Annotated in this window: 205 protein-coding genes, 6 tRNA genes and 2 riboswitches (1 of these 213 only partly in view); of the genes, 102 read left to right on the top strand and 109 right to left on the bottom strand. The window is 65.2% G+C overall.

Annotation, left to right across the window (positions count from 1 at the left end):
• Together L7H23_RS04210 and L7H23_RS04205 are read right to left on the bottom strand one after the other, a co-directional pair.
• Positions 1-78 carry the start of an ABC transporter permease gene (locus L7H23_RS04210; protein ID WP_237838111.1) on the bottom strand. The gene continues 768 nt to the left of window position 1, outside the view, so only the first 78 of its 846 coding nucleotides appear in the window; it begins with the start codon at positions 76-78; its stop codon lies off the left edge, out of view.
• Entirely contained in the window at positions 75-1,058 is a 984-nt protein-coding gene (locus tag L7H23_RS04205; protein ID WP_237838110.1) for an aliphatic sulfonate ABC transporter substrate-binding protein, read from the bottom strand. The genes L7H23_RS04210 and L7H23_RS04205 overlap by 4 nt, the downstream gene beginning before the upstream one ends.
• A 517-nt stretch (positions 1,059-1,575) precedes the next feature.
• Here L7H23_RS04205 and L7H23_RS04200 point away from each other — a divergent pair.
• Positions 1,576-1,749: a DUF1328 domain-containing protein gene (locus L7H23_RS04200; protein ID WP_237838109.1), complete on the top strand. Its 174-nt coding sequence runs from the start codon at positions 1,576-1,578 to the stop codon at positions 1,747-1,749.
• A gap of 302 nt (positions 1,750-2,051) precedes the next feature.
• Here L7H23_RS04200 and L7H23_RS04195 read toward each other — a convergent pair whose 3' ends face one another.
• The 3 genes from L7H23_RS04195 to L7H23_RS04185 all read right to left on the bottom strand — a co-directional run bounded on the left by L7H23_RS04195 (position 2,052) and on the right by L7H23_RS04185 (position 6,200).
• Positions 2,052-4,163: a prolyl oligopeptidase family serine peptidase gene (locus tag L7H23_RS04195; RefSeq protein ID WP_237838108.1), complete on the bottom strand. Its 2,112-nt coding sequence runs from the start codon at positions 4,161-4,163 to the stop codon at positions 2,052-2,054.
• A 78-nt stretch (positions 4,164-4,241) separates the two neighbouring features.
• Positions 4,242-4,664 carry a DUF4112 domain-containing protein gene (locus tag L7H23_RS04190; protein WP_237838107.1) on the bottom strand — a complete coding sequence of 141 codons (423 nt, stop codon included), beginning with the start codon at positions 4,662-4,664 and terminating at the stop codon, positions 4,242-4,244.
• 42 nt (positions 4,665-4,706) lie between these two features.
• Positions 4,707-6,200, bottom strand: a complete 1,494-nt coding sequence (locus L7H23_RS04185) for an ABC transporter substrate-binding protein (RefSeq protein WP_237838106.1) — start codon at positions 6,198-6,200, stop codon at positions 4,707-4,709.
• 123 nt (positions 6,201-6,323) lie between these two features.
• Between L7H23_RS04185 and L7H23_RS04180 the strand changes: the two genes are divergently transcribed.
• Entirely contained in the window at positions 6,324-7,163 is an 840-nt protein-coding gene (locus L7H23_RS04180; protein ID WP_237838105.1) for an enoyl-CoA hydratase-related protein, read from the top strand.
• A 98-nt stretch (positions 7,164-7,261) separates the two neighbouring features.
• Complete coding sequence (locus L7H23_RS04175) at positions 7,262-7,672, top strand: GFA family protein (RefSeq protein ID WP_237838104.1); 411 nt, start codon at positions 7,262-7,264, stop codon at positions 7,670-7,672.
• A 5-nt stretch (positions 7,673-7,677) separates the two neighbouring features.
• Here the strand turns inward: L7H23_RS04175 and L7H23_RS04170 are convergent.
• Positions 7,678-7,763: transfer RNA gene (locus L7H23_RS04170), tRNA-Leu, on the bottom strand.
• 90 nt (positions 7,764-7,853) lie between these two features.
• Here L7H23_RS04170 and L7H23_RS04165 point away from each other — a divergent pair.
• Both L7H23_RS04165 and L7H23_RS04160 read left to right on the top strand, forming a co-directional pair.
• Positions 7,854-8,798, top strand: a complete 945-nt coding sequence (locus tag L7H23_RS04165; RefSeq protein ID WP_237838103.1) for an ABC transporter ATP-binding protein — start codon at positions 7,854-7,856, stop codon at positions 8,796-8,798.
• Positions 8,795-9,562 (top strand): ABC transporter permease, encoded by a 768-nt coding sequence (locus L7H23_RS04160; RefSeq protein WP_237838102.1) that lies wholly within the window; start codon positions 8,795-8,797, stop codon positions 9,560-9,562. Before L7H23_RS04165 ends, L7H23_RS04160 begins: the two co-directional genes overlap by 4 nt.
• Positions 9,563-9,595: 33 nt before the next feature.
• Here the strand turns inward: L7H23_RS04160 and L7H23_RS04155 are convergent, their stop codons facing one another.
• Together L7H23_RS04155 and rpsA are read right to left on the bottom strand one after the other, a co-directional pair.
• On the bottom strand, positions 9,596-9,874 hold the full coding sequence (locus L7H23_RS04155; protein WP_237838101.1) for an integration host factor subunit beta: 279 nt from the start codon (positions 9,872-9,874) through the stop codon (positions 9,596-9,598).
• Between the two features lie 207 nt (positions 9,875-10,081).
• On the bottom strand, positions 10,082-11,800 hold the full coding sequence (gene rpsA / locus L7H23_RS04150; RefSeq protein ID WP_237838100.1) for a 30S ribosomal protein S1: 1,719 nt from the start codon (positions 11,798-11,800) through the stop codon (positions 10,082-10,084).
• Positions 11,801-12,147: 347 nt separating this feature from the next.
• On the opposite strand from rpsA, the gene L7H23_RS04145 reads away from it, so the two are divergent.
• Positions 12,148-13,434, top strand: coding sequence for an adenylate/guanylate cyclase domain-containing protein (locus tag L7H23_RS04145; RefSeq protein ID WP_237838099.1), 1,287 nt, complete (start codon positions 12,148-12,150; stop codon positions 13,432-13,434).
• On the opposite strand, the gene L7H23_RS04140 is transcribed toward L7H23_RS04145, so the two are convergent.
• Together L7H23_RS04140 and aroA are read right to left on the bottom strand one after the other, a co-directional pair.
• The gene (locus L7H23_RS04140; RefSeq protein ID WP_237838098.1) at positions 13,418-14,047 is read right to left on the bottom strand and encodes a (d)CMP kinase; all 630 of its coding nucleotides are present in this window, start codon (positions 14,045-14,047) and stop codon (positions 13,418-13,420) included. The genes L7H23_RS04145 and L7H23_RS04140 overlap by 17 nt on opposite strands.
• The gene (aroA, locus tag L7H23_RS04135; RefSeq protein WP_237838097.1) at positions 14,044-15,372 is read right to left on the bottom strand and encodes a 3-phosphoshikimate 1-carboxyvinyltransferase; all 1,329 of its coding nucleotides are present in this window, start codon (positions 15,370-15,372) and stop codon (positions 14,044-14,046) included. The genes L7H23_RS04140 and aroA overlap by 4 nt, the downstream gene beginning before the upstream one ends.
• A gap of 126 nt (positions 15,373-15,498) precedes the next feature.
• Between aroA and L7H23_RS04130 the strand changes: the two genes are divergently transcribed.
• On the top strand, positions 15,499-15,822 hold the full coding sequence (locus L7H23_RS04130) for a TIGR02300 family protein (RefSeq protein ID WP_237838096.1): 324 nt from the start codon (positions 15,499-15,501) through the stop codon (positions 15,820-15,822).
• A gap of 120 nt (positions 15,823-15,942) precedes the next feature.
• A tRNA-Ala gene (locus tag L7H23_RS04125) sits at positions 15,943-16,018 on the top strand.
• Between the two features lie 44 nt (positions 16,019-16,062).
• Here L7H23_RS04125 and L7H23_RS04120 read toward each other — a convergent pair.
• Positions 16,063-17,265 carry a cation:proton antiporter gene (locus tag L7H23_RS04120; RefSeq protein WP_237838095.1) on the bottom strand — a complete coding sequence of 401 codons (1,203 nt, stop codon included), beginning with the start codon at positions 17,263-17,265 and terminating at the stop codon, positions 16,063-16,065.
• Positions 17,266-17,337: 72 nt separating this feature from the next.
• Entirely contained in the window at positions 17,338-17,784 is a 447-nt protein-coding gene (locus L7H23_RS04115) for an Rrf2 family transcriptional regulator (RefSeq protein ID WP_237838094.1), read from the bottom strand.
• Between the two features lie 152 nt (positions 17,785-17,936).
• Between L7H23_RS04115 and L7H23_RS04110 the strand changes: the two genes are divergently transcribed.
• From L7H23_RS04110 to L7H23_RS04100, 3 genes are read left to right on the top strand one after another with little or no spacing between them, the layout of a single operon-like run.
• Complete coding sequence (locus L7H23_RS04110) at positions 17,937-18,497, top strand: hypothetical protein (RefSeq protein WP_237838093.1); 561 nt, start codon at positions 17,937-17,939, stop codon at positions 18,495-18,497.
• Complete coding sequence (locus tag L7H23_RS04105; RefSeq protein ID WP_237838092.1) at positions 18,481-19,197, top strand: hypothetical protein; 717 nt, start codon at positions 18,481-18,483, stop codon at positions 19,195-19,197. Before L7H23_RS04110 ends, L7H23_RS04105 begins: the two co-directional genes overlap by 17 nt.
• 32 nt (positions 19,198-19,229) lie before the next feature.
• The gene (locus tag L7H23_RS04100; protein ID WP_237838091.1) at positions 19,230-19,832 is read left to right on the top strand and encodes an HD domain-containing protein; all 603 of its coding nucleotides are present in this window, start codon (positions 19,230-19,232) and stop codon (positions 19,830-19,832) included.
• A 78-nt stretch (positions 19,833-19,910) separates the two neighbouring features.
• On the opposite strand, the gene L7H23_RS04095 is transcribed toward L7H23_RS04100, so the two are convergent.
• Both L7H23_RS04095 and L7H23_RS04090 read right to left on the bottom strand, forming a co-directional pair.
• A complete protein-coding gene (locus L7H23_RS04095) occupies positions 19,911-20,717 on the bottom strand; it encodes an enoyl-CoA hydratase-related protein (protein ID WP_237838090.1) in 807 nt (268 codons plus the stop codon).
• A gap of 120 nt (positions 20,718-20,837) precedes the next feature.
• Positions 20,838-21,467, bottom strand: coding sequence for a hypothetical protein (locus L7H23_RS04090; protein ID WP_237838089.1), 630 nt, complete (start codon positions 21,465-21,467; stop codon positions 20,838-20,840).
• Between the two features lie 77 nt (positions 21,468-21,544).
• Between L7H23_RS04090 and L7H23_RS04085 the strand changes: the two genes are divergently transcribed.
• Positions 21,545-23,137, top strand: a complete 1,593-nt coding sequence (locus tag L7H23_RS04085) for a peptide chain release factor 3 (protein WP_237838088.1) — start codon at positions 21,545-21,547, stop codon at positions 23,135-23,137.
• Between the two features lie 70 nt (positions 23,138-23,207).
• The gene (locus L7H23_RS04080) at positions 23,208-23,666 is read left to right on the top strand and encodes a hypothetical protein (RefSeq protein ID WP_237838087.1); all 459 of its coding nucleotides are present in this window, start codon (positions 23,208-23,210) and stop codon (positions 23,664-23,666) included.
• Here L7H23_RS04080 and dinB read toward each other — a convergent pair.
• On the bottom strand, positions 23,659-24,741 hold the full coding sequence (gene dinB / locus L7H23_RS04075; protein WP_275671222.1) for a DNA polymerase IV: 1,083 nt from the start codon (positions 24,739-24,741) through the stop codon (positions 23,659-23,661). The genes L7H23_RS04080 and dinB overlap by 8 nt on opposite strands.
• 206 nt (positions 24,742-24,947) lie before the next feature.
• Between dinB and L7H23_RS04070 the strand changes: the two genes are divergently transcribed.
• Complete coding sequence (locus tag L7H23_RS04070; protein WP_237838086.1) at positions 24,948-25,106, top strand: hypothetical protein; 159 nt, start codon at positions 24,948-24,950, stop codon at positions 25,104-25,106.
• A 7-nt stretch (positions 25,107-25,113) separates the two neighbouring features.
• On the opposite strand, the gene L7H23_RS04065 is transcribed toward L7H23_RS04070, so the two are convergent.
• Both L7H23_RS04065 and L7H23_RS04060 read right to left on the bottom strand, forming a co-directional pair.
• Positions 25,114-25,187: transfer RNA gene (locus L7H23_RS04065), tRNA-Gly, on the bottom strand.
• A gap of 48 nt (positions 25,188-25,235) precedes the next feature.
• Complete coding sequence (locus L7H23_RS04060; RefSeq protein ID WP_237838085.1) at positions 25,236-26,483, bottom strand: bifunctional alpha/beta hydrolase/OsmC family protein; 1,248 nt, start codon at positions 26,481-26,483, stop codon at positions 25,236-25,238.
• A 223-nt stretch (positions 26,484-26,706) separates the two neighbouring features.
• On the opposite strand from L7H23_RS04060, the gene L7H23_RS04055 reads away from it, so the two are divergent.
• Entirely contained in the window at positions 26,707-26,880 is a 174-nt protein-coding gene (locus L7H23_RS04055) for a DUF1328 domain-containing protein (RefSeq protein WP_237838084.1), read from the top strand.
• 167 nt (positions 26,881-27,047) lie between these two features.
• On the opposite strand, the gene L7H23_RS04050 is transcribed toward L7H23_RS04055, so the two are convergent.
• Complete coding sequence (locus tag L7H23_RS04050; protein ID WP_237838083.1) at positions 27,048-28,865, bottom strand: DUF885 family protein; 1,818 nt, start codon at positions 28,863-28,865, stop codon at positions 27,048-27,050.
• A 200-nt stretch (positions 28,866-29,065) separates the two neighbouring features.
• Here L7H23_RS04050 and L7H23_RS04045 point away from each other — a divergent pair, with 200 nt between their 5' ends.
• The 3 genes from L7H23_RS04045 (at position 29,066) to L7H23_RS04035 (ending at position 31,895) form a co-directional block, all read left to right on the top strand.
• A complete protein-coding gene (locus tag L7H23_RS04045) occupies positions 29,066-29,680 on the top strand; it encodes a hypothetical protein (protein ID WP_237838082.1) in 615 nt (204 codons plus the stop codon).
• Positions 29,681-29,823: 143 nt separating this feature from the next.
• Positions 29,824-30,552 (top strand): response regulator, encoded by a 729-nt coding sequence (locus tag L7H23_RS04040; protein ID WP_237839101.1) that lies wholly within the window; start codon positions 29,824-29,826, stop codon positions 30,550-30,552.
• Complete coding sequence (locus L7H23_RS04035) at positions 30,549-31,895, top strand: ATP-binding protein (RefSeq protein ID WP_237838081.1); 1,347 nt, start codon at positions 30,549-30,551, stop codon at positions 31,893-31,895. Before L7H23_RS04040 ends, L7H23_RS04035 begins: the two co-directional genes overlap by 4 nt.
• On the opposite strand, the gene L7H23_RS04030 is transcribed toward L7H23_RS04035, so the two are convergent.
• The 9 genes from L7H23_RS04030 to L7H23_RS03990 all read right to left on the bottom strand — a co-directional run bounded on the left by L7H23_RS04030 (position 31,886) and on the right by L7H23_RS03990 (position 39,209).
• Positions 31,886-32,686 (bottom strand): thioesterase family protein, encoded by an 801-nt coding sequence (locus L7H23_RS04030; protein ID WP_237838080.1) that lies wholly within the window; start codon positions 32,684-32,686, stop codon positions 31,886-31,888. The genes L7H23_RS04035 and L7H23_RS04030 overlap by 10 nt on opposite strands.
• A 7-nt stretch (positions 32,687-32,693) precedes the next feature.
• Positions 32,694-33,860 (bottom strand): saccharopine dehydrogenase NADP-binding domain-containing protein, encoded by a 1,167-nt coding sequence (locus L7H23_RS04025; RefSeq protein ID WP_237838079.1) that lies wholly within the window; start codon positions 33,858-33,860, stop codon positions 32,694-32,696.
• A gap of 72 nt (positions 33,861-33,932) precedes the next feature.
• Positions 33,933-34,421, bottom strand: a complete 489-nt coding sequence (locus L7H23_RS04020; protein ID WP_237838078.1) for a DoxX family protein — start codon at positions 34,419-34,421, stop codon at positions 33,933-33,935.
• Positions 34,422-34,526: 105 nt separating this feature from the next.
• Positions 34,527-35,051, bottom strand: coding sequence for a hypothetical protein (locus L7H23_RS04015; protein ID WP_237838077.1), 525 nt, complete (start codon positions 35,049-35,051; stop codon positions 34,527-34,529).
• A 53-nt stretch (positions 35,052-35,104) separates the two neighbouring features.
• Positions 35,105-36,826 carry a cellulase family glycosylhydrolase gene (locus L7H23_RS04010; protein WP_237838076.1) on the bottom strand — a complete coding sequence of 574 codons (1,722 nt, stop codon included), beginning with the start codon at positions 36,824-36,826 and terminating at the stop codon, positions 35,105-35,107.
• Positions 36,827-36,907: 81 nt separating this feature from the next.
• Positions 36,908-37,462 (bottom strand): dCTP deaminase, encoded by a 555-nt coding sequence (dcd, locus tag L7H23_RS04005; RefSeq protein ID WP_237838075.1) that lies wholly within the window; start codon positions 37,460-37,462, stop codon positions 36,908-36,910.
• A 39-nt stretch (positions 37,463-37,501) separates the two neighbouring features.
• On the bottom strand, positions 37,502-37,963 hold the full coding sequence (locus L7H23_RS04000) for a cytidine deaminase (RefSeq protein ID WP_237838074.1): 462 nt from the start codon (positions 37,961-37,963) through the stop codon (positions 37,502-37,504).
• Positions 37,960-38,631 (bottom strand): GH25 family lysozyme, encoded by a 672-nt coding sequence (locus L7H23_RS03995; RefSeq protein WP_237838073.1) that lies wholly within the window; start codon positions 38,629-38,631, stop codon positions 37,960-37,962. The genes L7H23_RS04000 and L7H23_RS03995 overlap by 4 nt, the downstream gene beginning before the upstream one ends.
• Before the next feature lie 80 nt (positions 38,632-38,711).
• On the bottom strand, positions 38,712-39,209 hold the full coding sequence (locus tag L7H23_RS03990) for a UPF0262 family protein (RefSeq protein WP_237838072.1): 498 nt from the start codon (positions 39,207-39,209) through the stop codon (positions 38,712-38,714).
• 131 nt (positions 39,210-39,340) lie between these two features.
• On the opposite strand from L7H23_RS03990, the gene L7H23_RS03985 reads away from it, so the two are divergent.
• Positions 39,341-40,852, top strand: coding sequence for a replicative DNA helicase (locus tag L7H23_RS03985; RefSeq protein WP_237839099.1), 1,512 nt, complete (start codon positions 39,341-39,343; stop codon positions 40,850-40,852).
• Between the two features lie 6 nt (positions 40,853-40,858).
• Here L7H23_RS03985 and L7H23_RS03980 read toward each other — a convergent pair whose 3' ends face one another.
• The 6 genes from L7H23_RS03980 to astD all read right to left on the bottom strand — a co-directional run bounded on the left by L7H23_RS03980 (position 40,859) and on the right by astD (position 46,306).
• On the bottom strand, positions 40,859-41,662 hold the full coding sequence (locus L7H23_RS03980) for a phosphoadenylyl-sulfate reductase (RefSeq protein ID WP_237838071.1): 804 nt from the start codon (positions 41,660-41,662) through the stop codon (positions 40,859-40,861).
• Positions 41,655-42,068: a DUF934 domain-containing protein gene (locus L7H23_RS03975; RefSeq protein WP_237838070.1), complete on the bottom strand. Its 414-nt coding sequence runs from the start codon at positions 42,066-42,068 to the stop codon at positions 41,655-41,657. Before L7H23_RS03975 ends, L7H23_RS03980 begins: the two co-directional genes overlap by 8 nt.
• On the bottom strand, positions 42,061-43,692 hold the full coding sequence (locus L7H23_RS03970; protein ID WP_237838069.1) for a nitrite/sulfite reductase: 1,632 nt from the start codon (positions 43,690-43,692) through the stop codon (positions 42,061-42,063). Before L7H23_RS03970 ends, L7H23_RS03975 begins: the two co-directional genes overlap by 8 nt.
• Position 43,693: 1 nt before the next feature.
• A complete protein-coding gene (locus L7H23_RS03965; protein ID WP_237838068.1) occupies positions 43,694-43,990 on the bottom strand; it encodes a DUF2849 domain-containing protein in 297 nt (98 codons plus the stop codon).
• A complete protein-coding gene (gene cobA / locus L7H23_RS03960) occupies positions 43,987-44,784 on the bottom strand; it encodes a uroporphyrinogen-III C-methyltransferase (protein WP_237838067.1) in 798 nt (265 codons plus the stop codon). The genes L7H23_RS03965 and cobA overlap by 4 nt, the downstream gene beginning before the upstream one ends.
• Positions 44,785-44,860: 76 nt before the next feature.
• Positions 44,861-46,306 (bottom strand): succinylglutamate-semialdehyde dehydrogenase, encoded by a 1,446-nt coding sequence (astD, locus tag L7H23_RS03955; protein WP_237838066.1) that lies wholly within the window; start codon positions 46,304-46,306, stop codon positions 44,861-44,863.
• 128 nt (positions 46,307-46,434) lie between these two features.
• On the opposite strand from astD, the gene L7H23_RS03950 reads away from it, so the two are divergent.
• The 4 genes from L7H23_RS03950 to L7H23_RS03935 all read left to right on the top strand — a co-directional run bounded on the left by L7H23_RS03950 (position 46,435) and on the right by L7H23_RS03935 (position 50,399).
• Positions 46,435-47,331, top strand: coding sequence for an alpha/beta hydrolase (locus L7H23_RS03950; RefSeq protein WP_237839097.1), 897 nt, complete (start codon positions 46,435-46,437; stop codon positions 47,329-47,331).
• A 17-nt stretch (positions 47,332-47,348) separates the two neighbouring features.
• Positions 47,349-48,473: a glycosyltransferase gene (locus tag L7H23_RS03945; RefSeq protein WP_237838065.1), complete on the top strand. Its 1,125-nt coding sequence runs from the start codon at positions 47,349-47,351 to the stop codon at positions 48,471-48,473.
• 100 nt (positions 48,474-48,573) lie between these two features.
• Positions 48,574-49,977: a nitronate monooxygenase gene (locus L7H23_RS03940; protein WP_237838064.1), complete on the top strand. Its 1,404-nt coding sequence runs from the start codon at positions 48,574-48,576 to the stop codon at positions 49,975-49,977.
• 17 nt (positions 49,978-49,994) lie between these two features.
• The gene (locus tag L7H23_RS03935; protein ID WP_237838063.1) at positions 49,995-50,399 is read left to right on the top strand and encodes a hypothetical protein; all 405 of its coding nucleotides are present in this window, start codon (positions 49,995-49,997) and stop codon (positions 50,397-50,399) included.
• 17 nt (positions 50,400-50,416) lie between these two features.
• Here the strand turns inward: L7H23_RS03935 and L7H23_RS03930 are convergent, their stop codons facing one another.
• On the bottom strand, positions 50,417-51,415 hold the full coding sequence (locus L7H23_RS03930; RefSeq protein WP_237838062.1) for a D-glycerate dehydrogenase: 999 nt from the start codon (positions 51,413-51,415) through the stop codon (positions 50,417-50,419).
• A gap of 126 nt (positions 51,416-51,541) precedes the next feature.
• Here L7H23_RS03930 and L7H23_RS03925 point away from each other — a divergent pair, with 126 nt between their 5' ends.
• Entirely contained in the window at positions 51,542-52,000 is a 459-nt protein-coding gene (locus L7H23_RS03925; RefSeq protein WP_237838061.1) for an SH3 domain-containing protein, read from the top strand.
• Between the two features lie 27 nt (positions 52,001-52,027).
• Here L7H23_RS03925 and L7H23_RS03920 read toward each other — a convergent pair whose 3' ends face one another.
• From L7H23_RS03920 to L7H23_RS03905, 4 genes are all read right to left on the bottom strand, one after another.
• Entirely contained in the window at positions 52,028-52,420 is a 393-nt protein-coding gene (locus L7H23_RS03920; protein WP_237838060.1) for a hypothetical protein, read from the bottom strand.
• 109 nt (positions 52,421-52,529) lie between these two features.
• Positions 52,530-52,994 (bottom strand): hypothetical protein, encoded by a 465-nt coding sequence (locus L7H23_RS03915; RefSeq protein WP_237838059.1) that lies wholly within the window; start codon positions 52,992-52,994, stop codon positions 52,530-52,532.
• Between the two features lie 200 nt (positions 52,995-53,194).
• Positions 53,195-53,743, bottom strand: a complete 549-nt coding sequence (locus L7H23_RS03910) for a hypothetical protein (protein ID WP_237838058.1) — start codon at positions 53,741-53,743, stop codon at positions 53,195-53,197.
• A gap of 266 nt (positions 53,744-54,009) precedes the next feature.
• Complete coding sequence (locus L7H23_RS03905; RefSeq protein WP_237838057.1) at positions 54,010-55,197, bottom strand: acetyl-CoA C-acyltransferase; 1,188 nt, start codon at positions 55,195-55,197, stop codon at positions 54,010-54,012.
• Between the two features lie 159 nt (positions 55,198-55,356).
• Between L7H23_RS03905 and L7H23_RS03900 the strand changes: the two genes are divergently transcribed.
• Positions 55,357-56,811 (top strand): coniferyl aldehyde dehydrogenase, encoded by a 1,455-nt coding sequence (locus L7H23_RS03900; protein WP_237838056.1) that lies wholly within the window; start codon positions 55,357-55,359, stop codon positions 56,809-56,811.
• Between the two features lie 46 nt (positions 56,812-56,857).
• Positions 56,858-56,942: transfer RNA gene (locus L7H23_RS03895), tRNA-Leu, on the top strand.
• A 36-nt stretch (positions 56,943-56,978) separates the two neighbouring features.
• Here the strand turns inward: L7H23_RS03895 and L7H23_RS03890 are convergent.
• Genes L7H23_RS03890 through wecB form a run of 3 tightly spaced genes read right to left on the bottom strand, consistent with a single transcriptional unit; the run spans position 56,979 to position 60,270 of the window.
• The gene (locus L7H23_RS03890; protein ID WP_237838055.1) at positions 56,979-57,785 is read right to left on the bottom strand and encodes a class I mannose-6-phosphate isomerase; all 807 of its coding nucleotides are present in this window, start codon (positions 57,783-57,785) and stop codon (positions 56,979-56,981) included.
• A gap of 45 nt (positions 57,786-57,830) precedes the next feature.
• Positions 57,831-59,126 (bottom strand): UDP-N-acetyl-D-mannosamine dehydrogenase, encoded by a 1,296-nt coding sequence (wecC, locus tag L7H23_RS03885; RefSeq protein WP_237838054.1) that lies wholly within the window; start codon positions 59,124-59,126, stop codon positions 57,831-57,833.
• Positions 59,116-60,270: a UDP-N-acetylglucosamine 2-epimerase (non-hydrolyzing) gene (wecB, locus tag L7H23_RS03880; RefSeq protein WP_237838053.1), complete on the bottom strand. Its 1,155-nt coding sequence runs from the start codon at positions 60,268-60,270 to the stop codon at positions 59,116-59,118. The genes wecC and wecB overlap by 11 nt, the downstream gene beginning before the upstream one ends.
• A gap of 211 nt (positions 60,271-60,481) precedes the next feature.
• Here wecB and L7H23_RS03875 point away from each other — a divergent pair, with 211 nt between their 5' ends.
• The 9 genes from L7H23_RS03875 (at position 60,482) to L7H23_RS03835 (ending at position 71,912) form a co-directional block, all read left to right on the top strand.
• The gene (locus L7H23_RS03875) at positions 60,482-61,273 is read left to right on the top strand and encodes a metallophosphoesterase family protein (protein ID WP_237838052.1); all 792 of its coding nucleotides are present in this window, start codon (positions 60,482-60,484) and stop codon (positions 61,271-61,273) included.
• 89 nt (positions 61,274-61,362) lie between these two features.
• Positions 61,363-62,841, top strand: a complete 1,479-nt coding sequence (locus tag L7H23_RS03870) for an O-antigen ligase family protein (protein WP_237838051.1) — start codon at positions 61,363-61,365, stop codon at positions 62,839-62,841.
• 146 nt (positions 62,842-62,987) lie between these two features.
• Positions 62,988-63,662, top strand: a complete 675-nt coding sequence (locus L7H23_RS03865; RefSeq protein WP_237838050.1) for a polysaccharide biosynthesis/export family protein — start codon at positions 62,988-62,990, stop codon at positions 63,660-63,662.
• A gap of 63 nt (positions 63,663-63,725) precedes the next feature.
• Positions 63,726-65,915 carry a polysaccharide biosynthesis tyrosine autokinase gene (locus L7H23_RS03860; protein WP_237838049.1) on the top strand — a complete coding sequence of 730 codons (2,190 nt, stop codon included), beginning with the start codon at positions 63,726-63,728 and terminating at the stop codon, positions 65,913-65,915.
• Positions 65,916-65,933: 18 nt separating this feature from the next.
• A complete protein-coding gene (locus L7H23_RS03855) occupies positions 65,934-67,196 on the top strand; it encodes a hypothetical protein (protein WP_237838048.1) in 1,263 nt (420 codons plus the stop codon).
• Between the two features lie 23 nt (positions 67,197-67,219).
• Positions 67,220-68,236 carry an NAD-dependent epimerase/dehydratase family protein gene (locus tag L7H23_RS03850; RefSeq protein ID WP_237838047.1) on the top strand — a complete coding sequence of 339 codons (1,017 nt, stop codon included), beginning with the start codon at positions 67,220-67,222 and terminating at the stop codon, positions 68,234-68,236.
• Positions 68,233-69,525 carry a Vi polysaccharide biosynthesis UDP-N-acetylglucosamine C-6 dehydrogenase TviB gene (tviB, locus tag L7H23_RS03845; protein WP_237838046.1) on the top strand — a complete coding sequence of 431 codons (1,293 nt, stop codon included), beginning with the start codon at positions 68,233-68,235 and terminating at the stop codon, positions 69,523-69,525. Before L7H23_RS03850 ends, tviB begins: the two co-directional genes overlap by 4 nt.
• A 49-nt stretch (positions 69,526-69,574) precedes the next feature.
• Positions 69,575-71,038 carry a lipopolysaccharide biosynthesis protein gene (locus L7H23_RS03840; protein ID WP_237838045.1) on the top strand — a complete coding sequence of 488 codons (1,464 nt, stop codon included), beginning with the start codon at positions 69,575-69,577 and terminating at the stop codon, positions 71,036-71,038.
• A 52-nt stretch (positions 71,039-71,090) separates the two neighbouring features.
• On the top strand, positions 71,091-71,912 hold the full coding sequence (locus L7H23_RS03835) for a class I SAM-dependent methyltransferase (RefSeq protein ID WP_237838044.1): 822 nt from the start codon (positions 71,091-71,093) through the stop codon (positions 71,910-71,912).
• Here L7H23_RS03835 and L7H23_RS03830 read toward each other — a convergent pair.
• Complete coding sequence (locus tag L7H23_RS03830; RefSeq protein WP_237838043.1) at positions 71,883-73,133, bottom strand: glycosyltransferase family 4 protein; 1,251 nt, start codon at positions 73,131-73,133, stop codon at positions 71,883-71,885. The two genes, L7H23_RS03835 and L7H23_RS03830, sit on opposite strands and share 30 nt — an antisense overlap.
• A gap of 60 nt (positions 73,134-73,193) precedes the next feature.
• Between L7H23_RS03830 and L7H23_RS03825 the strand changes: the two genes are divergently transcribed.
• The 4 genes from L7H23_RS03825 to L7H23_RS03810 are packed head-to-tail and all read left to right on the top strand — an operon-like array spanning position 73,194 to position 78,120.
• Positions 73,194-74,456 (top strand): hypothetical protein, encoded by a 1,263-nt coding sequence (locus L7H23_RS03825; RefSeq protein WP_237838042.1) that lies wholly within the window; start codon positions 73,194-73,196, stop codon positions 74,454-74,456.
• Between the two features lie 4 nt (positions 74,457-74,460).
• Positions 74,461-75,612: a glycosyltransferase gene (locus L7H23_RS03820; RefSeq protein WP_237838041.1), complete on the top strand. Its 1,152-nt coding sequence runs from the start codon at positions 74,461-74,463 to the stop codon at positions 75,610-75,612.
• Positions 75,612-77,552: an asparagine synthase (glutamine-hydrolyzing) gene (gene asnB / locus L7H23_RS03815; RefSeq protein ID WP_237838040.1), complete on the top strand. Its 1,941-nt coding sequence runs from the start codon at positions 75,612-75,614 to the stop codon at positions 77,550-77,552. Before L7H23_RS03820 ends, asnB begins: the two co-directional genes overlap by 1 nt.
• A gap of 10 nt (positions 77,553-77,562) precedes the next feature.
• Positions 77,563-78,120 carry a sugar transferase gene (locus L7H23_RS03810; RefSeq protein WP_237838039.1) on the top strand — a complete coding sequence of 186 codons (558 nt, stop codon included), beginning with the start codon at positions 77,563-77,565 and terminating at the stop codon, positions 78,118-78,120.
• Here the strand turns inward: L7H23_RS03810 and L7H23_RS03805 are convergent.
• On the bottom strand, positions 78,117-78,974 hold the full coding sequence (locus tag L7H23_RS03805) for an NAD-dependent epimerase/dehydratase family protein (RefSeq protein WP_237838038.1): 858 nt from the start codon (positions 78,972-78,974) through the stop codon (positions 78,117-78,119). The genes L7H23_RS03810 and L7H23_RS03805 overlap by 4 nt on opposite strands.
• Before the next feature lie 109 nt (positions 78,975-79,083).
• Here L7H23_RS03805 and L7H23_RS03800 point away from each other — a divergent pair, with 109 nt between their 5' ends.
• A complete protein-coding gene (locus tag L7H23_RS03800) occupies positions 79,084-80,193 on the top strand; it encodes a glycosyltransferase family 4 protein (RefSeq protein ID WP_237838037.1) in 1,110 nt (369 codons plus the stop codon).
• Here the strand turns inward: L7H23_RS03800 and L7H23_RS03795 are convergent.
• From L7H23_RS03795 to L7H23_RS03765, 7 genes are all read right to left on the bottom strand, one after another.
• Positions 80,190-82,121, bottom strand: a complete 1,932-nt coding sequence (locus tag L7H23_RS03795; RefSeq protein WP_237838036.1) for a nucleoside-diphosphate sugar epimerase/dehydratase — start codon at positions 82,119-82,121, stop codon at positions 80,190-80,192. The genes L7H23_RS03800 and L7H23_RS03795 overlap by 4 nt on opposite strands.
• 207 nt (positions 82,122-82,328) lie before the next feature.
• Positions 82,329-83,345: a UDP-glucose 4-epimerase GalE gene (gene galE, locus L7H23_RS03790; protein ID WP_237838035.1), complete on the bottom strand. Its 1,017-nt coding sequence runs from the start codon at positions 83,343-83,345 to the stop codon at positions 82,329-82,331.
• A gap of 51 nt (positions 83,346-83,396) precedes the next feature.
• On the bottom strand, positions 83,397-84,170 hold the full coding sequence (locus L7H23_RS03785; RefSeq protein WP_237838034.1) for an ABC transporter ATP-binding protein: 774 nt from the start codon (positions 84,168-84,170) through the stop codon (positions 83,397-83,399).
• Positions 84,163-85,149: an iron ABC transporter permease gene (locus tag L7H23_RS03780; protein WP_237838033.1), complete on the bottom strand. Its 987-nt coding sequence runs from the start codon at positions 85,147-85,149 to the stop codon at positions 84,163-84,165. The genes L7H23_RS03785 and L7H23_RS03780 overlap by 8 nt, the downstream gene beginning before the upstream one ends.
• Positions 85,146-85,967 (bottom strand): ABC transporter substrate-binding protein, encoded by an 822-nt coding sequence (locus tag L7H23_RS03775; protein WP_237838032.1) that lies wholly within the window; start codon positions 85,965-85,967, stop codon positions 85,146-85,148. The genes L7H23_RS03780 and L7H23_RS03775 overlap by 4 nt, the downstream gene beginning before the upstream one ends.
• Complete coding sequence (locus L7H23_RS03770) at positions 85,967-87,931, bottom strand: TonB-dependent receptor (RefSeq protein ID WP_237838031.1); 1,965 nt, start codon at positions 87,929-87,931, stop codon at positions 85,967-85,969. The genes L7H23_RS03775 and L7H23_RS03770 overlap by 1 nt, the downstream gene beginning before the upstream one ends.
• Positions 87,932-88,008: 77 nt before the next feature.
• Positions 88,009-88,201, bottom strand: a riboswitch (cobalamin riboswitch).
• Between the two features lie 46 nt (positions 88,202-88,247).
• Entirely contained in the window at positions 88,248-88,961 is a 714-nt protein-coding gene (locus tag L7H23_RS03765; protein ID WP_237838030.1) for a helix-turn-helix domain-containing protein, read from the bottom strand.
• Between the two features lie 150 nt (positions 88,962-89,111).
• Between L7H23_RS03765 and L7H23_RS03760 the strand changes: the two genes are divergently transcribed.
• From L7H23_RS03760 to L7H23_RS03730, 7 genes are all read left to right on the top strand, one after another.
• A complete protein-coding gene (locus tag L7H23_RS03760; protein ID WP_237838029.1) occupies positions 89,112-90,248 on the top strand; it encodes an acyl-CoA dehydrogenase family protein in 1,137 nt (378 codons plus the stop codon).
• A 72-nt stretch (positions 90,249-90,320) separates the two neighbouring features.
• Positions 90,321-91,781 (top strand): protein adenylyltransferase SelO, encoded by a 1,461-nt coding sequence (locus L7H23_RS03755; RefSeq protein WP_237838028.1) that lies wholly within the window; start codon positions 90,321-90,323, stop codon positions 91,779-91,781.
• A gap of 63 nt (positions 91,782-91,844) precedes the next feature.
• A complete protein-coding gene (locus tag L7H23_RS03750) occupies positions 91,845-93,023 on the top strand; it encodes a nucleotide sugar dehydrogenase (RefSeq protein ID WP_237838027.1) in 1,179 nt (392 codons plus the stop codon).
• A 295-nt stretch (positions 93,024-93,318) separates the two neighbouring features.
• A complete protein-coding gene (locus tag L7H23_RS03745; protein ID WP_237838026.1) occupies positions 93,319-95,613 on the top strand; it encodes a BamA/TamA family outer membrane protein in 2,295 nt (764 codons plus the stop codon).
• The gene (locus L7H23_RS03740; RefSeq protein ID WP_237838025.1) at positions 95,613-99,851 is read left to right on the top strand and encodes a translocation/assembly module TamB domain-containing protein; all 4,239 of its coding nucleotides are present in this window, start codon (positions 95,613-95,615) and stop codon (positions 99,849-99,851) included. The genes L7H23_RS03745 and L7H23_RS03740 overlap by 1 nt, the downstream gene beginning before the upstream one ends.
• Positions 99,851-100,132, top strand: coding sequence for a hypothetical protein (locus L7H23_RS03735; RefSeq protein ID WP_237838024.1), 282 nt, complete (start codon positions 99,851-99,853; stop codon positions 100,130-100,132). Before L7H23_RS03740 ends, L7H23_RS03735 begins: the two co-directional genes overlap by 1 nt.
• Positions 100,111-100,295: riboswitch (yybP-ykoY riboswitch) on the top strand. Its footprint overlaps the gene before it by 22 nt.
• A 17-nt stretch (positions 100,296-100,312) precedes the next feature.
• Positions 100,313-100,885, top strand: coding sequence for a TMEM165/GDT1 family protein (locus L7H23_RS03730; RefSeq protein ID WP_237838023.1), 573 nt, complete (start codon positions 100,313-100,315; stop codon positions 100,883-100,885).
• Between the two features lie 6 nt (positions 100,886-100,891).
• On the opposite strand, the gene L7H23_RS03725 is transcribed toward L7H23_RS03730, so the two are convergent.
• Positions 100,892-102,352 carry an ATP-binding protein gene (locus L7H23_RS03725; protein WP_237838022.1) on the bottom strand — a complete coding sequence of 487 codons (1,461 nt, stop codon included), beginning with the start codon at positions 102,350-102,352 and terminating at the stop codon, positions 100,892-100,894.
• 116 nt (positions 102,353-102,468) lie between these two features.
• Here L7H23_RS03725 and L7H23_RS03720 point away from each other — a divergent pair, with 116 nt between their 5' ends.
• Positions 102,469-103,935 (top strand): mannitol dehydrogenase family protein, encoded by a 1,467-nt coding sequence (locus tag L7H23_RS03720; protein WP_237838021.1) that lies wholly within the window; start codon positions 102,469-102,471, stop codon positions 103,933-103,935.
• Here L7H23_RS03720 and L7H23_RS03715 read toward each other — a convergent pair.
• A complete protein-coding gene (locus tag L7H23_RS03715; protein WP_237838020.1) occupies positions 103,932-104,462 on the bottom strand; it encodes a molybdenum cofactor guanylyltransferase in 531 nt (176 codons plus the stop codon). The genes L7H23_RS03720 and L7H23_RS03715 overlap by 4 nt on opposite strands.
• On the bottom strand, positions 104,455-105,777 hold the full coding sequence (locus L7H23_RS03710; RefSeq protein ID WP_237838019.1) for an MFS transporter: 1,323 nt from the start codon (positions 105,775-105,777) through the stop codon (positions 104,455-104,457). The genes L7H23_RS03715 and L7H23_RS03710 overlap by 8 nt, the downstream gene beginning before the upstream one ends.
• A gap of 180 nt (positions 105,778-105,957) precedes the next feature.
• Here L7H23_RS03710 and cyoA point away from each other — a divergent pair, with 180 nt between their 5' ends.
• The 9 genes from cyoA to L7H23_RS03665 all read left to right on the top strand — a co-directional run bounded on the left by cyoA (position 105,958) and on the right by L7H23_RS03665 (position 114,927).
• Positions 105,958-107,115: a ubiquinol oxidase subunit II gene (gene cyoA / locus L7H23_RS03705; RefSeq protein ID WP_237838018.1), complete on the top strand. Its 1,158-nt coding sequence runs from the start codon at positions 105,958-105,960 to the stop codon at positions 107,113-107,115.
• A gap of 16 nt (positions 107,116-107,131) precedes the next feature.
• Positions 107,132-109,141, top strand: coding sequence for a cytochrome o ubiquinol oxidase subunit I (gene cyoB / locus L7H23_RS03700; RefSeq protein ID WP_237838017.1), 2,010 nt, complete (start codon positions 107,132-107,134; stop codon positions 109,139-109,141).
• Positions 109,142-109,145: 4 nt separating this feature from the next.
• Complete coding sequence (gene cyoC / locus L7H23_RS03695) at positions 109,146-109,772, top strand: cytochrome o ubiquinol oxidase subunit III (RefSeq protein WP_237838016.1); 627 nt, start codon at positions 109,146-109,148, stop codon at positions 109,770-109,772.
• Entirely contained in the window at positions 109,769-110,146 is a 378-nt protein-coding gene (cyoD, locus tag L7H23_RS03690) for a cytochrome o ubiquinol oxidase subunit IV (protein ID WP_237838015.1), read from the top strand. Before cyoC ends, cyoD begins: the two co-directional genes overlap by 4 nt.
• A complete protein-coding gene (locus tag L7H23_RS03685; RefSeq protein ID WP_237838014.1) occupies positions 110,143-110,847 on the top strand; it encodes an SURF1 family protein in 705 nt (234 codons plus the stop codon). The genes cyoD and L7H23_RS03685 overlap by 4 nt, the downstream gene beginning before the upstream one ends.
• Positions 110,844-112,145 carry an ATP-binding protein gene (locus tag L7H23_RS03680; protein ID WP_237838013.1) on the top strand — a complete coding sequence of 434 codons (1,302 nt, stop codon included), beginning with the start codon at positions 110,844-110,846 and terminating at the stop codon, positions 112,143-112,145. Before L7H23_RS03685 ends, L7H23_RS03680 begins: the two co-directional genes overlap by 4 nt.
• Positions 112,142-112,675 carry a response regulator transcription factor gene (locus L7H23_RS03675; RefSeq protein ID WP_237838012.1) on the top strand — a complete coding sequence of 178 codons (534 nt, stop codon included), beginning with the start codon at positions 112,142-112,144 and terminating at the stop codon, positions 112,673-112,675. Before L7H23_RS03680 ends, L7H23_RS03675 begins: the two co-directional genes overlap by 4 nt.
• On the top strand, positions 112,672-113,586 hold the full coding sequence (locus tag L7H23_RS03670) for a LysR family transcriptional regulator (RefSeq protein ID WP_237838011.1): 915 nt from the start codon (positions 112,672-112,674) through the stop codon (positions 113,584-113,586). Before L7H23_RS03675 ends, L7H23_RS03670 begins: the two co-directional genes overlap by 4 nt.
• 96 nt (positions 113,587-113,682) lie before the next feature.
• Positions 113,683-114,927, top strand: a complete 1,245-nt coding sequence (locus L7H23_RS03665; RefSeq protein WP_237838010.1) for an acyl-CoA dehydrogenase family protein — start codon at positions 113,683-113,685, stop codon at positions 114,925-114,927.
• 7 nt (positions 114,928-114,934) lie between these two features.
• Here L7H23_RS03665 and L7H23_RS03660 read toward each other — a convergent pair whose 3' ends face one another.
• From L7H23_RS03660 to L7H23_RS03630, 7 genes are all read right to left on the bottom strand, one after another.
• Positions 114,935-116,089, bottom strand: a complete 1,155-nt coding sequence (locus L7H23_RS03660) for an acyl-CoA dehydrogenase family protein (RefSeq protein WP_237838009.1) — start codon at positions 116,087-116,089, stop codon at positions 114,935-114,937.
• 100 nt (positions 116,090-116,189) lie between these two features.
• A complete protein-coding gene (locus L7H23_RS18570) occupies positions 116,190-116,633 on the bottom strand; it encodes a MarR family transcriptional regulator (RefSeq protein ID WP_345790418.1) in 444 nt (147 codons plus the stop codon).
• Complete coding sequence (locus tag L7H23_RS03650) at positions 116,633-117,262, bottom strand: JAB domain-containing protein (protein ID WP_237838008.1); 630 nt, start codon at positions 117,260-117,262, stop codon at positions 116,633-116,635. Before L7H23_RS03650 ends, L7H23_RS18570 begins: the two co-directional genes overlap by 1 nt.
• The gene (locus L7H23_RS03645) at positions 117,157-117,654 is read right to left on the bottom strand and encodes a hypothetical protein (protein WP_237838007.1); all 498 of its coding nucleotides are present in this window, start codon (positions 117,652-117,654) and stop codon (positions 117,157-117,159) included. The genes L7H23_RS03650 and L7H23_RS03645 overlap by 106 nt, the downstream gene beginning before the upstream one ends.
• Positions 117,655-117,692: 38 nt before the next feature.
• Positions 117,693-118,028: a hypothetical protein gene (locus L7H23_RS03640; RefSeq protein WP_237838006.1), complete on the bottom strand. Its 336-nt coding sequence runs from the start codon at positions 118,026-118,028 to the stop codon at positions 117,693-117,695.
• A 56-nt stretch (positions 118,029-118,084) separates the two neighbouring features.
• Positions 118,085-118,630 (bottom strand): helix-turn-helix transcriptional regulator, encoded by a 546-nt coding sequence (locus tag L7H23_RS03635; RefSeq protein WP_237838005.1) that lies wholly within the window; start codon positions 118,628-118,630, stop codon positions 118,085-118,087.
• Between the two features lie 92 nt (positions 118,631-118,722).
• Positions 118,723-120,141 (bottom strand): aldehyde dehydrogenase family protein, encoded by a 1,419-nt coding sequence (locus tag L7H23_RS03630; RefSeq protein ID WP_237838004.1) that lies wholly within the window; start codon positions 120,139-120,141, stop codon positions 118,723-118,725.
• A gap of 96 nt (positions 120,142-120,237) precedes the next feature.
• On the opposite strand from L7H23_RS03630, the gene L7H23_RS03625 reads away from it, so the two are divergent.
• From L7H23_RS03625 to L7H23_RS03615, 3 genes are read left to right on the top strand one after another with little or no spacing between them, the layout of a single operon-like run.
• Positions 120,238-122,580: an enoyl-CoA hydratase-related protein gene (locus L7H23_RS03625; protein WP_237838003.1), complete on the top strand. Its 2,343-nt coding sequence runs from the start codon at positions 120,238-120,240 to the stop codon at positions 122,578-122,580.
• The gene (locus L7H23_RS03620; RefSeq protein ID WP_237838002.1) at positions 122,577-123,752 is read left to right on the top strand and encodes a CoA transferase; all 1,176 of its coding nucleotides are present in this window, start codon (positions 122,577-122,579) and stop codon (positions 123,750-123,752) included. The genes L7H23_RS03625 and L7H23_RS03620 overlap by 4 nt, the downstream gene beginning before the upstream one ends.
• Positions 123,753-123,762: 10 nt before the next feature.
• Positions 123,763-124,383 carry a TetR family transcriptional regulator gene (locus L7H23_RS03615; RefSeq protein WP_237838001.1) on the top strand — a complete coding sequence of 207 codons (621 nt, stop codon included), beginning with the start codon at positions 123,763-123,765 and terminating at the stop codon, positions 124,381-124,383.
• Here L7H23_RS03615 and L7H23_RS03610 read toward each other — a convergent pair.
• Positions 124,380-125,165: an SDR family oxidoreductase gene (locus L7H23_RS03610; RefSeq protein ID WP_237838000.1), complete on the bottom strand. Its 786-nt coding sequence runs from the start codon at positions 125,163-125,165 to the stop codon at positions 124,380-124,382. The genes L7H23_RS03615 and L7H23_RS03610 overlap by 4 nt on opposite strands.
• Before the next feature lie 8 nt (positions 125,166-125,173).
• Positions 125,174-126,916 carry an amidohydrolase family protein gene (locus L7H23_RS03605; protein ID WP_237837999.1) on the bottom strand — a complete coding sequence of 581 codons (1,743 nt, stop codon included), beginning with the start codon at positions 126,914-126,916 and terminating at the stop codon, positions 125,174-125,176.
• Positions 126,917-127,000: 84 nt separating this feature from the next.
• Between L7H23_RS03605 and L7H23_RS03600 the strand changes: the two genes are divergently transcribed.
• Positions 127,001-127,600 carry a TetR/AcrR family transcriptional regulator gene (locus tag L7H23_RS03600; protein ID WP_237837998.1) on the top strand — a complete coding sequence of 200 codons (600 nt, stop codon included), beginning with the start codon at positions 127,001-127,003 and terminating at the stop codon, positions 127,598-127,600.
• Here the strand turns inward: L7H23_RS03600 and L7H23_RS03595 are convergent, their stop codons facing one another.
• Positions 127,601-129,754 carry a molybdopterin-dependent oxidoreductase gene (locus L7H23_RS03595; RefSeq protein ID WP_237837997.1) on the bottom strand — a complete coding sequence of 718 codons (2,154 nt, stop codon included), beginning with the start codon at positions 129,752-129,754 and terminating at the stop codon, positions 127,601-127,603.
• Between the two features lie 187 nt (positions 129,755-129,941).
• On the opposite strand from L7H23_RS03595, the gene L7H23_RS03590 reads away from it, so the two are divergent.
• From L7H23_RS03590 to L7H23_RS03580, 3 genes are read left to right on the top strand one after another with little or no spacing between them, the layout of a single operon-like run.
• Complete coding sequence (locus tag L7H23_RS03590) at positions 129,942-132,263, top strand: TonB-dependent receptor (protein ID WP_237837996.1); 2,322 nt, start codon at positions 129,942-129,944, stop codon at positions 132,261-132,263.
• Positions 132,263-133,516, top strand: coding sequence for a cytochrome P450 (locus L7H23_RS03585; protein ID WP_237837995.1), 1,254 nt, complete (start codon positions 132,263-132,265; stop codon positions 133,514-133,516). The genes L7H23_RS03590 and L7H23_RS03585 overlap by 1 nt, the downstream gene beginning before the upstream one ends.
• A gap of 9 nt (positions 133,517-133,525) precedes the next feature.
• Positions 133,526-133,897, top strand: a complete 372-nt coding sequence (locus L7H23_RS03580) for an EthD domain-containing protein (protein ID WP_237837994.1) — start codon at positions 133,526-133,528, stop codon at positions 133,895-133,897.
• Here L7H23_RS03580 and L7H23_RS03575 read toward each other — a convergent pair.
• Both L7H23_RS03575 and L7H23_RS03570 read right to left on the bottom strand, forming a co-directional pair.
• The gene (locus L7H23_RS03575) at positions 133,894-134,904 is read right to left on the bottom strand and encodes a hypothetical protein (RefSeq protein ID WP_237837993.1); all 1,011 of its coding nucleotides are present in this window, start codon (positions 134,902-134,904) and stop codon (positions 133,894-133,896) included. The genes L7H23_RS03580 and L7H23_RS03575 overlap by 4 nt on opposite strands.
• Positions 134,901-136,022, bottom strand: a complete 1,122-nt coding sequence (locus L7H23_RS03570) for a phosphotransferase family protein (protein WP_237837992.1) — start codon at positions 136,020-136,022, stop codon at positions 134,901-134,903. The genes L7H23_RS03575 and L7H23_RS03570 overlap by 4 nt, the downstream gene beginning before the upstream one ends.
• Positions 136,023-136,193: 171 nt before the next feature.
• Between L7H23_RS03570 and L7H23_RS03565 the strand changes: the two genes are divergently transcribed.
• From L7H23_RS03565 to L7H23_RS03530, 8 genes are read left to right on the top strand one after another with little or no spacing between them, the layout of a single operon-like run.
• Positions 136,194-136,958, top strand: a complete 765-nt coding sequence (locus L7H23_RS03565) for an SDR family oxidoreductase (RefSeq protein ID WP_237837991.1) — start codon at positions 136,194-136,196, stop codon at positions 136,956-136,958.
• Positions 136,959-136,970: 12 nt separating this feature from the next.
• Positions 136,971-137,618, top strand: coding sequence for a glutathione S-transferase family protein (locus tag L7H23_RS03560; RefSeq protein ID WP_237837990.1), 648 nt, complete (start codon positions 136,971-136,973; stop codon positions 137,616-137,618).
• Positions 137,615-138,595, top strand: a complete 981-nt coding sequence (locus L7H23_RS03555) for a thiamine pyrophosphate-dependent dehydrogenase E1 component subunit alpha (protein ID WP_237837989.1) — start codon at positions 137,615-137,617, stop codon at positions 138,593-138,595. Before L7H23_RS03560 ends, L7H23_RS03555 begins: the two co-directional genes overlap by 4 nt.
• Positions 138,592-139,581: an alpha-ketoacid dehydrogenase subunit beta gene (locus L7H23_RS03550; protein ID WP_237837988.1), complete on the top strand. Its 990-nt coding sequence runs from the start codon at positions 138,592-138,594 to the stop codon at positions 139,579-139,581. The genes L7H23_RS03555 and L7H23_RS03550 overlap by 4 nt, the downstream gene beginning before the upstream one ends.
• A gap of 4 nt (positions 139,582-139,585) precedes the next feature.
• Positions 139,586-139,816, top strand: coding sequence for a biotin/lipoyl-containing protein (locus L7H23_RS03545; protein WP_056372846.1), 231 nt, complete (start codon positions 139,586-139,588; stop codon positions 139,814-139,816).
• Positions 139,813-140,205: a nuclear transport factor 2 family protein gene (locus tag L7H23_RS03540; protein WP_237837987.1), complete on the top strand. Its 393-nt coding sequence runs from the start codon at positions 139,813-139,815 to the stop codon at positions 140,203-140,205. Before L7H23_RS03545 ends, L7H23_RS03540 begins: the two co-directional genes overlap by 4 nt.
• A gap of 4 nt (positions 140,206-140,209) precedes the next feature.
• Positions 140,210-141,859, top strand: a complete 1,650-nt coding sequence (locus L7H23_RS03535; protein ID WP_237837986.1) for an FAD-dependent oxidoreductase — start codon at positions 140,210-140,212, stop codon at positions 141,857-141,859.
• Positions 141,856-142,758 (top strand): NmrA family NAD(P)-binding protein, encoded by a 903-nt coding sequence (locus L7H23_RS03530; RefSeq protein ID WP_237837985.1) that lies wholly within the window; start codon positions 141,856-141,858, stop codon positions 142,756-142,758. Before L7H23_RS03535 ends, L7H23_RS03530 begins: the two co-directional genes overlap by 4 nt.
• On the opposite strand, the gene L7H23_RS03525 is transcribed toward L7H23_RS03530, so the two are convergent.
• Genes L7H23_RS03525 through L7H23_RS03515 form a run of 3 tightly spaced genes read right to left on the bottom strand, consistent with a single transcriptional unit; the run spans position 142,755 to position 146,227 of the window.
• Entirely contained in the window at positions 142,755-143,552 is a 798-nt protein-coding gene (locus L7H23_RS03525; protein ID WP_237837984.1) for a sugar phosphate isomerase/epimerase, read from the bottom strand. The genes L7H23_RS03530 and L7H23_RS03525 overlap by 4 nt on opposite strands.
• Positions 143,552-144,979, bottom strand: a complete 1,428-nt coding sequence (locus L7H23_RS03520; RefSeq protein WP_237837983.1) for an aromatic ring-hydroxylating dioxygenase subunit alpha — start codon at positions 144,977-144,979, stop codon at positions 143,552-143,554. Before L7H23_RS03520 ends, L7H23_RS03525 begins: the two co-directional genes overlap by 1 nt.
• 18 nt (positions 144,980-144,997) lie before the next feature.
• A complete protein-coding gene (locus tag L7H23_RS03515) occupies positions 144,998-146,227 on the bottom strand; it encodes an SRPBCC family protein (RefSeq protein WP_237837982.1) in 1,230 nt (409 codons plus the stop codon).
• Between the two features lie 98 nt (positions 146,228-146,325).
• Here L7H23_RS03515 and L7H23_RS03510 point away from each other — a divergent pair, with 98 nt between their 5' ends.
• Positions 146,326-146,862 (top strand): VOC family protein, encoded by a 537-nt coding sequence (locus L7H23_RS03510; RefSeq protein WP_237837981.1) that lies wholly within the window; start codon positions 146,326-146,328, stop codon positions 146,860-146,862.
• 30 nt (positions 146,863-146,892) lie between these two features.
• Here L7H23_RS03510 and L7H23_RS03505 read toward each other — a convergent pair whose 3' ends face one another.
• The 9 genes from L7H23_RS03505 to L7H23_RS03465 form a co-directional block, all read right to left on the bottom strand.
• Positions 146,893-147,711, bottom strand: coding sequence for a helix-turn-helix transcriptional regulator (locus L7H23_RS03505; RefSeq protein WP_237837980.1), 819 nt, complete (start codon positions 147,709-147,711; stop codon positions 146,893-146,895).
• A gap of 44 nt (positions 147,712-147,755) precedes the next feature.
• Positions 147,756-148,964: an acyl-CoA dehydrogenase family protein gene (locus L7H23_RS03500; RefSeq protein WP_237837979.1), complete on the bottom strand. Its 1,209-nt coding sequence runs from the start codon at positions 148,962-148,964 to the stop codon at positions 147,756-147,758.
• Between the two features lie 7 nt (positions 148,965-148,971).
• Positions 148,972-150,120 carry a thiolase family protein gene (locus L7H23_RS03495; RefSeq protein WP_237837978.1) on the bottom strand — a complete coding sequence of 383 codons (1,149 nt, stop codon included), beginning with the start codon at positions 150,118-150,120 and terminating at the stop codon, positions 148,972-148,974.
• Positions 150,117-150,509 carry an OB-fold domain-containing protein gene (locus L7H23_RS03490; RefSeq protein WP_237837977.1) on the bottom strand — a complete coding sequence of 131 codons (393 nt, stop codon included), beginning with the start codon at positions 150,507-150,509 and terminating at the stop codon, positions 150,117-150,119. The genes L7H23_RS03495 and L7H23_RS03490 overlap by 4 nt, the downstream gene beginning before the upstream one ends.
• Positions 150,506-151,567: an acyl-CoA dehydrogenase family protein gene (locus L7H23_RS03485; RefSeq protein ID WP_237837976.1), complete on the bottom strand. Its 1,062-nt coding sequence runs from the start codon at positions 151,565-151,567 to the stop codon at positions 150,506-150,508. Before L7H23_RS03485 ends, L7H23_RS03490 begins: the two co-directional genes overlap by 4 nt.
• Positions 151,564-152,811 carry a cytochrome P450 gene (locus tag L7H23_RS03480; RefSeq protein WP_237837975.1) on the bottom strand — a complete coding sequence of 416 codons (1,248 nt, stop codon included), beginning with the start codon at positions 152,809-152,811 and terminating at the stop codon, positions 151,564-151,566. The genes L7H23_RS03485 and L7H23_RS03480 overlap by 4 nt, the downstream gene beginning before the upstream one ends.
• 75 nt (positions 152,812-152,886) lie before the next feature.
• On the bottom strand, positions 152,887-153,663 hold the full coding sequence (locus tag L7H23_RS03475; protein ID WP_237837974.1) for a ThuA domain-containing protein: 777 nt from the start codon (positions 153,661-153,663) through the stop codon (positions 152,887-152,889).
• Positions 153,660-154,676, bottom strand: coding sequence for an NADP-dependent oxidoreductase (locus L7H23_RS03470; RefSeq protein ID WP_237837973.1), 1,017 nt, complete (start codon positions 154,674-154,676; stop codon positions 153,660-153,662). The genes L7H23_RS03475 and L7H23_RS03470 overlap by 4 nt, the downstream gene beginning before the upstream one ends.
• A 9-nt stretch (positions 154,677-154,685) precedes the next feature.
• Positions 154,686-156,812 carry a molybdopterin-dependent oxidoreductase gene (locus L7H23_RS03465; protein WP_237837972.1) on the bottom strand — a complete coding sequence of 709 codons (2,127 nt, stop codon included), beginning with the start codon at positions 156,810-156,812 and terminating at the stop codon, positions 154,686-154,688.
• Between the two features lie 115 nt (positions 156,813-156,927).
• Between L7H23_RS03465 and L7H23_RS03460 the strand changes: the two genes are divergently transcribed.
• Positions 156,928-157,926: an NADP-dependent oxidoreductase gene (locus L7H23_RS03460; RefSeq protein ID WP_237837971.1), complete on the top strand. Its 999-nt coding sequence runs from the start codon at positions 156,928-156,930 to the stop codon at positions 157,924-157,926.
• 12 nt (positions 157,927-157,938) lie between these two features.
• Positions 157,939-158,751 (top strand): SDR family oxidoreductase, encoded by an 813-nt coding sequence (locus L7H23_RS03455; RefSeq protein WP_237837970.1) that lies wholly within the window; start codon positions 157,939-157,941, stop codon positions 158,749-158,751.
• Here the strand turns inward: L7H23_RS03455 and L7H23_RS03450 are convergent.
• The 5 genes from L7H23_RS03450 to L7H23_RS03430 form a co-directional block, all read right to left on the bottom strand.
• Positions 158,744-160,306, bottom strand: coding sequence for a fatty acid--CoA ligase (locus L7H23_RS03450; RefSeq protein ID WP_237837969.1), 1,563 nt, complete (start codon positions 160,304-160,306; stop codon positions 158,744-158,746). The genes L7H23_RS03455 and L7H23_RS03450 overlap by 8 nt on opposite strands.
• 13 nt (positions 160,307-160,319) lie before the next feature.
• Positions 160,320-161,777 carry a carotenoid oxygenase family protein gene (locus L7H23_RS03445; protein ID WP_237837968.1) on the bottom strand — a complete coding sequence of 486 codons (1,458 nt, stop codon included), beginning with the start codon at positions 161,775-161,777 and terminating at the stop codon, positions 160,320-160,322.
• 119 nt (positions 161,778-161,896) lie between these two features.
• A complete protein-coding gene (locus L7H23_RS03440; protein ID WP_237837967.1) occupies positions 161,897-164,290 on the bottom strand; it encodes a TonB-dependent receptor in 2,394 nt (797 codons plus the stop codon).
• 140 nt (positions 164,291-164,430) lie between these two features.
• Positions 164,431-165,144: an SDR family NAD(P)-dependent oxidoreductase gene (locus L7H23_RS03435; RefSeq protein ID WP_237837966.1), complete on the bottom strand. Its 714-nt coding sequence runs from the start codon at positions 165,142-165,144 to the stop codon at positions 164,431-164,433.
• The gene (locus L7H23_RS03430) at positions 165,144-165,890 is read right to left on the bottom strand and encodes a glucose 1-dehydrogenase (protein ID WP_237837965.1); all 747 of its coding nucleotides are present in this window, start codon (positions 165,888-165,890) and stop codon (positions 165,144-165,146) included. The genes L7H23_RS03435 and L7H23_RS03430 overlap by 1 nt, the downstream gene beginning before the upstream one ends.
• 122 nt (positions 165,891-166,012) lie before the next feature.
• Here L7H23_RS03430 and L7H23_RS03425 point away from each other — a divergent pair, with 122 nt between their 5' ends.
• On the top strand, positions 166,013-167,650 hold the full coding sequence (locus L7H23_RS03425; protein ID WP_237837964.1) for a GMC family oxidoreductase N-terminal domain-containing protein: 1,638 nt from the start codon (positions 166,013-166,015) through the stop codon (positions 167,648-167,650).
• Here the strand turns inward: L7H23_RS03425 and L7H23_RS03420 are convergent.
• A complete protein-coding gene (locus L7H23_RS03420; protein ID WP_237837963.1) occupies positions 167,647-168,408 on the bottom strand; it encodes a ThuA domain-containing protein in 762 nt (253 codons plus the stop codon). The genes L7H23_RS03425 and L7H23_RS03420 overlap by 4 nt on opposite strands.
• Positions 168,409-168,533: 125 nt before the next feature.
• Here L7H23_RS03420 and L7H23_RS03415 point away from each other — a divergent pair, with 125 nt between their 5' ends.
• Both L7H23_RS03415 and L7H23_RS03410 read left to right on the top strand, forming a co-directional pair.
• Positions 168,534-169,316 (top strand): SDR family oxidoreductase, encoded by a 783-nt coding sequence (locus L7H23_RS03415; RefSeq protein WP_237837962.1) that lies wholly within the window; start codon positions 168,534-168,536, stop codon positions 169,314-169,316.
• A 25-nt stretch (positions 169,317-169,341) separates the two neighbouring features.
• Positions 169,342-170,445, top strand: a complete 1,104-nt coding sequence (locus L7H23_RS03410) for an NADH:flavin oxidoreductase/NADH oxidase (protein ID WP_237837961.1) — start codon at positions 169,342-169,344, stop codon at positions 170,443-170,445.
• A gap of 11 nt (positions 170,446-170,456) precedes the next feature.
• On the opposite strand, the gene L7H23_RS03405 is transcribed toward L7H23_RS03410, so the two are convergent.
• Both L7H23_RS03405 and L7H23_RS03400 read right to left on the bottom strand, forming a co-directional pair.
• Positions 170,457-171,989 carry an amino acid permease gene (locus L7H23_RS03405; RefSeq protein WP_237837960.1) on the bottom strand — a complete coding sequence of 511 codons (1,533 nt, stop codon included), beginning with the start codon at positions 171,987-171,989 and terminating at the stop codon, positions 170,457-170,459.
• 116 nt (positions 171,990-172,105) lie between these two features.
• On the bottom strand, positions 172,106-172,864 hold the full coding sequence (locus L7H23_RS03400; protein WP_237837959.1) for a helix-turn-helix transcriptional regulator: 759 nt from the start codon (positions 172,862-172,864) through the stop codon (positions 172,106-172,108).
• A gap of 175 nt (positions 172,865-173,039) precedes the next feature.
• Here L7H23_RS03400 and L7H23_RS03395 point away from each other — a divergent pair, with 175 nt between their 5' ends.
• From L7H23_RS03395 to L7H23_RS03385, 3 genes are read left to right on the top strand one after another with little or no spacing between them, the layout of a single operon-like run.
• The gene (locus L7H23_RS03395; protein ID WP_237837958.1) at positions 173,040-174,002 is read left to right on the top strand and encodes an alpha/beta hydrolase; all 963 of its coding nucleotides are present in this window, start codon (positions 173,040-173,042) and stop codon (positions 174,000-174,002) included.
• Positions 173,986-174,564 carry an FMN-binding negative transcriptional regulator gene (locus L7H23_RS03390; RefSeq protein WP_237837957.1) on the top strand — a complete coding sequence of 193 codons (579 nt, stop codon included), beginning with the start codon at positions 173,986-173,988 and terminating at the stop codon, positions 174,562-174,564. The genes L7H23_RS03395 and L7H23_RS03390 overlap by 17 nt, the downstream gene beginning before the upstream one ends.
• Entirely contained in the window at positions 174,561-175,568 is a 1,008-nt protein-coding gene (locus L7H23_RS03385) for a histone deacetylase family protein (protein ID WP_237837956.1), read from the top strand. Before L7H23_RS03390 ends, L7H23_RS03385 begins: the two co-directional genes overlap by 4 nt.
• Before the next feature lie 41 nt (positions 175,569-175,609).
• On the opposite strand, the gene L7H23_RS03380 is transcribed toward L7H23_RS03385, so the two are convergent.
• On the bottom strand, positions 175,610-177,811 hold the full coding sequence (locus tag L7H23_RS03380; protein ID WP_237837955.1) for a TonB-dependent receptor: 2,202 nt from the start codon (positions 177,809-177,811) through the stop codon (positions 175,610-175,612).
• 295 nt (positions 177,812-178,106) lie between these two features.
• Here L7H23_RS03380 and L7H23_RS03375 point away from each other — a divergent pair, with 295 nt between their 5' ends.
• Both L7H23_RS03375 and L7H23_RS03370 read left to right on the top strand, forming a co-directional pair.
• On the top strand, positions 178,107-180,221 hold the full coding sequence (locus tag L7H23_RS03375; protein WP_237837954.1) for a prolyl oligopeptidase family serine peptidase: 2,115 nt from the start codon (positions 178,107-178,109) through the stop codon (positions 180,219-180,221).
• Between the two features lie 166 nt (positions 180,222-180,387).
• Positions 180,388-182,442 (top strand): alkaline phosphatase D family protein, encoded by a 2,055-nt coding sequence (locus L7H23_RS03370; RefSeq protein WP_237837953.1) that lies wholly within the window; start codon positions 180,388-180,390, stop codon positions 182,440-182,442.
• A 33-nt stretch (positions 182,443-182,475) separates the two neighbouring features.
• On the opposite strand, the gene L7H23_RS03365 is transcribed toward L7H23_RS03370, so the two are convergent.
• The 3 genes from L7H23_RS03365 to L7H23_RS03355 all read right to left on the bottom strand — a co-directional run bounded on the left by L7H23_RS03365 (position 182,476) and on the right by L7H23_RS03355 (position 187,293).
• On the bottom strand, positions 182,476-183,681 hold the full coding sequence (locus tag L7H23_RS03365) for a serine hydrolase domain-containing protein (RefSeq protein ID WP_237837952.1): 1,206 nt from the start codon (positions 183,679-183,681) through the stop codon (positions 182,476-182,478).
• A 278-nt stretch (positions 183,682-183,959) separates the two neighbouring features.
• A complete protein-coding gene (locus tag L7H23_RS03360; protein ID WP_237837951.1) occupies positions 183,960-185,072 on the bottom strand; it encodes a serine hydrolase domain-containing protein in 1,113 nt (370 codons plus the stop codon).
• A 10-nt stretch (positions 185,073-185,082) separates the two neighbouring features.
• A complete protein-coding gene (locus L7H23_RS03355) occupies positions 185,083-187,293 on the bottom strand; it encodes a TonB-dependent receptor (RefSeq protein WP_237837950.1) in 2,211 nt (736 codons plus the stop codon).
• Positions 187,294-187,455: 162 nt separating this feature from the next.
• On the opposite strand from L7H23_RS03355, the gene L7H23_RS03350 reads away from it, so the two are divergent.
• The gene (locus tag L7H23_RS03350) at positions 187,456-188,694 is read left to right on the top strand and encodes a TetR family transcriptional regulator (RefSeq protein WP_237837949.1); all 1,239 of its coding nucleotides are present in this window, start codon (positions 187,456-187,458) and stop codon (positions 188,692-188,694) included.
• A 25-nt stretch (positions 188,695-188,719) separates the two neighbouring features.
• Here the strand turns inward: L7H23_RS03350 and L7H23_RS03345 are convergent, their stop codons facing one another.
• Together L7H23_RS03345 and L7H23_RS03340 are read right to left on the bottom strand one after the other, a co-directional pair.
• Positions 188,720-189,883, bottom strand: coding sequence for an MFS transporter (locus tag L7H23_RS03345; protein ID WP_237837948.1), 1,164 nt, complete (start codon positions 189,881-189,883; stop codon positions 188,720-188,722).
• Positions 189,880-190,539 carry a TetR/AcrR family transcriptional regulator gene (locus L7H23_RS03340; RefSeq protein ID WP_237837947.1) on the bottom strand — a complete coding sequence of 220 codons (660 nt, stop codon included), beginning with the start codon at positions 190,537-190,539 and terminating at the stop codon, positions 189,880-189,882. Before L7H23_RS03340 ends, L7H23_RS03345 begins: the two co-directional genes overlap by 4 nt.
• A 153-nt stretch (positions 190,540-190,692) precedes the next feature.
• Here L7H23_RS03340 and L7H23_RS03335 point away from each other — a divergent pair, with 153 nt between their 5' ends.
• The 4 genes from L7H23_RS03335 to L7H23_RS03320 are packed head-to-tail and all read left to right on the top strand — an operon-like array spanning position 190,693 to position 195,848.
• On the top strand, positions 190,693-192,915 hold the full coding sequence (locus tag L7H23_RS03335; protein WP_237837946.1) for a TonB-dependent receptor: 2,223 nt from the start codon (positions 190,693-190,695) through the stop codon (positions 192,913-192,915).
• Positions 192,916-192,973: 58 nt separating this feature from the next.
• Positions 192,974-194,254 (top strand): aminotransferase class III-fold pyridoxal phosphate-dependent enzyme, encoded by a 1,281-nt coding sequence (locus tag L7H23_RS03330; RefSeq protein WP_237837945.1) that lies wholly within the window; start codon positions 192,974-192,976, stop codon positions 194,252-194,254.
• Positions 194,255-194,256: 2 nt separating this feature from the next.
• Entirely contained in the window at positions 194,257-195,207 is a 951-nt protein-coding gene (locus tag L7H23_RS03325; protein ID WP_237837944.1) for a sugar kinase, read from the top strand.
• Entirely contained in the window at positions 195,204-195,848 is a 645-nt protein-coding gene (locus tag L7H23_RS03320) for a class II aldolase/adducin family protein (RefSeq protein WP_237837943.1), read from the top strand. Before L7H23_RS03325 ends, L7H23_RS03320 begins: the two co-directional genes overlap by 4 nt.
• A gap of 78 nt (positions 195,849-195,926) precedes the next feature.
• Here L7H23_RS03320 and L7H23_RS03315 read toward each other — a convergent pair.
• The 6 genes from L7H23_RS03315 to L7H23_RS03290 all read right to left on the bottom strand — a co-directional run bounded on the left by L7H23_RS03315 (position 195,927) and on the right by L7H23_RS03290 (position 201,623).
• Positions 195,927-196,002: transfer RNA gene (locus L7H23_RS03315), tRNA-Lys, on the bottom strand.
• A gap of 111 nt (positions 196,003-196,113) precedes the next feature.
• Positions 196,114-197,220 carry a rod shape-determining protein RodA gene (gene rodA, locus L7H23_RS03310; RefSeq protein WP_237837942.1) on the bottom strand — a complete coding sequence of 369 codons (1,107 nt, stop codon included), beginning with the start codon at positions 197,218-197,220 and terminating at the stop codon, positions 196,114-196,116.
• A complete protein-coding gene (gene mrdA, locus L7H23_RS03305; protein ID WP_237837941.1) occupies positions 197,217-199,124 on the bottom strand; it encodes a penicillin-binding protein 2 in 1,908 nt (635 codons plus the stop codon). The genes rodA and mrdA overlap by 4 nt, the downstream gene beginning before the upstream one ends.
• Before the next feature lie 11 nt (positions 199,125-199,135).
• Entirely contained in the window at positions 199,136-199,657 is a 522-nt protein-coding gene (gene mreD / locus L7H23_RS03300) for a rod shape-determining protein MreD (protein WP_237837940.1), read from the bottom strand.
• Positions 199,654-200,559, bottom strand: coding sequence for a rod shape-determining protein MreC (gene mreC, locus L7H23_RS03295; protein ID WP_237837939.1), 906 nt, complete (start codon positions 200,557-200,559; stop codon positions 199,654-199,656). The genes mreD and mreC overlap by 4 nt, the downstream gene beginning before the upstream one ends.
• A 17-nt stretch (positions 200,560-200,576) precedes the next feature.
• Positions 200,577-201,623, bottom strand: coding sequence for a rod shape-determining protein (locus L7H23_RS03290; protein WP_237837938.1), 1,047 nt, complete (start codon positions 201,621-201,623; stop codon positions 200,577-200,579).
• Positions 201,624-201,821: 198 nt separating this feature from the next.
• On the opposite strand from L7H23_RS03290, the gene mutL reads away from it, so the two are divergent.
• Together mutL and L7H23_RS03280 are read left to right on the top strand one after the other, a co-directional pair.
• Positions 201,822-203,642, top strand: coding sequence for a DNA mismatch repair endonuclease MutL (mutL, locus tag L7H23_RS03285; protein ID WP_237837937.1), 1,821 nt, complete (start codon positions 201,822-201,824; stop codon positions 203,640-203,642).
• Between the two features lies 1 nt (position 203,643).
• The gene (locus L7H23_RS03280; RefSeq protein ID WP_237837936.1) at positions 203,644-204,180 is read left to right on the top strand and encodes a homogentisate 1,2-dioxygenase; all 537 of its coding nucleotides are present in this window, start codon (positions 203,644-203,646) and stop codon (positions 204,178-204,180) included.
• On the opposite strand, the gene L7H23_RS03275 is transcribed toward L7H23_RS03280, so the two are convergent.
• Positions 204,181-205,374, bottom strand: a complete 1,194-nt coding sequence (locus L7H23_RS03275; protein ID WP_237837935.1) for a nucleotide pyrophosphatase/phosphodiesterase family protein — start codon at positions 205,372-205,374, stop codon at positions 204,181-204,183. It lies immediately after the preceding gene.
• Between the two features lie 45 nt (positions 205,375-205,419).
• Positions 205,420-206,988 (bottom strand): alkaline phosphatase D family protein, encoded by a 1,569-nt coding sequence (locus L7H23_RS03270; RefSeq protein ID WP_237837934.1) that lies wholly within the window; start codon positions 206,986-206,988, stop codon positions 205,420-205,422.
• 177 nt (positions 206,989-207,165) lie between these two features.
• On the opposite strand from L7H23_RS03270, the gene L7H23_RS03265 reads away from it, so the two are divergent.
• Positions 207,166-208,140: a DUF2167 domain-containing protein gene (locus tag L7H23_RS03265; protein WP_237837933.1), complete on the top strand. Its 975-nt coding sequence runs from the start codon at positions 207,166-207,168 to the stop codon at positions 208,138-208,140.
• Positions 208,141-208,217: 77 nt separating this feature from the next.
• On the opposite strand, the gene L7H23_RS03260 is transcribed toward L7H23_RS03265, so the two are convergent.
• Complete coding sequence (locus L7H23_RS03260; protein ID WP_237837932.1) at positions 208,218-208,955, bottom strand: glutaredoxin; 738 nt, start codon at positions 208,953-208,955, stop codon at positions 208,218-208,220.
• Between the two features lie 42 nt (positions 208,956-208,997).
• On the opposite strand from L7H23_RS03260, the gene L7H23_RS03255 reads away from it, so the two are divergent.
• Positions 208,998-209,402, top strand: a complete 405-nt coding sequence (locus L7H23_RS03255) for a MerR family DNA-binding protein (protein ID WP_237837931.1) — start codon at positions 208,998-209,000, stop codon at positions 209,400-209,402.
• Here L7H23_RS03255 and ychF read toward each other — a convergent pair.
• On the bottom strand, positions 209,399-210,496 hold the full coding sequence (ychF, locus tag L7H23_RS03250; RefSeq protein ID WP_237837930.1) for a redox-regulated ATPase YchF: 1,098 nt from the start codon (positions 210,494-210,496) through the stop codon (positions 209,399-209,401). The two genes, L7H23_RS03255 and ychF, sit on opposite strands and share 4 nt — an antisense overlap.
• A 123-nt stretch (positions 210,497-210,619) precedes the next feature.
• Here ychF and L7H23_RS03245 point away from each other — a divergent pair, with 123 nt between their 5' ends.
• Positions 210,620-211,267: a CAP domain-containing protein gene (locus tag L7H23_RS03245; protein WP_237837929.1), complete on the top strand. Its 648-nt coding sequence runs from the start codon at positions 210,620-210,622 to the stop codon at positions 211,265-211,267.
• A 62-nt stretch (positions 211,268-211,329) separates the two neighbouring features.
• A complete protein-coding gene (locus L7H23_RS03240; RefSeq protein ID WP_237837928.1) occupies positions 211,330-212,484 on the top strand; it encodes a serine hydrolase domain-containing protein in 1,155 nt (384 codons plus the stop codon).
• Between the two features lie 40 nt (positions 212,485-212,524).
• On the opposite strand, the gene L7H23_RS03235 is transcribed toward L7H23_RS03240, so the two are convergent.
• The gene (locus L7H23_RS03235) at positions 212,525-214,387 is read right to left on the bottom strand and encodes an alkaline phosphatase PhoX (protein ID WP_237837927.1); all 1,863 of its coding nucleotides are present in this window, start codon (positions 214,385-214,387) and stop codon (positions 212,525-212,527) included.
• 269 nt (positions 214,388-214,656) lie between these two features.
• Here L7H23_RS03235 and L7H23_RS03230 point away from each other — a divergent pair, with 269 nt between their 5' ends.
• Positions 214,657-216,000: a sulfatase-like hydrolase/transferase gene (locus L7H23_RS03230; protein ID WP_237837926.1), complete on the top strand. Its 1,344-nt coding sequence runs from the start codon at positions 214,657-214,659 to the stop codon at positions 215,998-216,000.
• A gap of 12 nt (positions 216,001-216,012) precedes the next feature.
• Here the strand turns inward: L7H23_RS03230 and pth are convergent, their stop codons facing one another.
• From pth to L7H23_RS03200, 6 genes are all read right to left on the bottom strand, one after another.
• A complete protein-coding gene (gene pth, locus L7H23_RS03225) occupies positions 216,013-216,582 on the bottom strand; it encodes an aminoacyl-tRNA hydrolase (RefSeq protein WP_237837925.1) in 570 nt (189 codons plus the stop codon).
• Positions 216,583-216,645: 63 nt separating this feature from the next.
• A complete protein-coding gene (locus tag L7H23_RS03220; RefSeq protein WP_237837924.1) occupies positions 216,646-217,272 on the bottom strand; it encodes a 50S ribosomal protein L25/general stress protein Ctc in 627 nt (208 codons plus the stop codon).
• Between the two features lie 108 nt (positions 217,273-217,380).
• On the bottom strand, positions 217,381-218,217 hold the full coding sequence (locus L7H23_RS03215) for a TraB/GumN family protein (RefSeq protein WP_237837923.1): 837 nt from the start codon (positions 218,215-218,217) through the stop codon (positions 217,381-217,383).
• A gap of 56 nt (positions 218,218-218,273) precedes the next feature.
• Positions 218,274-219,203 (bottom strand): TraB/GumN family protein, encoded by a 930-nt coding sequence (locus L7H23_RS03210; protein WP_237837922.1) that lies wholly within the window; start codon positions 219,201-219,203, stop codon positions 218,274-218,276.
• Between the two features lie 62 nt (positions 219,204-219,265).
• Positions 219,266-219,703: a hypothetical protein gene (locus L7H23_RS03205; RefSeq protein ID WP_237837921.1), complete on the bottom strand. Its 438-nt coding sequence runs from the start codon at positions 219,701-219,703 to the stop codon at positions 219,266-219,268.
• Positions 219,696-219,908, bottom strand: coding sequence for a helix-turn-helix transcriptional regulator (locus L7H23_RS03200; protein ID WP_237837920.1), 213 nt, complete (start codon positions 219,906-219,908; stop codon positions 219,696-219,698). Before L7H23_RS03200 ends, L7H23_RS03205 begins: the two co-directional genes overlap by 8 nt.
• Before the next feature lie 247 nt (positions 219,909-220,155).
• On the opposite strand from L7H23_RS03200, the gene L7H23_RS03195 reads away from it, so the two are divergent.
• The 7 genes from L7H23_RS03195 (at position 220,156) to L7H23_RS03165 (ending at position 227,593) form a co-directional block, all read left to right on the top strand.
• Positions 220,156-221,037, top strand: a complete 882-nt coding sequence (locus L7H23_RS03195) for a glycine--tRNA ligase subunit alpha (protein WP_237839317.1) — start codon at positions 220,156-220,158, stop codon at positions 221,035-221,037.
• Positions 221,034-223,136: a glycine--tRNA ligase subunit beta gene (gene glyS / locus L7H23_RS03190; protein ID WP_237837919.1), complete on the top strand. Its 2,103-nt coding sequence runs from the start codon at positions 221,034-221,036 to the stop codon at positions 223,134-223,136. The genes L7H23_RS03195 and glyS overlap by 4 nt, the downstream gene beginning before the upstream one ends.
• Positions 223,137-223,148: 12 nt before the next feature.
• On the top strand, positions 223,149-223,610 hold the full coding sequence (locus L7H23_RS03185) for a hypothetical protein (protein WP_237837918.1): 462 nt from the start codon (positions 223,149-223,151) through the stop codon (positions 223,608-223,610).
• Between the two features lie 86 nt (positions 223,611-223,696).
• Positions 223,697-226,357 (top strand): pyruvate, phosphate dikinase, encoded by a 2,661-nt coding sequence (ppdK, locus tag L7H23_RS03180; RefSeq protein WP_237837917.1) that lies wholly within the window; start codon positions 223,697-223,699, stop codon positions 226,355-226,357.
• Positions 226,358-226,367: 10 nt separating this feature from the next.
• A complete protein-coding gene (locus L7H23_RS03175) occupies positions 226,368-226,943 on the top strand; it encodes a DUF1214 domain-containing protein (protein ID WP_237837916.1) in 576 nt (191 codons plus the stop codon).
• 1 nt (position 226,944) lies between these two features.
• Positions 226,945-227,472 (top strand): DUF1254 domain-containing protein, encoded by a 528-nt coding sequence (locus L7H23_RS03170; protein WP_237837915.1) that lies wholly within the window; start codon positions 226,945-226,947, stop codon positions 227,470-227,472.
• Between the two features lie 44 nt (positions 227,473-227,516).
• Positions 227,517-227,593, top strand: a tRNA-Arg gene (locus tag L7H23_RS03165).
• A gap of 188 nt (positions 227,594-227,781) precedes the next feature.
• On the opposite strand, the gene L7H23_RS03160 is transcribed toward L7H23_RS03165, so the two are convergent.
• On the bottom strand, positions 227,782-228,114 hold the full coding sequence (locus tag L7H23_RS03160; RefSeq protein WP_237837914.1) for a hypothetical protein: 333 nt from the start codon (positions 228,112-228,114) through the stop codon (positions 227,782-227,784).
• Positions 228,115-228,237 lie beyond the last annotated feature (123 nt).

Raw genomic sequence — 228,237 nt, 5'->3', positions numbered from 1 at the left:
ACCGGCCGCCTGCCGGACCACGGGACGGACGAGCAGGCCGGGGTCGTCGGCGACGGTCACGGACGGCGGCGCGTTCACTTCGCAGCCTCCTGTGCTGCGACAATGCTGTCATAACGCCTGTCGAAAATCCAGCTCACGTCGAGCTTCTTGCGGATCAGCCCCTCCTTGAAGAAGAGATCGGCTTCATCCTGATGAGCGGCGACAACGGCATCGTCGATCGACACATAGGCGGCGGGCGCGCGCCGCAGGATCTTTTCGGCCGTCCGGGTATCGACATTATAGCGCCTGGCGAGCGCGGGCGCCGCCTCTGCGACATGTTCGCGTTGCCAGCGTGTCGCGCGTGCCGCGCGGGCGACCAGATCGCCGATCGCCTTGGCCTTTGCGGGATCTGCTAGCGCGGCGTCCGAGGCAACCAGATAGAAGAGGCCGGGCGTGTTGGGCGGGGTACCGCTGGCGAGGACGCGTATCTTGCCGGCATCGAGGGCCTGCGTCAGGTAAGGTTCGCCGATGGTGATCGCATCGGCCGCCCCCTTGTCGAGCAGACCCGTACCGAAGCCCGTAGCTTGCACAGTGCGGATGTCCTTCAGCGAAAGGCCCTGCCGGTCGAGCAGGCGCGCGACGAAATAGTGCAGCACCGTGCCTTTCATGAACGAAACCGACCTGCCTCTGAGGTCGGCGATGCTGCGGATCGGCGAGTCCGGCTTTACGACCAGTGCATAGGGCGAGCCGCCGCCCTCGATCGTCCGGCTTACGGCGACGACCTTGACCGGGCTGCCGGCCGCCTGTGCGAAGATCAGCGGCGTCTCGGCCATCCAGCCGACGTCGAGCGATCCTCCGGTCTGGGCGGCGATGATCGGCGGGCCGCCGACGAAATTGGCCCATTCGATGCGGTAATCAGCGGGCTTGCCTTCGCCCGAGACATCGAGCGAGGATTGGAGCGCGTGAAGCTGGTCGCCGACCTTCAGGGCCGTCCCGCCGTCGGACGCGCCGCTGCATGCTGCGAGAGAAAGGAGGATGCCGGCGACGAGCGCGCGCAGCGGAACGAGGGAGAGTTTCATCGGATTTCCTTGGTCGGGCGCGCAAGGGTGCGCCGCCGGACGGACTCGCGGGAAAAGAGGGCGGGCAGGCGCGGTCGGCGCCCGCGTCGTCAGGCGGGGTCTGGAGACAAATGCATCGTATCACCTCATCACATGAGGGGAACACGATGCCTGGCGCTGTCGCCTGAGCATCGCGCGCTTTAGCCGTTGGTAACGCGGAGCAAGCTGCTTCCCGGTCAAAAGCCGCGGATCCCGAATGGTGACCGGTCGGGATCAGACCGGTAATTCAACTTGATCAGTTGAGTTCAGATCGTCAAGCGCAGTTTCGCTTTTCGTGTGCAAAGCGCCGCTCGCATCGCCCGCTCCGTCGCGGGAATGACGCGGCCTCGGCGATATTGCCGTGCCACGGCTGCCGGAACTTTCGTTTCGGGCCAGCGTTAACAGCCCATCTACGCAAGACTTTCGACGGCTAGCGCCGCCACTCGGGTGACATATGTCCGCGAGGTCGGGGTCGTGCGTCCAGGAAGGGAGAAAGATTATGTTCAGATGGGCCATTATCTTCGCGGTTATCGCACTCGTTGCGGCGCTGCTCGGCTTCGGCGGCATCGCCGGCCTTTCGGCCGATTTCGCGAAAATCCTTCTGGTAATCGGCGTGGTGCTGTTCGTCGTGGCGTTCCTCTTCGGGCGCGGCGGGCGTACGACCCTGCCGTAGGCACGGAGAGGCCCCGGGGCTTTGTGCCCCGCGGTTCGACAGTGGCGCCGGTGGCTCCGGGAGGAGCTGCCGGCGCCTTTTTGTCCCCTTGATCGCCGACGTGTCGCGTCCCATATTCGCTACATCGTCAACAAGCGAAAGGAGGTGGTCCAATGTCTCATTGTCAGATGCCGCACGCGGTAAGTCAGCTGAGCATGGCCTCCGTCGCGGGGGCCTCGCTCGCCTGAGCAATCCCGCGTCAGCCAAGACAATGGAAGGGCCGCCCGTGAGGGTGGCCCTTTTCCGTTTGGGAAGCTCTCGCTCTACTTCTTCTCGACCAGTTCGCGCAGCAGGAAGGCGTGCAGCATCGCTGCGCGCACGGCATCCTCGGCATGATCCGCGCCGACCGAATGGCCGCCCTCCAGATATTCGTGATAATAGACGCTATTGCCATATTCGGTCAGCCGCGCGGCAAATTTGCGCGCGTGGCCGGGATGGACGCGATCGTCCTTGGTCGAGAGATAGAGGAAGATCGGCGGGTATTTCACGCCCTCGCGGATGTTCTGATAGGGCGAATATTTCGACATGAACGCCCAGTCGTCGGGATTGTCGGGGTCGCCATATTCGGCGACCCATGAGGCGCCGGCGAGCAGCTTGTTATAGCGCTTCATGTCTTTCAGCGGCGAGCCCGAGATGACCGCGCCATAAAGGTCGGGGCGCTGCTCCATCGCGGCGCCGACAAGGACGCCGCCGTTCGAGCGGCCCGAGATCGCGATCTTGCCCTTCGAACTCACGCCGGTCGCGACCAGATCCTCGGCGACCGCGTGGAGATCGTCGAAGCTGTTCTGGCGTTTATCGCGCAATGCTGCCTGATGCCAGGCAGGACCATATTCGCCGCCGCCGCGGATGTTCGCGAGGACATAGGCGTTGCCGTCCTCGACCCAGAACAGGCCGAGCGGTCCGGCGCGGTATGGCTGCCCGGTCAGATAGCCGGGCGTCTGCGCGGCGCGGAAGCCGCCATAGGCATGAACGAGTGCCGGAACCGGACCGGTCGGGCCCTTTTTGCGGACGAGGAAATAAGGCACCTTGGTACCGTCCTTCGACGTTGCGAAGCGTTTCTCGACGCTCATGTCCTTCGCATCGAAGGTTGCGGGCAGACTCTGCACGGTCTGCGGAGAGCCGGTCTCGCCGACCGCATAGAGTGTCGGCGGCATGAGCATCGTCTCGGCGGTGACGAAAGCGAGGTCGCGGTCGTCGACCGTGCCGGCGATCGCCATCGTCGCGTTTGCGGTGACGGGCACCTCCTTCTGGCTCCAGCGCCCGTTCGGCTGATCACGGCGCAGCGCGAAGAGCTTGCCCTCGACATCGTCGAGCGCCTTGACCCACAGGACATTCTTGCTCGCGGCGACATTCTCGATCGCTTGCGATTTCGTCGGCGTCATCACGGGAACGAAGGGCACCTGGCCGCCGCTCGCGAGGATATCGAGCGGCAGCGCGAGGAGCGAGCCCGCGGGGAATTCGGCGAAGGGTTCGTTGAGAAAGATGATGACCTGACCGTCGACGACCGCGCGAATGTCGGCGGTGTCGGGAATGACGCTGCGGTCGAAATCGCCGTCCCCGGGGTTCGGCAGGTAGATGTCGCTGGTGTAGAAGGTCTTGTTGCGGCTGATCATCGTCCGGCGCTTGTCGCCGTCCATGAAAGCGAAGACGTTGATGCCCACGTCCGCCGCTTCACCCTCGGCAACTGTCACGGCGGCCGAGAGCGGCGTACCGCGCTTCCAGCGCTTGACGATGCGCGGATAGCCCGACGCCGTCATGCTGTCCTTGCCATAGTCGGTCGCGACCAGCAGCGTGTCGGCATTCTCCCATGTGACGCTGCTCTTCGCCTGCGGCAGCGTGAAGCCGCCGTCGACGAAGCTTTTCGTGGTGCGGTCCCATTCGCGCACGATGTCGGCGTCGGTGCCGCCGGGGCTGATCGAAACGAGGCAGCGCTTGTAGTCGGGGGCGAGGCAGTCGGCGCCGTGCCAGACCCAGCTCTGCTTCTCGGCCTTGCCGAGCGCATCCACGTCGATCAGCGTCGTCCAGACGGGCTTGCCGCCCAGATACGCGTCGAGCGGGCTCTGGCGCCAGATACCGCGCGGATTGGCCGCGTCGCGCCAGAAACTGGTGATCGTGTCGCCCATCACCTCGCCGGGCTCGGCGATCTGGCGATCGTCGTCGAGGATCGCCTTCGCGCGCTCACGATCCTTTTCGAAGCCGGGGCGGCTGCGGATCAGCCTGTCGGTTTCGGCATTTTCCTTTTTGACCCAGTCGAGCGCTTTCGCGCCCTCGATATCCTCCAGCCAGAGGTACGGATCCTTCGCCTCCTGCGCGGCCGCCGCGACGGCGACGAAGGACGAGGTGAGGGCTAGCGCGGCGAGCGTGGCGCGGATCATGATCGGAAAGTCTCCCCTGGGGTGTGGTGGCGCTGTGCTAGCACCATCAGACACCCGAGGGGAAGGGGGCGGGCGGCCCTATTGGTCGATGATCATCGTTCCCGGGTGATGCTTGTCGAGATGCTTCTTGATGATCCTGAGGTTGCGCGTGTTCGAACGGAACAGGAAGTCGAACGCGTCGCCGACCAGCGGTACGGCACCGAGTGCGGTATCGACGCCGAGATTGCCGACCATGCGCCAGATCTGCCATTTCGACATGCCGAGATTGCGGGCTTCCCAGATGAGGTAGGCGCCCATGGTCGCGGTGATCACGTCGCCGACGACGGGAACAAGGCCGACGATCGCGTCAAGGCCGACCGGACGGTTGATGCCGGGAATGACGAAGCTGCGTTCGAGCAGGATTTCGATCGTCTCGACGCGCTTGCGCAGCGCGGCGGGATCGCGGCGATTCTGGATGAGCGCGTCGAAGATCGCGTCGGGGCTCGGGGTCGAAGGGGCCATCGGGGTCCTTTCAATCAGCGCCCGAAGGTGAGCGCCACTGTATTAGTTAGGTAAGGCAATCAGATGATTCAATGGGTGAACCGCGCGGACGTTCGGGCGGAAGCCAGTGAGCCGCTGCGACGCGACCGACCAGCGCAGGGGCGAGGCGAGCGGGATGAAGGGAGAGTAGCGTGCGAGCAAAGCCTCCGCTTCGCCGACCTGTTGCGCGCGCTGGCCGGCGTCGATGTTGGCCGTGGTCGCCTCGATCAGTTCCTGCGCCTCGCGGTTGCAGAGCGTATCGCGCTGGCATGAAAGGCGACGGAGCGCCCAGAGCGCGTCGTCGTTCGGGGCGACCTCGTCGATCAGGCGCAGGTCGGCTGCCGACCCCATATTGACCCGGCGGCTTTCGATGCCGAGGCGCGCAAAGTCCGCCGCGACATAGGCAAAAAGGATGCGCCCGCCCGGCGTCGACGGCACGGCAATACGCAAGGGTTCGATCTGGCGCCCGCCCGCCCGCCAGGCGTCTACGGCGCGCTTTGCCTGCACGAGGCGCGAGGCATCGTCATAGTCCGCCCATGCCGGGAGCAGGGGTTCGGGGCCGCCATCGCGACGGAAGATCGACGGGCGCAGGGTCGTCTGCGGTTGCCACTCGGCCAGCCCGAACGCGTCGACAAGCCGCTGTCGCCGGATCGCGCGCGATAGCGCGTCGCGATTGGCGTCTGTCGCGAGAAAACCTTCGGCATTGGTGAAGGCGAGTCCGAACAACCCGGGTGCCGGATCGACCACGAGCCGCGAGCGGCCGATGTTCGACGCGACGAAATAGGGCAGGGTGGAAAAGCGGCCGCCGATCACGCCGTCGGCATAGCCGTTCCTGAAACGGGCGAGCGCGCCCTGCGGGGTCGTGCCGGTGAGTTCGATCGATGCGGCGGGATCGGCCGCAGCCGCCTCGGCTGCCGCGGGATCTTCGGCGAGCGGGTCGGGGACGGGCGAGAGCAGGACCGCTCGGCCGATCTTCTTTGCGCGCATCGGGCCCCAACCCATGCCCTTGTACACGATCGCCATCGACGGCTGGGCGAGCAGTTCGAGCATGTTCGGCTGCGGCACCGTCAGGCGTATCTCGATGACGCTGTCGGTCATCGCCTTGATCGTGTCGACCTCCGGAAAACCGGTCTTGAGGACATGCCGGCTCGCGGGGGCGAGGTAGGAGCGAAGCGTTGCGGCGACGTCTTCCGCCGTCACCTTGCGCCCGTTGGTCCATTTGGCTTCGCGAATACGGAAGATATAGCTGCGCCCGTCGGCCGTCACCGTCCAGCGTTCGGCTAGCCCGGTGTCGATCTGCCCCTCGCCGTCGAAGCTGACGAGGCCTTGGGCCGAAAGATCGAGCAGCGCGGCGTTGCCGGCGGAGAGTTCGCCGCCGATCGGGTTGGCGGCGGTGTTGAGGGGGCCGATCGCCGCGACTTTCACGGGCCCGCGCGAGCCGAAGAGGCCGCAACTCGCCAGCGCGAGCGAGGCGGAAGCGACGAGCAGAGGGGCGGCGGCGGAACGGACGAAACGCATCGCAGGCACCCTAGGACGCCGCGCCGCGCAAGACCATGGTCTTGTCGCGCGGTCGGCGATTTCGACAGTGGCGGCCGCGCTGCGCGCACCGCATGATCGCCACCCGGAAGAGGAGATGCCGCCGTGAAACCATCGAATGAAACGCTCGTGCTCGTCGACCGTCCGCGCGATCGGATCGCCCGTCTGACGCTCAATCGTCCCGAAAAGCGCAATGCGATGTCGAACGCGCTGCGGACGCAGCTTTTCGCGGCGCTCGAGGCCGCCGATCGCGATCCCGACATCGCGGTGATCGTGCTGCGCGGCGCTGGAAGCTGCTTCAGCGCCGGATACGACCTGTCGTCGGACGTCCGTGACGGGCAGCCCTGGTATAGCGCCGGGGGAATCGGCAACTGGCCGCGGCACGTCGTCGAGGGCTGTTTTCGCATTTGGGATATGGCCAAACCGGTGATCGGGCAGGTTCATGGCTATTGTCTCGCGGGGGGAACCGAACTCGCGGCGGCATGCGACCTGCTCTATGTCGCTGACGACGCGAAGATCGGCTATCCCGTCGTCCGCTCGATCAGCCCGCCCGACAACCAGTTCTACCCGTGGCTCGTCGGGATGCGGCGCGCGATGGAGATGATGCTGACCGGCGACACGATCAGCGGGATCGAGGCGGCTGCATCGGGCTTCGCCAATCGTGCGGTCCCCGGGGAGGAACTCGAGGCGCTGGTGCTGGACATGGCGTCGCGCGTTGCGATGGTGCCGCCCGACGTACAGCAGATCAACAAGCGCGCGGTCCACCGCCAGATGGAGGCGATGGGCATCCGCGCGGGGATACGCGCCGGGACGGAATTGCAGGCGATGAGCGCGATGACCGAATCGGCGCGTGCCTTCCACGCGTCGGTGCAGCAGGGCGGGCTGACCGCTGCTCTCAGCGAGCGCGATGGCCGGTTCGGCGATTACCGGACGGCCGGCGACTGATGAACGCGGGCGGATTTTCGACGAAGCGTGGCGGGCCGATGTCGATAAGATCGCGTGCGCATGATAGCCTCGTCCATCTTCAGTGAAGAGAAGGACTTATGGCCAAAACCTATCATGGAAGCTGTCATTGCGGACGCGTCGCGTTCGAGGTCGACATGGACTTTGCCGGCAGCAGCAAATGCAATTGCTCCTATTGCCGGAAACAGCGCAACTGGAACGTCCCGGCGCTGAAGCCCGACCAGTTCCGGCTGCTCAGGGGAGAGGAGCATCTCGGCGATTATGCGCGGAGCGGCGAGGGGTTCGAGACGCATCACCGCTTCTGCCGCGAGTGCGGTACGGCGACGCACGGGCACGGGTCGATTGATGCAATGGGCGGCGCTTTCGTCGGCGTCCGCATCGCCGCGCTCGACGATCTGTCGACCGACGAACTGATGGGCGCGCCGGTCACCTATTGCGACGGGCTCAACAACAATTGGTGGAATGCGCCGGAGGATATTCGGGCGCTTTAGCCATGTGGTGCGGACGCCGGGACTTGAACCCGGATACCCAGAGGATGGCAGATTTTAAGTCTGCTGCGTCTACCGATTTCGCCACGTCCGCACGGATGAGCCGGTCAAGCCGATGGGCTGATGGAGGTCAAGCGCTGTTTGGCGCTTCACCATGGCGGACCACTCGGCTAGACGCGGAGCCATGACTGCAGTTCTCGAAATTTCCGGACTCGGAAAGACTTACAAGAGCGGGCACCAGGCGCTTTCCGGTGTCGACCTTATCATCAACAAGGGGGAGATTTTCGCGCTGCTCGGGCCGAACGGCGCGGGCAAGACGACAATGATCAGCATCGTCTGCGGGATCGTGACGGCGAGCAGCGGTACGGTGACGGTCGGCGGGCACGATCATGCGAAAGACTATCGGGCCGCGCGCTCGATGATCGGGCTGGTGCCGCAGGAGCTCCACACCGACGCGTTCGAAAAGGTGATCACCACGGTGACCTTTTCGCGCGGCTTGTTCGGGAAGCCCAAGGATCCGGCATTTATCGAGCAATTGCTGAAGGACCTGTCGCTCTGGGACAAGCGGAACAGCAAGATCATGGAGTTGTCGGGGGGCATGAAGCGCCGCGTCATGATCGCGAAGGCGCTGAGCCACGAACCCGAAATCCTGTTCCTCGACGAGCCCACCGCCGGCGTCGATGTCGAGCTGCGCCGCGATATGTGGAACATGGTGCGCGGGCTGCGCGAACGCGGCGTCACGATCATCCTGACCACCCACTATATCGAGGAGGCCGAGGAGATGGCCGACCGGGTGGGCGTGATCAGCCACGGCAAGCTGATCCTGGTCGAGGAGAAGGATGCGCTGATCAAGAAGCTGGGGCGCAAGACGCTGACGCTCAACCTTGCCGATCCGCTGGCGGCGGTGCCCGACGAGCTGGCGCAGTGGAAGCTGCAGCTCGGTGGCGAGGGGTATGAGCTCGTCTATGAATTCGACAGCCAGGCCGAGGCGACCGGCGTGCCGTCGCTGCTGCGACGGATGAGTGACATCGGGGTCCAGTTCAAGGATCTCCACACCGAACAAAGCTCGCTCGAGGACATCTTCGTCGGGCTGGTGCATGAGAAGAAGAATGGGGAACGCGCCGCATGATCCAGAATATACGCGGTATTCGTTCGATCTACCTGTTCGAGATGGCGCGCTTCGGGCGCACCTTCTGGACCAGCCTGATGCTGCCGGTGATCACGACCACGCTCTATTTCGTCGTCTTCGGATCGGCGATCGGCAGCCGGATGAGCGACGTCAGCACCGTGCCCTATGGCGCGTTCATCGTTCCGGGGCTGATGATGCTGACGATGTTCACCGAAAGCATCAGCAACGCGAGTTTCGGCATCTATATGCCCAAATGGACGGGGACGATCTACGAGATGCTCTCGTCGCCGATGTCGCCGCTGGAGCTGCTGATCGCCTATGTCGGCGCGGCGGCGACCAAGTCGGTGATCATCGGATCGATCATCTTCGCAACCGCGCACCTGTTCGTCGACGTGCAGGTCATGCATCCGCTGCTGATGGTCGCCTTCATGATCCTGATGGCCGTGACCTTCTGCCTGTTCGGCTTCATCATCGGCATCTGGGCGCAGAGCTTCGAGCAGCTGCAGGTGATCCCGCTGCTCGTCGTCTATCCGCTTACCTTTCTGGGCGGGGCCTTCTATTCGCTTGATATGCTGCCCGCGGCGTGGCGGGCGGTGACGCTGTTCAATCCCGTCGTCTATCTGATCAGCGGCTTCCGCTGGACCTTCTTCGGACAGGGCGACGTCGGGATCGGCGTCAGCATGGGCGCGGTGACGCTGTTCCTGGCGCTGTGCCTGGCAGTGATTTTCTGGATGTTCCGGACAGGCTACCGGCTCAAGAACTGAGCCGGGCCCGAGCACTGGCAGGGAGGCGCGAGGTCAGTCGTTCAGACGCTCGCGCATTTCCTTTCCGGGCTTGAAATAAGGGACTTTTTTCGCGTTCACCGCGACCGGCGTGCCGGTACGCGGATTGCGGCCGGTGCGCGACTCGCGTGAGCGTGTCGAGAATGCTCCGAATCCGCGCAATTCGACGCGGCCCCCCGCCGCGAGTTGGTCTACGATCGAATCGAAAAACGCATCGACGATTCGCTCTACTTCTTCAAGGCGCAAGTCGCTGTTTTCACTCGCGATTTTTTGCACCAGTTCCGACCGGATCATGTGCTTCCCCTAAATATACACGCGCACCCCGCGGGATGCAGGCCATCCGGTCTTTGCCGGCTCGGTGTGCGTGAGGACCCCTCCCGACGCGGCCGAGAGACTAACATGAATCACTGTTCGGTCAAAATATATCACTGAAAGAAAAAGGCCCGCAGAGGGACACTCTGCGGGCCTTTTCTTTTGCCTGACGGCAGGAGGACGAAACTATCAGTCCTTCTTGCCGGCCTTCAGCGCTTCGCCGAGGATGTCGCCGAGCGATGCGCCCGAGTCCGATGAACCATATTGTGCGACAGCTTCCTTCTCTTCGGCGATCTGCATCGCCTTGACCGAGAAGCTGGGCTTCTTCGAGCGATCGAAGCCGATGACCATCGCGTCGAACTTCTGCCCGACCTGATAGCGCTCGGCGCGCTGCTCGTCGCGGTCGCGGCCGAGGTCGGCGCGCTTGATGAAGCCGGTGGCACCATCTTCGCCGGCCTGGACTTCGAGGCCGTTGTCGCGGACTTCGAGAACCGAGACGGTGACGATGTCGTTCTTCTTCAGCGAACCTGCACCGGCAGCCGAGCTGCCGCCGCCGACGGCCGGAGCACCCTTTTCAAGCTGCTTGATGCCGAGGCTGATGCGTTCCTTCTCGACGTCGACGTCGAGAACGACGACCTGCACGGCCTCGCCCTTGCGGTGGAGGTGCAGCGCTTCTTCGCCCGAGATGCCCCAAGCGATGTCCGACATGTGGACCATGCCGTCGACGTCGCCCGGAAGGCCGACGAACAGGCCGAATTCGGTCGCGTTCTTGACTTCGCCTTCGACGACCGAGCCGACCGGGTGGGCTTCGGCGAACGCCCCCCACGGATTCGACTGGGCCTGCTTGAGGCCGAGCGAGATACGGCGCTTGTCGCTGTCGACTTCGAGGACGATGACGTCGACTTCCTGGCTGGTCGAGACGATCTTGCCGGGGTGGACGTTCTTCTTGACCCACGACATTTCGCTGACGTGGACCAGGCCTTCGATGCCGGGTTCGAGTTCGACGAACGCACCATAGTCGGTGATATTCGTGACGGTGCCCGAGAGCTTCGCACCGACGGGGTACTTGGCGGCGACGCCTTCCCACGGATCGCTTTCGAGCTGCTTCATGCCGAGGCTGATGCGCTGCGTGTCGCGGTTGATGCGGATGATCTGGACGCGGACGGTGTCACCGATGTTGATGACTTCGCTCGGGTGGTTGACGCGCTTGTAGCTCATGTCGGTGACATGGAGCAGGCCGTCGATGCCGCCGAGGTCGACGAACGCACCGTAATCGGTGATGTTCTTGACCGCGCCTTCGATGATCTGGCCCTCTTCGAGGTTCATGATCAGGCCCGAACGCTGTTCGGCGCGCGTTTCTTCGAGGATGGCGCGGCGCGACACGACGATGTTGCCGCGGCGACGATCCATCTTGAGGATCTGGAAGGGCTGCGGCAGGTCCATGAGCGGGCCGACGTCGCGCACGGGGCGGATGTCGACCTGCGAACCCGGAAGGAACGCCACGGCGCCGCCGAGGTCGACGGTGAAGCCGCCCTTGACGCGGCCGAAGATGACGCCTTCGACGCGGGCTTCCTTGTTGAATTCTTCTTCGAGGCGGTCCCATGCAGCTTCGCGGCGAGCACGGTCGCGCGACAGCATGGTTTCGCCATTGGCGTTTTCGACGCGGTCGACATAGACTTCGACTTCGTCACCGACGTTGAGGTCGGCTTTCTGGCCGGGCATCGCGAATTCGCGAAGCGGCACGCGGCCTTCGCTCTTCAGGCCGATGTCGATCACTGCCAAGTCGTTTTCGATCGCGGTCACGGTGCCCTTGACGACGCGGCCTTCAAAGCCGCCATCAGCACCACCCAGCGATTCGTCGAGCATCGCGGCGAAATCGTCGCGCGACGGAAAAGCCGTAGAGGCCATATTGGGTTTCCTTACTTCATTCTGTTCCGGCCAAGCGGTTGGTTCCGCTGGTCTTTTGGCCGATCCGCCACGCCCGCCGAATGCGATGCGCAGCATCCTGAGAGCTTCCTCGGGCGGGGCAGGGGCAAAGCAAAAAGGGCGCGACAGGGAAGCCCCGTCACGCCCGACGCTCTTCTATCGAGCGGCGGCTTGTTCCTGCCTCGACCGGCTGAAAGCCCGTCGGACGGCGCGCATATATGGCGAAAGACGCCAGAAAGCAAGGCGAAAGCCCCGCCTTCCTTGGGGTAAACCGCATCGTAAGACCTTGCTTATAGATTCTCCCAAGTAATCGAGAGGGGTCTCATCGGATGCAAGGGGCAGTATACGGCAAGTTCGCCGATCCGGCGGTCGAAGCGCGATTCCAGCAATCGGCGCGGGCATTGCGGCTGCCGTTCGTGCGCATCTATGGCGTGCTCTTCATGCTCGTGGCGCTCGCCTACACGATCGCGAACCCGATGCTCGTCAACCCCGTCGACACCGCCAAGCTGGCGGTCCTGTTCGGATCGACGCTGATTCTGGCGGGTGCCTATATCGGATCAACCTTCTGGCGCGGTTATCTGTCGCGGCCGGGGATCGACTTCGCGGCGCTGCTGGGGATCGTGTTCCTCGTCGGGCACATCAACCTGATCCTGTTCGACGAGCTGATCGACATGCAGGAGCAGATGCACGCGGTCGGGGTGATCAACCGGCTGTCGGTCAGCGCCTTTGCCGCGGTCGCGCTGGCGGGACGGCCGCGGCTTTTCCTGTTGTGGCTCGGGCTCGACCTCACCGTTTTCCTGTCGACCGTGCTGCCGGTGCAGAGCCACGGCGCGGGACTGTGGTACGCGCTCCTCAGCTATCTGAGCGGCGCGACGATCATGCTCGCGATCAATTTCGCGATCGACCGGTCGAGCCGCGGCGCCTTCGCGCTGGCCGAGGCGCTCGAGATCGAGCGCAAGAAGAACGAGGATCTGGTCTATAACATGCTGCCGCAGGCGGCGGTCGAGAAGATCCGCGACGGGCGGATGGTCGCCGATGCCTATGCCGACGCGAGCGTGATCTTCATCGACATGGCGGGCTTTACCAGCCTGACCAAGCGCGTATCGCCCGGGCATCTGGTCGAAGTGCTCAACGCCTTCTTCAATCACGCCGACGCCTGTGCGGCGAAGCACGGTGTCGAGAAGGTGAAGACGATCGGTGACGCCTATCTGGCCATCGCGGGCGGCAATGTGACGAGTGGCAACAGCGCCGACTCCGCAATCGCCTTTGCCCGCGATGTGCTGGAGGGGGTGCCACGGCTGCAGGACGTCGCGGGGACCGATGTCGGGCTGCGCGCCGGCATCCACAGCGGGCCGGTGGTCGGCGGGGTGATCGGCGCGACGCGCATGGCCTATGATTATTGGGGCGAGACCGTGAATATGGCGGCGCGCCTCGAGGGCACGGCGCCCGTCAACGGCATCGCGATATCGGAGAGCACCTGGCTCCGCGCCAAGGACCGCGCGGCCTTCGGCCCGCCGCATAACGAAATGCTGAAGGGTGTGGGCGAGACCTGCGTCTATCACGCCGGACCCGCGCCCGAGCGGCCGGCGCTGCCCGAGATCAGCTGGGTCGCCTGACCCGATCCTCGACGAAGGCAATCGCGGCCGCGATCGCTTCCTCTATATCCATCTCGCTGTTGTCGAGCAGCAGCGCGTCGTCGGCCTGCAGCAGCGGTGCGTCGGCGCGGCCGGTGTCGCGCGCGTCGCGCGAATGGATGTCGGCGAGCACGGCGTCATAGGTCACGGCGACACCGCGTGCGAGCATCTCGGCATGGCGGCGGCGCGCGCGCTCTTCTGGGCTCGCGGTGACGAACAGCTTCGCGTCGGCGTGCGGCGCGATGACGGTGCCGATGTCGCGCCCGTCGAGCACCGCGCCGCCGGGCTGGTTCGCGAAATCGACCTGCCTCTGGAAGAGCGCTTTCCGCACGGCAGGGTGGATCGATACGCGCGACGCAAGGCTGCCGGTGCTTTCGTAGCGGAGCGCCGGATCATCGAGCAGGCTGTCCGGAAAGTCGCATGCGGTGAGGGCATCGGCGCTGTCGTCGGGGTCGCCATGGTTGAGCTGTGTCTGATAGCCGACCGCGCGGTAGAGCAATCCCGTGTCGAGCACGGGGAGACCGAAATGGTCGGCCAGCGCGCGGGCGATGGTGCCCTTGCCCGACGCGGTGGGGCCGTCGACGGCGACGATCATCCCTGAAGTCCGGCGAGCAACGCTTCGAAGTTGGGGAAGCTCGTCGCGACGGGCGCGATGTCGTCGATCGTCACCGGCGCCTTGCTGACGAGTCCCGCCACCGCGAAGCTCATGCAGATACGGTGGTCGAGGTGGCCGGCGGTCGTCGCGCCGCCGGGCAGCGGGTCGCCGCCCGTGCCGTCGATGATCAGCCCGTCTTCGCTCTCCTCGACGCGCGCGCCGATCGCTTTCAAACCGGTCGCCATGACCGACAGGCGGTCGCTTTCCTTGACGCGAAGCTCGTCGAGGCCGGTTGTGGTGCTGCGGCCCTCGGCGAGCGCCGCGGCGACGAACAGGATCGGGAATTCGTCGACCATGCTCGGGACGACGGCTGGATCGACCTCGATCCCCTTCAGTGCGCTGTGGCGGACGCGAAGGTCGGCAACGGGCTCGCCGCCGACGGTGCGTGCGTCGAGCAGCTCGATGTCGCCGCCCATCTGTTTGAGAACCTCGATCAGGCCGGCGCGGGTCGGGTTGAGGCCGACGTTGGCGATCGTGATGTCGCTGCCGGGGACGATCAGCGCGGCGACGATGAAGAAGGCGGCCGACGAGGGGTCGCCGGGGACGACGATCGTCTGGGGCTTCAGCTCGGCCTCGCCGCGGATACGGATATGGCGGGTGCCGTCGCCGTCGGTCTCGACCGTCAGCTCGGCGCCGAAGCCCCTGAGCATGCGCTCGCTATGATCGCGTGTCGGGACCGGCTCGATGACTTCGGTGATGCCGGGGGTGTTGAGGCCCGCGAGCAGTACCGCGCTCTTTACCTGCGCCGACGCCATCGGCAGGCGGTAGGAGAGGGGAATGGCCGGCGCGAGACCGCGGACCATCAGCGGCAGGCGGCCACCCGGGGAGGCGTTGATGTCGGCGCCCATCTGCGAAAGCGGGTCGATCACGCGGCCCATCGGGCGGCCCGACAGGCTGGCGTCGCCGATGAAGGTCGTGGCGATGGGGTGGCTTGCGACGAGCCCCATCAGCAGACGCGTGGATGTGCCGCTGTTCCCCATGTCGAGCGCCTCGCGCGGCTGGAGGAGGCCGCCGACCCCTACGCCGTGGATACGCCATTCGCCATCGTCCTTCCGCTCGATCGTCGCACCCATCGCGCGCATCGCGGCGGCCGTGGCGAGAACGTCATGCCCTTCGAGCAAGCCCGTGACGCGACTTTCGCCCACGGCGAGTGCCGAGAGCATCAGCGAACGGTGCGAGATGCTCTTGTCACCCGGAATCGCGATCCTACCTTTGAGCGGTACGGACGCGGAAAAGCTGCGGGGCGTTGGGGTCTGGTCGGTCATGTCGTGCGGCTTTTGACAGCGGCCCGACAATCTGGCAAGGCGCACGCCGATTTGACGGATAGCTATTCTGCCGCCGTCGCTCTTCCGATATTCTTATCCTGTTTCCAAAGGGTTACGAGGCATATTATGATCAAGGCTGAATGGGGCACGAAGCGTAGCTGCCCGAAATGCGCGACCCGATTCTATGATTTGACCAAGGATGACCCGGTCACCTGCATCAACTGCGGTTATGCGTGGCTGCCGGAATCGGTGCTGAAATCGAAGCAGCCGATGCCGTTCGAACAGATCGAGAAGCCCGGCAAGGTCGCCAAGGAAGAAGGCGTCGACGAGGATCTGGATCTGGACGTCGATGTCGACGAGGACAGCGATTCGCCCGACAATGACGTCGACCTTGGCGGCGACGACGATCTTGGCGTCGACACCGGCGACGACGGCGACGACGAAAGCTGATTATTATAGCGGGGGGCCAAAAAAGCATCTTCCGATGCATTTGGCCCCTTGCATAACGGACGCGCGCTGGTAAAGGCGGCGTCCCGGTCGCACCACCCAGGGCGACCCGCAAAATGGCACGGGGCCTTAGCTCAGCTGGGAGAGCGCTACAATGGCATTGTAGAGGTCAGCGGTTCGATCCCGCTAGGCTCCACCATTTTTCAGGAAGGCCCGCATTTGCGGGCCTTTTTCTTTGCGCGATCAAGCGGGGACGCGATGTCCCCGGGCGATCCGCGACGCGTGGCGGAACAGCGGAACGGTCAGTGTCGTCGAAACGAGCGCGAGCGTCACGAGCACCGCAAAGACCGTCGGAGTGATCAGGCCCGCCTGCACGAGGATCGTGGCGGCGACGATTTCCATCAATCCCTTGCATTGCAGGAGCAGACCGAGCCGCGTGCGCTCGCGCGCAGCCATGCCGGGCGACGGCGGGACGAGATGCACGGCGGCAAGCTTCGCCGCGCCTGCGAGCAACAGCAGGGTGAAGGCGGCGCCGATCGCGACCGGGGTCAGCACCGCGCCGTCGATACTGAGTCCGCGATGCGCGAAGAAAAGCGGCGACAGCCCGAAGAGCGCGATCTTTCCCAGCCGTTCGGGCATCAGCCTGTCGGCAAGGCGCGCCGGCACCATCGCTCCGGCGAAATAGGCGCCGAGCAGTTCGTGCAGTCCGAGCGCCGAGGTCGCCCAGCTTCCCGCGGCGAGATAGGCGAGGCCGATCAGAACGGACGGGGCAATATGCCCGGGGAGCAGGCGGTCGATCCGGCCGCGCAGCGTTGGCATCAATGCCAGCGCGCCGCATGCGGCAAGGATCGTCCAGCCGCCGGTTGCAAAGCCGCCGCTGTCGCCATTGTGGATGAAGAGCAGCAGGGCAAGGCCGGCCCAGAGGATCGCATCGTCGAGCGCCGCGATGCGCAGCGACAGGTTGCCAAGCGGACGGTCCCTTGCCGGAAGCTCGCGCACGATCCCGACCAGTACGGGGAGCGCGCTCACTGCGAGGCAAAGCCCGATCGCGCCCGCCGAGAGCAACGGCGAGACCCCCTCTGGCCGCGCAAGTACGAGGTCGAGCGCACCGGAGAGCGCGATCAGGAACCCGACAGCGAAGGGAAGGGCGAGCGCGACCAGCGCGGAGGCGGCGGCTTGCCCGCCAAGGCGCGGCAGGTGCGCCGAAGCTGTGCGCGTCTCGAGCCCCGCGCTGAACGCCAGCGCGAGCACGCCGCACCAGCCGATCGCTTCGCCAAGCGGCGAGGGGCCGAGCATCGCCTTGTCGAAACCGAACCGGTCGGCTGCAATCGCGACGGACAGGCCGGCGAGGATCGGGAGCACCGCCATCGGGACCGCGCCCCGGACGAGCCGCCAGCAAAGCAGCGGCACGACGAGGAAGCAGACGAGATCGACGAGGAACCCCATGGGGTCTGGTTATCCCCGGCAGGTGCCTTCGACAAGCGATTTTGTGAACGTTCTCTCGGAGCGGGCCGGCAGCTATTCGGCGGCTTCGTCCTTGTCGAAGAGCGGTTCCATCTGGATCGGATCGGCGAGGCTTATGCGATCGAGGATCGCCGCGGTATCGTCGCGGACCTTCAGCATCAGGCTGCGCATCCGGCACTCGGCCTCGGGCAGGCAATTCTTGCACTGCTCGTGCGCATTGCGTGCAGCACACGGCACCAGCGCGAGCGAGCCGCGCGTCAGGCGGACGAGGTCGCCATAGCTGATGTCGATCGGGGGCAGCGCAAGCTGATAGCCGCCGTCGCGGCCGCGCTGCGAAATGAGCAGGCCCTCGCGCGCCATTTCGGACAGGATCACGGTCAGGAATTTCGGCGGGATATTCTGCGCATCCGCAATATCCGCGAGCTGGACCTGCCCCTTGCCCCAATGGTCGGCAAGGTGCTGGAAGGCACGGATCGTATAGCGGGTCTTTTGCGACAGCATGACAGGCGGTTTGTTACATATTCAGCCTTAATTCAACCTGTCCGGCTGAGATAATCTTGTGCTGTTGATGAAAATCACAGCGAGTGGCATGAACCTCGGCTACAGGGGTCGTGCGATTGCCCGCAATCCGGGCGTGATGAGGGTGGATTTCGATGACGCACAGAATTTTATGTGCCCCGGCGGTCCTTGCGGCGTGCATGCTGGCGGTATCGCCGGCGCAGGCGCAGTTCGGCAGCATCCTGCGCAAGGTGACGACCCCGGCGCCCAAGCCCAGCGAAGACGACAATGGCGGCTGTCCCAAGGGCAAGAAGGGCAGCAGTTCCGGACGCGCGATTATCGGCGGTGTGCTCGATAGCGCGATCGGCAGCGCGGCGAGCAAGGCCGGCGTCTATAGCTATGTGCCGATCGCCGAGGTGAGCGGGACGCTGACCAACGCCATCGCATGCAAGCTCGACCCCGCGGAGCAGGTGCAGGCGGCGGCCGCGACCGAGGAAATCACCCGCGAGGGCGAGATCGGCTCGACCGCGAACTGGACCAGCGAAACGCGCGAGAATGTCAGTGGCTCGTCGACCGTTGCGTCGAAGAACCAGCTCGCCGACGGCACAAGCTGCATGAATGTCACCGACATCGTCATCGTCGAGGGCGAAGAAACGCGCGTGTCGAAGAAGATGTGCCGCGGACCGGGGCAGTCGCGCTATGCCCTTGCCGCGTAAAGCCGTCCGTCTCGCCCTTGCGGGCGCGGCGCTCGCCTGCCTGACCGGGGCAGCGAAGGTCCAGATGGACCCCGCGAACCCGACCTGTCCGCTGAATCCCGACTGGTCGGCGAACACGACGATGCAGTTCACGCCGGTGAAGAAAGGTAGCGCCAAGGTGCTACTCGCCGAGGGACGTATCGATTCCGGCGCGCCCGACCGGCTCAAGAAAGCGCTCGAGGCCAATCCCGACGTCGCCGAGGTGTGGCTGCGCTCGCCGGGGGGCGACGCGCGCGCGGGCAATGCCGCAGGGCGGATCATCCGGTCGAACTTCGGCCTGACGACGCGCATTCCTGCGGGCTGGGCGTGCTTCAGCGCGTGCAATTTCATTTTCATGGGCGGGCAGCCGCGCGTCATCGATCCGGGCGGCCTGTTCATCGTCCATATGTTCACGCGAACGGGCGACCGCAGCGCGATCGACATGAGCGTCGCGATGGGTACCGACGCGACCAAGGAACTGATCGGCGACATCGAACAGGATGCCGCGCTGCTCGCGAGCGAGGACAATGACTTCCTGATCCGCATGGGCGTGTCGCGCAAGCTGCTGACCGAGGTGATGTACCAGCAGAAGGCGCTGGCGAACGCCGAGGACAAGTCGACGCGGCGTTGTCTGACGCAGGCAGAGGTCAAGACCTATAACGTTGCAAATAACAACGAATAGGATAGGCTGGCAGCCAATAAGGAGAGGCTGCCATGAACGACATGACACACGAGCATGCGACGTTTCGCTCGATGATCGACGGAACGCAGCAAGACTGGGATATCATTGCGCGCGAGCAGAAGGAGTTTGCCCCGAACAACGGCAAGCGCATCCTCGACCATCTGAAGCTGCTCGGCGGCGATTATGGCGGTTTTCCGGTCGACCGGCTCGAGCATTGTCTGCAGACCGCGACGCGCGCGCACCGCGACGGGCGCGACGAGGAATATGTCGTGATGGCGCTGCTCCATGACATCGGCGATACGCTGGGCGCGTTCAACCATCCCGACGTCGCGGCGGCGATCCTGAAACCCTTCCTGTCCGAGGAAAATCTGTGGATCGTCCAGCACCACGGCATTTTCCAGGGCCATTATTTCTTCCACTATATCGGCCTCGACCGCGACATGCGCGACCAGTTCGCCGACAGCCCTTACGCGGCCGCCTGCGCCGAATTCTGCGAGAAATATGACGCGCCGGCGTTCGATCCCGACTACGACACGCTGCCGCTCGAATTTTTCGAGCCGATGGTCGAACGGCTCTGCTCCTATCCGCGCCAGAGCATCTACAAGAAGGTGATGGTCGAGGAAGCGGCGGAATAGAAACCCCGGCGCAAGGCCGGGGCTTTCCACTGTCGCATTTTGAACCCCGGCCTCGCGCCGGGGTTTGCATTTCGGGGCCTATTTGCCCTTGAATTCGGTCTTGCGCTTCTGCTGGAAGGCCATGATGCCTTCGACTGCGTCGGCGGTGCCGCCGGCGATAAACTGGCCCTTGGCTTCGGCGTCGAGCGTGTCCGAGAAGCTCTGCGACAGCCCGTCGCGCAGCACCTTGCGCATCGTGCCGAGCGCGATGGTCGGGCCGTTCGCGAGCCGCGTCGCGAGCCCTTTCGCCTCGGCCATCAGGTCGGCATCGTCGACACTCTTGTAGATCATGCCCCAGTCGGCGGCCTGATCGGCGGAAATCTTCTCGCCCAGCATCATCATCTGCAATGCGCGCGGCACGCCGACCAGGCGCGGCAGCAGCCACGACGAGCCGCCATCGGGGACGAGGCCGATGTTGACGAAGGCCTGGAGGAAATAGGCGCTCTTGCCTGCGATCGTGAAGTCGCCCGACAGCGCGAAGCTGCAGCCGACGCCGGCCGCGGGGCCATTGACCGCGACGACGACGGGGATGTCGAGATTGGCGAGCGCGAGCAGCATCGGGTTGTAATGACCGCGCAGCGCATTGCGGCTCCGCGCGCCGCCACCGACGGCGCCACCCGACGACCGGTCGCCGGCGAGATCGGCGCCCGAACAAAAGCCACGGCCTTCCCCGGTGATCAGAAGCGCGCGGGCACCAAGGCCCGGCAGATAGTCGAGCGCCGCGCGGATATCGTCGGCCATCGCGGGCGGCATCGAGTTGAGGCGGTCCGGACGGTTCAGCGTAATCGTCGCGACATTGTCGGCGATGTCGAGCTTGATCGTGTCGAAGTCGGGGGTGTCGGCCATGGGGAAGAATCCTCTCGCGCAAGTTTACCTTTACGTTCACGTAAAGTTGTGACCGATTTGGGTGACGAGTGCAAGAGCTTAGGGCTGATGCTTTCGATAGCGATTTTGCATCGTCGCCGATCAGTATTTGCGGAAGCGCAGGTCGCCGTCCTTGCGGTGCAGGACCGCGCCGTTATCCGTCTGTTCCAGGCACGCGCCGTCCATGTCGACCACGCCGATATCGTTCGGGATCAGGTTGACGCGCAGCTTGCCGCCGTCGGCCGCGGCGAGGTCATAGCGCGGCGCCGTGATGCCATAGATCGGTTCGCGGATTTCGACCCACCTCGGCACGCGCTTGTCGTCCTCGGGCATCGTCCAGCCGTCGTACTGCGTATAGCCCTCTGCCGGCTCGCCGCTGTCGAAGCCGATCACGAAATCGACCCCGGGAATGGCTTCGCCGTTCGGCCAGGTGACGAGCAGTGTAGGGATGGCACCCTCGACCTCGATGGGCGTACCCTTTTCAAACGCGGGCGGTACGGGTTTGGGCTCGGTGGTCAGGCAGATGGCGTCGTCGCGTGCTTCCCAGCGTCCCTCGGCACGCTCGTCGAGTGCACCGGCCGCGAGCATATACTGAAAGCGACCATCGTTGCGGATGAGAAGGCCGCCGCCGACGTCGGGCCCCTCGACGAGACTATATTCGCCGACGAACGGCGAGTCCTGTGCGGCTGCGGGCGCCGCGATCAATGCAAGGGCAAGGAAAAGATATCGCATCGGCGGATCATGCGTCCGGCGCGCGGCGGGCGCCAGCCCCTTTCCACATCGCGCCTCACCTGCTAGGCGCCCGCGCCATGTCCAAGCATCCCGACCGCCGTACCTTTGCCATCATCTCGCACCCCGACGCGGGCAAGACGACGCTGACCGAAAAGCTACTCGTCGCGGGCGGGGCGATCCATATGGCGGGCGAGGTCAAGGCACGCGGGGCGGCGCGGCGCGCGCGCTCCGACTGGATGAAGATCGAGCAGCAGCGCGGGATCTCGGTGACCTCGTCGGTGATGACCTTCGAGCATGACGGGCTCGTCTTCAACCTGCTCGACACGCCGGGCCACGAGGATTTCAGCGAGGACACCTATCGCACGCTCACCGCGGTCGACAGCGCGGTGATGGTGATCGACGCCGCAAAGGGCATCGAACCGCAGACGTTGAAGTTGTTCGAGGTGTGCCGCCTGCGCTCGGTCCCGATCATCACCTTCGTCAACAAGGTCGACCGCGAAGGGTTGCCGCCGTTCGAGCTGCTCGACGAGGTCGCCGACCGGCTGGCGCTCGACGTCTGCCCGATGAACTGGCCCGCGGGCATGGGCGGCCAGTTCGAGGGGATTTACGATCTGGTCGACCCCGCGATCATGAAGCCCGGCGGCGATGCATCGCGCATGTATGAAGGCGACCGTTTCAGCGTGTCGGGACTCGACGATGGCGCGCTCGCGGCACAGCTCAGCGCCGACGCGCTCGCGCACCTCAAGGAAGAGACCGAGCTGGCGTCGGCCTGCTATGCACCCTTCGATGCCGCCGCCTACCGCAACGGCGACCTGACCCCGGTCTATTTCGGGTCGGCGCTCAAGGAATTCGGCGTCGTCGATCTCCTCTCGGCGCTGGCCAATCATGCGCCGGGACCGCAGCCGCAGCCCGCCGAGCCCGCGCCGGTACAGCCCGACGACGAGGCGGTGACCGGCTTCGTCTTCAAGGTGCAGGCGAACATGAACCCCGCGCACCGCGACCGCATCGCCTTCATGCGCCTCTGCTCGGGCAAGTTCGAGCGCGGGATGCGGCTGATGCAGGGCGGGACCGGAAAGGCGATCGCGATCAGCCGCCCGATGCTGTTCCTCGCGCAGGACCGCGAAATGGCTGAGGAAGCCTGGCCCGGCGATATCATCGGCATTCCGAACCATGGCACCTTGCGCGTCGGCGATACGCTGTCCGAGCGCACCGATATCACGATCACCGGCTTGCCGAACTTCGCCCCCGAAATCCTGCGCCGCGTCGCGCTGGTCGATCCGACCAAGACGAAGCAGCTCCGCAAGGCGCTCGACGATATGGCCGAGGAGGGGATCATCCAGGTCTTCTATCCCGAGATCGGGTCGAACATGATCGTGGGCGTCGTCGGCCAGCTACAGCTCGAAGTGCTGATCAGCCGGCTCGAGGCCGAATATAAGGTAGAGGCGAAGCTCGAAGCTTCGCCCTGGGACACCGCGCGCTGGATCGCGAGCGACGATGCCGCGGCGCTGAAGGCGTTTCAGGCGGATCATCGCGGCGCCAGCGCCACCGACCGCGACGGCGCGCCGGTGTTCATGGCGAAGGACGCGTGGGAAGTCGGCTATGTGACCCAGCGCCACCCCGCGATCCGCTTTACCGCGACGAAAGAGCGCGTCTTCGCCGACGCCTCCTGAGCAGCCGGGGTTGATCGCCGCGGCCAAGTCCGCCACCGTGACGTCATCGTCGACCAGGGTGGGGGTATCGATGCGCGGATGGATTTTGGCGCTCGCGGTGATCGCAGGCAGTGTGCCGGCAGCGGCGCAGACGATCAACATGCCGATCGCCAAGGGCTTCTGGATTGCCGCGACCGGCAAATGCGCGACCGCGACCAATGGCTATGCCTATGATGGTGCGCGCTGGGGCGCGGTCTATTTTTACGGTCCGAATGCCAGCATGGGTCCGGTCGCCGAGATGGAGAAGATAGGGCGCACGAATCCGGTTCCCGGCGGCTTCACCAACATGCAACTCGGCGACTATCAGGGTATGGGCTATTTCCATCTGAAGGCGGTCGCGGCGGGCAAGGCGGTCCTGCGCACCGGCGCACCCGGACCTGAGGGTGTTCAGGTGATGGATGATGCGATCGTCGTTTGCGATCTCAAATCGCTGTCGCCAAGGATGCAGGCGGCCCTGAAGCGCCTCGCGCCGGCGCTCGCCGTCAAATAAGGCTGAGCAGATCGGCGGGCGCCGCGACGACGCCCTCGTTTTCATCGTCTTCGCCCTCGAACTTGCTCAATGTGATGCCGAGCAGGCGGATGCCCTGTCCGGTCGGTAGCAGCGGGGCCAGGATCGCTTCACCCGCAGCGAGCAGGCTGGCCCCGTCGAGGATAGGGAAGGGGACCGACTTCGCGCGGGTGATCGTCTGGAAATCGGCATAGCGCAGCTTCAGCGTCACCGTTCGTCCGCGCGCGCCTTTCTTCGCGGCGCGGTCCCAGACGACCGTGCAGACATGCGCCAGCGCTTCGCGGATTTCGGTGTCGGTGATCAGGTCGTTGAAGAAGGTGCGCTCGCCGCCGAGCGACTTCAGCGGCCGGTTCGACTTGACGCGGCGGTGGTCGATCCCCTGCGCAAGATTGTGGAGCCATTCGGCGCTGTTCCCGAAATGCTCCGCCAGCCATGCCATATCCTTGTCCACAAGATCGGCGCCCGAAAAGACCCCGAGTCCCTCCATCTTGGCCGCCGTCACCGGGCCGATGCCGTGGAAACGCCGGATCGAGAGCGTCTGGACGAAAGCGGCGCCCTCGCCGGGGCGGACGATGGTCAGCCCATCGGGTTTGTTCTGGTCCGACGCGAGCTTGGCGATGAACTTGTTGTACGAGACGCCTGCCGAGGCGGTGAGCCCCGTCTCCTCGCGGATACGACGACGGATCAGCTTCGCGGCTGCGGTCGCGCTCCCGAGGCCCGCCTTGTCGCGGCTGACGTCGAGATAGGCTTCGTCCAGTGACAGCGGTTCGACCTCGTCGGCATAGTCGCGGAAGATTGCACGGATCTGATGCGAGATGTCGCGATAGACCTCGAAGCGCGGCGGTACGAAGATCAGGTCGGGGCACTGGCGCTTCGCGGTAATGCTGGGCATCGCCGAGCGGACGCCGAACTTGCGGGCCTCGTAACTCGCCGCAGCGACGACACCACGCCGCGACGATCCGCCGACCGCGACCGGCTTCCCGCGCAGCGCAGGATCGTCGCGCTGTTCGACCGACGCGTAAAAGGCATCCATGTCGACGTGGATGATCTTGCGCACAGAGGGCGCCGCCGCATCGGTGTCCGGGACAGGATTCTCGCCGTCTTCCACGGGAGGGGCTTAGCATGTTGCCCGAATGTTCTCAATGTCCGGCAGATTGTCGGGCCGGGCGGGCGATAATCGGGCCGGATCGGCGGGCCGCCATCGCCATGCGAAATGGAAGCTGCTATACCGCTCGGCGGCGGGGGTCGTTCCATGGAGTTTCCATGATGGAACCAAGGACCGTCGCGGCCTGCGCGTTGATACTCGCGGTACTCGCCATGATCGTGATCGCAATCGTCCGCATCACCCGCCGTTCGCGCGAGGAACGGAAAAAATACCACCGCCGTTGGCAGCGCGGGCACCACAGCGATCCGGAGATATAGGCGGGGGTGGAGCGGGTAGCGGGAATCGAACCCGCCTAGCTAGCTTGGAAGGCTAGAGCATTACCACTATGCTATACCCGCATATCCAAGGCGGCGGCGATTGCCAGTTTGGCTGCGCGCCGTCAAGCATTAGGCTTCGGTCGCGCGGTCCATCGCCTCCATATGCGCCTCGGGAGGTTCGCACGGGGCGGGCGGGTCGCCCTCCAGCATGGTGAAGCGCGCGCCGCGTTCGAGCGTGCGGTGCACGGGGCAGCGCTCGGCGATCTCCATGATCCGCGCGCGCTGTTCGGCGTCGAGGTCGCCCTCGACCGAAACCCGCACGTTGAACAGGTCGGGTTGCGGGTCGCTTACATCCTTCTCATGCCCGACAGCGGTCCGGATGCGCTTCACCGGCCATTTCTTGTTCTCGGCATAGAGGCGCAGCGTCATCGTCGTACAGGCCGCGAGCGCCGAGGAGAGCAGGTCGAACGGGCTGGGCCCCGACCCCATGCCGCCGACGCTCTCGGGTTCGTCGGCGAGGAAGACGTGGCCGCCGGCGGTGATCGCGACCTGGAATTTGCCATCGCCGGTCTCCTCCGCCTCGGCATCGAACGGCGGCGGCGGCGGATCGGCGGGTCTGGTGAGATAGGGTGCGGCCCAGGCGGCGATCATCGTGCCGACGCGCTCGATATCCTGCGGGCGGCTGAGCAGATGATCAGCATCGTCGAGAGACACGAAGCTCTTGGGATGGCGCGCGGCGACATAGATCTTCGTCGCATTCTCGATCCCGACGGTGTCGTCGAGCGGCGCGTGCATCACGAGCAGCGGGCGATGCAGAGCGGCGAGGCGTGCGCCCTGGTCTTGCTGGCGGAGGTCGTCGATCAGCCCCTTGCCGACGCGGAAGGGGCGCCCGGCAAGCAGCACGTCGGCGGCGCCCTCGGCATCGATCGCGGCGAGCGCGGCGGGATCGAACTGGTGCAGTGTGTGCGCGACATCGAAGGGGGCGTTGACGGTCGCGACCGCGCGGATCGAGGGGAGATCGCTCGCGGCCGCGATTGCCGCCGCTCCGCCGAGGCTGTGTCCGATCAGCAGCGACGGGGCCTTGTCCTCCGCGGCGAGCGCCGCCGCGGCTGCCTGCAGATCCTGCACATCATAGGAGAAGCGGCTGTCGGCAAAATCGCCCTCGCTGTCGCCCAGCCCCGCGAAGTCGAAGCGCAACACGCCGATGCCCTGCCGCGCGAGCAGACGCGCGATGCGGACCGCGGCGCGGTTGTCCTTGCCGCAGGTGAAGCAATGCGCGAAGATCGCCCAGCCGCGGACGCGCCCGCCGGGCAGTTCCATCCGCCCCGAAAGCTGTTTGCCCGTCGATCCCGAAAAATGAAACGGACGCGTGACCATGGCGCTTTCCCCTCGCTGACGCGTCGACTCCGGCGACGGCGCGCCGATGGTCACGCTTCGGGCGCCGATTGTCCAACAGGAACTTTCGCGCGCCGCCGCCGTTGTACCAGCGCATTCATCATGCAGGAAAAAGCGGCGCGACGACGGGTCGTCCGGCTTCCGGAAGGACATGGCATGTCGTCCGGAAGACGGCTTCGCACGTCCGCCCGGAAGGAGACTTCAGATGTTCAAATGGGCTTTGATCTTTGCCGTGATCGCGCTGGTCGCGGCGCTGCTCGGTTTCGGCGGCATCGCCGGGGCTGCGGGCGGCATCGCGAAAATCCTGTTCTTCGTCGGTCTGGCGCTGGTCGCGCTTTTCGTCATCCTCGGCGCCACCGTGGCGAAGAAGGTCACTTGAAGCCAGAAAAACGCGCGCCGGAATTTTTCTGCAACGATGCGGGAACCATCCAGTCACACCGGCGTTTCACATACCTACTCGATCGAAAGAAACGGTAGAATTTGCTTCCTGTCTTCGGACGGAAGCTAGGGAGCCCCGCCGCAGAAATGCGACGGGGCTTACTCGTTTCAGGCGGGGAATGCGGCGAGGACGCGCCGTTCGAGGACCGCCAGCGGGATACGTCCCGCGCCCAGCACCACATCGTGAAAGCGCTTGATGTCATAGCTTTTGCGCTTCGACACGGCGTCGCGCGCGCGGCTGATCGCGATCTGGCCGACCTTGTAGGCGCAGGCCTGCCCCGGATAGACGATGTAGCGGTCGATCTCGGTGCGCGACGCGCTTGCCGAGTTCGAGGAGTTTTCGACCATATAGTCGATCGCCTGCTGCCGGCTCCAGCCCATTGCGTGGAGGCCGGTATCGACGACGAGGCGCGACGCGCGGAAGGCGTAGGACGCGAGATAGCCGATCTTGCCGAGCGGATCGTCGTCGTACATGCCGAGCTCGTCGGCAACCTGTTCGGCGTAGAGACCCCAGCCTTCGCCATAAGCGGTCACCGATGCCGCCTGCCGATAGAGCGGCAGTTCGGCATCCTCGAACTTCAGGGCGCCTTCGAACAAATGTCCCGGCGCGCCCTCATGATAGGCCAGCGTAGAGAGGGTATAGCGCGGCCATTCGGCGGTATCTCGCAGGTTGATGAAGAAGATGCCGGGGCGTGAGCCGTCGGGGGTTCCCGCCTGCGCCGATCCGCCGGGCGCGCCGATCTCGATCTCGGGCGGAACGCGGCGGATCTCGTAGGGTGCCTTCGGCATCCGGCTGAACACTTGCGGCAACCGCGCGCGGATCGCGGTGAGGCGGCCGTTGAGATAGGCCAGCATTTCGGCGCGGCCCGTGTCGTCATTGGCGAACAGCTGGCCCTCGGCCTTGCCGAGCGCTTCGAGGCGTTCGCGGATGCTGCCGTCCTTGTAACCCTGCGCCTTCAGCAGCGCGTCCATGCGGGCGTTGAGATCGGCGACCTGCTCGCGGCCGATACGGTGGATTTCGGCAGCGCCGAGGTTCGTCGTCGTGTGCTGCGCCAGCGTTGCGGCATAATAGGCCTCGCCATCGGGCAGGCGCGACACGCCCGCGGCATCGCCCGAACGCGGCAGCAAGTCTGTGAGGACGTCGATCTGGCGCGTCAGCGCAGCGCGGATCGGACCTTCGAAGGCGGCGGCGGCGCGGGTGTCATATCCCGTCAGGCCGAGTTTCGCGCTACGCCTGGAGATCGAGGCGACGAGCGTCTTCGTCGCGACATCGCCGTCGCGGAGGCGTGCGAGCTGCTGGAGCGCCTGATCGAGGATGAAGCGCGGCGCGACGACGCCGGCCGCGGCGTTCGCCTTCACGATTTCGGTGTCATCGTCGAACAGTGTCGGGATCGCATCGAGCCGCGCCATATAGGCGTCGGCATCAGCCTTGCTCTCGACCGGATGCTGGCTGTCGAGGAAGGTGCTGACGCCCGTATAGAAGCCGCCGAGCTGGGTCACGCCATAGGGGCCGGGGCGGTGGCCGAAGCCGCCGCTGTGATAGGCGAAGCGCGCGAGCCGCTGGCGTGCGACGAGGTCGAATTCGGCGCTGTCATGTGCGACGCGCGCGCTGTCGCCGAGCGTCTTCGGATCAATCGCGCGTACCGCGGCAAGGTCGACATCGATCTGTTTGCTGCGCTTTTCGCGTGCAGCCGCCGACCAGTCCGGAAATTGCGAGCGCAAGGCGGCGCGGGCGCCCGTGTCGATGCCGAGGCCGGTCGCGCGGGTGGGGTCGTCGCGGAGCCCCGCTTCGAACTGGCTCGACAACAGGGCGTCGAGTTTCGCGTCGCCGCTTTCGGCCGCGAAAGCCGGTCGGATCGTTCCTGCCAGTGCCAGACTGCCTGCACCCGCCAGCAACGTCCGACGATCGACCGCGAAACCCGTCATATGATTCTCCTCTCGTTTGAGAGGAGCCTAGGGGGCGCTCCGGGCAGCCGCAACCGGCGCTTGCGCCGCGATGAACGGCGCGGCGTTTCCGCGACAATTTGCGACAAATTTTCGCTCATCCGGCAACGGGCTGGGACAAATCGTGCCTAGAACGGCCTCATCGGGACACACATCATGTCCCTGCGACAGGAGTTCGTGACGTGAAAAAGAAGATCGCATTTTTGACCCTGGGTGCCGCGCTGATCGCCGCGCCCGTTCTGGCTGCGCCGGGTGCCGGTCCGCGCGGCGACGCCGACGGCAACGGCACGCTGACCCGCGCGGAAGCGCAGACGCACGCTGCCGAAAAATTCGCGAAGATGGACGCCAATGGCGACGGCAAGCTCGACGCGAGCGACCGTGCCGCCAAGCGCGCCGAGATGCACGCCAAGGCATTCGAGCGTTTCGACGCGAACAAGGACGGCAGCATCAGCAAGGCCGAATGGGATCAGGCGGCCGCCGATCGCGCGGCGAAGCGCGCCGAACGCGGCGAAAAGCGTGCCGACGCCGGTGAAGGTCATCGCGGCATGCGCGGCCATCACGGCAAGCGCGGCGGCCACCATGGCATGATGATGGGCAAGGCCGACACCGACGGCGACAAGGCGATCAGCAAGGCCGAGTTCCAGACCGCCGCGCTCGCCCGCTTCGATGCGGCTGACGCGAACAAGGATGGTCAGGTAACCGCCGAAGAACGTGCCGCACAGCGCGAAGCCTGGAAGGCGAAAGCCGGCGAATGGCGTGCGAAGCGCGGCGCCGCACCGGCTGCCCCGACGAGCTGACGACCCATCTGGCGGGGGCCGGCGCCTGCGAAGCGCAGCCATCCTCCCCCTCCCGGCATTGCCTTTGCGGCCGGTCCCTGCCAGCTATCGCCCACCGGTCCCCCGGGATCGGTGGGCGAACTATTGTGCCAGACGGATAGATGATGACCGATACGCCGCGCATTTTGCTGATCGACGACGAACCCTCGATCCGCGAGCCGCTCTCCGAATATCTGGAGGCGCAGGGCTTCGCCGTGACCGATGCCGCCAGCGCTGCCGAGGCACGATCGGTGCTGCGTGCGCAGTCGGTCGATCTGGTCGTCAGCGACATCATGATGCCGGGCGAGGACGGGTTGTCGCTGACCCGCCACCTGCGCGAAACGAGCAACATTCCCGTCATCCTGCTGACCGCGCGCGCCGAGGACACCGAACGGATCATCGGGCTTGAGATCGGGGCCGACGACTATGTCGTCAAACCCTTCAACCCGCGCGAACTCGTTGCGCGCATCCGCACCGTCCTTCGCCGGACGCAGACGAACGGCCGGGCGCTCGACAACAACGGAACGAGCTATGCCTTCGGGCCATGGGTGCTGCGCGAAGTCGAGCGCGTGCTCGTTGACGAGGCGGGCGAGGAGGTCGCGCTGTCGTCGGGCGAATATCATCTGCTCCACGCGCTGGTGCGCCACCCGCGGCAGGTGATGAGCCGCGACCGGCTGCTTGACCTAGTCCGCGGGCGCGAGGCCGACATCTTCGACCGCGCGATCGACAATCTGGTCAGCCGCCTCCGCAAGAAGATCGAGGTCGACGCCGCGCACCCGCAGATCGTCAAAACCGTGTGGGGCGGTGGATATACGCTTGCCTGCGAAGTCAGGCGCATGGGGCCGGTGACGTGAAACTCCGTCTTTGGCCTCGCAGTCTCGTCGGTCAGCTCGTTTTCGCGGTCGCGGTGATGCTGTTTCTCGCGCAGGCGATCAATTTCGTGTTGCTGTCGCGCGGGGTGAAGCAACAGACGCTCGCCCATGGCGGCGGCATGGCGGTCGCGCGGGTGATCGACGCGATCGAACGCGACAGGCGGGGCGAGTTCCGCCGTCCGCCGAGCGACGAGGAAGCGCGTGAGCGCGCGCAGAAGTTGGTCATCTCCGAAACGCCGCCGAAGCTTCCGGCGGGCGCCGTACGGCTTCCCGAGCTGTCGAACTATGTCAGCGGACTGCTGAGCGACACGAATATTCATGCCGAGACGATCGACGCGTGGGCGTTGCCGCCGCGTTCCCGCCAGCGGCTGCAGCGTGCGGCGTTTCCCGACCGAGCGGTGATCGTGGTCGCCAAGGTCGACGGGCGCTATTTTGCGGTGCGCTCGCGCATCGCCGCGGGCGGAAACCGCCTGTCGGGCTTCCTGATCTGGCAAACGCTGACGCTCTACCTGTTGTTGCTGATCCCGATCATGGTGATTGCGTACCGGGCGGCACGTCCGCTTCGTGATCTGACCCGCGCCGCGCGGACCAATCCTGCATCGCGCGATGCGATTCCCCTTGAGGAAGAGGGGCCGTCCGACGTTCGCGACCTGATCGCCGCCTTCAACGCCTATCGCGCCCGGATCGCGGCGATGCTGTCGGACAAGGACCGGATGCTGGGAGCGGTCGGTCACGATCTGCGCACGCCGCTCGCGAGCTTGCGTGTCCGCGTCGAAGGCGTTGACGACGACAGGCTGCGCGAAAAGATGGTCGCGTCGATCGACGAGATGACCGCGATGCTTGCCGACATACTGGCGCTGGCGCGGTCGGGTTCGGGAACCGAGGCGCAGGAGCGCGTTCCTCTCCGCGAGCTGATCGGCGAGCTGGCGGCCGATTATGGCGAGCGCGGCAAGGATGTCGCTGTAGAAGGCATCGCCGATGTCCATGTGCTGGTCCGCCCGATGCTGCTCAAACGTGCACTGCGCAACCTGACCGACAATGCGCTTGCCTATGGTGTGCGGGCGCGGCTCTCCGTGACCGCTGCCGCCGGCCGGACCCGGATCGTCGTATCGGACGACGGCCCGGGGCTTACCGACGAGCAGATCAGGGCGCTGGTCGAACCCTTTGCCCGCGGCGAGCAGTCACGCAACCGTGCGACCGGCGGCGCGGGCCTGGGCCTGTCGATTGCGCGCGAAATCGCCGAGGGCGAGGGCGGGGCGTTGACGCTCGCCAATCGCGCCGGCGGCGGGCTCGACGCGGTGATCGAACTGCCCGTTCAGGCGTAGATCGCGATCGCCTGACTGCCGCTCAGCACCGGTTCGCCGGCGCGGTTCCACAGCATCATGTCCTGCACCGACACACCGTGACGCGCGAAACCGGTCTTGGCCGACAGCAGCCACCAGCCGTCATCGGTTTTCGGGTCGCCGGTGAGCATGTTGACCGTCCAGTTCATCGAACTGATCGGACCGAATTCGCTGAACAGTGCCATGGCGGCGGGCGGCAGGGCGTCGCCCATCGCGAGCAGCGCGATGGCGGGATGACACGCGGGTTCCTCGACGAAGCGCACCCAGGTCAGATATTCGCCCACGTCGCTTTTCCAGGCGAACCGCGGACCGGTTGTCGGGCGCATGTCGAAATGGCGGACAAAGGTCGGGCGCGCCTTGTGTTCGGGGACCGGCTCGAGCGTTTCGGGGGCGGGCGCGTCGGGCATCGCCAGCCGGTTGTGATCGAGGTGGCTCTTGCGGTCGCCCGAGAAGGCAAAGACCGCAGCCGTGCCGAAGCCCTGATCGCTCGACACGCCGGCGTCGATGAACAGGCTCGACTTCGACTGGCGCAGCACGCGCGTGTTCACGGTGCAATCGCCGCCGACGGGGCCGACGAAGCTGATCTGCGCATAGCGCAGCGGCGTCTCGGTGGGGTGGAGCGCCATCGTGCCTGCGAGCGCAACCGCAGAGCTGATCCCGCCATAAGCGGTACGGCCCTGCATCCAGCCGTCGTCGATATGTGCGGTCGCGACATCGCCGTCGACGCGCACGGTGGAGAGAAGCGCGTCGAGCGCGCCGGGAGAGGTCGTCATGGGAAGCCTATTCCTCGATCTGGAACGTCAGGCCGGCGTTGGCGGTAAGCCGCTCGACCAGCGCATCGCCGAGCAGCGCGCCCGGCGTCCAAACGCCGCCCGCGCCCTTGTTTTCGAGCAGCGCGATGCCGGTTTCGGCAAGCATCTTCGACGTCGAACCATAACCCGGATCGCGGTCGCCCTGGACGCTCGCGCGCACGGTGGTCCCGTCCGGATATTCGCCGATGAAGAGGACGTCGTAGAAGCCGTTGTCGCGCTCTTCCTTGCTCGGGCCTTCGCCGGGCTTGATGTTGGGGTCGAACGGGTTCGCTTTCGCCATCGCTTCGGCCATTGCCTTTCCGGCGTCACCGATCGTCGTCATCACCATCTCGTCATAGACGAGGTCCTCGCCCCACGGATGGCCGAGCAGGAAGTTGGTGCGATGGACGTTTTTGGTGTTGATCGGCGCCATCACGAACGGCGCGGTCCAGGTCCCGGTCGCGCTGTCATATTCCGGAACGAGGCCGGTCGGCTGCGACGGGCCTTCGAAGCTCGGGGTCAGCGCGAAGGAGGATTTGAGGAGCAGCGCGAGCGACGGCTTTTTGGCGATGGCCTTCAGCGTTTCGGTCAGGCTTGCGATCGTGCCGCCTGAGGCGGCACCCGCCATCTTGCGGACGCGACCCTTGACCCGCGGCGCGGGCTTGCCGTGGCGCTTGATTGCCTCGGCCTGCAGGAAATGGACGCCGAGGTCGAAGGGGATCGAATCGAACCCGCAGCTGAAGGTGATGCGCGCGCCCGAAGCCTTCGCCGCGGCCTCATGTTTGTCGATCATCTCGCGCATCCAGCCGGGCTCGCCGCAGAGATCGGCATAGGCGGTGCCGGCGCGGACGCAGGCGGCGACCAGTTCGTTGCCGTAGAGTTGGTACGGGCCGACCGTGGTCAGCACGACCTTCGTGCCCGCCGCCATCGCGTCGAGGCTGGCGGGATCGCTCGCGTCAGCGACGATCAGCGGGGTTTCCTCGTCGGCGCCGATCAGGTCGCGGACTTCGGCGAGCTTTTCGAGGCTGCGCCCCGCCATCGCCCATTTCGGCGAGTCCTTGCGGTCCTTGTAGTGGTGCGCGAGATATTCGGCGACGAGACGGCCGGTGAAGCCGGTCGCGCCGTAAACGACGATGTCGAGATCGCGGGACGCCATGGCAAACCCTCCCTTTACGTAAACGTTAAGTAGAGGCTAGCGCAGAGTGGCCGCGATGCCAAGCGCGAAGCGTCAGCGGCGCCACCACGGGCGACGGGCGACGACCGGTGCGTCGACGGATTCTGCGCGGCCCTCGGCGCGTGCGGCGCGCAGTTCGGCCTCGTGCGCGGTGATCTCGTCGCGGCGCTTGCGGCGCAGCGCGTCATAGCTCCAGCGCGTGTTGCCATAGCCGAAGAGGCAGAGGAGGCCGCCCGCGATCGCCAGATTCTTCATCGCCATCATCGCCTGCATCGGGTCGGTGAAGTCGCGGTGGAAAAAGAGGATCGTCAGCAGCACGAAACCCGCGAGCAGGATCGAGAAAAGCCGCGCATAGATGCCGAGCGCGATGCAGACGCCGGCGATCAGCTCGAACAGGCCGGTCGGCACGGCGAGCCAGCCGGGCAGACCCGCAGCACCGATCATCGCATGGGTGTCGGTCACGTGGATCAGCTTGTTGATCCCCGAGACGATGAAAATAACCGCGATGAACAGGCGGCCGATGAAGACGGCGATCATGGACATGGGCATCCTCCACTGCGTGCCCCGTCCGCCTATGCGAACAGGACGCGCGGGGAGGGGGAAGGGTTCCAGCCGTGCGGCGCGAAAGGAGCCCGCGCGGCCCGCCCGTCAGAATTTGACCAGCTTGACCAGTTCGCGCGCTTTGTCCCGCGCCCCTTTTGTCTCGGGGCGATCGAAACGGGAGACCAGCATGCCGCCCTCGACGGCGGTTGTGACAGAAGCGGGCGCGCCGCGCTGTTCCATCCGGATGAAAACCGTCTGATGGTCGTTAATGTCCGCTTCAAGCCGTTCGGACCCTGGACTGTAATATACCGGAAAACCAAGCTCTTCGCTCATTCGCATATCTTGGGAAGCCCGGTTTCTAAGCCAGGCTTCATCCCGAAATTCCGCCTTTCGGTCGAGGTCCGAATATTCTTCGACCGTAAGCCGGACGAAGGTTCCGTCGGTGAAGTCCATGAGGCAGGCCGAGCCGCTGACCCAGTCGGCATTTCGGCCCTTGTCGAGTTCCATTCGTGTCGCCTTGGCGCCCATCACCCGCTGGACGGCCTCTTGGCCAATCAAGGCGCAGGCATTCTCGGCGGGTGACGCGCAGCCGGCGAGTGCGAGGGAAAGGGCAATGAGCATCAGCCGCATGCCGGTGATGTAGCGGCAACAGGATAAGGAGAACTTAAGGTCGAGATGCGATTCTACTTCGGCACGAAGGTCAGGCTTTCGACCTCGCAATCGCTGCAATCGAGCGCGCGGAGCGTCGCGGTGCCGGGGCCGGCGGGCAGTTCGATCTCGGCGAGGCGGATGTCCTGCCAGCCGGGAGCCACGGTGACGGTGACGCCGCGTTCGTCGATCCCGATGCGACCGCCCTTTGCCGAACGGACGCGCGCGGTGACGGTCCAGCGGCCGGGCCGCGCGACATCGGCGCTGTAGCGCATGAATTCGCCGGTCACGAAATCGCTAACATGGGGGCTGCCGTCGGCGGCGCGCACAATATCGACGCCGTCGTTGCGATATGTGGTGCCGTTGTTCCACGGCGTCCGCTCGCCGCCGGTCGCGACATGATAATTGGCGTCGACGCTGTCCTGATAGGCGACGCCGGCGGGGCCGAGGTCGTAGTCGACGGCACGGACGGTCAGCGGCGTCTTGTCGAGCGTCCGCTGGACGAAGGGGCGGTAGCTGGCGTCGTGCGGCTGGCGGAACATTGCGTCGATCACATCGGGTTTGGAAATATTGCGGTCGAAGCGGCTGTTGCGCGCGAGGATCATCATCGCGGCATAGGCGGTGTCGGCATCGGGCTTCGGACCCTTGCCGGTCGCCCAGTCGACGATCTTCGCCCAGCCGGGGCCGGGATCGATTTCGAGCGGCTGGTTAAAGCCGATCTTCTTCAGCGGCCAGAAATTCCAGCCGATCCCTTCGCCCTCGACCAGCGCGATCGCGTCGCGGTACCAGACATTGCTGTTCTCGCCCGACTCGCCGAGCCAGATCGGGCGGTCGTAGCTGGTCCGCATCTTCACAATATCAGCGATGCTCGCCGCATCGTTGCGATTCCAGTATTTGTGGAAACTGATCGCCATATTGGCGTCCCACGCGGGCGGCAGGCCCTTGTAATTATTGCCCCAGCAATTGCCCTCGATGATGACGATATGCCTGGTGTCGACCTCGCGAATCGCTTTGGTGATGTGCTGCTGGAGATCCCACACGCCTTTGCTTTCGGTCTCGTCGCAGCCGTTGCCCTTGCCGGGCGTCGCGAAGCTCCAGTTGGGCTCGTTGATCATGTCATAGGCGCCGATCCACGGCTCGTCCTTGTAACGCGCGGCGAGTTTCTTCCAGAGCGCGACGGTCTTGCGCTGGTTCTCTGCGCTCTCCCACAAAGAGGGTTTGGCGGGGTCGCGATCCGAGATCGCGAGGTCGTTGCCCTGACCTCCGGGGGCGGCGTGGAGGTCGAGGATCAGGTAGATATGGTTCGCCTTGCTCCATTCGAGCAATTTGTCGATGCGCCGGAAGCCGTCTTCCAGCCAGGTATCCTGACCCGGTTTCGGTTCCCTGTCGGCGGGCAGGGTGAGCTGGTCGAAGTGGATCGGCAGGCGGACCGAGTTGAAGCCCCATTTCGCCATCTGGTCGATGTCGGCCTTGGTCGTGTGATTGTCGAGCCAGGCGCGGTAGAATTCGGCGGTGCGTTCCTCGCCGACCAGTTCGACGAGCTTCGCACGGATCTTGTGCTGCTGCCCGACCTCGCCGAGCTTCAGCATATAGCCCTCCTGCAGCATCCAGCCGCCGAGCCCCATGCCGCGCAGGATGACGGGCTTGCCGCTGTCGTCGACGATCTGCGTGCCGTCGACCGTCAGCCAGCCTTCGGCATGCGCGGGGGCGGAAGAAAGCAGAGCTGCGGCAGCCAGTGCAAGCGAAGCGAATTTCATGACCTCATCCCCGGTTTCGATTTTTGGGAACGTTATCAATTTTCGCGGCGAGGGCAAGCGCGTTGCCGTATGTCGCGGTATCTAGAGCTTGGGGAGGGTGACGCCCTTCTGGCCCATATATTTGCCCGCACGGTCGGCGTAGCTGGTCTCGCACGGCTCGTTGCCCTGCAGGAACAGGAACTGGCACGCGCCTTCGTTGGCATAGATTTTCGCGGGCAGGGGCGTGGTGTTCGAGAATTCGAGCGTCACATGGCCTTCCCAGCCGGGCTCAAGCGGGGTGACGTTCACGATAATGCCGCAGCGTGCATAGGTCGACTTACCAAGACAGATCACGAGCACGTCGCGCGGGATGCGGAAATATTCGACCGTCCGCGCAAGCGCGAAGCTGTTTGGCGGGATGATGCAGACATCGGTTTCGCGGTCGACGAAATTCTTGGGATCGAACGCCTTGGGGTCGACGATCGTGCTGTCGACGTTGGTGAAGATCTTGAACTCGGGAGCGACGCGCGCGTCATAACCGTAGGAGGACAGGCCGTAGCTGATGCAGCCGTCGCGGCGCTGCGCCTCCACGAACGGCTCGATCATGCCCTGCGTTTGGGCGGCTTCGCGAATCCATTTGTCGGAAAGAATGCTCATGCCGCTGTCTTGTCGGTCCTGCGGGTCTTGCGCAAGCGGTCAGTCGATCAGGCCGAGGTCCTTGGGCCCGAAGGCCGCGGGCAGCAGCTCGCTGAGCCTGTAGCTCTTCACCGCGGTGCCGTCGCCCGAGGCGCAGTGGACGAGGACGTCGGTCTTCGATCGCTCGGCGGCTTCGTTGAGGATCTGGCGGCAGCGGCCGCACGGATTGACCGGGTCGCTGCCGATCAAATCGTCGCCGTCGGGGCGCCCGCCGATGATCGCGACCTCCGCGAGTTCGCCGATCCAGCCTTCGTTGGCGATCTTGGCGACCGCGGTGGTTTCGGCGCAAAGCGTCAGCCCATAGCTGGCATTCTCGACATTGGCGCCGGTGACGACATCGCCGTTCTTGAGCAGGAGCGCGGCACCGACATGAAAACCCGAATAGGGCGCATAGGCGCGGCTCGCCGCATCGCGCGCGGCGGCGATCAGGGCGTCGCGGGTATCCGGGCGGGTGTCGCTCATTGCATGTCTCCTTGCGGGCGCAGCACGTTCCAGCCGACCGTGCCCTTCGCGCCGCTGAGGCGGATATAGTCGTTCGCCTGCCACATTGCCCATGGGTGCGCGCCATAATCGGGTTCGAAGAAGTCGCGGCGCAGCCAGGTCGTGCGCGCGATCCCCTGCGTCACCTTGTAGTCCGCCTCGAACGACGGACCCGGCGCGATCAGGCTGCGCTTGCCCGTATGCGCCTCGATCTGCGCGAGAAAAGTCGCGAGTTCGGAGAGCAGCAGCGCACGCGTCGGGCGGTCGGGGCAGCGGTCGTCATAGTCGAGCCAGACCACGGCGGGCAGCGCGTCGGCGCGGCGCGGGACATGGCGGATGAAGTTGGCGGCCTGATCGGTCGCAAGCTGGCACAGGCTGTAGCGGTGGATCGCGCCGACCTGTACCCCGACCTCGCGCGCGCCGGCGAGATTGCGCGTGAACATCGGGTCGAGCCCGTCGGTGCCGTCGGTCGCGGCGACATAGGCGAAATCGGCGCCCGCGGCCTTGATTGACCCCCAATGGACCTCGCCATTGGCGGCGCCGATCGTGACGCCCTGGATCGGGAACATCTCGCGCTTCGGGGTCCAGCGTGCCGCCCACCACATCGCAAGGCCGGCGAGGAGTATGAAAAGCAGGAGCCAGCCGAGCATCCGGCGCACAAAGCGGGTAGCTGCGCTCCGCCAGTCGCGAACCGCCCTGGTCGCTCGCCCGGTCGCCCCCGTCGCCATCGTCAGCCCTTGATGTGGAGCACGCAGATCAGCGTGAACAGCCGCCGCGCGGTGTCGAAATCGACCGCGATCTTGCCGTCGAGCCGGTCCATCAGCATCTCGGCGGCCTCGTTGTGGAGACCGCGGCGTGCCATGTCGACGGTTTCGATCTGCTGCGCGGTCGAGGTCTTGATCGCCTGATAGTAGGAATCGCAGATCGCGAAATAGTCGCGGATCGGGCGGCGGAAGCGGCCGAGGCCAAGGATGATCGCCTCCAGCGGCGAGCCGTCCTCGCGACTGATTTCGAAGATCAATCGGCCTTCCTCGACACGCAGCATCAGCCGGTAGGGACCGGCATAGCCGTCGGGGTGGCCGCGCTGCGGCACGAACCTGTTTTCCTCGAGCAGGTCGAAGATGGCGACGCGGCGTTCCTGCTCGACGTCGGGGTTGCGCCAGACGATCGAACCTTCGTCGAGGTCGATCGAGATGATGCGCTGTCTGGAAGGGTCGGCGTCGGTCATGCTGGTACGGCTTCTACTTGCCGCGCCGCGAAGGGCAAGGGGGGCGACTTATTCACAGCATTCCACAGTTATGATATGCCGGTCGACATCGCCGGTTGCGCCGCCGCGGCGCCCGACGCATGAAGGTCGTCATGCCCGAACTCGCCCTCTTTCCGGCCCCGGTCGCCACCGGGGAAGAACGTCAATTACCTCGCAATATCGAGGCCGAAGCCGCCTTTCTGGGCGCGATCCTGATCGACAACCGAGTCGTCGAGGATCTGCCGGTGCAGCTCAACGCCGCGCATTTCTTCGAGCCGCTTCACGGACGCATCTTCCAGCAGACCATGGCGCTGATCGAACGCAACAGCATCGCGACACCGGTAACGCTGAAGCCCTTTTTCGAAGCCGACGAGGCGATGAAGGCGGTCGGCGGGGTCGGTTATCTGGCGCAGCTTACCGGCAGCGGCGCGGGTCTGATCGGCGCGCGCGATTTCGCGCGGCAGATTTTCGACCTCGCGCTGCTCCGCGAGCTGGTCGGCGTCGGACGCGGGCTCGTCGATGGCGCGCTCGACACGAGCGAGAGCGTCGACCCGCAGTCGCAGATCGAGGAGGCCGAAACCGCGCTCTACCGCGTCGCGGGCGGAGAGGCCGAAATGGGATCGGTCAAGAGCTTCAACGCCGCGAGCCTCACCGCGCTGCAGGCCGCCGAGCGTGCGCTCAACTCGGGTGGCCACCTGTCGGGGATCACCACCGGCATCGGCAGCATGAACGCCAAAATCGGCGGCATGCACAATTCGGACCTGATGATCCTCGCGGGCCGTCCGGGCATGGGCAAGACCTCGCTGGCGACCAACATCGCCTATAACGCCGCCGAGCGTTTCCGCCGCGACGAGGAAGACGGGATTCCGCCCGAGAAGAATATGGGCGCGAAGGTGGCTTTCTTCAGCCTCGAAATGTCCGCCGACCAGCTCGCAACGCGCGTGCTCGCCGAGCAGTCGGGGGTCTCGGGCGAGGCGCTGCGCATGGGCAAGATCAGCAAGGAACAGTTCCAGCAGCTTTCGCGCGCTGCGCAGGCGCTGCAGACGCTGCCGCTGTTCATCGACGACACGCCGGGCCTGACGATCGCGAGCCTGCGCACGCGCGCCCGCCGTCTGCAGCGGCGCCACGGCATCGGCTTCATCATCGTCGACTATCTGCAGCTGCTGCAGGGCTCGTCGAAAAGCGGCGACAATCGCGTGCAGGAAATCTCCGAAATCTCACGCGGCCTGAAGACCTTGGCGAAGGAACTTAATGTTCCCGTGATGGCGCTCTCGCAGCTCAGCCGTCAGGTCGAAAGCCGCGAGGACAAGCGTCCGCAGCTCTCCGACCTTCGTGAATCGGGCTCGATCGAGCAGGACGCCGACATGGTGCTCTTCGTGTTCCGCGAGGATTATTATGTCGCCGCGCGCGAACCGAAGCGCCCGGTCGAGGGCGACGACGTGAAGATCCATGCCCAGCATGAGGAATGGGCAGCAGAGATGGAACGCGTCTTCGGTCTCGCCGAAGTGATCGTCGCGAAATCCCGCCATGGCTCGACGGGCAAGATCCGCATGCATTTCGAGGCGAAGACAACGAAGTTCAGCGATCTTGCCGACGAGAGCATGGCATACGCCGACTATGAATAGGCGAGGCTAGAACGCCGGATCGTTCGCCGGATTATCGTCGATCGGCGTCACCGCTTCGTGGATGCCGCATTCGGTCTTGTCCCAGCCGCGCCAGCGGCCCGAGCGCGGGTCTTCGCCGGGCCGGACCTTCGACGTGCAGGGCGAGCAGCCGATCGAGGGATAGCCTTCGGCTTCGAGCGGGTGACGCGGGAGGTCGTGCGTCTCGAAATAGGCGTCGAGTTCTTCACGGGTCCAGTTGGCCAGCGGGTTGAACTTCAGACGGCCGGTGTTGCCATCGAGTTCGAAGCGCGGCAGGCCGGTGCGGGTCGAGGACTGGAAGCCCTTGCGGCCGGTGATCGAGGTATCGAAGTCGGCCAGCGCCTTTTCGAGCGGCTTCACCTTGCGGATTTCGCAGCAGCCGTCGGGGTCGTACGACCAGCGCAGTTCGGTCGCATCCTTCTTCGCCAGATCGTCAGGATCGGGGGTCAGGTTGACGATGTTGAGGCCGAGCTTCGCGGCGAGTTCGTCGCGATAGGCGAGCGTCTCGGGAAAATGCTTGCCGGTATCGAGAAACAGCACGGGCATGTCGGGCGCAACCCGGCTCACCAGATGGAGCAGCACCGCGCTCTCGGCGCCGAAGCTGGAGACGATTGCGGTCTCGCCGAGCAGGCCTGCGCCGATCACGCTTGCGACGACTTCGGCCGCGTCCTGGCCGCGGAACAGGTTGTTGAGACGGATGACGTCGGCCTGCGTAAAGCGCGGTGCGACGTCGATCCGGTCGCGGCTGCGGTCGCCGGCGGTCTTGGGAGGAGAGACTTTCACGTCAGCCATGCCTTAATTTCCATATCGGGACCGCGCCGTCGGCGGCGCCCTGATAATGTTCGGGCCAGCGGGTCAGCGCCGCCTCGACATCGGCAGCATTGAGCGGCTTTTCGGGTGCGAAGGTGTCGAAGCCGCAGCGCTTCATGTAAGCGATCTGGTCGACCAGCACATCGCCCTGCGCACGCAGTTCGCCCGTATAACCCGCCTCGCGCAGGATGCGCGCCGAGCTGTAGCCGCGGCCGTCGCGGAACTTCGGAAAGGCGACCTCGATCAGTGCGAGCCGGTCGAGGAAGGGGATCAGCGCGCGCGCGTCCTCGTCGGGCTCGAGCCGCACCGCGGTCGCGTTCGACTGTTCGAGAAAGGCGTCAAGGGTGACCGCGGGTTCTTCGCCGTCCGAATGAATATGCTCAACCATAGATCGCCTCCTTGAAGGGGGCCATGCCGACGCGGCGGAAGGTGTCGACGAAACGTTCGCCTTCGCTCCGTTCGGCGAGATATTTGTCGGTGACGCGCTCGATCGCATCGACGATGCCGTCCTCGTCGAAGCCGGGGCCGGTGATCGTGCCGAGCGACACGTCCTCCGCGCCCGATCCGCCGAGCAGAAGCTGGTAATTCTCGGTGCCCTTGCGGTCGACGCCGAGGATGCCGATGTGGCCGGCATGGTGGTGGCCGCAGGCGTTGATGCAGCCCGAAATCTTGAGCTTCAGTTCGCCCAGTTCCTTCTGGCGGCCAAGGTCCGAGAAGCGCGTTGCGATCTTCTGCGCGACCGGGATCGAGCGCGCATTGGCGAGGCTGCAATAGTCGAGCCCGGGGCATGCGATGATATCGCTGATCAGGTCGAGGTTCGGCGTCGCGAGCCCCGCCGCGTCGAGTTGCTGCCAAATCGCATAGAGGTCGGCTTTGCGGATGTGCGGCAGCACGATGTTCTGAGCATGGGTGACGCGCAGCTCGTCGTGGCTGTATTTCTCGGCGAGGTCGGCCATCAGGTCGATCTGCGCCGAGCTGGCGTCGCCGGGGATGCCGCCGACGGGCTTCAGGCTGATGTTGACGATCGCATGGCCGGGCACCTTGTGCGCGGCGACATTCTGGTCGACCCAGACCGCGAAGTCGGGATCGCTGCGGTCGATTTCGTCGGGTGCGGAGGCGTCGAGCGCGGGCGGTGCGAATTGCGCGGCGATGCGGTCGAACTCGGCCTTCGGCGGGTCGATGCCGAGAGACTTCACATGCGCGAACTCTTCCTCGACCTGGCGGCGATATTCGTCGGCGCCGAGCTCGTGGATCAGGATCTTGATGCGCGCCTTGTAGATATTGTCGCGGCGGCCATAGCGGTTGTAGACGCGCAGGCACGCCTCGGCATAGCTCAGCATGTCCTCGATCGGCACGAAATCCTTGATCAGCGACGCGATCATCGGGGTGCGGCCCATGCCGCCGCCGACATAGAAGGCCGCGCCGTGGACGCCGTCCTTCTCGACGATCTGGATACCGATATCGTGCAGGCGCATCGCGGCGCGATCCTCGTCGGCGGCGATCACCGCGATCTTGAACTTGCGCGGCAGATAGCTGAATTCTGGATGGAAGCTCGACCATTGGCGGAGCAGCTCGGCCCACGGGCGCGGATCGGTGATCTCGTCCGCGGCGGCGCCGGCCCACTGGTCCGAGCTGATGTTGCGGATGCAATTGCCACTGGTCTGGATCGCGTGCATCTCGACCGACGCGAGGTCTTCGAGGATCGCGGGCGCGTCCTCCAGCTTGATCCAGTTATACTGGATATTCTGGCGCGTGGTGAAATGGCCGTAATCGCGGTCATATTTGCGCGCGATATGCGCCAGCATCCGCATCTGGCGGCCGTCGAGCGTGCCATAGGGCACCGCGACGCGCAGCATATAAGCGTGGAGCTGGAGGTAGAGGCCGTTCATCAGGCGCAGCGGCTTGAACTGGTCCTCGGTGATCTCGCCAGCCAGGCGGCGCTTCACCTGATCGCTGAACTCGGCAACGCGGGCGGCGACCATCGCATGGTCATATTCGTCATATTTATACATGTCAGATCACCCAGTCGCCGGCCGCGGGATCGGCGGGTTTCAGTGTCAGGTCGGGGCGCACGGTCGGGCCGAGCGCGCGGATGCGGTCCTTGATATGCGCGGGGCGCGGGCCTTCGGCGGTCGCTTCGCCCGCGATGATATAGGGCGCGTTGACGCGGCGCGCGGCCTCTTCGACCGCGAGGATCGCCTCGCCCTGTTCGCCTACGTCGGCGGCGTCCTCGATATGGAGCGACCAGTCGGCGCCGGTCCACCAAGTGACAAATCCTGTTTTCAGGTCATTGCCCGTGAGCAGTTTCATGTGAAGTCCCCGATATTTTCTATATTCTTTGCGATGCCCGGTGCACCGAGGCAGTCGAGCGCATCGGCGCGCGCCGCGACCTTGCCGACGATGATCAGCGCCGGACTGGCAACCTTCTCGCGTGCGACCAGGTCGCCGAGATCGGTCAGCAGCGTGCGAAGGACCCGCGCATCGGCGGTCGTCCCGCGCTCGACAACCGCGACCGGAAGGTCGGGCGAGACGCCGTCGGCGATCAGCTTGTCGGCGATGGCCGACGCGGTTGCGAGGCCCATGTAGATGACCAGCGTACGGCCATGCCCCGCGAGCCCCGACCAGTCCTGGTCCGTCAGATCCTTGCACTGACCGGCAACGAAGCTGACTGCGCTCGCATCCTCGCGGTGGGTCAGGGGAAGGCCCGCCTGCGCCGCGCAGCCTGCCGCGGCGGTGATGCCCGGAACGACCTCGCACGCGACGCCGGCTTCGCGTGCCGCGTCGAGTTCCTCGCCGCCGCGGCCGAAGATGAAGGGGTCGCCGCCCTTCAGGCGCACGACCTGCCTGCCGGCCTGCGCTTCGCGGACGATCAGCTCGTTGATCAGCTCCTGTTTCATCGTGTGGCGGCTGCGCTGCTTGGCGACGCTGATCCGTTCGACATGCGCTGGGATCAGCGCAAGCACGCCATCGCCGACCAATCCGTCATGCACGACGAGATCGGCGCTTTCGAGCAGTCGTGCGGCACGGAGCGTAAGCAAATCGGGATCGCCCGGACCGGCGCCGACGAGCCACAGCTTGCCCGTGGAAGGGAGAGTCTTTTCCATGCGTGGTAGATGGATCGGCGCCGCCCATATGGCAAAGCAGCCTTTATTGACGGCGATGAAGGTAAAATTGGGGTGGTCAGAGATACTTTTTGGTGATCAGCTGCGACCCTTCAGGATCACGCAGCCCCACGCCGATCGACGCCCGTATCGCGTCGCTTTCCGACGATGCGACCGGATAGGCGCAATAGTCCGCCGCGTAGAAGGCGCTGGGGCGGTGGTTGCCCGACAGGCCGATGCCGCCGAAGGGGGCGGCCGATGAGGCACCGTTGGTGGGGCGGTTCCAGTTGATCACGCCCGCGCGCGCGTTGGCCCAGAACTGGTCGTAAAGCTGCGGCGTGCCGCCGATAAGCGAGGCCGAGAGTCCGAAGCTCGTGTTGTTCGCCTCGGCAATTGCCGCCTCGAAACTGTCGACGCGGATCACCTGCAGCAGGGGACCGAACAGCTCGATATCGGGGCGTTCGGGCATCGATGTCACGTCGATGATGCCGGGGGTCAGGAAAGGGCGGTCCGCGACCGGCCGCGACATGTGGCGGATGACCTGGCCGCCGTTCGACATCAGGATCAGGAAGCTTTCGGTGAGCCCGTCCGCCGCCTCGTTGTCGATGACCGGGCCCATATAGGGCGCGGGGTCGGCATGCGGATGGTCGACGATCAGCCGGTTCGCCAGCGTCTTGACCTCGTCGAGCAGGCGGTCGGCCATGCTTTCCTTGACGATCAGGCGCCGGGCGTTGCTGCACCGCTGTCCGGCGCTGAGGAAGGCCGACTGCACGACCAGGATCGCCGCGGTTGCGATGTCGGCGGTATCCCACACCACGACCGGATTGTTGCCGCCCATCTCCAGCGCGAGAATCTTTCCCGGCCTGTCCGCAAACTGGCGATTGAGCGCGACGCCGGTGCGCGCCGATCCGGTGAAGAGCAAACCGTCGAGGCCGTCATGCGCCGCGAGCGCCTTGCCGGTTTCGGGGCCGCCGATGACCAGGCGGAGCACCTCTTGCGGAACGCCGGCGTCGTGGAACAGCTCGACGAGCTTCGCGCCCACCGCGGGCGTCTTTTCGGACGGCTTGAACACGATCGAATTGCCGGCGAGCAGCGCCGGAACGATATGCCCGTTCGGCAGATGCGCCGGGAAATTATAGGGGCCAAGCACTGCGAGCGTACCGTGCGGCTTGTGGCGTACCGCGTTGCGCAGGCCCATCGCGCCCTCGATGCGGCGGTTCGACGTCCGCTCGGCATAGGCCTTCACAGAAATATCGACCTTGTTCGCGACCGATTCGACCTCGGTTCGCGCTTCCCACAGCGGCTTGCCGGTCTCGCGCGCGATCAGGTCGGCCAGAACTTCGCTCTCGGCCTTGACCCGGTCGGCAAAGCGGCGGAGCGTTTCGGAGCGGAAGGTGACGGCCTTCGCCGCCCATTCGGGCCAGGCGCGGCGTGCGATCCCGACCTCGTGATCGACATTGCTCACCGGCCCGCGCCACAGCTCGTTGCCGGTCGCGGGTTCGAAGGAAAGCAGATTTTCGCTCATGGTCTCCAGCCTCTTATCGGCGAAAGCCGGTGGCGGCAACCGGTCCGCCCCATTTCGGCGAGGGATGGGTTGCGTCGCGGGCTCCGGTTGGCGATAGACGTCGCGGGGCGACGGAAAGGGGACGCGCGATTTCGGCGAAGCAGGACATCAGGCGCGACTGGAGCGACCAGTATTGGTGGTCGCACGACGGCGTTCGCCTGCATGCCCGCGTCTATGCCGGGCCGGCCGGAAGCGAGACCCTGCCGCCGATCCTGTGCATGCCGGGTCTTGCGCGCAACGCCCGCGATTTCGAGGGGCTGGCGCCGTTCATGGCGACGAGGCGGCGCGTGATCGTGGTCGAATTCCGCGGTCGCGGCGAAAGCGCCTATGCCAAGGACCCGATGACTTACGTCCCGCTGACCTATGTGCAGGACGTCGTCGCGCTGCTCGACGAACTGGAGATCAGGCGCTTCGCGACCGTCGGCACGTCGCTCGGCGGGCTGGTCTCGATGCTTCTCGCTGCCACGCAGCCCGGCCGTCTGACGGGCGCGGTGCTCAACGATGTGGGGCCGGAACTCGAGACGGCGGGGCTTGAGCGGATCCGCGACTATATCGGCGCCGGCGGCAGCCAGCCGACGTGGATTCACGCGGCGCGCGCCTATTCCGAACTCAACGGGGCCATCTACCCCCACTATGGTATCCACGACTGGTTGCGCATCACCAAGCGCACGCACCGGCTGACCCCCGAAGGCCGCATCGTCACCGATTACGACAAGCAGATCGCGGCGCCGCTGCGCGTGCCGAACGGCGGCGAGGCGGGGGTCGATCTGTGGCCCGCCTATCGGGCGCTTGGCGATATTCCGGTGCTGGTCCTGCGCGGGGCACTTTCCGATATCCTGTCGGCGAACGCCGGCCGAAAGATGGCGGAGGCGCTGCCGAAAGCCAGGTTGGTCGAGGTGCCCGGGGTCGGGCATGCGCCGACGATGGACGAGGCCGAAGCCCGCGACGCGATCGACGGCTGGATATCGGACCTTCCCGCCGCGTGACCGGCGCTCGCGCTCCCGTGCGTATCCTGCACCTCCATTCCAGTTTCTCGCTGGGCGGAAAGGAGGCGCGCGCCGTCCGGCTGATGAACCTGATGGGCGCGCGCGCCAAACATGTGGTGTTGTCGGCCGTCCCCGAGGCGATGGGCGCTCGCGACGCGATCGACCCCGGCATCGACGTGCGCTTTCCAGCCGATGCGCCGCCGCTCCACGGCAAACCGGGCCTGAAGCGCTACCGCGCGCTGACGCGCTATATGCGGCGGTTCGATCTGGTGCTCAGCTATAATTGGGGTTCGATGGACGGCGTGATGGCGCACCGTCTTTTCTCGCCGTTTCTGAACCTGCCGCCGATGATCCATCACGAGGACGGCTTCAACGAGGACGAGAGCGAAAAACGCAACTGGAAACGCAACGCTTTCCGTCATCTCGCGTTGCCCACGACCGAGGCGCTGGTCGTGCCCTCGACGGTGCTCGAGCGCATTGCGGTCGACGAATGGGGCAAAAGGCGGCGCGTGCAACTGATCCGCAACGGGATCGACGTCGCCGCCTATGCGAAAGGGCCGTCCGCCTCCCTTCCGGGGTTCGAACGACGCGATGGCGAAGTGGTGATCGGCACCGTTGCGGGGTTGCGCAAGGTCAAGGATTTGCCGCGGCTGGTGCGAGCGGTGGCGACGCTGCCTGCGAATGTGCGGCTGGTCGTGGTGGGGGAGGGCCCCGAACGCGATGCGATCACGGCCGAAGCCGCGGTGTGCGGCATGACGGACCGGCTCGTCATGCCGGGTTTCATGGCCGAGCCCGCAAACTGGATCGGCCATTTCGATCTGCTGGCGCTGTCCTCGCGAAGCGAGCAGGCGCCGATCGCGGTGATCGAGGCGATGGCGGCCGGACTGCCGGTCGTCAGCCCCGACGTCGGCGATGTGGCGGCAATGGTGTCGGGCCAGAATTTCCCGTTCATCGCCACCGATGATGCGGCTTTCCGCAAGGCATTGGCAACGCTGACCGAAGATGCCGCGCTGCGCCTTCGCATCGGGCACGCGAACCGTGAGGTCGCGGCGGCGCGCTTCGATGAATCAATCATGGTCGCGGCCTATGAAAATCTCTATGGTCGCGCGCTTAAGGGTCGCCGCCTCTTCTCCGGGGAATAGCGTGTGCGGCCATTGACTTTCATGGCGTGCTTCCGCTTACGGAAGCGGCAAATGGGGGCCTGCTGGCGACGAGCCGCGGCTGGAGAGAAAGAGGTCTAGAGTGTTCAAAGGTTTGAAGCCCATCCTTTATGGCGGCCGTGAAGTGTGGCCGCTGGTCGAGGGCGGCAAGGGCGTGTCGGCGACCAACCATATGTCGAGCGGCGCCTGGGCTGCAGCGGGCGGGATCGGGACCGTGTCGGCGGTCAATGCCGACAGCTATGACGCCGATGGCAAGATCATTCCGCAAATCTATCGCGCGCTGACCCGCAAGGAACGCCATGAGGAATTGATCCAGTACGCCATCGACGGCGCGGTCGAACAGGTGAAGCGCGCCTATGACGTTGCGAGCGGCAAGGGCGCGATCAACATCAACGTCCTGTGGGAAATGGGCGGCGCGCAGCAGGTGCTCGAAGGCGTGCTCGAAAAGACCAAGGGCCTCGTCACTGGCGTCACCTGCGGTGCCGGCATGCCGTACAAGCTCAGCGAGATCGCGGCGCGGCACAATGTCCAGTATCTGCCGATCATCTCGTCGGGCCGCGCCTTCCGCGCGCTCTGGAAGCGCGCCTATCACAAGGTCGCCGAGCTGATGGGGGCGGTGGTCTATGAGGATCCTTGGCTCGCGGGCGGGCACAACGGCCTGTCGAACGCCGAAGACCCGCTGAAGCCCGAAGATCCCTATCCGCGCGTCAAAGCGCTGCGCGATGTGATGCGCGCCGAGGGCATTTCGGACGACGTGCCGATCGTGATGGCCGGCGGGGTCTGGTACCTGCGCGATTGGGAGCACTGGATCGACAATCCCGAGCTCGGCCAGATCGTCTTCCAGTACGGCACGCGTCCGCTGCTGACCGAGGAAAGCCCGATCCCGCAGGAGTGGAAGGACCGCCTGCGCACCCTCGACGAGGGCGACGTGCTGCTCCATCGCTTCTCGCCGACCGGTTTCTATTCGAGTGCGGTGCGCAACCCGTTCCTTCGCGATCTCGAAGCGCGCTCTGAGCGCCAGATCCCCTATTCGAAGCAGGAAGCGGGCGATCATGTCGTCCAGCTCGACGTCGGGGTGAAGGGCAAGAATTTCTGGGTCACCCCGCACGACCGCGACCGCGCGCGCGACTGGGTTGCCGAGGGCTATACCGAAGCGCTCAAGACCCCCGACAACACGGTCGTCTTCGTCACCGACACCGACAAGGGCGTGATCCGCAAGGACCAGGCCGACTGCATGGGCTGCCTGTCGCATTGCGGTTTCTCGGCATGGAAGGACCATGACGATTATTCGACCGGTTACCTCGCCGATCCGCGCAGCTTCTGCATCCAGAAGACGTTGCAGGACATCGCGCATGGCGGCGACGTCGAACAGAATCTGATGTTCGCGGGCCACGCCGCGTTCAACTTCAAGACCGATCCCTTCTATTCGAACAACTTCACCCCGACGGTGAAGCAGCTGGTCGACCGGATTCTGACGGGGGATTGATCGGAAGCGGGGGGCTGATGGGGGACATCGACTGGGCGGGCCGCATGGCTCGCCTGCCGGATGAAGATTTGATCGAAATCGTTTCCACGGAAAACTCGGGTGGCTTCGAACCCCATGTGGTCGAAGCAGCGCGGGTCGAACTGGAACGGCGCGACTTGCCGGAAGCCGTTGCCCAAAGCCTTGGGGAAGCGGCTCAGGGGCGGCAGGAGGAACGGGATGCGCGGGCTGCCGAACCGCTCAGCAATGCGGGTTGGGTCGCATTTGTGCTGTGTGGCCCGATATTGCTCGCAACGATCGCGGTGGTGATCATCTTTGCTTCGATGGGGCAAACCCGAAAGGCAAAAGACGCGCTTGGCGCGATTTTCCTGTCATTCGTCTTCTGGGCGCTCGTTATGGCCGTCCTGGCGTTCCTGCTCGGCTGATCTTGCGCAATGCCGGCTTAAGCCCACCCCTCCAGCACCTGATCGGCCGGGCGATGTCCGTCGCACCAGGCGCGGATGTTGGCGATGACCTTTTCGCCCGACGCCTCGCGGCCCTCGATCGTCGCCGAGCCGAGGTGCGGGAGCAGCACGACATTGTCGAGCGCGAGCAGCGCGGGATCGACCGCGGGTTCGTGGGTGTAGACGTCGAGACCCGCGCCGGCGATGCGGCCGGTCTGCAGCGCGGCAACCAGCGCCCTTTCGTCGACGATCTCGCCGCGTGCGGTGTTGATGAGATAGGCGGTCGGCTTCATTGCGCCGATGCGCGCGGCGTTGACCATTTCGTGCGTCTCGGTCGTATGCGGGCAGTGGATCGTCACGACGTCGCTGATGCGCAGCAGCGTGTCGACGCTGGCGTGATAACTCGCCCCCAGCTCCTCCTCGATCGCTTCGGGCAGGCGCCTGCGGTTGTGATAGTGGATCGACAGGCCGAACGCCTTGGCGCGGCGCGCCACGGCAAGGCCGATGCGTCCCATGCCGATGATGCCGAGCAACTTGCCCCCCACGCGGTGGCCCAGCATCGCGCTGGGCGCCCAGCCCGCCCACTGGCCCGACCGCATCAGCTTTTCGCCTTCGGCAAGGCGGCGGGGAACGCTGAGGATCAGCGCCATCGTCATGTCGGCGGTGTCCTCGGTGAACACGCCCGGCGTGTTCGACACCATGATGCCCCGCGCACGCGCGGCGGAGAGGTCGATATGGTCGACCCCCGCACCGAAGTTGGCGATCAGCTTCAACCGCTCGCCGGCGGCGCCCAGTACATCGGCGTCGATCTCGTCGGTGACGGTCGGGACGAGCACGTCGCAATCGGCGACCGCCGCCTTCAGCTCGTCGCGGGTAAAGGCATGATCGTGCGCCGAGAGCGCGACGTCGAAAAGTTCGGCCATGCGTGCCTCGACATGCGGCATCAGCTGGCGGGTGACGATGACGCGCGGACGCTTGGGTCGTGAGGAATCGGGCATGGCGGCCGATAGAGCCTGCCAGCGGCGAAGGGTCAAGGGGGCGTTCATGGAAAAGGCCGGGGACGAACGCAGCCTTTTGCGCGGCGAACGGTTGTAATGCGGGCATGAGTTTGACAAGGCAGTGTGATGACCAGCCGCCAGATTCTATTGGGGATAGCGCTGATGGCCGCCGTGGGGCCGGCCGCAGCGCAATCCGATGTCGAACTGCCCTATTGGGCTTCGATCAACGTCGATGAGGCGCGGATGCGTAAGGGCCCGTCGCCCGACGTTCCGGTGACTTGGGAGTATCGGCGCAAGGACCTGCCCGTGAAGGTCGTTGCGCGCTTCGAAACGTGGCGCAAGATCGAGGATCCCGACGGTACGACCGGTTGGATGGCCGCGCGGCTGCTCAGCCGGACGCGAACGGCCATCGTCACCGGCGGCATTCAGGCCATGCGCTCCGAGCCGAGCCTGTCGGCGGCAGTCGCATATCGCGCCGAACCCGGCGTCGTCGGGCGGATCACCGACTGCAAGGACGGCTGGTGCCTGTTCGACGTCAAGGGGCGCAAGGGCTGGATCCAGACCGACCATATCTGGGGCGACTGACCGCGCGGCGGTCAGTCGCCGCGGGATTCACTTCTTCGGCGTAACCGTCACCACGGTCCCGTCGTCGGCGGTCGCAGTAAAGCTGCCGTCCGCGCTAGGCTTCGTCGTCGCCCAGCACATGCCCATCTCGTCGCCATCGGGATCGAAGCAATCCTTGCCGTCGTGGGTCGCATACTGACCCTTGACCTGTTTGCCCTTCGCGTCGGTGTCGACATAAGTGCCGTCGGCGTTGATCGTCGTGGTGCCCATCGTGCCGTCGGCCATTTTCACATCATAGGTGCCGGGCGGCGAACCCGAGTCGGCAGCGGCTGCCGGCGCGGCTTCGGCGGCCGGTGCTGCGGGCGTTTCCTTTTTCTCTTCAGTCTTTTGCGAACAGGCGGCGAGCATCGAAAGCGCCGCAAGCAGGACGATTTTCCTCATCTGACCTCTCCCCGTCAAAGGTGGGGGGAGGCTACGCCCATCGGAGCAGCAAGCAAATGCGAAAAGGGCCAGGCGATTTCCCGCCCGGCCCCTCGTCATCCGTCAGCAGTTAGCGGTAACGGAACTCGTTGCGATAGACCTTCACCACCTTGCCCGTGCGGGTATTGACCAGCAGCAGGTCGTTGTAATGGCGGACATAGGTCAGACCGCGGCCGGCGTGCGGAACTCCCCAACGGCTATCCCACGTCGGGCGATAGGCCGGCGCATAATAGTTCGAGCGCAGCGTCGAGCCCACGCGGAACTGCTGATATTTGAACGGCGCGCGGTAATTCTGGTACCGCGCGTCGCGGCGCCAGTCGCGGACGTCCTCGCGATATTCCTTCTTCGCATCGCGCAGGTCGCCCCGGGCATCGCGAACGTCGCCGCGGTCGCCATAGCGCTTCGCGTGGTTCAGGTCGCGCTGTTCCTGACGGATGTCCTGACGGTCGCGGCGAATCTCGCCGGTCTGGGCCTGCGCCATGGCGGGGACCATCATCGCGGCGATCAGGCCGGCGGTGAGAAATTTGCTCTTCATTGTGCCATTCCTTTTGCACGTCAGGGGGAGGGGATCTGCCCGATGACTGGGAACGGTCTAGGCGAGTCGGTTTGAACCGAACCGGAATGCGCCGTTTATTTTCAGGTCATTAGTGTCGCAAATTGTCGCCGGGATAGCGACGAAACGGCGCCGTCTTGCGACGGCGCCGTGCAACTTTCTCGCTGATGGTCCTTGGACGACTATTTGACAGTCCGCACGCGCCCGCGACCGGCGCTGACTTCGGCGACCCAGACGCGGTCGTTCATAGTCGTCATGACATAGATCGGCTTGCTCGCTGCATAGACCGAAACCACATGAATCTCCGTGGGTGTCGGATCGAGCATATGCGAGATGCCGAGAGCTTCGGCCTTTTTATCAAGCGGGACGCTAATGCAGGATTTCGAGAAAGAGCGTTGCGCGAGAATCTTTCCATCCGTCACTTCGAAACGATGATGACCGCCGAGAGGGACGCTGACAAAGTCCGTTTGCGGGGTGAGCAGATATACAAGATCCGGTACGCCGGGCGCGGAGCGCGGCAGTATGACGCGATTGAAGCGCCGGTCGGAACATCGCATCGGCCCTTCTTCGGGAACCGCGTCCGATGCGCTCGCAAGACGGGCTTCTTCGTCGGAAAGCCGGTTGTCCTCGGCGCCATGGACGGTGCGATCGCGAACGCCGGTGCCGCCGGTCCATACTGCCGAATAGACGGCCCGATGTTCGGTGCCGGGGTCACCCGAATAATAGGTCACGCGATAGTCGCTGCCGTCGGGCGTGACGACCCAGCCGCGGATCGATCGCAATGCGGCCTCGGGTGTGTCGACCTTCAGAGCGTCGGTAGTATGCCAAGCGGCTTGATCATAGGCGCGGATCAGCTCGGCGCGCCTGATTGCCAATGCGATGCTTGCCTGGTCTTCGGCAGAAACCGGCGCGGCAGGAACTTCCGGTGACTTCGCTTGCGATGGCGTTGCCGCCATCGCAAGCAGAAGGGCCGCAAATGTCCGGATCGGACCGCGGATCAAACGAGCTCGACCGCCACTGCCGTCGCTTCACCGCCGCCGATGCAGAGGCTCGCGATGCCGCGGGTCTTGCCGTGGCGCTGGAGCGCCGCGATCAGTGTCGTGATGATGCGCGTGCCGCTGGCGCCGATCGGATGGCCGAGCGCGGTCGCGCCACCGTGGACGTTGATCTTTTCGTGCGGAATGCCGAGATCGTGCATCGCGAACATCGCCACGCAGGCGAAGGCTTCATTGACCTCGAACAGGTCGACGTCGCCGATCGACCAGCCGGCCTTGGCCAGCACTTTGTTGATCGCGCCGACGGGAGCGATGGTGAAGTCCTTCGGCTCCTGCGCATGCGCAGCGTGGGCGACGAGCTTCGCGACAGGCTTTGCACCCTTGGCGTCCGCGACCGACTGGCGCGACAGGACGACCGCGGCGGCGCCGTCCGAAATCGACGAGCTGGTCGCGGCGGTGATCGTGCCGTCCTTCGCAAAGGCGGGTTTCAGGGTCGGAATCTTGTCGGGCATGCCCTTGCCGGGGGCTTCGTCGGTGTCGACGATGACGTCACCCTTGCGGCCCGAGATGGTGACTGGTGCGATCTCGCCGGCAAAGGCGCCATCGGCGATCGCGGCCTTCGCGCGGCTCAGCGATTCGATCGAATAATCGTCCTGTGCCTGGCGGCTCAGCTGATAGGCGTCGGCGGTATCCTGCGCGAAGGTGCCCATCGCGCGGCCGGCGTCATAGGCGTCCTCAAGCCCGTCGAGGAACATATGGTCATAGGCGGTGTCGTGGCCGATGCGCGCGCCGCCGCGGTGCTTCTTGAGCAGATAGGGCGCGTTGGTCATCGACTCCATGCCGCCCGCGACGACGACATCGACGCTGCCGGCGGCGAGCGCTTCGGCACCCATGATGACGGTCTGCATGCCCGAACCGCACACCTTGTTCACGGTCGTTGCCTGCACCGACTTGGGCAGGCCGGCCTTGATCGCGGCTTGACGGGCCGGCGCCTGGCCGAGGCCGGCGGGAAGCACACAGCCCATATAGATGCGCTCGATATCGTCGCCGGCAATGCCCGCGCGCTCGACCGCCGCCTTGACCGCGGTTGCGCCGAGGTCGGTCGCGCTCGCGTCCGACAGGCTGCCCTGCATGCTGCCCATCGGGGTGCGGGCATAGGAGAGGAAGACGACGGGATCGGTGGCGGTCATATCGAGAGACTCCGTAGGGGAAAGATACGTCGGCGGGTCGCTTAGCGCTTTTGCTGCAAGTGCGAAAGGGGCAGGGATGGGTGAAGGGCCGGTTTCATCTTGCAACTAGCCCCGGCTCATGATCAAACAGCGCCCGCAAAACCATAGGGGAGACGGGTCATGGCCACCGCAATCAAGCAGGATATTGCCGGCGAAACCGCGCGCATGCACGAGGTGCTGGCGGCGCAGAAGGCAAGCTTTACCGCAGCCATGCCCGAAAGCCTGGCCGTCCGCACCGACCGCATCGACCGCGCGATCGCGCTGCTCGTCGACAATGCGGAGGAATTCGCCAAGGCGGTGAGCGAGGATTTCGGCCATCGCAGCCGCGAACAGACGCTGATGACCGACATCATGCCTTCGGTCAGCGCGCTCAAGCATGCGAAGAAAAATATGGCGGCATGGTCGCGCGGCGAGAAGCGCAAGCCGACCTTCCCGCTCGGCCTGCTCGGCGCGAAGGCCGAGGTCGTCTATCAGCCGAAAGGCGTCGTCGGCGTCGTTGCGCCGTGGAACTTCCCCGTCGGAATGGTCTTCGTGCCGATGGCGGGCATCCTTGCGGCGGGCAACCGCGCGATGATCAAGCCGAGCGAGTTCACCGAGCACGTGTCGGCGCTGATGGCGCGGCTCGTCCCCGACTATTTCGACGAGAGCGAGATGGCGGTGTTCACCGGCGATGCCGAGGTCGGGATCGCTTTCTCGAAGCTGGCCTTCGACCATATGATTTTCACCGGGGCGACCGGGGTGGGCAAGCATATCATGCGCGCGGCCGCCGATAATCTCGTCCCCGTGACGCTCGAACTCGGCGGCAAGTCGCCGACCTTCATCGGGCGCAGCGCGAACAAGGATCTGGTCGGCCAGCGCGTCGCGCTCGGCAAGATGATGAACGCCGGGCAGATCTGCCTCGCCCCCGACTATCTGCTCGTCGCCGAGGATCAGGAAGGCGAGGTGATCGACAGCGTCACCAAGGGCGCGACCGCGCTCTATCCGACCCTGCTGTCGAACGAGGATTATACTTCGGTGGTCAACGGCCGGAATTACGACCGGCTGCAATCCTACCTCGCCGACGCCCGCGAAAAGGGGGCTGAGGTGATCGAGGTCAATCCGGCGGGCGAGGATTTCGCGAGCGCCAACGGCCACAAGATGCCGCTCCACATCGTGCGCAATCCGACCGACGACATGAAGGTGATGCAGGAGGAAATCTTCGGCCCGATCCTGCCGGTCAAGACCTACAAGACGATCGACGAGGCGATCGACTATGTGAACGCCAACGACCGTCCGCTCGGTCTTTACTATTTCGGGCAGGACAAGAGCGAGGAAGACCGCGTGCTGACGCGGACGATCTCGGGCGGCGTCACGGTCAACGACGTGCTGTTCCACAATGCGATGGAGGATCTGCCCTTCGGCGGCGTCGGGCCGTCGGGGATGGGCAATTATCACGGGCTCGACGGCTTCAGGACCTTCAGCCATGCGCGCGCCGTCTATCGCCAGCCCAAGCTCGACGTTGCGGGGCTCGCGGGTTTCAAGCCGCCTTATGGCAAGGCCACTGCGAAGACCCTCGCGAAAGAACTCAAGAAATAGCTTGGCAAAACGGGGGGCGGGGCCTTATCGGGGCCACCGCCCGGATGCCCCTGTGGTGAAATTGGTAGACGCGCTCGACTCAAAATCGAGTTCCGCAAGGAGTGCTGGTTCGAGTCCGGCCAGGGGCACCATTCGCTTTTCGTGGCCCGCCCCGGCGAGCCTCGCCGTCAGGCGGACCAGGTCAGTAGCGCCCGGCCTCCCTCTTCGATCGTGATAGCCGAAGGATCGGTCAGCAAGACCGCTTCGCCCAGTGCGACATCCTCGCCGGCGACGCGGCAGCCCTGCGCAAGCGGAACAAAGGTCAGCTCGCCCGACGCTTCTGCGACAAGAGCGGTGTCGATCGGTGCCGCGAGTTGCGCCAGGTGGAAATGGGGACCGCTTACCAGCTTCCGGTTGGTGTGCGGATCGACGGCCGCGTCGCGCGGATCGTGGACCGGGCGGGGATTCGAGACCTTGAGCCCTTCGTCGAGATGGAGTTCGCGCGGGCGGCCGTAATCGTAGAGGCGATAGGTACAGTCGACATTCTGCTGCACCTCGACGACGGTCAGGCCGGGGCCGATCGCGTGGATCGTTCCCGACGGGTTGTAGACGAAATCGCCGGTACCGGACGGGCGCCAGTCGATCATGTCGACGATACTTCCGTCGAGCGCCGCCTCGTGGAGCGCCTCGCGCGTCGTTTCGATATTCAGGCCGACGCCGAGTTCGGCGCCCGGCTGCGCATCGAGGACGAGCCAGCATTCCTCCTTCCCGCGCGGATAGCCCGCCGCCTGCGCGGCCGCGTCGTCGGGGTGGACCTGGATCGACAGCCGCTCCGATGTGAAGAGGAATTTGACCATGATCGGCGCATCGTCGCCGGCGGGGTTCGAAAACCATATCTCGCCGATGCGGCGGCCGCCGAAATCGCCGAAATCCTTCGGGATATCGGTGCGGCCCCAGGGCTTTTCGACGACGATGGTTTCGAGGCGGGTCAGCATCGGCCCAAAATGCGGGCCGACCCGGGAAGCGTCAAGCGGAGAGCGTCAGGCGGCCCGATGCAAACGATTGCCATTGCCGCCGTTCGGCTGGTCGAGCCACAGCCCGCGCGTGTCATAGACGATCTTGTCGCCGCGTTCCTCGAGCGGGATCGACTTGAAAAGGTCGTGGTCGACGAGGACGATCAGCAGGTCGCAGGAGGCGAGCGCGCTGTCGAGGTCGATCAGCTCGGCGCCGGTGCCTGCGAACTCCATCGGCAGGCCGCGCGCATAGGGTTCGACGATCTGGATCTGCTTGCCGAAGCGGCGTGCAAGCGCGGCGGCGACCTCGACCGCGGGGCTCTCGCGGAAATCGTCGATGTTCGGCTTGAAGGCGAGGCCGAGGCAGGCGACGCGCGCCTGCGGGTGTTGCGAGACGAGCATTTCGGCGGCGCCGATGACGTGCGACGTCTTGGCGAGATTGACCTCGCGTGCGGTGCGGATCAGGCGGCTGTGGTCGGGTGCGCCGTGGACGAGGAACCAGGGGTCGACTGCGATGCAGTGCCCGCCGACGCCGGGACCGGGCTGGAGGATGTTGACGCGGGGGTGGCGGTTCGCGAGGCGGATCACCTCCCAGACGTCGACGCCCATATGCTCGGCCATCATCGACAGCTCGTTGGCGAAGGCGATGTTGACGTCGCGGTAGCTGTTCTCGACCAGCTTCACCATTTCGGCGGCGCGCGCCGAGGTGGTGACGCAGGCGCCGCGGACGAACTGGCGGTAAAAGGTCATCGCGCGGCGGGCGCAGCGCGGGGTGATCCCGCCGATGCAGCGGTCGTTGTCGACCAGCTCGACGAGGATGCGGCCGGGCAGCACGCGCTCGGGACAATAGGCGACGAAGATGTCGGCAGCGCCGGTGCAGGTGCCGGGAACCTTGAGGTCGGGGCGCAGCTCGGCGAGCAACGCGGCGACCTTTTCGGTGGTGCCGACGGGCGAAGTCGATTCGAGGATGACGAGATTGCCGGCTGCAAGCTTCGGCGCGATTGCGCGCGCAGCGGAGAGGACATAGGCGATGTCGGGACGATGCTCGTCGTCGTGCGGGGTCGGCACCGCGATGACGAAGACGTCGGCGGGGGCGACGTCGGTCGAGGCAACAAGTGCGCCGCGCGCCACGACGCCCTGCACGAGACCGTCGAGGTCGACCTCCTCGATATGAACCTTGCCGTTGTTGACCGTGTCGACGACGTGCTGGCTGACGTCGACGCCGGTCACCTTGCTGCCCGAGCGCGCGATCAGCGCGGCGGTCGGCAGGCCGATATAGCCGAGGCCGAGGACGGTGACTTTCTGTTCGGTATCAATGGGCACGCGCTACGATCTCCGCAATTTTTTCCGCCGCCTTGCCGTCGCCGAAGGGATTATGGGCGCGGGCCATGGCATTATAGGCGGCTTCATCGTCCAAAAGGCTGAAAATTTCCGAAACGATACGATTTTTGTCGGTGCCGACGAGCCGCGCGGTCCCCGCCTCGATGCCTTCCGGGCGTTCGGTCGTCTCGCGCATGACGAGCACCGGCTTGCCGAGCGAAGGCGCTTCTTCCTGCACCCCGCCGCTGTCGGTAAGAACCATCGACGAGGCGCCGAGAAGGCGGACGAAGTGCGGATAGTCGAGCGGGTCGATCAGCGCGACGTTGGAAAGGCCGCCGAGGATCGGCTCCATCGCGCTTCGAACGTGAGGGTTGGGATGGACGGGGAAGATGACCGCGACGTCGGGGCGCGCGGCGATGCCGGCGATCGCGTCGGCGATCGCCTTCATCCCGTCCCCGAAATTCTCGCGCCGGTGCGAGGTAACGGCGATGATCCGCTTGCCCGCAAAGCGCGCGATCAGCGGATCGAGCCCCGCGGCGAGCGACGGCTCCCCGTCGATCCGCGCCTTGGTCGCCAGCAAGGCGTCGATCACGGTGTTGCCGGTGATGTATATCCGGTCCGCCGGCACATTTTCGGCGCGGAGCGCCGCAGCGGCGGTTTCGGTGGGGGCGAAGTGCAGGTCGGCGACCGCGCCGGTGATCTTGCGGTTCACCTCTTCGGGCCAGGGGTGATAGATATTGCCGCTACGCAGGCCGGCTTCGACATGGCCGACCGGAATCTTGCGGAAATAGGCGGCGAGCGTCGCGGCCATTGTCGTCAGCGTATCGCCGTGGACGAGGATGCGGTCGGGCTTTTCGGTGTCGAAGGTCTCGCCGAGCCCCGTTACGAGCCGCGCAAGCAGCGCGTCGAGCGACTGGTTCGGGGTCATGACGTCGAGATCGACGTCGGGGGTGATTCGCGCGATTTCAAGAACTTGGTCGAGCATCTCGCGATGCTGGGCGGTCACGCAGACGCGAACGTCGACGCTCGAGGTGTGCTGAAGCGCGTGAATCACCGGAAACATCTTGATCGCCTCGGGCCGCGTGCCGAACACGACCACGACCTTTCGTGCCCCCGAATCCTGTGATGAACGCAATTCCAAACTCATAAATCAGCAGCTTTCCCGACGAATCCTTTGACCGCCTTAGCGTAAAGCTCTTGCCGGTCGCTTAACTTCGCACTATTCGCCGCGCCGTTCACAGGATTCTGGCTCGAAACGATCCAACAGAGCCACCCGGGGACCGTAGCATTTGCCGTCGAGGGGGCGGGCAGGTGATACATTCGTTTGTTATATAAGAGTTTCACTCGAAAAGCCCCATATGTCCTTTCTTGGTTTCCTGAAGCGCCGTCAGGGCGGAGAGCGCGTAGCGGACGTGGCATTGCCGCGTGTCCCGGCGGGCGAGCGCGTCTATGCCATCGGCGATATTCACGGCCGCGACGATCTGTTCGAGCAGCTCCTGGCCAAGGTCGAGACGGACAATGCCGCGCGCGGCAAGGCTTTCACGACGCTGATCCTGCTCGGCGACCTCGTCGACCGCGGTCCCGATTCCGCTTCGGTCATCGAGCGCGCGCTGCGCATCGGTGCGCCATTCGACAGGGTCGCGATGCTCGTCGGCAACCACGAGGAATGTTTTCTCGCGGCGCTGACCGGCGACCTGAAGCGCGTGCGCTATTTCATCCGCATCGGCGGCGACGCCACGATCCGCAGCTATTGGTGCGACGATGCCGCCTATGCGGCGGCGACCTTCGAAGAGGTCGCGGAGCAACTGCCCGGAAAGGTTCCGCAGTCGCACGTCGACTTCCTCAACCGCGGCGAGGACATGATCCAGATCGGTGACTATGTTTTCGTCCATGCGGGCATCCGCCCCGGCGTCCCGCTGGACCGGCAGAAATTGCCCGATCTGCGCTGGATCCGTGAGGAATTTATTCACGACGATCAGGATCATGGCGTGACGATCGTCCATGGTCACACGATTTCCGACGATGTCGATGAGGCGCGGAACCGCATCGGAATAGACACCGGCGCCTATCTGACCGGACGTCTGACCGCGCTGGGCCTCGAAGGCGACCGGCGCTGGTATCTCGATACTGCGGATTTCGAACTCAACTAGTTTTTTGCCCGCTTTGCGACGAAGCGATAGACTCTGCACCGGTTGGATCGCATGACCGGCTGCACAACGAATATTGGGACGGGAATTCGATGAAGCCGACAAGGTCGATGAAGCCGGTATCGGGCAGCTTGCTGCAGAACGACCTGTCCCCGGCGACGCGGCTTGTCGCCCTCGCGCTGTTCGTTTTCGCGGTCGCGCTGACCGGCGGCGGCTCGCGCAGCGATATCGCGTCGCTGCCCCTGTTGCGCGGCTTCGCGGCACTGACCTTCTTTGCGATGCTCGCATTCGTGCCCGCGGCGGCATGGCGGGGTATCCGGTTTCCGCTGATCCTGCTCGGCCTGCTGGCCGCCTGGATGTTCGTCCAGCTGATCCCGCTATCCCCCGCAATCTGGAGCGCCCTGCCGCTTCGGGATCGCGTCTTCGCAATCGACGAGTTGCTGGGGACGGGGGATCGGTGGCGGCCGATCAGCATGACCCCGACGCAGACGGTCAACAGCCTGCTGGCGCTGATCGTGCCTGCGGCAGCCCTGCTCGTCGCCGCTGCGGTACCCGCCGGCCAACGGATACGGCTGTGGTGGGCCATATGGGCCTTCGGCGTGGCGTCGGCGGTTTTCTGTCTGTTCCAGTTTGTCGCCGGCCCGCGAAGCCTGTTTTACCTCTATCGCATCACCAACGAGGGTTCGCTCGTCGGCCTGTTCGCCAACCGCAACCACAACGCGCTGCTGCTGTCGCTTTCGATCCTGTCGGCTGGCTGGCTTGCCGCAAACGAGATTGCGAGCCGTACGAAGCGGCCGCTGATCGTGCCGATGCTGATCGGCAGCATGGTCTTTTTCCTGTTGCTGATCCTGATCATCGGGTCGCGGTTCGGCCTCGTCTTCGGGTCCGCGAGCCTCCTTTTCTCCTACCTGCTCGTCCGGTGGAGCTATCGGTTCGAGCCCAAGCCGATCAATCAGGCGAGGGGGCGCGCGCATCGCCGTGCCTCCGCCGCAGCGCCGGCCGCGAGGCCCGCGCGGCGTATCCTTCTGAACCTGCTTCCCTTCCTGCTTGTCGCGGGGCTGGTTGCGGTCTTTTACTTCTCCGGCCGCGACAACACGGTCGGGCGTCTCGTCGACGGGGACGGCGCCGAGGAAATCCGCATTGCGGCCCTCGGGACCGTCGCGTCGCTGGCGAAGGGGCAATGGCTTCTGGGCTCGGGTTTCGGTTCGTTCGCCAGCGTGTATCAGATCGTCGAACCCGACGCGCTGTTGCGGCAGGACTATTTCAACCAGGCGCATAATGACTGGCTGCAATTGCCGATCGAGGGCGGATTGCCCGCGGTCCTGATCTTTCTGGCCGGCGCGTCGTGGATCGTTTCGGGCCTGGTCGGTGCACTGCGGCAACGCTCGCGGCCGCTCGGGGTCGAATTTGTCGAGCCGATCGTTCTCGCCGGCGCCTTCGCCCTGATCATACTGAATTCGATTGTAGATTATCCCTTGCGAACTCAATCGCTTGCGATGATCGCCGCATTTTTGCTCGTTATTCTCGCCCGGCTGCGTCCCGCGACCGGAGATTCCGCTCCGCGGGGCTAAAGAAGCTTCCGTAACCTCGATTTTCTTCCTATGGCCGGGCGGCCTTTACCAAATAATCTTGCTTGGAACTTTTTCATATGACCGGCCTGCGTTCCCTTGTTGTTTTTGTCTGCCTCGGCCTCGCGGCCTGCGGCGGGAGAGCGCCCGTGGCGAACGTTCCGACCAGCGGCGTTACCCTGCTCGAAGCGCTGCCGCAGCCGACCGGTGTCGATACCCAGCAGGCCTCGCGCCAGACCTTCGTCGGACCGTTCACCGAATTGACCGTCGAGGTATACGGCATTCCCGATCTCAAGCGCGATGTGCTGACCGACGGCAATGGTCGCTTTTCCTACCCCTTCGCCGGGACGATGGACGGAGCGGGGAAGACGACCGCCGAACTCGCGACCGAAATAGAGGGGCGTCTGGCGGGGCGCTACGTCCGCAATCCGCAGGTCACGGTGAACCTCAAGGCATCGACCAACCCCGCTCTGCTGCTGTCGCAGGCCGTGACGATCGACGGCGAGGTCACCAAGCCCGGCCAGTATCCGCTCGTGGGCAAGCAGACGCTGATGCGCGCGATCTCGCTTGCCGGCGGGGTCACCGAATATTCGAAGCTCGACGATGTGCTCGTCTTCCGCAAGGTCGAGGGCAAGCAATATGTCGGCATCTATAATCTGAAGGCGATCCGCCGCGGCAACTATGCCGATCCCGAGATCTTCCCGAACGACGTCGTGGTCGTCGGCGATTCTCCGCAGCGCCGCCTGTTCGAGGATGTGATCAAGGCGACGACGTTGCTGAGCACGCCGCTGGTCGTGATCAGCAACCTCGGAAACAACAACTAAGCACCCGCAATTTCTGAACGGATGATGTCGAAGATGGATAGCGTAAAAGGCCGGCGATCGATTGTGAACGCGGGAATCGCGGACCCCGATGCCGATGATGTTCCGGCCTATCGTGGCGGTCTGCTCGACATGCACATGCTCGAGCGCGCGTTCGTTGCGCTGCTGAACCACAAGGCGTGGGTGGCAGGGGCGGTTCTCGCCTGCCTTTCGCTCGGGCTGATTGCCACCTTCCTGATGACGCCGCTCTATACGAGCACGTCGCGTATCGAGATTTCGCCGCAGGCTCCCGTCGAAACCGACGTCGAGGGTGCGCGCGAGAAGACGCTGACCAACGAAATCGCCTTCTTCAACACCCAGTACAGCCTGCTCGCGTCGCGCTCGCTCGCACAGCGCACCGTGCGCGCCGGGAACCTGCTCAACGACAAGGAATTCCTTGCCGTCTACGACCTGACCGAAGGGCAGGAGGGCGGCGGCGCCCCCAACAGCGCACAGCGCGCCCAGATGGCGGAACGGGCGGAGAAGATTCTGCTCGACGCGGTCAATATCGCGCCCGTCCGTCAGTCGAGCCTGGTCGACGTCGGCTTCTCGACTCCCTCGCCGGCGCTTTCGGCAAAGCTTACGAATCTCTGGGTCCAGCAATTCGTTGCGGCCAACCTCGATCGTCGCTTCGCGGCGACGAGCGATGCGCGGAAATTCCTTGAACAGCGCATCACGGCACTGCGCCGCAACCTCGAGGATTCCGAGCGTGAACTCATCACCTACGCGACCACGAACGGCATCATCACGATCGAAGGCAAGGTCGACCCGATCAGCGGCCGCACCGTGTCCGAGCGGACGCTCGCTTCGGCAGACGTCGAACAGGTGAGCGAAGCGCTCGGCGCAGCGCGCGACGCGCGCGTCGCGGCCGAAAGCCAGCTGAGCAGCTCGACCGCCGCGGCTGACAGCTGGAGCAACAATGCTGTCAGCGCGCTTCGTCAGCGCCGGGCCGAGCTGTCGGCCGATGTCGCGCGCCTCAGCGCGATCTTCGGTGACGATTATCCCGAACTCGCCTCCAAGAAGGAGCAGCTCGCGACGCTCAATCGCAGTATCGAGACCGAGGCGCGCCGTGCCCAGGGGATCAACCGCGAGACCTATGCGGCGGCGGTCAAGCGCGAGCGCGACCTGACGGGCGAACTCGACAAGATCACGGGCAAATATCGCGACCAGCAGCGCCGTTCGATCGAATATGCGATCCTGCAGCGCGAAGTCGACACGAACCGCCAGCTCTATGACGGCCTGCTCCAGCGCTACAAGGAAATCGGCGCGGCCGGCGTCGGCACCAACAATATTGCCGTTGTCGACACGGCGGCGCCGGCGCGCAAGCCGTCGAGTCCCAACCTGTTCCTGAACCTGGCCGTGGCGCTCATCGCCGGCCTGGCGCTTGCTGCGGCCATCGTCTTCCTGCTCGAACAGCTCGACCAGTCGATCCGCGATCCGAGCGAGGTTACGGACCGCTTCGGTCTGCCGCTGCTCGGATCGATTCCGAAGGTCGAGGCCGACGATTTCGAGGAACTGCTCCTCGACAAGAAGTCGATGGTCTACGAGGCTTATCTGGCGGCCCAGACCAACCTGACCTTCCTGACCACCCATGGCGCGCCGCGGAGCTTCCTGCTCACCTCGACGCGCCCTGCGGAGGGGAAGAGCAGTTCGGCGCTCAGCCTTGCGAGCGTGTTCAGCCAGACGAACAAGAAGATCATCCTCATCGACGCGGATATCCGCAGCCCGTCGCTCAACGAGATGCTCGACATCGACAACAAGGTCGGTCTCAGCAACTATCTGACCGGCGTCGACAATGTCTCGGGCCTGATCGCCAAATCGGACGAGTTCGGCTTCGACTACATGCTCGCCGGCCCGATGCCGCCCAATGCGGCAGAGCTGTTCAGCTCGTCGCGCCTCGGCCAGCTGATCGACCTGCTGCTGAACGAATATGACCACGTCATTCTCGACGCGCCGCCGGTGCTTGGCCTTGCCGACGCGCCGCTGCTCGCACGGGCTGTCGAAGGCGTCATGTTCACGATCGACGCGTCGAGCAACAGTTCGCGGGCGATCAAATCGGCGCTCAACCGTCTTCGCCAGACCGGCGCGCAAATCTATGGCGCTCTCGTCACCAAGGTCGGCCGTCGCAACGAAATCTACGGTTACGGGTACGGCTATGGATATGGTTACGGCTATGGCTATGGCGCGGACAAGCAACAGGGCAATGGCGACAGCTGAGGCTTTCGGTAGCGGGTCATGAACAGCACAGGAAAAAAGGCTCTATTGCTCGGCGTCGGCCTCGTGGCCGCCATCGCCGCGGCGGCGCAGAGCTTCGTCATCGCCAACCAGCGCCGTGCGCCGGCCCGTTCGGTGGCCTTGGGCATGCCGCCGGTCGGTGCCGCCAAGGCTTCGCTCAGCCGTCAGCTTCAGGGCGTACGGCTGGCCAGGAAGCCGAAGTCGGTTCCCTCCGCGCTCGAGGTCCGGTTGGCGCGTGAGGCGTTTGCCGGCGACCCGCTGGCGGTTTCGGCCTTGCCGGTGCTGATCCAGTCGCTGCAGGGGCAGGGCAAGGCCGTGCAGTCGCGGCAATTGCTCACGCTTGCAAGCCAGCTGACGCGGCGCGACAATCTGATCAACGCGATGCTGATCGACGACGCGATGGCCAAGGACAATCCCGAACGGGCGGTGAAGCTGCTCGGCCAGGCCATGACGGTCAGCTACGAAGTGCGCGATCTTTATGTCGGGCGGATGGCGGCGGCGACGGTCAGCCCCGGCGCCCTCCAGGCTCTGCCGCCGATTCTGGGGCGCAATCCGAAATGGGCGGAGGATTACTGGCTGGCAGTGCTGGCCAATCCCGCGGCGATCCCGCAGGCGGCCGAAGTGCGGCAGCGTATCGCGGGCGCGCCGTGGAAGCTCGACAAGGCAAGCGAGAGCGATTTCCGGCTTATCGTCGAACTGGCTGCGCGGGGCTATCCTGCGTCGGCGTTCAACCTCGCGCATGCCCTCGGCCTGCCGCAACCGCCGGCGGGCGAGCTGCTGACCAACCCGGGCTTCGATCGCCAGCCGCGCTATGTCCCGATCGACTGGGAGCTGCTGCAGACGGGCGATATCGGCGCCAATATCGAGGCCAAGGAAGGCGCCTTGCTGCTGTCGAGCCTGCCCGACGCCTCGGGGATCGCCGCGCGCCAGATCGTTCATCTCACCCAGCCCGGCGGGTACCGCGTCCAGTGGAACATGTCGGGCCTTGCCGACCGCAAGGACGCAACCGTGAAACTGCGCCTGAGCTGCGCCGAGCGAGGCAAGGGCGGGACCCAGATCGCGCCTGCGACGCTGGCAGAGGGGACGGGCAGTGCGCGGATCGAGGTGCCGGCCTCGAACTGCAGCTGGTACTGGGCGACCATCGAACTCGACACGACGGCCGGCGATGCCGGTGTCGACATCGCGATCCGGCGCCTCAGCCTTCAGCGCGCCGCCGGAGCGGCCCCGAAGGTTGCCGCCCCGGTTTCGCAATCCACCCCCTAGATTTTTCGTAATTGGAGATTCGCGTGCGTCGCAAGATATTCGTGACCGGCACCGCCGGCTTCATCGGATTCCACCTGGCGAAACTGCTGCTCGCCGAAGGGTTCGAGGTCGCCGGTTTCGACGGCATGACCGACTATTATGACGTCAATCTGAAGCGTCGCCGGCACCAGATCCTGCTTCAGAATCAGGCGTTCCAGGCGACCGAGGCGATGCTCGAGGATCGCGAGCGGATCGACGAGGTCATCGATGCCTTCAAGCCCGACGCGATCGTCCATCTCGCGGCGCAGGCCGGTGTGCGCTATTCGCTCGAAAATCCGCACGCCTATCTGCAGGCCAACGTCATCGGCACCTTCAACGTCATGGAGGCAGCGCGCCGGAACAATGTCGGTCACCTGCTGATGGCGTCGACCTCGTCCGTCTATGGCGCCAACGAGGACATGCCGTTTCAGGAAACCGAAAAGGCCGATACCCCGCTCACCATCTATGCCGCGACCAAGAAGGCAACGGAATCGATGGGGCACGCGCATGCGCACCTTTGGAACGTGCCGACGACGATGTTCCGTTTCTTCACCGTCTATGGACCGTGGGGCCGCCCTGACATGGCGCTCTACAAGTTCGTCGACGCAATCCTCGATGGCCGTCCGATCGACCTCTACAATGGCGGCGACATGTACCGCGACTTTACCTATGTCGAGGATCTGGTCCGCGGTATCCGCCTGCTGATCGATGCCGTGCCGCAGCGCCCGGCGTCGGCCGCCGATATCGAGGAAGGCGACAGCCTGTCGCCGGTCGCGCCGTTCCGCATCGTCAACATCGGCAACAACGACAAGGTCCGCCTGCTCGACTTCGTCACCGCGATCGAGGAATCGCTGGGCCGCAAGGCCGAGCGTAATCTGATGCCGATGCAGATGGGCGATGTGCCCGCAACCTGGGCCGATGCCAGCCTGCTCGAAAAGCTGACCGGCTATCGTCCGCAGACCGATTTCCGCGACGGCGTCGCGCAGTTCGTCGCCTGGTACAGGGATTATTTCCAGAAATGACCGCCATCTCCCCCCTGCCTGATTTTGCCTCGGCGCCGATTGCCGTTATCGGCCTCGGCTATGTCGGCCTGCCGCTTGCCGTCGAATTCGGCCGTGTGCGCGACGTCACCGGTTTCGACATCAACCGGGAGCGCATCGCGGCGCTTCGCGAAGGCCGCGACGATACGCTGGAGACGACGGCCGAGGAACTGGCCGCCGCAGCGCGCCTCGGCTTTTCGTGCGACGCCGCCGATCTGTCGGCGGCGCGCGTCTTCATCGTCACCGTTCCCACCCCGATCGACGCGCACAAGCGCCCCGACCTGACCCCGCTCGTCAAGGCGTCGGAAACGGTGGGCAGGGCACTGAAGCGCGGCGACATCGTCATCTATGAGAGCACCGTCTATCCGGGCTGCACCGAAGAGGATTGCGTGCCGATCCTCGAGCGCGTGAGCGGGCTGAAGTTCAACGAGGATTTCTTCTGCGGCTATAGCCCCGAGCGGATCAATCCCGGCGACAAGGAGCATCGCCTGCCGACCATCCGCAAGGTCACCAGCGGTTCGACGGCAGAGGTCGCCGAATGGGTCGACCGCCTCTATGCAGAGATTATTACGGCGGGCACCTTCAAGGCCGAGAGCATTCGCGTCGCCGAAGCCGCGAAGGTGATCGAGAACACCCAGCGCGACCTCAACATCGCGCTGATGAACGAACTGTCGATCATCTTCGGCAAGCTCGGCATCGACACGCACAGCGTGCTCGCGGCCGCCGGGACGAAATGGAACTTCCTGAAGTTCACGCCGGGCCTCGTCGGCGGACACTGCATCGGGGTCGATCCCTATTATCTGACGCACAAGGCGCAGGCGGTCGGCTATCACCCCGAGGTCATTCTGGCCGGACGGCGTGTCAACGACGGGATGGGGGGCTATATCGCCAGCCAGACGGTGCGGCTGATGATCAAGCGCGGGCTGCCGGTGCAGGGTGCACGCATCCTGCTCCTCGGCCTCGCATTCAAGGAAAATTGCCCCGACATCCGCAACACGCGGGTTGTCGACGTGATCAGCGAACTCGCGGAATATGGGGCCGAGGTCGACGTTTACGACCCGTGGGTCGATGCCGATGAAGCGCGGCACGAATATGGCCTCGACGTGCTCGCAAAGCCGGGTGCCGGCTACGACGCGGTCGTCCTCGCCGTGTCGCACCGCGAATTCATCGAAAGCGGCGCCGCGGCGCTCCGCGCCTTCGGCAAGGATGAAGCGATCCTCGTCGACGTGAAGGGCGTGCTCCCTCTCGAAGACGCGGACCTGCGGCTGTAAGAAGCGGCGTGGCGCAATCTTCCCGGCGGCGGGAAGGGAAGGGCATTTCGTGATCCGGGCAAGCGGCATCTACATGGTCGGTCGGGCGCTCGCCGCCCTTCTCACCGTCGCGTCGATTGCCATTTTCTCGCGGCTTCTCGCGCCGGCCGACTATGGCGTCTACACGCTGACGATCACGACCTCGGCGCTGTTCAACGCCCTGTTCTGCACCTGGGTGATCCAGTCGGTGTTCCGCATGTACGCCGAAGTTCCCGACCGCGTCCGGTTGCAGAGCAGCGGACTGTTCGCGCTGTTGCTGTCGGCGGTGCTGTCCGCGCTGGCCGCGCTTGCCGTCATCCTGCTCTCGGGACGGCCGATTACAGCCGAGATGACGATCGGCATGCTGATGCTGCTGACCGGCTATTCGGTGTACGAATACAGCAATGTGCAGCTGACGTTGCAGCGCCGTCCCGCGTTGTTCGTCCAGCTCCAGCTCGCCAAGCTGCTGCTGACGCTCGCACTGCCGCTGGCGGCCTTTTTCGTGTCGCGGCGCTTCGATCATTTCATGTTCGCGCTCGGACTCGCCTATTGGTTGCCGCTTCTGATTCCGCGCTTTCTGACGTGGGCCGAAGGCGTGCGCGTGCGCCATGTCGACCGCGCGATCCTGGGGCATCTCGCGCGCTATGGCCTGCCATTGTCCTTTTCGATCCTGCTGGTTCAGCTCGGAACCAGTCTCGATCGCTATATTCTGGGCGCCAAGCAGGGCGTCGACGCCGTGGCGGGCTATGCCGCGGGTGCCGATCTTGCGATCTTCTCGATCGGAATGATGGCCTCCTCGCTCAGCCAGGCCTTTTATCCGCGGCTGCTCGAGCTTCATTCGGCGCAAGAGGACGAGGAGGAGCGTCGGCTTTATTCGCAATATATCCTGTTGTTCGTCGGCTTGCTGTTGCCCAGCGCGGTCGGCCTGCATTTCGTCGCCGACGATCTGGCGTGGATGATCACCGGCAAGGCGATCCGCGCCGACGCTGCGGTATCGCTCGGCCTGTTCGCGGCGACCGCGCTGTTCATCAACCTGAAGTCCTTCGTCGTCGACCTCAGATACCAGATCGCCAAGCGCACGGCGCTGCCGATCGTCAACGCCGGGGTGATGATCGGCCTGCTCGTTGCCGGGTGTTTCGTGCTGATCCCCGCCTATGGCGGCGCGGGCGCGGCGTGGGCCAGCCTGATCGCGGCGGCGGCCGGCTGTACCATCGCGGCGCTTGTTTCGACCCGGCTGCCGGGGACGGTCTCGCTGCCGCTTGCCGATCTCGGCAAGATCCTGGTGGCGGTAACCGTCATGGCTGCGATCCTCCACGGCATCGATCGATGGTCATATGGCGCCACCGGCTGGACTGTGGCATTGGTACGGCTCGCAGTACAGATTTTCACAGGGATAGCAGTCTATTGCGCGATCCTCGTCGCAACGAATTTCGGACCCGCGCGTCACGCGCTGAGCCGCGTTTCCGCTTTTCGCGCCCGCGGGCGCCCGCTTTGAACCGATCTGAATCATCTGCCTGCAAATGCGCGGGCGAAGGAGCTTTTTGAGAATGTCTGCAAGTCTGACCGATGTTTCGACGCACTTTGAATTCGGTGCGAACTGGAAGGATTATTCGGAGAAGATCGACGACGAGGCGATCCGGCACGCCGAAGCGGGTGTCCTCAAGCTGATCCCGAAGGAAGATATCGAGGGCCGGACCTTCCTCGACATCGGCAGCGGATCGGGGCTCCACAGCCTTGCGGCGCTGCGCCTTGGCGCAAAGTCGGTGATGGCGGTCGACATCGACGCCAACTCGATCGAAACGACGCGCAAGGTCGTGGCGGCGAACTGGCCGGGAAAGAATGTCGAGGCGCGGCTCGTGTCGATCCTCGATCCGCAGGCGCGCGATCTCGGCACCTTCGACATCGTCTATTCGTGGGGCGTGCTGCACCACACCGGCGCGATGTGGGATGCGATCGACAAGGCGGCGACGCATGTCGCGGCGGGCGGCCAGTTCGTCCTCGCCATCTATCGCAAGACGCCGCTCTGCTGGGCGTGGAAGGTCGAGAAGAAGGTCTTTACCAACGGCGGTTCGTTCGTCCGTTCGCTCATCCGCGTGCCCTATATCGCCGGATACAAGCTGCGCCTGCTGCTGACCGGAAACAGCCCGTCGAAGTTCATCGCCGAATACAAGGACCAGCGCGGGATGAATTTCTACAACGACGTCGACGACTGGCTCGGCGGCTATCCCTATGAATCGGCGACCGAGCAGGAAATCATCGATTTCATGCGCGCGCGCGGTTTCGAGCCCGAGCTTGTTCTGGAGCTCCACCCCAAGCTCGGGCTGTTCGGAACCGGCTGTTCAGAGTTTCGCTTCCGTCGCACCGCCTGAGCGCACGACCTTCGCAAACAGGTCGTCCCACATCGCGAGGACGCGATCCTTCGAATAGTCGGTAGCGGTTTCGAGCGCCGCGCGGCCAAGTTCCGCGCGCCGCGCTTCGTCGGTGAGCAACGTCGAAAGAGCATCCGCGAGCGCGTCGACATGGTCGCGGTCGGGCAGGAGGATCAGGCGCCGGCCGTTGTCGGCGAGCTCGGCGGGGCCGGTCAGCACGTCAAAGGCGATGGAGGGCAGGCCTTGGGCCAGGGCTTCGAGCAGCGCGTTGGGAAAGCCCTCGTACGAGGAGGTCATGACGAACGCGTCGGCGCGCGCATACCATTCGGCAAGGTTGCCCGCAAAGCCGGGCAGGCGGATGCGGTCTTCCAGCCCATGCTGTCTCACCCGCTCGAACGCCGCTGCACGCGCCGGCCCGTCGCCGAGCAATATGACATCCCATCCGGCCGCACCGGCGGCGATACGGGCGAACGCGTCGATCAGGACGTCGGCGCGTTTCGATTCCTCGAAGCGCCCGGCCCACAGGACAAGCTTCCGGTCGGGACCGAACAGGTCGCCGGGGTTCAGCCGGGGCGGATTGGACGGCAGCGGGTTCACCACCGGATTGGGTATCGTCGCGACCGGCGCGCGGCCGGCGCGCGCGCGCAGCCAGACGGCTGCAGTCTCGGTCTGGCCGACCAGCGCCGCGGCAAAGGGATAGGTCAGCCGACGGGCGATGCGATAGAAGGGCGGCAGGGGCGGCTGGAGAAGCGGCGGATAGGTCCGCTCGCAGGCGACGACCGGAATGCCCAGCCCCGCGGCCGCCGCGACCGCGGCGGCGTTGACGTGCGGGAGAAATGAAATGATGACATCGGGTTGGGCAGACCGTATGAACGCACGAAGAGTCCGGAGACGCGCTAGTTTTCCGGCGTTTGGCGAAGCGATATCGGCGAGAAACCGGAGTTCGACGGAATCTGACAGCGGGAAAGCGCAATCGCCTCGTCCGGAAAAGGTCGGCATCAGCGTGACGTCATGGCCCTGATCTGCCCAAGCGCTCGCAAGCAGCGCGGCGACACGTTCTGCTCCCCCGGTTTCCATCGAGGATGTGAGGAAGAGGATTTTCATTTTTCTTCTTTGCATGGTCAGGTCGGGACGCTTCACCATAATGGGTGACGAGAAGGCAAGATAGAGTAAAAAATGTCTGTTCTGAGCATACTTATCTTCTCCTTCATATTTCTCCACGCACTATCGAAAGAAATAATCCGGCAGGTCGCCAAGGTGCGGCTCGATGGCCGATTCATCATGAGCATGAATTTTGCGATCGTGTATGGCCTGTGCCCGCTCGCGGTATTTTTCTTCAAGGACCTGTATGGAGACAATGTAAATATATATGGTCTTAACGAAGACCCGCAGGTGGTACTCGAAATAGCTATTGCAGTACTGATTTCATATTTCACTTGCATCATCTTCTATGGGTCGGGGAAGCGCTCGCGATATTTCTCGCATCCGAAATATCAGGTCGGAACGATCGCGCGGACGCTCAATCTGCGCATCGTCTATGGGGTGATGCTCGTGCTCGGCGCCTTCTCGCTCTACGCCTATACCTATCAATATGGCGGATATTTTCGTACGGTCGAGCTGACGGGCCTGATCCGGCAGGGGTTGCAGGACGATTACCTCGAGACCGAGGGTTCCTTCATCTTCATCCAGAATCTGACCACCATGGCTTTCCTTGCCGCGGTTATCTCCATGGCATTCGTTGCGGCCGAAGGGCGGCGCTATATGCCGCTTCTGATCGCCGCGGCGATATTGTCGATCATGGTGTCGCTGATCTGGGGCAGCCGCGGGCAGGTCCTGATTTTCGCGTTGATGCTGATCTTCACCTGGATGGCGACCCGTTATCCCCGGGGCGTCGGACTGCGCCCTGGCATGGTCCTGTTCTTCGTGTTGCTCGCGCTGATGGCCGATTTCTTCGTCGGGGTCGGCAAGGATATCACGGCATCGCTGTATCAGGACGACCTGACGATCGGCGATGTCGTCAGCAACTACAAATATATCCCGCTGGCACCGGTCGTCGGCTATTATGACGAGTTCATCGCGTCGCTGGTCGGAGCCTTCTCGTACAGCGGTCTCGACTACAGCTATTATTACGACAGCTTCGCCATCCCGTTATACCTTGTTCCCGGCCGCCTGTTCGGGATCGAAAAGCCCGAGACGATCGTCGTTCTCAACACCTATCTCGTCCATGGCGTCTGGGAGCAGATGACGCCGCCGGGGCTGGTAGGATATGGCTATTATTCGCTCGGTTTTCCCGGCGTCGTCATTTCCAGCGGCATCTACGCCTTCGTGCTCGGGCTGCTTGACCGGGCGAAGGAGATCCGGACCTTCGACAAGTCGGTCTTCCCGGTGATCTATGCGCCGTTCGTCCTTTACTGGGGCATCTATTATTTCCAGGGCGATCCGAAGAATCTGACGCTCAGCATGACCCCGACGGTCATCCTGATCCTGGCGTTCTGGTTCCTCTCGCTTTCGAAGCGCCGTCCTGTCCGGCCCGCCAGCGCCTGACCTCATGACGACATCATTGCCACGCGTCCTCCACGTCATCACCGGCCTGGATACGGGCGGAGCCGAACGTTCGCTGTTCAATCTCCTGCAATCGGGGCTGCGGCACCGGTTCGACAACCATGTCGTGTCGCTGTCGGGACCGGGCCATTATGGCCCGTTGCTGCGCGACCTCGGCATTTCCGTCCATGCGCTGGGCATGCGCGAGGGGACGGGGCCTGTCGGCGCGCTGTCGCGGCTTCGTATGCTGGTGCGCGAGATCGCGCCGGGCATTGTGCAAGGATGGATGTATCACGGAAACCTTGCGGCAAGTGCCGCCGCATGGGGTCAGTCGCCGAAGCCTGCGGTAAGCTGGAACATCCGCCAGTCGCTCGATGCGATCGGGCTCGAGAAACGTGGTACGCGGTGGACGATCAACGCCCTGAAGCCGCTGTCGCGCGCGCCGCGCGCGATCATCTATAACAGCTACCGCGCGTGCGAGCAGCATGAAGCGCATGGCTATTCGGGCGCCCGGTCGCTTGTGATTCCGAACGGATTCGATACGCAGAAATGGTGGCCCGACCCTGCACGCCGCGCGGAATGGCGCGAAAAACTGGGGCTGACCGCGGACGAGGTCGCGCTGGGCTATATCGGGCGCTTTCACCCGATGAAGGATATCCCGACGTTTCTCGACGCCTGCGACCGTGCGCTCGGTGTCAATCCCGACCTGCGCGTCGTCATGGTCGGTGAAGCGCTCGACGGGAATAATCCCGAGATCGTCGATGCCATCGCGCCGGAAAAGCGCGCACGCTTCCGGCTGCTCGGCCGCCGCCCAGACGTGGAGACGATCCTGCCGGCGTTCGATCTCTTCTGCCTCGCGTCGAGCCGGAACGAGGGTTTCCCCAATGTGCTTGGCGAGGCGATGGCGTCGGGGTTGCCGTGCGTCGCCACCGATGTTGGCGACAGCGCGCGGTTGATGAACGGCCTGGGGCGGGTCGTTCCGCCGGGTGATGCGGCGCAAATGGCGGAAGCAATTGGTGAAATTGCCGCGATGGATCTTGCGCGCCGTAGTGAAATGGGCGAAGCGGCGCGCGACAGGATTGTTGCCACCTATGGCCTCGATGCCACCGTCGAGGCCTATGCCGGGCTCTATGATTCGATGCTGAAAAGAGACGTTTGATGTGTGGCTTTACGGGGTTCCTCGACCGGGCGGGTTTTGCCGACGGTGAAGCGCTGCTGCGACGGATGGCGGATACGATCGTCCACCGCGGACCCGACAGCGACGGTTATTGGGTCGACAGTGAGGCCGGGATCGCGCTGGCGCATCGCCGGCTCGCGATCATCGATCTGTCGCCCGCGGGACATCAGCCGATGCTCAGCGCCGACGGCCGCTATGTGCTGAGCTATAACGGCGAGATCTACAATCACCTCGACATGCGCCGCGAACTCGAGACCGCGGGCGCCATCGCTTGGCGCGGCCATTCGGATACCGAAACGCTGCTCGCGGGCTTCTCGGTGTGGGGCGTGCTCGGCACGCTGCAACGCGCGAACGGCATGTTCGCCTTTGCGCTGTGGGACCGCGCCGAACGCAAACTCTATCTCGCCCGCGACCGTATGGGCGAAAAGCCGCTCTATTACGGGATGCAGGGGTCGGCGCTGCTCTTCGGATCCGAACTCAAGGCGCTGCGCCAGCATCCGGCGTGGCGGGGCGGGGTAAACCGCGACGCGCTGGCGCTGTTCCTGCGGCACAATTATGTGCCCGGCCCCTATTCGATCTATGACGGTATCCTGAAGCTGCCGCCCGCCTATTATCTGGAGATCGGCCCCGACGACCGGACGCTGCCCGAGCCGGTCGCCTATTGGGACATCGCCGAAAAGGCGCGCGAGGGCCACGCCAATCCCTTCGCGGGGTCGGCCGAAGCATCGGTCGATGCGCTCGACACGCTGCTCGGCGATGCGGTCAAGATCCGCATGGCCGCCGACGTGCCGCTCGGCGCCTTCCTGTCGGGCGGCTATGATTCGAGCACGATCGTCGCGCTGATGCAGGCGCAGTCGCAGCGGCCGGTGAAGACCTTCTCGATCGGTTTCTCCGAAGCCGAATATGACGAGGCGCATCATGCGAAGCGCGTCGCGGCGCACCTCGGCACCGACCATACAGAGCTTTACGTCACGCCGCAGGACGCGCTCGACCAGATCCCGCTGCTGCCGCATCACTGGGATGAGCCCTTCGCCGATTCCTCGCAAATCCCGACGCTGCTCGTCAGCAAGCTGGCGCGGACCGAGGTCACCGTCAGCCTGTCGGGCGACGGCGGCGACGAACTGCTCTGCGGCTATAACCGCTATGCGCAGGGTTATGACATCTGGCGCCGGCTCGGAAAGCTGCCGCGCGGGATGCGCAAGGCGGCGGCCGCGGCGCTGCGACTGACCCCGGGGCGCGCGATCGACACGGTCATGAAGGCTGCCCCGTCGAAGCTGCGGACGCTCGCGGTCGGCGACCGTCTGCTCAAGCTTGCCGACGTCCTCGACGTTGAGCGCTCGGATGATTTCTACCGCTCGCTGATTTCGCACGCGAAGCATCCCGAGCAGCTCGTTCCCGGCGCGCGCGAGCCAGAGACGCTTCTCACCGCCCACGATCCGGACTGGGAGGGTAGCGATTTCCGCGACCGCATGATGTACCTCGATATGCGGACCTATCTGCCCGACGACATCCTGGTGAAAGTCGACCGCGCGAGCATGGCGGTCAGCCTGGAATCGCGTGTTCCGCTGCTCGACCACCGCGTCGTCGAATTCGCGCTCGCGCTGCCGCTGGCGCATAAGCTGAAGAACGGCGAGTCGAAATGGCCGCTGCGCCAGCTTCTCTATCGTCACGTCCCGCGCGAGATCATGGAGCGGCCCAAGATGGGGTTCGGCGTACCGATCGACCATTGGTTGCAGGGGCCGCTGCGCGACTGGGCCGACGATCTGCTCGCCGAAGACCGGCTGAAGCGCGAGGGCTTTTTCAACGTCGACGAGGTGCGTCGTCTTTGGAGCGAAACGCGAAGCGGCCGGCGCCGCTGGCACTATCATGTCTGGGATATCCTGATGTTCCAGGCGTGGCTCGACGCGCAGCGGGCGAATTGAGCGCGGCGCGATGCTGAAACGCGGATTCGACCTGGTGATCTCGGCGCTGCTCTTCGTGCCGGCGGTCCTCGTCTGCCTTGTCGCGGCGCTGTTTTCGGGACTGGAATTCCGCGCCAACCCGCTGTTCGTGCAATCGCGCGTCGGCCGCGATCAGCGGCCGTTTCGCCTCTACAAGATCCGCACGATGGCGCCGACGACCGGCGACCGTCCGTCACACGAAGTCGCGGTCACGCGCATTTCGCGGTCGAGCGCGCTGATCCGCAAGCTGAAGCTCGACGAACTGCCGCAGCTCATTTGCGTGTTGCGCGGCGAGATGAGCCTGGTCGGGCCGCGCCCGTGCCTGCCGATCCAGCATGAGCTGATCGACGCGCGCGAGCGGCACGGTGTGTTTCGCGTCCGGCCCGGGGTGACCGGGCTGGCGCAGGTGCAGGGCGTCGATATGTCGGAGCCCGAACGGCTCGCGGCGATCGACGGCGACTATGTCGCGAACCAGAGCCTGGTGGGCGATATGCGGATCCTGCTCCACACCTTCGGCGGCGGGGGCCGCGGAGACGCCGCGCAGCGTTAAGGCGCGACCGCGCGCTCGATCAGCGAAGCCGCGGGGACGGGCCAATCGAGTGGACAGTCCTTGGCGAAACGCTCTCCCGAAAAGGCGGCGTCGCCGAACAGGCTGTCGCCGCGCTGGCCGAGGAGCCGGCGAAGGAGCCCGCGTCCGGCGCTGCCGATCGGAAAGAGCCGGGGCTCGCGGCCGAGCGCGCGCGATATGCGCGCATAGAATTCATCGGTCGAAAGCGCCGGAGAGTCGGTGACAATATAGGTTCCGGCGAGACGGGCTTCGGCGGCCGCGAGCAGCGCCGCGGCGAAATTGTCGACATGGACGATACTGCGCCGGTTGTTCGTGCCGCCGATCGGTAGCGGCAGGCCGCGCCGCGCCGCCGCGCGCAGCATCGCGAACGGACCGCCGGCATCGGCGCCGATCAGGATCGGCGGACGGAGGATTGCGAGCCGCACCGCGGGATGGCTCGGCGCGAGGTCCGAAAGCCGGTCGTCGCCGCGCCGCTTGCTGATCCCGTAGGACGTCGTCGGACGGCCCTCATAATCGTCGGATACCGTCTCTCCGGCGCGTGTCGCGCTGGTCAGGGCGGCAACGCTGCTGACATGGACGAAGGCCGGAACCCCGGCGGCAGCGGCGGCGAGGAACAGGCGCTCGGGCAGGGCGACATTGGCGTCCTCGGCGGCGGGCCCGATCCCGCTCTTCTCCCCGGCGCAGTTGATCAGGGCATCGCATCCGGCAAGCTGTTGCTCCAGCGCTGCTGCATCCTCGGTGCGCCCGATCGGCACCATGTCGACGCCTTTTGCCGCAAGATGATCGGCGAGATGTCCGCCGAGGAAACCCGTGGCGCCTGCGACCGCAATACGCATTGTCTTTCATACCCTTGCAACGAGCCGCTGGTTCAAGCGCCGGCTCAAGTCCGCTCTTGACGCCTCGCGCACGAAGGCGTCAAGCGGGCGCGCAGGACGAAACGGAAATATGGCCAAAATTCTGATCAACGGGTCGCACGCCCATTATCTCTATAACTTCCGGTCCGCGCTCGCCGAGGAGATGATCCGGCGGGGACATGAGGTGCATGTGGCCTCGCCCGAACTGCAGGGCGAGTTCGCAGACCATTTCCGGAGGATGGGTGCGATCCCGCACGATATCGCGCTCAAGCGGACCAAGGTGTCGTTCACGGGCGACATTCTCTATTACCGCAGCATGGTCCGGCTGATCCGCGAGCAGCGGATCGATTTCGTCCTCAATTACACGATCAAACCCAATATCTGGGGTAGCCTCGCCGCGAAAAAGGCGGGCGCTCGATCAGCGAGCATGGTGACGGGGCTTGGCTTCGCCTTTATCGAGCGGAGCGGGCTGGTCCGCAAATTGACGCAGAAGATCGCGCAGGGACTGTACCGGCTGGCGACCAATGCCAACAGCCATGTCGTTTTCCAGAACCCCGACGACCGCGACGATTTCATCGCGGCGGGCTGCCTGTCCGACGCCTCGAAGGTCGTGATGGTCAATGGGTCGGGAATCAATCTCGACCAGTTCACGCTGGCCGCACTCCCCGAACAGCCGGTGTTCCTGACGATCGCGCGGCTGCTCCACAGCAAGGGGCTCTATGAGCTCGCCGAGGCGAGCCGCGTCGTGCGGGCGACGGTTCCCGGCGCGCGGATACGGATCGCCGGGATGCTCGATACCGGTCCCGACGCGGTGACGCGCGCCGAACTCGACGAATGGATCGCCGACGGGATCGAATATCTGGGCTTGCTCGACGATGTTCGTCCGGCGCTCGCCGAGGCTTCGGTCTTCGTACTACCGTCGTGGCGCGAGGGAACGCCGCGCACCGTGCTGGAGGCGATGGCGATGGGGCGGCCGATCATTACGACCGACGCGCCCGGTTGCCGCGAGACCACGGTCGACGGGCTCAACGGCCGGCTGGTGCCGCTGAAGGATGCCGAAGGTCTGGCACGCGCGATGGTCGAGCTGGGCGCCGACGCTGCACTTCGCGCATGCATGGGCGCTGCGAGCCGCAAGATCGCCGAAGACAAATATGACGTCCACCAGGTGAACGCCTCGCTGCTCGATCAGATCGGGCTTTAGGCGCTGATCTTTCCGGCGTTCTCGGGTGCGTATTCGGGGACGAGTCGCCCGATGATCCGGACCGCCGCATCGGCATCGCCGCTCTGGCGGATCGTTCCGTCGAGCTGGGCGAGGGCCTGCTCAAGGTCGGTCCAGGGCCAAAGGATTTCACGCGCGCGCATGATCCGCGGATGGTTCGTCGACTGCGGATTGTCGCCGATGAGCAGCTCCTCATAGAGCTTTTCGCCTGGCCGCAATCCGGTTTCGACGATCTCGATATCGCCGTCGGGATTGTCGCCGTCGCGGATCGCAAGTCCCGACAGGCGGATCATCGTGCGGGCAAGGTCGATGATCTTCACCGGCTGGCCCATATCGAGCACGAACACTTCGCCGCCCTTCGCCATCGCGCTCGCCTGGATGACGAGCTGCGCGGCTTCGGGGATCGTCATGAAATAGCGGGTGATCTCGCGGTCGGTGACGGTGACGGGTCCGCCGGCGGCGATCTGCGCCTTGAAGCGCGGGACGACCGACCCGCTCGAGCCGAGGACGTTGCCGAAGCGCACCATGCTGAAGATCGTTTTCGTACCCGGCTGTTCGGCGCGCGCCTGAAGGATCAGTTCGCACACGCGCTTCGATGCACCCATGATGTTCGTCGGGCGCACCGCCTTGTCGGTGCTGATCAGGATGAAGTTCGAAACCCCTGCGGCCTCCGCCGCCTCGACGCTGTGCAGCGTGCCCATGATATTGTTGCGCAGACCCGACAGCGGGTTCGCCTCGACCAGCGGCACATGCTTGTAGGCAGCGGCATGGAAGACCGTGTCGGGCCGGTAGTGGCGATAGATGCGCGTCATCGACGAGCGTTCGGACACATTGGCAAGTTCGGGGATCAGCGGGACGTCGACGCCGAGCTCTTTCATCAGCTCGCCGAGTTCCTGCTCGATCGCGTAAAGCCCGTATTCGGACTGTTCGAGCAGGATCAGCCGGGCAGGGCGGCAACGGACGATCTGGCGGCAAAGCTCGCTGCCGATCGAGCCCCCGGCGCCCGAGACCATCACGGTCTTGCCGACGATGGTCTTGCCCATCAGCAGCTCGTTCGCGGCGACGGTCTCGCGCCCGAGCAGTTCCTCGATCTGGATTTCGCGCAGATCGTTTACGGTGATGCTGCCGTCGATAACGTTGGTCAGATTGGGCAGTGAGCGAACATATATGCCCTCGTCCTGCAGCGTTTCGATGATCTCGCGCCGCCGGGTGCGCGACGCGCTGGGGATCGCAAGCAACACTTCATCGACATGCGTATCGTCGAGCAGACGCTCCAGCCGGGCCGAGCCGAAGACGGGCGTACCGTCGAGGCGCTGCCCGTCGAGCCGCTGGTCGTCGTCGATGAAGCCGACGAGGTGGACCTTCGGCTCGTGCCGCAGCGACAGCGCGAGCTGTTGTCCCGCGCGTCCGGCGCCATAGACGAGCACGCGGCGGGCATCGACCTCGACGACCTTGAGCAGGTCGAGCAGCGCAAAGCGGACGAAGATGCGGCTCGAGGCGAGCAGCAGGAGGAAGATGATCGGATGCAGGACGCTCAGCGTCCGGGGTACGTCGTGGATGCGGAAGGTCACGAGGATCGCGACCAGCGGCAGTGTGAGCAGGCCGCAGGCGATCACGAGATCGGCGACGGTGCGAGCGCCCGAATAACGGATGAGCGAGCGATAGACGCCCGCCCGCCAGGCAATCGGATACCATAGCGCCAGCGCGATGGCGCCGAAGGTCAGGATCGGCGTGGACATAAGGTCCCAGATGCCGAGCCGCAGCGAAAAGGCGATCACCGCCGCCGCGATGCAGAGGATACCGTCGACGGCGACGGCCGTGAACTGGCGCTGCCGGCGGGGTCGGTCGACAATGAAGGTCAGGAGCGCGGCGCGGAGATGGCGCCAGTATTTGTCGTCGGAGATCATCATTTATCGGTCAATTTCCAATGGATATCCAACACCCCCGACGCCCGCACTAGCCGCTGGCGGCGTTCCGCTCAAGCGAACAGTTGCGCGGAAGCGGGCGGGAAGGCTCCACTCCGGAGTTGATAAAACTATATCGCGCATGGTCGATCGCCCTCCGCCTCAGGGACGATAACCCTGTCAGGGAGCTTTGGTTCCCGGTTTCGGAAGGTGTCAGTCGCCGTCGAATCCGTGCGGATTTTCGGACTGCCAGCGCCAGCTGCTGGCGCACATCGCGTCGACGTCGAGTGCGGCACGCCAGTCGAGCAGCTCGCGGGCCTTGGCGGTCGCGGCATAGCTGCTCGCGACGTCGCCGGGGCGGCGAGGGGCGATTTCGAAGGCGATGGGGTGGCCGCACGCGCGCTCATAGGCCGCGACAAGTTCCTTCACCGTGATGCCCTGACCGGTGCCGACGTTGATCGCTTCGCAGCCGGTGGTGTGCGCCGCATATTCGATTGCGGCGAGATGCGCGGCGGCGAGGTCGACGACATGGATATAGTCGCGCTCGCCGGTGCCATCGCGGGTGTCGTAATCGTCGCCGAAGATCGACAGCCTGTCGCGTCGCCCCACTGCGACCTGCGCAACGAAGGGCATCAGATTGTTCGGAATGTCCTGCGGATCCTCGCCGATACGGCCCGATTCATGCGCGCCGACGGGGTTGAAATAGCGCAGCAGCACCGCCGACGCGCCGGGAGTCGCGCTCGCCCAGTCGCCGATCACGCCCTCGGCCATCGCCTTGGTGCGGCCGTAGGGATTGGTCGGGCCGATCGGGTGGGCCTCGTCGAAGGGCAGATACTGTGCCTCGCCATAGACCGTCGCCGAGGAGGAGAAGACGATGCGGCGGCATTCGGCGGCGTCCATCGCCGCGAGCAGGTTCATCGTGCCGGTGACATTGGTCTGGTAATAGCGAAGCGGAATGTCGTTCGACTCCCCGACTGCCTTCAGCCCTGCGAAATGCACCACCGCGTCGGGCGCGAAGGCGGTCAGCGTCTTTGTCAGGCCGTCGATATCGCAGATGTCGCCCTCGACCATCTCCATGTCGCGGTTGGTGAGCTGGCGGACGCGCGCGAGTGACACCGGCGAACTGTTCGAATAATTGTCGAACACGCACACCTCATGCCCCGCTGCAAGCAGCGCGACGAGCGTGTGGCTGCCGATATAGCCGGCGCCGCCGGTGACAAAGACCTTCATTTGTTTCCTCCAGCGGGCAGCAGCCATAGCGCGGAGGCGGCAAATAGCCAGTTAACTGTCGGTATCGCGGCGGAAATAGAGCGCGTTCGATCCGTCGGCCGCGAAACCCGGTGCGCGGGCGAAGAGGGCAGGGACATGGCGTTCGAACTCGCCGCGGGTCGCGAGGCCGTGCGCGACGAGCCTGGAATCGTGCAGCCAGAGCACAGAATCCGCAAATTGCGCGACGAGCGACAGGTCGTGCAGGACGACGATGACGGTGCGGCCTTCTTTCGCGCGCGCCGCGAGGCACTCCATCACGCGATACTGGTTCGCGGGGTCGAGCGCCGCGGCAGGTTCGTCGGCGAGCAGTAACGGCGTGTCGGCCGCGAGCACGCGCGCGAGGCAGGCGAGCGCCTGCTCGCCGCCCGAAAGGCTGGTGACGGCGCGGTGGGCAAGATCGGTACAGCCCGTATCGCGCATCGCCCGTGCGATGGCGATTTCATCTTCGGTACGGAGGCGGCCGGGAACCGCACCGAAGGCGAAACGGCCGAGTGCGACCATGTCGGTGACGCTGATGTCCCACGCGAGTTCGTGCGCTTGCGGCAGATAGGCGAGGCGGCGCGCTCGCTCGGTCGGCTTCAACGCCCTGAGGTCGGTGTCCCCGAGATGGACGCTGCCGCTTGAGGGGATGATGTTGGCGATGGCGCGGAGCAGGGTCGATTTGCCGGCGCCGTTCGGGCCGACGACCGCGGTGAGCTGGCCGGGCGCAAGGCTGGCCGAAACACCGTCGAGCAAAAGCTTGCCGTTCGCCCGGACGGAGAGGGTATCGAGGATAAGCTCAGACATGCGACGTCCTCCCGCGGCGCAGGACGATTGCCATGAAGATCGGCGCCCCGGCGAGCGCCGCGACGACACCCAGGCGGAGCTCGTTGTCGGTAGGGAGCAGGCGGACGAGCAGGTCGGCGAGGACGAGCAGCAGCGCGCCAAGCCAGGCCGAAGGCAGCAACGCGCGGCCGGGGTCGTGGCCGGTCCATGGCCGCACGAGATGCGGGGCGACGATGCCGACGAAACCGACGGCGCCGGCGAGCGCAACCGCGGCGCCGGTCGCGATGCCGGTGCCGGCGATGACGAACAACCGCGTCTTGCGTCCGTCGAGGCCGTGCGCGGTCGCGGCGGCTTCGCCGATCGACAGCAGCGACAGGTTCGCGCGCTGGCTGAGCAGCAGCAGCGATCCGAGCAGGACGAGCGGTGCCGAGATCGCGAGATCGGACAGCGAGCGGTTGGCGACCGACCCGAGCGTCCAGTTGACGAGGTCGGAGAGCGAGAAGGGGTTCGGCGCGAAGTTCAGGATCAGCGCCATCAGCGCGCCGGCGAGGCTCGACAGGCCGACGCCGGTCAGGATCAGGCTCGCCATCCCCTGCGTGCGCACGGCAACCGCCGCGAGCAACGCCGTGACGAGCGCCGAGGCGGCGATCGCGCCGAGCGGCAGAATCCACGGCGAAAGCGCGGCGAGGCCGAAATAGAGCGTCGTGGTCGCGCCGAGAGTCGCCGCGGCCGAGACGCCGAGGATGCCCGGCTCCGCAAGCGGGTTGCGGGTGAGAGCCTGCAACGCCGCACCGCACAGGCCGAGCGCCGCGCCGACGACTGCGGCGGCGAGGACGCGCGGCAGGCGGATGTCGGCGATGATGATCGACGCGGCAGGATCGCTGCCGTTCAGCCAGTCGGCGATCAGGCGCGGGGAGATGCCGTCGGGACCGGTCATCAGCGCGAGCAGGGCGGCAAGCAGCAGAAGCAGCGCAAGCAGGGCGTTGAGGCGCAGCGTCATGTCGTTTTTCCCTTTGCCGCCGCGAGTTTGGCGACGGCATGGCCGGTCAGCCAGTTGCCGCACGAAATCCACGCGCCGGGCACCTCGACGTCGATGGCCTTCGCCAATGCTTCGGCGACGACAGGATGGCGCGACGAGGTCCAGTAATCCTGCCGGTAACGTGCGCTGTCGAAGAAGGCGCGGAACACGACGTCGGGCGCCTTGCGAACCATCTGTTCGAGCGGCAGCGTGCCCCAACCGGGCTCGGCGCGATACGGCTTGTATCCCGCGGCGCCTATGACCTCGGCCACCAGGCTGCCGGGGCCCGTCGTAACGTCGCCCGGCGTCACATAGAGCGCCGTTCCGCCGTGCGCGGGCTGACGCCTCGCAGCAGCAAGTTCGGCGTCGAAGGCTGCGATACGCTGCTGTGCCTGCTTTCCGGCGCCGAGTTCCCCGCCGACGCGCAGCACGTCAGTACGGACGTCGTCGAGCGTCATGGGAAAGCCGAGCTGGACCACGCGGATACCGATCGCTTCAAGCTGGCGATCGAGCTTGGCCCCGCCGCCATAGGAGCGCACCACGACCGCAGGCCGCAGCGCGACGATATCCTCGAGCTGCGGGCGGAGGCGCGGAAGGCCCCCCGCAAGCGGCTTCGAGAAGCTCGCGTCGCTGTCGGTTTCAAACGACACCGCGCGGATGCGATCGCGCGGCAGCAGGCCGAGCGTCATCTGGTCGGCGCAGAAATCGACGCTCGCGACCCCGTGCAATGCGGGCAGCGGCGCACGCTGCTGGCACCCCGTAAGGGCCACCAGCAGAGCGAGAGCCGCTGCCCCCCGCATCAGAAGCCCCAGCGGACCCCGACATAGGCCGAGCGGCCCGCGGTGCCGTAGCCGGCGGCGGTCTGATAATCCTCGTCGAACAGATTCTCGACGCGGCCGAACAGCTCGATCCCGGCATAGACCGGATAGCTCGCGCGCAGGTCGACGAGGACATAGTCGTCGAGCTCGACCGAGTTGAAGCGGTCGTCGAAGCTTTTGCCTGCATAGCGTACCGCGACCGACAGGTCGGCACCATCGAGCGCGCCGCCCGGCGTCCACGCGAGTTCGGCGTTGGCGAGGTGCCTCGGACGCCGCGCGAGGCGGTTGCCTTCATAGAAGCCACCCGGGGTGCGATCCTTGACCGACAGCAGCGTATAGTTGGCGTTCAGCTCGAGCTGTTCGCCGATCTTCGCGCCGCCTTCGACCTCGAACCCTTCGCCGCGGGCGCGGAGGATATTGTCATAGGTTCCGAACGGGCGGTTGCCGGTGGCGCAGATCGCGGGCAGCGGGTTCGGGGTCGTCGGGCAGGTGACGAAATCGATGAGATTGCGGCTGTTACGGCGGAAAGCCGCGACGTCGAGGAACCATTGCTGCCCGTCGCCGAAGCGGAGGCCGATCTCGTACGAACGCGCGCGTTCGGGCGCGAGGTCGGGATTGCCATAGGCGCCCGCGCTGTCGGAGAGCTGGAACAGGGTCGGGGCCTTGAAGCCTTCGCGATAGCTGGCGCGGATCGTGACGAGATCTCCGATCTTCTGCCCTGCGTCGAACGCCAGCGTTGTGGCGCCGCCGAAATCGCGGTGATCGTCGTGGCGGATGCCCGCGGTGAGCGACAGCGTCTCGGTCGGCTTGCCGACGAGCATGCCCCAGAAGGACGTCGTCGCGGTCTTGCCATTGTCCGCCGCGAAGCCGTCGTCGGTGAAGGCGTGCGTCCATTCGCGCTCGGCGCCCGCGAGGACGCGAAGCTGCGCGATGGCGGCCCAGTCGATGCTGTAGCTCAGCCGTTCGTTGCGGCCGCGCGCGGTGAAGCTGGGTGCGGTGCCGAAATCGGGATTGTAGTTGTCACGATTGACGTCGGCGAAACCGAACTGGAGCTTGTGCGAGAAGCCGGTCGTGCTGTCGTTGCCGCCGGGACGATGCTCGATCGTTGCCGCGGCATAATGTTCGCGCGTCTTCTGGAACTCGTTGGTGTCGATCAGACCATAGGGCGGCGAAAAGCTGAAGCCGTCGAGGTCGACGCGGCTGTCGGCATAGAGGCCGAAGGCGCGGAAGACGAGCGTGTTGCCGATCTCGGTGCGGTTGGTGAGGTTCAGCGAATATTGGCGATAGCCGTCACGCTCGGTGCCGACGGCCGCGCTGCTGATCCCGTCGGTGCGGGTGTAGCCGCCACCGATGCCGAATTGCGAGGCACCGAGCGAGGTGCGGAGTTGACCGTTCGCGCGCACCGTGTCGCGCGCGCCATATTCGGCGCCGATCTGGCCGCTTGTCGCGCCCGCTTCGGCTGCGCCTGCATTGGTGGTCGTCACTGCGACCACACCGCCGATCGCGTGGCTGCCCCACGGCAGGCTGTTCGCGCCGCGCAGCACCTCGACGCGGTCGATGTTGCCGAGCATCAGATTGGCGAAATCGAAGCCGCCGCCGGGCGACGAGGGGTCGCCGACGCGGACGCCGTCGATCAGGACGAGCGTCTGCTCGGCTTCGGCCCCGCGGATGCGGATGTTGGTCACACCGCCGAGGGTGCCATTCTGGTTGAAGCTGACGCCGGGCAGGCGGACGAGCTGGTCACTGACCGAACCATTCTGGGCGCGGCGGATGTCGGTGCCATCGATCACCGAGACCGAGGCGTTGCTTTCATCGGCAGCCAGCGGCGCACCGATGACGGTGATTGTGCTGTCTTCGCTGCCGGTCACGCTTTCCTGTGCGAAAGCGGGTGTCGCCGCCGCGACGGCGATGAGCGACAGGGTGGATGTCAAAATACGGGTCTTCATGCGGATTCTCCAAACGTAACGGCCTTTGCCGTCACGCGAGAATCCCCGCCTGCTCCCGGTGCACCCCGCCCGCGCGCAGATAACGGCGACGCTCTGGCAGGTCTCCTGGCTGCCGGGTCAGCAGTGAATGCGGGCCTTCCCAAGGCAGTCGCCCAAGTGGCACGGAGTGCATCCACCTCGCCGGTTACAGTTGCGGGGGCAGCGCCGGATTTGCACCGGATCTTCCCTTTTCATGCCCGTCTCCGGGCAACCCGAGGTCACGAGGCGGGCGGCTAGCAGAGCTTTTTGTGCGCCGCAATGGACAAATGCCGCAGCGTCAGAGCGCCTCTTCGACTGTCTTGACCGGCGCGGTCTTGGCGAAAGGGCTGAGACCCAGCCAGGATTCGATGCTGTCGGTGAGGTCATCGTCGCCCGTGAGAATCAGTCGGCGTTCGCCGACCGCATCGGTCACGCGGTCGTAGCCCATCCAGATCGCGGTCATCGTGCGAAGGTCGGTTGCGGCATAGAGATCGACGTCGAAACCGGGGTCGACCGAGCAGAGCTGGGTCTCGTCGCCGGGTTCGACGACGAGCCACCATGAACGGCGGTCGGCGGGGACGTCGGTGTAGCGGAACTGTACGATCGTCTTGCGGTCGGGCATCGGGTCGAGCACGAGGCCGCGGCGCATGTCCCACATCAGCAATTGCACATCGAGTTTTTCGAGCGACAGGTCGCCGTCGATCCAGCGCTTGCCCCAGACTCCGAACGCCTCGACGACGGGGGCGAGCTCCTGTCCGGCGCGGGTCAGGCGATAATCGAAGACGCCCGATTCTCTCGGCACCGGGGCGCGATAGACGATGCCGGCAGCTTCCAGATCCTTCAGCCGCTGCGACAGCAGGGCGGGGGACATGCGGGGGACACCACGCCGCAAGTCATTGAAACGGGTCGATCCTGCAGCGAGCTCGCGGACGAGCACGATCGTCCAGCGCGTGCACAGCACCTCGGCCGCCATCGCGACCGGACAGAATTGGCCATAGCTGGTATTCGCCATGATAAGCTCCTCGGCGGACGCTATACCTTATGAGTCGCCGAAGAGGCGAGTTCAGTTTCTGTATCGGGGGCGATTCAGTTCCTGAACTATCGTGTTGGAGCATCAATCTTCAGAGGCCGTCGTCAGCAAGGGATACCAATGGAGATGAACATGCTTGCCACGACTGAAACGAAGACCCCCCAATATTGGCTCGAACTCGCCGACAAGATCGCTGCGAAGATCGGTGCGTCCGCCGCGGCGCACGACCGCGACGGCAGTTTCGTTGCCGAAAATTACGATCTGCTCCGCGAAGCCGGGCTGATCGGCGCCGCGGTGCCGGTCGAGCTTGGCGGCGACGGACTCGACTATGCGACGCTGTGCGGCGTCGTCCGCCGCCTTGGCGCGGCGTGCGGCTCCACCGCGCTCGCCTTCTCGATGCATTGTCATCAGGTCGCGGTCGCGGCGTGGCGCTGGCAGCATATGCAGGCGCCGACCGACGGGCTGCTGCGCCGGGTGGCGGCCGAGAATCTGGTGCTCGTGTCGAGCGGCGGATCGGACTGGCTGCAAGGCTCGGGCAGCGCGACCAAGGTCGAAGGCGGCTTCCTGATCAACGCGCGGAAGGTCTTCTCGAGCGGCTGTCAGGCGGGCAACATCCTGATGACCAGCGCGGTCTATGAAGATCCCGAGGCGGGACCGAGCGTGCTCCACTTCGGCGTCCCGTTCAGCGCCGAGGGCGTCACGATCCTCGATACGTGGGACACGATGGGGATGCGCGGCACCGGATCGCACGACGTCGAGCTGAAGGATGTGTTCCTGGCCGACGCCGCGGTGTCGGGCCGGCGTCCGCAGGGCAAATGGCATCCGCTGTTCCACATCATCAGCATGATCGCCTTTCCGCTGATCTATTCGGCCTATCTGGGCGTTGCCGAGGGCGCGCGCGATGCGGCGTTCGAAGCGGCGAAGCGCAAGCCGGCAAACCCGGCGCTGATTGCGCTCGCCGGCGAGATGCAGAACAGCTTCTGGACTGCCGAGACAGCGGTCGCATCAATGATCGCGACCGCCGAGGTGGCATCGCCGGACCCCGAGACGACGAGCCGGGTGATGACCGGGCGGACGATTGCGGGCCGCGCCGCGATCCGCACCGCCGAGCTGGCGATCGAACTGGCGGGCGGCAGCGCCTTCTACAAGGGCTCGCCGATCGAACGCGCGTTCCGCGATGTGCAGGGCGCACGCTTCCACCCGCTGCAGGAGCCGGCGCAGAAGGAACTGAGCGGCCGCCTGGCGCTCGGGCTCGATATCGACGGCTGAATGAAGGGGGCCGGGGCGCTGAGGCGGCCCGGCCACTTGCATAAAGGGCGCGAACGCTCGACATAGGGCGCCATGGATTTCGCGTTCGACAACAGCTTTCACGACAGCATGGAGGGCTTCTATGCCCCCGCCGAGGCAGCAAAGCCGTCGGCGCCGAAGCTGCTCATATTCAATCGCGAGCTTGCGCAGCGGCTCGGGATCGACCTCGACGGCGCAACCGACGAACAACTCGCACGGATATTTTCGGGCGAGGAGTTGCCCGGCGGGGCCAACCCGCTCGCGCTCGCCTATGCCGGGCATCAGTTCGGTCATTTCTCGCCCCAGCTCGGCGACGGCCGGGCACTTCTGCTCGGCGAGGTCGTCACGCCGGATGGAGAGCGTTTCGACATCCAGCTCAAGGGTTCGGGCCCGACGCCCTTCTCGCGCAACGGCGACGGCCGGGCGGCGATCGGACCGGTGCTGCGCGAATATCTGATGTCGGAGGCGATGGCTGCGCTCGGCGTCCCGACAACGCGTTCACTCGCCGCCGTCGCGACCGGCGACCGGGTCCAGCGTGAGCAGGCGCATCCGGGGGCGGTGCTGACGCGCATCGCGAGCAGCCATATCCGCGTCGGGACATTCCAGTTCTTCGCGGCGCATTTCGGCGCCGATCATGTCGTCCAGCTCTCCGACTATGTGATCCGCCGTCATTTTCCCGATCTTGCAGATACGGCCAATCCGCATCTGGCCCTGCTCAATCGCGTTATCGGCCTGCAGTGCGATCTTGTCGCGCAGTGGCTGGGCGTGGGCTTCATCCATGGGGTGATGAACACCGACAATGTCGCGGTGAGCGGCGAGACGATCGATTACGGCCCCTGCGCCTTCATGGACCGCTTTTCCGTGAACACCGTCTTCAGCTCGATCGATGCCAACGGCCGCTATGCCTATGGCCGCCAACCGCAGATGCTGCACTGGAACATGGCGCGCTTCGCCGAGGCCCTGTTGCCCGCGATCCACGCCGTCGATCCCGCCGACGTCGAAGCGGCAAAGGATATCGTCAACGAGATTCCCGAACGGTTCCGTACCGTCTGGCACGCGCTGATCCGTTTCAAGCTCGGCCTCGACCAGAGCGCCGACGATGCGACGCTGATCGACAATCTTTTTGACGCGCTTGAGACCAACGGTGTGGACTTCACCTCGTTTTTCCGCGCGCTCGCGATGCTGTTGCGCGGCGACGGGAGCATGCTGGAACGTCTGTTGCCGGCGCCCGACGCAATGGCGCCGTGGATTGCCGAATGGTGGGAGCATATCGAGCGCGAGGCTATCGGTCCGCTCGAGATTGCCGATGCAATGGACGCGGTGAACCCCGTCTACATCCCGCGCAACCATCTGGTCGAGGCGGCGCTTGGCGCCGCGGAAACGGGCGACCTGGCGCCATGGCTGGAACTGCTGGAGGTCGTGCGCAATCCCTATACGCCGCGTCCCGTCTGGGCCTTGTTCGCCGGGCCCGCGCCCACCGGGTTCGGGCCGTATACGACCTATTGCGGCACCTGATCGGTTGAGCCGCCGCGCCCCCCCTGCTAGGGACGGCGCCGAACCCGATAAGAGGATAAGTCTTTGCCCCCAGCCAAAATAGCTGTCGTCGGAACCGGCTATGTCGGAATTTCGAACGCCGTTCTGCTCGCCCAGCGCAACACGGTCGTCGCGCTCGACATCGACGCGCGCAAGGTCGAGTTGATCAATGCGAAGACATCGCCGATCGCCGATCCCGAGATCGAGGATTATCTGGCGAACAAGCCGTTGAACCTCGTTGCGACGACCGATCGCGATCTGGCCTATTCCGATGCCGATTTCGTCATCGTCGCAACGCCGACGGACTATGATCCGGACACCAATTATTTCAACACGACCACGGTCGAGAGGGTGATTGCGGACGCGCTGAAGCTGGCGCCGCAGGCGCTGATCGTGATCAAGTCGACGATCCCGGTCGGCTTCACCGAGCGGATGCGCGCCGAGACGGGGTCGGACAATATCGTCTTTTCGCCCGAGTTCCTGCGCGAAGGGCGCGCGCTCTATGACAATCTCTATCCTTCGCGGATCATCGTCGGCGACACGCATCCGCGTGCCCGTGAATTTGCGCAGCTGCTTCTCGAAGGGTCGCTGAAACCCGACGCGGCGATCCTGCAGACCGGCAATACCGAGGCCGAGGCGATCAAGCTGTTCGCGAATACCTATCTTGCGATGCGCGTCGCCTTCTTCAACGAACTCGACACCTATGCCGCCGCGCATGACGTGGATTCGCGGCAGGTGATCGAGGGGGTGTGTCTCGATCCCCGGATCGGCAGCTTCTACAACAACCCGTCCTTCGGTTACGGCGGTTATTGCCTGCCCAAGGACACCAAGCAGATGCTGGCGAACTACCGGGAAGTGCCGCAGAACCTGATCGCAGCGATCGTCGCATCGAACACGACGCGCAAGGACTTCATCGCGTCGGAGATCATCAAGCGCCGTCCGCGCGTCGTCGGCATCCATCGTCTGGCGATGAAGGCCGGGTCGGACAATTTCCGCGCCAGCAGCATATTGGGCATCATGAAGCGGGTGAAGGCGAAGGGCATCGAGGTCATCGTCTATGAGCCGCTGCTCGAGGAGGATCATCTGTTCAACTCGCGCGTCGTCCGCGATCTGGACGCCTTCAAGGCCGAAGCCGACGTCATTATCGTCAACCGGATGTCCGACGAGCTGAACGATGTCGCCGACAAGGTGTACAGCCGCGACCTGTTCGGCGCCGACAGCTGAGCAGCCCCTGAATTCGGCAACTTGACGCGTTGATACGGAACCGCACTGGCCCCGGCTCGTTGATGGCCTGATCAGCAACGGGAAGGGGTAGTCGGCCATATGGCGTCGTTTCGGGACTTTGGTGCCTCAGAAACGGGTTGCGCCGTGCAAACCTGCAAGCCACAGAAGCTTCAGCGGCTGCCGACTGATGCAACAGATTGATCTCTCCCGTCCCGCGCATCGGCGCCAACGGTCGCTTCGCCGCCTCCTTTCGCTTTCGGCGTCGTGCCTTTGCTTCTGCTGGAGCGCCGGGGCGATGGCCCAGCAGGTCGATCCGCCGAAGGTGGTGCCGACGGTAGAGGCCCCGCCGGTCGCGGACATCGCTGCACCGACCCCGCCGCCGCCTGACGCGCAGTTGCCGGAGGTCGCGCCGATCATTTCCGACGAGGAGTTCCGGGAATCGATCCCGCCGATCAGCGCGGAGGACGATCCCGAACTCGACCGGCCGCTCGAATCGATCGCCGAGTTCGAGCAGCGGCAGGCCGAAGCCGCAAAGGCGGCCGCAACGAAATCGGCGGGGACCACGGGCGCGGCGACAACCGCGACGGCTGATTCGACCGCGACCGGCGATGTCCCGGTGGTTGCGGGCGCTCCGGTGCCCGCCCTTGCCGATGGCGATGCGGTCGAGGCGATCGGCGATGCCCCGATCACCGATACGGAGCTGGCTGCGCCGCTTCCGCCGCTCGAGAATTTCAACGTCACTCCGGTCGAATTCGCCGAGCCGGAAGCGCCGGGCGAAAACCGCTCGATTCCCTATACGGTGCAGGTCACCGGCCTTGCGAGCGCCGACGACAGCACCGATGTCGATCTCGCCGATCTGTTCGGCGACCTGTCGGCGCTCTACGACGGCGACGGAAAGGCCGACAATATAGCGATGGTGCGCGCGCGCCTGTCGGCCGATGCCGAACTGATGCAGCGCATCCTCGCGTCGGAGGGCTATTACGACGGGGTGGTCGAAACCCGGATCGACCGCGGCGATCGTGGCGACCGCGATCCCGCGAACAGCACGCAGGGAACGGGGCAGACGCGCGACCCCGATGGACCGCGCCAGCCGGTGACCGCGGTGATCGATGTGAAACCCGGCGTGCGCTACAAATTTTCCGCAATCAATCTCGAGGCGAAGCCCACCGTTCCGCCGGGGCTGGTCCAGGACAATTTCCCGCTCGCCGTCGGTGAACCGATCGTCGCGCAGCGCGTGCAGGGCGCGGAGGCGGCAATCGCCCTCAAATTGCCCGAGGAGGGCTATCCGTTCGCGACGGTCGGGCAGCGCGATATCCTGCTCGACGGCGCAACCGGGGACGGCGTCTATACACTGCCCATCGACATCGGGCCCCGCGGGCGGTTCGGCGGGATCGAGACGAAGGGCAAGCTTGCCTTCGATGCCAAACATGTCGGGGTGCTCGCACGCTTCAAGCGCGGCGATCTTTACGACAGCCGGATGGCCGACGATCTCCGGCAGGCGCTCGTCGCAACGGGGCTGTTCTCGAGTGTCGCGGTCGAACCCCAGAAAACGGGCGAAAGCGCGGGCGACGATACCGAATATGTGACGATGATGGTGACGCAGGAGGCAGGGCCGCCGCGGACGATTGCCGCGACTGCCGGATACGGCACCGGCGAAGGTCTGCGGCTCGAGGCGAGCTGGACTCACCGTAATCTTTTCCCGCCCGAGGGCGCGCTGATCGGGCGCGCGGTCATCGGGACGCAGGAGCAGAGCGTCGGCGCCACACTGCGCCGTTCGAACGCCGGTCGGCGCGACCGGACCTTCGAGCTGGTGACGGAGGCGACGCGCAGCAACTATAACGCCTTCGATGCGATCACCGGTCGGGTCGCCGCCAAGATCAGCTATGACTCGACGCCGATCTGGCAGAAGAAGCTGACTTACGCGTTCGGCGCCGAACTGCTCGCGTCGAGCGAGGATGATTATGATTTCGCGCTCGGGGCGCGGAGCCGCGATTTCTATACGATCTTCGGCCTGCTCGGGCAGGTCGGCATCGATCGCACCGATAGCCTGCTCGACCCGACGAAGGGCTTTCGCGTTACCGCGCGCGTGCAGCCCGAAGGATCGCTTGCCGGGCGCTTCTCGCCCTATGCACGCAGCCAGGTCGACGTCAGCGGCTATTATCCCGTCGCTGACAATATCGTTCTCGCGGGCCGCGTCCGCGTTGGTTCAATCCTCGGCGCGGCGCGCGAGCGGCTGGCGCCGTCGCGGCGTTTCTACGCCGGGGGCGGCGGGTCGGTGCGCGGCTATGGCTATCAGGAGCTGGGGCCGAAGGATCCGAACAACGACCCGATCGGCGGTCGCAGCCTGAACGAGGCGGCGTTCGAGGCGCGCTATCGTTTCGGCAATTTCGGCATCGTCGGTTTCGTCGACGCGGGACAGGTCTATCGCGGATCGACGCCGCGCTTCGACAACCTGCGCTTCGGGGCGGGGGTCGGTGGGCGCTTCTACACCAATTTCGGCCCGATGCGCCTCGACGTCGCGACGCCGATCGACCGTCAGCCGGGCGAGGCGCGGGTCAGCGTCTATGTATCGATCGGGCAGGCGTTCTGATGGCGGAGGACGGCGCCATCGTGACCGAAAGCGAGCCGAAGGCGGCGAAGCCATCATGGCCGCTGCGGATCGCGAAATGGACCGGTATCGCCTTGCTCGGTCTGATCGCGCTGGTCGCGATCTTCCTGATCGGGCTCAACAGCGATGCCGGACGGCGCTTCGTCGCCAATCAGGTCGAGAAATACCAGTTCGAAAACGGGATGAAGATCGGCATCGGCCGGCTCGACGGGTCGCTGTTCGGCGAGATGGTGATTCGCGATTTTACGCTGTCCGATCCCAAGGGCGTGTTCCTGCGCTCGCCCGAGCTCCGCGTCGACTGGCGGCCGTTCGCCTATCTGTCGAACCATGTCGACGTCCGCTCGGCGACCGCGAAAACGCTCGTGATGGAGAAGATTCCGGCGTTCAAGCCGGTTCCCGATACGGGCGAGCCTTTGCTGCCCGACATCGATATCGACGTCGCGAAGTTGCAGGTCGACCGTTTCGTTTTCGAACCCGCCGTCGCCGGCCAGCGGCGGGTCGCGACGCTGAGCGGCAAGATCGCGATCGCCGATCGCCGCGCGCAGGTCACCGCCGATGCGCGGACGATCGCGGGCGGGGGCGGCGAGGGCGATACGCTGAAGCTGCTGCTCGACGCGGTGCCCGAGCAGAACCGGCTTGCGATGACGCTCGACATGACCGCGCCGAAAGGCGGCGTGCTCGCGGCGCTCGGCGGATTTGAGGAGCCGCTGACCGCGAAGCTCGACGGGCGGGGCGACTGGAAGGTCTGGAACGGCAATCTCACCGCGAACCTCGGCGCCAATCCGCTCGCACGGCTTTCGCTCAGCGCCCGTGACGGAACCTTCGCGGTCAAGGGCAGTACGCAGGCCTCGCGCCTGCTTGCCGAGGGGCCGGTGGCCGGCGTTCTGGGCACCGAAACCTCGGTCGACCTCACCGCGCGGCTGAACGAGCGCAAGGCCGATATCGACGGCCGCTTCACCTCCGACGCAGCGCAGCTGGGCGTCAGCGGCGGGATCGACCTCGGCAACAGCCGCTACGACGGTTTGAAACTTGCGCTCAACGTCCTGCGGCCCGGCGCCATCGCACCGGCCCTGCGTGCCAACGGCCTCCGTGCCACCGCGCAGCTTGACGGCGCCTTCGATCTGCCGACGGTCGACTATACCGCCAACGCCAACAGCCTCGCGGTCAACGACATCATCGTCGAGACGCTGAACCTCGCGGGCAAGGCGCGTGTCGATGCCGACCAGATCGTCATTCCGGTCGCAGGCCGCGCGGTTCGCATTCGCGGGCTCGACACCGTGGCGGGCGGGACGCTGACACAGGTAAGGCTCGACGGCGATCTCGCCTATGCGAACGGCCGCATCCTCAGCGACAATCTTCGTCTTCGCTCGCCGCGCATCGATGCCAAGGTCATCATGATCGCCGATCTGAACAAGGGCTTCTATACCGGCGCGGTCGACGGGCGGATCAACGATTACCGGATCGAGAGCGTCGGCCTGTTCGATATCGACACCGACGCGGACCTCAAGACCGCGCCGCGCGGCGGGTTCGAGATCGTCGGCCGCGTCCGCGCGCGCTCGACGAAGCTGTTCAATTCGGGCGTGCGCGACTTCCTAGGCGGCAATGCCACGGCGTCGAGCGATGTGCGCTACGGCACCGACGGCATCATCCGCTTTGCGAACCTCCGCATGACCGCGCCTAAGCTGCGCGTCACGGGCGGGCAGGGGAGCTATGCGCCGAACGGGCAGATCCAGCTCGCCGCGCGCGCGAACTCGACCGACTATGGCCCTGTAGGCGTCCAGCTCGCCGGCACGATCAGCGATCCGCGCGCGGTGGTGACCGCCGACCGTCCCGGCCTCGGCATCGGGCTCGCCAATCTGGTGGCGAAGATCAACGGCGCGCCGAACGGTTATCGCCTCGCGGCGACGGGCGAGACCGATTATGGCCCGCTATCGGCCGATGTCGTGCTGCTGACCGCTGTCGGCCCGCTGACGATCGATATCGAGCGCGGCGACCTGTCGGGGATCGGCTTCCATGGGCGGCTGGTGAAGAGCAATGCCGGGCCATTCGTGGGCCAGCTCGATGCTTCGGGTCAGGGGCTCGGCGGGATCGTCCGGCTGAGCGCGGCGGGGCAATATCAGGCGGCGGCGATCAACGTCCGCGCGAACAATGTCGTGTTGCCCGGCGCCGCGAAGCTCGCGGTCGGGTCGGCGATCGTCGACGCCGACGTCACGCTCTACGACCAGCCGCATATCGTCGCCGACATCCAGCTCGCTGATACCCAGATCCGAACCTATGATATCGCCGTCGGGCGCGTGAAGATCGACTATCGCAACGGCAGCGGTCAGGCGCAGGCGCTGGTCGAGGGAACGAGCGGGGTGCCGTTCCGCATTGCCGCCAATGCCGACCTGAAGCCCGACCTCTGGCGCGCTTCGGTGCAGGGCCGCGCGACCGGGGTCAATTTCCGCACGACGACGCCGGCGCGGATCATTCCGGGGCGCAACGGCTATGAGCTGCTCCCCACGACGGTCGACCTCGGCCGCGGCAGCAGCGCGCGCGTGGCGGGGCGTTTCGGCGAGGGGATCATGATCCAGAGCCGCCTCGACCGGGCGAATATGGCGCTGGTGAACTCGATCTATCCCGGCCTTGGACTCGGCGGACGCGCGACGGGCAGCATCGATTTCGAGCAGGCGAGCGAGGATGCCTTCCCGCGCGCCGATGCGCGGCTGACAATCGACGGCTTCACGCGCACCACAGCCGCGTCAGTCAGCCAGCCGGTCGACATCAATTTTGCCGGCAAGCTGCTCAGCGATGGCGGCGAGGCGCGCGCGGTGATCCGCAAGCGCGGGACGGTGATTGGCAGGATGCAGGCCTCGCTTCGTCCCCTCGGCCCCGGCGCGGGCGACTGGACGACGCGGCTTCGTGCTGCACCGCTCGGCGGCGGCGTGCGCTACAATGGCCCCGCCGACACGCTTTACAGCTTCTTCGGCCCCGCCGATCAGGGCGTCTCGGGCCCGATCGCGGTTGCGGCCGATTTCAGCTGCCGCGTCAGCGATCCGTGTCTCGAAGGGGTCGTGCGCGGTAATGGCATGGCCTATGAAAATCAGGCCTATGGCACGCGGCTGACCAATATGGTCGTCAATGGCCGCTTTACCGGTAACCGGCTGGAGATTGACGACCTGACCGCGACGGCGGGCGACGGCATGGTCAAGGCGAAGGGCTTCGTCAGCCTTTCCGAAGCCGACGGTTATCCGATGAACATCAGTGCGACGCTCGACAACGCCCGTCTTGCAAAGAGCGAGAATATCGCGGCGCGCGCGACGGGCACGCTGACGCTCGAAAAGGTCGCGGGTCAGACCGCGCTGCTGTCGGGCGATCTCCGCCTGCCCGAAACGCGCTACCGCATTGTGCGCGAAGGCGCAGCCAGCGTGCCGGTACTGACCGGTGTGCGCCGCAAGCCGCCGACCGGCCGGCGGCGGATCAGCGGCGACGGGCTCGAGGCGGTCGGCGGCAGCCTGTTCGACCTGATCCGGCTCAACATCCATCTGCGCGCCGGCGACGAAATCTATGTCAGCGGCATGGGGCTCGAATCCGAATGGCAGGCCGACGTGACGCTGACGGGCACGACGCAGGCGCCGCGCGTCGCAGGCGAGATCGAACTGGTGCGCGGGACACTCGGCTTCGCGGGTCGCTCGTTCGATCTGGAAGAGGGCCGGGTGACCTTCCCGACCGGCGATGCCTTCGACCCATCGCTGCGGCTGCTCGCGAGCGACACGATCGAAACGGTGACGGTGAATATCAATGTCTCCGGCCGTGCTATGAACCCGCAGATCACCTTCTCGTCGGTCCCGGGCCTGCCGCAGGACGAGATCGTCTCGCGCATCCTGTTCGGCGATTCCGTAACCTCTTTGTCGCCGCTGCAGGCAGTGCAGCTTGCCGCGTCGCTCAATTCGCTGCGTGGCGGTGGAGGCGGGCTGAGTCCGCTCGGCGCGCTGCGCTCGGCGACGGGGATCGACCGGCTCCGCATCCTCGGCCCCGACGACACTGTCGGACGCGGGACGGCGCTCGCCGCCGGGCAATATATCTCGAAGGACATCTATCTCGAGGTGATCACCGATGCGCGCGGCTATACCGCGACGCAGCTCGAGATCAGCCTGACCCCGGCGCTGTCGATCCTGAGCCAGACCGGCGCCGCGGGCGGCCAGTCGAACCTTAGCGTCCGCTACCGCAAGGATTATTGATGCGCCGCCTTGCTCTCGTGTTGCCGCTCTTGCTCGCCGCCTGCCACCAGGAGCCGAGCTTCGACGAGCGATACGACAAGGCAGCGAAGGAAATCGACGCGCGGGCGAAGGCGATGGACAAGGATATCGCCGAATCCGAAAAGGCCGCGAAAGCGGCTGGGGGGGCTCCGTCGGGGCCGGCGGTGGCGGTCGAACCGGGCGGCAAGATACCGCGGACCGCGCCCATGCCCTTGCCAGACACGGCAAAGCCGTCTAACGCGCCCAAGTCATCTGGGGAGTAGCCAGCCGTCGTTCGCGACGGGCCATTGCATCAACATACTTGGCCGAGAGGTCATGGTGCAGTGGAAGCGGGATCACCGCTTGGGCGAGACCAATGGCATCGAACCCTCCGTCCGGGCCGGGCGGCGGGGTACGATGTCCGTTGGAATTGCCTGCCGCCCGGCCCCGGAGTACCGAATCCCATGGAAGCTATTTTGACGTCGACCGCCGTCGTCGCGCTCGCCGAGATCGGCGACAAGACGCAGCTGCTCGCTATCCTGCTCGCGACGCGGTTCCACCGGCCGATGCCGATCATCCTCGGCATATTGGTCGCGACGCTCGCCAATCATGCGCTGGCGGCGTTGCTCGGCGCATCGGCCGCCGCTTTCCTTGACAGCCCGATCTTCCGCTATGCGATCGGCCTGTCGTTCGTCGCGATGGCGGCGTGGACGCTGATCCCCGACAAGCTCGAGGATGACGAGGCGCCGAAGCCGCGGTTTGGGGCGTTCGTAACGACGCTGATCGCCTTCTTCCTCGTCGAGATGGGCGACAAGACGCAGGTCGCGACGATCGCGCTCGGCGCGCAATATCATAATGTGCTCGCGGTCACGACGGGGACGACGCTCGGCATGATGATCGCCAACGTGCCGGCGATCTTCCTAGGTAACGAGCTGCTGAAGCGCGTCGATCTGAACAAGGTGCGCATGGTCGCGGCCGCGCTGTTCCTCGTGATCGGCCTGTGGGTGCTCGCGCAGACCGCAGGGCTGATCGGCTAGCGGTCGCTATTCGGCTTCGGTGCTCAGGCCGAGTTCGGGAATTCCGATCGAACGCCTGCCGCCGAAGTCGGAGCGGACGACGACCGCGCCCTGCTTTTCCATATATTCGACGAGGCGGCGGATGCGGCCGGGCGAGCGCGTGCCATAGGCGCGGCCGAGCGCGTCGTCGTCGGGGCAGGGGCTGCCCTCTATCGCGGCGCGCGCGATCGCGACGAAGGGTGCGAGCATGTCGTCGGGCAGCCGGCTCGCGGCGTCGAGCAGTTCGCGCCATTTTGCGTCCGCCGGATCGAAGATGCCGCCCTTGGCGAGCGCGAAGCGCTTGCGGAACTGCGGCAGGTCGAGCGGCACGCGGCCGAGCTTTTGCATCCGGCAGCGCACCGAGAAATCCTGATAGAGGAAGGATTCGGGGTGAAAGGCGCAGTCGGGATCGGCGAGCATCTCCTCGAGCGCCGCGACGATCACGGGCTCGGCATCGGGCAGCTCGGTCTCGGGAAACAAGGTGGTTGGCACCGCGGGCACTTCGTCGTCACCGTCCTGTTCGGCGAACTGACGGATCAGATCCTGCGCCGCGACAGGCTGCGGCGCGGGCGCCGGTGTCGGTAGCGCCTGCGTTTCCAGCTCGGCGAACAGCATCGTGCGCATATCCTGCGGCTCGGCGCTCGGCAGCGGCAGCAGCCCGTGCGTGCCAGCGCGCGTAGCAGTTTCGGTCGATCCGATCTTCACCGCGACCGGGCGCCGCGAGATGGCAGGGCCGAGCCCAAGGAAATGCCCGCGTTCGAGGTCGCGGATCGCCTCAGCCTGCCGCCGTTCCATGCCGAGCAGGTCGGCGGCGCGCGCCATGTCGATGTCGAGGAAGGTGCGTCCCATCAGGAAATTGCTCGCCTCGGCGGCGACATTCTTCGCCAGCTTGGCGAGCCGCTGCGTCGCGATCGCGCCGGCAAGGCCGCGCTTGCGCCCGCGGCACATCAGGTTGGTCATCGCCGACAGACTGGCGCGGCGCACCGTATCGGAAACGTCGCCCGATGCGCTCGGCGCGAACATCTGCGCTTCGTCGACGACGACGAGTGCGGGAAACCAGTGCTCGCGCGGGGCGTCGAACAGCGCGTTCAGGAATATCGCGGCGCAGCTCATCTGCGCCTCGATGTCGAGCGTATCGAGCGCCACGATAACCGATGCACGATGCTCGCGGATGCGCGCGCCCATCGCGGCGATTTCGCGCTCGCTATAGTCGCCTGCGTTGACGACGATGTGATTGTAGCGGTCGGCGAGGGTAACGAAATCGCCTTCGGGGTCGATCACCACCTGCTGGACGAGACCGGCGCTCTCTTCGAGCAGGCGGCGCAGCAGATGCGACTTGCCCGACCCCGAATTGCCCTGGACGAGCAGACGCGTCGCAAGGAGCTCCTGCACATTGACGTGAACGGCGGCCCCCCGCTCGTCGGTCCCGATTTCGATGCTGCTGTTCACTGCCTTTCGCACCTATCGGCGCGCTCGATTCGGGGCAACCGGCGATGCTCGCGCGGCAAAGAAATTCGGCGGATGGGTTGCTGTCGCGCGTGTTCGCCATGCGCTAGGTCGTGGGAATGTCCCCGCCGATCCCGCTCAACCAACGCAATCTCGCCCGGCTTCCGGTCGATGTTGCGCGGCCATCCTATGATCGGGCGCTGCTGCGCGGCGGAATTGTGCATATCGGTATGGGCGGTTTTCACCGCGCGCATATGGCGCGTTACACGCATGATCTGATGGAGCGCCGGTCCGATGCGCTCGAATGGGGAATATGCGGCGTCGGGCTGATGCCGGGCGATGTCCGGCTCGCGGAAGTGCTGGGGCTGCAGGACAATCTCTACACGCTCGTCGAGCGCGATGCCGAGAGCGAGCAGGCGACGGTCATCGGCCCCGTCGCCCGGACGATCTTCGCACCCGCCGAAGCGGAGGCGCTCCGGGCCACGCTCGACGATCCATCGACCCGTATCGTCAGCCTGACGGTGACCGAGGCAGGCTATTGCCTCGATCCCGGAACGAAGCGGCTCAATCCCGATCACCCGCTGATCGCGCACGATCTTGCGCACCCTGACGCGCCGCAAAGCGCGATCGGCATTATCGCGGCAGCGCTCCGTCGCCGCCGGGACGCAGGGCTGGCGGCTTTCACCGCGCTCAGCTGCGACAATATCCAGCACAATGGCGATGTTCTCGGGCGGGCGGTTCTGGACTTCGCCGAGGCGCAGGAGGCCGGCTTGGCGCGCTGGATCGAGGATCGCGCGAGCTTTCCGAATACCATGGTCGACCGCATCACGCCGGTTACGCAGCCGACGGACGTCGTGACCTTTGCGGAGCGGTACGGCATCGAGGATGCGTGGCCGGTTTTCTCCGAGACCTTCCGCCAATGGGTCGTCGAGGACCGCTTCGTTGCGGGGCGTCCCGCGTGGGAAGAGGTTGGCGTACAGTTCGCCGTGGACGTCACGCCCTATGAGAAAATGAAGCTGCGCCTGCTCAACGCGAGCCACCTCGCGATTTCGGCGCCGGGCGAGCTGGCGGGTCACGTGCTGATCGACGAAGCAATGCATGACCTGCGGCTGAGCGCCTATATGGCCGCGCTGATGGACCGCGAGACCGGGCCGACGGTCGAGGCGCCGGCCGGCATTGATCTCGGCTCATACAAGGCGTCGCTGATCCGCCGGTTCGCCAATCCGAACATTCGCGACACGACCGCGCGCGTGAATATGGACGCGCCGCTCAACTATCTGCTCGATCCGCTCCGCGACCGGGTGCGGGCAGGGCAGGACTCGCCTCTGCTGCTCTATGCGCTCGCGGCATGGATCCGGCGCCTGCGGGGATACGACGATCGGGGGCGGACGATCGCGGTGCGGCATGTCATGGCGGATACCCTGATCCCGCTCGCCGCCGACGCGCGCGCAGTGCTGGCGCTCGAGCCCCTGTTCGGTGACCTCGCCGGGCACCCGGCGCTGGTCCCCGGCGTGTCGGACTGGCTGGCGGCGATGGAGGTCCACGGTACGCTCGGCGCACTCGGCCGCTATCTGGATGGCGACTAGGCGCCGATATCCCCGACCCGGTTGATGTTCAGGATCGGTGGCGCTTCGAGCGCAGCATAAGCTTGCGCCTCTGCCCACGCCTGAACCGATCGCGCGCGGCCTTCGGTCAGCCAGTCTTCCAGCGCCCCGCCGTCAGAGGTACGCCACAGGCCGATGACCGGACAGCCTGCGATATAGGCGCCGTCATCTGATCGGCAGAGCCGCTCCAGCAGGTCCGGCCGCACCTCGGGCGTGTCGCACGGGAGCGACAGGAGGTGAGTGAATCCGCCGGCTTTGGCGGCCTGCATTGCGCCGGCGAGGCCGCCTAGCGGTCCCATGCCGGGTTCCGGGCGATCGGATACGCCATGATGATCCGGATGGGCATGGCCCGAAACGAACAGGACTTCGCAATGGGGTTCGAGTGCGGCGATCGACCAGTCGATCAGCCGGCGGCCGCGATAGAGCACCTCCGCCTTGTCGCTGCCGAAACGCGACGAGCGGCCGCCGGCGAGGACGACGCCGGCGATCCGCTTCGTCGGATCAGTCAATCGTCCGCGCCAGTTCGCGGTTGAGCCACAGCGCGACGAGCGTGCAGATCGCGCCCGAGAGCAGATAGCCGCCCGCGGCGAGCAGGCCGAATTCGCTCGACAGCCAGAGCGCGACCATCGGCGCGAAGCCCGCGCCGAACAGCCAGGCAAGGTCGGTCGTCAGCGCTGAGCCGGTGTAGCGGTGACGCGGCGAGAAGTTCGACGACAGCGCCCCCGACGACTGGCCGAAGGAGAGGCCGAGGATCAGGAAGCCGAGGATCATGAACACCGCTTCGCCGGTTTCGCCCGCCGCAAGCAGCTGCGGCGCGAAGCCGCTGAATGCCGCGATCGCCGCGGCGGTCGCTCCCAGCAAAGTGCGGCGGCCGATGCGGTCGGCCAGATAGCCCGAGGCGATGATCGCGATCACCCCGACCATCGCGGCGATCGCCTCGATCATCAGGAAGCGCACCGGCGTTTCTTCGGTGAACAGGAAGACCCACGACAGCGGGAACACGGTCACCATATGGAACATCGCGAAGCTCGCGAGCGGGGCGAAGGCACCCATGATGATGATCCGCCATTCCGAACGCAGCGTCTCGGTCAGTTTCGCAGGCTCAAGATCGCGCTCGTCGAAAAGCCGGGCATATTCGGGGGTCACGACGATGCGCAGGCGCGCGAAGAGCGCGACGACATTGATCGCGAAGGCGACGAAAAAGGGATAGCGCCAGCCCCAGTCGAGGAAATCCTCGGCCGGCAGCGCGGCGATCAGGAACATGAAGAGCAGGCTGGCGACGATCAGACCTAGCGGGGCCCCGAGCTGGGGGATCATCGCGTACCAGCCGCGCTTGCCTTCGGGCGCGTTGATCGCGAGCAGCGAGGCGAGGCCGTCCCATGACCCGCCTAGGGCGACGCCCTGGCCCATGCGGAACAGCGCGAGCAGCAGGGCGGCGCCGATCCCCGCCGACTCGTAGCTTGGCAGGAAGGCGATCGCGGCGGTCGAACCGCCGAGGAGGAAGAGCGCAATCGTCAGCTTCGCACCGCGGCCATAGGCGCGGTCGATCGACGAAAAGATCATCGTGCCGACCGGACGCGCGGCGAAGGCGAGCGCGAAAATCGCGAAAGACCAGAGGGTTCCGGTCAGTGGATCGAGGTGCGGGAAGACGAGCTTCGGAAAAACGAGAACCGACGCGATCGCATAAACGAAAAAGTCGAAAAACTCCGAAGTCCGCCCTATGATCACCCCGATTGCGATTTCGGCAGGAGCAATGGGGTGGCCGTCGTCGTGCAATGCGCGGGCATCGCGTTCGGCCTCGGTCGTGGCGGTTTCGGCAGACATGGTTCAGGTCCTGCAGCTGGCGCCGCTTCTGCGGCGCGAGTCGGTCATAGGGCAAAAGCGCCCTTTATGAAATCGCCCCTGCGCTATCGTGCGGGCCGAGTGGATTGGACAAAATGTCCTATGTGCACTGCAACAAAGGAGGCCTAGGCGCGCATCATGCCAACGAAGCTCTCCCCTTTAATGGCCCGATTCCGGTGGTTGCCGGTGCTGGGCGCGCTGCCGCTCCTCGCGGGTTGCAACATGGTCGTGCTCGATCCGGCGGGCGACGTCGCGCGCCAGCAGGGTGACCTGATCGTCCTGTCGACCGTGCTGATGCTGCTGATCATCGTGCCCGTGATGGCGCTGACGATCTTCTTTGCGTGGCGCTACCGTGCGGCCAACAAGGAAGCTACCTATAAGCCTGACTGGGATCATTCGACGCAGCTCGAGCTGGTGATCTGGGCGGCGCCGCTGCTTATTATCATCTGCCTCGGCGCGGTCACCTGGGTCGCCACGCATCTGCTCGATCCGTATCGTCCGCTGGCGCGCACCGGGCCGGGGCAGGCGATCGCGGCGGACGTCAAGCCGCTCGACGTCCAGGTCGTCGCGCTCGACTGGAAATGGCTGTTCATCTACCCCGAACAGGGCGTCGCGACGGTCAATGAGCTCGCGCTGCCGGTGAACCGCCCGGTCCGCTTTCGCATCTCCTCCTCGTCCGTCATGAACAGCTTTTATGTCCCGGCGCTCGCGGGGCAGATTTATGCGATGCCCGGGATGGAGACCAAGCTCCACGGCGTCTTCGACAAGACCGGCGAGTTCGAGGGCTTTTCGGCCAATTATTCGGGCTGGGGCTTCTCGCAGATGCGTTTCAAGGTGAAGAGCCTGCCCGCGGGCGAGTTCGACGGCTGGGTCGCGAAGACCAAGGCGGCCACGGAGGGTGACCTCGACCGGATGGCCTATCTGAAGCTCGAAAAGCCGAGCCAGAAGGAACCGGTGCGCCGCTTCGCCGCGACCGATCCGCAGCTGTTCGACGCCGTCGTCAACATGTGCGTCGAGCCCGGTAAGATGTGCATGCACGACATGATGTCGATCGACGCCAAGGGCGGCGCGGGCATCGCCGGCATCGGGAACGTCCGCGACGTCACTTATGACAAATATGCCGCGCGCGGCACAACGGGCACCGTCGGCTGGAGCGTGCGCTATATTGCGGCGCTTTGCAGCGCGGCGATGGCGTCGGCCGACCGTCCCGACGCGAAGCCCGTGAATCCCGCCCCCCTCAAGGGCGAAGGGCTGCCGCATCCGAACAAGGCGCCCGAGCGCACCGCGCTCAACGCCGCCACCACCCGTCCGATCTCCTGACCGCAGGCGAACCCGCATGATCACCCCGCATCCCGCTCCCGAGACCGGTCCGTTCCTCGGTAAATTGTCGCTCGAAGCGCTGCCGCTGCACGAGCCGATCCTCGTCGTCACCTTCATCGTCGTCGTGCTCGGCGCGATCGGCGTGCTGGCGGCGATCACCAAATATCGCCTCTGGGGCTATCTGTGGACCGAGTGGTTCACGACGGTCGACCACAAGCGCATCGGGATCATGTACATGATCCTTGGCCTGATCATGTTCCTCCGCGGATTTTCCGACGCGATCATGATGCGCCTGCAGCAGGCGATGGCGTTCGGCGGATCCGAAGGCTATCTGCCGCCGCATCACTATGATCAGGTCTTCACCGCGCACGGCGTGATCATGATCTTCTTCGTCGCGATGCCGTTCATCACCGGTCTGATGAACTATATCGTCCCGCTACAGATCGGCGCCCGCGACGTCAGCTTCCCCTTCCTCAACAACTTCAGCTTCTGGATGACGACCTCCGGCGCCGTGCTGACGATGATCTCGCTGTTCGTCGGCGAATATGCGCAGACCGGCTGGCTCGCCTATCCGCCTTTGTCGGGGATCGCGTACAGCCCCAATGTCGGCGTCGATTATTATATCTGGGGTCTGCAGATAGCCGGGGTCGGGACGACCCTGTCCGGCATAAACCTGATCGTCACGATCCTGAAGCTGCGCGCACCGGGCATGGGCCTGATGAAGATGCCGGTCTTCACCTGGACCAGCCTCTGCTCGAACATCCTGATCGTCGCGAGCTTCCCGATCCTGACCGCAACGCTCGCGTTGCTGACGCTCGACCGCTACGCGGGCACCAATTTCTTCACCAACGATCTCGGCGGCTCGCCGATGATGTATGTGAACCTGATCTGGATCTGGGGGCACCCCGAAGTCTATATCCTCGTCCTGCCGCTGTTCGGGGTCTATTCGGAGGTCACCTCGACCTTCTCGGGCAAGAAGCTCTTCGGCTACAGCTCGATGGTCTATGCGACGGTGTGTATCACCATTCTGTCGTACATCGTCTGGCTGCACCATTTCTTCACCATGGGGTCGGGGGCGAGCGTTAACAGCTTCTTCGGCATCACGACGATGGTGATCTCGATCCCGACGGGGGCGAAGCTCTTCAACTGGCTTTTCACCATGTACCGCGGCCGGATCCGGTTCGAGCTGCCGATGATGTGGACGATCGCCTTCATGCTGACCTTCGTGGTCGGCGGGATGACCGGCGTCCTGCTCGCGGTGCCGCCCGCCGACTTCGTGCTGCACAATTCGCTGTTCCTGATCGCGCACTTTCACAACGTGATCATCGGCGGCGTGCTCTTCGGCCTGTTCGCGGCGATCAACTACTGGTGGCCGAAGGCATTCGGGTTCAAGCTCGACGTCTTCTGGGGCAAGATCAGCTTCTGGTGCTGGGTCGTCGGCTTCTGGCTTGCCTTCATGCCGCTCTATATCCTCGGCCTGATGGGGGTGACCCGCCGGATGCGCGTGTTCGACGATCCGAGCCTGCAGATCTGGTTCGTGATCGCCGCGATCGGCGCGGCCGTGATCGCCGTCGGCATCGCCGCGATGCTGATCCAGTTTGCGGTGAGCATCTGGCGGCGCAAGGAACTGGTCGACGAAAGCGGCGATCCGTGGGGCGGCCGCACGCTCGAATGGGCGACCAGCTCGCCGCCGCCCGATTATAATTTCGCCTTCACGCCGGTGATCCACGATCTCGACGCGTGGTACGACATGAAGAAGCGCGGGCATCAGCGTCCGGTGGGCGGCTTCCGCGACATCCATATGCCGAGCAACACCGGGACGGGGATGATCCTGTCGGGCTTCTGCCTCGTCATGGGTTTCGCGCTGGTCTGGCACATCTGGTGGCTGGTCATCGCGAGCTTCGCGGCGACGATCGTCGGCGCGATCTGGCATACCTTCAATTACAAGCGCGATTTCGACATTCCGGCGGCCACGGTCACCGCGGTCGAGGACGCGCGGACCCGCCAGCTGGCGGCCGGAGCCTGATGCGATGAGCACCAAAACCATCACCGCGGACGAGCCCGTCCAGTTTTACGACCTCGACGAGCATGCGCATCCCGAGGGGCACAGTACGATGCTGGGCTTCTGGATCTATCTGATGAGCGACTGCCTCATCTTTGCGATCCTGTTTGCCTGCTTCGCGGTGCTCGGCGGCAGCTATGCCGCTGGGCCGTCGCCGAAGGATCTGTTCGACCTGCCGCTCGTCGCGCTCAACACCGCGATGCTGCTCTTCTCGTCGATTACCTATGGCTTTGCGGTGCTGCAGATGCAGCAGGGCAAGGTGAAAGGGACGCAGCTGTGGCTCGCGATCACCGGGCTGTTCGGCCTCGCGTTCCTGGGAATCGAGCTTTACGAATTCCACCACCTGATCGAGATCGGTGCGACGCCGCAACGCAGCGCTTTCCTGTCGAGCTTTTTCACACTGGTCGGAACCCACGGGCTGCACGTGACCTTCGGCATCGTCTGGCTGGTCGTGCTGATGGTCCAGCTCGGCAAGCACGGGCTGATCGCGGCGAACAAGCGCCGCGTGATGTGCCTCAGCATGTTCTGGCACTTCCTCGACGTCGTGTGGATCGGCGTCTTCACGATTGTCTATCTGATGGGAGTGCTGCGATGAGCGCCGATCCTCACGGCCACGCGGCCGACGGTCATCACGAGATCGAGATGCCGCATGCCTCGATGCGTGATTATGTGATCGGCTTCGTCCTGTCGGTGATCCTGACCGCGATCCCGTTCTGGCTGGTGATGGAACGGCCCTTTTCGGCGGGCGCAACCGCGGCGATCATCATGGTCTTCGCGGCAGTGCAGATCGTCGTCCACATGGTCTTCTTCCTCCATATGACGCCAAAGGCCGAGGGCGGCTGGTCGCTGACCTCGCTCGTCTTCACCGTAATCGTCGTCGTGATCATGCTCGCGGGCTCGCTGTGGGTGATGCATCACCTCAATACCAACATGATGCCGCCGATGCCCGACACGAGCCAGCTGCCGTGACACGCACCCGCCGCGCGGCTTTTGCCGCCGCGGCGCTGGTCGCGGCGGCGCTTCTCGCGGCGCTCGGAGTCTGGCAAGTCGAGCGCCGTGCGTGGAAGCACGAACTGGTCGCGGCGGTCAATGCGCGCATTCATGCGGCGCCGGTTGCGGCGCCCGGCCCCGATCGTTGGCGGGGCCTCGACGCGAAGGACGACGCCTATCGACGCGTCACGGCGACGGGTCGCTTTGCCCACGACCGCGAGACTCTGGTGCAGGCAGTGACCGAGCGCGGTGCGGGCTATTGGGTGCTGACCCCGCTCGAAACGCCGGATTTCATCTTGCTCGTCAACCGCGGTTTCGTTCCGAAAGAGCGGAGCGATGAGGCGAGGCGTGCCAGGGGCAATGTCACCGGACCGGTGAAGGTGACGGGCCTGCTCCGTATCGCCGAGCCGGGAGGCGCGTTTCTCCGCGCGAATGACCCGTCAGCAAACCGCTGGTACTCGCGCGATGTTGCCGCGATCGCGAAGGCGAGGGGACTGGGCCGGACCGCACCCTATTTCGTCGACGCCGATGCGACGCCGAATCCCGGCGGCTATCCGGTCGGAGGGCTGACCGTGGTCCGCTTTCCCGACAACCATCTGGTCTATGCGCTGACCTGGTTCGCGCTTTGCGCGCTCAGCCTCTTTTTTGCCTGGCGGCTCTGGCATATGCGGGAGGAATGAGCGCTCCGACGATCCTGCCGACCGCCCCCGCCGAAGCCGACGCCGGCCGGCGGAACATGGCGTTGCTGATCCAGCTGCGCTGGCTTGCGGTCGGAGGCCAATTGGCGACGATCGGCATCGTCACCGGGGTGATGGATATTCGACTGCCGATTGCCCCATTGATGGGGGCGGTCGCGGCACTGATCGCGATCAACTTCGCAAGCATTGCCCTGCTTCGCCGCCGACGCGCGGTTACCAATGCCGAACTGACCGCCGAACTGCTTTGCGATGTCGCGGTACTTGGCTGGCAGCTGCACCACAGCGGCGGTCTCACCAATCCCTTTGCTTCGCTTTTCCTGTTGCAGGTGGTGATCGGCGCGATCCTGCTGACGTCGCGATCCTCATGGGGGATCGTGGCGGCGGCGCTCTTCGCGATCGCGATGCTGACGATCAATCCGACGCCGCTTGTCCTGCCGCCGCCTTACGCCACCGATCCCATGGGGCTCTATCTCCAGGGCAGCCTGGTCTGCTTCCTGCTGATCGCCGTGCTGCTCGTCGCTTTTGTCACGCGGATCGCGCGTAATCTGCGCGAGCGCGATGCGGCACTCGCGGCAAGCCGTCAGCGCGCGGCGGAGGAGGATCATATCGTCCGCATGGGTTTGCTTGCTTCGGGCGCTGCGCACGAACTGGGGACGCCGCTGTCGACGCTGTCGGTGCTGATCGGCGACTGGAAGGGCGCGCGAGCGCTCGCGAAGAAGCAGGATTTGCAGGACGATCTCGCCGAGATGGATGCGGCGGTGCGACGCTGCAAGACGATCGTCAGCGGCATCCTGATGTCGGCGGGCGAGGCGCGCGGGATCGCGCCCGAAATGACGACGATGCGTATCTTCCTGAACTCGGTCGTCGCCGACCACGCCGCGCGCTTTGCAGGACGGCTCGATTTCAACGACCGTTTCGGGGCCGATGTCGCCATCGTTTCGGATCCCGCGCTGCGGCAGGTAATCGGCAATGTCATCGACAATGCCGCCGAAGTCTCGCCCGAATGGCTGGGAATTACGGCTTCGCGCGACGGCGACACCGCGGTGATCGAGGTCGTCGATCGCGGACCCGGCTTCAGCGATGACATGATCGAGGGCTTTGGCCAGCCCTACCGCTCGACGAAAGGGCGGCCGGGGGGAGGGCTGGGCCTGTTCCTGCTGGTCAATGTCCTGCGCAAGCTTGGCGGCTGGGCGAGCGCGGAGAACCGTGACGCCGGCGGCGCCGTCGTCCGCATCATGTTGCCGCTCGATGCCGTTGCGGCGGAACAGGAGGCGATATGAGCACGCAGCGGCAGCTTCTGATCGTCGAAGACGATGATGCCTTTGCGCGGACGCTCAAGCGCTCGTTCGAAAGGCGGGACTATGCAGTACGCGTCGCCGCCAGCCCCGAGGAGGCCGAGGCGCTGCTCGCTGACTGGACGCCGGGCTATGCGGTGGTCGACCTGAAGCTCGGCAATGCGTCTGGGCTTGCCTGCGTCCAGACCTTGCGGGCGGCGGATGCGGCGATGCGGATCGTCGTGCTCACGGGGTTCGCGAGTATTGCAACCGCGGTCGAGGCCGTGAAGCTCGGCGCCTCCTATTATCTCGCCAAGCCGTCCAACACCGATGATATCGAGGCGGCTTTCGAACGGTCCGAAGGCAATGTCGACGCGCCGCTCGACGCGCGGCCATCGTCGATCAAGACGGTCGAGTGGGAGCATATCCACCAGACGCTCGTCGAGACGAATTTCAACATTTCGGAGGCAGCGCGGCGGCTGGGTATGCACCGGCGGACGCTCGCGCGGAAGCTCGAGAAGCGGCAGGTGAAATGATGCGCAGGCTCGCGCGCTTCGACCTCAACCTGTTGCAGGTGTTCGACGCGATCCACGCGAAGGGGGGCGTGTCGGCGGCGGCACGGCACCTCAACCTGTCGCAGCCCGCGATCAGCCATGCGCTCGCGAAGCTGCGGGATGCGTTCGATGACCCGCTGTTCGTGCGGCAGGGCAACAAGCTCGTGCCCACCCCCGCAGCGCGCGCGATCGCCGGGCCGGTGCGCGAGGCGCTGCGCGGGCTCGACGCGGCACTCGATGCGGCAGCCTCCTTCGATCCGGCGCAATCGACGCGCGAGTTTCGCATCGGCGTTCGTCTGTCGGGCGAGATGCCACGCTTCTCTTCGCTCGTCGGCCGCGTCCGGCGCGAGGCGCCGCATATCGCGCTCGCCAGCGTGACCTTCCGCCGCCGCGATCTGGTGATGGCGCTCGCCAATGGTGATCTCGACCTCGCGCTCGATGTCGCGCTCCCTGCCGACGATCGCCTCTGCCGCCACTATCTCGGCACCGAGCCGCTCGTGGTGGTCGCACGCAAGGGACATTCGCGCGTCGATGGCGCGATCGACCTCGATACCTATCTGGCGCTCGACCATGTCGTCGCGACCGCGCGGCCGCACGGGCCGGGGATCGAGGATATGGCGCTCGAACGCATGGGGCTCGGCCGCCGTGTCGCGGTGCGTTGCCAGCATGCGATCACCGCGTGGCAGATCATCGCCGAATCCGACATGCTCTATTCGCTGCCGCGCTCGCACGCTGAGGTGCTCGACGCGGTGTGGCCGATGCAGCTTGTCGAACTGCCGCTACCGGTGGAACGGGGCGGAACCTATCTCTACTGGCATCAGGCCGCGCAGGCCGATCCGGCGCTCGAATGGCTGCGCAGGATCATCATCGACGAGATGGCGAAGCCCGACTGATCATTCGCAATATGAATATCGGATATTCCGCTCTATCATTTTCATTGATGATAGAGGGCGGCTAGCTTCGCACCAAATCCAGCGGAGAAGCCGTCCATGACCGAAATCGAACTTCAAGCCGAACTCAACGATCTGCGCATGTCGAAGGAGGCGCAACCGCTCTTCGATGCGGTGAAGCGCCATATCGCGGAGAATGTCGATCCGATCACCGAGGAATTCTTCAAGCTGGGCGAGAACCGCGCCGACCGCTGGAGCTGGGCTCCCGGTCAGCTCGAACTGCTCGAAGGTGCCAAGGCAAAGGCCAAGGCCTCGGGCCTCTGGAATTTCTTCCTCCCGCACGGCGACACCGGTACCCCGCTTTCGAACCTCGACTATGCCTATATCGCTGCCGAACTCGGCAAGTCTCCGCTTGCGTCGGAATCGCTGAACTGCTCGGCGCCCGACACGGGCAATATGGAAGTGCTCGAAATGGTCGGCACGCCAGAGCAGAAGGATCGCTGGCTGAAACCGTTGCTCAACGGTGAAATCCGTTCGGCCTATGTGATGACCGAGCCGGGCGTCGCGTCATCCGACGCCAGCAATCTCGAAACAAGTGCGGTGCTCGACGGCGACGAGTGGGTCATCAACGGCGAGAAATATTTCATCAGCGGCGCGGGCGATCCGCGCTGCAAGATCCTGATCTGCATGCTCAAGACGAACCCCGAAGCGTCGCGGAAGGGTCAGCATTCTCAGATTCTCGTGCCGATGGACACACCCGGGGTGAAGGTGCTCGGGCCGATGCGCGTCTTCGGCGCCGACCATGCGCCGCAGGGGCATATGCACATGCGGTTCGAGAATGTCCGCGTCCCACGCGAGAATATCCTGCTCGGCGAGGGCAGGGGGTTCGAGATTTCGCAGATGCGCCTCGGCCCGGGCCGCATCCATCACTGCATGCGTACCATCGGCAAGGCCGAGGTCGCGCTCGACCTGATGGTGAAGCGCGGCAACTCGCGCACCGCCTTCGGCCGGCCGCTGTCGCAACTCGGCAAGAATCTTGAAGTTATTGCGCGGGCGCGCTGCGACATCGAGGCGATGCGGCTGATCGTGCTCAAGGCCGCCAAGGCGATGGACCTGCTCGGCAACCGCGAGGCGCGCGTCTGGGTCAGCATGGCCAAGGCGATGATCCCCGAGCGGGCGTGCCAGATCATCGACCAGGCGATCCAGATCCACGGTGCGACCGGCATCTCGCACTGGACGCCGCTGGCAGAACTCTACGCCGACGTGCGTCACCTGCGCTTCGCCGACGGTCCCGACGAGGTCCACTATATGGTCGTCGGCCGCGACGAGCTGTCGCGGCACTGAGGGTGCGTCAGAAGCTCTTCGGGAGCTTCAGGACATGTGTCGCGACGTGGCTCAATATCAGGTTCGTGCTGATCGGCGCGACCTGATAGAGCCGCGTTTCGCGGAACTTGCGCTCGATGTCATATTCCTCGGCAAAGCCGAAGCCGCCGTGCGTCTGGATGCACATGTCGGCGGCGTACCAGCTCGCTTCGGACGCGAGCATCTTCGACATGTTCGCCTCGGTCCCGCACGGTTCGCCCGCCTCGAACATCGCCGCCGCCTGATCGACCATCGCGGCGGCTGCGGATAGCTGGACATAGGCGCGCGCGATCGGGAACTGGATCCCCTGATTTTCGCCGATGGGACGTCCGAACACCTCGCGCCCGGCGGCATAGGCCGACGCGCGGTCGATGAAGAAGCGCCCGTCGCCGATGCATTCGCTCGCGATCAGGATGCGCTCGGCGTTCATGCCGTCGAGAATATATTTGAAGCCCTTGCCTTCCTCACCGATCAGGTTGGCGGCGGGCACGCGCAGGTCGTCGAAGAACAATTCGGTCGTTGCATGGTTGAGCATCGTGCGGACAGGGCGAATGGTCAGCCCGTTGCCGACCGCCTCGCGCATGTCGACGAGCAGCACGCTCATCCCGTCCGACGATTTGGCGACCTGATCGCGCGGGGTCGTGCGGACGAGCAGGACCATCAGATCGCTATGCTCGGCGCGGCTGATCCAGATCTTCTGGCCGCTCACAACATAATCGTCGCCGTCGCGGCGCGCGAAGGTCTTGATCCGTGTGGTGTCGGTGCCGCTTGTCGGTTCGGTAACGCCAAAGGCCTGCAGGCGAAGCGCGCCGCTGGCGATCGCGGGAAGGTAACGCGCCTTCTGTTCCGACGAGCCGTGCTTCAGGATGGTGCCCATCGTGTACATCTGGGCGTGGCAGGCGCCGCCGTTGCAGCCCGAACGATGGATTTCCTCGAGGATGGCGGTCGCGGCCGACAGGCCGAGGCCCGCGCCGCCGAACTCTTCGGGCACCAGCACCGACAGGAACCCTGCCTCGGTAAGGGTGCGGACGAACTCGGTCGGATAAATGCGGTCGCGGTCGAGCGCCTGCCAGTAGCTGCCGGGAAAATCGGCGCAGAGCCGGCGAACGGACTCGCGGATTTCGGGATGCGATAGCTCGGGCATGTGGCTCCTCTTCCTGTCGTCGAAAGATATGGTGCCATTGCCCTTAGCGGTGCTGCACGATGCGGCAACCCGCAATTCCGTGCAACCCGGTGCCGGTCTTCTAGGCGCCTCGCGAATGGCCGATAGCGCCTGCAGCCAGCCGGCTGCGCAGATATTGCTCCATTTCGCCGCGGCCGGTTGCGGTCAGCGCGACGTGCACGACGCGATTGTCGCGGTGCGACGGCTCGCGCGCCATCAGCCCGCATTCGACGAGGCGGCCGATCCAGCGGAGCGCGGTCGTTGGCGGCACGGCGGCGGCGATGCAAAGGCTGTGAATGCTGACGGGGCGTTTCAGATGTTCCTGAACATAGAGATCGAGCAGCATATCCCATGCCGGCTCGGCGAAAATCCCCGGGTGGAAGAGTGCATCGCGTCGCCTGCGGCTGGCATATTCCGCCTGTGCGATCGCAGCGAGAAGGCTTTCCTCGCTCTCATATCCGTTGGTGGGCGGCAGAGGCGCGCGCACCGATGCGTTCTGCATCTGCTGGAAGATTTCCTGGCCCATTACAGAAGACCCCTTTGTCTCATGCTGACGATATCGTTCCCGCCCACGACTAGATGGTCGAGCAGCTGGATTCCGACAGATTTGGTGAGTTGGGCGATCCGGCGCGTCAGGGCGATGTCCTCGGCGCTCGGTTCGGCGGAATGCGACGGATGATTGTGCGCCAGAATGATGCCATGCGCCCCCAGGTCAAAGGCACGGCCGAGGAGCCGTCGCAGATTGACCTCGACATGGGCGGTGGCCCCGTCCGCGATCTGCTCGTCGGCAAGATAGCCCCAGCCTCGCGTGACAAAGGTTGCGTGCAGGCATTCGGTTGCCGACCGGCCTATGCTGAAGCGCAGATATTCCCGGAAAGCCGGATCGTTGATCGACACGGGAGCTCGCGAAATGGTTTCGCGCAGTCCGGCACCGAAGAGCGTCCGCGCGGCGACGATAGCGTCGGCAAGCCGCCGGTCGCCTTCAAGCGCGGCGACGAGTTGCTCGGGGCTAGCTGCAAGCGCACGGCCAAGGCCGCCGAAATGGCGGATCAGCCGGTCGGCGGCAATTTCTGCGAGGCCGCCCGCGAAGGGCTCGAGGAGGTTCGCCACGGCGGGTAAGGCCCGTAACGCTTCACGCGCCTCGCGTGCATCCATATCCCTCCCGCCAGGATCAGCAGGATGAAGTAGAAGGGCCCGTACGTCATCAGCCCGTACGCCGACTTCACGAGCTTTGCGTCCACCTCGCGCGCGAAGTGCGAGATGACGGAAACGAGCTGAAAGGCCGAGAGCCATAGCGGATAGACCCGGTTCGCCGACAAGGCGACGCCGATGAAGACGGCGGCGGCAGTGACGTCGATGAAAAGATGACCAAGGTCGACGGAGGCATATATCGTGCCGCGATCAATGACCGCGTGATACAACCGGTCGCCCAGATTCATGAAAACGATCACCGCCACGCAAAGCCGTTCGGGTGCTGCCCCCCAACGCCAGGCCGCCACGATAAGAAGCAGCATCGTCGTCAGGTTGAATTCCCACAGCCAGGTCATGTGACCACGGTGGCTGCGCGCGGCGGTGTCGTCAATTGCTAGGCGGCGTTTTCCTGCCCGAGATTTCCCGTCTCGCCGAAGGGATCCGTATCTTCGTGCCCCGACGATCCGGTGATCCGGACTTTCGCGCGGACAAGGGCGTCGTGCGACCGAAAAACGTCGTTGGCCGAGGCGATGTCGGACTGGATCGCGCGGCCCAGCCGGACGATGGCGTCCTGCCCGATATGCGGGGCAGGGGCTTCCTCGCTCTGCCGCGTCCGGAGTATCGAACTCAGGACTTCCAGTTTCGCGAGCAGGCTCTCGTCAGCCTTCGATTCTGCCCTGCGGATCTGGGTGCGAATTCGCGTCATATACGCTGGAATGGGTGTGGTCATGGCAGTTCCCCCGGACCCCGGGCTCGCACGCGAAGGTCCGTCAACGATCGGGGCCGCTATTTGCCGACCACCGCCGTGAGAGCACCCGCCGCGGCCAGGCCGAGGACGAGGCTTGCAACGATCCCGAACAAGATGATCGCGATCGCGGCGCCACGGGTCAGTGCGGCATTTTCGCCGTCGAGCACCCCGGGAACAACCTTTGGGAGCTTCACCGCAGTCCAGGGGGGATCAATCGATATCTCGAGCGAGTCCCCGAAGCGCAGCGGATCGTCATGGCTGTCCTCGACCGGGTTCTGACCGGGTTCGGGCGCCGGGGCGAGACGAAGACTTTGCCTGTAAGTTTCTACACGTGCGGCCGGCGCGGTTTCCGACGGCAGTTTCGCCATCGCCCAGTCGCGATACCGGCGCGCCAGTTCGAGCCGGGTGATCCCCGAAAACCGCGTGCGCAGCAGCTCGATCCGGCGATTGACGGCAGATTCGGAGAGGTCGAGCGCCGAGGCGATCTCCTTCGAGGTGCGGCCGTTCGCAAGCAGGTCCAGCACCGCCGCCTGCTTGTCGGTCAGCGATGCGAAGTCCCCGCCATTTTTATCCGTCGCGCCCATGCGCGCGAATAACCATGTTTCGGCAGCCCGAAACAAGATGGAAATATCGAATCATTCACGCGGGGTGGCGGGCCGGCCGTGGTAACGGGCGCCTATCCGGCCGCGATGTAGATGCTTTGCGGCGCCATATATTCGAGCATGCCGTCCATGCCGTTCTCCACGCCGAACCCGCTTTGCTTGTGTCCCGCGAACGGCGTATCGGGCCGGAGCATCAGATTCTGGTTGATCCAGACCGTCCCGGTTTCAAGTCGGCGGGCGACGGCGACGGCCTGATCGACATTCTTCGACCACACCGCACCGGCGAGACCATATTCGCTGGCGTTGGCGCGATCGATGACTTCGTCGAGATCGTGAAAGCGCATCATCGGCAGAACGGGGCCGAAGGCCTCCTCCTGCACGACGGCCGAATCCTCGGGCGGGTTGTCGATGATCGTGACGGGGATGAAATAGCCCCCCGTGTCGGGGCCGGCCGGCCCCTCCACAAGCGTCAGCCCGGCGTCCCTTGCGTCTTCGATCAGCGCCGATACCCGCTCGAACTGGCGCCGGTTCTGCAGGGGGCCGAGAACGGTACCCTGTTCGCTTCCGTCACCGAGTTTCACGGACTGCGCGATCGCCGCGAGCCGGTCGCGCAGTCCGTCATAAATGCTGTCATGGACGTAGAGGCGCTTGGTTGCGACGCAGATCTGGGCGCTGTTGAAAAAGGCGCCGAAGAATATTTTCTGCGCCACGTCGTCGAGATCGACGTCGGACATGACGATCGCCGCATCGTTGCCGCCAAGCTCGAGCGTCAGGCGCTTCAGATCCTTCGCCGCGCTTTCCATCACGCGCTTGCCGGTCGCGGTCGATCCGGTGAAAGAGATCTTCGCAAAGCCCGGATGCGCGGTCATCAGCGGGCCGAGCGCGTCGCCGCCCGAAATGATATTGAGAACGCCCGCGGGGAACGCGTCTTTCAGCAATTCGCCGATCTTGAGCATGCAGAGCGGGGTGAAGGGCGAAGGCTTGAGCACGATGGTATTGCCGGCGGCGAGAGCGGGGGCGATCTTCCAGATCGAGAGATTGACCGGGAAATTCCACGGCGAAATCGCACAGACGGCGCCGAGCGGCACATAATTCGTCTCGACCCGCTGGCCATCGCCGTTATCGATGACATGCGCGGGCGGTGTCATCGCCGCATAGGCGCGGAGCCACGCCACCGCGATACCGATTTCCGACAGGGCACCATCGGTCGGACGGCCCTGTTCGCGCGTGAAAAGCCGCGCAAGCTGTTCGGCATTGGCGTCGAGAATGTCCGCGGCTTTCAGCAGACAGGCCTGCCGCTCGCCGATCGGCACCGCACGCCATGCCCTGAACGCCCGCCGCGCGGCCGCCACCGCAATATCGAGTTGTTCCGGCGAGCAATCGGGGGCAGCCGCGAATATCTGCCCGTTCGCGGGATTGATCACCTCTATCTGTGCGTCGCCGGTCACCAGCGCGCCGTCGATGAGCATCGAATATCCGGTCTCGAAATTCATGATGGCCTCTCCTGCGATCCGATTGACTCGGATTAAATGAGCATTTAAACGCTCGATTAAATGAACATTTAAACTGCGTCAAGGAGAGGCGCCGCGATGGCCATCGATCCGCAAACCCCCATATTGGTCGGCGTCGGCCAGATCGTTCGCCATTGGGACGGTCAGGGTATCGACGACGCACCGGGCCCGCTCGGGCTTCAACTCGCAGCGGCCAAACGGGCGCTCGCCGATAGCGGCGCTGCCGAGGCGCTGCGCCGGATGATCGACGGCGTTGTCGTCTTGCGTGCCAATCACGACTCGATCGAGGGCGTGCGCCATCCGTTCGGGCGCTGCACCAACCCGCCCGCCACGCTGGCGGCGGAACTGGGGATCGAGGGCGCGCGCTGCATCTATTCGGTCGTGGGGGGCGATCAGCCACAGGCGCTGGTGAACGAGGCGGCGGAGGCGATCTTTGCGGGCGATGCCGAAGCGGTTCTGCTGGCAGGGGCCGAGGCGACGGCGGCGATGAAGCAGGCGTTGAAGGCGCGGCTGACGCTTGACTGGTCGTACAGTGTCGAGGGCCCATGGGAGGACCGCGGGCTGGGGCCGTCGCTCCTGACAGACTATGAGCGCGTGAACGGCTTGGCCATGCCCACGCAGACCTATCCGGCGTTCGAGCAGGCGCTGCGCGCACGGTTGGGGCTTGACCGGTCCGCCTATGTCGCGCTGATGTCCGAGCTGTGGGAGGGCTTCTCGCAGGTTGCAGCGGAGAACCCTTATTCGCAATTCCCGCAGAGCCGCTCGCGCGATTTCCTCGCGACGCCGGGCGACGCCAATTATCCGGTCGCCGAGCCCTATCTCAAATGGCATGTCGCGCAGGACGCGGTGAATCAGGGGGCGGCGGTCATCCTGACCTCCGTCGGTGCAGCGCGGCGTGCCGGAATCGATCCCGCCAAATGGGTCTATCTGCATGGCTATGCCGCCGTAAAGGATCGGCCGGTCATGGAGCGGCCCGATCTGTCGCGGTCGCGCGCGATCGAGGCGGCGCTACAGGGCGCGCTCGATATGGCGGGGAAGACGGTGCCCGGCATCGACCGGTTCGATCTCTACAGTTGCTTTCCCTGTGCGGTGCTGCTCGCAGCAGAGGCACTGGGGGTGGACTGGCGGCATACCCGCTGCACCGTCACCGGCGGGTTGCCCTTCTTCGGAGGGGCGGGGAACAATTATTCGATGCACGCCATCGCAACGATGGCCGATCGGCTCCGCGCTTCGCCCGGCGAATTCGGTCTCATCCTCGCCAATGGCGGTTTCCTCTCGAAGGAAGCGGCCGGCGTCTATTCGACCGAGCCCGTCGAAAACTGGCGGCCGCGCCGCGACGACGCCGGGCAGCGCGACATCGACGACGCGCCTGCGCCGGCCTTGCTCGCCGAGACCACCGACGCGCTTATCGACAGTTATACGGTGACCTGGAAGAAGGGGCAGCCTTCACGCGGCTATGTCATCGCGTCAAACGAAAAGGGGCGCGTACTGGCCCGGGTCCGTACGGGGCACCGCGCGACGCTGGCGTGCCTTGCCGAACAGGATGCGATCGGCCGGTCGGTTCGCATCGTTCACGAGCAGGGTGTAAATTTCGTCGAACCTGCAAGCCGGCTCTGCGAGCCCGCACCCGCAGCTGGGCTGGCGGCGCGGCGGTTCGGGCATGTGCTGGTCGAGCGTCACGGGCATGTCCTCGAGGTCACGCTAAACCGGCCCGAGGCCATGAACGCGCTTTTCAGCGGGGTGCATTTCGAGCTGCACGAGATCTGGGATGATTTCGAGCGCGACCCCGACCTGTGGGTCGCGATCGTCACGGGGGCGGGCGACCGGGCCTTTTGCAGCGGCAACGACCTGAAAGTCACGGCGAAGGGCGGGGACATGTCGATCCCGCCATCCGGCTTTGCAGGACTCTGCTCGCGCTTCGACCGGACCAAGCCGGTCATCGCCGCGGTGAACGGGGTGGCTATGGGCGGAGGCCTTGAAATCGTCCTTGCCTGCGACCTTGCCGTTGCCGCGGCGAGCGCACGCTTCGCGCTGCCGGAAGTAAAGGTCGGCCTTTATGCGGCGGCGGGCGGCGTCCAGCGGCTGACGCGTCAGATCGGGCGCAAGGCGGCGATGGAACTCATTCTGACGGGACGGCATTTCGACGCTACCGAGGCGCGGGAACTTGGCGTCATCAACGATGTCGTCGATGGCGATGCGCTGGGCGCCGCGCGGGCGCTCGCCGAACGGCTGCTCGAAAATTCGCCGTCGGCGATCCGCGCCTCGAAAGAGGCGCTCAACAAACTCGAAGATCTGGAATCGCTCGAGGAGGCGATGGCGGCCAACGGACGCATCTTCGGACGGCTGATGCGCACGCGCGATTTCCGCGAGGGCGTCAGCGCCTTTGCCGAAAAGCGCAAACCCGAATGGAGCGGATCGTGACGATTGCGATGGACGGCAGGCCGATGCTGGACGGGATCCGGGTGGTCGATCTGACGAGCGTCGTCTTCGGCCCCTATTGCACGCATATCCTCGCCGAACTCGGCGCCGAGGTGATCAAGGTCGAGGCACCGGGCGCGGGCGATGCATTCCGCTGGTCGGGCAAGGCCGCGGCGACGCCTGGGATGAGTCCCGGCTTCATGGCGATCAACCGCGGCAAGCAGTCGGTCGCGCTCGATCTCAAGACCCCCGATGACCTCGCGTGCATGAAGGCGCTGCTCGAAGACGCCGACGTGTTCGTGCTCAACGTGCGCGGCAAGGCGGTCGAGCGGCTGGGGCTCGACTATGCCGCGGTGCGGGCGATCAATCCCGATATCATCTATGCGCATTGCGTGGGCTTCGGGCAGCACGGCCCCTATGCCGACCTGCAGGCCTATGACGATGTGATCCAGGCGGCGACGGGGACGGCAACCTTGTTGCCGCGCGTCGACGGCAATCCGCGTGCGCGCTACCTGCCGTCGCTGATCGCCGACAAGGTCGCGGGCCTTCACGCCGCCTATGCGGTGCTCGCCGCCGTGATCCACAAGCTCAGGACGGGAGAGGGGCAGAAGATAGAGATCGCGATGTTCGAGGCGTTCAGCCATTTCATGCTCCTCGAACATCTCGCCGGACAGAGCTTCGATCCCCCGAACGCGCCCGTCGGCTATTTCCGCCAGATCGATCCCGACCGGCAGCCTTTCCCGACGCGCGACGGCTTCGTCAGTATCGTGCCCTATACCGATGAAGCCTGGCCGAAGATGTTCGAGGTGCTCGGCAATCCGGGGTTTCTGAATGACGAGCGGTTCGCGACCCGCAAGGCGCGGACGGTCAATCTGGCGCTGCTCTACCGCGAAATGGCCCGGCTGACCCCGGCTTTTACCACGGACGAACTGATCGCGAAATGCCATGCGGCGCAGATACCTGCGCAGCCGGTGCGCGATATCGCCGATATCATGGACGACCCGCATCTGGCAGCGACAGGCTTTTTCTCGCGGCAGGAGCATCCGAGCGAAGGGGGCTATTTCGCGATGGAGCATCCGGTGCGCTTTGCAAAGCCGCTCGAATCAGCCAAGCGTCATGCGCCGCGGCTGGGCGAACAGTCCGACCGGATCCGCGCGAGGCTGAAGGGGCAATGACGGGGGCAGCATGGCCGAGGATCTGACCGACCAGCCGGCGACGGCGCAGCGCATCGTCGAGGCGGCGCGCAGCCTGATGATTGAGCGCGGGCTGCTCGAGGTGTCGATCGCCGACATTTCGGAGCGGGCCGGCACCAACGTTGCGCTCGTCAGCTATTATTTCGGCAACCGCGAAGGGCTGATGATCGCGATCATCGAGGGCGATGCACGGCGCGCCTCGGGGCATCTTGAACGCCTGCTAGCCGCGGATATTGCTCCGACGGCGAAGATGGAAATCCATATCAAGGGATTGATCGAGGCTTATTTCGAGCGGCCTTATCTCAATCGCCTGCTCCAGAAGCTGCTGCGCGAAGCGTCGCCCGAAGCCTCGGCAAAGGTCGGCGCGACCTTTGTCCGGCCGGTGATCGAGGCACGGCGAGCGATCATAGCCGACGGCATCGCGTGCGGCGAGTTTCGCGCGGTCGACGCCAACCTGGTCAGCTTTGCGATCGACGGCGCCTGCGCGCATCTTTTCTCGTCGGTGCAGTCGCGGCACACGATCCTTGGCGACGGTTCGCTCGATCACGACCTCGTCGAACGCTATGCCACGACGGTAAGCGAACTGATCGTCGGCGGGCTGCTCGCGCGTTAGTCGGCGAGCGCAGCCTGCGGGTTGAAGCCGAGCGTCGCCGAATAGCCGCCGTCGACTCCGATCGACTGGCCGCAGACGAAGGAAGCGGCGTCGGAGAGCAGCCAGACGATCGCTGCGGCGCTCTCTTCGGGCGTGCCGAACCGGCCGATCGGATGCATTCTTGCCGCGCCGCGCATCGCCTCCTCATTGCCCTGCAGCACGCGGTGAAGCATCGGGGTCTCGGTGCCGGCGGGGGCGATCATGTTGATGCGGATCCCGCGCCCGGCGTTTTCGACCGCCGCTGAACGGGTAAGCGCCCAGACGGCATGTTTGGACGCGGCATAGACCGACTGGCCGACGAGCCCGGTGAACGAGCCGACCGACCCGACATTGACGATCGCGCCCCCCGTGGCGCCCATCGCGGCGATCTCGGCACGCATCGCAAAGAAGATGCCGCGCGCGTTCACATCCATGATGTCCGCATAGTCGACGTCGGTGAGATCATGCATCGGTGCCATGCGGCCCTCGATACCTGCGTTGTTCACCGCGCCGTCGAGACGACCGAAGGTGTCGGCGGCCGTCGAGACGAATGCATCGACCGCTTCCGACGTGCGCACGTCGACCGGCAGCCCCAGCGTCCGGGGCGCCCCGGCGCGTGCAGCTTCGCCGGCGACCTCTTCCGCTTTCGCGCGGTCGCGGGCGCCGACGACGACGGTCGCACCGGCCTGCCCGCAGGCGATGGCGGTGGCGCGTCCGATGCCCGTCGACCCGCCGACGACGAGAATGACCCGGTCCTGGAGCATGGGTGCGATCAGGCGGCGCGGGCGATCTGCGGGCGGGGCACGCCATCGCCCAGATAGACGCCGGGCGTCGCGCCGACCGGGCGGTCGCGCTCGAACGTCTGCTCGCCGTTCACGAAGATCTGGCGATATCCGCCGGCGCGCGCCTTGCGCCGCCAGTCGCCGCCGGGCTGGTCATGGACGACGTCGAACCGATCCTGGTCGAAATACAGCTCGGCCAGATCATAGACGAGAATGTCGGCCGCCATGCCTTCGAGCAGCGCGCCGCGATCCTTGATGCCCATCGCGCGCGCGGGCTGATAGGAAAGACGGTAGTGCATTTCCTCGAGCGAGAGGAAGTCATTGTCGCGTACCAGCCACAGGATCAGGTCGGTGGTCCACTGGCCTCCGCTGAAATTCTTGGTGTGCGCGCCGCCGTCCGAGGCCCCCGCGAGGACGCGCCCGTTCGACAGCAGGTCGGCGACCTTTGCGGGGTCGATCGCGATGCCGGGAGTCTTGAGTTCGATCCGCAGGTCGCTTTCGAGTGCGGTGTCGATGAAGGCGTCAACCTCGGTCTTGCCTTCGGCCGCGGCGATCTCGCCCAATGTCTTGCCGAGATAGCCCTTGGCGTCGTTCGAGCCTTCGCCCATTCCGATCACCGTATAGTCGGCGAGCCCGCCCGCGGTCGCCTCGAACATCACTGGGTCATAGCTCTCGTTGAAACGGCGGCGGAATTCGGGATCGAGCAGCTTGGCGCGCTTGTCGGCCGGATCCTTGCAGAAGGTCAGCTCGCGATAGACGTCGAGCGCGTCGAGCGAGCAGCCGGGCGAGTTGAAGAGTTCGGTCTCGTTCCACGCGCGGCAGATCACCGTCGCGGCGTACATCTCGACGCCGTCCTCTTCGTTCATCGCGTCCAGCCACGCCATGCTCTGGCGGTGGAGGTCGGGGGTGTATTCGCTGACCGAGAACACGTTGTGCAGGATCGGGCGGCCGGTCTCGCGCGCCAGCTTTTCGCTGATGCTCCGGTCGCCGACCGGGCCGATCTGCGAGATGACCTGGATGATCCCTTCCTGCCGGTCCTTCAGCGCGCTCGCCATCGCGACGGCATCGTCGGGATACATGATGTCGGTCGGCATCGGCGATCCGTCGACGTCGACATGGTTGTTCTCGTGCCCCATGAAGCTAAGCGACAGGCCGCACGCGCCGGCGTCCATCGCCTCGTGGATCAGCCCCTTGATCGTATTGATCTCGGCCGCGGTCGGGCGGCGGTGCTTCGCATCCTCGCCCATCACATAGAACATCACCGCGTTGAGCGGCAGGAACATGGTGAGGTTCACCGCCTTGGGCGTCCGCCGCATCGCCTCGACGAGCTCGGGGAAGGTTTCCCACGACCAGGGGAGGGCGGTCTGCATCTGGATCGCGGGAACCTGTTCGGTCGTTTCCATCATGAGCATCGCGCGCTCGCGATCCCTTACATGGACGGGAGCGAAGCCGAAGCCGCAATTGCCGGTCACGACGGTGGTGATACCGTTCTCGCCGGCGTTCGAGCACGTCGGATCCCAGAAAATCTGCGCGTCATAATGGGTGTGGGTGTCGATATGGCCGGGAGCGACGATCAGTCCGTCCGCATCGACCACGCGCGCGCTGCCGGGATCGGCGATGTGCCCGATCCGTGCAATTTTCCCGTCCCTGATCCCGATGTCGGACCTGAAGCGCGGAAAGCGCGTGCCGTCGATGATCGTCCCGTTCTTGATGACGAGGTCGAATCCGTACATGACAAATCTCCCGGTATGTCGTTATGCGGGAAGAATGCGACAAAAATTCATTTTCGTCAAATTTAGGGATTTTCTGCGGGCTATATGATGGACAATGAACTTGAAACCGACGTCGCGCGCCGGACGCAGGCCCGCATATTGGACGCTGCGAATCAGGTGATCGCGAAGGTCGGGTACAAACGGTTGCGGATGGAAGCCGTCGCGAAGGGCTCGGGGATCACGCGCCAGACGATCTATAATTATTTCCCGAACAAGCAGCAGCTCGCGACCGCAGTACTGCTCCGCGAAGGCGCGCTGGTGAATGAGCGCGCGAAGGAAAATATTCCCGATGACCTGGAGGGCGAGGCGCTGCTATCGGCGGCGGTGCTCGCACTCGTCGATGCCGCTCGCGCCATGCCGATCTTCGAGGGCCTCTTCGAGGAAGGCTCAATGGGTTATGTCAACGAACTCGCCGAACATTCGCAGGTCATCGAGCGGATGATGCACGACTATTGGGCGCCGGTGATCGAGCGGATCGCCGCGACGGGACGGGTGCGGGGCGATATTTCGGTCGAGCGGATCGAATGGTGGCTGAGCTTCGTCTATCGCGCGCTGCTCCAGCGTCCCGCCGAGGATCTCGACGATCGTGCCGGAATGGATGCGCTGGTCCGCGACTTTCTGGCGCCGACGGTGATGGCGCGCTGATCAGGCGGCGATCGGGGTGACCGTTACCGGGATGCCGTCGATGAACGTCGTTCCCGAGACGAGCTCGACCGCTTCCGGCCCGAGCCCGAGCAACAGGTTGATGTTCGCGCCGGGCAGGGTGTTGGCATGGCGCCAGCCGCCATTGTGACCCCATCCGTGCGGATAGCAGACCGCACCCTCGACCACATCTTCGGTCACTTCGACCGCGACTTCGACGGCGCCATGTTCGTTCGCTACGCTGGCCTGGCCGCCATCGCTGAGGCCGTATCGCGCTGCGTCGGCGGGGTGGACGAGCAGTGCGGGCTCCTGCGATCGCGCCAGCTTTTCGGGATTGTGCATCCAGCTGTTCATCGACTTGAGTTTGCGCTGGCTGAACAGCTTCAGCCTTCCATCGCTGCCGGTCGGGGACTGCTGCGCCGCGAAGCGTGCGAATTCGTCGGCGACGATCGGGTGCCAGAGGCGGATCTTGCGATCCTCGGTGGCGATATGTCCGGCCCAGCCATCATAGGTGAGCGGCAGGTCGAGCATCGTGCCGTGCGGCATCTCCGCCAGTTTCGCGAAGCTCAGCGCATCGTCGCCGCGCTGTTTGCCGAGCGGCCCGTATCGAAGGGCGATTTCGACGAGGGTCAGCGGCGTGATCGACATGCCCTGCCGCTCCAGCCAGCGCAGGCCCGGGGTCGGCGCGATCGAGCCGAGCCCCATGCGCGCGACGAGATCGTCGAAAATCGCCTTTTCCTCGCGTGCCTCGCCCATCGGCGGCACCGCGGCGCGGGCGTACTGGATATAGGGCCGCACCATGTGCGACAGCCCGATCAGCGGAATATCGTCCTTTTCGAGGAAGGTGGCGGCGGGCAGGATATAGTGCGCGAAGCGGTTCGTCTCGGTCACATAGAGATCGACCGAGAAGAGGAGGGCGAGCGACTCGAGTGCCCTTTCGAGCCGCTCGCCCCCCGGCGCCGACAGGACGGGATTGCCGGCGATGACCATCATGGCGCGGACCCGGCCGTCGCCGGGTTCCAATATGTCGTCGGGCAGCGCAGCGGCCGGCATCAGGCCCGCAACGACCGGCAGGTCGCCGATGCGCGTGCGATGCTCGCCATAGCCCGACAGCGGTTCGGCGCCTTCGGCGAGCGGAAAGGCGCCGAAGGTCGACCCGCCCGGCTTGCCGAACTTGCCGCCGGCAATGTTGATCGCGTCGAGCAGCAGGTTGGCAATCGTCGAGAAGCGGCCACGGCACAGGCCGACGCGGCCGTACATCGCGGCACGCGGCGCGGCGGCGAAGTCGAGTGCAAGTTGTTCGATGGTGCCGCGCGGGACGCCGGTGGCCGCTGTCGCCTCGTCGAGATCGACCTGCATTACGGCATCGCGCAGATCGTCCCAGCCGGTGCAATGCGCGGCGAGGAAGGCTTCGTCGACGACCTCCGCGCCGATCATCACCTTGAGCATTGCCGCGTGAAGCCACGCGTCGGCATCGGGCTGGATCGCGACATGCTCGTAACGCTTCGCGGTTTCGGTCCGGCGCGGGTCGATCACGATCACGCGCCCGCGTTCGGCAATGGCGTCGAGGTCGTGTCGCATCCGCGGCGCGGTGAGCAGGCCACCGTGCGATACCAAAGGGTTGGCGCCCGTTATGATCAGGAAATCGCAATGCGGCAGGTCGGGAATCGCGTTGCGAAAGGCGACGCCATAGAGGATCCAGCTCGCGAGGTGGCGCGAGGTACTGTCCTGCGATCCCGCCGCATAGAATTTGGTGCTCCCGATCCGTTGCAGGAACCACTGGCTCGACATGAAAGTGTCGGTCGAAAAGGCGCCGGGATTGCCGAAATAGGTCGCGACCGCCTCCGGCCCGTCGGTGTCGATGATCGCCTTCAGTCGCGCGGTGATATCGTCGAGGGCTTCGTCCCACGATACCTCGGCGAATTCGCCGGGACCGCCGATGCGTTTCAACGGTCGCAGCACGCGGTCGGGATCGTTCGCGACGTCGACGATCGCCGCACCCTTGACGCAGATATGCCCCTGCGTGTGCGGATTGTCGCGGTCGGGGGAGAGTTTGACCGGTCGGCCATCCTCGATCGCGATCACGGTGCCGCAAAAGGCCTCGCACAGCCGACAAAAGCTTGTCGTCTCGGTTCGAATCGGGGCTTCGCTAGCCAATTTACTCTCCATCCATTCGCCGAAAACCCGTGGAATCACCCGTTTAAATGAGCATTTAAAATCCCGGTTGACAGAATAAAATACGACGAATATCTATTTTTGTCGTGTCGGGATATGCGCTACTGTGGCGCGGACTGGCAAGCAGAAAGATGAAGCGAAAAGCTTCGCGATCTGGAGGGAGACGAAGATGCGTAAGGCTGTTCTGATGGCCAGTGTCGCCATCGCCACTGTGAGCGTTTCGCCGGCTTGGGCGGAGGAGTCTCCGGCGCCGGCCGCGGAAGGCGGTACGACGACCGACAGCGGGGGCTTGGTCGATATCGTCGTGACCGCGCAGCGCCGGTCCGAGAACCTCCAGAAAGTTCCCGTTGTGGTGACCGCCGTCGAGCCCGAAGTGCTCGAGGCGCGCAACGTCTCGACCCTGCAAGACCTGCCGAAGCTGACGCCGTCGCTGACCGTCCAGAATCAGGCGAGCAACGTCACGCCCTTCATCCGCGGCGTCGGCTCGACCGTCACCGGGGCGGGGCAGGCGGCCAGCGTCGCGACCTATGTCGACGGGGTCTATATCTCGACGCTGACGAGCGCGGCCTTCGACCTCGACAATGTCGAACAGGTCCAGGTCCTCGAAGGGCCGCAGGGTGCGCTTTACGGCCGCAACGCGACCGGCGGTGCGATCGTCGTGACGACGAAGACGCCGCGACCGGGCGATCCGATCTCGGGCCGCTTCCGCGCCGGTTACGGCAATTACGACAATCGCGAAGCGTCGGGGATCATTTCGGGCGGGCTTGGCGACATGTTCGCTTTCTCGGTCAACGGGTCGATCCGCAAGCGCGACGGCTATATCCGGAATCTGAATGCGCCGGGCGTCGGGGCCACGAACGACGACTTCTACGACCGCGATTCCAAGTCGATCGGGGCGGTCCTCGTCTTCAAGCCGTCCGAACAGTTCAATCTGGTGCTGCGTGCGCAGCATTTCGAATCCGACGATCGGTCGGGGCAGGGCTATCAGGCGGTCGGGCTGGACATCGACGTCGGCGGCACCGGGCTCAACGGGTCGCAGCTCTATTATGCCGGGCTGCTGCAAAGCTTCGGCGTTTCCGCCGGCGATGCGATGACCGCGGCTGCAAACCTGCGCTTCAGCACCAAGCACGGCGCGACCTATGACAATGAAGCAAATGGTTCGACGCGCGGTGTCCTGCGTCCGGGACCGGCGGGATCGTTCGTGCAGCTCAATACGGAGACCTATTCGGCGAAGGCCACGCTCGACCTCGGTTCGGTCGAGCTGAGTTCGCTGACCGCATATCAGACGGCGCAATCGCTGTCGGCGACCGAAGTGTTGTTCGCTGACCCGACAAGCTATCCGGTCGGTTTCCAGGGCGGATCGGTCGGCTTCACCGGCGATTTCCCGTCGCGGACCTGGCAGCAGGAGTTCCAGATCGCATCGGTGGATTCGCCCGTTCAGTGGATCGCGGGTGTCGTCTATCTCGACGCCGCCGGCGACGTCCTGCTCACCGGCGACCTGCCGCCGCTGTCGGCGCTGACCGCCGACAACCGCTGGCAGAACAAATCGGTCGCCGGCTTCGGCCAGATCACCGTGCCGATCACCGAGCGGCTCAGCGTCACCGCCGGCGGCCGCTACACCGACGAGAAATATACCAGCAACGACTTCATCTCGCTGACCGACCCGCGCAACGTGTTCGGTACCCCGAACCAGGGGCGGCAGGTGCTCAAGGGATCGAAGTTCACCTATACCGGCCGTATCCAGTATGACACCGGCGACCTGCTGCTCTACGCCGGGGTTTCGACCGGGTTCAAGGGCGCGACGCTCTCGAACACCAACCTTCTCAGCCCCGGCGTGACGCCCGAGACGATCACCTCGTTCGAGGGCGGCGCGAAAATCCGCCTGTCGCCCGACGCGCGGCTCAATCTCGGCGCCTTCCACTACGACTATGGCAATATCCATATCGCCTATACGGACTCGGCGAGCGGATCGAACATCCTCGTCAACGGCACCGGTGCCAAGATCACCGGCGCGCAATATGACCTGCTGTGGCAGGTGTCGCCGATGTTCACGCTGCGCTCGAACGGGCTGGTGCTCGACACCAGCTACGACCGCGACGTGCAATCGGCGGGCGGGGCAGGGGTGCTCTTCATCAAGGGCAACCGGCTCGCCGGCGCTCCGAAGTTCGTGCTGTCGATCGGCGCCGACGTCAAATATCCGGTCGGCGACGGCGAACTGAAGCTGTCGGTCGATGCGTCGCACAACGACGGCTATTATTTCGATGCCGAGAATCTGACCGGCACGGGCGGCGCGACCGCGCGGAGCATGCAGCTTGTCGACGCCAGCCTGACCTATACCGCGCCCGACGATCGCTGGCTGGTGTCGCTGTTCGCGGCGAACATCACCGACGAGAAATATTTCGACAGCGGCCTGCCGATCAGCGGCCTTGTCCGCAATGCGCGTGCGGCGCCGCCGGCAACCTATGGCGTGCGCGTCGGGTTCAACTTCTGATGGCCACGATCGCGCCGCCTATCGACGACGACGCGATCGTCGCACCCGCGACCTACGCCGATCCGGACGCCTATGACCGGCTCTTTGCCCGGCTGCGGGAGGAGGATCCGGTCCACTGGACCGAGCCCGCGGATTATCGTCCCTTCTGGAGCGTCACCCGGTTCGCGGACATTCAGGACGTGGAGCGGAACGCCGCGCAATTCCTGAACGCGCCGCGAATGATGCTTCGGCCGGTCTCGGTCGAGGAGCAGGTGCGCAAGCTCACCGGCGGCAGCGCGCTGATGCTGCGCGACATCGTCCATATGGACGGCCGCGATCACATGGCGCACCGCAAGCTGACGCAGGCGTGGTTCATGCCGGGGCGGCTGAAGGCGATCGAAGAGGATCTGCGTGCGCTTGCGCGGCATTTCGTCGGTCAGATGGTCGAGCGCGGCGGCGCCTGCGAATTCGTCGACGACGTCGCGGTCTGGTACCCGCTCCGCGTCATCATGCGCATCCTTGGCGTCCCGGCCGAGGACGAGGCGCGGATGCTCGTGCTGACGCGAGATATTTTCGGCCCCGACGATCCCGATATCCGCAAGGGGCCGAAGCCCGATCTGGCGACGACGATCAAGGGTTTTACCGACTATTTCGCCGAGCTGACCGAGGCGCGGCGCCGCGATCCGTCGGACGATATCGCAACGCTGCTGTCGACTGCAGAGGTCGACGGAGAACCGATCGGCACGCTCGAGCTGATGTCCTATTACATCATCATCGCGACCGCGGGGCATGACACGACCAGTTCGACGATCGCGGGCGGGCTGCTCGCGTTGCTGCAGAACCCGGCCGAGATGGAGCGACTGCGTGCCGATCCCGCGATCCTTGCCGCGGGCGGCGTCGACGAGATGGTGCGCTGGGTCACCCCGGTGAAGCATTTCTTCCGCACCGCGGTCGAGGATTACGACCTGCGCGGAAAGACGATCCGGGCAGGGGACCATCTGATGATGTGCTATCCCTCGGCCAATCGCGACGCCGACGCCTTTACCGACCCGTTCCGTTTCGACCTGTCGCGGCCGCCGAACCGGCACCTCGGTTTCGGCTATGGCCCGCACCTCTGCCTCGGCCAGCATCTGGCCAAGATGGAAATCCGCATCTTTTTCGAGGAGTTGCTCGCGCGGATCGATGCGATCGAACTCGCAGGCGATCCGGCATGGGTCGCCTCGAACTTCGTCAGCGGGCTGAAGCGTTTGCCGATCGCCTACAAGACGCGATAGGGTCGCCCCATGATCCGGATGCTCTTCTGCCTTCACCGGCTGCCGTCGCTCGGTCTTGACGAGTTCCAGACTTATTGGCTGGAAACGCACGCGCCGCTGGTCGCGCGCCATGCGCCGACGATCGGGCTCGCGCTCTACCGTCAGCATCACCGGCTCGACGATCCTGTGCTCGGGGCGCTGCTCAAGGGGCGGCTGGCCGATCAGCCCTTCGATGGTGTCGCCGAACTCGGCTGGAACAGCGAGGCCGACCTGCTCGGCGGCGGCAACGATCCGGCGCGGCGCGATGCCAATCGCGAGCTGTTCGAGGACGAGCAGCGTTTCATCGACCTTGCGCGCTCGCCGATCTTCTTCGCCCGTTCGCACACGATCGTCGGCGACTAGGGTCTTCGCACGTCCTGAAAGGCCTGCGTGCGGTAAAGTCCGTTGGCGGGTGAGGTGCCGAACAGCATCGGCGGCTGGCCGGTTCCTCCGCGCGCGTTGAACATCGTGCTGAGGTGAACTCCGCCGGTGCGGCCGTTCCAGTGCCCGCGTGCCGGCATGCCGACCTCGAGATAGCGCCCACCCATGCCGAGGAGGACATTGCCCAGGCCTTCGAGTTCGACCGTGTGGGCGCCAAGCGCGCCGGCGTCGAAGGTCACGCGCGCATCGCGCATCGTCATGCCGTCGAGCGTCACGCCGAAGCGCGCATCCTGCGTGATCGGCCGGGCGAGCTCGCCGTCGCGGATCACGAAGCCGGTGCGGTTGCGCTTGCCCGAAAAGGTGATCGACTCGCTCATGCTGAAAATGAGCTCGGGACCGAACGAGCCGACGAGCCAGAAGAAGGTCGCGAGCGCCGCCTCGGGATCGTCATGCTTGCGCACCCCCCAGCTATGGTCGCGGTGGCCGAAGCCGTCGACCGCCCATGTCCGGTCGCCGATCCGCATCGTTCCGCGCACGCGCCCCGCAACCTCGGTATGCATCGCCGCGAACTTCTCGCGAAAGCCGCCGGTCAGGCCCGAGAGAGCCCAGGCGTCATAGTGGGGGTGCAGGTTTTCGACGTGCAGGTCGAGCGCGCAGTCGCCGTCCTCGGCGACCCAGCGATTGGTCGCGCTGTCGAAGGTCGCGGTCAGGAAGCCGTCGATTGCGAAGCCGTTCGTGAAGCGGTCGCCCTCGCGCATCGGCACGTCGATCCGCGAGCGGTTGTAGCCGATGCCCGGCGCCACGACGCCGAAGGTGCAATTGCCGGTGCCGAGGTTCGGATGGTGCCCGATCCGGATGAAACCGCCCAATCCCTGTTCGATGTCCTGAAAACAGAGCACGACGCTTTCCTGCCAATGCGCGTCGGTTTCGGGGGCATGCGGCCACTCGTCCCCGACCGGCAGGATGACGATATCCTTGGCGGGGATCATCCGTCGATCCCCGGAACCAGCGCCGCGAGCCGCTTGCGCGAGGCGGTCCAATAGGTGCGCTCGACGTCTTCGAGTTCGGGCGGCAGGCGGCTCATTCCCATCGAGGCGAAGACGGCTAGGCGCCATTCGCCGAGCACTTGTGCGAACTCCCAGTCGTCGAGCTTGCCGCGCGCCTGCGTATAGGCCGCGATCATCTCGTCGGGGGTCGGAATGCCGTCGACGGGGGGCGCGAGCAGCGCGAAATGCGCGATTCCGGCGATCTGATAGGCGAGATCGGCTTCGCCGACGCCATGATGCGTCAGTTCCCAGTCGAGCAGGGCGACGACCTTACCGTCGTGGCCATACATGAAGTTCGATATGTTCGCGTCGCCATGCGCGAGCTCGGGTGCGCGGTGGCGCGGCGCGTGCGCTGTCAGCCAGTCGGCGACCGTCTCCAGCGTTTCGCGAATGTTGCGATAGAAATCCGCCTTTGCGCCCGGCGCGGCGGGCGGGATCGTCCGCCGCAGCTCGATCAGCGTCCAGCCGATCTCGCGATCAAGATAATGACCATCGCCGCCGCGCTGCGCGAAATGCCCGTCGGCGAGACCGTCGGGGGAGGTCGCGTGCATCAGTGCGAGCGTCCGCGCCGCCTCTAGCAGCATCGCGTGCCGGCCCGCGGCGTCCGCGGCCATATAGGGGCCTTCGTTGAACGGCATGGTGCTCGGCGCTATCCCCTCGATCCGTTCCATGAACAATCCGGGCTTGCCGTTCACCGCGCCCTCGGCGTCGAGCCAGAGCGCCTCGGGAACCGGAAGCCCGCGCGCGTGGAGGCCCTGCATGATCGAGAATTGGGGCGGCAGCGAATATTGGCTGAAGAATGCACCGCCAAGATCGTAACGGAAGACGAGCCGCCGGGGTGCTTCGCCGTCGCCAGCGATGTCGGCATCGAAAAGGATCGTACCGCTCGACGCGCCGGCCGAACGCCGGCCCGCGTCGATCCGGATCGCACCGACCTTTCCGTCGAGCGACGCCTGCCGGTTCAGAAAGGCCCTGAGCCGTTCGGCGACATTCCGGTCTTCCCCGCCCTGCGTCGCTCCCGTAATCGCCCGGCTTGCAGCAAGTGCGCTATCGTCGGCCATCCATCTCTCCCGTGCCGCCATGATGCGGTCCCGGAAAGAAATGTGACGAAAAATAGTTTTTGTCAAATTTCTCTCGAAGCCAGGCTTGGTCGCCACGCTCCCATTTTTGCTGATGTCCCGGCATCGCGGGGCAGGATAGTCTCATTCTCAAAATGACATGAGGAGGATGCGATGGATCTGGGTCTTGCCGGCAAGAAGGTGATCATCAACGGCGGCGCACACGGGCTGGGGCTCGCCTCGCTCAAGATTTTCGCGGCGGAAGGCGCCGACGTCGCCTTTTTTTCGCGCGATGCCGAGAAGGTCGCAGCAGCAGTGGCGGCGATCGATGCGGCGGGGCCGGGGAAGGTGTTCGGCGAACAGTTCGACATGACGGGTAACCCCGACGGCTATCGCGCCTGGCTGGAAAAGGCGCGCGACACGCTCGGCGGCTGCGATATTTTCATCCACACCGCGAGCTCGTCGGGGCAGGGCGCGACGGGCGACTGGCAGCGCGGGCTCGACATGGACATCATGGGTGCAGTCCACGGCGTCGAGGTGCTGACCGAGGCGCTGGCGGCATCGGGGTCGGGGTCGATCATCTTCATGTCTTCGACCGCGGCGGTCGAGACCTTCATCGTCCCGCAGGCGTTCAACGCGCTGAAGGCGGCGCTGATCACCTATGGCTCGCAGCTGAGCCAGGCGCTCGCGGCGCAGAATATCCGCGTCAACATCGTATCGCCCGGCGCGATCTATTATGCCGGCGGCAATTGGGAAGTGATCAAATCGGCGGTGCCGCCGCTCTATGAAGGCACGCTCGCGCAGATGCCGATGGGGCGCTTCGGCGAACCCGAAGAGGTCGCGAAGGCGATCGTGTTCATGGCCTCGCCGGCGTGTCCGTACATGACCGGCGCGCATCTGGTCATCGACGGCGGCTTCACCAAGCGCGTCCAGTTCTAAGAGAAGCGCGCGATGAAACTCTATCAGTCGCTCGGCCCTAATCCGCGCGTGGTGCTGATGTACCTCGCCGAGACCGGGGTGCAGGTCGATCGCCGGTTCGTGGACATCATGGCGGCCGAAAACCGCCAGCCCGATTTCTGCGTAAAAAGCCCGCTCGGGCATACGCCGCTGCTCGAACTCGACGACGGTGGTTGCATCGCCGAGAGCGTCGCGATCTGCGAATATTTCGACGAGACGCTGGGCGGTCATGCGCTGCTGGGCGCGACCGCAGAGCAGCGGGCGCAGACGCGGATGCTGGTCCGGATCGTCGACCAGCTCGTTGTCGTGCCTATGACCGCGGGCTTCCGCGGCGCCGAGGGGCTGCCGATGTTCCAGAGCCGGCTGCTTTGCCTGCCCGATGCCGCCGCCGACCTGAAGCGCCTCGCGGCCGACGGGCTGGTGCAGGTCGACCGGATCGTCGGCGCGGGGCCGTGGCTCGCGGGCGATCGCTTCAGTCTGGCTGACATCCTGCTTTATTCCTTCGTCGAATTCGGCGCGATGGTTGGGCAGCCGCTCGATCCCGCACTGACCAACCTGGCCGCTTGGCGCGACCGCGTCGCGGCCCGACCCGGCGCCGCCGCCAGCGCCAACCCCAAACTGGGCATCGGAGAGCCTGCATGACCGACACGACGATCGACCGCGACAAGCTGCGCGATATCTACACCCGCACGATGCGCGTCGCGCGCGCCGACGAGAAATTCCGTTCGCTGCTGATGACCGGCAAGCTGGCGGTGATCTATTACACCGTGCGCGGGCAGGAGCTGGTGTCGGCGGCGGCGATGGCGGCGCTCGAACCGAGCGACTATCTGGTCACCACCTATCGCGGCCAGCACGACCAGATCGCCAAGGGCGTGCCGCTGAATCCGCTGTTTGCCGAGATTGCGGGCAAGGTCGGCGGAACCTGCCGCGGCAAGGGCGGGTCGATGCACATCACCCATCCCGAAACCGGGGTGATGGTGACGACGGGCGTCGTCGGATCGGGGCTGCCGATCGCCAACGGATTGGCGCTCGCGTCACAGAACCGCGGCGACGGCAAGGTTACGATGGTCTGTTTCGGCGACGGCGCGACCAACATCGGCGCCTTTCACGAGGCGATGAACATGGCGCAGCTGTGGAAACTGCCCGTGATCTTCCTCTGCCAGAACAACCGCTACGGCGAGCACACTGCCTTTGCCGATCACACCAAGGTCGATTCGATCGTCACCCGCGCCAAGGCCTATGGGATGGCCGGCGTGCATGTCGACGGCAACGACGCGATCGCGATGTACAACACCACCAAGGCCGCGGTCGACCGCGCCCGCGCGGGCGAGGGGCCGACGCTGATCGAGGCGATGTGCTACCGGATGATGGGCCATTTCTTCGGCTCGGACTTCTCCTACATGCCCAAGGAGCATCTGGCCGAGATGGCGGCGGAGGATCCGTTGCCGCGGCTGCGCCAGCTGATGCTCGACCATCAGTTCACCGAGGCCGAGCTCGACGCGATCGTCGCCGACCTTGACGCCCAGATGGACGCCGCTGCCGAATTCGCTGCGAACAGTCCGCTGCCGGGGCCTGAGGAAATCCGCAAGGACGTCTTCGAAGAGGAGATTGCGGCATGACACAGATCACGATGACGCAGGCGATCAACCGCGCGATCGACGAGGCGATGGCCGAGGATGCGGGGGTGATCCTGCTCGGCGAGGATGTCGCGGCGAAGCAGGGCGGGGGTGTGTTCAAGATCTCGTCGGGGCTGACCGAAAAATATGGCGAGAACCGCATTCGCGCGACGCCGATTTCGGAGCAGGCGATCGTCGGCGCCTGCGTCGGCGCCGCGCTCGCGGGCTTCCGTCCGATCGCCGAGATCATGCTGATGAACTTCGTGACGGTCGCGATGGACCAGATCGTCAACCACGCCGCGAAGCTGCGCTTCATGTCTGGCGGGCAGACCAACGTGCCGCTGGTGATCCGCACCACGACCGGCGTCGGGGTCGGCTTCGGCGGGCAGCATTCGGACATGCTCGAAGCCTGGTTCGCGCATGTCGCGGGGCTGAAGATCGTCACCCCGTCGAACGCCGCCGACGCGCAGGGGCTGATGCGCGCGGCGATCGCGTGCAACGACCCGGTGATCTTCATCGAGAATATCCTATGTTACGGCCTGAAATCCGACGATCCGGGGCCGGGGCATGTCGTACCGCTCGGTAAGGCGGCCGTGGCGCGCGAGGGGAGCGATTGCACCATCGTCACCTATGGCCGCACCGTGCTCGACGCGCTCGAAATCGCCGGCAAGCTCGCCGACGAAGGGATTTCGGTCGAGGTCATCGATCTGCGCACCATCGCGCCTTACGACGAGGCGACCGTTACCGCATCGGTCGAAAAGACCGGCCGCGCCATCGTGCTGCATGAGGCGGTGAAGCAATATGGCACCGGCGCCGAGATCGCGTCGCGCCTGAACGAGAAACTGTTCGGCAAGCTCAAGGCCCCGGTGACGCGCATCGGCGGCGCTTTCTCGGCCGTGCCGATGGCGAATGCGCTCGAACAGGCGTGGATCCCGAACAAGGACGCCATCGCCGACGCGGTGCGCACCGCCGTGAACTGGAAGGGCTGAGGCGATGGCGGAAGAACTGCGCATCCCGAAGATCGGCATGTCGGCGACTGAAATGACGCTGAACGAATGGATGTTCGGCGACGGTGAGCGCGTCGAGGTCGGCGACATCATCTACACGGTCGAGACCGACAAGACGACGGTCGAGATCGAGGCGCAGGTCGCGGGCACGATCCGCCCGACCGGCGTCGAGGGCGAAGTCTATCCGGTCGGCGCGCTCGTCGGCACGATCGAATGACGCCGCTGGAAGCCAGCAAGGCGATGTACGCCGCTGTTGCGCGCGGCGACTGGGACGAGGTCGCGACCTTCATGGCCGACGATCTCGTCATCCATGAACCGACCTCGCTTCCCTATGGCGGCGAGTGGCGCGGGCGCGACGCGCTGCAGAAGCTCTACGCGCATGTCATGGGCTATTGGGAAGAGCCGGTGGTCCGCTGGATGGAGCTGGTCGGCGGCGAGAAATATGCCGTTGCTTTGCTCCATTTCACTGTGACCGCGAAATCGAGCGGCAAGCGCTTCGAGACGCATATCGCCGAGGTCACCGAGTTCGACGACGCGGGCAAGATGGCGTCGATGCGCATCCATTATTTCGACACGGCCCACATGGTCGAGCAATTGAAGGCCTGAGATCATGAGCGAAGCGCCGCACGTCCTCGTCCTCGGTACAGGCGGTGCGGGCTTCACCGCGGCGCTGTCGGCGCACGAAGCCGGGGCGCGCGTGTCGCTGTTCGAAAAGGGCGATCAGGTCGGCGGGACGACCGCCTGGTCGGGCGGGATGATCTGGATTCCCAACAATCATCATGAGGGGACGCTGGGCGTCGAGGACAGCCGCGCCAAGGCGCTGACTTACCTCATGTCGATGTCGCACGGGCTGATGCAGCAGCATCTGGTCGAGGCCTTCCTCGATCATGGGCCGGAGATGGTCGCGTTCCTCGAAGCGAACACGCCGGTGCAGTTTCGGCCGATCCCCGAGTTTCCCGACTATCATGCCGAATTTCCGGGCGGGATGCTCAATGGTGGGCGTTCGCTCGACTGCCCGCTCTTTTCGTTTCACGAGCTTGGTGAATGGGCCGACAAGGTCACGAAGTCGCCCTATTATCCCTCGCCGCATTTTTCGATCTACGACACGCCGCTGGGGCAGGCGAAGCCGCAGCCGCTGGCGCCCGAGGAGTTGCAGCGGCGGATCGACGGCGATTTGCGCGGGAGCGGGCAGGCGCTGATCGGGCGGCTGCTCCGCGCATGCCTCGACCGCGGGATCGAACCAAAGACGGGACATCGCGCGGTGCGGCTGCTCATGGACGGCGATCGCGTGGCGGGTGCTGTTTTCGAAACGGCGGACGGCGAAATCGAGGTCGCGGCCGATGCGGTGGTGCTCGCCACCGGTGGGTTCGAATGGGATGCTGATCTGCTCCGCGCCTTCATCCGCGGGCCGCTGACGCATCCGCTGAGTCCGAAGACCAACACCGGCGACGGGCTGAAGATGGCGATGCGCGTCGGCGCGATGCTCGGCAATATGCGAGAGGCGTGGTGGATGCCGGTCGCCGAGGTGCCGGAAAGCGATTGCTCCATGGGAAAAACTCTCGTCGCGGGGCAGCGCAGCCTGCCGCATTCGATCATGGTCAACCGTGCCGGCAAGCGCTTCACCAACGAGGCGGCGAACTACAATGCGATCGGCGCGGCGTTCCACGATCAGGACGTCAGCGCGTTCGACTATGCGAACCTGCCGTGCTGGCTGATCTTCGACCAGCAATATATCGACCGCTTCGGCTTCGGGATGATCAGCGGCGAGCGCGGCGTCGCGCCGCCGCAATGGGCGATGCGCGCCGAAAGCCTGTCCGAACTCGCGGCGAGGCTCGGGATCGATGCCGATGCCCTCGATGCGACGGTCGAGCGGTTCAACACCCATTGCGCCACCGGCCGCGATCCCGATTTCGGGCGCGGCGACGCGGCGCACGACCAATGGTGGGGCGATCCCGAGGGGCGCGGCTCGACCGCCGCGACGCTGGGGCCGATCGGCAAGGGGCCTTTCTTCGCGATCGAGATCAAGAGCGGCGCGCTCGGCACCAAGGGCGGGCCGCAGACCGATGCCAATGCGCAGGTGCTGAGCGTCGACGGCGGACCGATCGCGGGCCTTTACGCCGCGGGCAACGTCATGGCCTCGGCGATGGGCATGACCTACGGCGGGCCGGGCGGGACGATCGCGCCGGGGATGGTCTTCGGCTTCCTCGCGGGGCGACACGCGGCGAAGGTTTCGGCGAAGCAGCTGGAGGGTGCGGCATGAAGAAGATCCTCGTCCTCGGCGCGCCCGCCGATCAGGGCATCCCGCTGCTGACGGCGCTGAAGGCGCGGGGCCTAGAACCGACCGCCGGGGTGCGGCGCCCGGGTGCCATGGCGGCGACGGTCCATCCCGATGTGCCAGAGGTCGCGGCCGACCTTTACGACGTCGCCAGCCTGACTGCCGCGTTCAGCGGGCAGGATGCGCTCGCCATGCACCTGCCGTTCGAATTCGACCGCGAGCGCGCCGCGGCGATGGGGCGCAACATCGCCGCGGCAGCGAGCGCGGCGGGGCTGCAGAAGATCGTCTTCAACACCAGCTGCTTCGTCGCCGACAGCGACCTCGACCTGTCGGCGCACGACGGGCGGCGCGACATCGAGCGCGCAATCCATGATAGCGGCGTGCCCTATGTGATCATCGAGCCGATGGTATTCATGGACAATATCACTCGCATCTGGTCGCGCCCGGCGATCGTGAACAGCGGGATCTTCGCCTATCCGGCGGCCGAGACGCTGAAGATCAGCTGGGTCTGCCTGGAGGATGTCGCGGCCTATATGGTTTCGGCGCTGCTGCACGAGGATCTGATCGCCGACCGGATCGCGGTGGGCGGACCCGAGGCGCTGGTGGGGGCAGAGGTTGCCGAGCGGCTGTCGGTCGCGGCGGGGCGCCCTGTGCGCTTCCAGAGCCTGTCGCCCGACGAATTCGCCGCGCGGATGAGCGAACTTGTGACCGGCTCGCGCGAGGTGCAGCCTGCTAGCATCTATGATGGGATGGCGAAATTCTATCGCTGGTACAACGACCAGCCGGTGTCGCCTGTGGCGCTCGACACCGTACCGGCGGCGCGGTTGCTGGGCGTGACGCCGACGCCCTTTTCGGAATGGGCGAAGCGGCAGGACTGGACCTAGGCGGTGAACCAGCGCTGCGTCACGGCGAGCAGGGCTTGCGCGCGATCGGTGGGGTCGGGGTGACTGTTGCGCAATGCGGCGCTCCGCAGCTCGACGCTGAGCGGTGTAGCAAGCGGTAACGCGGCGAGCAGATCGTCCAGCGGCAACGCGCCGTCGCCTGGCATCAGGCGCAGATCGAGCGCTTCGCGGATGATCTCCGGTACATCGCTTGGCGGCGGGCCCCGTGCCGGGGCGTCGCAGAATTGCGCATAAGGGAACCGCCCCGGATCGACCGAACTGAGATCGGCGGGCGAGCCGCCGGTCCGCGCAAGATGTAGCGGGTCGATCAGCAGGCCGAGATTGTCGCAGTCGGCGGCGTCGAGCAGGGCGGTTGCACTCGCGATGCTGCCGACCGTGGTGAAGGCCGCAAATTCCAGACAGGCCCGCATCCCCGCCGCTGCGGCATGATGGCCGAGCCGGTTCAGCTTGGCAGCAGCGCGTCCGGCATCATCCTCCGAACTGACGATCAACACGTTGCGCGCGCCGATTTCCGCACCGGCGTCGATCGCCCCGAAATGCGCGGGATCGTCGGTGCCGGGCTTCAGCCAGATCACCTCGATGTCGAGGATCGCGATTCCTGCATCGGCGGCGCGGTCGCGCACCTCAATTGTCGTTGCGGGCGTCCATGTCTCGGGATCGTACCAGATGCCTGTCGCCGGCCAGCCACCTGCGGCCGCAGCCGCGACCGTCTGCTCGGGCGAAAATTCGGGTAATACCCCCGCCGCGAGCGACAGCAGCGGGGCTGCGCGCGCCATTAGCCGGGCAACTCACCGTCGATATATTTGCCGAGCGTGCGGTGGAAATGGCGGATGCGGCTTTCCTGATAATGGCCGAGTTCGATCACGCCGTTGGGGGACGATTTCATCCCCTCCTGCACGAACGGCAGGTTTTCCATGTCCTGATCGAACACGCCCGCGAGCGCGGCGCCGATCAGATGGCTGGCGCTGGCGAAGGGCTGGTCGTCGGTGATCAGGTGCATGGGCGGCGACTTGGGCGGCCTCTCGCCCTTCGGCGTACGCATCAGGATGCGGACTTCCATCAGGCTGTGATCGGCATCGCCCCACGGCCGCCAGCGATAGACGATGTTCGGCACCAGCCCGCCCCACGGCGCCCAGTTGGGGAAGACATTATAGGTGAAATTGTCGAGCATCTCGCTGTCGGTCGCGGCCGAATAGTCATGCCCGTTCATCGCCGTGAACGCGTCGCGGTTCGCCTGCGCCAGCACCTTGCGTGCGAGCATCGGATCGTCGGCTTCGAAGCCTTTCAGATCGGCCGGGTCGCCGGTCGCGCGGCGTGCGCGGCTGTCGCCGCCGCCGATGAATTCCTCGAGCGATTTCAGGACATAGAATTGATCCTTGCCCTTGATGTGCGGCGACATTGCGCCGGCCGGGGTGATCGCCCGATTGAGGAAGTCGCCGTAGAGGTCGTAGCGCGTGTTCGCATCGGCGGTGAAGCCGAGGATCTGCGGATGGGTGACGATGCTGTGCCACGCCTCCATGAACGCCTCGGCGACCGCCTTCCAGTTGGCCGGAATGACGCGGCCGACCCATGCGCCGGTATAGCATTCGTCGAGCCGCCAGTTGTCATAATGCTCGACGCCGGGGCCGACCCAGTCGCGGAAGCTCGGCAGATCGTGGTTCTCGGTGACGAGCAGGAAGCCCTGCCAGCTTTCGACCTTCAGCTCGGGCAGGCTCATGTCCTTATCTTCGAGATGCTTGAAGTCCCACGCGCAGGGCGCTTCCTTGAAGCGGCCGTCATGATGCCAGGAAAAGCCGTGGAAGGGGCAACGCAGATGTACAGCGGGTCCGCTCTCGGTGCGCAGCTTGCGGCCGCGGTGGAGGCAGACGTTGTAGAAGGCCTTTACCGACAGATCCTTCTGCCGGACGAGCAATATGCTCTTCTCGTTGATGTCATAGACGACGGTGTCGCCGGGGTTCGGCATATCCTCTTCGCGGGCGGCGAACTGCCAGATGTTCGGCCACATCTTCTGGCGTTCGAGCTTCGCCCAGTCCTCGCTGACATAACGCTCGATCGCGATCGGCTCGTCGCCGAGCTCCTGATTGGATTCGGCGAAGAGGTAGTCGGGAACGCGCCGCGTGTCGGCGTTCAGCATGTCGGTGTAGCTGGTGCCCGGGCAGCGGTCGTCGCGGTCGGAAGCCTGGGGCGGGGAGAGGTCGTTCATCGATAAGCTCCGGAAGGGTCAGGCGATCTGGTCGAGCGGCATCTTGCATGCGGCGGCGATCGAGCGGTGGACGCCGTGCAGCGCCGGCTCGTTCGCGCCGAGTACGACATGGAAGTCTTCGGGCGCGGTGACGAGGTTCGAATAGCCGCTGCTCGCGACGCGATAATCCTCGGTCTGGACGACGGTCGCGGTCGCGTCATAGGCCATCTCGCACATCGCGCGATGCTGTTCGTTCTCGACGCCGAAGGGCGCATAGACGGCGAACTGGCAGAACATCTTGCCGGCACCGTCGGGGAAGAGGCGGAAGAGCTGGGTGAAATAGACTCCCGGCGTCACCGCGCCGAAGAAGACGACGGTATTGGGGAACAGGAAATGCACCCCGCCATAGTCGGTCTCGGGCCATTCGCTTTCGTCCTTGCCGACGAGATTGCCGATCGACAGGTCAGGAAAGCTGACGCGATGATGGCGGCCGATCGGTTCATAGACGTTGCGGTCGCTGTAGTGCGTACCGCCGATCGTCGAGGCGTGAAGCATCTTGAAATGATAGCCCTCGCCATAGGTGTCGAGCGCGAATTTCCAGTTGGCGTCGGCGGTGAGGATACCCTTCTTGACCGGCTCGGCGCGGTGGAGTTCGAGCTGCGCGAGCACCGGGCCGAAGTCGCCGAGATGCGCCGCGGCATCGATCGGCTCGCCGTCAGGATTGGCGCGCACGAAGATCAGGCCGAGATGCTCGGCGCAGGGCAGTTCGATGAGGTTGCGGGCCCCGATCTCGCAGTTCGCGAAGCCTTCCTTGCCGGGCTGGCCGACGAGCTGGCCCGCAGGGTCGAAAGTCCAGGCGTGGAAGGGGCAGACGAGGCGCGGGCGCGAACCCTGCCAGGGCTCCTTTTCCTCGACCAGCTTCGCACCGCGGTGCGTACACATATTGAGGAAAGCGCGCGCGACGCCGTCCTTGCCGCGCGTGACGAGGATCGACGGGCCGACCGAGTCGAAGACGAGCGTATCGCCGGTCTTCGGAATGTCGCCCGACAGCCCGGCGACGATCGGTTCGTTCCGGAAGATATGTTCCATCTCGGCGGCGTTGCGCGCATCGCTCATATAGACGGATTTGTGCAGCGGCAGCGGCCCCTCGGCGCGGTCGGTGCGGTTCTCGGCGATGATCGACACCAGCTTGCGCAGACCCGCGCGCGCGTTGCGCTTGCGGACCGCGAACCAGTCTTGCGGCGCGATCTTCGGATCGGACTCGGCCATGGCTATCCCTCACATTTTGCCCAGTATGACTCCGGGTCTCGAAAAGCTTATCGCACAAAGGCAGGCGCTTGTGCGCTAACGCTTTTGAGGGGAGAGACATGGCCGGACCCGCAACGCTCGCATCGCTCGGCGACATCATGCAGCTCGCTTTTGTGCCGTCCGATTTCGACGCCGCGGTGAAGCATTGGACCGAGGTGATGGGCGCCGGCCCCTTCTTCCTGTTGCCGAACGTGTCGCTTCCCGGTGGACGCTATCGCGGCGAGGCGAGCGATCCGGTCTTCACCATGGCTCTGGGCTATTGGGGTGACATGCAGATCGAGCTGATCCGGCCCGAGAATGACGCGAAGTCGCTCTATCGCGGCGAATATGCGGTGGGCGAGGGGCTGCACCATGTGTGCGTGCTTGTCGACTCGATCGCCGAAGCGCGGGCGCGCTGCGCGGAAGTCGGTGCGGCAATCATCTTCGAAGCGCCGGTCGGCGATACGGGCGGCGTGATCTACGCCGATCCGGGTACCGGCCCGGGGACGCTGGTCGAACTGCTCGAACCGCAGGCGGGCACGCGCGAACTGTTCGCGATGATGCGCGACGCAGCGAAGAATTGGGACGGCAGCGAACCGCTGAGATCGCTTGGTTGATTATCCCTCCCGCTGGCGGGCGGCGGGCGGCTAGCTGTTAGCCCCGAGGTAGCCGAGCTGCCCGGCCTTGAAGATCGTCTGTGCGCGGTTGACCGAGTTCAGCTTCTCGCCCGCACGGTGAACGTGATAGCGCACCGTCGCGTGGCTCAGCGAAATGATCATCCCGATCTCGCGGTCGGTCTTGCCGATCGCCGCCCAGCGTAGGCATTCGACCTCGCGCTTCGACAGCTCGCAGTCCGACGGGATACGCCGCTTGGTCCGCATCGCCGACGCATAGCCCGAAATGAAGCGCCGTGTCGCCGCACCGAGGATATGCCCGATCTCCGCGAACTGGTCACTGAGGTCGGTGATCTCATGATCCGTCGGGTGATAGCTGTTCGCCGAGATCTGGCCGAAGGGCAGGTGGACCGGCACCACGATCGCCGCCTTGTAGCGCTGGTTGGCAGCGAAATAGCGCGAGAGGTCGATGTCATCGAGATAGGGGTTGGGGTTCGCGGTGCGGAACCCTTCGCCGTTGCACCAGAAGGGCTCGCTTTCATAGCGGCACGAGCGGGGCAGCGGCGAGTGAAGCGCGAGCCTGTGATCCTCCCACCAGCGTTCACCGTCGCCGAGCCAGCCGAACAGGTCGGCAGCAAGGACCGCGCCATCGGCGTCGACCATCGTTTCTTTCGATGCAATATCGTCGCAGAGCGCGGCGCGCAGGCCTTGGGCGGCGGCATAATCGCGCAGCGCGACCGCAGCATCGTGGATATCCTCCACGCTGCGGACCGTAACCGCTTCAACGAGTGCCCTGGCATTCATCGGAGGTGCGAACCCGTCGTCCGGCAGCTTGGCTGCTCTCTCTCCCATCGCGGGGACTATTTCACACTGGTCGGCAAGTCGCAATGCATGTGTCATAGGCGTAGCACCGTCTTTGCTATGATGTTCTTCTGGACTTCGCTCGAACCGCCGAAGACGGTCCAGGCACGACTGTTGAGATAGCGGGCGGCCGCGACCTGCGCGTCCTCGTCGCCGATCGCGGGCGGCGCCTCGTTGCCGTAGAGAGGGCGCACGGTCGGCAGCTGCAGTCCGTCGTAGCCGTGCAGGTCCATCGCGAGTCCGTCGATCCGCTGGTGGATTTCGGACGATAGCAATTTGACGAGCGAGGTCTGCGGCCCGGCTGGGCGGCCCTTTGCAATGTCCGCAAGGATGCGCAGTTCGGTGGTCTCGAGCGCTTCGGCTTCGAGGCGGAGCCTCGCGATGCGCGTCGCGATCTGGATGTCGCCGCCAAGTGCGCCATTGTGCCCGCTCGGAGCGATGCCCGCGAGCTGCTCGAGATGGTCAATCGCGCGGATCAGTCGCGGCGCATGGAACGATCCGCCGCGCTCATTCTCGAGCAGGAATTTGGCGATCGTCCAGCCCTGGCCTTCTTCGCCGATGCGGTTGTCGACCGATGTGCGCGCGCCGTCGAGGAAGACCTGATTGACCTCGTGATCGCCCGCCATCGTGATGATCGGGGTGACGGTAACGCCGGGCTGGTCCATCGGGATCAGGAGGAAGCTGATGCCCGCCTGCTTCTTCACTTCGCCGTCGGTGCGGACGAGGCAGAAGATCCAGTTCGCGTGGTGCGCATGGGTGGTCCAGATCTTGGACCCGTCGACGACATATTCGCCGCCGTCGCGCCGCGCGCGGGTACGCAGCGAGGCAAGGTCGGATCCGCTTTGCGGTTCGGAATAGCCCTGACACCAGTAATCGGTGCCGGCGCGGATCGCGGGCAGGAAGCGGTCCTTCTGCTCCTGCGTCCCGAAGGCGCAGATGACCGGGCCGACGAGGCGCAGGCCGAGCACCGACAGCGCCGGCGCCCCGGCAATCGCGCATTCCTTTTCGAAGATATAGCGCTGCATCGGCGTCCAGCCGGTGCCGCCGCAATCCTCGGGCCAGTGATAGGCGACCCAGCCCTTGTCGTTGAGGATGCGGTGCCAGACGAGACCGATATCGGGCTCGACGAAGACGCCGGGGGTGCGCCGCGCGCCGTCGCGCACATGGTCCGGCAGCGACGTGCGCAGGAAGTCGCGGACCTCCTCGCGAAATTCCAGTTCGTCCTTGGTAAGATCCAGATCCATATTATTTCTAGCGTTCGAGGATCGCCACCGCCGACAGGCCGGGCGCTCCATAGACATGAGAGTAACCCACCTTGGGGCCATTCGGCACCTGTCGCTCGCCGCCGCGGCCACGTAGCTGCACCGTGTTTTCGTAAACTTGACGGAGGCCCGACGCGCCGATCGGTTCGCCGCACGCAAGGCAGCCGCCGTCGGTGTTGATCGGCATTTTTCCGCCGATCTCGCTCCAGCCCTCGGCCAGCCATTGTTCTTGCTCGCCGTCGGCGCAGAAGCCGTTTTCGGCCATGTGCATGATCTCGGCGCCGCTTTCGGTGTCCTGCAACTGCGCGACCGCGACATCCTCGGGGCCGATGCCCGCCATTTCGAAGGCGGCCTTGCTGGCGATCTGGGTCGGCTTGCCGCCGCCATTGACGCTGATCGACGGTGCGAAGACTTCGAACGAGCCTTCGGGGCGGGTGCGGAAGGCGACGCTGGCGATGCGGACGGCGTCAGAGCCGAGTTCGCGGACCCTCTTGCCGCTGGCGAGAACGAGCGCGACCGCGCCCTCCGCGGGCGAGCAGAACATATATTTGGTCAGCGGATCGTTGACCATCGGAGCATTGAGGATCGTATCGAGATCGACCGGCGAGCGGCGCCAGGCATGGTCGCACAGCGTCCCGTTGCGGAACGCCTTTTCGGCGACGAGGCCGAGCGTCCGCCGGCTGATGCCGTGGAGCGCCATGTACCGCTGGATCTTGAGCGCGAAGAATTGCGTGGTCAGCATCAGCCCGGTTTCACCATACCATTCGGGCAGGCCGTAGTCGGAAGGCTTGGCGTTGAACGCCCCGCGGGGATGCTTGTCGAAGCCGACCGCGAGCGCGATGTCGCAGGCGCCCGCCGCGATCGCGTTGCGCGCGGCGGTCAACGCGCTGCCGCCGGTCGCGCAGCCGTTGGCGACGTTGATGAAGGGGACACTCGTCAGTCCGAGTTCGTTGACCATGATGTCGGCCGACCCCGCCGCCGCCGAGCCGCCATAGGCGAATTCGACGTCGCTCCATTCGATCCCGGCATCGCCAAGCGCCTCGCGCACCGCATAGACGCCCTGATCGCGACCCGAACGGCCGTCGGTACGGCCGAAGGGATGGATGCCCGCGCCGATGATATAGACGTCGTCGTTCATGGCTGGCGCTCCGGACGGAAGGCATAGGTCGACCGCGCATCGTCGAAGGCAACGACGGCGAACTCCATCGGCATCCCGATGACGAGGTCGGCGGCGGCGGCATCGACGATCCGCGTCTCGACGATCACTTCGCCGGGCAGCTCGACATAGCCGATGAGGAAAGGCTGGAAGGGCTGGGGGCCGCTATATGGCTCCTTGGGTTCGAAGCCTTGGGTGGTCCACGACCAGAGCTTGCCCTTGCGCGAGAGCGCGACGGGTTCGACGAGCGCCGCGGCGTCGCCGTCGGGCACCGGAAAGACGATCTCGCCATCGGCCCGGCGGGCACCGATGAGGCGCGGCTCGGCTTCGTCGGTCCACAGGCCGGGAGCGATAGGCGCGAGCGCGCTCATGCGGCCCTCGCATAGCTGCGCAGGCAATGGTCCTGATCGCCGAACACTTTGTCGAGCAGCATCACGCGTTTCAGCGCATGGCCGATCGCGAGCTCGTCGGTTTGCCCCATGCCGCCGTGCATCTGCACTGCCTCGAGCCCGATCTTTGTCGTCGCTTCGCCGACGAAGGCCTTGGCGCCGGCGGCGATCCGCGGCCAGTTCGCATCGTCGGTCGTGGGATCGAGCATCGCCGTGCGCAGCATCATCGAGCGCGCCTGTTCGAGCGCGGCATAGCATTCGACGAGCCGGTGCTGGAGGGCCTGAAAGCTGCCGATCGCGGCGCCGAATTGCTGGCGCTCGCCGACATAGGCCAGCGTGTCGTCGAACATTGTCTGCGCGAGCCCGACCATTTCGGCGGCGGCGAGCATGCGGACGTCGCCGATGACGCGCTGGAACCTGGCTTCGGGCAGTTCAAGCAGGTCGGCCGAAGCACGATGCAGGTCGATTGTGGCAGCGTTCGAACCGTCGATGACTGGATAATCCCGCCTGACGACACCGGCGGCGCCCATCGCGATTTTGGCGAGCTTGTCGCCCGCAACCGTGACCAGCAGCGTGTCGGTGAGCGGTGCGCCGAGGACGAAGGTCTTGGCGCCGGTGATCCGGTCGTCTTCGGCCTTGGTGCCGACGGCTTCGGTTTCGTATCGGCGACCCGGTTCAGCGAAAGCGACCGCGGCGAATTGCGCGCCGATGGTCAGGTCGGCGACGAGTGCATGATCGCCCGCTGCCGTCGCCAGCCGGATCGGCAGCACGCCATTTTCGAGCCAGGGATCGATCGCGACGCCCTTGCCGAGCGCCTCCGCAACGAGCGCGAGATCGACCATCGTCCCGCCGATGCCGCCCATCGCTTCGGGGGCGGGGAGCGCCAGCAAGCCAAGGTCGGCAATCTCTTGCCAACGCGTGCGGGGATAACCGCCTTCGGCCTTCCGCATCGCGTGCCGCGCCGCAATGTCGACCGGGCCGAGAAAGCGGCCGACCATGTCGCGCGTGAGCTGCTGGTCTTCGTCGAGGTCGAAATTCATGCGCGGCGCTCGAAGGTGATCGGCAGGGTGGTGAGCCCGCGCAGCAGCATGTTCGGCGGCCAGCTCGGCGTGTGCCCCTCGGCGACGCGGAAGTCGGTCAGTCGCTTCAGCAGTTCGGAGTAGGCGACCGCCATTTCCTTGCGGCTCAGCATATTGCCTACGCACATATGGATGCCCTTGCCGAAGGCGAGGTGACTGCGCGCGTTGGCGCGCTCGATGTCGAAACGATCGGGATCGGGGTATTTGGCCGGGTCGCGGTTCGCCGCAGCATAGCGGAGCTGAACCATCGCGCCCTTGGGGATATTCATCCCGCTAAGCTCGGCATCCTTCAGCACCATGCGCCACATCCCCGCGGTCGGACTCTCGATGCGGAGCACCTCCTCGACGAGGTTGATGATCGCGCGCTCGTTGCCGTTGTCGGCGGCGGCAACAGCTTTAGCCATCTGATCGGGATTCTCGATCAGCTGGAGCAGTCCGCCCGCCAGCGCCGAGGTCGTCGTCTCGTTTCCGGCGACCATCAGTTGCTGCATGATCGACAGGATTTCGGCATCCTCGAGCGGGCGTTCGCCATCGACCTCGGCATGGACGAGGTCGGACAGCAGGTCGTCGGTGCGGTTCGCGCGGCGCTCGTCGATCTTCGCTTTCACGAAATGCTGGAATTCGACCACCTCGCGCGCGCATTCGAGCTCGCGCTCCTTGGGGATCATCCGTCCGAGCCGGTCGACGAAGGCGTCCGACCAGCGCTTCACTTTGTCCAGATCGTCCTTGGTCATGCCGATCTGGCTCGCGATCATCGCGACGGGCAAGGGAATGCCGAAGTCGCGGACGAAATCGGCCTCGCCCTTTTCGGCCATGCGGTCGATCAGCCCGGCGACGACCCCGCGCATATCCTCTTCGATCGCGGCGACGCGCTTCATCGAGAAAGCGAGGTTGACGAGCTTGCGGAAGCGCGTGTGCGTTGGCGGATCGGCGGTAAGCAGCGTGTCTACCTGTGGCCAGCCCTCGGCAAGGATCGCCGACACGTCGCCATCCTCCGCCATCGCGCCCGACAGCGTGCCCTGAAAATTGTTCGAGAAGGTCTCGACGTCGCCCGTCGCCTGCGAACAAAGCTCATAGGAGAGGACGAGGAACATGCCGGGTGACAATTGCACGACGGGGCTCTTCGGCATCCACGCGCGATAATAGTCGAACGGGTCCGCGATCACCTGCGGGTCGAAAAAACTGCTTGCGGCGATATCGTTCACGCGCCTCTTCCCTCGATCTTCTCTTTATACGCGCAACTATATGCAGCCGCTCCCCCCGCGCGATGCACAATTTCGTTAGGCGGCCGCGACATGGGCAAGCGCATTGGAGAGGAACCGGCGGAGGTTCGGATCGGCATAGGCCGCGGGTCCGTCGCCCGGCTGAAGATAGACGAGGCGGCCCGTGCCGACGGGCTTTTCCCACGCTATCAGGTCGCTTTCGGGGCGATGATTCCAGCCGTCGTTACTGAACATGCGTCCCGCCACGGCCTGCGATGCCGAATAGAAATTGTCGCGGACGAAGGCGTGATCGGCGCGGAGCAGGGGCTTGGCGGCACCCCACACCGGCGCGAGATAGAGTTCGTCGCAGAGCGGAAAGCGCGGTGGCAGGCCCGCCGTCACCGGATGATCGGGGTCGAGGACGACCGCGTCGTAGCGCACGTCGTGTCGGTAGCCCGAGTCGAGATGGGTTTCGCCATTGGCCTCGCCGGGGGCGTAAAGGAAGCGCCCCCCGATCATTTCCGCCCATTCGGGCCATTCGGCCCAGCCCGCGATCGCATGATGCATCGCGACCGCGCCGCCGCCGCGCGCGAAATGGTCGGTGATCGCGCGCCGGTACGTCCAGGAAGGCGGGCGCGTCGCCGCCTTGCCGTCGCCGAAGCTGTAACCCGGCATGTCGTAAAAGAGAATCGCATCGACCCCCGCCGCCGCGCCTGCTGCGACGGCGGTTTCGGCCTCGGGATGGATCAGATGCGTGACCGTCCAGCCGGTGAAGCTTGCGAGCAGGTCGGCGAAGGGTTCGGCTTCATAGGGGTGGCCGCCCGAAAGGACGAGAAGGCGGCGCGATCCCGTCATGCGATCTTCAGGATCATCTTGCCCTGGTTGCTCCCGGCGAACAGCCGCATGAAGGCGTCGAAACTGTTCTCGATCCCCTCGTCGACATGCTCGTCGGCGATGAGTTTGCCCTGTTGCAGCCAGCCCCCCATCTCGGCTCCACCCTCGGCGAAGCGCGCGATATAGTCGGCGACGAGCAGCCCGCGGATCGAGGCGCGGTGGACGATGAGCTGCCAGATGTTGCGCGCGCCGATCTTTTCGACGCTGTTATACTCGCTGATCAGGCCGCAGAGGCCGATGCGCGCGCCGTCACGCAGATTGTTGAGGCCCGCGTCGAGGATGTCGCCGCCGACATTCTCGAAGATGATGTCGACGCCGTCGGGCGCCTCGGCGCGGATCGCATCGGTGAGCGCGGCGAGGTCCTTGCCGCGATAGTCGATCGCGGCGTCGAAGCAGTAGCGATCGATGAGTTTCGCGCATTTCTCGGGTCCGCCCGCGATGCCGATGACCTTGCTCGCGCCCTTGATATTCGCGATCTGCCCGACGAGCGAACCGACTGCACCCGCCGCGCCGGTAACGAGCACGACGTCGCCGGGTTTGGGTTCGCAGACGTCGATATAACCGAAATAGGCGGTCATCCCGACCGCGCCGAGGACCGAGAGATAGTTGGTCACCGACGGGACGAGCGATGCGTCGATCGGCTGGGTGAAGCCGCCGACGGTGCCGACCGAATAATCCTCGATCCCGTTGAGGCCCATCACCCATTGGCCGGGTGCGAAGCCCTCGGCCTTGCTCGCCTCGACGATGCCGACGGTCGAGGCACGCACCGGCGCGCCGAGCGGGATCGGCGGCATATAGCTCGGCGCATCGTCCATCCAGCCGCGGATTGCGGGGTCGAGCGATGCATAATGGTTGCGGATCAGAAACTCGCCGTCGGCGAGCTCGGGCGTCGGTTCGGTCACGAGCGAGAAGTCGTCCTGCACGGGCTCGCCATTGGGGCGGCGGGTCAGCAGGAAGCGGCGGTTGTCGGGCATGAAAACTCCTCAGGCGGGGACGATGGACACCGGGATCGCGCTTTGCAGCGACTGGCCGGTGATGGGGTCGTAGGACACGCTCTCGCTGACGAGGCGGTTGGTCGAGGCGCCATGCTCATGCACGCCGTCGGCGCCGATGTCGGGGCCGCCGAAGGCATGCGCCATCGACACGACGCCGGGGCGCATATTCTCCGCCGCGCGCGCGACCGCGACGATTTCGCCTGCCGCCGAGCGGATGCGGACGGTGTCGCCGTCGGCGCAGGGGATCAGCGCCAGATCGTCGGGATGGAGAAAGGCGGGATTTGTCGTCCGCTTTGCACGGAGCGCTGGCAGGTTCTGCCCGGTCGAGTTGAAGCGGTGGCGGCTGCGCCGTGAGACCATGCGCCAGGGAAATTCGGGGGTCGGCTGGTCGGCGCTGCCATAGGCAATGAGCTGGTCGGGCATACCGCCGACCGAGATGTCGAAACGGCCGGGCGCGTCGGGATCGCCCGGCTCCACGACCGGGTGGAGGTCGGCATAGATCACCGCCTTTCCGTCGACGGTGTCGCTGCGTACCTTGCTCGGCGCCACCGTGCAGCCTGCGACCATCAGGTCGAGGAAGGCCTCTTTCGTGGGCCGTTCGTCCATCGGGCAGGCGCCGCCCGCAAGCGGCATGCCGGTGCCGATCCGGTGCGCGAGTTCCCAGAGCATCTCCCACTCCTCGAGCAGCCCCTCGGGCGCTTCGATCATCGCCTCGGTATAGCGGGCGTAGGGGATTTCGTACCACCATTCGGAAAGGTTGCTGATGTCCTCGCGCTCGAGGCACATCTTGGGCGCGAGGATATAGTCGGCGCGTTTCGCGGTTGCGGACTCGGCGTTGACGTCGATCGAGACGAGCAGCTCCAGCCCGTCGATCGCGCGCGTCATCTTGTCCTGATCGGGGAAGGCGACCACGGGGTTACCGCCGATCACGATCAGCGCACGCACCTGGCCTTCGCCCGGCGTCAGCATCTCGTCGGCGAGGACGTTGCACGGCATCTCCATGCCGAGGTGGGTGAGGCCGCGGATGCGCGAAGCGGGGAAGCCCTCGCCATAGAGCGCCATCGGCGGCGCGACCTGCGCGCGGCGCGGCGTGACAGGGGTGAAGACGCGCGGGATCGAGCTCTTCTCGCCCTCGCGGCAGAAGCGCCCGCAGATGATGTTGAGCGACGAGACCAGATACTGCGTGAGCGTGCCGTTGCCCGCCATCTCGGGGCCGGTGCCGGTCGAGACGACACCCTTGGTGCCATTCGCGAACATCCGCGCGGCGGCGACGAGCTGGCTTTCCTCGACCCCCGCGCGCGCCGCCGCGACGTCGGGGGTGAAGCCCGCGACCGCGCGCTGCAACTCGTCGAGGCCGTCGACATAGCGCTGGACGAACGCCTTGTCGTAGAGGCCCCCGGACAAGATCACGTTGATGATCCCCGCAAGCAGCGCGGGGTCTTCGCCCGGGCGGACGGGCAGGTGGATATGCGCGAGCGCCGCGACGTCGCTCTGACGCGGGTCGGCGACGATCAGTTTGAGCCCGCCTTCGAGGGCGTCGCGCAGGCGCCGCGAGGGCGAGAAGGGCGGCAGGCCGCCCGGCGGGCCGTAATGCGAGACGATCGGGTTGTTGCCGATGAAGAAGGCGACGTCGGCCTCGGCAAAGGTGTGCATCCCGCCCATCCAGCTGCCGTAGCGCATCGTCGTATAGACTTTCGCGGGCTGGTCGAGCGTCACCGAGGTATAGATGTTGCGCGTGCCGAGCCCCTGCGCGAACGCCATCGCGCTGCCGACCCCGGCGCTGTTCTGAAACGCGTAGGTGCCGCCGTAGATGGCGACCGCATGCGGGCCGTGCTCGGCGATGATCGCGGCGAGCTTCGCGCCGATCTCATCGAGCGCGGTGTCCATCGCGATGTCGGTGAACGTACCATCGACGCGCTTCTGCGACACCGTCAGCCGCTGCGGGCCGTTGTGCGCCTCGGCAAGCTGGCGACCCTTGATACAGGTGTAGCCGCCGAACACCGGGTCGCTGGCGTCGCCCTGGACCTTGGTGACGCGGCCCTCGTCGACGGTGACGAGCATCGCGCAATTGGCGTGACAGAAGCGGCAAAAACTGCGGCGGACCTCGGGCATCATCTCTCTCCCTGATGACACCCTAGGCCGCGGCGGCCGCCAATCGACTGGCACTTTTGGCGGTGGCTGGTCGCGGCACGCGGGCGCAGTTTCGACGGCGATAAAGGGGAGAGTATCGATGCCGACATCGCGCCAGTGGCTGCTGAACGGACATCCGCGCGGGCGCGGGATCGAGGATGGCGATTTCCGGCTCGTCGAAACCGACATCGGCGCGCCGGGCGCGGGCGAACTGCTGCTGAAGACGCTCTATCTCGGCTTCGATCCGGCGCAGAAGGGCTGGATGGAAAATATCGCCGACTATGTCGCACCGATGGCGATCGGCGACGTGATGCGCGGCAGCGGGATCAGCGAAGTCGTCGAGAGCAACCATCCAGGCTTTGCGGCCGGCGACCTCGTCATGGGATCGACCGGCTGGACCGAATGGCACCTGTCGAACGGCGAGGGGCTGGTGAAGATCGACACGCAATTGCCGCCGACCGCGATGCTGTCGGTGCTCGGGACCACAGGGGTCACCGCCTATTGCGGGCTGTTCAAGGTCGGGCGCCCGGTCGCGGGCGACACGGTGCTGGTGTCGGGTGCGGCGGGGGCGACGGGATCGGTCGTCGGCCAGCTCGCGAAGATCGCGGGGTGCCGCGCGGTCGGCATCGCGGGTGGCGAGGACAAGTGTCGCTGGCTCGTCGAGGAGGCCGGTTACGACGCGGCGATCGATTACAAGGCCGACAATGTCCGCGGCCAGATCAAGGAACATTGCCCCGGCGGCGTGAACGTCATCTTCGACAATGTCGGGGGCAAGATCCTCAACGACATGCTCGGCGAGATCGCGACCGGCGCGCGCGTCGCGGTGTGCGGCGGGATCAGCCGCTACGAGATGGGGACGCTGCCCGCGGGACCGCAGAATTATTTCAACCTGATCTTTCGCCGGGGCTCGATGGCGGGCTTCATCGTGCTCGACTGGGCGAGCGAGTTTCCCGAGATCCGCAAGCGGCTGGAGGGCTTCGTGCTCGATGGCCGGCTGAACTATCGCGAAGATGTGCAGCACGGGTTCGAAAATGCGCCCGATACGCTGAAGCGCCTGTTCAGCGGCCAGAACCGCGGCAAGCAACTTTTGAAGCTTTAAAAGGAGGTCGACATGGGCAGGCTGGTCGGCAAGCGCGCCGTCATCATCGGCGCGGCATCGACGGGAAATATGGCGCAGGTGACCGCGCGGCTGTTCGCGCGCGAGGGCGCGACGGTGATGGTCGCGGGGCGCAAGGCCGAACCGCTCGATGTGCTTGCGGCCGAGATCGGCGGCCATGCGGCGCTCTGCGATATCACCGACAAGGCGTCGGTCTTCGCGCTCGCCGATGCGGCGAAGGCGAAGATGGGCGGGGTCGACGTCGCATTGAACGCCAGCGGCTGGGGGCTGCTCAAGCCCTTGCTCGACGTGACCGAGGAGGAACTCGCGAGCATCGTCGCGCTGCAATTCACCGGCGTGCATCATTTCCTGCAGGCGTTCGTCGGCGCGATGCTGGCGAACGATCCGAGCGGCGGGTCGATCATCCAGATCTCGTCGGCGACGACGCGGTCGCCGATCAGCAATCACGCGGCCTATATCGGCACCAAGACCGGGTCGGAGGCGCTGATCCGCTGCGTCGCCAACGACTTCGGTGCGGCGGGCATTCGCGCGAATATCGTTTCGCCGGCCTTTACGGAGTCGCCGATGACCGAAGGCGCGTTCGCGACGCCGGGACTCGTCGATGCCTTCCTGCCGCGCTATCCGCTGGGGCGGCTCAACACGTCGCAGGATGTCGCCAACGCATGCTTGTGGCTGGCGAGCGACGAGGCGTTCGTGACCGGCGAGAATTTGCAGCCCAATGGCGGGCTCGCGTTGCGCGGCAATCCGCAGGAGCACGACATCGCCGCCGCAGTCGGCGCGGCGATGGCGAAGCTGCAAGCTAGCTGATCTGCCGCTCGCGCCCTTCCCAATAGGGCGCGCGTAGTTCGCGGCGAAGGATCTTGCCCGACGGGTTACGCGGCAGTGCGGGGATGAAGTCGACCGACTTCGGGCATTTATAGCCCGCGATCCGTGTCCGCGCCCAGCCGATGATCTCGCTCGCGTCGGCGCTCTGGCCTTCGCGGAGGACGACGCAGGCCTTCACCGCTTCGCCCCATTTGTCGTCGGGCACGCCGACCACCGCGACGTCGGCGATGGCAGGGTGGCCGTAGATCGCATTCTCGACCTCGGCCGGATAGACATTCTCGCCGCCCGAAATGATCATGTCCTTCACCCGGTCGTGGAGGTAGAAATAGCCCCCTTCGTCGGTGTAGCCGGCATCCCCGGTGCGCAGCCAGCCGTCGCCGTCGATCGTTTCCGCGGTCGCTTCGGGCCGTGCCCAATATTCGCGCATATTCGCCTGCGTACGGATCGCGATCTCGCCGATTTCGCGCGGGGGCAGGGGATTGCCGCCCTCATCGACCACCTGCATCTCGACTCCGCGCAAGGGCTTGCCGACCGAGCGCATCCGTTCGTTGCCCGCGGGGTCGTGATCCTCGGGCGGCAGCGCGGCGATCGTGCCCGAGGTCTCGGTCATCCCGTACATCTGGACGAAACCGCACTGGAAGACGTCGATGCACTGGCGCAGCAGGTCGAGCGGGATCGGCGAGGCGCCATAGGCGATGTGGCGGAGCCGCGAGAAATCGACCTCGCGCGCCCGCGGCTGGTTGACGATGATCTGCATCGCGGCGGGCACCATGAAGATTTTCGAGATGCCATAGGCCTCGATCAGGTCGAGCACCCCGCCGGGGTCGAACTCGCGGGTGATCACGCCGGTCGCGCCGTTGGTCATCACGGTGATGCCGTATCCGGTGCCGCCGATATGGAAGCAGGGCATGGCGACCAGCCCGACATCGCCTTCCTCCCACCGCTCCCAGTCGGCCTGCAGCGCGGGATCGCGGTCGAGCTTCGAGCGCAGCACCGATCCGTTGGTGAGCACCGCGCCCTTGGGTTTGCCGGTGGTGCCCGAGGTGTACATCTGGATCACCGCATCGGTTTCGCCGCGCGCGATGTTGGGGTCGGTGGCGGGGAAGCTGTCGCGCCAGGCGCTATAATCGCCTTCGCTCGCGATCACATGCTCGACGCCTGGGAAGGCGGCGCGGTTCGCTGCGACGAGATCGACGAATTCTGGACCGACGCACAAAATGCGCGCGGCGCAATTGTCGATGATCCATGCGATCTCGGGCACCGCGAGCCGCCAGTTGACCGGCGTCATCACGCCCCCGGCCTTGGCGACCGCCATCACCAGCTCGAAATAGAGATCGCTGTTCTTGCCGAGATAGGCGACGCGGTCGTCGGGCTTCAGGCCGAGCGCGATCAGCCCGTTCGCGGCGCGGCTGCTGTTCGCGTCGAAGTCGGCGTAGCTCGTCGCCCGCCCTTCGAAGTGGAAGAGAATCTTGTCAGGTCTTTCCTGACCGTTCCGGCGCGCAACATCGGCGACGCGTTCAAATGCTGCGACCTTCACCCGTTTCGCTCCCTTATGCTGCGCTGAACGCCTGTCGGTAGAGACTGGAGTCGGCAGCATAGAAATTGCAATGGAAACCCGACGGCACGCGGAACGGGACATGCACCGTCGCGACCGGACCCGCCGCAATGTCGAGTGCGTCGAAGATCGCCAGCTCGCTCGTCGCCGCGCCTGCGCGGTGCACGAGCGTCATCGCATAGCCGTCGCCTTCGCCCGCGGCGCCCATCTTCGGCGCGAAGATCAGCTCGCCGCACGAGGCGCCGTTGCCGAAATGATAATAGTCCTCCTTGCCGCTGACCGTGTCGAAGCGCAGCACGGCGTCCATCCCCTCGGCGCGGCCGTCGCGGCTGTTGAGGTTGATGTTCGCGAAGCTGTGGCGCGAGGCGCGCGTCATGAAGCGATCGTCGGGGCGCGGGAACTGGATGTCGCGGTCGTTGAGCGTCTCTTCCTTGATCCACGTCCCGTTGCCGTTGGTGCCGGGATCGATCGTCCAGCGGCGGAGGCTCTGTTGCGTGTCACCATGGGTTTTCTTCACTCCCGTCTCGTCGGGGAAGAGGGCGGTTCCGTTCGCGGCGGCGACGTCGGCGATGATCTTGCCGTCCTGTTCCCAGACGTTGAGTTCGTGGAACATGTGGCGCGGCTCATAGTCGAACCAGCGGATGTCGCTCGCCGATCCCTCGCGCGGCATTAGCGCGAATTTCGTCGGGCGGTCGTTGACCCACGCGGTCATCGGGCCGCCCTTCATCGCGCGGCCCAGATCGACATCGATCGGGATCACCGGAAAGACGACCCAATTCTCGGTCAGGAAAAAGGTGTGCATCAGCGCGTTGTGCGGCATGTCGATGACCTCGGCCTTGCGCACACTGCCGTCGGCGGCGATCACGTCGTAGCGGATCTGCGCCGCGCCCATCGGACCGTTGATCATCGCTCCGATGTTGACGAGCTCGCCGGTATAATGGTCGATCTTGGGATGAGCGGAGAAGGTCGAGGTGATCGTCCCGCCATAATGTTCCTCGCCCAGCGTATCGAGCGTGCGCGGGTCGAGTTCGACCGCGGGCGCCCCCTCCATCAGCGCGAGCAGCTTGCCGCCATGGACGATGATGTTGGTGTTGCCGGTGTTATAGCGTTTGCCCGCGACCGACGGATCGGCGGTCATCGGGTTGCCGAAGAGGCCGAACAGGCGCTTGCCCGCCGCCCGTTCCAGCTCGAACTTCTCGGTCTTCACCCAGCGGTTGAGCATCGAGGCGCGGCCATCGGCGATGTGGAAGGCATAGACCATGCCGTCGCCGTCGAACCAGTGATACTCGCCCTCGCGCGTCGGATAGAGCGGCTCGGGGCCGTTGCGATAGAATACGCCGACGAGGTCGGCGGGGATTTCACCGTCAACGATCAGGTCGGGCGCGGTCGCCTCGAACCGCACCGGCTGGTGATGTCCCGACAGAAAGGGATGGTCGAAAAAGGCCTGCGTCATTCTGGTCCCTTCGCTGGTCGCTTCGGTCCATCAAACAAGGGGCGGTGCAATGCGCCGCCCCTTGTTCCTGGCCCCCTTTACGGTCCCGCCGTGCCCTGACGGGAACGTCCCGAAAAATTCTAGAAGCGGAAGCCGAGTTCGACACCATAGGTGCGCGGCTGGATCGCCGCGCCGAAGGTGAAGAGCCCCGCGACCGGCAGGGTCGAGGACAGACCCTTGTGGTTGGTAAGGTTGCGTCCGAACAGCGACAGGCTGACCTCGCGCCCTTCGCCGAGGAAATGCGTGTAGCCGATCTGCGCCGACAGATTTTCGCGATCCTCGGTGAAGCAGCGGTTGTCGTTGACGACGGCGCCGGGAACGACCGGACGGTTCGGCGCGATGCAGGTCACATATTTGCTCTGATAGCGGAGCAGCGTCGAGGCATCGATCCGGCCCGAGCCCGTTTCCTTGCTGTAGTTGAGGCCCGCCGACCATTGATATTTGGGTGCGCGGCGGAGCGTCAGTGTCGATACATCGTCGGGGATGCCGTCGGCCGCACTGCCGGTGGTCAGGCCGACGATGTCGTTGAGGAAATTCTTGTACTTGGCGTCGGTGTAGCTGAACGAGGCGTTGAAGCTGAATTCTTCGGACATTTGCGCGATGATTTCGGCCTCGAAGCCCTTGATATCGGCCGACGATGCGTTCTTCACGACCGTTTCCTGCGGGCTCGAAGATCCCGGAGGCGACGGCTGCACGACCTCTTCCTGCTTGTTGTTATATTTGGTGTAATAGAAGGCGAGGTTGGTGCGCAGCGTGCGGTCGAGCCAGTCGGCCTTCAGGCCCACTTCATAGGCATCGACCGTCTCGGGCTGGTACGGACCGAGCGAGGTCGGCGACGCCGCGCGGCCGTTGAAGCCGCCCGAACGGAAACCGCGCGAGAAAGAGCCATAGATCAGCTTGCCGGGTTCGATCGTATATTCGGCGTTGGCGCGCCAGGTGAACTTTCCGAAACTGTCGCTGCCCGAGCAATTGCTTGCCGCGCTGTAGACCGGGATGACGACGCCGGGCGCCGGGCTGGTCGTGCCGGTCACCGCGACGCACGACGTGCCGTCGAAGGTCGGGAGCGTCAGCCGGACGAGCGCGCCGATACGGCCGTAATTGTTGAAGATCGACTTCTTGTCGTTGGTGTAGCGCGCGCCGAGCGAGACCTTGAACTGGTCCGACAGGCTGATTTGCGCGTCGGCGAAGCCGGCGTAGGACTTGGCATGGTGATCGACATACTGGCGCAGGACTGCGGTCGATCCCTGACCCAGCACGACGCCGAAATTGGTCGACTGATCGAGCGTGTAGCTGCTGTTGAAATAATAGCCGCCGACGAGCAGGTTCACCATGTCGAAGTCGGCGAGCAGACGCAGCTCCTGGCTGAACTGCTTGTAGTGCTGGTCGCGCTTCGTCTCGAAGAAATTGACCGAGCTCGCGTCGAAGTCCTGCGTCACCGATTCCTTGTTCTTGATATAGCCGGTGACCGACGAGAGCGTCAGATTGTCGCCGAGTTCGATGTCGATGTTGCCGGTCAGGCTGTCCGCATCGTTGCGCACCGGGGTCTCGATGCTGCTGTAGGTCGTGTAGAGTCCGCGATGCGGCTGCGTCGAACGGTTGCACTGGGCGGCGGGCGAGAAGCCGGGGGCGCCGGGTGCGGCGCAGATCACGTCGCGGCCGGTCTCGGACAACGGCGCAACGATCGTCTCGCCGCGTTCGCGGCTGTGCTGATAGGTGACCTGCGCGGTGATCGCGTCGCTGGGTGTGATCAGCGCGGTGACGCCGCCGGTCAGCGTCTCGTAGCGGCCTTCGCGCTCGTTCTTGGTGACGTTGAAATAATAGCCGTCGGTCTTGTCGTAATAGCCGAAGGCCTTGAGCGCGATGATGCCGCCGAGCGACCCGGTGTTGACTACCAGGCGCCCACGCTTGGTATCGAAATTGCTATAGGCGAACTGACCGCGAACGCCGAAGTCCTCGGTCGGTTTGGTGCGCGTCACGTTGATCACGCCGCCGATCGTGTTGCGGCCGAACAACGTGCCTTGCGGGCCGCGCAGAACCTCGAGGCGTTCGAGGTCGAAGCTGTCGAGGAGCTGGCCGGTATTGGTGCCGATGAACACGCCATCGACGACGACGCCGACCGCGGGGTCGAAGCTCTTTTCGATGTCCTCGAAGCTGATGCCGCGGATCGAGATGGCGGCGGCGCTCGGGCCGGCGCCGACGGAGTCGACGACGAGGCTGGGAACGCGGCCGGCGATGTCGCGAATATCGTCGATCGTGGCCGACTCCAGAGCCTTCTCGTCGAGCGCGGTCACGGCGATCGGGATCGACTGGACGCTTTCGGAGCGCTTCTGCGCGGTGACGACGATTTCGCGGAGCGCACCCCCGCTGTTGTCCTCGGCGGGCGCCTCTTGCGCGAAGGCCGGGGTGGCGATGGCAAGTGCAGCGAGCGACACAGTGGCATAGATGGCAGGCAGCATTCGGGCATGCGTGGTCATCGTCGTTCCTCCCTCTCGCGCCGGCGCATAGGCTCGCCGGTCACGTTGAGGGCAAGGTCCGCTTTATGCCCCGATTCAACAATCATCAAAAATATCAGGCATGCCGTAGCGGCGCGAAATGCACTGATTTGCTTGGATTTCTATTGCCTCTGGGTGGCGCCGCCATCGACGAACAGGCCGTGACCCGACATGAAACGCGCCTCGTCGCTGGCCAGAAAGGCGACGACGTCGGCGATGTCTTCGGGCTGGCCGAGGCGACCGAGCGCAGCCTTGTCTATCCATTTATTCCTGAACTCGGGCATCGCGGTGAAGGCGGGCGCGGTCATCGGGGTTTCGATCGCGCCGGGCTGGATGCAGTTGACCGTGATGCCATGCGCGCCGACTTCGGCCGCGACCGATTTTGTCATGCCGAGGACGGCGTGTTTCGACGCGCTGTACGCGGTCATGCCTGCCTCGCCGAAACTCGACATTACCGATCCGATCAGGATGATCCGGCCGTACGGCGAACGTTTGAGCAGGGGCAGTGCATCACGCATCAGGCGGAAGACGGCGGTGACGTTGACCGCCATCATCTGGTCGAAAAACTCGTCGCTCGCGCCGTCCAGCATCTGCATCCCGGTGATGCCCGCGCAGGCGACGACGATATTGAGCTGCCCGAAGCGCGCCTCCGCCTCGGCAATCAATGTCGCATTGACCCCCGGTGCGGTGACGTCGGCGACGATGTCGACCTCGCCCGCGCGGTCGGTGGTCAGGACGCGCGCGCCGTCGGCCGCGAGGCGCTTGGCAGTCGCAAGCCCGATCCCCGACCCGGCGCCGGTGACGAGCGCGGCGCGGCCGTCGAGGCGCCCCGCCATCAGAGCGAACTGCCGCCGTCGATGCGGAATTCGGCACCGGTCGCGAAAGAAGACTCGTCGGACGCGAGATAGAGCACGATCGACGAAACCTCTTCGGGCTTGCCGAGCCTGCCGACGGGGTGCGTGGCGACGAAGCCGGCGTAGAGCGCTTCGGGATCATCTACCTGCGCCATCACCTTGTCGATCATAGCGGTGTGGATCGCCCCGGGATGCACCGAGTTGCAGCGGATGCCATAGTCTTTGGCCGCATAATGGAGCGCGACCGATTTGGTGAGGTGGGTCACCGCCGCCTTGGCCGCATTATAGCCTGCGAGGTCGGCCTGCGCGCGTACGCCGCACATCGAGGACATGTTGATCACCGACCCGCCATGCTCCTTCATCTTCGGGATGACATGCTTGCAGCCGAGGAACACCCCGTCGACATCGACGGCAAACTCGTGCCGGAATGCCGCCAGTGTAAGGTCCTCTATCGAACCCATGGTCGTTATGCCGGCGTTGTTGACGAGGATGTCGATCCGGTCGCAGGTGCCAAGCGCGGCGAGCCATTCCCCTTCGTTCGACACATCAAGTTTCACGAAACGTTGGCCGAGTTCGGCGGCGAGCGCTTCGCCCGCAGTCACGTCGATGTCGGCGATGACAACCTCGGCACCCTCGGCGACGAAGCGGCGGACGATGTCGAGCCCCAGCCCCGACGCACCGCCGGTGACGAACGCGATCTTGCCCGCGATGCGGCCTTGCCCTGCCATCCTGTCCTCCATGTTTTGCTCCGGCACTATCATGCTGCCGGCGAGGCGAGGGGACTATTTATTGCGCTAGGTGCGGCCGATGGCCGGTCGGGATCACATCGTGGCGGGACAGGAGAGGCGCCATGGCGGACAGCTGGGACTATATCATCGTCGGTGCGGGGTCGGCGGGCTGCGTGCTCGCCGAACAATTGAGCGCCGATCCCGACATTCGCGTGCTGCTGCTCGAAGCGGGCGGCCCTAACGACAGCCGCTGGGTGGCGATCCCCAAGGGTGTGGCGAAGCTCGTCACCAATCCCGATCATATCTGGGCCTATGGCGTGTCGCAGCCGCGCGGCGACGGCGCCGCGCCGAGCGAGGTGTGGATCCGCGGCAAGGGTCTCGGCGGATCGTCGGCGGTCAACGGCATGATCTGGAGCCGCGGCGAGCCTGCCGATTATGACGAGTGGGAAAAGCTCGGCTGCACCGGCTGGAACGGCGAGGCGATGACCGATGCCTTCCGCAAGCTCGAGGATCATGGACTCGGCGCCAGCGCGATGCGCGGCGCCGGCGGACCGGTCGCCGTCGCGCCGAAGATCCACAGCTATCCGCTCGCCGAGACGATGGTACAGGCGGGGGTCGAGATGGGGCTGAAGCCCGTCGACGATCTCAACGGATCGACGGCGGACCGCGTCGGCTTCTATGCACACAATGTCCGTCGCGGCCGGCGGGAGAGTGCGGCGACGACCTATCTCGCGCGCGCCAGAAAGCGGCCCAACCTGCACATCGTGACGCATGCGATGGCCGAGCGACTGGTCGTCGAGAACGGCCGTGTGACCGGCGTCGAGGCGAAGGTTGCGGGGCAGCTGCAACGCTTCGATTGCGTCGGCGAGGTTGTCGTTTCGGGCGGAACGCTCGAAAGTCCGCTGCTGCTCCAGCGTTCCGGGATCGGGCCCGCCGATGCCCTTCGCGCCGCGGGCGTCGATCCCGTCGTCGATGCGCCCGACGTCGGCGGGCGGATGCGCGAGCATCTGGGCTTTTCGATGCCGCACCGCCTGTCGCGTGACGTCGGCAGCAACCGCAGCTTCTTCGGGATCGGGCTGATGCGCGCGATGGCGCAATATATGCTGACGCGCGGCGGGATCATGGCGACGGGACCGTTCGAGGTCGGTGCCTTCCTGAACCTGACCAGCTGCGACCTGCGGCCCGACCTGCAGCTCTATCTCGGCGGCTACACCTTCGCGCTCGGCGACGACAAGCATCCGGTGCCGCTGAACAGCATTGACCGCAAGCCGGGGATGACCATCTATGGCCAGCTCCTCCGCCTGACGAGCGAGGGGAGCATAATGATCACCGGCCCCGGCAGCGATGCGCCCGCCGATATCAAGCCCAACTGGCTCTCGACGCGCGAGGACGAGCGAACCGCGATCGCCGCGGTGCATGCGATGCGCCGCTATATGGCGCAGCCCGCCCTCGTCGGACTGGTCGAGCGCGAATTGCTGCCCGGCGCGGCGGTGCAGAGCGACGCCGAAATCCTCGCCGCCTTCCGCCGTCTCGCGACCTGCGGCCTGCACGGGGTGGGGACGTGCCGCATGGGCAGCGACAACCGCGCCGTGACCGATGCGCGGCTGCGGGTGAACGGTGTGCAGGGGCTTCGCGTCGTCGACTGCTCTGTCATGCCCTCGCCGGTGACCGGCAACACCAATGCGCCGGCGATGGCGCTCGCGCTGCGTGCGGCGGGGCTGATCCGCGAGGATCGGCGCAAGCTGCGCGCGGTCGCCTAAGCGCTTTCGCGCTCCTTCAGCCAGCCGATCCCGCGGCGCAGGAGGTCGTAGAAGACCGGCAGGTCCCACGCACAGCGGTCGACCGTCGGCCACCAGTCCATCATCGGCTGCAGGTCGTAATGGCCGCGGCAATGGCCGAGCGTCAGGTACAGCACCGCGCCCGCGCCATGCTGCTTGATGTAAAAGACCGGATAGGTGCCCGGTGCATCTTCGGCCTCGACGAAGCCCGTGCCAGGACCAGTGCATTCGGTGTCGAGCAGGACGTGCAGGTCGCCATGTGTCTCGAGGTGATAGAGCTCGTCGGTCGTCTCGAACGGCTCGATACCTTTGGTGAGCTGGTGGTCGGGATCGACGACGCGGACGGTGTAGGGTTCGATCGCCGGGTGGCTTATGAACTGCGATCCCAGCAAATCCATCATCAGCGGCGCCCAGCGCGGCGCATCCCAAACGCCGGTGTCGAGCAGGCGGAGGATCGAGTTGGTACCGTGAAGGGCGTACCAGCGTCCACCCTTCGCTAGCCAGCTCCTCAGCGCTTCCTGCGCCGGCAGTGACGGCGTGACGTCACAGGTATAGGTGATCAGAATGTCGGCCGCTTCGATCGCGTCGATATTGTCGTAATTCTCGAACACGCGCGTCCGCACGCGCTGGTCCTCGGCGAGCAGCTTCAAAAGCTCGAGCCGCGCGAAATCCATATCGTGCCAGACGCCGCCGCAGATCAGCACGCAGTTGATGCGGGGCGGGTGTTCGTTGTCGCTCATCGCCGGTCCTCTCCTCCTGTTATAGTGCCATCATGCGGGTGCAGTGCGCTGTCGTCACCTTGCTGTATTGATAGGTTCCCGAAGACCATGAAGCTGGCAAGAGGGCAGGTGAGAGGAGAGGCGCGATGCAGCAGAGACTGGGCGGCAAGGTCGCTTTGGTCACGGGCGGGACGAGCGGAATCGGCGCGGCGACGGTCGAACGGTTGACGAAGGAAGGCGCGAAGGTCGTCTTCACCGGCTCGAATGCCGAGGCGGCGGCAGCCGTTGAAGGCCGGACCGGCGCGATCTTTCGCACCCACCGTGTCGAAGACGCCTCGGCGTGGGGCGCGCTGATGGCCGAGATCGAGGCCGAATATGGCCGGCTCGACATCGCCTTCGCCAATGCCGGGACCGAAGCGGGCGATGCCAGCGTCGAGGATATCGGCATCGACGCCTGGAACCATATCGTCGGGGTGAACCAGACCGGCGTGATGCTTACCGTCCAGCATGCGATCCGCGCGATGGCGAGGAATCCGCAGGGTCCCGCCGGTTCGATCATCGTCAATTCGTCGATGAACGCGCACCGCGCGATGGGCAATTATGCCGCCTATTCGGTAACCAAGGCCGCGGTCGTCGCGCTCGTCAAATCGGCGGCGATCCACTGCGCGGGCAAGGGCTATCGGGTCCGGGTCAACGCGATCCTGCCCGGTGTGGTCGAGACCGACATGATCCGTGGTGTCATCGACCGCTCGCCCGATCCCGCTGCCGCACGCGCGGCGTTCGAGGGGATGGCGCCGATGAAGCGCATGGCGCAGCTCGATGAGGTCAGTGCGCTCGTCGCCTTTCTCGCGTCCGACGAGGCCGCGTTCATCTCGGGCGCCGACTATGTCATCGACGGCGCGACGACTGCGGGTATGATGGGCGTCTGACGGCCCTTATTCTCCTGGAGCGACTGTGACCGATCCCAAGCTCTTTACGCCGATGACGGTCGGCGGCCTCGCCCTTCGCAACCGCATCGTGATTGCCCCGATGTGCCAATATTCGGCGGTCGACGGCTGCATGACCGACTGGCACCTCATCCATCTCGGCAATCTGGCGCTGTCGGGCGCAGCCTTGCTGACGATCGAGGCGACCGCGGTATTGCCCGAGGGGCGGATCAGCCATGCCGACGTCGGCCTGTGGGACGATGCAACCGAAGCCGCGATGGCGCGCACGCTGGAGAGCGTCCGGCGCTGGTCGGACATGCCGATTGCGATCCAGCTCGGCCATGCCGGCCGCAAGGCCTCGACCGAGGTGCCGTGGAAGGGCGGGGCGCAGTTGCCTCCCGACCATCCGAACGGCTGGCAGACCGCGGGCGCGTCGCCGCTTTCCTTTGCCGATGGCGAAATTCCGCCGGTCGAGCTGGACCGCGCCGGGCTGGCCCGCGTTCGCGACGCCTTTGCGGCGGCGGCCAAGCGCGCGGCGCGGCTTGGCATCGACGCCGTCCAGATCCACGGCGCGCATGGCTATCTGCTGCATCAGTTTCTCTCGCCGCTGTCGAACCGGCGTGCCGACGAATATGGCGGCAGCCTCGAAAACCGGATGCGCTTTCCGCTTGAGGTGTTCGATGCGGTGCGACAGGCCTTTCCGGCCGAACGCGCCGTGACGGTTCGCGTTTCCGGAACCGACTGGGTCGAAGGCGGCTGGACCATCGAGCAGACGGTCGAATTCGCCCGCGCGATCAAGGCGCGCGGTTGCGCCGCGATCCATGTGTCGAGCGGCGGGCTCGATCCGCGGCAGCAGATTCCGATCGGCCCCGGCTATCAGGTCCCGCTCGCGCGTGCCGTGAAACAGGCGGTGCGGATGCCCGTCGTCGCCGTCGGGCTCATTACCGGTTGCGAGCAGGCGGAGGCGATTATCGCGAATGGCGACGCCGATCTGGTGGCGCTGGCGCGGGGCATATTGTTCGATCCCCGCTGGCCCTGGCATGCCGCTGCGCAGCTCGGAGCCAGTGTCGTTGCACCGCCGCAATATCTGCGATCGCAGCCGCGCGAATTCCCCGACCTTTTCCGGCCCTAGCCTCCGAAAACTCAGTCCGGACGGGCGCCCTGCATGCCGGCCCGCAACGCGGCCGCTCGCGGTCGGCCGTAGCCCAGGTACAGCAGGAGCCCGATCGCAACATAGGTTCCCAGGATCGCTGCAGGAATCCACTCTCCCGATGCGGCTTTCTGCGCGATGTCGGTCAGGACCGGCGCGCCCATCAGAATGCATGACAGGAAGGCGAGGGCGGGCACGGTGCCGATCCATTTTCCGGCGACGCGAAAGCCGCCGAAAGGGACGCGAAAGGGGCGCGGCAGATCGGGATGGCTGTTGCGCAGCGCGACGACCGCGATCGCGACGGTCATGAAAACGCACAGCGTGCCGAGGCTGACCAGATCGGCCAGCAGCGAGATCGGGAGCATCGCCGCTGCGGTTGCCGAGATCGTTGCGACGCATATCGTCGCCGCGACCGGCGTGCGGTAATTGTCGTGCAGTTTCGCAAGCAAAGGCGGCAGCAGTCCGTCACGGGCGATGGCGTGACAGATACGCGACTGGGCGTAGGTATTGACCAGCAGCACCGACCCCAGCCCGGCGAGCGCTCCCACCTTGATGACCACGGCGAAGACCGGCATGCCGAGTGCGCCGACCGCGATCGCGATCGGATCGGGAACGTCGAGTTCGCGGAACGAGATGATGCCGGTCAGCGTCAGGGCGACGGCAACATAGAGCAGGGTGCTGGCGATCAGCGCGCCCATGATTCCGATCGGTACGTCGCGTTGCGGCCGCCGCGCTTCGGCTGCCGCCGCTGCCACCGCCTCGAACCCCAGATAGGAAAAGAAGAGGATCGACGCGGCGCGGAACACGCCCTCCATGCCGAAGCGGAAGCCGCCTTCGTTGGCGGGCACGAACGGGGTGAGGTTCGCGGTGTCGATGTGCTGCGCGCCGACCGCAACAAAGCCCATAAGGACGCCGACCTTGACGACGACCAGCAGTGCATTGATCGCCGCCGAATGGGCCACGCCCCTGATGACGACGAGCATCGCCAGAAGCAGTGCCGCTGCGGCCACCAGATTGACCGATCCGCTCTGCGCGAAGCTCGTGCCTCCGGGGCCGGCGACGGCGAGCAGCAGGGGCGTCGAGATCGCATCCGGCACGATGACGCCGAAATCGCCCAGCAGGCTGGCGAGATAGCCCGAAAGCCCGACGGCCAGCGCCGAACCCGCGAGTCCGAATTCCAGCATCAGCATCCAGCCCAGCGCCCAGGCAAAACCCTCGCCGAGCACCGCATGGGCGTAGGAATAGGATGCGCCGGAGGCGGGAAGGACCGAAGCCAGCTCGGCATAGCACAGGCAGACGAGCAGGCAGGCGAACGCGGCGATGACGAACGAGAGCGCGACGGCCGGTCCGGCGTAATGCGATGCCGCAGTCCCGGTCATCACGAAGACGCCGGCGCCGATGATACACCCGATCCCGATCATCACGAGCTGGAACGGACCAAGCGTCCGGTGCATCGCGACATTTTCATGGTCGCGGCGGATTTCCTCGATGGATTTTCGCCGCCCGCCCATCGGTTCGGTGCCCATGTCATCATCCTCCCGCTCCGGATCCCGGCGCGCAGCTTATGGTGCGGATTTGTCGGAGCGCGGGCGAACGGGCGGATAATTGTCGGGAACGGGCAAGTTGCCCGTTGTGACCGCCCCTATTGCTTCAGATACTGGCTCGGCGGCACGCCAAAGGCGCGACGGAACATCGCGGCGAAGCCACTGGGGCTGTCGTAGCCGACGTCATAGGTGACCTGCGTGATCGACGCGCCCGCCGCGAGCAGCGACAGCGCTTCCATCAGCCGCACCTGCTGGCGCCAGACCGCGAGGCCCATACCGGTTTCCTGCTTGAAGGTGCGGGTGAAGGTTCGCCGCCCCATCGCCGCCAGCCCCGCCCAGTCGTCGATATCGCGCGGATCTGCGGGATCTGCGAGGATCGCGTTGCAGACGCGCAAAAGGCGGGGATCGCCGGGCATCGAGACCTGATAGGGCGCATTGGGCATACGCTCGATCTCTTCGAGCAGCAGGTCGATGATGCGCCCCTCACGTCCGGTAACGTCATAGAGCGGCGGGAAATCGACGACTTCGAGAATCAGCGCCTTCAGCAGGTTCGACACCTCGAAGACGCGGCATTCGGCATCGCGCGCGGCGTGCCCGCTCGGCAGATACAGCGTGCGCAGCGACACGGGGCCGCGGCAGGCAACTTCATGCTTCATTCCTGCGGGCAGCCACACCGCGCGCTGCGGCGGGATGACGAAGCTGGTCTCGGGCGTCCGCACCGACATGACGCCGGCCGAGGCGTAAAGGATCTGCACATGGTCGTGGCTGTGCATCGGGTCGATATAGCCCGCAGGATATTCATCCTGCAGCGCCATGACGGGGCGCGCGGTGCGCAAGATATCAATGCTGTGCTTCATGGCCCATTTCCCACAAATATCAGCTGACCCCACTGTACAGGCCGAAGCCGCCCAAGGCCAGCCGTGATGCGGCCAATGGCCTTTCCGGCATGGTGATTGGCCCGAACGGGCGATAGGGAAGGGGCGGCTCGGGCTATCACGGCGAACAAGACTGGACCGGAGAGGGAAAAGCCATATGCCCAAGGGCTTGGACGCCATTCAGGACGATATGGTCGATCCCGACATCCGCCGCTTTGTCGACGCGGTCGCCGCAGCCTATGGCGCGCGCGGTGCGCCCGCTGATACGGCGGAACGCCGCAGGATCGCCGAAGAGGTCCGGAAGCCCTGGCGCGAAGGTGGCCCGATCATGGCCGAAAGCCTCGACCTCGACATGGACGGCATTCGTTTGCGCCTCCACCGGCCGGTAGCGGATGAAAAGCTGCCGGTCATGCTTTACATTCACGGCGGCGGCTGGGTGTTGTTCAGCATCGACACCCACGACCGGCTGATGCGCGAATATGCCGCGCGCGCCGGCATCGCCGTGATCGGGATCGACTATAGCCTGTCGCCCGAGAACAAGTTTCCGGTCGCGCTGGAGGAATGCACCGGGGCGCTCGACTGGATTGCGACGCAGGCCGATACGCTGAACCTCGACGCGAACCGCATACTGATCGGTGGTGACTCGGCCGGTGCCAATCTGTCGGTTGCGACCTGCCTGCTCCAGCGCGCGCGCGGCCGTCCGCTGCCCGCGGGGATGCTGCTCAACTATGGCGCCTTTTCTCCCGACCATCTGCCGAGCTATGCGCGCTTCGGCGGCGAGGCCTATTCGCTCGAATGCGACGAGATGGACGCCTTCTGGGCCGATTATGTCGATGGCCCCGGGCAACTCGCCGAGCCACTGGTCGCGCCGCTCCGTGCCGACCTTTCCGGTCTGCCGCCCGCGTTCCTCGCTATCGCCGAATGCGACATATTGGCCGATTGCAATCACGCTTTTGCCGCGAAGCTTACGGCGGCCGGTGTGCCGGTGGAGGCTGTAACCTATACGGGCGCGACGCACAGCTTCCTAGAAGCCGTTTCGATCGCGCCGCTTGCCCGGCGCGCTTTCGACGAGCAGGCGGCGTGGATGATGAAGATACTCGGCCATGACCACGCCCTTTGAACCGCGCAGCGCCGGGGACGCGGCGCGGCTGATCGCCGACTATCCGCTCGCCTGGCTGGTCTCGCGCGCGTTTCATTCAAGCCCGCTGCCGCTGATCGCCGAGACCGACGACAGCGGAGCCATCGTGTCGCTGTTCGGTCATTGCGGCCGCCGCAATCCGCTCGTTGCCGATTTTCGCGCCGATCCGTATGGGCTGATCCTGTTCAACGGGCCGCAGGGCTATGTTTCGCCCGGACTGCTGTCGAAGCCCGACTGGGCGCCGACATGGAATTATGCGGTGCTGCGCTTTACCGTCGACGTCGAATTCGTCGAGGACGAGACGCGCGATGCCGTCGAGCGACTGGTCTTCGCGATGGAGGGCGATCGCTGGTCGACTGACCGGGTCGGGCCGCGCTATGAAGCGATGCTCGATCAGATCATTGCGTTTCGCGCGCATGTCGTATCGGCCGAGCACAGCTTCAAGCTGGGGCAGGACGAAAGCGCGACGGGGCTGGCGGAGATTGTCGCCGGGCATCGCGACCGGACGCTCGCGGCATGGATGGAGGAACAGGCCAAACCGTGAAACTCTTTTTCGACGATCGTCAGACCGCGCACGCGCCGCTCCGCGAACTGCATAATGGCGACTGGGTGCCGTTCGCCGAAAATGTCGAGCGCCCGCGCTCGATCGTCGCGGCTTTCGACGACTGGCAGCCGGTGCGCGATTTCGGGATGGAGCCGCTGCTCGCGGTCCACGACGCCGACTATCTGGCCTTTCTCGAGCGCGCGCATCGCGAGTGGATCGCCGCCGGGCGAAGCGGCGATGCCATCGGCTATACCTTTCCGGTCGTGCGCCGCCGGCCGCTCGCCTTCGGGCGTATCGACGCCGATCTGGGCGCCTACAGCTATGATGCCGGAACGCCGATTGCCTCCGGAACCTGGCAGTCGGCTTATTGGTCGGCGCAGGGCGCGCTGACTGCGCTCGACCATCTGGCGACGAGCGGCGACGCTAACGCCTTCGCGCTGTGCCGTCCGCCGGGGCACCATGCCGGGCGCGACTATATGGGCGGCTATTGCTACCTCAACAATGCCGCGATTGTGGCGCGTGCAGCGACTGCACGCGGGCTGGGGCCGATCGCGATCCTCGACATCGACTATCATCACGGCAACGGCACACAGGATATTTTCTACGCCGACGGCGATGTGTTCTTCGCGTCGATCCACGCCGACCCGCGCACCGACTATCCCTTCTATTGGGGCCATGCCGACGAGCGCGGCGAGGGGGCGGGCGAGGGCGCGACGCTCAACCTGCCGCTGCCGCGCGGAACCGATGGCGCGGCCTATCGCCCGGCGCTCGATGCGGCGCTGGCCGCAATCTCGGATTGGGGTGCGAAGCTGCTGATCGTTTCGTTCGGCGCCGACACCCACAGCAGCGACCCGATCTCGAGCTTTGCGCTCGAACGCGCGGATTATGGCGATCTGGCGAAGGCGATCGCGGCGTTGGGTGTTCCCACGCTGATCGTGATGGAGGGCGGCTATGCCGTCGGCGATCTTGGCCGCAACGTCGCGGCATTTCTCGAGGGCTTCTAGCGAACCGGCGCCGCTCCTCGCGAAGCGGCGCCGTTCCTTTCTCAGTTCAGGCTGAACCGCACCGTCGCGCCGACGGTGCGGGGCCGCGCGACCGATCCCGCGAAGGAGAAGGGCGCGTTGAGGATGCCATATTGGTTGAACAGATTCTTCGCGAACACACCAACCTCGATCCGTTCGTCGACCGTGATCGACGCATTGAGATCGATCAGGTGGAAGTCGCCGCGCTCCAGCGTTGCGCCGAAAGCGACCGGTGCGGCCGACTGATAGCGGTGCGACAGGCTGAATCGCGGCTGCAGCTTTGCATCGGGGAAGCTGAGATCGACCGAGTTCGACAGGGTCCATTCCGACGCACCCGGCAGGCGCGAGCCTTTCGCATAGCCGCCGCCGGGCGCGAAGCTGTCGGGCAGCAACGACGACAGGCGTGCGTCGTTGTACGAGACGTTCGACGAAAAGCTGAGGTTGCGGGTCGGACGCAGCGTCAGGCTGATCTCGACGCCGTCGACGTTCGCGCCGCCGCCGTTGACGGTGTAGGCGCGGATGTCGGGCGTGAAGAGACGCGCCTGAATATTGGTCCAGTCGATATGATAGGCGGTCAGGTCGACCGCGAGCGTGTTGTCGATCAGGTCGAAGCGCGTCCCGATTTCATAATTCTTCGTCGTGTCGCTGCCGAAGGATTGCGGCAGCGTGGGGTAAGGCAGCGCAAAGACGTTGATTCCGCCGACGCGGAAGCCCTCCGAATAGAGCGCATAGACCATGAAATCGTCGTTAGGCTTGAAGGTCAGCGACGCCTTCGGGATGAAGTCCGATTGTTTGTCGGCGGTCGGCGAATAGGTGAAGGGCGGGACCAGATCGGCGTTGGGCAGCAAGGTCGCCTGCGGCCGCGTCCGGTATTCGAACACGCGCCCGCCGAGCGTCAGGGTCAGCTTGTCGAGAATGTCGTAGGACACTTCGCCGAACAGCGCCTTTTCGGTGACGCGATTGGTGTAGGTCGACCGGCTGGTATAGTCGTCGGGGGTGATGACGCTGCTCGGCTGGTTGCCGAACTGGCCGGGATTGGCATCGACATAGTCGGCAATCCCCTCGAGCTGAAGCCGGTCGTCCCCGAAGCCGCGCAGATTGGTGTAGTTCGCGCCGATCAGCCAGCGGAAGCGGCCGTCATCGGGCGAGGCGAGGCGGATTTCGCCATATTTGGTCTTCGAGTTGCCGAAGCCGACGCCGACCAGCGGCGTGCCGGTACGCGGATCGAAGGCGCCGAGCCCATAGTCGAAGCGCGACCGCGCCTTCTTCTTCGTATAGCTGCCGACCGCGGTCAGCGTCGCAAAGCCCAGATCCTGCTCGAGACGCAGGCTGTGCATCTGGAAATCGCTGTCCTGATACTCGCGGACGGTGTTCGGGCGCGTGTAGTTGCGCGTGCCGGGAATGATGAAGACATAGGTCTGATCGTCGAGATCATATTCCTGGTACATGCTGAGCGCCGAGATTTTGGTCGTCTCGGTCGGGGTAAAGACGATCGATCCGCGCAGGCCGCGGACGCGCAGGTCGTTGCTGCCCTTGTCGCCGAGGCCCGGGCTGTTCAGGAAGCCGGCGTCGAAGCGCTGGAGCGCGACAAGGCGTACCGCCAGCTTGTCGGTCACGATCGGCGCGTTGACCATGCCCTTCACGGCGTAGCTGAGTTCGCCGGCGTGCTTGGTCGTCGCCGCGGTGCCCTCGAACCCGACGTCGAAACGGCTCGGATCGGCCTGGTTCACGATGTAGTTGACCGCGCCGCCAAGCGAGGAGGAGCCGAAGAGCGTGCCTTGCGGGCCGCGCAGCACTTCGACGCGCGCGACGTCGAAACTGTCGACGTCGGGAATGACCAGCGGAAAGCCGGGTTCGCCGAGCGGAAGCTCGTTGAGATAATAGCCCGTCGTCGACTGGTTCGCCTCATGATAGGTCGAGGAAGCGATGCCGCGGATCACGACCTCGGACACGCCCGGCTGATAATCGTTGAAAACGACGCCCGGGACGCGCGTGATATAGTCGGACAGGCTCTGCGCGTTGAGCTTTTGCAGGGTGGCCTCGCTGACGGCCGATACCGATCCCGGGACATCGCGAACCGACTGTTCGCGCTTTGCCGCCGTCACGACGATCTCGCTGTCATCGGTCGCAGCCGCCGACGCTTGGGCGAATGCCGCCGAGGTTTGCCCGAGGGCGAGTAACGAAATGCCACAAATTACGACGCGCTTTACCGATCCAAAGGACATTTTCGCCTCCCTTTTGGTAGAAAATTCCAATCGTGACGCTATCAGGTTCAACGGTCGTGTCGGCGATGGTCGGGCCATTCTCTCTCTTTTTCGGGCCAGCAAATCTGCGGATCGTGCCGATTGCGGCGGGTGGGGCGGGTCCGATTTGCCCGATCGCTGGATTGGGGGGCCTGATCGGCGCTGAAAGCCCGGCTGGCTTTCATAAGCTGCAGCCGGGAAATGCTCCGAGGCGAGAGGTATGACGATGGACAGGCTGGCGAACGAGGCAAGGCGACGGTTTCTGGGCGGGGCGGCCATGACGGCCATGCTCGCGGCAGCCCCTATGACATGGGCAAAGGCGGCAGCGACCCGCTGGCCGAAGGCCGCGCCCCCGCAATCTCCGCGCATATCGCATGTCATCGAACAACTCGGACGCGTGCGCGACGACGTCTATAGCTGGATGAAGTTCCTCCCCGAGGGGGGCGAGCGAACCCGAACGAATATTCCCGAATCCGTTGCAAAGATGCTGAACGGCGAAAACGCCTATGCCGAAGCGATCCTGAAGCCGCTCGCATCGCAGCGCGCCGGGTTGCTCGACGCGATGCTTGCACGGACGGCGGGCGAGATGGCGGCGCCGGCGATCGAGCGCGACGGCTGGGCCTACTCCGCCGAAATTCCTGCCGGGGCGGTTCATTCGGTCTACACGCGGCGCAAGGCGGCAGGCGCCGCCGAACTGCTGGTCGACGAGGCTCCGCGGGCCGAGGGGCAGCCCTATTTCCGTAGCACCGGGCATCAGCCCAGCCCCGATCATCGCTGGTTCGTCTGGGCCGAAGACGTGATCGGCAACGACCGCCATCGCATCATCATTCGCGACAATCAGGACGGCACGATCCGCACGCTCGTCGACAAGGACGCCTATGGCTATGGCGGGCTCGTCTTCGGCCCCTCGTCCGAATGGCTGTTCTGGATCTGGCGCGATGCGAGGAACCGGCCGACGCGCCTCTATCGCACCTCGGTCGACGGCAAGACCACCGCGCTTGTCTATGAGGAAAAGGATCCTGCGATCTTCATGGGCGTGCGGCGAACCGCCGCCGACGGTTTCGTGGCGCTGACGCTGTCTGGCCCCGATACCGCGGAGGTGCGACTGGTACGCGCGGGCGCCGAGAGCGCGCCGCCGGAGACCGTGTGGGAACGCCGTCCGGGCGTGCGCTACGAGATCGACGAGTGGAACGGCGACCTGATCGCAACGACCGACGCCGACGACGCCTTCGACATGAAGCTGCTGCGGCTCGACGCGAAAAGCTTCGCGGTCAAGGACACGCTCGTTCCGCATCGCGCGGGAACGCCGATCCTGTCGGTGCATCCTTTTGCCGGCGCGCTTGTCCGGCTGGAGCGCGTCGAAGGCCAGCACAGCGTCGCGATCCTTCGGCCGGACGGGCAGGAACAGCGCGTGGCGTTCGACGACCCGGCCTATGCGGTCGAGATTCCGGGCGAGCAGCCCTACAAGGCCGGGCATGTCCTGATCGTGCACCAGTCGCCGAAATCGCCGCGCCGCTGGATCGAGATCGGTCTGGCCGACGGCAGGCAGCGCGTCGTCCAGCAGCAGCCGGTCGCCAATTTCGATCCCGACGATTATGAGGTCGAGCGGCTGTTCGCGCCGGCGCCCGATGGCGAACTGGTGCCGATCACGCTGCTCTCGCGCCGCGGCGCGCCGAAGGATGGCAAGGCGCCCCTGCTGCAATATGGCTATGGCTCCTATGGCGTTTCGAGCGATCCCGAATTCTCGATCCCGGCGCTGACGCTGGTCGATCGCGGCTGGCGCTATGCGATCGCACATGTACGCGGGGGATCCGAAAAGGGACGCCAATGGTTCCTTGGCGGGCGCAAGTTCACGAAGCGCAACAGCTTCACCGACTTCATCGCCTGCGCCGAATATCTTGCGAAGCATGGCTATACGGCAAGGGGGCGCGTCGTCGCCTATGGCCTGTCGGCGGGCGGGCTGCTCGTCGGGGCGAGCATGAACATCGCGCCGACGCTGTGGGGTGGGGTGATTGCCAAAGTGCCTTTCGTCGACATGCTCAATACGATGAGTGACGCGGCACATCCGCTGGTGCCGCTGTTCCGCCCCGACTGGGGCGATCCGCTCGCCGATCCGAAGGCCTATGACTATATCGCGTCGATCTCTCCCTACGAGAATGTCGCCGCGGCTCCCTATCCGCCGTTGCTCTGCACCGCCGGGCTGAAAGACGACCGCGTGCCCTATTGGGAGCCTGCGAAGCTTGTTGCCGAGGTGCGGTACAAGTCGACGGGCGGCAATCCGGCGATCCTGAAGACCGACATGGACAGCGGGCATCAGGGCAGCGGAGATCTGAAGAGCGAATATGGCGAAAAGGCGCTCTTCTGGGCCTTCGCGATGCGGTGCATCGCCTGATCGTCCGACGTCGAAGCCCGACCCGTCCTGCATAATCGAGCGGTGTCCATCCGGCGCTTTGTCGAAAACTCCCGGCGGTTTGCGGGCTAGAGCTTTTGTGTCCGGCCATCCCGGATAGATCTGCGCGATAGTGGATTATCGGCGCGGGCCTGGAGGGGGATGGACGATGAACCGACGGCAGTTTCTGGCGAGCGCGGCTTCGATCGGGATCAGCGGCATATGGGCGTCGCGATCGGCTGCTGCGCCCTCGCGGCTTCCATGGCGGGAAGATCGTGAAGCTTTTCCGCAAGGCGTCGCGTCGGGAGACCCCGACGAGCATAGCATCATCCTCTGGACCCGGCGGCCGTTCGATCTGGGTGACCGCCATGAATTGACCGTGGAGGTCGCGCGCGATCCGGATTTCCATCATGTGGTCGCCGCGGCGCGCACGCCGGTGCTCGCGGCGGCCGACTGGACCTGCCGGGCGATGGTCGGCGGGCTCTCGCCGGCGACGGTCTATTGGTATCGCTTTATCGACGACAGCGGGGCAGGCAGCCGGATCGGCCGGACGATCACCGCCCCGCGCGCGAGCGACAGGCGCTCCGTGCGCTTCGCCTTCGTCTCGTGCAACAGCGTCAATGAGGGCGCGCAGAACGCCTATCGCAGGATGATCTGGGAGGACGAGCGCGCGCCCGCCGATCGCAAGCTTGGCTTCGTTCTCCATCTCGGCGATTTCATCTACGAACTGGTCGAATATCCGGAAGAAACGCCGAACCGCTATTCGCGCACCGTCTACGACCTCGGCCACATTCCCGACGGGCGAAAGATCGGCAATTTCTATGTGCCGACCAATCTCGCCGGATACCGTCACGTCTACCGCGCGCATATCGACGATCCCGACATTCAGGACGCGCGCGCCCATTTCCCGTTCGTGTGCATGGGCGACAACCATGAATTCTCGTGGCAGGGCTGGCAGAGCTTCGTCCGGTTCGGCGGCAAGGTCGAGCCCGCGCAGCAGCTACGCGTCGACGCCAATCAGGCTTGGTGGGAATATATTCCCTCGCGCGTCCGCAAGGCTTCGGGCGACGGGCTGGAGCAGTTCGCGCCCCCCGTCGTCGCCGATGCGCCGATCGACACCTTCGATGAGCATGGCTTCGCGACCGAACCCAACAGCGTCACCGCGATCGCCAGCATGACGACCTATCGCGCGCTGCGCTACGGCCGGAACGTCGACCTGATCCTGACCGACCTGCACAGCTACAAGGCGGCGGACCCGACCGATCGAGCCGAGGCCGGTGCGCTCGACTCGGGGGAGTATCCCGTCCTTCCGCAGGAGTGGCTGGAGATCGTCGACGGCGGCAAGGATTATGATGGCGGCAAGCCTCCCGCGACCATCACGGTCGGCGACGGCAGCATTCCGAATTATCGTCGCGACGAAGGTGCCTACACCGTGCTCGGCGCTCCGCAGAAGGCATGGCTCAAGGAACGGCTCACCCGATCGACCGCGACATGGAAAATCTGGGGCCTCACGAACGGCCCCCTCGACATGCGCACCGATCCGCAGAACCTGCCCGAAGGGGTGGTGAAGGGCAAATGGCCGGGGAAGGATTATGGCGTATTCCCCGGCGTCGATTTCAGTGGCGCCTTTGCCGAGCGCGCGGAAATCTATGACCTTGTCCGCGACCGCAAGATTTCCGGTTTCGTGACAGTATCGGGCGATCGCCACAGCTTCTGGGCGGGCTATGCGGCGCCGAAGCTGCCGCCCGCCGGCTTCGACCCGGTCGGGCTCAGCTTCATTACCGGCTCGGTTTCCGCGCCGGGGCTCGGCGAAGCGGCGGAATTCTTCCAGGAGTCTGCGCAGCGCCCGCTGTATGTCCGGAAGGTCGAGGGCGCGGCGCCCGAGCATACCATCAACCTGACGGTCAAGCGCGGCGTCCGCGCGGCGCTCGAATATGCGGCGAGCGGCGATATCGCCAAGGCTCGGGCGCTGACCAACCCCGACGTCGCGCCGCATCTGGAGTTCGTCGATATGGCGGGGCACGGTTACTCGGTGGTCACCGCAGGACCGGATGCGATCGAAACCGAGTTCGTCTGCATCGTCCGTCCGATCGCGCGGGCGACGACGCCCGACGGCGGTCCGCTGCGCTATCGCGTGTCGCACCGCGCCGATATGTGGCGGCCGGGTGCGCGGCCGCGGATGGAACAACGGATTCTGGAAGGGGATGCCAGGCTTTCGGTTTGATCCGGGGCCGCCGCGATCCGGCGGCAGCGCCGGTCAGATCAGCGACTTCAACCGGTCGATGCCGGTCGCCTGCCGGGCGATCCGGGCAGCCAGCACATTGCCGTTCGTCGCATTGGTGAAGATCACGATCGCCCGGCCGTTCCGCGCATCGCCGACGCCCAGCGTCTTGAATATTCCGTAATTGCTGCCGCTGTGCTGGAACAGCGGGCCCGCCGGAGACTGCTCGAGCTCCCAGCCGAGCCCGCGCGTAATGTCGCGTCCGCGAACCTCCAGCGAGGGCGTGAGCATCGCCTGCCGGGAGGCCTCTCCGATTTCCCACGCGGCTCGGCCCGGCCGCTCCATCATCAGCGCCATGAACTTCGCATAGTCGGACGCCGTCGTCAGAAGACCTCCGGCCGAATTGACCAGAAGATCATGGGTCGAGGGCGGCGTTGCCGGATCCGTCTCCCGCATCGCCTCGACCGAATCCTCATAGGTCCAGGACGCGATGGGCCTGTTCCGCCGCAAGGCGACCGGAAGCAGCCGGTTGCCCAGATCGCGCGTCGGCTGGGGAGGAAGCACCCGCTCGCCTTCCGGAGGTTCGGAATGGCCGAAGACCGCCGACCTTGCGATCTCTTCGTCCCACCCGAAGCTGCTGTGGGCCATTCCGGCCGGGCCGAACAATTTCTCCTGCATCACATTGCCCAGGCTCGCCCCCATGATCTTCTCGACGACCAGCTGGAGCCAGATGAATCCCTCGCCGGAATAGGTGTAGCCCGACCCGGGCGCGCGGCTTGTGACGAGCGGGCCGGACGCCCAGTTGGGCAAACCCGACGAATGTTCCAGCACATGCCGGGCCGTGATGATCTCCAGATTCGGATCGTCGCCCGCGTTCGGTGGCCGGCGATACGCGGCGAGCGGCTTGTCGAGATCGAGCCGCTTCTCGTCGACCAGCCGCATCACGGCATAGGCGAAGACCGGCTTGGTCATCGACGCGGCTTCGAACAGCGTATCTTCCCGCACCGGATCGCGGGTCAGAACGTTCTTCACACCGAAACTTTCGTTCCACGCGAGCTTCCCGCGATCGACGACCGCGATGGCCACCCCGGGCACGCCGGCGATCCGCATGAGCCGGGGAAGATCCTGTACGAGTTCCGCGGAGGGAACCCAGCCGGCGTTGCCGTCCGGGCATCGTGCGTCGCTATGCGCGCGGACCGGCGTCGCAGCACCCGCGATCGCCGCCACGGATCCGGTCAGCACCGCTCGCCGCCCGGTCATCGGTCCGGAAGGGTTCATCCGGAGACCGGGCGCTGCAATGTGTCCGACTCCTTCCGTGCCCGTGTTGGCAAGAAATCACCCGCCGGTTTCGCGATTTTCTGCACCATCGTTTTCAACCCGGTTCCCCTCGGGCCGCATGATAAGGGCATCTTCCCGAAAATCACAGGAAATCAGCGCGCGGTTCGTTCCCGAAACTTCCGCATCCGGTCCGGACGGTCCGCGACCGCCCGGATTTGCGCGCGCGTCAGGCCCGGGAGAAATTACAGGCTGGCATAGGCCGCCCCGATGAGTGCGAGGTTGCGGGGATCGTCACGGAGCAACGTACCCATCCGGTTCATCGTATAGCTCATCGCGAGATCGGCGGCCGGATCCGCAAAGGCAAAGGAGCCGCCCCATCCGGAATGCCCGAATGCTGCCTCGTTCGGTCCATAGATTCCATCGGAGTTGAGAAGAAAGCCGGCCGCCCACCTCGCGGGCAAGCCCAGCACGAGGTCGACGCCCTCGATACGGGCCTGTGTCGCCATGGCCAGCGCGTCCTTGCCGACGCCGCGGTAAAAATGCGCGTAGAGGCGGGCGAGCGCAGCGGCGTTGGAATGGCCGTTCGCCGAGGCGAGATCGGCCGCCCGCCATGCCGGGTCGTTCGGAAGCAGGGGGTCGAGCGGCGGGTTCGCGAGCGCCGCTATCTGCGGCGCAGTGAGCTGGCCGATGTCCGCAGAACTGAGTTCGGGCGGCGCGATGATTTCTGCCCTTCGTCCGTCGTCTGCCGGAGCGAGGCCGAGCGCGATGTCGAGTCCCAGCGTCCCGGCAATCTCGTCGCGCACGAATGCTTTCAGCGACCGGCCCTCGATCCGCTCGAAAAGCGCGGTCGCGAGAATTCCGATGCTGATCGCATGATATCCCGATCCCGAGCCGGGTTCCCAGAGCGGCGCCTGCGCGGCGAGGCGGTCGGCGGCGGTGGCGCCGGCAAGAAGGTCTCCGACGGCGGCGGGCGTGTCGAAGCCGCTGAGGCCCGCCTGATGCGAAAGCAGCATTCCGATCGTGACCTGGTCCTTGCCGTTCGCGCCGAACGCAGGCCAATAGTCCGCGACCCGGTCTTCATACGACATGAGGCCCCGGTCGGCGAGCATGGCGAAGCAGATCGCGCCGACACCCTTGGTGGTCGACCAGAGGTTGACCACCGTATCGGCTTCCCACGGACCGGTGCGGGCGGCGTCGCGCCAGCCGCCCCGGAGGTCGACGACCGTTTCGCCCGCAAATATCAGCGATACCGCGGCCCCTATGTCGCCGCGTCGGGTGAAATTCTCCTCGAAGGCCTCGCGAACCGCCGCAAAGCGCTCGTCGCAATGACCCGAAATCAGGACGTTCGTCCCCATCTGTCTTCTCCTAGTAGCGGAAGCTGAGTTCGACGCCGTAGGTTCGCGGCGCGCTGTAGATGCGGTTGACGATGCCCAGCGAGGCCAGGTTCACGCCCGAGACGACATAGCGCTCTTTGGTCAGGTTCCGGCCCCAGAGTGCCACTTCCCAGCCGTCCTTTTCGCCCGCGAGGGAAAGGCGCGCGTTGAAAAGCCAATAGGGCCGCGATGCGATAAGGGGATCGTTCGATGCTTCCTTGAACGCCGACGAGGCATAGCGGGTATCGCCCTGGATCGCCGCGCGCAAACCCGGCGACAGGTCGAATTCGTATCGGGCCTTGGCCGAGAAGGAGGTCGCCGGCGCATTCGGGAGGCGGTTGCCGGCCGGAATCACGCCCGCCGCCGTCGCAAAGGACGAAAGGCGGGTATCGAGAAGGCCGAGGCTGCCGGTCAGGCTCAGCCCCGTCACGGGGCGCAGGATGAGGTCGATATCGGCGCCGAAAACGCGCGCGCTGTCGACGTTACCGACCTTTTGCACAGACAGGCCCGTCGCCGGGTCTATGAACCGGACGAAGGTCTGCGGGTCCTGGTAATCATAGTAGAAGCCCGACGCGTTCAGCGTGACGACGCGCCCGAACTCGCTCTTGATGCCGAGCTCGTATGCGGTGATCGTCTCGGGCCGGTAGGGCAGCAACTGGCTGTCGTTGTTGGTGAAGCCGCTGAAGAAGCCGCCGCTCTTGCGGCCGCGCGAGACCGAAGCAAAAATCAGCAGGCCGTCGCGAGGCCGGAAATTGAGCCCCAGACGCCCGGTCAGATTGTCGTCGCTGATCGCATCGTCGATGAAGGTGTCGTTCACGCCGACGAGCGGCGAGGGCGTGATGAACGTCGTGCCGCCGGCATAGCGACGCCGCTCATGAGTAAAGCGGAGGCCCGTGATCAGGTCGACCTTGTCGGCGAGATGCCAGGTGGCGTCGGCATAGATCGCCTGCGAGCGCGTGACCTGGTCATAGTTCGTCTTGCCGGATCCGCTCGCCGCGCCAAGAAAGACGAGTGGCCAGTCGTCGCCATAATTGGTGTTGTCGCCGAGTACCCGATCCCAGGAGTAGAAGCCGCCCGCCACCAGATCGACAAGGTCGTTGCGATAGCCGAAACGAAGCTCCTGCGTGAACTGCCGGACGTCCTCATTCTCGTCATAGTCGAATTGCTGGAGAGGGGTGGCATCGACATCGATGTGATAGAGGCGCGAGAAATCGATATAGCCGGTGATCGAGGTGATATCGACCGCACCGAGGCTGTAGTTGATTTTCGCCGTCAAGCTCAGCTGATTGACATTATAGGGAAAACGGCCCGTCCAGTCGCCGTGGTACGGATTGTCATACGGGTTCTGATAGCCGTAGGCGTCGGCGCATGCGCTGTTGTCGAGGCGGCCCTGCAGCACCGGCGTGCAGGGCACGAACGGCGTGCCCGGTCCATAGGTGCCATTGAATTGCGGCACGCCCATCTGGGATCGCGACCGCTCGCCCTCGGCCTTCAGGAGGATGTCGAGCCCGTCGGCCGGCTGTAGCGCGAGCTGGATACGGCCCAGCCAGATGTCCCGCTCGCCGAGATCGCGGCGCCCCGGCGTTCCGTCCTCCAGCAAGGAGCTCGTCCAGAAGCCGCGACCCTGCTGGATCGTCTTTCCGCCCAGTCGGACCTGCGCCCGGTCGGAGAGCGGGATGTTGAGCATGGCTTCGGCGTCGAACGTGTCGAAGTTGCCGTATCCGGCCTTTGCGAAAGCCGCGAATGCGTCGCCGGGCGTCGCCGAAACGATGTTGACGGCACCAGCGGTGGTATTGCGGCCGTACAACGTGCCCTGCGGTCCCTTCAGGATTTCGATACGGCCGAGATCGAAGAAATTGCCGCTCATCAGGCCGGGGGAGGCAAGGGGAATCTCGTCGACATAGATGCCGGCGGCCGGGCTGGAGACGGTGCTGAAGTCGTCGAGACCGATGCCGCGGATCGTGACCGTCGGCAAGGCACCGGGGACGGTTTCCTTGATGTCCACATTGGGAACCTGCGTCGCAAGATCCTTGATCTCCGCCACGCGTGCCTGGCGGATACCTTCGGCGGAGAGGGCCTGGATGGTCGCGCCGACATCCTGGAGCCGCTCTTCGCGCTTCATCGCCGTCACCACGATGTCGCCGTCGGTGGCGGACTCCGCTCCTTCCGGCGTCTCCTGGGCTTGGGCCGTGGCTCCTGCCATCGCGGCAAAAGCAAGGGCGATCGCTGATGCGCGAACAAGGCGCGCGGAAACCGGCTTCACCATATCTCTCTCCCACATTCTTTTACGTTTATGATTCTGACATTATGGTATGTGTGTTCATACCGACTTGTCAATCCATCGCGGGGCGGGCACTCTCGGATCATGGTGACTGTGAAGGCAGACAGGAAAAAACCGCTCGCCAGCGCTGCGCAAGCAGCGCGACGCGCCCTGCTGCTTGATGAGGCGGCGCAGGAGTTCCGCGCCCGCGGGGTTGCCGGAGCGGATCTGATCGCGATCGCGGCGCGGGTCGGCCTGTCGCGTCCGAGCCTCTACAATTATTGTTCGGATCGCACCGATCTCGCGCGACAATGCTATCTGCACCTGCTGGAGCCCCTCGTGCGCGACCTCGACCGCGCCGCCGGCAGCGGCGGTTCGGGGCTCGATGCCGTTCTGCAATTCATGGCTGCCTCGCAAGAGCGCGACCATAGCCACGCGATCATTGCCGCCGAGCTGGAAGCCCTGCCCGAAGGGGGGAGGCGCGAGATCAGCGCGCGGCAGCATCAGGCCTTCGGCCTGCTGGCGGACCTTGTGGCCCGCGGCATCACGGACGGTTCGGTCCGCCGGTGCGATCCGGCGATTGCCGCCCGTACGATCTGGGGCCTGATTGCGTGGGCCCCGCTTGGCGACATGTGGGCGCGGGGTGCCGAACCGGAGGCGGGGCGCCTGACCGCCGAGCTTGGCGCCATCGTCGAAAGCGGCGTCGCCACCGGTCCCGCGCCGGCGAGCCCGGAGGCGGCAGGGATCGAGGGGTGGGCCAGCCTCGCACCGGCCCCCGCCGCCGATCGGGCGGGAGAGATCGTGACGACAGCATCGGCGCTCTTCAACGCGCGGGGCGTCGAAGGCGTCTCGCTTGACGATATAGCGGCCGAGCTCGGGGCGACGAAGGGCCTTGTCTACCATCATTTCGCAAGCAAGGCCGAACTTGTCGCCGCCTGTCTCGAGCGCGCGTTCGATCTGTATGCAATTCTGCTCGACCGGGCCGAGACTTTCGCGACGGGCGTTGAGAGGTCCCGTTCAGGCCTGGCGCTCAACGTCCAGGCGCAGCTCGATCCGGCCGGGCCGATGTCGCTGTCGGCGGCCGCCTATCACAAGCTCTCTCCCGCGCAGCAGGAACGATACAGCGCCAAGACGACCGATCTGCTCGACCGGTCGATCGCGATGATGGTGCTGGGCAATCGCGATGCCACCCTTCGCCCGTTCGAGGCGGAGCCCACCGCTTTGGCCTCCGCAGGTACCTTCAATTTCGTTGCGCGTTGGCTTCCCCGTAATTGCGCGATGTCGCATCGCGCGATCGCGTTCGAGGTGTCGAACCTGTTCCTGCACGGCCTCCGGGCGAGCTGAACTGCATGACTTCGGCGACCGGTAACTAGTCGTTCGCTGTCTCTGTCCGCGGCACTGCCCCCGTCCTTGTCGAGAGGCTTGCGGTCATTGCGAGCAACAGGAAGGCGCAGCCGGCAAACATCAGCGCCGCGTTGATCGACCATGCCCCGACGGCGATACCCGCGAGCGATGGCAACAGGGCCGCCCCGCCCAACTGGAATGCAGTCAGATAGAGCACCGCCCGGCGGGCCGGATCGATCTCGATCAGCCAGCCCGCGAAAAAGGGCAGGGTGAACAGCCAGACGAAGCCGAAGGCGAGGCTTACCGCGATGATCGCGCCCGCGCTGCCGCGCGCGAGATAGAAAGCGCCAACCAGTCCGGCGCCGACGATCGCGCATCCGATGATCGTCTGGCGGCTGGGCAGGCGTTCGCCGAAACGCGCGGCCGCAAGCGCGCCGACGACCTGCGCCACGAGGCAGAGCGAGACCGCTGTACCTTCGAAGGTCGGCGGATAACCGTAATGGATCAGCCACAGCCCGAAATAGCCCCAGACAGAGACGATCGCGCCGAGGAACAGGCCGGCGCAACTGAGAGCGGCAAGGCTCGCGGGCGTCAGCGCACCGCGCTCGCTGTCGGGTTCGGTCGGTCGCAGTTCGGCGGGGAGCGCGAGCGCTGCAAGTGCGGCGACCGCCCCCGCGATGGCGAGCGCGGCAAGGGCCGCATCGACCCGCGATCCGGCGATCGTGACCGCCGGCAGCGTTGCCGCCACGATGGCCTGCATCAGCGTCTGGACGGCGAGGAAGATGGCACTGGCGCGTTCGACCCGCGCGACGCGTGAAATAGCGACGAGCGCTATGGCGACGAGAACGCCTTCGCTGAACCCGGCCACGGCGCGCGTCATTGCCAGCATCGTCATGCCTGACTGCCCGACGAGGAAGAGGTTGATTCCTCCCATCGCCAGACCGGCGCCGACCGCGATGAAGCGCGCGCCGATGCGCCGGAGGAGCCCGATGCCGGCGAGCGAACCGGGCACGATCGCCAGCATCTCGATCGTCACCAGATTGCCGACCTGTGCGTCGGCGAGCCGCCCTTCCTGGACGAGGGCACCGAGCAGGACGGGATGCACGCCGAGCACGAGCAGCGCGCACGAGCCGATCAGGATCGAAAGCGCGAGGGTCCGGCCGCTGACCGGCGACAGGACGGCGGTCACGCGGGCTGCTCCTTTGCACGAAGCGGCAGATATTCGGGGAGGAAGGTCCGCGAATAGGCAATGCGCGCGCGGCGCGCCTGCTCCTCCATCTCGTCGGTGATATGACCGTGGCGATGGATCGACAGCGACCAGATCGCGTCGTTGATGACGATGACCTCGACCAGCCGGTCGTGAAGGTCGGGGATCTCGGGCATCACGAACATCTGCGTCATCAGTTCGATGCTCCGCCCGGCCGTGACGAAATTGCTGTCGAGATCCTGCAGGCGAATGTCGGACGACCAAGCGGGGCCTTCGAGCAGGACCTGCCGTGCGGCAGGATGCTCGTTGAACCATTTTTGCGCGGCACGATACTGGAGCGTCTGCAGATCCTGCCAGCTTTCGATGTTTTCGGGAACGTCGGTCAGTACGCGCTCCTCGAAACGCTTGAGATAACGTTCGGCAAGCGCGCTGAACACAAGCTGCGGCTCGGGGAAGAAGTGATAGATCGACGGCGGCGAGATGCCGACCTCGGTCGCGATCGCTGGAATGCTGATCGAGGCGGGAGGCAGCGTGTCGAGCAGGCGCTCGGCGCCGTCGAGAATTGCCTCGAACCGGGCCCGGCTCCGCTTCTGCGCTGGACGCCGTATTTCCGGCCGGACCGTTTCATTCTTCGTCATGCGCGCTCCTGTCATCGGGGCATCATTGGTAAAACCGCGCACAAATCAACCAAAAATCCGAATTTAGGCACAATATTTTTAAATTTCTTGACATATCGGCAGATTCTCGATCACAAAACCGGAAAATATTCTGATATTGAGAAGGGGACGTCGATGAAACGCGCATTTGCAATGCTTTCGGTCTCGCTGCTGGCGCTCGTGCCGGCCACGGCCTTCGCGCAGGATGGCGATGGCGCCACCTCCGCCGACGACGGCATCGGCGAAATCGTCGTCACCGCGCAGCGTCGTGAACAGAATATCCAGGACGTTCCGATCAGCATCACCGCGATCAGTGGCGAAGCGCTGACCGAGGTCGGAATCCGCGACCCTCGCGATCTGGCGATCCTCGTCCCGGGCCTGTCGTCGCAGGCGGGTACATCGGCGACGACGACCTCGCTGTTCCTGCGCGGCGTTGGCATCGGCGACTTCAACTCGAATACCACCGGTGCGGTCGGCGTCTATGTCGACGACGTGTTTCTCGGCGCGAACGCGGGCAAATTGTTCAACGTCTTCGACAGCGACGGTATCGAAGTGCTGAAGGGACCGCAGGGGACGCTTTACGGACGCAACACCACGGCCGGTGCGATCCGCTTTTCCTCGCGTAAGCCGACGGACGAATTCAGCGCGAATGCGGCGATTTCATACGGCCGCTATAACGAGGTACAGGTCGAAGGCGGGGTTGGGGGTCCGATCGCCGGTGACGTGTTGAAGGCGCGCGTCGCGGGCACCTATCTGCGCCGCGACGGCTGGCTGCTTAACCGCGTTACCGGGAACAAGCTTAACGACCTCGACATGTGGGCGGGCCGTGCGATCGTCGATTTTACGCCGAATTCCGATATCCTGATCCGCGCGATCGTTCATGGCGGCCAGAACCGCGGCGGCGCACGCCAGTTCCAGCATCGCGGGCAGGGCGTCGACTTTGCCGGCAATCCGAATTTTGCCGATGGCGTGCCGCTCGACGGCCTTGGCTATGCCGACACCGACGGCGATCTCAACGCCGGCGACTATGACATCGAGGGGCAGGAGCGTGTCAATGTGTTCGGCGGCTCGCTGACTGCCAGCATCGACATGGGCGGCGTCTCGCTGACCTCGATCAGCGCTTATGAACAGGTCCGTCGGAGCACCATCGAGGATACCGACGCCAGCCCGAACAATGTGCTGACCGCGACCTATATCGACCGGCCGCAACAGTTCAGCCAGGAAATCCGCCTCCAGTCGAAGGGCGAGAATAGCGTCAACTGGATCGTCGGCGGCTATTATTTCCATGACAAGCTGGTCACCGAAAGCGCGTTCGACATCCTGCGTGTCTTCCGCGATCCCGACGATCTGCTGGGGACGCTCGACCCCGTCAATTCGATCGGCAATTTCGCCTATCCCTACACGCAGAAAACCGAGAGCTGGGCGGCCTTCGCGCAGGCCGATGTCAAGCTGACCGACCGGCTGACGCTGACCGGGGGGCTCCGCTATTCGAGCGACAGCATCGATTTCGATTTCCACAGCTTCTTCGACGACGTGATCACCGTCCCGGTGCTCGACTTTACCGGGTCGAAAACCTTCAAGGACCTGTCGTGGCGCGCCGCGCTGTCGTTCCAGGCGACCGACAATCTGCTGTTCTATGCCTCGTCGTCGAAGGGGTATAACAGCGGCGGTTTCGCGGGCGGTTCGTCGAGCGATCCCGCGCAGCTTCAGCCCTTCCGTTCCGAAAAACTCTATGCCTATGAGGCGGGGTTCAAGAGCGACCTGCTCGATAGAAAGCTGCGCTTCAACGCCGCCGCCTTCTATTACGACTATCGCGACCTGCAGGTTTTCGTGTTCGATACATCCGGCGTGCTACCGGTGCAGCGCAAGCTCAACGCGGGCAATGCCGAACTTTATGGCCTCGAAGTCGAGTTGCAGGCGCGGCCCTCGCGCTATTTCGATGCCTTCGTCAACGCCAGCCTGCTCCACGCGCGCTACAAGGATTTCACGGCGCTCGCCGCCGACGATTATTCGGGTAACCGGCTCGTCAACGCGCCCGATGTCGCAATCTCGGCGGGCTTCTCGCTGACCCAGCCGTTACCGGGCGACAGCTCGCTGCGGCTGCGCGTCGACGGCAGCCTCCAGTCGGAGGTCTTCCTGACCCCCGACAATGTCCAGGCCAATCGCGTGAAGCCCTATGGCACCGCCAACGCGCGCCTGTCGTGGCTGTCGCCCGACGAGAATTTCGAGGTGGCCCTGTGGGCGAAGAACTTCACCGGCACGCGCTACATCACCTATATCTCGCCCGTCGTGACGATGGACCAGATCAATTACAACGACCCCGCGACCTATGGCATCCAGGCCGTCGTGAAATTCTAGAAACCCGTCCCGGCGTTCCGCACGGGCGGCGCGCCGGGGCATAGCAAGCGAGATCGACATGAACAGGACGCAGGACGCGGCGCTGCGCGCACGCGCGCTCAGAGTCATTCCGAACGGCATGTACGGCCATGAATCGGTGCGGATGCTGCCGGACAGTTTTCCGCAATTCTTCAGCCGCGCAGAGGGCGCCTATATCTGGGATGCCGACGGCAACCGGTACCTCGACTATATGTGCGCCTATGGCCCCAGCCTGCTCGGCTATCGCGACGCGCGCGTCGAGGCGGCGGCGCAGGCGCAGGCGGCACTGGGAGACACGCTGACCGGACCGTCGCCGTTGATGGTGGAACTCGCCGAAACGCTGGTGTCGATGGTCGATCATGCCGATTGGGCGATGTTCTGCAAGAATGGCACCGACGCGACGACGATGGCGATGAGCAGTGCCCGTGCCCAGACGGGCAAGCGCGTCGTGCTGGTGGCGCAGGGGGCCTATCACGGCGCCGCGCCATGGTGCACGCCGATCCCTGCGGGCACCGTGGCCGAGGACCGCGCGCACGTGCGCACCTATGCGTACAACGATGTCGCCAGTCTCGAAGCGGCGGTCGCGGCCGCCGGAGACGATCTCGCCGCGATCTTTGCATCGCCGTTCCGTCACGATGCCTTTATCGACCAGGAAGCGCCCGATCCGGCCTATGCCCGCCGCGCGCGCGAACTATGCGACCGGGAAGGCGCAATGCTGATCGTCGACGAAGTGCGGGCGGGTTTCCGCCTCGCACGCGGCAGCAGCTGGAGCGAACTGGGTGTCCGTCCCGACCTCAGCGCATGGGGCAAATGCTTCGCCAACGGTCATCCGATTTCGGCGCTGCTCGGATCGGACAGCTGCCGTGACGGGGCGGGCGCGATCTATGCGACCGGTTCTTTCTGGCTGTCGGCGGTGCCGATGGCCGCCGCGATCGAGACGCTGCGCATCATCCGCGAGACCGACTATCTCGAACATGGCGTCCGGCTCGGCGAGCGGCTGCGTTCGGGGCTCGGCGCGGCGGCGACGAAAAACGGCTTCACGCTGCGCCAGACCGGGCCGGTGCAGATGCCGCAGATCATGTTCGCCGACGATCCGGACTTCCGCGTCGGTTACGGCTGGGCCGAGGAGATGCTGGCGCGGGGTATCTACATGCATCCCTGGCATAACATGTTCCTGTGCGCCGCGATGTCCGAGGCCGATATCGATCGAACCATCGCCGTCGCTGACGAGGCGTTCGCCGCGGTTGCGCAGCGTCGCGCGACGCTGGAGCCGCATCCGATCCTCGTGATGCTCGCGGCCGCGCAGGCGGAGCACGCCTGATCGTGGATCAGCCGCTCGACCTGCTCGCGATCGGCCTCACGACGATCGACATCACCGTCCATCCGGTAGCGTCACTGCCGGAAGGGGGGAACGGCGAGCTGGTCGAGAAGATCGTCCTCTCTCCTGCCGGAACCGCCGGCGGAACCGCGCTCGTGGCGCAGAAGCTCGGCCTGCGAGCGGGGGTCGCCTCGGCGGTCGGCGACGATCCGCAGGGACAGATCGTCCGGTCGATGTTCGATGCGGCCGGTGTGGATACAAGCCTGCTTTCGATCGATCCGGACAGGCCAACGTCGACCACGGTCCTGCCGATCCGTCCGGACGGCGAGCGTCCGAACTGGCACATGCTGGGCGCGAGCATCTTTGCTCCCGTTACCGATGCGGTCTTTGCCGCACTGGCCCGCACCGCCGCCGTCCACTGGGGCGGTGTGGGCTTTCCGGGTGCAGCCGGGAAGGGCGCCGACCTGCTGCGCGAGGCGCGCGCGCGCGGCGTTTTCACATCGTGCGACCTGATCGCGCCGTCGGATGCAGCGCAGGCCGATCTCGATCTCCTTTTGCCGCATGTCGACCTGTTCATGCCGAGCCTTGCGGAAGTGCGCGCTCTGGCTGCAACCGGCGACCCCGTCGAAGGCGCGCGGCGCTTCATGGCACGGGGAGCGGGCGGTTGCCTGATCAAGATGGGCAGCGAGGGGGCGCTGCTCGTCCTGCCCGACCGGCAGATCCATGTGCCCGCGCACAGGATCGAACCCGTCGATACGACCAGTTGCGGCGACAGCCTGTGTGCGGGCTATATCGCCGGGCGCGCACGCGGCCTCGATCCCGCCGAAGCGCTGCGCATCGGCGTCGCGACCGCCGCACAGGTCGCGCTCGCCGTGGGAACGCTGGGCAAGCTGGAAAGCTATGACCGGACGCTGGAATTCATGCGTGATGCGCCGGGGAGGGGAGAAGCGGGATGACCGAAGAGGAAGCGCGGCGGCAGTTGGTGGACGGCATGCGGGCGCTTGATGCGCGCGGCCTCAATCGCGGGACATCGGGCAATCTCTCGGTCCGTTTCGCGGCCGGCATGTTCGTCACGCCTTCGGGCGTAACGCCCGACAGTCTGACCCCCGACCTCATGGTCTTTGTCGACGGCGACGGGACCACATCGGCCGGCTCCGCCCGTCCGTCGAGCGAATGGCAGATGCACATGGGCGTATACAGGGGCCGGCCCGACGTGAATGCGATCGTCCATTGTCACGCCCGCCATTCGACCATCCTCGCGTGCGCGCACCTCGAAATCCCGCCGCTTCATTATATGGTTGCGGTCAGCGGCGGAGCCAGCGTTCCGGTCGCGCCCTACGCGACATTCGGCAGCGAGGAACTTGCTCAGGGCGTTGTGCGGACGCTCGACGGTCGTCTCGCCTGCCTGATGGCGAACCACGGTCTGATCGCGCTGGGTCCCAGACTTTCGGTCGCCATGGCGATCGCCGAGGAAATCGAGGAGCAGGCGGCAGTCTATTGCGGAACCCTGGCAATAGGGGGTCCCAAGCTGCTTGATAGCGCCGAGATGGAGCGGATCATCGGCGCCTTCAGGCAATATGGCCAACGCGACGCATAGCGTCGATCGGGCCACTCCGGACCACGATTGAAACCTGTCCGCACGCTGCGGTCATATTAGTTGATCATCGCAAGGAAATGGTGGACGCACTAGGGCTCGAACCTAGGACCCGCTGATTAAGAGTCAGCTGCTCTACCAACTGAGCTATGCGTCCACGTGCCATTTCGGCAGTCTTTGCGAGGCCGGAAAAACTCCCTGTCTCGCGAAGAGAGCGGCCCGCTATCATGGTGCTTTGGCCTTGGCAATGGCCAAATCGAAATTTTTATCAATGAAAGCGGCGCGTGCCCGTTTTGCTGTCGTTCTCGATCGCCAAAATGATGCCGACGCAGGTCATGATCGTCAGCATCGACGACCCGCCGTAGGAGAAGAGCGGCAACGGGATGCCCACGACGGGGGCCATCCCCATCACCATCGACAGGTTGATCGCGATATAGAAGAAGATCGTCATCGTCAGGCCCGCCGCGGTGAGCTGGCCAAAGCGCGTCCGCGCCCGGATCGCGACGCGCGTGCCCCAGCGCAGCAGCAGGAAGAAGGCAAGCAGCAAGCCGAGCCCGCCGATCAGGCCCCATTCCTCGGCCATCGTCGCGAAGATGAAGTCGGTGTGGCCTTCGGGGAGATAATCGAGGTGGCTTTGCGATCCGTTGAGGAAGCCCTTGCCGCCGATGCCGCCCGATCCGATCGCGATCTTCGACTGGCTGATATGATAGCCGGCGCCGAGAGGGTCGCTTTCGGGATCGAGGAAGATCAGCACGCGCTTCTGCTGGTAATCGTGGAGCATCGAGAAGAGCACGGGGAGTGCCGCGGCGCCCGCCGCGGCGGCGCTGCCAAACCACCAGAAGGGGAGACCGGCGACGAACATCACGACCACGCCGCCGATGCAGATCGCGAGCGCGGTGCCGAGGTCGGGCTGGAGCATCACGAGCGCAGCGGGAAAACCGATCGCGACCAAAGCCGGCCAGAGCGCGGTAAAGGTGCGCGTGTTGCCGGGCGGAAGCTGGGTGTAGAAGCGCGCGAGCGCGAGCACGATAGCGACCTTCATGAGCTCGGACGGCTGGAGGTTCATGAAGCCGAGGTTGAGCCATCGCTGACTCCCACCGCCGACGAAGCCGAGAAGTTCGACCGCCATGAGCAGGACGAGCACCGCGATATAGCCGAGATAGGCGAAGTCCTCGAAGATCCGGAGCGGGAAGCGCCCGATGACGAGCGCGACGCCGAGGAAGACGAGGAAGCGCACGCCTTGCTGCCACGCCCACGGCGACCAGCTGCCGCCCGCCGCCGAATAGAGGACGAGCAGGCCGAAGCCGCAGATCGCGCCGAGCAGCGCCATGAGCTTCCACGGGAAGCGCTGGATGGCGGGTGGAACCGGGATCATTGCGCCAGCCCCGGATCGGGTGCCGCGATGCCGGCTTTCCACGCGGCATAGCTGCGGTCCATGCGGTCCTTGATCGTGCCGCCCCAGCCCGCCTCGAAGGCTTCGAGCGCCTCCATGCCCTTTTCGCGGTCGTAGATGAAGGTGAAGACGTCCTTGGCGACCGGCGCTGCGGCGCGGCTGCCGCCCATGCCATGCTCGATGATGACCGATATGGCGTAGCGGGGATTGTCGACCGGGGCGAAGCCGATGAAGAGGCCGTGGTCGCGGAAGCGCCAGGTCCCGCCCTTGCCGTTACCGGTGTTGAGGCCGCGCACCTGCGCGGTGCCGGTCTTGCCCGCCATCGCGATCCCGTCGAGCGGCAATTTGCTGCGTCCGGCCGTACCGCCGGGACCATTGACGACCAGGTCCATACCCAGGCGGGCGGTGGCGAAGGCCTCGGCAGAGAAGGGCAGGGGATCGTTCTTGAAATGCCGGTTGACGAGCCGCGGATAGAGGCTGCGGCCCGACGCGATACGCGATGCCATGACCGCGAGCTGGAGCGGGTTCACGCTGACATAGCCCTGACCGATGACTGCGTTCAGCGAATCCGAGGCTGACCATGGCTGGTCATATTTCTTCATCTTCCAAGCGCTGTCGGGAATGGTGCCGAACCGCTGATTGCTGCCCGCCAGCTGGAATTCCTCGCCGAGGCCCATCATCTTCGCGGTCGGCGCGATCGCGTCGTAACCCAGCCGGTGCGCGACCCAGTAGAAATAGCTGTTGCAGCTCTTCATGATCGCGTGCGGCATGTCGAGACTGCCGTGGGTGCCGAGGCAGCGGAAGAAGCGGCTGCCGAGGCGGTAGCCGCCGATGCAGGTGTGCCGCTCGCTGGGGTCGATGCCATGCTCGATCGCTGCGATCGCCGCCATCGGCTTCAATGTCGATCCCGGCGGATAGAGGCCGCGCGTCGCCTTGTTGATCAGCGGCTGGTGATCGTCGGCGCGCAGCCAGCTATATTCCGAATTGCTGATGCCGTCCGAAAAGCTGTTCGGATCGAAGCTCGGCATCGACACGAAGGCGAGGATGTCGCCCGTCAGCGTGTCGATCACGACCGCGGCGCCGGACTCGGGGCCCATGCGCCGCGCGACATAGTCCTGCAGGTCGGCGTCGATCGTCAGGTGGACGGTCTTGCCCTGTGTATCGGGCTGGGTCGAAAGTTCGCGTACCACCTTGCCGCGCGCGGTGACCTCGACGCGCTTGGCGCCGGGTTTGCCGCGCAGCATTTCCTGGAAATATTTCTCGAGCCCGTCCTTGCCGGTCTTGTAGCCGGGGGTGATGTAGAGCGGGTCCTTGACCTTCTCATATTCCTCGGCGGTCGGCGCGCCGACATAGCCGATCAGATGGCCGACGGCCGCGCCGGTCGGATAGTTGCGCGCAAAGCCGCGCTGCGGCGCGATACCGGGCAGTTCGGGCAGGTGGACGAGGATCGAGCTATATTCCTGCTCGGTCATATCCTCGGCGACGGCGACCGGCTGGAAACCCGATGCGGCCTTCAGGTCGCGCTCGATGCGTTCCATCGCGTCATTGTCGAGGCGGAGCAGGGTACGCAACTGTGCGAGGACATTGTCCTTGTTGTGCAGGCGGTCGGGGATGATGTCGACGCGCAACGATACGCGGTTGTTCGCGAGCGCCTTGCCATGCCGGTCGACGATCCAGCCGCGGCGCGGGGGAACGAGCGTCAGGTTGACGCGGTTGCTTTCCGATTCAAGGACATAGCGTTCATTGTCGATGACCGAGATATAGGCCATGCGCGCCGCGAGCGCGACGCCCACCGCCGCCTGCGCGCCGCCGACGACGAGTGCGCGCCGCGTAAAGGTGAAGCCGCGCCAGGCTTCGGTAATGGGGGGGGCTTTCTTACCGAACATCTGGGGGCGTTTTATCGGCGTTTCAGGCGGAAATTGTCAAACTTCCCCGTCAGACGAAGGAAGAGCGGGACAAGGAGGACGGAGACGACGATCTGCGGCGCGACGAGCCCCAGAACGCGTCCCGTCGCGGCGTGCGGATGCGTGAGCAGCGCGGCGAGAGCCTGAATGATCGCGACAAGTAAAGCGCCAATCGCCCAGTCGTGGAAAAAACCCCGCCAGTAGATGCGCTGCGAGATATAGGCGATCGCGATGCTGGCGGCGGTCCACAGGAAAACCGCGGTCCCGATCGGCGCGCCGCTAAACAGATCGTCCCACAGGCCGAGCGGCAGGCCGATCCACACCGGCCACATTTCGGTACGCAGCAACTGCCAGCAGAGAAAGAAGAGCAGGCCGAGCGGCGGCACGACCGGCGAGCTTGCGACGAGTGGCAACATCAGCGGCAGCGCCGAGGCGAGCATGACGCTGATGATCGGCACGAGGCGCATCCGCCAGAGCGATGCCGGTTCGCCGAGGCGCGGCCCTTTCTGGTTCATGGTGCCTTCGGAACCTCGGGTATGGCGTCGGGCGCCGGCGCGAGCTGCGCTTCGGCATTTTCGGGCGTGTAGGGACGCAGCACCGATACCGCATCGACCTTTGCCGGATCGGCGAGCGGGCGGGCGAGCGCGCCATCGTCCTGCCGGCGAATGACGATCGCGACCGGAATATTCGGCGGATAGAGACCGCCGGTTCCCGACGTGACTAGGATGTCGCCGGGCTTGAACGGATTGTTCGCGATGTTGAGCGTGCGGATATCGAGGTCGCCGTTGCCGCGGCCATAGGCGAGGGCAGGCAGGCCATCACGCGCACGGCGGACCGGGACGATATTGTCGATGTCGGTGATCAGGAGCACCTGCGATACCGAGGGGCCCGAACCCAATATGCGCCCGATCAGCCCGTCGGCACCGCGGACCGGCTGCCCCGATGCGACGCCGAGGTTCCTGCCGATGCTGAGCAGCGCGATGCGCTTGCTGCTCGTCGAGGTCGACGTCAGCAGATAGCCGTTGGCGATCGCCGTCTTGTCGGTTTCCTGCAGCTTCAGCAGCGCCTTGAGTTGCCGGTTTTCTTCCTGCAGCGAACTGGTCGCGACGAGCTGGCGCCGCGTTTCGGCCAGCTCCTTGCGCAGCCGGCGGTTCTGCGATCCGGCGCCGACATAGGCCGACACCGCGTCATCGATGCCCGAGATCGAGCCGATCGCCGAACGGGTGGCGCGCGCCACCGGCGCGGTCACCTCGTGGCTGGCGATGCGGAGCTGGGCAAAGCCCACGGGATCGACGACCGAAAGCACGGCCAGCAACAGGCCCGCCACCGCCCCTGTCACCGCGATGACATAGGCAACGAACAGGCTGTACTGGGCCTTTCGGGATTGCCCCGGACGCCGATGTGCCGGGCGGACCATGGTTCAGAAGCCTTCGATCAGGCCTGCTGCAACACGCCGCGGAAGGCCGGATCCTCCATCGCGCGGCCGGTGCCGATCGCGACGCAGGTCAGCGGGTCTTCAGCGACCGTGACGGGCAGTCCGGTTGCATCGCGCAGCAGTTCGTCGAGCTCGGCGATCAGCGCGCCGCCGCCGGTCAGCACGATACCCTGGTCGACGATGTCGGCCGCGAGTTCGGGCGCGGTGTTTTCAAGCGCGATGCGGACGCCCTCGACGATCGTGCCGATCGGTTCGGACAGCGCTTCGGCGATTTGCGCCTGGTTGATCGAGATTTCCTTGGGCACGCCGTTGACGAGGTCGCGGCCCTTGATGTGGATCGTCAGGCCGGTCCCGTCGGCGGGAACGCGTGCAATGCCGAAATCCTTCTTGATCCGCTCGGCGGTCGATTCGCCGATCAGCAGGTTGTGGTGTCGGCGGACATAGCTGACGATCGCTTCGTCCATCTTGTCGCCGCCGGCGCGAACCGAGGTGGTATAGGCGAGGCCGCGGAGCGAGAGCACCGCGACTTCGGTCGTGCCGCCGCCGATGTCGACGACCATCGAACCGATCGGTTCGGTGACGGGCATGTCGGCGCCGATCGCGGCGGCCATCGGTTCCTCGATCAGCCACACTTCGCTGGCGCCTGCGTTCGACGCGGCGTCGCGGATCGCGCGGCGTTCGACGCTGGTCGATCCCGAGGGCACGCAGATCACGATTTCGGGGCTACGGAACGCGTTGGGCTTGCCGCCATGCACCTTGGTGATGAAGTGCTTGATCATCTGTTCGGCGACGTCGATGTCGGCGATGACGCCGTCGCGCAGCGGACGGATCGCCTCGATGCTGTCGGGGGTCTTGCCCATCATCAGCTTCGCGTCGTCGCCGACCGCCTTGACCCGCTTGATGCCGTTCAGCGTTTCGACCGCGACCACCGAAGGCTCGTTGAGCACGATGCCCTTGCCGCGCACATAGACCACGGTGTTCGCGGTGCCGAGGTCGATCGCCATGTCTTGGGAATTGAATTTAAGCCAGCGAGAAAAGAAGGACATCTATACTGCTTCCTGTCATCGGCGCCCTCGGCCCCCGAAACGGCCCCGTGCCCCTATCGTGATTGCTCCCGCGCGCCAGTCCGGCGACAGCATCAATCAGGGGGAGATTCCGGCTCTTCCACGGGGGCTGGCTGGACAAAATGATCAGGCTGTGCGGGTGGGTCGCGATTTGCGTCCGACTGCGCTAGGAGAGGCCCCATGTCAATACGTCGCCTGCCCGAAAAGCTCGTAAATCGGATCGCGGCCGGTGAAGTGGTCGAAAGACCCGCCGCGGCGCTGAAAGAACTGGTTGAAAACGCCATCGACGCCGGTGCGACTCGCATTTCGGTGCGAATCGCCGAGGGCGGGATTTCGCGGCTCGAGGTCGAGGATGACGGGTGCGGAATGACCGGCGCCGACATGGCGCTGGCGCTCGAACGCCATGCGACGTCGAAGCTGCCGACCGATGCGATCGAGGACGTCACGACGATGGGCTTTCGGGGCGAGGCCTTGCCCTCGATCGCCAGCGTCGCACGCCTGACGCTGGAGAGCCGCGTCGCCGGCGGCGACGGGTGGAAGCGGGTCGTGGACAATGGCACGGTGGTTGCCGAAGGACCGGCTGCGCTGGCGAAGGGCACGCGCGTGCTGGTCGAGGATCTGTTCGCTCGCGTGCCGGCACGCCGCAAGTTCCTCCGCAGCGGACGCAGCGAATATGCCGCCTGCCTCGATGTGGTGAAGCGGCTCGCGATGTCGCGGCCCGACGTCGCCTTCGCCGTCGAGCATGACGGACGCCGCGTCCTCGACGTGCAGGGCGGTCAGGACCGCCTCGCGCGCGTCGCGGCGCTGACCCAGCGCGAACTCGTCGCAAACAGCATCGGGGTCGATCTCGACCGCGGCGACGTGCATCTGGGCGGTGTGATCAGCCTGCCGACCTACAATCGCGGCATCGCCGATCATCAATATCTGTTCGTCAACGGACGCCCGGTAAAGGACCGGCTCCTCGTCGGTGCGCTGCGCGGCGCCTATGCCGACCTGCTTGCGCGTGACCGCCACCCGGTCGTGGCGCTCTTCCTCGATATCCCGACCAGCGAAGTCGATGTGAACGTCCATCCGGCAAAGACCGAAGTGCGTTTTCGCGACCCGCAGCTCATTCGCGGGATGATTGTCGGCGGCCTCCGCCGCGCGCTCGACGAGCATGGCTTCCGCAGCGTGCAGCGCCCCGCCGAGGCCGCGCTCGCGGCTTGGCAGCAGGAACCGGTCGCGCCCGAGCCGGCAACGGGCTTCCTGTTCGGACGCCGGACCGAACCCGCGGTGCATCTGTTCGGCACCGACCTGCCGCCGCCGTCCGATGACGTCGCGCGCGTCTATGACCGGCTTGTGCCGTTCGCCAGCGCTCATGCACCAGCCCCGCTCGCGGGCCGCGCCGAAGTCGCGACCCTGCCGCCGCCTGAGGCCGACGATCATCCGCTCGGCATCGCGCGCGGACAGATCGCGAAAACCTATATCGTTGCCGAGGCCGAGGACGGTCTCGTCATCGTCGACCAGCACGCCGCGCATGAGCGGCTCGTGCTCGAACAACTGCGCCACGGGATGGCCGGGCGCGCGGTGCCGTCGCAGGGGCTGCTGCTTCCCGAGGTCGTCGAACTCGACGAGCCCGCATGCGACCGGCTGGAGGCGGCGTCGGGTCAGCTTGCGACGCTTGGCGTCGAACTCGAACGCTTTGGCCCTGCCGCGGTGATGGTGCGCGCCACCCCGGCGATGCTCGGCGCGATCGACTGCCACAAGCTCGTCACCGATATCGCCGACGATCTGGCCGGTTATGACGCGGCGCTGGGATTGAACGAGAAACTCGAACTTGTCGCGGCGACGATGGCTTGCCATGGTTCGGTGCGGGCGGGGCGAACGCTGAGCGTGCCCGAAATGAACGCGCTGCTCCGCCAGATGGAAGTGACGCCGCATTCGGGTCAGTGCAACCACGGCCGTCCGACCTGGGTGAAGCTTGCGATGGACGACGTCGAGAAATTGTTCGGGAGGAAATAGGATGAAGTTCCGCATTGCCGCTGCGCTGATCTCCACCGCGCTGGTTGCTGCGCCGTCGATGGCCGCGCCGGCGAAGAAGGCGCCCGCGGCGGAATCCTGCCCGGCGACACCCGTGTTGCCGCCCGAGCTCGCCGACTGGGCGCGCAACGTGTCGGCCAAGACGATCTACGGCTATGGCGAACCGCGCGATATCGGCTGGCCGGCGCTCGGCGCCGCGCGGACCGAGCTGTCGCTGCACAAGACCGAAAGCCTTCGGTACTGGATCGCACCGGAGCGCGAGCCCGACGTCTTCAAATTCGGCGGCATGGTGCCGATCGACGTGAAGAAGGCGGGACGGCTGACCGTCGCGCTCGACGGCGGCGCATGGATCGACCTCGTTCGCGATGGCGCCGCGGTGAAGTCGGCGACGCACGGCCATGGCCCCGCCTGTTCGGGCATTCGCAAGATGGTTGATTTCGATGTGACGCCGGGGCGCTATCTGCTCCAGATCGTCAACGCGCCGACCGACCGGATCCATGCGATGGCGCTGCTGCGCTGATCAGCGTTCCAGCCGCTTGACCAGGGTGCCGCTCGCGTCGCTGGCGAGCGGCGTGACGCCGATCAGGCGCATCAGCAACGGATAAATCTCGATATTGTCGACGATGCCGACGTCGCCCTTCAGCGGGGTGCCGCTGGCGAGGAACAGTGCGAGCATCTGGTCGTCCTGATTGTCATAGCCGTGCGCGCCGCCCTTGACGGGCCATTGCGGCGGACCCGCGAGGATCGTCCAGCCCGGCTCGGCGATGCAGATGATCGCCGCGACGCGCGGATTATGGCCATAGTGCAGCCGTTCGGGCAGATACTCGCGCCGGTTGCAGCGCATATGATCGTGCGGCTTCAGCAGGGCCTCGTAAACGCGGTTGTCGGTGCCCGCGGCGGGTTCGATCGCGGCATAGGGGCCGGTCTCGACCGCGACGATGCTGGGAAGGTCGATCAGGTCGGCGAGCTGGACGATGCGGCTTTCGTCGATCGCGCGCATCCCGTGATCGGCGACGATCAGAAGCTGCACCGGCTGATCCATCGCGGCGAGCCCGGCGACGAGATCGCCGATCCGTGCGTCTACCTCGCCGATCGCGGCATTCACTTCCGTGCTGTCGGGACCGAACTCGTGGCCGGCACTGTCGACCGCCTCCAAATAGAGGGTCACGAATGCGGGGCGGATATCTGCGGGGCGGCGCATCCAGTCGAGGATCGTGTTGACGCGCTGGGCATAGCCGACATGCTCGTCGTAGCGCAGCCAGTCGGGCGGCCGCGTCTCGCGGATCGCGACCTCGCTGCCCGGCCAGAACATCGTCGCGGTGCGGACGCCTGCTTTGTTCGCGGTGACCCACGCGGGTTCGGCCTCGTCCCACCAGAAGGGATCGAGCGATTGTTTGGGGTCGCCAAGGCTGAACTTCACCGCGGGACGCCGCGGGTCGATCATGTTGTTGCCGACGATCCCGTTGGTGTCGGGGCGCTTGCCGGTGACGATCGCATAATGGTTGGGGAAGGTCTTGGTCGGAAAGGACGGGCGGAGCGCGCCATACGCGCCGTCCGCCGCCAGCTTCGACAGGTTCGGTGTGATGCCGCGCCCCAGATAGTCGGCGCGAAAGCCGTCGATCGAAATCAGGATCGTGACCGGCCGCCGCGTTTCCTGTGCGTGGGCGGGCGCGGCGACGAACAGCAGCAGAAGCAGCGAGAGAAGGCGTGTCATGCGCGCTCCGCTATGCCCGATATATGACGCTCCGGCGACAGCGGGTCAGGCCATCTTGATGCCGGCGACGCCGTTCTCGACCACGCCGGTCGCGCGCTTCGACAGCGTGTTGGTCGGCGTCGTCACCTTGTCGACGACCATGAAATGCGTCTGCCACGCCTCGCGATTGACGTCGCACACCATGTAGCCGCGCTGGTCGTTGGCGAATTTGAGTTCGGGGTTGAGCTTCAGGAACACGTCGGTTCCCTTGCGGAGGTCGCTGCCGTCGCCGCCGCTCGAAATCGACGTGCCGACGAACTCGGCCCCGACGACCTTGTCCTGCAGTACCAGGTCGCCGCAGAAATTCTGATGCTCGTCGCCGGTCAGCACGACGCAGTTCTTGAGGCCGGCAAAACGCGAGAGGATGCGTTCGCGCGGGGCCTCGTAACCGGGCCAGCTGTCGAGATTCAGGATCTTCTTCGGCTCATCCTCGCGGCGGCGGCGGTCGAGCGCCATCATCGTCACCTGCTGCGCGATGCCGTTCCACGTCGCGCCGCCCCTGGCGAGGTTTTTTGCGAGCCAGTCCTCCTGTGCCTTGCCCAGAACCTGCGCGTCCTTCGCATAGACATCGGGGCAGGCCGGTTTGAAACCGTCGCCGCAGGGCTGGTTGTCGCGATACTGCCGCGTGTCGAGAACCTGCATCGATACCAGATTGCCGTACCGCAGCTCGCGGTTCGCGGCGATGAAACCGCCGCGCGGGAGCAGCGCCTTGCGCACCGGCATATGCTCGTACCACGCCTGGAACGCCGCCTGCCGGCGCAGCATGAAGACCTCGGGCGGCGGCGCGTCGGGATCGTTGCCGTCGAGGTCCATCTTCCAGTCGTCATAGACCGAGACCCAGTCGTTGCGGATCTCGTGATCGTCGAAGCTGGAGACGAAAGCGTGCTGCGCGCGTGCCGCCTGCATGTCGATATCGAACAGCGTCTGCGAATAAGCGGTGCGGAAGTCGCCCAGATCCTGCAACCCGCGCAGCGCATATTTGCGCACCGGGCGGACGGGCAGGCCGTCGGGGAAGAGGTAATCCTGCTGATATTCGTAGATGAAGTCGCCATAGTGATAGACGAAGGCGAGGTCCTCGCGTGCGAGGTGGCGGTACGCACCGTAGAAGCCGGACTCGTAATGCTGGCAGCCACAGACGCCGAATTTCAATGCGTCGACCTCTGCGCCGACGGCAGGGAGCGTCTTTGCCCGCCCGCGAAGGCTGCGTTCGCCGCCCGCCGTGAAGCGGTAATAATAGGGCCGGTTCGGCAGCAGGCCCGCCACCTCGACATGGACGCTGTGGCCGAGTTCGGGGCGGGCGAGTTCGGTGCCCTTTGCGACGACCTCCCTGAAGCCGCTGTCGGGCGATACTTCCCATTCGACCGGCACGTTGATCAGCGGCATCCCGCCGTGCGGTTCCATCGGGGCAGGCGCGAGCCGCGTCCAGATGACGAAGCCGTCGCTCGCCGGATCGCCCGCGGCGACGCCGAGGCTGAACGGAAAGTCGCGAAAGAAGCCCGCCTCCGCACGCAGGATCGCGGGTGCCGACAGGCCGGCGAGGGTCGCGGTGGCAAGGAAGTGGCGGCGGTTCAGCATGGCGGCTCCGGAAACGAAAATTTGCGACTCAGCGCGAGCGGCATAGCCCAGCCACGCGCGCATGCCCATGCGCCGCTTCGGGCCTTTTGATGCTTGTCAGCATGGCCCAAGTTTGAGACAGACCGGTGATCAACCGGGGGGAAGATGATGATCAGAATAACAGGCAAAGGCAGCGCATTGGCTTTGGCGGGGGCGCTGGCGATTGCCGCGGTGCCGGCCACGGTTCTTCACGCGGCTGCGCCGACGACTGCAGCGAGCGCGACGCCCGATGCCGTGGCCGCGCAACAGCGCACCGCGACCGAAAAATTGCTGAAGGAACTGGACCGCCAGACGGGAACGATCCCGATCCCGGCGGCGAAGGCCGATCTCAATCTTGGCGACCAATATTATTTCGTCGGGCCGGAGCAGTCGCGCACGATCCTCGTCGATATCTGGCGCAACCCGCCGGCGGCCGCCAATGGCGTGCTCGGCATGGTGTTTCCGAAAGGCAAGAGTTTTGTCGACGATACCTGGTCGGCGGTGATCACCTTCGAGGACACCGGCTATGTGTCCGACGACGATGCGAAGACGATCGACTACAACGAGATGCTCGCGAACATGAAGGCCGCCGACGAGGAGCATGCGCCCGAGATTCGCGCGCAGGGCTATCCCGCCGGCATCCTCCAGCGCTGGGCACAGGCGCCGACCTATGACGCGGGCAAGCATTCGCTCGTCTGGGCGCGCGACATCAAGTTCGACGACATGCCGGAGGATTCGCTCAACTACGACATCCGCCTGCTCGGGCGCGAAGGCGTGCTGAGCATGAACATCCTTGCGAATATCAACCAGCTCGACGAGGTGCGCGAAGCTGCAAAGACCTTCGCCGCCGTCGGCAGCTTTCGCTCCGGCTCGCGCTACGCCGACTATAATTCTGCCACCGACAAGAAGGCCGAATACGGGATTGCGGGGCTGGTCGCCGCCGGTGGCGCGGCCGCCGTCGCGAAAAAGGTCGGCCTGCTCGCGATCCTCGCAAAATTCGGCAAGTTCCTGCTGATCGGCGTCGTCGCGCTGTTCGCGGGCCTGCGTAACTTCATTGGTGGACTGTTCGGGCGCAAGCCGGCAATCGAAGCCTCGGAGTGGGAGGCCCCCGCCGACGAGGAAAAGCGCGACTGAGAAGCGCTGGCCCTGTCCAGTCGCAAGGAGAGGAGCGTTGCGGATATTTTTTCGATGCCGCGATGCTCCGGACCCGCTCAGAACCACATCCGCATCATCCACAGCGCCATCGCGACCATCATCACATTTTCGGTCAGCGAGACGAAGCCCAGTGGCACCTTGCTGCTGCCGCCGACGCACGCGCATTTGATGTCGCGTTTGTCGATATAGACGGCCTTGAACACCGACACCGCGCCGATACCGCCGATGAAGAGGGCGATCGGGATCGAGAGCCAGTTGAACGCGTGCGCGGTCATCAGCACGCCGGCGAGGCCCTCGGCAAAGGGATAGATGCTCGCATAGGGTACCCAGCGCTTGGCGAGCAGGTCGTAATTCAGGAACATTGTCGCGAACCTGTCGACGTCCTGCAATTTCAGGAGCGCGAGGACGACCATGCTGAACGAGATGAACCATTCGGCCGCGCGCAGGGTGAAGACGTGGCCTTCGACCGCAAAGCTCGCTGCCAGCGCCATGAGTGCGGTCATTGCGAAGAGTGCGATCACCGGCGTGTAGCTGGTCGCGTCGGGGTCAGCGACCTTCAGCCCGAAATGGCGGCGCAGATCGTCGTATCCGCCGATGCGGACACCGTCGATAAGGGTCTGCGGCGTCGTCTTGACGTCATGTTCGGCCTTGAACGCATCGACCTGCTCGCGTGTCGTCAGCCAGCGGTCGTCGACCGCAAAGCCGCGGCTTTCGAGGAGGTGCTTCGCCTTCAGTCCATAGGGGCAGGTGTGGCCCGGCATGACCATGCGGTGGAGGGTTGCCTGTTTCGTCATGCCGACCCATATAGCTTCCGTACCATGGTACGGAGTCAAGCAGTGCAGCTCACGATCGGAAAATTGGCGAATGCGGGCGGCGTCGGGGTCGAGACGATCCGCTATTACCAGCGCCGCGGTTTGATGGGCACGCCCGCGCGGAGCGGTGGTGACGGCTGGGGCGGGGGTGTCCGGCGATATGACGGCGACGATGTTCGGCGCCTGAAATTCATTCGCTCGGCGCAGGCGTCGGGCTTCACGCTCGAAGAGATTTCCGAACTGCTCGCGCTCGAAGAAAGCGACGATCGCGTCCGCGTCCGTGCGCTGGCGCGCCAGCGGATCGAAGTCCTCGACGAGAAAATCGCGCAAATGACCGAAACCCGCGCCGCCCTCGCGCGCCTCGCCGATCAGTGCGCGGCGAGCGACAAGGGGCCGTGCCCGATCCTGGCGGCGTTCGAACCGGACTAGCTGTGCAGGAAGTGCATGACGTCGCCGTCGTGCACGACATAGGCCTTGCCCTCGGCGCGCAGCTTGCCCGCTTCGCGCGCCTTGGCTTCGCCGCCGAGCGCGACATAGTCGTCATAGGCGATGGTTTCGGCGCGGATGAAGCCCTTCTGGAAATCGCTGTGGATTTCGCCGGCCGCTTCGGGCGCGCTTGCGCCCTGATGCACCGTCCATGCGCGCGCTTCCTGCGGTCCGACGGTGAAGAAGGTGATCAGGTGCAGCAATTCGTAGCCCGCACGGATGACGCGGGCGAGGCCGGTCTCGGTCAGGCCCATTTCCGACAGGAATTCCATCCGGTCGGGCATGTCCATCGTTACCAGCTCGCTCTCGATCGCCGCGGAGACGACAACCGCCTGCGCGCCCTCGGACGCGGCCTTGGCGAAAACCTTTTCGGAGAAGGCGTTGCCATTCGCGGCGCTGCCTTCGTCGACATTGCAGACATAGAGGACGGGCTTCGACGTCAGAAGCTGCGCGGTCCGAAGGACGCGGGCTTCCTCGTCGTCCCTGGGTTCGACAAGGCGCGCGGGCTTGCCGTCGCGGAGCAGGTCGAGCGCCTGTCCGAGAACCGATGCGGCGATCTTGGCTTCCTTGTCGCCCTGTGCGGCCTTCTTGGCAAAGGCGGGGACACGTTTTTCGAGGCTTTCGAGGTCGGCGAGCAGCAACTCGGTCTCGACCGTTTCGGCGTCGGCGACCGGATCGACCTTGTTCTCGACATGCTGGATGTCGTCATCCTCGAAGCAGCGCAGCACATGGACGATGGCATCGACTTCGCGGATGTTGCCGAGGAACTGGTTGCCGAGCCCTTCGCCCTTCGACGCGCCGCGTACGAGCCCGGCAATGTCGACGAAGGCGAGCTGCGTTGCGATGATCTTCTTGCTGCTCGCGATCGCCGCGAGCTTTTCCAGCCGCGCATCGGGCACCGCAACGTTGCCGATGTTCGGCTCGATCGTGCAGAACGGATAATTCGCCGCCTGCGCCGCTGCCGTTTCGGTCAGCGCATTGAAGAGAGTGGACTTGCCGACGTTGGGCAGGCCGACGATCCCGCATTTGAAACCCATAAAAACTCCGTGAGGTTCGGCGTGTCGCCGCTTCTTGCCCGCGCCCCTAGCGCCAAGTCGCACCGGATGCCAGCCTTTGCACCGGTTGCGGGACGTTAAGCCGTCGGGTTTATGCTGGGCGCCATGAGAAACTTCGCATTCCGGCTGGCGGCCTCCGTTTGCTGCCTCGCGTCTGTCGCCGCCTATGCCGCGCCAAGCCGCTTCGAGGCCGGAGTTCTTGCCGAGCTCAACCGCTTTCGAGAGGATCCGGACGCCTATCGCGACATATTGCGCAGCTACCGGCCGCGTTTCGAGGGCAAGCTGCTGATTGCCGAGGAGGGCAGCGAGATCGACATCATGACGAACGAAGGCGTCGCGGCGGTCGACGAGGCGATCCGCGACCTGCGCGGGCAAAAGCCGCTGCCGCGCCTCGCCTGGAGCGAAATTCTGGCGCGCGCGGCGGCAGATCATGTCGCCGTCCAGTCGCGCTCGGGCGCCGTCGGCCACTATACCAACGGCCGCGGACCCGGCGAGCGGATGCTCGCCCGTGGCGGCGGGCGCTATGTGAGCGAAGCCATCACCTACGGACACCACAGCGCCGAGGGCGTGATCCACCAGTTGCTGATCGACGACGGCGTGCCCGGGCGCGGGCACCGGCTCGGGCTCCTCGACGCCGATCGCCGCTACGCCGGCGTCGCCTGCGGCACCCATCCGGTGCACAGGACGATGTGCGTGATCGTCATGTCGCCGACCCCCGACGGCTCGCCTCCGCCGCCGCCGAAACGCCCATGAGTCGCTTGCGAGCTGTATACTATAGTATAGCAGGTGATCTTCCTGAAATCAGGGAGATAGAGATGCGTCTTGCGAAATTGTCGCTGATCATGCCGTTACTGCTGGGCGCACCGCCTGCTGCGGCGCACACGTTTCCAGACAAGGCCGGCGTCGCCGAAACCGCACGACAGGCGATGACCAAGACCGGCGCGCGCGGGCTGGCGATCGCGGTGATCGACAAGGGCAAGGTCGTGTCGGTGCAGACTTTCGGCGACCGCAATGCCAAGGGCGACCCGCTGACGCCGCAGACGATCATGTATGGTGCGTCGCTGACGAAGGCGGTCTTCGCCTACTCGGTGCTGCGGCTGGTCGACGAGGGCAAGGTCGATCTCGATCAGCCGATCGCCGGCATGCTTGCGAAGCCGCTGCCCGACTATGGCAACCCTGACGCTTACGGCAATTGGGGCGACCTCGCCGGCGACGAGCGGTGGCGGACGATCACCCCGCGCATGGTATTGAACCACAGCACCGGTTTCGCGAATTTCTCCTTCCTCGAACCCGACGGGAAGCTTCGCATCCATTTCGATCCGGGCAGCCGCTACGGCTATTCGGGCGAAGGGATCATGCTGCTGCAGTTCGGGATCGAAAAGGGGTTGGGACTGAAGGTCGTGCAAGAGGTTCAGCGGCTCGTCTTCGACCCGCTGAAGATGCCGGATACCAGCCTTGTCTGGCGTCCCGCTTTCGCCGCCAATCTTGCCGACGGCTGGGAACTCGACGGCAAGGCTGTGCCGCACGACGAGCGTAGTCGCGTCCGGATGGCAGGATCGATGGATACCACCATCACCGACCTTGCCAATTTTGCAGCCGCGCTCGTCTCGGGCGCAGGGCTTTCCGACGCCGCGCGTGCCGAGTTGCTGCGGCCGGGGTTGCCGATCCGCTCGCGCTCGCAATTCCCGACGCTGATGGACGATGCGCCCGTGGCGGATCGGTCGCCGGGCGTCGCGGCAAGCGTCGGCCTGATCACCTTCGCAGGGCCGCAGGGGCGTGCCTTCTTTCGCGGCGGGCACAATGATTCGACCGGCAACACGCTGGTCTGCCTCGAGAAGGGCCAGCGTTGCGTGCTGATCATGTCGAACGACGTCCGCGCCGAGGCCGCCTTTCCGATGATCGTGAAGGCCATTCTCGGCGAGACCGGCGCGCCGTGGCGCTGGATCTTCGGCGATATGAAATTCGTCTGAGGCGGCCGCCCGCTCCGGGACGGGAACGGGCGGCGCGCGATCAGTTGCCGACCGGCTGGGCGTCGGTCCGGCGAACCACGACGGTCGAGGATCGCGGCTGTTCGCCCGCGACCGGCCAGTTGCCCGTCGGATGCTGGATATTGACGAAGAAGGTCTTGAGGTCCGGCGTGTAAGCCAGACCCGTGATCTCGCAGCCCAGCGGTCCGACCAGGAAACGCTTCGACTGCTTCGTCGTCTGGTCGACATGGAACATCGCATTGTGGCCGAAGGCCTGGTCGATGGTCTTGCCCGTGACGCCCGAATTGCCCGGGACGCTGTGGTCGGTCTGGACCCACATGCGGCCTTGCGGGTCGATGCGGATGCCGTCGGGGCTGGAGAAGGTGTCGCCGTTGATGTTGCCGGCCAGGTTCGCGCCACCGGAGGACAATGACGGATCGCCCGCGAGCAGGAAGATTTCCCAGCTGAACTTGGTTGCGAGTGGCGAGTCGGCTTCCTCGCGGAACTTCAGGATATGCCCGTGCAGATTGGTGACGCGCGGATTCATCGGGTCGGTGACGCGACGACCGCTGTTGTTGGTCAGCGTGACGAAGACAGCCTGATTGTTCGGCGCGACGGTGATCCACTCGGGGCGGTCCATCACGGTGCCGCCGGCGACGCGCGCCGCCGACTGGGTGTTGATCAGTACGTCGGCCTGGTTGTTGAAATTGACGATCGTGGGCGCGGGCGGGGTCGTGCTCTGGCTGACGTTGCCCGGATCCGATGCGCCTGCGGTCAGGCCGTTCTGGCCGACGACCAGTGCCCTCCATTCGCCGGTGCCGTCGGCGTTGAAGCGCGCGACATAGAGCGTACCATAGTCGAGGAGGTCGGCATTGGCCGCGCGCGTCGTGCTATAGGCGCGCTCGGGGATGAATTTATAGATACAGCCCGGTGTGGTGTCGTCGCCCATATAGAAAGCGACGCGGCGGTCGGCGTTAGCCATATAGGCGACATTTTCGTGGTTGAAGCGGCCCATCGCCGTGCGCTTCGTCGGCTGCGACAGTTCGCGCGAGGGGTCGATTTCGACGACCCAGCCGTAATTGTTCCGCGGCTGCGTCGGGTCGAGATAATTGTCCATCGTCTCTTCGCAGGTAAGATAGGTATCCCACGGCGTCCGGCCGCTCGAGCAATTGTTCAGCATGCCCTTGATCGGGGTCGACAGCAGCCCTGCGGCAGGGCCGCCGGCACGGTAGTTCGTATTGCCCGTATAGCGCTTGTTGAAGGTCGAACCGGCCTTCACCGCCCATTTGCCGTCGGTGCCCCTGGCGATTTCGACGACGCTGATGCCGACAGCCGAAAGCGCGAGCGCTTTCTGGTCGGCGGTTGCGGTCGCTGCGTCATAGGTGCCTGCCATCAGGATGTTGAAATCGGGCAATTCGTGATTCATCGCGAGGAGACCGCCGACATTCGGGTCGACGCCCGTCAGCGTAAAATACTCCATGCCGTCATGGTTGCCGCCGGCCCACTTCTCGGCGACCGCGGGAGTCGGGAAGCTGCCCGAATAGGGGGTTCCGGTCTCGACCGAATCGCCGGCCTTCAGCAGGACATCGACGGTGTAGCCCGCAGGCACGGTGACCTTGTCGTCCTGGTTCGCGGCGGCCGCCGCGAAGGTGACCGCGAAGCTCGGCGGTGTCGGGGTTGGCGTCGGAGTGGGCGTGGGCGTCGGAGTAGGCGTCACCGTAATCGGCGGCGCGCCGTCATCGTCGCTACACGCGGCCAGTGCGAGTGCAGGCAGGGCCGAGAGGCCGAGCAGGAGCGAGCGGCGCGACGGATTTTCGGCGACGATCGCTTCCAGACTGTCCGGCCCGGGCAGTCCGGTCGCGTCGGTGCGGTAAGGCGCGCGCGCCTCGTCTGTAAGATGTGACATGCAGTTCCCCTTTTTTCGGTTGAGCCCCGGGACTCGCCGTCCCGCCTTGGGTGGCCCCCGATTGCAGAGGGAAGTGTCATCGGCGTTGCTGGAACGTGTCTGAAAGCAATGACTTATATGACGGTGATTTGACACGCATCGCTCGCGTGGGCCCTGTGGCGCGCAAAAGGCGCATCGGCCACAATTTTACCGGATGCTAACCATGCTTCGCTAAAGCTGCATCGTGGGGCGAGGCGCATGCGCCCGCGCGCATCATCGGGGATCAGGCCTTGCAACTACAGATCGTGCGCAATTTTCCGTGGCGTTGGGGCGTTTGGTGGCTGCTGCTGCCCAATCTCGCCTTCATCGCCATGTGGCCGATCGGCGGGCCCAGCATGACGGCCTCGATGGCGGCGTGCGGCCTGCTCGCGGTGCTGCTGTCGAGCTGGAGCCATCATGTCCTGCGCACGGCCGTCGCGGTGGCGCTGTTTATCTTCAACCTGCTGACCTATGTCGCGATGACCTTCAACCTCAACTGGGCGACCATGTTCGGCTCGCTCCAGTTCGCAGGCGAGCTGCATCCGTCGCAGTCGCCCGAATATCTGGTTGGCGGGCTGTTGCTGGTCGCCTCGCTGGTCGCATTGATCGCGATGGGATCGCGTATCCCGCCGCTGAAGACGCGCGACCACAAGTTCCTGGCGCTGGGCCTCGTCGCCTTGCTGATCAATGTCGACATGGTGGCCACGGCGGGAACGCGCGGTTCGTACAGCATGACCGCGCCTGCGGGGATGCCGGTCGATTCTGCCGTGATCCAGAACCATATCGCGCCCTCGACGCTGCGCGCGCGCAATCTGGTCGTGATCGTCGTCGAATCGCTGGGCGTCTCGTCCGATCCGTTCGACCGGAAGCTGTTCGACCAGATGTGGAACCCGGAGCGCTGGAGCAGCCGCTATGAAGTGACCCGCGGGACAAACCCCTTTTTCGGCTCAACGACCAGCGCCGAGCTGCGCGAACTGTGCGCCGCCTGGTCGGACTATGAGACTTATGACTTCGACCATCCGAACTGCCTGCCACAGCAGTTCCGCAAGGCCGGGTTCGAGGTTGAATCGCTCCACAGCTTCAACGGCACCTTCTTCGATCGTGAAACCTGGTATCCGAAGATCGGTTTCGAGCGCTCGCTGTTCTCGAACCAGATCCTCGCGATGGGCGCGGGCCACTGCGGCAGTGTTTTTCCCGGCGCCTGCGATCGCGACGTCCCGCGCATCATCGGCGAACGGCTGCGCCAGGCGCCCGAGAAGCGCAAATTCCTCTATTGGCTGACCGTCAACGGACATATTCCTGTGGCGGCCGAGCGCGCGCTTGGCACCGACAATTGCAGGCTTGGCACCGCGGAATGGCGCGAGGATTATCCGATGCTCTGCCGCAGCTTCGAACTGCAAAAACAGCTGGCGGACAGCATTACGGCGGAGATCATGAAGCCTGATTTCTCCGACACCGACATCCTGATCGTCGGCGATCACATGCCGCCCTATTTCCAGCGCGACCTGCGCACGCGCTTCGAGCCCGGGCATGTGCCGTGGATCATGTTGCGCAGCCGCAAGAGCGTGGAAGCGGTAAAGACGCCGACGACCTGACCCGACCGCGCCTTATCCGTTCAGGCGCAAAGCCAGATCGTTCTGGAAGCGGACATCGTCGCCGTCGGCGAGCCATGGCGCCTCGGCTGCGATCGCGCCCAGCAGGTCGGTCAGCGGTTCGACTTCGGTCTTGTGGTAGTTGCCGAGAACGTGGCCGGTGACGCGGTCCTTGTGTCCGGGATGGCCGATGCCGATGCGGACGCGGCGGAAATCGTCGCCGATATGCTGGATCATGCTGCGGATGCCGTTGTGGCCCGCAGCGCCGCCGCCCTGTTTCACCTTCACCTTCATCGGCGCGAGGTCGAGCTCGTCATAGAAGGCGGTGACGTCCTGCGGCGTCAGCTTGTAGAAATCCATCGCGGCGCGCACGCTGCGGCCGCTTTCGTTCATGAAGGTGCCGGGTTTCAGGAGCAGAATACGTGTCCGCCCGATGCGGCCGTCCTGGATCCAGCCCTGGAATTTCTTCGCTGGAGCGGGAAAGCCATGCATGTCGGCGATGACGTCGACGGCCATGAAGCCGACATTGTGACGATGCATCGCATATTGGGGCCCGGGATTGCCGAGACCGACCCAGAGCTGCATGGCAGTGCCTTTCCCGGGGCCATGGAAAGGGCCGCCTCCCGATGGAAGGCGGCCCGATAATGCTTAGGCTTCAGCGGCGCCTTCGCCTTCGTCCTTCGTCGTGTCGCCGTCGCTCGACTTGAGCGCCGACGGGGCGACGATGGTCGCGATGGTGAAATCGCGGTCGGTGATCGCGCTTTCGACACCCTTGGGCAGGGTGACGTTGCTGATGTGGATCGAATCGCCGACATCGAAGCCGGTGACGTCGATCGCGATGTCGTCGGGGATCTTGTCCGCGTCGCAGACGAGTTCCAGATCGTGGCGGACGATGTTCAGAACGCCGCCGCGCTTCAGGCCCGGCGAGGCTTCTTCGTTCGCGAAGGTGACCGGAACCGACACATGGACCTTGGCGTCCTTCGAGATGCGCAGGAAGTCGGCGTGAATCGGGCGATCCTTGACCGGGTGGAACGCAACGTCCTTGGGCAGGGTGCGAATGGTCTTGCCGCCAACTTCGATCATCACGACCGAGTTCATGAAGTGACCCGTCATCAGCTGCTTCATCAGCAGCTTTTCTTCGACGTGGATCATCAGGGGGTCTTCGTTGCCGCCATAGACGACGGCGGGGACACGGCCTTCACGACGCAGACCACGCGAGGCTCCCTTGCCTCCGCGTTCGCGCGTCTCGGCCGTCAGCGTCAGCTGATCGCTCATGTTCATTCTCCGAGTACGGTTACACAGTTCCGCCACGCCTCCAGGGATGACCATGACGGAAGCGCGGGCGCATAGCGGGGAAGCGGCGGAAATGCAAGCGCCGGCCGCTTACTGGACCCGCGTCACCTTATAGCCCTCCGCCGCCAGCAGCGCTGGGACGCTGTCGGTCCCGACCAGATGGCCTGCGCCGACCGCCATCAGCACCGTGCCTGGTTTGTCCATGCGGGTCGCGATCCAGCCGCTCCACCGCCGATTGCGATCGGTGATGATCGCCTTGCGCGCCGCGGGAACCCGATCGACATCCTCGTTGATGACCTTCGCCAGCGCATCGGCGTCGCCGCGCGACCATGCGGCGGCCATGGCGCTGACGTCGGCCAGCGCATGATCGGCATTTTCGGCCGCGCTCGCGAGCAGCGTCCGCTGCGTCGCCGGATCGAGCGTTTCGAACAGCATCAGCTGCGTCCTTGCGCTTTCCAGGCCCGAGATCGGCTTGCCGGCCGTCCGGAAAGTCGCGGTCAGGCCGGCTTCCACCCCGTCGGCGGGTGACAGCCCGGCTTCGGCCGCGACCTTCTGCCCCATCAGTACGAGCACCGCCCAGTCGTCCAGCTTTTCACCGCCGAAGTCGTTTCCGGCTTCGAGTTTGCGATACGCCGCGAGGGCCTTTGGCGACAGCCGCTTCTCCATCGCGAGCGGCTTGTCGCGCGGGGCTAGCGCCTGGAATATGGCACCCGCCTCGGCAAGCTGCTGCGGCGAAAGCTCGAGCATCAATTCGTCCGCCGAAGCGGCGGCTTCGGCAATTTTGCCGCGGTTCCAGTCGGTGCCAGCGGGCAGGGCGTGCATCGTCCCCAGCATATAGATGCGCGTATCGGCATCCTCGACCAGCCACATCGCGGGTTTCGCTGCTACCTCGGACTCGGTTCCGCACGCGGCGAGCAGCAACGGCAAAAGGGCCGCCGCGATGCGGCGACCCCGGTGCCGGCGGGGAAACGCCCCGGCACCTGTCACTGGACGCGCTTCGCTTTCAGCCCGAGCGCTTTCAGATAATCCTGCACGCTGTGCTTGCCCGCCAGGTGCCCGGCGCCGACCGCGACGAAGACCGTGCCCGGCTTGTCCATCCGCGCCTTGATCTTGCCGGCCCAGCGCTGGTTGCGGTCCCAGAGCAATGTCTTGGTGAGTTCGGGGGTCGCCTTCATGCTTTCGTTCATCTCGGTGGCGAGCTTTTTCGGATCGCCCTGGCTCCACAATCCGACCATGCGGTCAAGCGTCGGGCCTAGCTTGTCGATATCCTTCACCGTCGAGTTGAGGAAGGCGATCTGCTGCGCTTCGGGCAGGGTGTCGAAGAAGCCGAGCTGTTCCTCGAGCGTCTCGAAGCCCGAGATCGGCTTGCCGGCCTTCTTCGCGGCCGCGGTGAGCTGCTTCTCGACGCCCTGTTCGGGGTCATAGCCAAGCTTGGTGAGCGGCAGGACCGACAGCGTGACTGCGGCGAACCAGGGTTTGAAGCTGTCGAACGCGTTGGCCGGAAGGCCCATGCCGGTCATCACCGCCTGATAGGCTTTCAGCGCCTCGGGATCGAGCTTTTGCGGCAGCGTCTTACCGCTGCTGTCGGTCGCCATCGGAAAGGTTACCTTCGCGACTTCGGCTTGGTCTTCGGGCAGGACGAGTTCGAGCACCATTTCGTCCGACTTGTCGAACGCCTGCTTCACGGCACCGTCGAACCAGCTGAGGCCGGGCTTCAGCACATGCACCGATCCGAACAGATAGACGGTGGTGTCGGCGTCGGAGACTGCCCAGATCGCCGGCTTGGCCGTTGTCAGCGTGGTCGCCGGGGCTGCGGTCTCCTTGGCGACGGCGCTTTGTCCGGGCGTCAGCGTCAGGGCTGCAAAGGGAAGGATCGCGCAGGTCGAGACGAGCGACTTGAACCAGGTCTTCATCGAAAAACACCTTTCTTGAATGGCCTTATGGCCGGGGTAGGGAGGGAAGGGGAGAGGGAAAGTCAGCGATATTTGAGCCAGAGCCACACCACCAGATTGACGGCGAGTGCGCCGACGAAGAGCAGCATGACATCGGGCGCCGGGGCAAGGCTCGCGCGGTGGAGCACCCACCAGCTCGGGGCGGCGAGGGTGAAGGTGTACCACGCCGCGGTACCGGCCCACAGATAGGCGCGTTCCTCATGGTCGTCGACCGACCGGTGATAGAGGATCAGCGAGACGATCATGCCGACGACCCAGATAATCGACGCGCCGATCGCGAAATTCGGGGTGAGCGGGCTGTTGCTCAGCATCGCCAGATCGGTGGGCGAGGCGCCGCTTTGTGCGATCTGCATCCACGCGCCCAATATGCCGCCGAACAGGCCGGCGAGGCCGAGCGCAGTCAGATAGCGTTTGCGGCGCGGGGACATCGGACGCTTTATGCTTTTGCCTGCGTCACTCATCGCCACCTCCCTGGAAACCGTCATCGAAAATCTCCTCTATCGGCATCTCGAACAGCCGGGCGAGCTTGAAGGCCAGCGGCAGCGACGGGTCGTATTTGCCCGTTTCGATCGCATTCACCGCCTGCCGCGACACGTCGAGCCGGTCGGCCAGTTCGGCCTGGCTCCAGTTCCGCATCGCCCGAAGCACCTTCAATCGGTTCTCCATGCATCACCTCTGGTCATTCGAGCCTGACATTGTGTCAGGTGTTGTTGACTATATGTCGTGATTCGCTGACCATGTCAACAACACCTGACAAAAAGTTTTGTCTGCATGACAATGGGCGAAGGCGTCTTGCGCCTGTCCCTTGACCGTGCAGCCTTGCTGGGCCAAGGGCGGCGGATATTGTTGCACCTGCGAAAGACGGGAAAAAGTGGCCGACGCGGCGGAAAAGAAAGTCCTCAGCTTTCAGGACATGATCCTGACGCTGCATGCCTATTGGAGCGCGCGCGGCTGCGCGATCCTGCAGCCCTATGACATGCGTGTGGGGGCGGGCACCTTTCACCCGGCGACGACGCTGCGCAGCCTCGGTCCCGAGCCGTGGAACGTCGCCTATGTCCAGCCGAGCCGCCGCCCGACCGACGGCCGCTATGGCGAGAACCCGAACCGGCTCCAGCATTATTACCAGTATCAGGTGATCCTGAAGCCGTCGCCCGCCGACCTGCAGGAGCAATATCTGGGTTCCTTGGCCGCGATCGGCATCGATCCGCTGCTCCACGACATCCGTTTCGTCGAGGACGACTGGGAATCGCCGACGCTCGGCGCGTGGGGGCTGGGCTGGGAAGTCTGGTGCGACGGCATGGAAGTCACCCAGTTCACTTACTTTCAGCAGATGGGCGGCTTCGACTGCAAGCCCGTCGCGGGCGAGCTGACCTACGGGCTCGAGCGCCTCGCGATGTACATCCAGAATGTCGACAATGTGTACGACCTCAAATTCTCCGACGCGGTCGGCGATGTCGCGGCGGTCAGCTATGGCGACGTGTTCCTTGAGAATGAACGCCAGTTCTCGAAATGGAATTTCGAGGTTGCCGATACCGACACGCTCTTCGCGGGGTTCAGGGCGGCCGAGGAAGAGTGCAAGCGCGCGATCGACGCGGGCGTGCCGCTCGCCGCTTATGATCAGGCGATCGAAGCGAGCCACCTCTTCAACCTGCTCCAGGCGCGCGGCGTGATCAGCGTGCAGGAACGCGCCAACTACATGGCGCGCGTGCGCGACCTCGCAAAGGGCAGCTGCAAGGCGTGGATCGACAGCCAGTCGGAGCGCTGGACCCAAAACTATCCGGGGTGGACGCTGTGACCGACTTTCTTCTCGAACTGCGCAGCGAGGAAATTCCGGCGCGGATGCAGGCCGGTGCGCGCGCCGAACTGGAAAAGCTGTTCCGCGCGCAGATGAGCGCTGCGGGCCTCGATGCGGGCGACCTCACCATCTGGTCGACCCCGCGCCGCCTTGCGCTGATCGCCAAGGACCTGCCCAAAGCGACCGCAGCTGTCAGCGAGGAGCTCAAGGGGCCGCGCAGCAGCGCGCCGCCGCAGGCACTCGAAGGGTTCCTCCGCAAGACCGGCCTGACGCAGGATCAGCTCGAAGATCGCGACGGCGTGTATTTCGCCGTGATCGACAAGCCCGGCCGCGCGACCGCCGAGGTGCTGGCCGAGGCGATCCCCGCGATCGTTCGTAGCTTCTCGTGGCCCAAGTCGATGCGCTGGGGCAAGGAAAGCGCAAGCAGCGAGAGCCTGCGCTGGGTCCGCCCGCTGTCGGGCATCGTCGCGATCTTCGGCGAAGAGCTGGTACCATGCGAGGTCAGCGGGATCGCCAGCGGCTTCGCGACGCGCGGACACCGCTTCCACTGCCCGGGCGAGATCACCATCGGTTCGGCCACCGACTACGCCGACAAGCTGCGCGCCTGCCACGTCATCGTCGATCATGAGGAGCGCCAAGGCATTATCCGTGACGGCGCCGCCAAGGCCGCGGCCGACGCCGGCCTGACGCTCGTCGAGGACGAGGGGCTGGTGATCGAGAACGCCGGCCTCACCGAATGGCCGGTGCCCTTGCTCGGCCGCTTTGACACCGCCTTTCTCGAAGTCCCGCCCGAGGTCATCCAGCTCACCGCGCGCGTGAACCAGAAATATTTCGTGGTGAACGGGGCGGACGGCAAGCTCGCCAACGGCTTCGTTTGCACCGCGAACATCGACGCGAGGGACGGCGGTGCGGAAATCGTCGCGGGCAACCGCAAGGTGCTGGCGGCGCGGCTTTCGGATGCGCGCTTCTTCTGGGAACAGGATCAGAAGAAGACGCTCGCGCAGCACGCCGAGAAGCTCGCGAACATCACCTTCCACGAAAAGCTGGGCACCGTCGCCGACAAGGTCGAGCGCGTCGCCATACTTGCCGAATGGCTCGCGAGCGAAGGTATTGTGCCGAACTGCGACTCCGCGCTGGCGCGGCAGGCGGCGGAGCTGGCCAAGGCCGACCTCGTCACCGAAATGGTCGGCGAATTCCCCGAATTACAGGGCCTGATGGGCGGCTATTACGCCCGCGCCGAAGGCTTGCCCGATGCGGTCGCCGACGCGATCCGCGACCATTACAAGCCGGTCGGGCAGGGCGATGACGTCCCGACCGCCCCGGTTACGGTGGCCGTGGCGTTGGCGGATAAGCTGGATACGCTCGGAGCATTCTTCGCGATTGGTGAGAAGCCTACCGGCTCACGAGACCCGTTCGCGTTGCGTCGAGCCGCGATCGGGATCAATACTATAATACTGAACAGCCAGCTTAGGTTTGAAGTTTCAACTCTGCTGGCTCGATCGATGGGGCGACTTTCGGATGCTTTGGGCATCGATAAGTTGGACGGCGATCAAGCGGCCGAAGCGATATCTAAACTTGTGGCGTCTCAGGTTGACGAGGTGACCGAGTTCCTCGCTGACCGCCTCAAGGTCCAGCAACGCGAAGCCGGCGTCCGTCACGACCTGATCGACGCGGTGTTCGCGCTCGGCGGTGAGGATGATCTCGTCCGCTTGCTTGCCCGCGTGAAGGCGTTGCAGGCGTTCATGGCGACCGAGGATGGAACCAACCTGCTCGCCGGTTACAAGCGCGCGGCGAATATACTGAAACAGGCGGGCGAGGTGAGCGGTACCGCCGCCGTGACGCCGCCGACCGAGGCCGACGCCGCACTGCTCGCTGCGCTCGACGCCGCCGAGCCTGCAGCATCGGCTGCGGTCGCCGACGAACGCTTGACCGACGCGATGGCTGCGCTTGCGTCGCTGCGCGCGCCGATCGACGCCTTTTTCGAGGGCGTGATGGTCAACGATCCGGTCGATGAAGTCCGCGCCTATCGCCTCGGCCTGCTGTCGCGCTTCACGGGCGCAGTACACGGTGTCGCCGATTTCTCGAAGATCGAGGGCTAGCAGGGGGCGGGGATGAAGCAGGACTTTCCCGTCTGGCTGGCCTTCCTGTTCCCGGTGTTCTTCGTCGCGATGTGGGTTATGGTATCGCGCGTCATTTCGTGGATGGGTTGGTCGGCGCTTGCCTCGCGCTTCGCGTTCGATCGCCCGCTTCCGCCCGACGCGGCGCGTCACGGTGCACAGTCGATGTCGATCGGCGATTCGCTTTTCCGGACTGCGAACTACAGCAATTGCGTAAATGTCTGGGTCGACCGGAACGGCTTCTACATGCGGCCACAACTTGTCTTCCGGCTGTTTCATCCGATGGTGCACATCCGTTGGGACCAGATTGCACAGGCCGACGTCCGTACGGGCTTCTTCAACGGTGGCACCCGGCTGACCTTCCGGGCCAACGTACCGGTCGTTTTGCTGCGCGGGCGTGCCGGCCGGGCCGTCGCGGAGCAATGGCAATCGCATGGTGGCCGCAGCATGGCCTGACGCCGCTAAAGCAAAACTGAATCGACGAAACGGGATTGCATACCTATCCAGCCGCAACCTCCTCCCCGGGGCAGCAGGAGTTAGACATGACGAATTTGGTGCATTTGTTCGGCGGCGACGCGACGACGCGGGAACGCTCGAAGGAATTGCTGGGCGGCAAGGGGTCGAACCTTGCCGAAATGGCCTCGATCGGCCTGCCGGTGCCCCCGGGCTTTACGATCACCACCGACGTCTGCACCCAATATTACGCCAATGGCGAGCAGTTCCCGGCGGGCCTCGTCGAAGAGGTCGCCGCGGGCATCGCGCATATCGAAGGGATCACCGGCAAAAAGTTTGGCGATGCCGCCGATCCTTTGCTCGTTTCGGTCCGCTCGGGCGCGCGCGTGTCGATGCCGGGGATGATGGACACCGTGCTCAACCTCGGGCTCAACGACCAGACCGTCGTCGGCCTGTCCGAAGCCTCTGGCGATCCGCGCTTCGCATGGGACAGCTATCGCCGTTTCGTCCAGATGTACGCCGACGTCGTCATGGGCCTCGACCATGCCGAGTTCGAGGAGGCACTCGAAATCGCCAAGGAAGATCGCGGTTTCTATCTCGACACCGAGATGTCGGCCGAAGACTGGCAGGCGCTGGTCAAGGAATATCAGGCGATCGTCGAGCGCGAAACCGGCGCGCCGTTCCCGCAGGAACCGAACGACCAGCTCTGGGGCGCGGTCGGCGCGGTCTTCGCGAGCTGGGAAAGCGACCGTGCGAAAGTCTATCGGCGCCTGAACGCGATCCCTGGCGAATGGGGCACCGCGGTCAATGTGCAGGCGATGGTGTTCGGCAATATGGGCGACACCTCGGCAACGGGCGTAGCCTTCACCCGCGACCCAGCGACCGGCGAGCGCGCCTGGTACGGCGAATGGCTGATCAACGCGCAGGGCGAGGATGTCGTCGCGGGCATCCGGACGCCGCAATATCTGACGCTCGCCGCGCGTGAAAAGGCCGGCGCCAAGCCGCTGTCGATGGAAGAGGCGATGCCCGAAACCTTCGGCGAGCTGGGCCGCGTCTTCGACACGCTCGAAACCCATTATCGCGACATGCAGGACATCGAGTTCACCGTCGAACGCGGGACGCTCTGGATGCTGCAGACGCGGTCGGGCAAGCGTACTGCCAAGGCGGCGCTCCGCATCGCATGCGAGATGGCCGCCGAGGGCCTGATCACCGAAGAGGAAGCCGTCGGCCGTGTCGACCCCGGCGCGCTCGACCAGCTGCTTCACCCGACGCTCGATCCGAAGGCGCCGCGCGACGTGCTGACCAAGGGACTCCCCGCGAGCCCCGGCGCCGCGTCGGGCAAGATCATGTTCGACGCCGACAGCGCCGAGAAAGCCGCCGGCATGGGCGAGGCGGTGATCCTCGTCCGCGTCGAAACCTCGCCGGAGGACATCCACGGCATGCACGCCGCCAAGGGCATCCTGACCGCGCGCGGCGGGATGACCAGCCACGCGGCGGTCGTCGCGCGCGGCATGGGGCGTCCGTGCGTCTCAGGCGCCGGCGGGCTCAGCATCGACGGCGCGGCGCGCGTGCTCCGTGTCGGCGGACGCGAGCTTCGCGAGGGCGACATCCTGACCCTCGACGGCTCGACCGGCGAAGTGATGGCGGGCGAGGTGCCGACCTTGCTGCCCGAGCTGGTCGGCGACTTCGGGACGCTGATGGCGTGGGCCGACAAGGTGCGCCGGATGAAGGTGCGCACCAACGCCGAAACCCCGCAAGACGCGCAGGTCGCGCGCGATTTCGGCGCCGAGGGCATCGGGCTTTGCCGCACCGAGCATATGTTCTTCGACGCCGCGCGCATCACCGCGGTGCGCGAGATGATCCTTGCCGACAGCGAGGACGGCCGCCGCGCGGCGCTCGCCAAGCTGCTGCCTGAACAGCGCGGCGATTTTGCCGCGATCTTCCGTGTGATGGCGGGGCTGCCGGTGACGATCCGCCTGCTGGACCCGCCGCTTCACGAATTCCTGCCGACGCGCGAGGAGGATTTCGCCGACGTCGCCGAAGCGGCGGGCGTCGGGATCGAAAAGCTGAAGGCGCGCGCAAGCGAACTGCATGAATTCAACCCGATGCTCGGTCATCGCGGCTGCCGGCTTGGCGTGACCTATCCCGAAATCTACGAGATGCAGGCACGCGCGATTTTCGAGGCCGCTTGCGATGTCGCCGCCGAAACCGGCGCCGCGCCGATCCCCGAGGTGATGATTCCCTTGGTGGCGACGCGCCGCGAATTCGACCTGATGAAGGCGGTCGTCGACGCGCAAGCGAAGGCGGTGTTCGCCGAGAAGGGCCGCGAGATCGCCTATCTGGCCGGCACGATGATCGAGCTGCCGCGCGCCGCGCTGATGGCGGGCGAGATCGCCGAGAGCGCCGAGTTCTTCAGCTTCGGCACCAACGACCTCACCCAGACGACGATCGGCATCAGTCGCGACGATGCGGGCCGCTTCCTGACGCAATATGTCGACAAGGGCATTTTCGTTACCGATCCGTTCGTCAGCCTCGATGTCGAGGGCGTCGGCCAGCTGATCGAACTCGCCGCCGAGCGTGGCCGCGGCACGCGCGCGGGCATCAAGCTCGGCATTTGCGGCGAGCATGGCGGGGACGCGCCGAGCATCCATTTCTGCGAAACGACCGGCCTCGACTATGTCAGCGCCTCGCCCTACCGTGTCCCGATCGCACGTCTGGCGGCAGCTCAGGCGGCGCTGAAACGGGGATAGGACCGCAAGGATGAAGAGCTGGCACCGCTATGCGATCGCCCTCGTGGGCGGATTGGCGGCGGGGCTTGGCGCTGCATGGGCGCTCACCAATGGCGGGCTTGGCGACGGCGGGATTCGCAACGGCCCGTGGACGACCTCGCTCGGTTACGGGACCAAGGCGACCGATCCGCTGACACGCGCGATGGTCGCGCGCGGCGGGCTGCTCGCGCTTCCCGCAAAGGAAACCGTCTATTGGCTCGCGACGGCCGACGCGAGTGGCGCGCCGCTCGACGGCAATTGCCGTTACAGCCTGTCGGGAAAGCCGCTCGATGCGCGCTGGTGGAGCGTCACCGTTTATGACGGCAAGGGCTATCTGGTCGATAATCCCGCGCGCCTGTGGTCCGTCAACGGCGCCAATGTCGCGCTCGATGCGAAGGGCGAGTGGCGCGTCACGATTTCGCCCGACAAGCCGAAGGATGCGGCCTGGCTGCCGGGGATCAAGGGGCAGAAGTTCCAGCTTACGCTGCGGATGTACAATCCCGGCAGGGCGTTCCGTGCCGATCCGGCCAAGGCGGCGCTGCCCCGCCTTGTGAAGGAGGGGTGCTGACATGCGGCGCTGGCTCGGTCCGATCCTCTTTGGCCTGATTGTCGCCGCAGCAACCGCGTGGGCGGTGATCGCCTGGATTCCCTATGGCCTGATGAACGTCGCGATGGACCGGCTGGGGCAGGGCGGGATCAACACCATGTCCTATGGCAATCTCGCGACGCCCGAGCGCCAGCCGGTGGTCCGGCCGAGCCCCGATCTTGCCTATTCGAGCTGCCCCTACGACCTGTCGAAAGGGCCGGCTGCAATCGATGTCGCGCCCGTGCCGGGGCGCTACAGCTCACTGAGCGTCTTCGACGCGGCGACCGACGTGATCTTCGTGCGCAATGACGTAGAGGCTGGAGGCAAGCCTTATCGAATCATCGTCGCGCGCCCGGGGCAGACGGTGCCCGTCGGGAGCGAAGTCGTGCGCACGAACCATGATCGCGGCATCGCCCTGATCCGCCTTTTGCTGAAGGAACCGGCGGAAATAGGCGGTCTGGATGCGACGCGGCGACAATCGTCGTGCGCCACGGTCACAAATCCGAAATAGGGGGTTGCGCACCCCCGAGACTGTCCGTAAAGGCACCGCTCCACGCACCCGTAGCTCAGCTGGATAGAGCATCAGACTACGAATCTGAGGGTCGGACGTTCGAATCGTTCCGGGTGCGCCATTACTTTCCAGGACTTCTGCGGCTTAGCGGGGGGTGTGCCAATGGCACGATCTGGCGCGGTTAGTTCCGGTAAACTGACAGTTCCGAATGGCGCATGAAGCGCTATTCCAATCTCGGTATTAAATCGCTGATAACGAAGGCAATCTGGCAATCCGGGTTGCCCGTATGATGCCGTGAGATGTCGGGCGTTAGCCTTTTTGGCGGGATCGAAGTTCCGCGCAAATGTCATCGAATAGATCGAAGTAGCCCTCTTCGAGTTCCTCTGGGGGCATATCAAAGATGGCCTTCACGATCGGAAGGCCGAGAGCTTGCGCTAGTTGCGCGCCTTCATCGCGATAGGGTGCGTAGAGATCATCTGCAGTTAGCAAATCGCCAGCGTTGCGCAGGCTATAATCCGCGACCCAGATGCAATAGATCAGACGTTCGATATCGGTCAGAGCCTCTCTGCCCTGCTCGGCCTTCTTTACTATGACCTCGTCGCCAATCTCGATCAGCCAAGTTTCGTTTTCGAATGAATTCATGTTGCCCGCCAAGTTAATCCACGATGCGTCGCATGTCATTGGAGCAAGAGCAAGCGATCGCTTTTTGTCCAAGGTTGGCTTAGTCGGCGTTGGCACGATCCGGCGCTTGTCCGTTCGGTTGAG

Source organism: Sphingopyxis sp. BSN-002 (assembly GCF_022024275.1).
In the GTDB taxonomy this organism is placed as follows: Bacteria; Pseudomonadota; Alphaproteobacteria; order Sphingomonadales; family Sphingomonadaceae; genus Sphingopyxis.
Note: the sequence above shows the minus strand (reverse complement) of the source record. Positions and strands in the feature narration are given on the sequence as shown.

Bases quoted from the DNA above. Each gene is read 5' to 3' on its own strand.
- L7H23_RS04205 (WP_237838110.1), bottom strand. From the start codon at position 1,058: ATGAAACTCTCCCTCGTTCCGCTGCGCGCGCTCGTCGCCGGCATCCTC.
- L7H23_RS04200 (WP_237838109.1), top strand. From the start codon at position 1,576: ATGTTCAGATGGGCCATTATCTTCGCGGTTATCGCACTCGTTGCGGCG.
- L7H23_RS04195 (WP_237838108.1), bottom strand. From the start codon at position 4,163: ATGATCCGCGCCACGCTCGCCGCGCTAGCCCTCACCTCGTCCTTCGTC.
- L7H23_RS04190 (WP_237838107.1), bottom strand. From the start codon at position 4,664: ATGGCCCCTTCGACCCCGAGCCCCGACGCGATCTTCGACGCGCTCATC.
- L7H23_RS04185 (WP_237838106.1), bottom strand. From the start codon at position 6,200: ATGCGTTTCGTCCGTTCCGCCGCCGCCCCTCTGCTCGTCGCTTCCGCC.
- L7H23_RS04175 (WP_237838104.1), top strand. From the start codon at position 7,262: ATGGCCAAAACCTATCATGGAAGCTGTCATTGCGGACGCGTCGCGTTC.
- L7H23_RS04165 (WP_237838103.1), top strand. From the start codon at position 7,854: ATGACTGCAGTTCTCGAAATTTCCGGACTCGGAAAGACTTACAAGAGC.
- L7H23_RS04160 (WP_237838102.1), top strand. From the start codon at position 8,795: ATGATCCAGAATATACGCGGTATTCGTTCGATCTACCTGTTCGAGATG.
- L7H23_RS04155 (WP_237838101.1), bottom strand. From the start codon at position 9,874: ATGATCCGGTCGGAACTGGTGCAAAAAATCGCGAGTGAAAACAGCGAC.
- rpsA (WP_237838100.1), bottom strand. From the start codon at position 11,800: ATGGCCTCTACGGCTTTTCCGTCGCGCGACGATTTCGCCGCGATGCTC.
- L7H23_RS04145 (WP_237838099.1), top strand. From the start codon at position 12,148: ATGCAAGGGGCAGTATACGGCAAGTTCGCCGATCCGGCGGTCGAAGCG.
- L7H23_RS04140 (WP_237838098.1), bottom strand. From the start codon at position 14,047: ATGATCGTCGCCGTCGACGGCCCCACCGCGTCGGGCAAGGGCACCATC.
- aroA (WP_237838097.1), bottom strand. From the start codon at position 15,372: ATGACCGACCAGACCCCAACGCCCCGCAGCTTTTCCGCGTCCGTACCG.
- L7H23_RS04130 (WP_237838096.1), top strand. From the start codon at position 15,499: ATGATCAAGGCTGAATGGGGCACGAAGCGTAGCTGCCCGAAATGCGCG.
- L7H23_RS04120 (WP_237838095.1), bottom strand. From the start codon at position 17,265: ATGGGGTTCCTCGTCGATCTCGTCTGCTTCCTCGTCGTGCCGCTGCTT.
- L7H23_RS04115 (WP_237838094.1), bottom strand. From the start codon at position 17,784: ATGCTGTCGCAAAAGACCCGCTATACGATCCGTGCCTTCCAGCACCTT.
- L7H23_RS04110 (WP_237838093.1), top strand. From the start codon at position 17,937: ATGACGCACAGAATTTTATGTGCCCCGGCGGTCCTTGCGGCGTGCATG.
- L7H23_RS04105 (WP_237838092.1), top strand. From the start codon at position 18,481: ATGCCCTTGCCGCGTAAAGCCGTCCGTCTCGCCCTTGCGGGCGCGGCG.
- L7H23_RS04100 (WP_237838091.1), top strand. From the start codon at position 19,230: ATGAACGACATGACACACGAGCATGCGACGTTTCGCTCGATGATCGAC.
- L7H23_RS04095 (WP_237838090.1), bottom strand. From the start codon at position 20,717: ATGGCCGACACCCCCGACTTCGACACGATCAAGCTCGACATCGCCGAC.
- L7H23_RS04090 (WP_237838089.1), bottom strand. From the start codon at position 21,467: ATGCGATATCTTTTCCTTGCCCTTGCATTGATCGCGGCGCCCGCAGCC.
- L7H23_RS04085 (WP_237838088.1), top strand. From the start codon at position 21,545: ATGTCCAAGCATCCCGACCGCCGTACCTTTGCCATCATCTCGCACCCC.
- L7H23_RS04080 (WP_237838087.1), top strand. From the start codon at position 23,208: ATGCGCGGATGGATTTTGGCGCTCGCGGTGATCGCAGGCAGTGTGCCG.
- L7H23_RS04070 (WP_237838086.1), top strand. From the start codon at position 24,948: ATGATGGAACCAAGGACCGTCGCGGCCTGCGCGTTGATACTCGCGGTA.
- L7H23_RS04060 (WP_237838085.1), bottom strand. From the start codon at position 26,483: ATGGTCACGCGTCCGTTTCATTTTTCGGGATCGACGGGCAAACAGCTT.
- L7H23_RS04055 (WP_237838084.1), top strand. From the start codon at position 26,707: ATGTTCAAATGGGCTTTGATCTTTGCCGTGATCGCGCTGGTCGCGGCG.
- L7H23_RS04050 (WP_237838083.1), bottom strand. From the start codon at position 28,865: ATGACGGGTTTCGCGGTCGATCGTCGGACGTTGCTGGCGGGTGCAGGC.
- L7H23_RS04040 (WP_237839101.1), top strand. From the start codon at position 29,824: ATGACCGATACGCCGCGCATTTTGCTGATCGACGACGAACCCTCGATC.
- L7H23_RS04030 (WP_237838080.1), bottom strand. From the start codon at position 32,686: ATGACGACCTCTCCCGGCGCGCTCGACGCGCTTCTCTCCACCGTGCGC.
- L7H23_RS04025 (WP_237838079.1), bottom strand. From the start codon at position 33,860: ATGGCGTCCCGCGATCTCGACATCGTCGTTTACGGCGCGACCGGCTTC.
- L7H23_RS04020 (WP_237838078.1), bottom strand. From the start codon at position 34,421: ATGTCCATGATCGCCGTCTTCATCGGCCGCCTGTTCATCGCGGTTATT.
- L7H23_RS04015 (WP_237838077.1), bottom strand. From the start codon at position 35,051: ATGCGGCTGATGCTCATTGCCCTTTCCCTCGCACTCGCCGGCTGCGCG.
- L7H23_RS04010 (WP_237838076.1), bottom strand. From the start codon at position 36,826: ATGAAATTCGCTTCGCTTGCACTGGCTGCCGCAGCTCTGCTTTCTTCC.
- dcd (WP_237838075.1), bottom strand. From the start codon at position 37,462: ATGAGCATTCTTTCCGACAAATGGATTCGCGAAGCCGCCCAAACGCAG.
- L7H23_RS04000 (WP_237838074.1), bottom strand. From the start codon at position 37,963: ATGAGCGACACCCGCCCGGATACCCGCGACGCCCTGATCGCCGCCGCG.
- L7H23_RS03995 (WP_237838073.1), bottom strand. From the start codon at position 38,631: ATGCTCGGCTGGCTCCTGCTTTTCATACTCCTCGCCGGCCTTGCGATG.
- L7H23_RS03990 (WP_237838072.1), bottom strand. From the start codon at position 39,209: ATGACCGACGCCGACCCTTCCAGACAGCGCATCATCTCGATCGACCTC.
- L7H23_RS03985 (WP_237839099.1), top strand. From the start codon at position 39,341: ATGCCCGAACTCGCCCTCTTTCCGGCCCCGGTCGCCACCGGGGAAGAA.
- L7H23_RS03980 (WP_237838071.1), bottom strand. From the start codon at position 41,662: ATGGCTGACGTGAAAGTCTCTCCTCCCAAGACCGCCGGCGACCGCAGC.
- L7H23_RS03975 (WP_237838070.1), bottom strand. From the start codon at position 42,068: ATGGTTGAGCATATTCATTCGGACGGCGAAGAACCCGCGGTCACCCTT.
- L7H23_RS03970 (WP_237838069.1), bottom strand. From the start codon at position 43,692: ATGTATAAATATGACGAATATGACCATGCGATGGTCGCCGCCCGCGTT.
- L7H23_RS03965 (WP_237838068.1), bottom strand. From the start codon at position 43,990: ATGAAACTGCTCACGGGCAATGACCTGAAAACAGGATTTGTCACTTGG.
- cobA (WP_237838067.1), bottom strand. From the start codon at position 44,784: ATGGAAAAGACTCTCCCTTCCACGGGCAAGCTGTGGCTCGTCGGCGCC.
- astD (WP_237838066.1), bottom strand. From the start codon at position 46,306: ATGAGCGAAAATCTGCTTTCCTTCGAACCCGCGACCGGCAACGAGCTG.
- L7H23_RS03935 (WP_237838063.1), top strand. From the start codon at position 49,995: ATGGGGGACATCGACTGGGCGGGCCGCATGGCTCGCCTGCCGGATGAA.
- L7H23_RS03930 (WP_237838062.1), bottom strand. From the start codon at position 51,415: ATGCCCGATTCCTCACGACCCAAGCGTCCGCGCGTCATCGTCACCCGC.
- L7H23_RS03925 (WP_237838061.1), top strand. From the start codon at position 51,542: ATGACCAGCCGCCAGATTCTATTGGGGATAGCGCTGATGGCCGCCGTG.
- L7H23_RS03920 (WP_237838060.1), bottom strand. From the start codon at position 52,420: ATGAGGAAAATCGTCCTGCTTGCGGCGCTTTCGATGCTCGCCGCCTGT.
- L7H23_RS03915 (WP_237838059.1), bottom strand. From the start codon at position 52,994: ATGAAGAGCAAATTTCTCACCGCCGGCCTGATCGCCGCGATGATGGTC.
- L7H23_RS03905 (WP_237838057.1), bottom strand. From the start codon at position 55,197: ATGACCGCCACCGATCCCGTCGTCTTCCTCTCCTATGCCCGCACCCCG.
- L7H23_RS03900 (WP_237838056.1), top strand. From the start codon at position 55,357: ATGGCCACCGCAATCAAGCAGGATATTGCCGGCGAAACCGCGCGCATG.
- L7H23_RS03890 (WP_237838055.1), bottom strand. From the start codon at position 57,785: ATGCTGACCCGCCTCGAAACCATCGTCGTCGAAAAGCCCTGGGGCCGC.
- wecB (WP_237838053.1), bottom strand. From the start codon at position 60,270: ATGAGTTTGGAATTGCGTTCATCACAGGATTCGGGGGCACGAAAGGTC.
- L7H23_RS03875 (WP_237838052.1), top strand. From the start codon at position 60,482: ATGTCCTTTCTTGGTTTCCTGAAGCGCCGTCAGGGCGGAGAGCGCGTA.
- L7H23_RS03870 (WP_237838051.1), top strand. From the start codon at position 61,363: ATGAAGCCGACAAGGTCGATGAAGCCGGTATCGGGCAGCTTGCTGCAG.
- L7H23_RS03855 (WP_237838048.1), top strand. From the start codon at position 65,934: ATGAACAGCACAGGAAAAAAGGCTCTATTGCTCGGCGTCGGCCTCGTG.
- tviB (WP_237838046.1), top strand. From the start codon at position 68,233: ATGACCGCCATCTCCCCCCTGCCTGATTTTGCCTCGGCGCCGATTGCC.
- L7H23_RS03835 (WP_237838044.1), top strand. From the start codon at position 71,091: ATGTCTGCAAGTCTGACCGATGTTTCGACGCACTTTGAATTCGGTGCG.
- L7H23_RS03825 (WP_237838042.1), top strand. From the start codon at position 73,194: ATGAGCATGAATTTTGCGATCGTGTATGGCCTGTGCCCGCTCGCGGTA.
- L7H23_RS03820 (WP_237838041.1), top strand. From the start codon at position 74,461: ATGACGACATCATTGCCACGCGTCCTCCACGTCATCACCGGCCTGGAT.
- asnB (WP_237838040.1), top strand. From the start codon at position 75,612: ATGTGTGGCTTTACGGGGTTCCTCGACCGGGCGGGTTTTGCCGACGGT.
- L7H23_RS03810 (WP_237838039.1), top strand. From the start codon at position 77,563: ATGCTGAAACGCGGATTCGACCTGGTGATCTCGGCGCTGCTCTTCGTG.
- L7H23_RS03805 (WP_237838038.1), bottom strand. From the start codon at position 78,974: ATGCGTATTGCGGTCGCAGGCGCCACGGGTTTCCTCGGCGGACATCTC.
- L7H23_RS03800 (WP_237838037.1), top strand. From the start codon at position 79,084: ATGGCCAAAATTCTGATCAACGGGTCGCACGCCCATTATCTCTATAAC.
- L7H23_RS03795 (WP_237838036.1), bottom strand. From the start codon at position 82,121: ATGATGATCTCCGACGACAAATACTGGCGCCATCTCCGCGCCGCGCTC.
- galE (WP_237838035.1), bottom strand. From the start codon at position 83,345: ATGAAGGTCTTTGTCACCGGCGGCGCCGGCTATATCGGCAGCCACACG.
- L7H23_RS03785 (WP_237838034.1), bottom strand. From the start codon at position 84,170: ATGTCTGAGCTTATCCTCGATACCCTCTCCGTCCGGGCGAACGGCAAG.
- L7H23_RS03780 (WP_237838033.1), bottom strand. From the start codon at position 85,149: ATGACGCTGCGCCTCAACGCCCTGCTTGCGCTGCTTCTGCTGCTTGCC.
- L7H23_RS03775 (WP_237838032.1), bottom strand. From the start codon at position 85,967: ATGCGGGGGGCAGCGGCTCTCGCTCTGCTGGTGGCCCTTACGGGGTGC.
- L7H23_RS03770 (WP_237838031.1), bottom strand. From the start codon at position 87,931: ATGAAGACCCGTATTTTGACATCCACCCTGTCGCTCATCGCCGTCGCG.
- L7H23_RS03765 (WP_237838030.1), bottom strand. From the start codon at position 88,961: ATGGCGAATACCAGCTATGGCCAATTCTGTCCGGTCGCGATGGCGGCC.
- L7H23_RS03760 (WP_237838029.1), top strand. From the start codon at position 89,112: ATGCTTGCCACGACTGAAACGAAGACCCCCCAATATTGGCTCGAACTC.
- L7H23_RS03755 (WP_237838028.1), top strand. From the start codon at position 90,321: ATGGATTTCGCGTTCGACAACAGCTTTCACGACAGCATGGAGGGCTTC.
- L7H23_RS03745 (WP_237838026.1), top strand. From the start codon at position 93,319: ATGGCCCAGCAGGTCGATCCGCCGAAGGTGGTGCCGACGGTAGAGGCC.
- L7H23_RS03740 (WP_237838025.1), top strand. From the start codon at position 95,613: ATGGCGGAGGACGGCGCCATCGTGACCGAAAGCGAGCCGAAGGCGGCG.
- L7H23_RS03735 (WP_237838024.1), top strand. From the start codon at position 99,851: ATGCGCCGCCTTGCTCTCGTGTTGCCGCTCTTGCTCGCCGCCTGCCAC.
- L7H23_RS03730 (WP_237838023.1), top strand. From the start codon at position 100,313: ATGGAAGCTATTTTGACGTCGACCGCCGTCGTCGCGCTCGCCGAGATC.
- L7H23_RS03720 (WP_237838021.1), top strand. From the start codon at position 102,469: ATGTCCCCGCCGATCCCGCTCAACCAACGCAATCTCGCCCGGCTTCCG.
- L7H23_RS03710 (WP_237838019.1), bottom strand. From the start codon at position 105,777: ATGTCTGCCGAAACCGCCACGACCGAGGCCGAACGCGATGCCCGCGCA.
- cyoA (WP_237838018.1), top strand. From the start codon at position 105,958: ATGGCCCGATTCCGGTGGTTGCCGGTGCTGGGCGCGCTGCCGCTCCTC.
- cyoB (WP_237838017.1), top strand. From the start codon at position 107,132: ATGATCACCCCGCATCCCGCTCCCGAGACCGGTCCGTTCCTCGGTAAA.
- cyoC (WP_237838016.1), top strand. From the start codon at position 109,146: ATGAGCACCAAAACCATCACCGCGGACGAGCCCGTCCAGTTTTACGAC.
- cyoD (WP_237838015.1), top strand. From the start codon at position 109,769: ATGAGCGCCGATCCTCACGGCCACGCGGCCGACGGTCATCACGAGATC.
- L7H23_RS03680 (WP_237838013.1), top strand. From the start codon at position 110,844: ATGAGCGCTCCGACGATCCTGCCGACCGCCCCCGCCGAAGCCGACGCC.
- L7H23_RS03675 (WP_237838012.1), top strand. From the start codon at position 112,142: ATGAGCACGCAGCGGCAGCTTCTGATCGTCGAAGACGATGATGCCTTT.
- L7H23_RS03670 (WP_237838011.1), top strand. From the start codon at position 112,672: ATGATGCGCAGGCTCGCGCGCTTCGACCTCAACCTGTTGCAGGTGTTC.
- L7H23_RS03665 (WP_237838010.1), top strand. From the start codon at position 113,683: ATGACCGAAATCGAACTTCAAGCCGAACTCAACGATCTGCGCATGTCG.
- L7H23_RS03660 (WP_237838009.1), bottom strand. From the start codon at position 116,089: ATGCCCGAGCTATCGCATCCCGAAATCCGCGAGTCCGTTCGCCGGCTC.
- L7H23_RS18570 (WP_345790418.1), bottom strand. From the start codon at position 116,633: ATGGGCCAGGAAATCTTCCAGCAGATGCAGAACGCATCGGTGCGCGCG.
- L7H23_RS03650 (WP_237838008.1), bottom strand. From the start codon at position 117,262: ATGGATGCACGCGAGGCGCGTGAAGCGTTACGGGCCTTACCCGCCGTG.
- L7H23_RS03645 (WP_237838007.1), bottom strand. From the start codon at position 117,654: ATGACCTGGCTGTGGGAATTCAACCTGACGACGATGCTGCTTCTTATC.
- L7H23_RS03640 (WP_237838006.1), bottom strand. From the start codon at position 118,028: ATGACCACACCCATTCCAGCGTATATGACGCGAATTCGCACCCAGATC.
- L7H23_RS03635 (WP_237838005.1), bottom strand. From the start codon at position 118,630: ATGGGCGCGACGGATAAAAATGGCGGGGACTTCGCATCGCTGACCGAC.
- L7H23_RS03630 (WP_237838004.1), bottom strand. From the start codon at position 120,141: ATGAATTTCGAGACCGGATATTCGATGCTCATCGACGGCGCGCTGGTG.
- L7H23_RS03625 (WP_237838003.1), top strand. From the start codon at position 120,238: ATGGCCATCGATCCGCAAACCCCCATATTGGTCGGCGTCGGCCAGATC.
- L7H23_RS03615 (WP_237838001.1), top strand. From the start codon at position 123,763: ATGGCCGAGGATCTGACCGACCAGCCGGCGACGGCGCAGCGCATCGTC.
- L7H23_RS03610 (WP_237838000.1), bottom strand. From the start codon at position 125,165: ATGCTCCAGGACCGGGTCATTCTCGTCGTCGGCGGGTCGACGGGCATC.
- L7H23_RS03605 (WP_237837999.1), bottom strand. From the start codon at position 126,916: ATGTACGGATTCGACCTCGTCATCAAGAACGGGACGATCATCGACGGC.
- L7H23_RS03600 (WP_237837998.1), top strand. From the start codon at position 127,001: ATGATGGACAATGAACTTGAAACCGACGTCGCGCGCCGGACGCAGGCC.
- L7H23_RS03590 (WP_237837996.1), top strand. From the start codon at position 129,942: ATGCGTAAGGCTGTTCTGATGGCCAGTGTCGCCATCGCCACTGTGAGC.
- L7H23_RS03585 (WP_237837995.1), top strand. From the start codon at position 132,263: ATGGCCACGATCGCGCCGCCTATCGACGACGACGCGATCGTCGCACCC.
- L7H23_RS03580 (WP_237837994.1), top strand. From the start codon at position 133,526: ATGATCCGGATGCTCTTCTGCCTTCACCGGCTGCCGTCGCTCGGTCTT.
- L7H23_RS03575 (WP_237837993.1), bottom strand. From the start codon at position 134,904: ATGATCCCCGCCAAGGATATCGTCATCCTGCCGGTCGGGGACGAGTGG.
- L7H23_RS03570 (WP_237837992.1), bottom strand. From the start codon at position 136,022: ATGGCCGACGATAGCGCACTTGCTGCAAGCCGGGCGATTACGGGAGCG.
- L7H23_RS03565 (WP_237837991.1), top strand. From the start codon at position 136,194: ATGGATCTGGGTCTTGCCGGCAAGAAGGTGATCATCAACGGCGGCGCA.
- L7H23_RS03560 (WP_237837990.1), top strand. From the start codon at position 136,971: ATGAAACTCTATCAGTCGCTCGGCCCTAATCCGCGCGTGGTGCTGATG.
- L7H23_RS03555 (WP_237837989.1), top strand. From the start codon at position 137,615: ATGACCGACACGACGATCGACCGCGACAAGCTGCGCGATATCTACACC.
- L7H23_RS03550 (WP_237837988.1), top strand. From the start codon at position 138,592: ATGACACAGATCACGATGACGCAGGCGATCAACCGCGCGATCGACGAG.
- L7H23_RS03545 (WP_056372846.1), top strand. From the start codon at position 139,586: ATGGCGGAAGAACTGCGCATCCCGAAGATCGGCATGTCGGCGACTGAA.
- L7H23_RS03540 (WP_237837987.1), top strand. From the start codon at position 139,813: ATGACGCCGCTGGAAGCCAGCAAGGCGATGTACGCCGCTGTTGCGCGC.
- L7H23_RS03535 (WP_237837986.1), top strand. From the start codon at position 140,210: ATGAGCGAAGCGCCGCACGTCCTCGTCCTCGGTACAGGCGGTGCGGGC.
- L7H23_RS03530 (WP_237837985.1), top strand. From the start codon at position 141,856: ATGAAGAAGATCCTCGTCCTCGGCGCGCCCGCCGATCAGGGCATCCCG.
- L7H23_RS03525 (WP_237837984.1), bottom strand. From the start codon at position 143,552: ATGGCGCGCGCAGCCCCGCTGCTGTCGCTCGCGGCGGGGGTATTACCC.
- L7H23_RS03520 (WP_237837983.1), bottom strand. From the start codon at position 144,979: ATGAACGACCTCTCCCCGCCCCAGGCTTCCGACCGCGACGACCGCTGC.
- L7H23_RS03515 (WP_237837982.1), bottom strand. From the start codon at position 146,227: ATGGCCGAGTCCGATCCGAAGATCGCGCCGCAAGACTGGTTCGCGGTC.
- L7H23_RS03510 (WP_237837981.1), top strand. From the start codon at position 146,326: ATGGCCGGACCCGCAACGCTCGCATCGCTCGGCGACATCATGCAGCTC.
- L7H23_RS03505 (WP_237837980.1), bottom strand. From the start codon at position 147,711: ATGGGAGAGAGAGCAGCCAAGCTGCCGGACGACGGGTTCGCACCTCCG.
- L7H23_RS03500 (WP_237837979.1), bottom strand. From the start codon at position 148,964: ATGGATCTGGATCTTACCAAGGACGAACTGGAATTTCGCGAGGAGGTC.
- L7H23_RS03495 (WP_237837978.1), bottom strand. From the start codon at position 150,120: ATGAACGACGACGTCTATATCATCGGCGCGGGCATCCATCCCTTCGGC.
- L7H23_RS03490 (WP_237837977.1), bottom strand. From the start codon at position 150,509: ATGAGCGCGCTCGCGCCTATCGCTCCCGGCCTGTGGACCGACGAAGCC.
- L7H23_RS03485 (WP_237837976.1), bottom strand. From the start codon at position 151,567: ATGAATTTCGACCTCGACGAAGACCAGCAGCTCACGCGCGACATGGTC.
- L7H23_RS03475 (WP_237837974.1), bottom strand. From the start codon at position 153,663: ATGACGGGATCGCGCCGCCTTCTCGTCCTTTCGGGCGGCCACCCCTAT.
- L7H23_RS03470 (WP_237837973.1), bottom strand. From the start codon at position 154,676: ATGCCCGACAACCGCCGCTTCCTGCTGACCCGCCGCCCCAATGGCGAG.
- L7H23_RS03465 (WP_237837972.1), bottom strand. From the start codon at position 156,812: ATGATGCCCGAGGTCCGCCGCAGTTTTTGCCGCTTCTGTCACGCCAAT.
- L7H23_RS03460 (WP_237837971.1), top strand. From the start codon at position 156,928: ATGCCGACATCGCGCCAGTGGCTGCTGAACGGACATCCGCGCGGGCGC.
- L7H23_RS03455 (WP_237837970.1), top strand. From the start codon at position 157,939: ATGGGCAGGCTGGTCGGCAAGCGCGCCGTCATCATCGGCGCGGCATCG.
- L7H23_RS03445 (WP_237837968.1), bottom strand. From the start codon at position 161,777: ATGACGCAGGCCTTTTTCGACCATCCCTTTCTGTCGGGACATCACCAG.
- L7H23_RS03440 (WP_237837967.1), bottom strand. From the start codon at position 164,290: ATGACCACGCATGCCCGAATGCTGCCTGCCATCTATGCCACTGTGTCG.
- L7H23_RS03435 (WP_237837966.1), bottom strand. From the start codon at position 165,144: ATGGCGGGGCGCCTCGACGGCCGCGCCGCGCTCGTCACCGGCGCCGGG.
- L7H23_RS03430 (WP_237837965.1), bottom strand. From the start codon at position 165,890: ATGGCAGGGCAAGGCCGCATCGCGGGCAAGATCGCGTTCGTCACCGGC.
- L7H23_RS03425 (WP_237837964.1), top strand. From the start codon at position 166,013: ATGGCGGACAGCTGGGACTATATCATCGTCGGTGCGGGGTCGGCGGGC.
- L7H23_RS03420 (WP_237837963.1), bottom strand. From the start codon at position 168,408: ATGAGCGACAACGAACACCCGCCCCGCATCAACTGCGTGCTGATCTGC.
- L7H23_RS03415 (WP_237837962.1), top strand. From the start codon at position 168,534: ATGCAGCAGAGACTGGGCGGCAAGGTCGCTTTGGTCACGGGCGGGACG.
- L7H23_RS03405 (WP_237837960.1), bottom strand. From the start codon at position 171,989: ATGGGCACCGAACCGATGGGCGGGCGGCGAAAATCCATCGAGGAAATC.
- L7H23_RS03400 (WP_237837959.1), bottom strand. From the start codon at position 172,864: ATGAAGCACAGCATTGATATCTTGCGCACCGCGCGCCCCGTCATGGCG.
- L7H23_RS03395 (WP_237837958.1), top strand. From the start codon at position 173,040: ATGCCCAAGGGCTTGGACGCCATTCAGGACGATATGGTCGATCCCGAC.
- L7H23_RS03390 (WP_237837957.1), top strand. From the start codon at position 173,986: ATGACCACGCCCTTTGAACCGCGCAGCGCCGGGGACGCGGCGCGGCTG.
- L7H23_RS03380 (WP_237837955.1), bottom strand. From the start codon at position 177,811: ATGTCCTTTGGATCGGTAAAGCGCGTCGTAATTTGTGGCATTTCGTTA.
- L7H23_RS03375 (WP_237837954.1), top strand. From the start codon at position 178,107: ATGACGGCCATGCTCGCGGCAGCCCCTATGACATGGGCAAAGGCGGCA.
- L7H23_RS03370 (WP_237837953.1), top strand. From the start codon at position 180,388: ATGAACCGACGGCAGTTTCTGGCGAGCGCGGCTTCGATCGGGATCAGC.
- L7H23_RS03360 (WP_237837951.1), bottom strand. From the start codon at position 185,072: ATGGGGACGAACGTCCTGATTTCGGGTCATTGCGACGAGCGCTTTGCG.
- L7H23_RS03355 (WP_237837950.1), bottom strand. From the start codon at position 187,293: ATGGCAGGAGCCACGGCCCAAGCCCAGGAGACGCCGGAAGGAGCGGAG.
- L7H23_RS03350 (WP_237837949.1), top strand. From the start codon at position 187,456: ATGGTGACTGTGAAGGCAGACAGGAAAAAACCGCTCGCCAGCGCTGCG.
- L7H23_RS03340 (WP_237837947.1), bottom strand. From the start codon at position 190,539: ATGACGAAGAATGAAACGGTCCGGCCGGAAATACGGCGTCCAGCGCAG.
- L7H23_RS03335 (WP_237837946.1), top strand. From the start codon at position 190,693: ATGAAACGCGCATTTGCAATGCTTTCGGTCTCGCTGCTGGCGCTCGTG.
- L7H23_RS03330 (WP_237837945.1), top strand. From the start codon at position 192,974: ATGAACAGGACGCAGGACGCGGCGCTGCGCGCACGCGCGCTCAGAGTC.
- L7H23_RS03320 (WP_237837943.1), top strand. From the start codon at position 195,204: ATGACCGAAGAGGAAGCGCGGCGGCAGTTGGTGGACGGCATGCGGGCG.
- rodA (WP_237837942.1), bottom strand. From the start codon at position 197,220: ATGATCCCGGTTCCACCCGCCATCCAGCGCTTCCCGTGGAAGCTCATG.
- mrdA (WP_237837941.1), bottom strand. From the start codon at position 199,124: ATGTTCGGTAAGAAAGCCCCCCCCATTACCGAAGCCTGGCGCGGCTTC.
- mreD (WP_237837940.1), bottom strand. From the start codon at position 199,657: ATGAACCAGAAAGGGCCGCGCCTCGGCGAACCGGCATCGCTCTGGCGG.
- mreC (WP_237837939.1), bottom strand. From the start codon at position 200,559: ATGGTCCGCCCGGCACATCGGCGTCCGGGGCAATCCCGAAAGGCCCAG.
- L7H23_RS03290 (WP_237837938.1), bottom strand. From the start codon at position 201,623: ATGTCCTTCTTTTCTCGCTGGCTTAAATTCAATTCCCAAGACATGGCG.
- mutL (WP_237837937.1), top strand. From the start codon at position 201,822: ATGTCAATACGTCGCCTGCCCGAAAAGCTCGTAAATCGGATCGCGGCC.
- L7H23_RS03280 (WP_237837936.1), top strand. From the start codon at position 203,644: ATGAAGTTCCGCATTGCCGCTGCGCTGATCTCCACCGCGCTGGTTGCT.
- L7H23_RS03275 (WP_237837935.1), bottom strand. From the start codon at position 205,374: ATGACACGCCTTCTCTCGCTGCTTCTGCTGCTGTTCGTCGCCGCGCCC.
- L7H23_RS03270 (WP_237837934.1), bottom strand. From the start codon at position 206,988: ATGCTGAACCGCCGCCACTTCCTTGCCACCGCGACCCTCGCCGGCCTG.
- L7H23_RS03260 (WP_237837932.1), bottom strand. From the start codon at position 208,955: ATGACGAAACAGGCAACCCTCCACCGCATGGTCATGCCGGGCCACACC.
- ychF (WP_237837930.1), bottom strand. From the start codon at position 210,496: ATGGGTTTCAAATGCGGGATCGTCGGCCTGCCCAACGTCGGCAAGTCC.
- L7H23_RS03245 (WP_237837929.1), top strand. From the start codon at position 210,620: ATGAGAAACTTCGCATTCCGGCTGGCGGCCTCCGTTTGCTGCCTCGCG.
- L7H23_RS03240 (WP_237837928.1), top strand. From the start codon at position 211,330: ATGCGTCTTGCGAAATTGTCGCTGATCATGCCGTTACTGCTGGGCGCA.
- L7H23_RS03235 (WP_237837927.1), bottom strand. From the start codon at position 214,387: ATGTCACATCTTACAGACGAGGCGCGCGCGCCTTACCGCACCGACGCG.
- pth (WP_237837925.1), bottom strand. From the start codon at position 216,582: ATGCAGCTCTGGGTCGGTCTCGGCAATCCCGGGCCCCAATATGCGATG.
- L7H23_RS03220 (WP_237837924.1), bottom strand. From the start codon at position 217,272: ATGAGCGATCAGCTGACGCTGACGGCCGAGACGCGCGAACGCGGAGGC.
- L7H23_RS03210 (WP_237837922.1), bottom strand. From the start codon at position 219,203: ATGAAGACCTGGTTCAAGTCGCTCGTCTCGACCTGCGCGATCCTTCCC.
- L7H23_RS03205 (WP_237837921.1), bottom strand. From the start codon at position 219,703: ATGAGTGACGCAGGCAAAAGCATAAAGCGTCCGATGTCCCCGCGCCGC.
- L7H23_RS03200 (WP_237837920.1), bottom strand. From the start codon at position 219,908: ATGGAGAACCGATTGAAGGTGCTTCGGGCGATGCGGAACTGGAGCCAG.
- L7H23_RS03195 (WP_237839317.1), top strand. From the start codon at position 220,156: ATGATCCTGACGCTGCATGCCTATTGGAGCGCGCGCGGCTGCGCGATC.
- L7H23_RS03185 (WP_237837918.1), top strand. From the start codon at position 223,149: ATGAAGCAGGACTTTCCCGTCTGGCTGGCCTTCCTGTTCCCGGTGTTC.
- ppdK (WP_237837917.1), top strand. From the start codon at position 223,697: ATGACGAATTTGGTGCATTTGTTCGGCGGCGACGCGACGACGCGGGAA.
- L7H23_RS03175 (WP_237837916.1), top strand. From the start codon at position 226,368: ATGAAGAGCTGGCACCGCTATGCGATCGCCCTCGTGGGCGGATTGGCG.
- L7H23_RS03170 (WP_237837915.1), top strand. From the start codon at position 226,945: ATGCGGCGCTGGCTCGGTCCGATCCTCTTTGGCCTGATTGTCGCCGCA.
- L7H23_RS03160 (WP_237837914.1), bottom strand. From the start codon at position 228,114: ATGAATTCATTCGAAAACGAAACTTGGCTGATCGAGATTGGCGACGAG.